This window comes from Paracoccus sediminis (assembly GCF_900188295.1).
Classification (GTDB): Bacteria; Pseudomonadota; Alphaproteobacteria; order Rhodobacterales; family Rhodobacteraceae; genus Paracoccus; species Paracoccus sediminis.
Genome location: NZ_FZNM01000002.1, coordinates 229325 through 452235, shown reverse-complemented (window position 1 = coordinate 452235; position 222911 = coordinate 229325). Strand labels below are relative to the sequence as shown.

At 67.2% G+C, this 222911-nt stretch carries 227 protein-coding genes, 1 tRNA gene, 3 pseudogenes and 1 riboswitch (2 of these 232 running past the window's edge); of the genes and pseudogenes, 132 read left to right on the top strand and 99 right to left on the bottom strand.

Annotation, left to right across the window (positions count from 1 at the left end; translation table 11 throughout):
- Positions 1-373 carry the start of an amidase gene (locus tag CHB77_RS05260; RefSeq protein WP_089387106.1) on the bottom strand. 962 nt of this gene lie to the left of the window's left edge, so 373 of the gene's 1335 nt are visible here — the first part of the coding sequence; the start codon lies at positions 371-373; its stop codon lies off the left edge, out of view.
- Positions 374-565, bottom strand: a complete 192-nt coding sequence (locus CHB77_RS05255) for a DUF1674 domain-containing protein (RefSeq protein ID WP_089387105.1) — start codon at positions 563-565, stop codon at positions 374-376.
- A gap of 71 nt (positions 566-636) precedes the next feature.
- Here CHB77_RS05255 and CHB77_RS05250 point away from each other — a divergent pair, with 71 nt between their 5' ends.
- From CHB77_RS05250 to mutL, 8 genes are all read left to right on the top strand, one after another.
- The gene (locus CHB77_RS05250) at positions 637-1890 is read left to right on the top strand and encodes an RsmB/NOP family class I SAM-dependent RNA methyltransferase (RefSeq protein WP_089387104.1); all 1254 of its coding nucleotides are present in this window, start codon (positions 637-639) and stop codon (positions 1888-1890) included.
- Between the two features lie 157 nt (positions 1891-2047).
- Positions 2048-3637 carry a bifunctional phosphoribosylaminoimidazolecarboxamide formyltransferase/IMP cyclohydrolase gene (purH, locus tag CHB77_RS05245; protein ID WP_089387103.1) on the top strand — a complete coding sequence of 530 codons (1590 nt, stop codon included), beginning with the start codon at positions 2048-2050 and terminating at the stop codon, positions 3635-3637.
- A 115-nt stretch (positions 3638-3752) separates the two neighbouring features.
- The gene (gene lspA / locus CHB77_RS05240; protein WP_089387185.1) at positions 3753-4289 is read left to right on the top strand and encodes a signal peptidase II; all 537 of its coding nucleotides are present in this window, start codon (positions 3753-3755) and stop codon (positions 4287-4289) included.
- 26 nt (positions 4290-4315) lie between these two features.
- On the top strand, positions 4316-4837 hold the full coding sequence (locus CHB77_RS05235; protein WP_242626530.1) for a DUF3035 domain-containing protein: 522 nt from the start codon (positions 4316-4318) through the stop codon (positions 4835-4837).
- Positions 4834-6048, top strand: a complete 1215-nt coding sequence (locus CHB77_RS05230) for a cytochrome P450 (protein ID WP_089387102.1) — start codon at positions 4834-4836, stop codon at positions 6046-6048. Before CHB77_RS05235 ends, CHB77_RS05230 begins: the two co-directional genes overlap by 4 nt.
- A 67-nt stretch (positions 6049-6115) precedes the next feature.
- Positions 6116-7549, top strand: a complete 1434-nt coding sequence (locus CHB77_RS05225) for a M16 family metallopeptidase (protein WP_089387101.1) — start codon at positions 6116-6118, stop codon at positions 7547-7549.
- Positions 7546-8868: a M16 family metallopeptidase gene (locus CHB77_RS05220; protein WP_089387100.1), complete on the top strand. Its 1323-nt coding sequence runs from the start codon at positions 7546-7548 to the stop codon at positions 8866-8868. Before CHB77_RS05225 ends, CHB77_RS05220 begins: the two co-directional genes overlap by 4 nt.
- 54 nt (positions 8869-8922) lie before the next feature.
- Positions 8923-10725 (top strand): DNA mismatch repair endonuclease MutL, encoded by a 1803-nt coding sequence (gene mutL / locus CHB77_RS05215; RefSeq protein WP_089387099.1) that lies wholly within the window; start codon positions 8923-8925, stop codon positions 10723-10725.
- A gap of 344 nt (positions 10726-11069) precedes the next feature.
- On the opposite strand, the gene CHB77_RS05210 is transcribed toward mutL, so the two are convergent.
- Positions 11070-12272, bottom strand: a complete 1203-nt coding sequence (locus CHB77_RS05210) for a PQQ-dependent sugar dehydrogenase (RefSeq protein ID WP_089387098.1) — start codon at positions 12270-12272, stop codon at positions 11070-11072.
- A 78-nt stretch (positions 12273-12350) separates the two neighbouring features.
- The gene (locus tag CHB77_RS05205; protein ID WP_089387183.1) at positions 12351-13415 is read right to left on the bottom strand and encodes a saccharopine dehydrogenase; all 1065 of its coding nucleotides are present in this window, start codon (positions 13413-13415) and stop codon (positions 12351-12353) included.
- 138 nt (positions 13416-13553) lie between these two features.
- On the opposite strand from CHB77_RS05205, the gene CHB77_RS05200 reads away from it, so the two are divergent.
- The 5 genes and pseudogenes from CHB77_RS05200 (at position 13554) to CHB77_RS05185 (ending at position 17044) form a co-directional block, all read left to right on the top strand.
- Entirely contained in the window at positions 13554-14333 is a 780-nt protein-coding gene (locus CHB77_RS05200; protein WP_089387097.1) for an MBL fold metallo-hydrolase, read from the top strand.
- Between the two features lie 45 nt (positions 14334-14378).
- A pseudogene (locus tag CHB77_RS05195) lies at positions 14379-15322 on the top strand (ABC transporter permease).
- Positions 15319-15978, top strand: a pseudogene (locus CHB77_RS05190) (ABC transporter permease); the annotation flags it as partial. The pseudogenes CHB77_RS05195 and CHB77_RS05190, both read left to right, overlap by 4 nt.
- Positions 15979-16070: 92 nt before the next feature.
- A complete protein-coding gene (locus CHB77_RS18870) occupies positions 16071-16268 on the top strand; it encodes a hypothetical protein (RefSeq protein WP_423212871.1) in 198 nt (65 codons plus the stop codon).
- The gene (locus tag CHB77_RS05185) at positions 16226-17044 is read left to right on the top strand and encodes an ATP-binding cassette domain-containing protein (protein WP_423212877.1); all 819 of its coding nucleotides are present in this window, start codon (positions 16226-16228) and stop codon (positions 17042-17044) included. The genes CHB77_RS18870 and CHB77_RS05185 overlap by 43 nt, the downstream gene beginning before the upstream one ends.
- Here the strand turns inward: CHB77_RS05185 and fnrL are convergent.
- The 3 genes from fnrL to polA all read right to left on the bottom strand — a co-directional run bounded on the left by fnrL (position 17041) and on the right by polA (position 21873).
- Positions 17041-17790 carry a transcriptional regulator FnrL gene (gene fnrL / locus CHB77_RS05180; RefSeq protein WP_423212876.1) on the bottom strand — a complete coding sequence of 250 codons (750 nt, stop codon included), beginning with the start codon at positions 17788-17790 and terminating at the stop codon, positions 17041-17043. The two genes, CHB77_RS05185 and fnrL, sit on opposite strands and share 4 nt — an antisense overlap.
- Positions 17791-18118: 328 nt before the next feature.
- Positions 18119-19060 carry a cation diffusion facilitator family transporter gene (locus CHB77_RS05175; RefSeq protein WP_089387095.1) on the bottom strand — a complete coding sequence of 314 codons (942 nt, stop codon included), beginning with the start codon at positions 19058-19060 and terminating at the stop codon, positions 18119-18121.
- Complete coding sequence (polA, locus tag CHB77_RS05170) at positions 19060-21873, bottom strand: DNA polymerase I (protein WP_089387094.1); 2814 nt, start codon at positions 21871-21873, stop codon at positions 19060-19062. Before polA ends, CHB77_RS05175 begins: the two co-directional genes overlap by 1 nt.
- On the opposite strand from polA, the gene CHB77_RS18825 reads away from it, so the two are divergent.
- The gene (locus tag CHB77_RS18825; RefSeq protein WP_341273552.1) at positions 21872-22126 is read left to right on the top strand and encodes a DUF2256 domain-containing protein; all 255 of its coding nucleotides are present in this window, start codon (positions 21872-21874) and stop codon (positions 22124-22126) included. The two genes, polA and CHB77_RS18825, sit on opposite strands and share 2 nt — an antisense overlap.
- Here CHB77_RS18825 and CHB77_RS05160 read toward each other — a convergent pair.
- On the bottom strand, positions 22120-22311 hold the full coding sequence (locus tag CHB77_RS05160; RefSeq protein ID WP_089387180.1) for a zinc-finger domain-containing protein: 192 nt from the start codon (positions 22309-22311) through the stop codon (positions 22120-22122). The genes CHB77_RS18825 and CHB77_RS05160 overlap by 7 nt on opposite strands.
- A 152-nt stretch (positions 22312-22463) precedes the next feature.
- On the opposite strand from CHB77_RS05160, the gene CHB77_RS05155 reads away from it, so the two are divergent.
- On the top strand, positions 22464-23387 hold the full coding sequence (locus CHB77_RS05155) for an ABC transporter ATP-binding protein (protein ID WP_176430306.1): 924 nt from the start codon (positions 22464-22466) through the stop codon (positions 23385-23387).
- Here the strand turns inward: CHB77_RS05155 and CHB77_RS05150 are convergent.
- Positions 23384-23767, bottom strand: a complete 384-nt coding sequence (locus CHB77_RS05150; protein ID WP_089387093.1) for a histidine triad nucleotide-binding protein — start codon at positions 23765-23767, stop codon at positions 23384-23386. The genes CHB77_RS05155 and CHB77_RS05150 overlap by 4 nt on opposite strands.
- A 15-nt stretch (positions 23768-23782) precedes the next feature.
- On the bottom strand, positions 23783-25357 hold the full coding sequence (locus tag CHB77_RS05145) for a DUF5928 domain-containing protein (RefSeq protein ID WP_089387092.1): 1575 nt from the start codon (positions 25355-25357) through the stop codon (positions 23783-23785).
- A 131-nt stretch (positions 25358-25488) separates the two neighbouring features.
- On the opposite strand from CHB77_RS05145, the gene CHB77_RS05140 reads away from it, so the two are divergent.
- Positions 25489-26307, top strand: a complete 819-nt coding sequence (locus tag CHB77_RS05140; protein ID WP_089387091.1) for a sulfotransferase family protein — start codon at positions 25489-25491, stop codon at positions 26305-26307.
- A 45-nt stretch (positions 26308-26352) separates the two neighbouring features.
- On the opposite strand, the gene dps is transcribed toward CHB77_RS05140, so the two are convergent.
- The 4 genes from dps to fabD form a co-directional block, all read right to left on the bottom strand.
- Complete coding sequence (gene dps / locus CHB77_RS05135; protein WP_089387090.1) at positions 26353-26826, bottom strand: DNA starvation/stationary phase protection protein Dps; 474 nt, start codon at positions 26824-26826, stop codon at positions 26353-26355.
- Positions 26827-26976: 150 nt separating this feature from the next.
- Positions 26977-27210: an acyl carrier protein gene (locus tag CHB77_RS05130; protein WP_089387089.1), complete on the bottom strand. Its 234-nt coding sequence runs from the start codon at positions 27208-27210 to the stop codon at positions 26977-26979.
- 145 nt (positions 27211-27355) lie between these two features.
- Positions 27356-28093 (bottom strand): 3-oxoacyl-ACP reductase FabG, encoded by a 738-nt coding sequence (fabG, locus tag CHB77_RS05125; RefSeq protein WP_089387088.1) that lies wholly within the window; start codon positions 28091-28093, stop codon positions 27356-27358.
- Between the two features lie 41 nt (positions 28094-28134).
- Complete coding sequence (gene fabD, locus CHB77_RS05120) at positions 28135-29061, bottom strand: ACP S-malonyltransferase (protein WP_089387087.1); 927 nt, start codon at positions 29059-29061, stop codon at positions 28135-28137.
- 160 nt (positions 29062-29221) lie between these two features.
- Here fabD and CHB77_RS05115 point away from each other — a divergent pair, with 160 nt between their 5' ends.
- Positions 29222-30385 carry an ATP-binding protein gene (locus tag CHB77_RS05115; protein WP_089387086.1) on the top strand — a complete coding sequence of 388 codons (1164 nt, stop codon included), beginning with the start codon at positions 29222-29224 and terminating at the stop codon, positions 30383-30385.
- Between the two features lie 128 nt (positions 30386-30513).
- Here CHB77_RS05115 and ndk read toward each other — a convergent pair whose 3' ends face one another.
- Positions 30514-30936 carry a nucleoside-diphosphate kinase gene (gene ndk / locus CHB77_RS05110; RefSeq protein WP_089387085.1) on the bottom strand — a complete coding sequence of 141 codons (423 nt, stop codon included), beginning with the start codon at positions 30934-30936 and terminating at the stop codon, positions 30514-30516.
- 126 nt (positions 30937-31062) lie between these two features.
- Between ndk and CHB77_RS05105 the strand changes: the two genes are divergently transcribed.
- The 15 genes from CHB77_RS05105 to urtE all read left to right on the top strand — a co-directional run bounded on the left by CHB77_RS05105 (position 31063) and on the right by urtE (position 44304).
- A complete protein-coding gene (locus CHB77_RS05105; protein WP_165456200.1) occupies positions 31063-32127 on the top strand; it encodes an AI-2E family transporter in 1065 nt (354 codons plus the stop codon).
- A 63-nt stretch (positions 32128-32190) separates the two neighbouring features.
- Entirely contained in the window at positions 32191-32952 is a 762-nt protein-coding gene (locus CHB77_RS05100; RefSeq protein WP_089387083.1) for a GNAT family N-acetyltransferase, read from the top strand.
- A gap of 130 nt (positions 32953-33082) precedes the next feature.
- Complete coding sequence (locus CHB77_RS05095; RefSeq protein WP_089387082.1) at positions 33083-33898, top strand: urease accessory protein UreD; 816 nt, start codon at positions 33083-33085, stop codon at positions 33896-33898.
- Between the two features lie 2 nt (positions 33899-33900).
- Positions 33901-34212 carry an urease subunit gamma gene (locus CHB77_RS05090; protein ID WP_089387081.1) on the top strand — a complete coding sequence of 104 codons (312 nt, stop codon included), beginning with the start codon at positions 33901-33903 and terminating at the stop codon, positions 34210-34212.
- Positions 34213-34392 carry a hypothetical protein gene (locus CHB77_RS05085; RefSeq protein WP_089387080.1) on the top strand — a complete coding sequence of 60 codons (180 nt, stop codon included), beginning with the start codon at positions 34213-34215 and terminating at the stop codon, positions 34390-34392.
- Positions 34389-34694 (top strand): urease subunit beta, encoded by a 306-nt coding sequence (locus CHB77_RS05080; protein ID WP_089387079.1) that lies wholly within the window; start codon positions 34389-34391, stop codon positions 34692-34694. The genes CHB77_RS05085 and CHB77_RS05080 overlap by 4 nt, the downstream gene beginning before the upstream one ends.
- A complete protein-coding gene (ureC, locus tag CHB77_RS05075; protein ID WP_089387078.1) occupies positions 34691-36376 on the top strand; it encodes an urease subunit alpha in 1686 nt (561 codons plus the stop codon). Before CHB77_RS05080 ends, ureC begins: the two co-directional genes overlap by 4 nt.
- Before the next feature lie 14 nt (positions 36377-36390).
- Positions 36391-36927 (top strand): urease accessory protein UreE, encoded by a 537-nt coding sequence (locus CHB77_RS05070; protein ID WP_089387077.1) that lies wholly within the window; start codon positions 36391-36393, stop codon positions 36925-36927.
- Complete coding sequence (locus tag CHB77_RS05065; RefSeq protein ID WP_089387076.1) at positions 36875-37552, top strand: urease accessory protein UreF; 678 nt, start codon at positions 36875-36877, stop codon at positions 37550-37552. Before CHB77_RS05070 ends, CHB77_RS05065 begins: the two co-directional genes overlap by 53 nt.
- The gene (gene ureG, locus CHB77_RS05060; RefSeq protein WP_089387075.1) at positions 37549-38172 is read left to right on the top strand and encodes an urease accessory protein UreG; all 624 of its coding nucleotides are present in this window, start codon (positions 37549-37551) and stop codon (positions 38170-38172) included. Before CHB77_RS05065 ends, ureG begins: the two co-directional genes overlap by 4 nt.
- Positions 38173-38358: 186 nt before the next feature.
- On the top strand, positions 38359-39642 hold the full coding sequence (gene urtA, locus CHB77_RS05055) for an urea ABC transporter substrate-binding protein (RefSeq protein ID WP_089387074.1): 1284 nt from the start codon (positions 38359-38361) through the stop codon (positions 39640-39642).
- A 51-nt stretch (positions 39643-39693) separates the two neighbouring features.
- Positions 39694-41604, top strand: coding sequence for an urea ABC transporter permease subunit UrtB (gene urtB, locus CHB77_RS05050; RefSeq protein ID WP_423212875.1), 1911 nt, complete (start codon positions 39694-39696; stop codon positions 41602-41604).
- A gap of 4 nt (positions 41605-41608) precedes the next feature.
- The gene (urtC, locus tag CHB77_RS05045; RefSeq protein WP_089387072.1) at positions 41609-42856 is read left to right on the top strand and encodes an urea ABC transporter permease subunit UrtC; all 1248 of its coding nucleotides are present in this window, start codon (positions 41609-41611) and stop codon (positions 42854-42856) included.
- Positions 42853-43593, top strand: coding sequence for an urea ABC transporter ATP-binding protein UrtD (gene urtD, locus CHB77_RS05040; protein WP_089387071.1), 741 nt, complete (start codon positions 42853-42855; stop codon positions 43591-43593). The genes urtC and urtD overlap by 4 nt, the downstream gene beginning before the upstream one ends.
- A 3-nt stretch (positions 43594-43596) precedes the next feature.
- Positions 43597-44304 carry an urea ABC transporter ATP-binding subunit UrtE gene (urtE, locus tag CHB77_RS05035; RefSeq protein WP_089387070.1) on the top strand — a complete coding sequence of 236 codons (708 nt, stop codon included), beginning with the start codon at positions 43597-43599 and terminating at the stop codon, positions 44302-44304.
- Between the two features lie 15 nt (positions 44305-44319).
- Here the strand turns inward: urtE and CHB77_RS05030 are convergent, their stop codons facing one another.
- From CHB77_RS05030 to CHB77_RS05025, 3 genes are read right to left on the bottom strand one after another with little or no spacing between them, the layout of a single operon-like run.
- Positions 44320-44799, bottom strand: a complete 480-nt coding sequence (locus CHB77_RS05030; protein ID WP_089387069.1) for a DNA polymerase III subunit chi — start codon at positions 44797-44799, stop codon at positions 44320-44322.
- Positions 44799-46256, bottom strand: coding sequence for a hypothetical protein (locus tag CHB77_RS17995; RefSeq protein ID WP_131023314.1), 1458 nt, complete (start codon positions 46254-46256; stop codon positions 44799-44801). Before CHB77_RS17995 ends, CHB77_RS05030 begins: the two co-directional genes overlap by 1 nt.
- A gap of 22 nt (positions 46257-46278) precedes the next feature.
- Entirely contained in the window at positions 46279-47859 is a 1581-nt protein-coding gene (locus CHB77_RS05025; protein WP_089387068.1) for a leucyl aminopeptidase, read from the bottom strand.
- A 113-nt stretch (positions 47860-47972) separates the two neighbouring features.
- On the opposite strand from CHB77_RS05025, the gene lptF reads away from it, so the two are divergent.
- From lptF to rsmA, 6 genes are read left to right on the top strand one after another with little or no spacing between them, the layout of a single operon-like run.
- Positions 47973-49100, top strand: coding sequence for an LPS export ABC transporter permease LptF (gene lptF / locus CHB77_RS05020; RefSeq protein ID WP_089387067.1), 1128 nt, complete (start codon positions 47973-47975; stop codon positions 49098-49100).
- Positions 49097-50206: an LPS export ABC transporter permease LptG gene (gene lptG / locus CHB77_RS05015; protein WP_089387066.1), complete on the top strand. Its 1110-nt coding sequence runs from the start codon at positions 49097-49099 to the stop codon at positions 50204-50206. The genes lptF and lptG overlap by 4 nt, the downstream gene beginning before the upstream one ends.
- Complete coding sequence (locus CHB77_RS05010) at positions 50203-52569, top strand: LPS-assembly protein LptD (protein ID WP_242626529.1); 2367 nt, start codon at positions 50203-50205, stop codon at positions 52567-52569. Before lptG ends, CHB77_RS05010 begins: the two co-directional genes overlap by 4 nt.
- Before the next feature lie 35 nt (positions 52570-52604).
- Complete coding sequence (locus tag CHB77_RS05005; protein WP_089387177.1) at positions 52605-53870, top strand: peptidylprolyl isomerase; 1266 nt, start codon at positions 52605-52607, stop codon at positions 53868-53870.
- A gap of 8 nt (positions 53871-53878) precedes the next feature.
- Entirely contained in the window at positions 53879-54862 is a 984-nt protein-coding gene (pdxA, locus tag CHB77_RS05000) for a 4-hydroxythreonine-4-phosphate dehydrogenase PdxA (RefSeq protein WP_089387065.1), read from the top strand.
- Positions 54859-55713 (top strand): 16S rRNA (adenine(1518)-N(6)/adenine(1519)-N(6))-dimethyltransferase RsmA, encoded by an 855-nt coding sequence (gene rsmA, locus CHB77_RS04995; RefSeq protein ID WP_089387064.1) that lies wholly within the window; start codon positions 54859-54861, stop codon positions 55711-55713. The genes pdxA and rsmA overlap by 4 nt, the downstream gene beginning before the upstream one ends.
- A gap of 36 nt (positions 55714-55749) precedes the next feature.
- Here rsmA and CHB77_RS04990 read toward each other — a convergent pair whose 3' ends face one another.
- The 3 genes from CHB77_RS04990 to prfA all read right to left on the bottom strand — a co-directional run bounded on the left by CHB77_RS04990 (position 55750) and on the right by prfA (position 58721).
- Entirely contained in the window at positions 55750-56586 is an 837-nt protein-coding gene (locus CHB77_RS04990) for a DUF4167 domain-containing protein (protein ID WP_089387063.1), read from the bottom strand.
- A gap of 264 nt (positions 56587-56850) precedes the next feature.
- On the bottom strand, positions 56851-57672 hold the full coding sequence (prmC, locus tag CHB77_RS04985) for a peptide chain release factor N(5)-glutamine methyltransferase (RefSeq protein WP_089387062.1): 822 nt from the start codon (positions 57670-57672) through the stop codon (positions 56851-56853).
- Positions 57669-58721 (bottom strand): peptide chain release factor 1, encoded by a 1053-nt coding sequence (gene prfA, locus CHB77_RS04980; protein ID WP_089387061.1) that lies wholly within the window; start codon positions 58719-58721, stop codon positions 57669-57671. Before prfA ends, prmC begins: the two co-directional genes overlap by 4 nt.
- A gap of 166 nt (positions 58722-58887) precedes the next feature.
- Here prfA and CHB77_RS04975 point away from each other — a divergent pair, with 166 nt between their 5' ends.
- The gene (locus tag CHB77_RS04975) at positions 58888-59481 is read left to right on the top strand and encodes a restriction endonuclease (protein ID WP_089387060.1); all 594 of its coding nucleotides are present in this window, start codon (positions 58888-58890) and stop codon (positions 59479-59481) included.
- A gap of 6 nt (positions 59482-59487) precedes the next feature.
- Here CHB77_RS04975 and speB read toward each other — a convergent pair whose 3' ends face one another.
- Positions 59488-60447 (bottom strand): agmatinase, encoded by a 960-nt coding sequence (gene speB, locus CHB77_RS04970; protein ID WP_089387176.1) that lies wholly within the window; start codon positions 60445-60447, stop codon positions 59488-59490.
- Positions 60448-60655: 208 nt separating this feature from the next.
- Here speB and rpsF point away from each other — a divergent pair, with 208 nt between their 5' ends.
- The 5 genes from rpsF (at position 60656) to CHB77_RS04945 (ending at position 63501) form a co-directional block, all read left to right on the top strand.
- The gene (gene rpsF, locus CHB77_RS04965) at positions 60656-61126 is read left to right on the top strand and encodes a 30S ribosomal protein S6 (protein WP_089387059.1); all 471 of its coding nucleotides are present in this window, start codon (positions 60656-60658) and stop codon (positions 61124-61126) included.
- 14 nt (positions 61127-61140) lie between these two features.
- Positions 61141-61368, top strand: a complete 228-nt coding sequence (gene rpsR, locus CHB77_RS04960; protein WP_020949472.1) for a 30S ribosomal protein S18 — start codon at positions 61141-61143, stop codon at positions 61366-61368.
- A gap of 12 nt (positions 61369-61380) precedes the next feature.
- Positions 61381-61965 (top strand): 50S ribosomal protein L9, encoded by a 585-nt coding sequence (rplI, locus tag CHB77_RS04955; protein WP_089387058.1) that lies wholly within the window; start codon positions 61381-61383, stop codon positions 61963-61965.
- A gap of 160 nt (positions 61966-62125) precedes the next feature.
- The gene (gene bmt / locus CHB77_RS04950) at positions 62126-63088 is read left to right on the top strand and encodes a betaine--homocysteine S-methyltransferase (protein ID WP_089387057.1); all 963 of its coding nucleotides are present in this window, start codon (positions 62126-62128) and stop codon (positions 63086-63088) included.
- A gap of 47 nt (positions 63089-63135) precedes the next feature.
- Positions 63136-63501, top strand: coding sequence for a DUF983 domain-containing protein (locus CHB77_RS04945; RefSeq protein WP_089387056.1), 366 nt, complete (start codon positions 63136-63138; stop codon positions 63499-63501).
- Between the two features lie 12 nt (positions 63502-63513).
- Here CHB77_RS04945 and CHB77_RS04940 read toward each other — a convergent pair whose 3' ends face one another.
- The gene (locus tag CHB77_RS04940; protein WP_341273551.1) at positions 63514-64593 is read right to left on the bottom strand and encodes a PA0069 family radical SAM protein; all 1080 of its coding nucleotides are present in this window, start codon (positions 64591-64593) and stop codon (positions 63514-63516) included.
- A gap of 98 nt (positions 64594-64691) precedes the next feature.
- Here CHB77_RS04940 and yghU point away from each other — a divergent pair, with 98 nt between their 5' ends.
- On the top strand, positions 64692-65558 hold the full coding sequence (yghU, locus tag CHB77_RS04935; RefSeq protein ID WP_089387055.1) for a glutathione-dependent disulfide-bond oxidoreductase: 867 nt from the start codon (positions 64692-64694) through the stop codon (positions 65556-65558).
- Positions 65559-65690: 132 nt separating this feature from the next.
- Here the strand turns inward: yghU and ilvC are convergent, their stop codons facing one another.
- On the bottom strand, positions 65691-66713 hold the full coding sequence (gene ilvC / locus CHB77_RS04930; RefSeq protein WP_089387054.1) for a ketol-acid reductoisomerase: 1023 nt from the start codon (positions 66711-66713) through the stop codon (positions 65691-65693).
- 131 nt (positions 66714-66844) lie between these two features.
- Between ilvC and CHB77_RS04925 the strand changes: the two genes are divergently transcribed.
- From CHB77_RS04925 to CHB77_RS04885, 9 genes are all read left to right on the top strand, one after another.
- Positions 66845-67300 (top strand): Lrp/AsnC family transcriptional regulator, encoded by a 456-nt coding sequence (locus tag CHB77_RS04925; protein ID WP_089387053.1) that lies wholly within the window; start codon positions 66845-66847, stop codon positions 67298-67300.
- Positions 67297-67770, top strand: coding sequence for an Lrp/AsnC family transcriptional regulator (locus CHB77_RS04920; RefSeq protein ID WP_089387052.1), 474 nt, complete (start codon positions 67297-67299; stop codon positions 67768-67770). Before CHB77_RS04925 ends, CHB77_RS04920 begins: the two co-directional genes overlap by 4 nt.
- Before the next feature lie 54 nt (positions 67771-67824).
- The gene (locus CHB77_RS04915; protein ID WP_089387051.1) at positions 67825-68298 is read left to right on the top strand and encodes a DUF305 domain-containing protein; all 474 of its coding nucleotides are present in this window, start codon (positions 67825-67827) and stop codon (positions 68296-68298) included.
- 47 nt (positions 68299-68345) lie between these two features.
- Positions 68346-69587 (top strand): glutathionylspermidine synthase family protein, encoded by a 1242-nt coding sequence (locus CHB77_RS04910; protein ID WP_089387050.1) that lies wholly within the window; start codon positions 68346-68348, stop codon positions 69585-69587.
- A complete protein-coding gene (locus CHB77_RS04905) occupies positions 69584-70159 on the top strand; it encodes a DUF1190 domain-containing protein (protein WP_089387049.1) in 576 nt (191 codons plus the stop codon). Before CHB77_RS04910 ends, CHB77_RS04905 begins: the two co-directional genes overlap by 4 nt.
- A gap of 77 nt (positions 70160-70236) precedes the next feature.
- Complete coding sequence (osmF, locus tag CHB77_RS04900; RefSeq protein WP_089387048.1) at positions 70237-71142, top strand: glycine betaine ABC transporter substrate-binding protein OsmF; 906 nt, start codon at positions 70237-70239, stop codon at positions 71140-71142.
- Between the two features lie 6 nt (positions 71143-71148).
- Positions 71149-72288 (top strand): ABC transporter permease, encoded by a 1140-nt coding sequence (locus CHB77_RS04895; protein ID WP_089387047.1) that lies wholly within the window; start codon positions 71149-71151, stop codon positions 72286-72288.
- A complete protein-coding gene (locus CHB77_RS04890; RefSeq protein WP_089387046.1) occupies positions 72285-73205 on the top strand; it encodes an ABC transporter ATP-binding protein in 921 nt (306 codons plus the stop codon). The genes CHB77_RS04895 and CHB77_RS04890 overlap by 4 nt, the downstream gene beginning before the upstream one ends.
- The gene (locus tag CHB77_RS04885) at positions 73202-73936 is read left to right on the top strand and encodes an ABC transporter permease (protein WP_089387045.1); all 735 of its coding nucleotides are present in this window, start codon (positions 73202-73204) and stop codon (positions 73934-73936) included. The genes CHB77_RS04890 and CHB77_RS04885 overlap by 4 nt, the downstream gene beginning before the upstream one ends.
- Positions 73937-73956: 20 nt before the next feature.
- Here the strand turns inward: CHB77_RS04885 and CHB77_RS04880 are convergent, their stop codons facing one another.
- The 5 genes from CHB77_RS04880 to glgB all read right to left on the bottom strand — a co-directional run bounded on the left by CHB77_RS04880 (position 73957) and on the right by glgB (position 83467).
- On the bottom strand, positions 73957-76341 hold the full coding sequence (locus tag CHB77_RS04880) for a glycogen/starch/alpha-glucan phosphorylase (protein WP_089387044.1): 2385 nt from the start codon (positions 76339-76341) through the stop codon (positions 73957-73959).
- 169 nt (positions 76342-76510) lie between these two features.
- Positions 76511-78595 (bottom strand): glycogen debranching protein GlgX, encoded by a 2085-nt coding sequence (gene glgX / locus CHB77_RS04875; RefSeq protein ID WP_089387043.1) that lies wholly within the window; start codon positions 78593-78595, stop codon positions 76511-76513.
- Positions 78592-80019, bottom strand: a complete 1428-nt coding sequence (gene glgA / locus CHB77_RS04870) for a glycogen synthase GlgA (protein ID WP_089387042.1) — start codon at positions 80017-80019, stop codon at positions 78592-78594. Before glgA ends, glgX begins: the two co-directional genes overlap by 4 nt.
- On the bottom strand, positions 80016-81272 hold the full coding sequence (gene glgC / locus CHB77_RS04865) for a glucose-1-phosphate adenylyltransferase (protein WP_089387041.1): 1257 nt from the start codon (positions 81270-81272) through the stop codon (positions 80016-80018). Before glgC ends, glgA begins: the two co-directional genes overlap by 4 nt.
- Positions 81273-81274: 2 nt before the next feature.
- Positions 81275-83467 (bottom strand): 1,4-alpha-glucan branching protein GlgB, encoded by a 2193-nt coding sequence (gene glgB, locus CHB77_RS04860; RefSeq protein WP_089387040.1) that lies wholly within the window; start codon positions 83465-83467, stop codon positions 81275-81277.
- 122 nt (positions 83468-83589) lie between these two features.
- On the opposite strand from glgB, the gene CHB77_RS04855 reads away from it, so the two are divergent.
- Positions 83590-85191: an alpha-glucosidase gene (locus CHB77_RS04855; protein ID WP_089387039.1), complete on the top strand. Its 1602-nt coding sequence runs from the start codon at positions 83590-83592 to the stop codon at positions 85189-85191.
- Between the two features lie 4 nt (positions 85192-85195).
- On the opposite strand, the gene CHB77_RS04850 is transcribed toward CHB77_RS04855, so the two are convergent.
- Both CHB77_RS04850 and CHB77_RS04845 read right to left on the bottom strand, forming a co-directional pair.
- Positions 85196-85378 carry a hypothetical protein gene (locus CHB77_RS04850; RefSeq protein WP_089387038.1) on the bottom strand — a complete coding sequence of 61 codons (183 nt, stop codon included), beginning with the start codon at positions 85376-85378 and terminating at the stop codon, positions 85196-85198.
- Between the two features lie 47 nt (positions 85379-85425).
- On the bottom strand, positions 85426-86322 hold the full coding sequence (locus tag CHB77_RS04845) for a LysR family transcriptional regulator (protein WP_089387037.1): 897 nt from the start codon (positions 86320-86322) through the stop codon (positions 85426-85428).
- A gap of 119 nt (positions 86323-86441) precedes the next feature.
- On the opposite strand from CHB77_RS04845, the gene CHB77_RS04840 reads away from it, so the two are divergent.
- From CHB77_RS04840 to CHB77_RS04830, 3 genes are read left to right on the top strand one after another with little or no spacing between them, the layout of a single operon-like run.
- The gene (locus CHB77_RS04840) at positions 86442-87383 is read left to right on the top strand and encodes a ring-cleaving dioxygenase (RefSeq protein ID WP_089387036.1); all 942 of its coding nucleotides are present in this window, start codon (positions 86442-86444) and stop codon (positions 87381-87383) included.
- 23 nt (positions 87384-87406) lie between these two features.
- Complete coding sequence (locus CHB77_RS04835; protein WP_089387035.1) at positions 87407-87961, top strand: NADPH-dependent FMN reductase; 555 nt, start codon at positions 87407-87409, stop codon at positions 87959-87961.
- Between the two features lie 3 nt (positions 87962-87964).
- Complete coding sequence (locus CHB77_RS04830) at positions 87965-88720, top strand: VOC family protein (RefSeq protein ID WP_089387034.1); 756 nt, start codon at positions 87965-87967, stop codon at positions 88718-88720.
- Here the strand turns inward: CHB77_RS04830 and CHB77_RS04825 are convergent.
- The gene (locus CHB77_RS04825; RefSeq protein WP_089387174.1) at positions 88717-90231 is read right to left on the bottom strand and encodes a VOC family protein; all 1515 of its coding nucleotides are present in this window, start codon (positions 90229-90231) and stop codon (positions 88717-88719) included. The genes CHB77_RS04830 and CHB77_RS04825 overlap by 4 nt on opposite strands.
- 168 nt (positions 90232-90399) lie before the next feature.
- Between CHB77_RS04825 and CHB77_RS04820 the strand changes: the two genes are divergently transcribed.
- Positions 90400-91341: a pirin family protein gene (locus CHB77_RS04820; RefSeq protein ID WP_089387033.1), complete on the top strand. Its 942-nt coding sequence runs from the start codon at positions 90400-90402 to the stop codon at positions 91339-91341.
- 2 nt (positions 91342-91343) lie between these two features.
- The gene (locus CHB77_RS04815) at positions 91344-91889 is read left to right on the top strand and encodes a DUF924 family protein (RefSeq protein ID WP_089387032.1); all 546 of its coding nucleotides are present in this window, start codon (positions 91344-91346) and stop codon (positions 91887-91889) included.
- 6 nt (positions 91890-91895) lie between these two features.
- On the opposite strand, the gene hmuQ is transcribed toward CHB77_RS04815, so the two are convergent.
- Complete coding sequence (hmuQ, locus tag CHB77_RS04810) at positions 91896-92216, bottom strand: heme-degrading protein HmuQ (protein ID WP_089387031.1); 321 nt, start codon at positions 92214-92216, stop codon at positions 91896-91898.
- A 157-nt stretch (positions 92217-92373) separates the two neighbouring features.
- Here hmuQ and CHB77_RS04805 point away from each other — a divergent pair, with 157 nt between their 5' ends.
- Complete coding sequence (locus CHB77_RS04805) at positions 92374-93189, top strand: MBL fold metallo-hydrolase (RefSeq protein WP_089387030.1); 816 nt, start codon at positions 92374-92376, stop codon at positions 93187-93189.
- 64 nt (positions 93190-93253) lie between these two features.
- On the opposite strand, the gene CHB77_RS04800 is transcribed toward CHB77_RS04805, so the two are convergent.
- On the bottom strand, positions 93254-96364 hold the full coding sequence (locus CHB77_RS04800; protein ID WP_089387029.1) for an efflux RND transporter permease subunit: 3111 nt from the start codon (positions 96362-96364) through the stop codon (positions 93254-93256).
- 3 nt (positions 96365-96367) lie between these two features.
- The gene (locus CHB77_RS04795; protein ID WP_089387028.1) at positions 96368-97537 is read right to left on the bottom strand and encodes an efflux RND transporter periplasmic adaptor subunit; all 1170 of its coding nucleotides are present in this window, start codon (positions 97535-97537) and stop codon (positions 96368-96370) included.
- Positions 97538-97643: 106 nt separating this feature from the next.
- Between CHB77_RS04795 and CHB77_RS04790 the strand changes: the two genes are divergently transcribed.
- On the top strand, positions 97644-98237 hold the full coding sequence (locus CHB77_RS04790) for a TetR/AcrR family transcriptional regulator (protein WP_165456199.1): 594 nt from the start codon (positions 97644-97646) through the stop codon (positions 98235-98237).
- A 196-nt stretch (positions 98238-98433) separates the two neighbouring features.
- Here the strand turns inward: CHB77_RS04790 and CHB77_RS04780 are convergent, their stop codons facing one another.
- On the bottom strand, positions 98434-98646 hold the full coding sequence (locus CHB77_RS04780) for an AsnC family protein (protein WP_242626528.1): 213 nt from the start codon (positions 98644-98646) through the stop codon (positions 98434-98436).
- A gap of 55 nt (positions 98647-98701) precedes the next feature.
- Between CHB77_RS04780 and CHB77_RS04775 the strand changes: the two genes are divergently transcribed.
- Positions 98702-99154, top strand: coding sequence for an Rrf2 family transcriptional regulator (locus CHB77_RS04775; protein ID WP_089387025.1), 453 nt, complete (start codon positions 98702-98704; stop codon positions 99152-99154).
- Here CHB77_RS04775 and CHB77_RS04770 read toward each other — a convergent pair.
- Genes CHB77_RS04770 through CHB77_RS04755 form a run of 4 tightly spaced genes read right to left on the bottom strand, consistent with a single transcriptional unit; the run spans position 99151 to position 101243 of the window.
- Positions 99151-99801, bottom strand: coding sequence for a pseudouridine synthase (locus CHB77_RS04770; RefSeq protein WP_089387024.1), 651 nt, complete (start codon positions 99799-99801; stop codon positions 99151-99153). The two genes, CHB77_RS04775 and CHB77_RS04770, sit on opposite strands and share 4 nt — an antisense overlap.
- Positions 99798-100424 (bottom strand): LysE family translocator, encoded by a 627-nt coding sequence (locus tag CHB77_RS04765; RefSeq protein WP_089387023.1) that lies wholly within the window; start codon positions 100422-100424, stop codon positions 99798-99800. Before CHB77_RS04765 ends, CHB77_RS04770 begins: the two co-directional genes overlap by 4 nt.
- Complete coding sequence (locus tag CHB77_RS04760; protein ID WP_089387022.1) at positions 100421-100798, bottom strand: GFA family protein; 378 nt, start codon at positions 100796-100798, stop codon at positions 100421-100423. The genes CHB77_RS04765 and CHB77_RS04760 overlap by 4 nt, the downstream gene beginning before the upstream one ends.
- A complete protein-coding gene (locus CHB77_RS04755) occupies positions 100791-101243 on the bottom strand; it encodes a GAF domain-containing protein (protein WP_089387172.1) in 453 nt (150 codons plus the stop codon). The genes CHB77_RS04760 and CHB77_RS04755 overlap by 8 nt, the downstream gene beginning before the upstream one ends.
- 87 nt (positions 101244-101330) lie before the next feature.
- Here CHB77_RS04755 and CHB77_RS04750 point away from each other — a divergent pair, with 87 nt between their 5' ends.
- The 5 genes from CHB77_RS04750 to CHB77_RS04730 are packed head-to-tail and all read left to right on the top strand — an operon-like array spanning position 101331 to position 105014.
- Positions 101331-102665, top strand: a complete 1335-nt coding sequence (locus CHB77_RS04750) for an ATP-binding protein (RefSeq protein ID WP_131023313.1) — start codon at positions 101331-101333, stop codon at positions 102663-102665.
- Positions 102662-103294, top strand: a complete 633-nt coding sequence (locus CHB77_RS04745; RefSeq protein ID WP_089387020.1) for a response regulator — start codon at positions 102662-102664, stop codon at positions 103292-103294. Before CHB77_RS04750 ends, CHB77_RS04745 begins: the two co-directional genes overlap by 4 nt.
- Complete coding sequence (locus CHB77_RS04740) at positions 103291-103812, top strand: DUF2478 domain-containing protein (protein WP_242626527.1); 522 nt, start codon at positions 103291-103293, stop codon at positions 103810-103812. The genes CHB77_RS04745 and CHB77_RS04740 overlap by 4 nt, the downstream gene beginning before the upstream one ends.
- On the top strand, positions 103809-104078 hold the full coding sequence (locus tag CHB77_RS04735; RefSeq protein WP_341273550.1) for a sulfurtransferase TusA family protein: 270 nt from the start codon (positions 103809-103811) through the stop codon (positions 104076-104078). Before CHB77_RS04740 ends, CHB77_RS04735 begins: the two co-directional genes overlap by 4 nt.
- A gap of 9 nt (positions 104079-104087) precedes the next feature.
- Positions 104088-105014, top strand: a complete 927-nt coding sequence (locus CHB77_RS04730) for an AEC family transporter (RefSeq protein WP_089387018.1) — start codon at positions 104088-104090, stop codon at positions 105012-105014.
- 22 nt (positions 105015-105036) lie between these two features.
- On the opposite strand, the gene CHB77_RS04725 is transcribed toward CHB77_RS04730, so the two are convergent.
- From CHB77_RS04725 to leuB, 3 genes are all read right to left on the bottom strand, one after another.
- Positions 105037-105113: transfer RNA gene (locus CHB77_RS04725), tRNA-Pro, on the bottom strand.
- 48 nt (positions 105114-105161) lie between these two features.
- Positions 105162-106121, bottom strand: a complete 960-nt coding sequence (locus CHB77_RS04720) for a DMT family transporter (protein WP_089387017.1) — start codon at positions 106119-106121, stop codon at positions 105162-105164.
- Entirely contained in the window at positions 106121-107245 is a 1125-nt protein-coding gene (leuB, locus tag CHB77_RS04715; RefSeq protein WP_089387016.1) for a 3-isopropylmalate dehydrogenase, read from the bottom strand. Before leuB ends, CHB77_RS04720 begins: the two co-directional genes overlap by 1 nt.
- 149 nt (positions 107246-107394) lie before the next feature.
- Between leuB and CHB77_RS04710 the strand changes: the two genes are divergently transcribed.
- The 5 genes from CHB77_RS04710 (at position 107395) to CHB77_RS04690 (ending at position 111951) form a co-directional block, all read left to right on the top strand.
- Positions 107395-108585, top strand: a complete 1191-nt coding sequence (locus tag CHB77_RS04710; RefSeq protein WP_341273549.1) for an MFS transporter — start codon at positions 107395-107397, stop codon at positions 108583-108585.
- Complete coding sequence (locus CHB77_RS04705; RefSeq protein WP_089387014.1) at positions 108578-109615, top strand: glycosyltransferase family 4 protein; 1038 nt, start codon at positions 108578-108580, stop codon at positions 109613-109615. Before CHB77_RS04710 ends, CHB77_RS04705 begins: the two co-directional genes overlap by 8 nt.
- Positions 109612-110232, top strand: a complete 621-nt coding sequence (locus tag CHB77_RS04700) for a glycosyltransferase family 29 protein (RefSeq protein ID WP_089387013.1) — start codon at positions 109612-109614, stop codon at positions 110230-110232. Before CHB77_RS04705 ends, CHB77_RS04700 begins: the two co-directional genes overlap by 4 nt.
- 92 nt (positions 110233-110324) lie before the next feature.
- Positions 110325-111347 (top strand): aspartate-semialdehyde dehydrogenase, encoded by a 1023-nt coding sequence (locus CHB77_RS04695; RefSeq protein WP_089387012.1) that lies wholly within the window; start codon positions 110325-110327, stop codon positions 111345-111347.
- 4 nt (positions 111348-111351) lie between these two features.
- Positions 111352-111951 carry a DedA family protein gene (locus CHB77_RS04690; RefSeq protein WP_089387011.1) on the top strand — a complete coding sequence of 200 codons (600 nt, stop codon included), beginning with the start codon at positions 111352-111354 and terminating at the stop codon, positions 111949-111951.
- A 13-nt stretch (positions 111952-111964) separates the two neighbouring features.
- On the opposite strand, the gene CHB77_RS04685 is transcribed toward CHB77_RS04690, so the two are convergent.
- Positions 111965-112612 carry a carbonic anhydrase gene (locus CHB77_RS04685; RefSeq protein ID WP_089387010.1) on the bottom strand — a complete coding sequence of 216 codons (648 nt, stop codon included), beginning with the start codon at positions 112610-112612 and terminating at the stop codon, positions 111965-111967.
- Between the two features lie 139 nt (positions 112613-112751).
- On the opposite strand from CHB77_RS04685, the gene CHB77_RS04680 reads away from it, so the two are divergent.
- The 4 genes from CHB77_RS04680 to serB are packed head-to-tail and all read left to right on the top strand — an operon-like array spanning position 112752 to position 116310.
- Positions 112752-113129: a hypothetical protein gene (locus CHB77_RS04680; RefSeq protein ID WP_089387009.1), complete on the top strand. Its 378-nt coding sequence runs from the start codon at positions 112752-112754 to the stop codon at positions 113127-113129.
- A gap of 58 nt (positions 113130-113187) precedes the next feature.
- Complete coding sequence (locus tag CHB77_RS04675) at positions 113188-114567, top strand: leucyl aminopeptidase family protein (RefSeq protein WP_089387008.1); 1380 nt, start codon at positions 113188-113190, stop codon at positions 114565-114567.
- 2 nt (positions 114568-114569) lie between these two features.
- The gene (locus tag CHB77_RS04670; RefSeq protein ID WP_165456206.1) at positions 114570-115406 is read left to right on the top strand and encodes a C40 family peptidase; all 837 of its coding nucleotides are present in this window, start codon (positions 114570-114572) and stop codon (positions 115404-115406) included.
- Between the two features lie 25 nt (positions 115407-115431).
- Positions 115432-116310, top strand: a complete 879-nt coding sequence (serB, locus tag CHB77_RS04665; protein ID WP_089387006.1) for a phosphoserine phosphatase SerB — start codon at positions 115432-115434, stop codon at positions 116308-116310.
- Here serB and CHB77_RS04660 read toward each other — a convergent pair.
- Positions 116300-117301, bottom strand: a complete 1002-nt coding sequence (locus tag CHB77_RS04660) for an NAD(P)H-dependent flavin oxidoreductase (protein ID WP_089387005.1) — start codon at positions 117299-117301, stop codon at positions 116300-116302. The genes serB and CHB77_RS04660 overlap by 11 nt on opposite strands.
- A 113-nt stretch (positions 117302-117414) precedes the next feature.
- Between CHB77_RS04660 and CHB77_RS04655 the strand changes: the two genes are divergently transcribed.
- Entirely contained in the window at positions 117415-118173 is a 759-nt protein-coding gene (locus tag CHB77_RS04655; RefSeq protein ID WP_089387004.1) for a TSUP family transporter, read from the top strand.
- Here the strand turns inward: CHB77_RS04655 and CHB77_RS04650 are convergent.
- Positions 118170-119156 (bottom strand): asparaginase, encoded by a 987-nt coding sequence (locus CHB77_RS04650; RefSeq protein ID WP_089387003.1) that lies wholly within the window; start codon positions 119154-119156, stop codon positions 118170-118172. The two genes, CHB77_RS04655 and CHB77_RS04650, sit on opposite strands and share 4 nt — an antisense overlap.
- A gap of 150 nt (positions 119157-119306) precedes the next feature.
- Here CHB77_RS04650 and CHB77_RS04645 point away from each other — a divergent pair, with 150 nt between their 5' ends.
- Complete coding sequence (locus tag CHB77_RS04645) at positions 119307-119831, top strand: invasion associated locus B family protein (RefSeq protein ID WP_089387002.1); 525 nt, start codon at positions 119307-119309, stop codon at positions 119829-119831.
- A 130-nt stretch (positions 119832-119961) separates the two neighbouring features.
- Complete coding sequence (gene rlmN, locus CHB77_RS04640; RefSeq protein WP_089387001.1) at positions 119962-121134, top strand: dual-specificity RNA methyltransferase RlmN; 1173 nt, start codon at positions 119962-119964, stop codon at positions 121132-121134.
- Between the two features lie 30 nt (positions 121135-121164).
- Here the strand turns inward: rlmN and CHB77_RS04635 are convergent, their stop codons facing one another.
- On the bottom strand, positions 121165-121641 hold the full coding sequence (locus tag CHB77_RS04635; RefSeq protein ID WP_089387000.1) for a hypothetical protein: 477 nt from the start codon (positions 121639-121641) through the stop codon (positions 121165-121167).
- A gap of 153 nt (positions 121642-121794) precedes the next feature.
- Positions 121795-122628 carry an LOG family protein gene (locus CHB77_RS04630; protein ID WP_089386999.1) on the bottom strand — a complete coding sequence of 278 codons (834 nt, stop codon included), beginning with the start codon at positions 122626-122628 and terminating at the stop codon, positions 121795-121797.
- Between the two features lie 101 nt (positions 122629-122729).
- Between CHB77_RS04630 and dapD the strand changes: the two genes are divergently transcribed.
- The 5 genes from dapD to carB all read left to right on the top strand — a co-directional run bounded on the left by dapD (position 122730) and on the right by carB (position 128892).
- Positions 122730-123551, top strand: a complete 822-nt coding sequence (dapD, locus tag CHB77_RS04625) for a 2,3,4,5-tetrahydropyridine-2,6-dicarboxylate N-succinyltransferase (protein WP_089386998.1) — start codon at positions 122730-122732, stop codon at positions 123549-123551.
- Between the two features lie 14 nt (positions 123552-123565).
- Positions 123566-124018, top strand: coding sequence for a YaiI/YqxD family protein (locus tag CHB77_RS04620; protein ID WP_089386997.1), 453 nt, complete (start codon positions 123566-123568; stop codon positions 124016-124018).
- 76 nt (positions 124019-124094) lie between these two features.
- The gene (locus tag CHB77_RS04615; RefSeq protein WP_089386996.1) at positions 124095-124766 is read left to right on the top strand and encodes a hypothetical protein; all 672 of its coding nucleotides are present in this window, start codon (positions 124095-124097) and stop codon (positions 124764-124766) included.
- Between the two features lie 97 nt (positions 124767-124863).
- Positions 124864-125442 (top strand): exopolysaccharide biosynthesis protein, encoded by a 579-nt coding sequence (locus CHB77_RS04610; protein ID WP_089386995.1) that lies wholly within the window; start codon positions 124864-124866, stop codon positions 125440-125442.
- Between the two features lie 111 nt (positions 125443-125553).
- Positions 125554-128892, top strand: coding sequence for a carbamoyl-phosphate synthase large subunit (gene carB, locus CHB77_RS04605; protein ID WP_089386994.1), 3339 nt, complete (start codon positions 125554-125556; stop codon positions 128890-128892).
- 228 nt (positions 128893-129120) lie between these two features.
- Here carB and CHB77_RS04600 read toward each other — a convergent pair whose 3' ends face one another.
- The 6 genes from CHB77_RS04600 to CHB77_RS04575 all read right to left on the bottom strand — a co-directional run bounded on the left by CHB77_RS04600 (position 129121) and on the right by CHB77_RS04575 (position 132316).
- Positions 129121-129894, bottom strand: coding sequence for a DUF1217 domain-containing protein (locus CHB77_RS04600; RefSeq protein WP_165456198.1), 774 nt, complete (start codon positions 129892-129894; stop codon positions 129121-129123).
- Between the two features lie 7 nt (positions 129895-129901).
- The gene (locus tag CHB77_RS04595; RefSeq protein ID WP_089386992.1) at positions 129902-130306 is read right to left on the bottom strand and encodes a flagellar biosynthesis repressor FlbT; all 405 of its coding nucleotides are present in this window, start codon (positions 130304-130306) and stop codon (positions 129902-129904) included.
- Positions 130303-130668 (bottom strand): flagellar biosynthesis regulator FlaF, encoded by a 366-nt coding sequence (flaF, locus tag CHB77_RS04590; protein WP_089386991.1) that lies wholly within the window; start codon positions 130666-130668, stop codon positions 130303-130305. The genes CHB77_RS04595 and flaF overlap by 4 nt, the downstream gene beginning before the upstream one ends.
- Before the next feature lie 76 nt (positions 130669-130744).
- Positions 130745-131587, bottom strand: coding sequence for a flagellin N-terminal helical domain-containing protein (locus CHB77_RS04585; RefSeq protein WP_089386990.1), 843 nt, complete (start codon positions 131585-131587; stop codon positions 130745-130747).
- A gap of 172 nt (positions 131588-131759) precedes the next feature.
- A complete protein-coding gene (locus CHB77_RS04580; RefSeq protein WP_089386989.1) occupies positions 131760-132077 on the bottom strand; it encodes a hypothetical protein in 318 nt (105 codons plus the stop codon).
- Positions 132074-132316 (bottom strand): rod-binding protein, encoded by a 243-nt coding sequence (locus CHB77_RS04575; protein WP_089386988.1) that lies wholly within the window; start codon positions 132314-132316, stop codon positions 132074-132076. The genes CHB77_RS04580 and CHB77_RS04575 overlap by 4 nt, the downstream gene beginning before the upstream one ends.
- Before the next feature lie 107 nt (positions 132317-132423).
- On the opposite strand from CHB77_RS04575, the gene fliK reads away from it, so the two are divergent.
- A complete protein-coding gene (gene fliK, locus CHB77_RS04570; RefSeq protein ID WP_089386987.1) occupies positions 132424-133668 on the top strand; it encodes a flagellar hook-length control protein FliK in 1245 nt (414 codons plus the stop codon).
- Between the two features lie 12 nt (positions 133669-133680).
- Positions 133681-134343, top strand: a complete 663-nt coding sequence (locus CHB77_RS04565; RefSeq protein WP_242626526.1) for a flagellar hook capping FlgD N-terminal domain-containing protein — start codon at positions 133681-133683, stop codon at positions 134341-134343.
- Here the strand turns inward: CHB77_RS04565 and cbbR are convergent.
- Entirely contained in the window at positions 134340-135260 is a 921-nt protein-coding gene (cbbR, locus tag CHB77_RS04560) for a LysR family regulator CbbR (RefSeq protein WP_089386986.1), read from the bottom strand. The two genes, CHB77_RS04565 and cbbR, sit on opposite strands and share 4 nt — an antisense overlap.
- Positions 135261-135355: 95 nt before the next feature.
- Between cbbR and CHB77_RS04555 the strand changes: the two genes are divergently transcribed.
- From CHB77_RS04555 to CHB77_RS04520, 8 genes and pseudogenes are all read left to right on the top strand, one after another.
- Positions 135356-136351: a class 1 fructose-bisphosphatase gene (locus CHB77_RS04555; protein WP_089386985.1), complete on the top strand. Its 996-nt coding sequence runs from the start codon at positions 135356-135358 to the stop codon at positions 136349-136351.
- 7 nt (positions 136352-136358) lie between these two features.
- Positions 136359-137231, top strand: coding sequence for a phosphoribulokinase (locus CHB77_RS04550; RefSeq protein WP_089386984.1), 873 nt, complete (start codon positions 136359-136361; stop codon positions 137229-137231).
- Positions 137232-137333: 102 nt separating this feature from the next.
- Positions 137334-137699, top strand: a pseudogene (locus CHB77_RS04545) (class II fructose-bisphosphate aldolase); the annotation flags it as partial.
- A gap of 182 nt (positions 137700-137881) precedes the next feature.
- Entirely contained in the window at positions 137882-139342 is a 1461-nt protein-coding gene (locus CHB77_RS04540) for a form I ribulose bisphosphate carboxylase large subunit (RefSeq protein WP_089387169.1), read from the top strand.
- A gap of 11 nt (positions 139343-139353) precedes the next feature.
- Complete coding sequence (locus CHB77_RS04535) at positions 139354-139773, top strand: ribulose bisphosphate carboxylase small subunit (RefSeq protein WP_089386982.1); 420 nt, start codon at positions 139354-139356, stop codon at positions 139771-139773.
- A 57-nt stretch (positions 139774-139830) separates the two neighbouring features.
- The gene (gene cbbX, locus CHB77_RS04530) at positions 139831-140784 is read left to right on the top strand and encodes a CbbX protein (protein ID WP_089386981.1); all 954 of its coding nucleotides are present in this window, start codon (positions 139831-139833) and stop codon (positions 140782-140784) included.
- A 17-nt stretch (positions 140785-140801) separates the two neighbouring features.
- Positions 140802-141500 (top strand): ribulose-phosphate 3-epimerase, encoded by a 699-nt coding sequence (gene rpe / locus CHB77_RS04525; RefSeq protein WP_089387168.1) that lies wholly within the window; start codon positions 140802-140804, stop codon positions 141498-141500.
- A gap of 51 nt (positions 141501-141551) precedes the next feature.
- Positions 141552-142331 carry an SDR family oxidoreductase gene (locus CHB77_RS04520; RefSeq protein WP_089386980.1) on the top strand — a complete coding sequence of 260 codons (780 nt, stop codon included), beginning with the start codon at positions 141552-141554 and terminating at the stop codon, positions 142329-142331.
- Between the two features lie 19 nt (positions 142332-142350).
- Here CHB77_RS04520 and CHB77_RS04515 read toward each other — a convergent pair whose 3' ends face one another.
- Positions 142351-142680, bottom strand: coding sequence for a DUF3140 domain-containing protein (locus CHB77_RS04515; protein WP_089386979.1), 330 nt, complete (start codon positions 142678-142680; stop codon positions 142351-142353).
- Complete coding sequence (locus tag CHB77_RS04510) at positions 142667-143308, bottom strand: hypothetical protein (RefSeq protein ID WP_131023312.1); 642 nt, start codon at positions 143306-143308, stop codon at positions 142667-142669. The genes CHB77_RS04515 and CHB77_RS04510 overlap by 14 nt, the downstream gene beginning before the upstream one ends.
- 132 nt (positions 143309-143440) lie before the next feature.
- Positions 143441-143529: riboswitch (glycine riboswitch) on the top strand.
- 156 nt (positions 143530-143685) lie between these two features.
- Between CHB77_RS04510 and gcvT the strand changes: the two genes are divergently transcribed.
- From gcvT to gcvP, 3 genes are all read left to right on the top strand, one after another.
- Positions 143686-144810 carry a glycine cleavage system aminomethyltransferase GcvT gene (gene gcvT / locus CHB77_RS04505; protein WP_089386977.1) on the top strand — a complete coding sequence of 375 codons (1125 nt, stop codon included), beginning with the start codon at positions 143686-143688 and terminating at the stop codon, positions 144808-144810.
- 12 nt (positions 144811-144822) lie between these two features.
- Positions 144823-145182: a glycine cleavage system protein GcvH gene (gene gcvH / locus CHB77_RS04500; RefSeq protein ID WP_089386976.1), complete on the top strand. Its 360-nt coding sequence runs from the start codon at positions 144823-144825 to the stop codon at positions 145180-145182.
- Positions 145183-145263: 81 nt separating this feature from the next.
- Positions 145264-148101, top strand: a complete 2838-nt coding sequence (gene gcvP, locus CHB77_RS04495) for an aminomethyl-transferring glycine dehydrogenase (RefSeq protein ID WP_089387167.1) — start codon at positions 145264-145266, stop codon at positions 148099-148101.
- A 9-nt stretch (positions 148102-148110) separates the two neighbouring features.
- Here gcvP and argC read toward each other — a convergent pair whose 3' ends face one another.
- The 11 genes from argC to CHB77_RS04440 all read right to left on the bottom strand — a co-directional run bounded on the left by argC (position 148111) and on the right by CHB77_RS04440 (position 160732).
- The gene (argC, locus tag CHB77_RS04490) at positions 148111-149022 is read right to left on the bottom strand and encodes an N-acetyl-gamma-glutamyl-phosphate reductase (RefSeq protein WP_089386975.1); all 912 of its coding nucleotides are present in this window, start codon (positions 149020-149022) and stop codon (positions 148111-148113) included.
- A 53-nt stretch (positions 149023-149075) separates the two neighbouring features.
- A complete protein-coding gene (locus CHB77_RS04485) occupies positions 149076-149405 on the bottom strand; it encodes a DUF779 domain-containing protein (RefSeq protein ID WP_089386974.1) in 330 nt (109 codons plus the stop codon).
- The gene (locus CHB77_RS04480) at positions 149402-150460 is read right to left on the bottom strand and encodes a DNA topoisomerase IB (protein ID WP_089386973.1); all 1059 of its coding nucleotides are present in this window, start codon (positions 150458-150460) and stop codon (positions 149402-149404) included. The genes CHB77_RS04485 and CHB77_RS04480 overlap by 4 nt, the downstream gene beginning before the upstream one ends.
- Before the next feature lie 135 nt (positions 150461-150595).
- On the bottom strand, positions 150596-152122 hold the full coding sequence (gene adh / locus CHB77_RS04475; protein WP_089386972.1) for an aldehyde dehydrogenase: 1527 nt from the start codon (positions 152120-152122) through the stop codon (positions 150596-150598).
- A 126-nt stretch (positions 152123-152248) separates the two neighbouring features.
- Positions 152249-153205, bottom strand: a complete 957-nt coding sequence (locus CHB77_RS04470) for a helix-turn-helix domain-containing protein (protein ID WP_176430304.1) — start codon at positions 153203-153205, stop codon at positions 152249-152251.
- Positions 153206-153278: 73 nt separating this feature from the next.
- Positions 153279-154502 (bottom strand): ABC transporter ATP-binding protein, encoded by a 1224-nt coding sequence (locus CHB77_RS04465; protein WP_089386971.1) that lies wholly within the window; start codon positions 154500-154502, stop codon positions 153279-153281.
- 19 nt (positions 154503-154521) lie between these two features.
- The gene (locus CHB77_RS04460) at positions 154522-156057 is read right to left on the bottom strand and encodes an alpha-amylase family glycosyl hydrolase (protein ID WP_242626525.1); all 1536 of its coding nucleotides are present in this window, start codon (positions 156055-156057) and stop codon (positions 154522-154524) included.
- A gap of 3 nt (positions 156058-156060) precedes the next feature.
- Positions 156061-157194 carry a carbohydrate ABC transporter permease gene (locus CHB77_RS04455; protein ID WP_089386969.1) on the bottom strand — a complete coding sequence of 378 codons (1134 nt, stop codon included), beginning with the start codon at positions 157192-157194 and terminating at the stop codon, positions 156061-156063.
- The gene (locus CHB77_RS04450) at positions 157194-158189 is read right to left on the bottom strand and encodes a carbohydrate ABC transporter permease (protein WP_089386968.1); all 996 of its coding nucleotides are present in this window, start codon (positions 158187-158189) and stop codon (positions 157194-157196) included. Before CHB77_RS04450 ends, CHB77_RS04455 begins: the two co-directional genes overlap by 1 nt.
- A gap of 51 nt (positions 158190-158240) precedes the next feature.
- Positions 158241-159578, bottom strand: coding sequence for an ABC transporter substrate-binding protein (locus CHB77_RS04445; RefSeq protein ID WP_176430308.1), 1338 nt, complete (start codon positions 159576-159578; stop codon positions 158241-158243).
- 101 nt (positions 159579-159679) lie between these two features.
- On the bottom strand, positions 159680-160732 hold the full coding sequence (locus CHB77_RS04440; RefSeq protein ID WP_089386966.1) for a quinoprotein relay system zinc metallohydrolase 2: 1053 nt from the start codon (positions 160730-160732) through the stop codon (positions 159680-159682).
- A 138-nt stretch (positions 160733-160870) separates the two neighbouring features.
- Here CHB77_RS04440 and pqqA point away from each other — a divergent pair, with 138 nt between their 5' ends.
- From pqqA to CHB77_RS04385, 11 genes are all read left to right on the top strand, one after another.
- Positions 160871-160963 carry a pyrroloquinoline quinone precursor peptide PqqA gene (gene pqqA, locus CHB77_RS04435; RefSeq protein WP_076522366.1) on the top strand — a complete coding sequence of 31 codons (93 nt, stop codon included), beginning with the start codon at positions 160871-160873 and terminating at the stop codon, positions 160961-160963.
- 72 nt (positions 160964-161035) lie between these two features.
- Positions 161036-161917 (top strand): pyrroloquinoline quinone biosynthesis protein PqqB, encoded by an 882-nt coding sequence (gene pqqB / locus CHB77_RS04430; protein WP_089386965.1) that lies wholly within the window; start codon positions 161036-161038, stop codon positions 161915-161917.
- Positions 161914-162666, top strand: coding sequence for a pyrroloquinoline-quinone synthase PqqC (pqqC, locus tag CHB77_RS04425; RefSeq protein ID WP_242626524.1), 753 nt, complete (start codon positions 161914-161916; stop codon positions 162664-162666). Before pqqB ends, pqqC begins: the two co-directional genes overlap by 4 nt.
- Entirely contained in the window at positions 162663-162995 is a 333-nt protein-coding gene (gene pqqD, locus CHB77_RS04420; RefSeq protein WP_089386964.1) for a pyrroloquinoline quinone biosynthesis peptide chaperone PqqD, read from the top strand. Before pqqC ends, pqqD begins: the two co-directional genes overlap by 4 nt.
- Positions 162992-164131 carry a pyrroloquinoline quinone biosynthesis protein PqqE gene (pqqE, locus tag CHB77_RS04415; protein ID WP_089386963.1) on the top strand — a complete coding sequence of 380 codons (1140 nt, stop codon included), beginning with the start codon at positions 162992-162994 and terminating at the stop codon, positions 164129-164131. Before pqqD ends, pqqE begins: the two co-directional genes overlap by 4 nt.
- 3 nt (positions 164132-164134) lie before the next feature.
- Positions 164135-164908, top strand: a complete 774-nt coding sequence (locus CHB77_RS04410; RefSeq protein ID WP_089386962.1) for a quinoprotein dehydrogenase-associated SoxYZ-like carrier — start codon at positions 164135-164137, stop codon at positions 164906-164908.
- A gap of 143 nt (positions 164909-165051) precedes the next feature.
- On the top strand, positions 165052-165759 hold the full coding sequence (locus CHB77_RS04405; RefSeq protein ID WP_089386961.1) for a response regulator: 708 nt from the start codon (positions 165052-165054) through the stop codon (positions 165757-165759).
- Positions 165759-166922 carry an FIST N-terminal domain-containing protein gene (locus tag CHB77_RS04400; RefSeq protein WP_089386960.1) on the top strand — a complete coding sequence of 388 codons (1164 nt, stop codon included), beginning with the start codon at positions 165759-165761 and terminating at the stop codon, positions 166920-166922. The genes CHB77_RS04405 and CHB77_RS04400 overlap by 1 nt, the downstream gene beginning before the upstream one ends.
- Positions 166912-168234, top strand: a complete 1323-nt coding sequence (locus CHB77_RS04395) for an ATP-binding response regulator (protein WP_089386959.1) — start codon at positions 166912-166914, stop codon at positions 168232-168234. The genes CHB77_RS04400 and CHB77_RS04395 overlap by 11 nt, the downstream gene beginning before the upstream one ends.
- A gap of 102 nt (positions 168235-168336) precedes the next feature.
- Positions 168337-168954 carry a hypothetical protein gene (locus CHB77_RS04390; protein WP_242626523.1) on the top strand — a complete coding sequence of 206 codons (618 nt, stop codon included), beginning with the start codon at positions 168337-168339 and terminating at the stop codon, positions 168952-168954.
- Positions 168951-169289, top strand: a complete 339-nt coding sequence (locus CHB77_RS04385) for a hypothetical protein (RefSeq protein ID WP_089386958.1) — start codon at positions 168951-168953, stop codon at positions 169287-169289. The genes CHB77_RS04390 and CHB77_RS04385 overlap by 4 nt, the downstream gene beginning before the upstream one ends.
- Here CHB77_RS04385 and ubiB read toward each other — a convergent pair.
- Both ubiB and ubiE read right to left on the bottom strand, forming a co-directional pair.
- A complete protein-coding gene (gene ubiB / locus CHB77_RS04380; protein WP_089386957.1) occupies positions 169286-170824 on the bottom strand; it encodes a 2-polyprenylphenol 6-hydroxylase in 1539 nt (512 codons plus the stop codon). The two genes, CHB77_RS04385 and ubiB, sit on opposite strands and share 4 nt — an antisense overlap.
- Positions 170825-171571, bottom strand: coding sequence for a bifunctional demethylmenaquinone methyltransferase/2-methoxy-6-polyprenyl-1,4-benzoquinol methylase UbiE (ubiE, locus tag CHB77_RS04375; RefSeq protein ID WP_089387163.1), 747 nt, complete (start codon positions 171569-171571; stop codon positions 170825-170827). It lies immediately after the preceding gene.
- Between the two features lie 101 nt (positions 171572-171672).
- Between ubiE and mutM the strand changes: the two genes are divergently transcribed.
- The 8 genes from mutM (at position 171673) to CHB77_RS04335 (ending at position 181433) form a co-directional block, all read left to right on the top strand.
- On the top strand, positions 171673-172518 hold the full coding sequence (mutM, locus tag CHB77_RS04370) for a bifunctional DNA-formamidopyrimidine glycosylase/DNA-(apurinic or apyrimidinic site) lyase (protein WP_089386956.1): 846 nt from the start codon (positions 171673-171675) through the stop codon (positions 172516-172518).
- Positions 172519-172586: 68 nt separating this feature from the next.
- On the top strand, positions 172587-173363 hold the full coding sequence (locus CHB77_RS04365) for an enoyl-CoA hydratase (protein WP_089386955.1): 777 nt from the start codon (positions 172587-172589) through the stop codon (positions 173361-173363).
- 153 nt (positions 173364-173516) lie between these two features.
- Complete coding sequence (rpsT, locus tag CHB77_RS04360) at positions 173517-173786, top strand: 30S ribosomal protein S20 (protein ID WP_089386954.1); 270 nt, start codon at positions 173517-173519, stop codon at positions 173784-173786.
- A 546-nt stretch (positions 173787-174332) separates the two neighbouring features.
- Positions 174333-175712 carry a chromosomal replication initiator protein DnaA gene (dnaA, locus tag CHB77_RS04355; protein ID WP_423212874.1) on the top strand — a complete coding sequence of 460 codons (1380 nt, stop codon included), beginning with the start codon at positions 174333-174335 and terminating at the stop codon, positions 175710-175712.
- Positions 175713-175810: 98 nt separating this feature from the next.
- Positions 175811-176929 carry a DNA polymerase III subunit beta gene (gene dnaN, locus CHB77_RS04350; RefSeq protein ID WP_089386952.1) on the top strand — a complete coding sequence of 373 codons (1119 nt, stop codon included), beginning with the start codon at positions 175811-175813 and terminating at the stop codon, positions 176927-176929.
- A 2-nt stretch (positions 176930-176931) separates the two neighbouring features.
- Positions 176932-178017, top strand: a complete 1086-nt coding sequence (gene recF, locus CHB77_RS04345; RefSeq protein WP_089386951.1) for a DNA replication/repair protein RecF — start codon at positions 176932-176934, stop codon at positions 178015-178017.
- Positions 178018-178111: 94 nt separating this feature from the next.
- Entirely contained in the window at positions 178112-180550 is a 2439-nt protein-coding gene (gene gyrB, locus CHB77_RS04340; RefSeq protein ID WP_089386950.1) for a DNA topoisomerase (ATP-hydrolyzing) subunit B, read from the top strand.
- A gap of 142 nt (positions 180551-180692) precedes the next feature.
- Entirely contained in the window at positions 180693-181433 is a 741-nt protein-coding gene (locus tag CHB77_RS04335; protein WP_165456196.1) for an outer membrane protein, read from the top strand.
- Between the two features lie 33 nt (positions 181434-181466).
- Here the strand turns inward: CHB77_RS04335 and pdeM are convergent, their stop codons facing one another.
- The 7 genes from pdeM to CHB77_RS04300 form a co-directional block, all read right to left on the bottom strand.
- Positions 181467-182135 carry a ligase-associated DNA damage response endonuclease PdeM gene (gene pdeM, locus CHB77_RS04330; protein WP_089386948.1) on the bottom strand — a complete coding sequence of 223 codons (669 nt, stop codon included), beginning with the start codon at positions 182133-182135 and terminating at the stop codon, positions 181467-181469.
- Positions 182132-184507 (bottom strand): ligase-associated DNA damage response DEXH box helicase, encoded by a 2376-nt coding sequence (locus CHB77_RS04325; protein WP_089386947.1) that lies wholly within the window; start codon positions 184505-184507, stop codon positions 182132-182134. Before CHB77_RS04325 ends, pdeM begins: the two co-directional genes overlap by 4 nt.
- On the bottom strand, positions 184504-186054 hold the full coding sequence (locus CHB77_RS04320) for a cisplatin damage response ATP-dependent DNA ligase (RefSeq protein WP_089386946.1): 1551 nt from the start codon (positions 186052-186054) through the stop codon (positions 184504-184506). The genes CHB77_RS04325 and CHB77_RS04320 overlap by 4 nt, the downstream gene beginning before the upstream one ends.
- A complete protein-coding gene (locus tag CHB77_RS04315; protein ID WP_089386945.1) occupies positions 186051-187043 on the bottom strand; it encodes a ligase-associated DNA damage response exonuclease in 993 nt (330 codons plus the stop codon). Before CHB77_RS04315 ends, CHB77_RS04320 begins: the two co-directional genes overlap by 4 nt.
- Before the next feature lie 61 nt (positions 187044-187104).
- Positions 187105-188001: a DMT family transporter gene (locus tag CHB77_RS04310; protein WP_089386944.1), complete on the bottom strand. Its 897-nt coding sequence runs from the start codon at positions 187999-188001 to the stop codon at positions 187105-187107.
- 121 nt (positions 188002-188122) lie between these two features.
- Positions 188123-188422 carry an HU family DNA-binding protein gene (locus tag CHB77_RS04305; protein WP_089386943.1) on the bottom strand — a complete coding sequence of 100 codons (300 nt, stop codon included), beginning with the start codon at positions 188420-188422 and terminating at the stop codon, positions 188123-188125.
- Between the two features lie 148 nt (positions 188423-188570).
- Positions 188571-190055: an AMP nucleosidase gene (locus tag CHB77_RS04300; protein WP_089386942.1), complete on the bottom strand. Its 1485-nt coding sequence runs from the start codon at positions 190053-190055 to the stop codon at positions 188571-188573.
- Positions 190056-190147: 92 nt separating this feature from the next.
- Here CHB77_RS04300 and CHB77_RS04295 point away from each other — a divergent pair, with 92 nt between their 5' ends.
- Positions 190148-191062 (top strand): SDR family oxidoreductase, encoded by a 915-nt coding sequence (locus CHB77_RS04295; RefSeq protein ID WP_089387162.1) that lies wholly within the window; start codon positions 190148-190150, stop codon positions 191060-191062.
- Positions 191055-192275, top strand: a complete 1221-nt coding sequence (locus tag CHB77_RS04290) for a UbiH/UbiF/VisC/COQ6 family ubiquinone biosynthesis hydroxylase (protein ID WP_089386941.1) — start codon at positions 191055-191057, stop codon at positions 192273-192275. Before CHB77_RS04295 ends, CHB77_RS04290 begins: the two co-directional genes overlap by 8 nt.
- 67 nt (positions 192276-192342) lie before the next feature.
- Here CHB77_RS04290 and CHB77_RS04285 read toward each other — a convergent pair whose 3' ends face one another.
- Complete coding sequence (locus CHB77_RS04285; protein WP_089386940.1) at positions 192343-193764, bottom strand: UdgX family uracil-DNA binding protein; 1422 nt, start codon at positions 193762-193764, stop codon at positions 192343-192345.
- Complete coding sequence (locus CHB77_RS04280; RefSeq protein WP_089386939.1) at positions 193761-194993, bottom strand: putative DNA modification/repair radical SAM protein; 1233 nt, start codon at positions 194991-194993, stop codon at positions 193761-193763. The genes CHB77_RS04285 and CHB77_RS04280 overlap by 4 nt, the downstream gene beginning before the upstream one ends.
- Before the next feature lie 137 nt (positions 194994-195130).
- On the opposite strand from CHB77_RS04280, the gene CHB77_RS04275 reads away from it, so the two are divergent.
- From CHB77_RS04275 to CHB77_RS04265, 3 genes are all read left to right on the top strand, one after another.
- The gene (locus CHB77_RS04275) at positions 195131-195724 is read left to right on the top strand and encodes a LolA family protein (RefSeq protein ID WP_089387161.1); all 594 of its coding nucleotides are present in this window, start codon (positions 195131-195133) and stop codon (positions 195722-195724) included.
- A gap of 116 nt (positions 195725-195840) precedes the next feature.
- Positions 195841-197091 (top strand): MFS transporter, encoded by a 1251-nt coding sequence (locus CHB77_RS04270; protein ID WP_089386938.1) that lies wholly within the window; start codon positions 195841-195843, stop codon positions 197089-197091.
- A gap of 52 nt (positions 197092-197143) precedes the next feature.
- Positions 197144-197836 (top strand): 5'-nucleotidase, lipoprotein e(P4) family, encoded by a 693-nt coding sequence (locus CHB77_RS04265; protein WP_089386937.1) that lies wholly within the window; start codon positions 197144-197146, stop codon positions 197834-197836.
- On the opposite strand, the gene CHB77_RS04260 is transcribed toward CHB77_RS04265, so the two are convergent.
- The 6 genes from CHB77_RS04260 to CHB77_RS04235 all read right to left on the bottom strand — a co-directional run bounded on the left by CHB77_RS04260 (position 197833) and on the right by CHB77_RS04235 (position 202821).
- The gene (locus CHB77_RS04260) at positions 197833-198429 is read right to left on the bottom strand and encodes a hypothetical protein (protein ID WP_089386936.1); all 597 of its coding nucleotides are present in this window, start codon (positions 198427-198429) and stop codon (positions 197833-197835) included. The two genes, CHB77_RS04265 and CHB77_RS04260, sit on opposite strands and share 4 nt — an antisense overlap.
- Positions 198426-199247 carry an ABC transporter permease gene (locus CHB77_RS04255; RefSeq protein ID WP_089386935.1) on the bottom strand — a complete coding sequence of 274 codons (822 nt, stop codon included), beginning with the start codon at positions 199245-199247 and terminating at the stop codon, positions 198426-198428. The genes CHB77_RS04260 and CHB77_RS04255 overlap by 4 nt, the downstream gene beginning before the upstream one ends.
- Positions 199244-199963: an ABC transporter ATP-binding protein gene (locus CHB77_RS04250; protein ID WP_089386934.1), complete on the bottom strand. Its 720-nt coding sequence runs from the start codon at positions 199961-199963 to the stop codon at positions 199244-199246. Before CHB77_RS04250 ends, CHB77_RS04255 begins: the two co-directional genes overlap by 4 nt.
- A 94-nt stretch (positions 199964-200057) precedes the next feature.
- Positions 200058-200513 (bottom strand): cupredoxin domain-containing protein, encoded by a 456-nt coding sequence (locus CHB77_RS04245; RefSeq protein WP_423212873.1) that lies wholly within the window; start codon positions 200511-200513, stop codon positions 200058-200060.
- Positions 200514-200668: 155 nt separating this feature from the next.
- Positions 200669-201637 carry a YVTN family beta-propeller repeat protein gene (locus CHB77_RS04240; protein ID WP_089386932.1) on the bottom strand — a complete coding sequence of 323 codons (969 nt, stop codon included), beginning with the start codon at positions 201635-201637 and terminating at the stop codon, positions 200669-200671.
- Positions 201634-202821: an ABC transporter substrate-binding protein gene (locus tag CHB77_RS04235; RefSeq protein ID WP_089387160.1), complete on the bottom strand. Its 1188-nt coding sequence runs from the start codon at positions 202819-202821 to the stop codon at positions 201634-201636. Before CHB77_RS04235 ends, CHB77_RS04240 begins: the two co-directional genes overlap by 4 nt.
- A gap of 179 nt (positions 202822-203000) precedes the next feature.
- On the opposite strand from CHB77_RS04235, the gene CHB77_RS04230 reads away from it, so the two are divergent.
- Together CHB77_RS04230 and CHB77_RS04225 are read left to right on the top strand one after the other, a co-directional pair.
- Positions 203001-203555, top strand: a complete 555-nt coding sequence (locus CHB77_RS04230; protein WP_089387159.1) for an SRPBCC family protein — start codon at positions 203001-203003, stop codon at positions 203553-203555.
- Positions 203552-204484, top strand: coding sequence for a YncE family protein (locus CHB77_RS04225; protein WP_089386931.1), 933 nt, complete (start codon positions 203552-203554; stop codon positions 204482-204484). The genes CHB77_RS04230 and CHB77_RS04225 overlap by 4 nt, the downstream gene beginning before the upstream one ends.
- Here the strand turns inward: CHB77_RS04225 and CHB77_RS04220 are convergent.
- The 11 genes from CHB77_RS04220 to hrcA all read right to left on the bottom strand — a co-directional run bounded on the left by CHB77_RS04220 (position 204459) and on the right by hrcA (position 214206).
- Entirely contained in the window at positions 204459-204992 is a 534-nt protein-coding gene (locus CHB77_RS04220) for a PQQ-dependent catabolism-associated CXXCW motif protein (protein WP_089386930.1), read from the bottom strand. The genes CHB77_RS04225 and CHB77_RS04220 overlap by 26 nt on opposite strands.
- Positions 204989-205801, bottom strand: coding sequence for a quinoprotein dehydrogenase-associated putative ABC transporter substrate-binding protein (locus tag CHB77_RS04215; protein WP_089386929.1), 813 nt, complete (start codon positions 205799-205801; stop codon positions 204989-204991). Before CHB77_RS04215 ends, CHB77_RS04220 begins: the two co-directional genes overlap by 4 nt.
- 1 nt (position 205802) lies before the next feature.
- Entirely contained in the window at positions 205803-206471 is a 669-nt protein-coding gene (locus CHB77_RS04210) for a c-type cytochrome, methanol metabolism-related (RefSeq protein ID WP_089386928.1), read from the bottom strand.
- Positions 206472-206587: 116 nt separating this feature from the next.
- On the bottom strand, positions 206588-208465 hold the full coding sequence (locus tag CHB77_RS04205; RefSeq protein WP_089386927.1) for a methanol/ethanol family PQQ-dependent dehydrogenase: 1878 nt from the start codon (positions 208463-208465) through the stop codon (positions 206588-206590).
- Positions 208466-208631: 166 nt separating this feature from the next.
- Positions 208632-209465, bottom strand: coding sequence for an S-formylglutathione hydrolase (gene fghA, locus CHB77_RS04200; protein WP_089386926.1), 834 nt, complete (start codon positions 209463-209465; stop codon positions 208632-208634).
- Complete coding sequence (locus tag CHB77_RS04195) at positions 209455-209973, bottom strand: GNAT family N-acetyltransferase (protein WP_089386925.1); 519 nt, start codon at positions 209971-209973, stop codon at positions 209455-209457. The genes fghA and CHB77_RS04195 overlap by 11 nt, the downstream gene beginning before the upstream one ends.
- Positions 209970-210611, bottom strand: a complete 642-nt coding sequence (locus CHB77_RS04190; RefSeq protein WP_089386924.1) for an ATP-dependent Clp protease proteolytic subunit — start codon at positions 210609-210611, stop codon at positions 209970-209972. The genes CHB77_RS04195 and CHB77_RS04190 overlap by 4 nt, the downstream gene beginning before the upstream one ends.
- Before the next feature lie 77 nt (positions 210612-210688).
- The gene (locus CHB77_RS04185; protein ID WP_089386923.1) at positions 210689-211819 is read right to left on the bottom strand and encodes an S-(hydroxymethyl)glutathione dehydrogenase/class III alcohol dehydrogenase; all 1131 of its coding nucleotides are present in this window, start codon (positions 211817-211819) and stop codon (positions 210689-210691) included.
- A gap of 92 nt (positions 211820-211911) precedes the next feature.
- Complete coding sequence (gene gfa, locus CHB77_RS04180) at positions 211912-212496, bottom strand: S-(hydroxymethyl)glutathione synthase (protein ID WP_089386922.1); 585 nt, start codon at positions 212494-212496, stop codon at positions 211912-211914.
- 115 nt (positions 212497-212611) lie between these two features.
- Positions 212612-213142 carry a nucleotide exchange factor GrpE gene (locus CHB77_RS04175; RefSeq protein ID WP_089386921.1) on the bottom strand — a complete coding sequence of 177 codons (531 nt, stop codon included), beginning with the start codon at positions 213140-213142 and terminating at the stop codon, positions 212612-212614.
- 8 nt (positions 213143-213150) lie between these two features.
- Entirely contained in the window at positions 213151-214206 is a 1056-nt protein-coding gene (gene hrcA, locus CHB77_RS04170; protein WP_089386920.1) for a heat-inducible transcriptional repressor HrcA, read from the bottom strand.
- A gap of 71 nt (positions 214207-214277) precedes the next feature.
- On the opposite strand from hrcA, the gene rph reads away from it, so the two are divergent.
- The 5 genes from rph to CHB77_RS04145 are packed head-to-tail and all read left to right on the top strand — an operon-like array spanning position 214278 to position 217514.
- A complete protein-coding gene (gene rph / locus CHB77_RS04165) occupies positions 214278-214991 on the top strand; it encodes a ribonuclease PH (protein WP_089386919.1) in 714 nt (237 codons plus the stop codon).
- The gene (locus CHB77_RS04160; protein WP_089386918.1) at positions 214988-215596 is read left to right on the top strand and encodes a non-canonical purine NTP pyrophosphatase; all 609 of its coding nucleotides are present in this window, start codon (positions 214988-214990) and stop codon (positions 215594-215596) included. Before rph ends, CHB77_RS04160 begins: the two co-directional genes overlap by 4 nt.
- A complete protein-coding gene (locus CHB77_RS04155) occupies positions 215589-215963 on the top strand; it encodes a RidA family protein (protein ID WP_089386917.1) in 375 nt (124 codons plus the stop codon). Before CHB77_RS04160 ends, CHB77_RS04155 begins: the two co-directional genes overlap by 8 nt.
- A complete protein-coding gene (hemW, locus tag CHB77_RS04150) occupies positions 215960-217159 on the top strand; it encodes a radical SAM family heme chaperone HemW (RefSeq protein WP_242626522.1) in 1200 nt (399 codons plus the stop codon). Before CHB77_RS04155 ends, hemW begins: the two co-directional genes overlap by 4 nt.
- A gap of 1 nt (position 217160) precedes the next feature.
- Complete coding sequence (locus CHB77_RS04145; RefSeq protein WP_089386916.1) at positions 217161-217514, top strand: YbaN family protein; 354 nt, start codon at positions 217161-217163, stop codon at positions 217512-217514.
- A gap of 132 nt (positions 217515-217646) precedes the next feature.
- Here the strand turns inward: CHB77_RS04145 and fahA are convergent, their stop codons facing one another.
- Both fahA and hmgA read right to left on the bottom strand, forming a co-directional pair.
- Entirely contained in the window at positions 217647-218852 is a 1206-nt protein-coding gene (fahA, locus tag CHB77_RS04140; RefSeq protein ID WP_089386915.1) for a fumarylacetoacetase, read from the bottom strand.
- Between the two features lie 73 nt (positions 218853-218925).
- Positions 218926-220290, bottom strand: coding sequence for a homogentisate 1,2-dioxygenase (hmgA, locus tag CHB77_RS04135; RefSeq protein ID WP_089386914.1), 1365 nt, complete (start codon positions 220288-220290; stop codon positions 218926-218928).
- 141 nt (positions 220291-220431) lie between these two features.
- On the opposite strand from hmgA, the gene CHB77_RS04130 reads away from it, so the two are divergent.
- A complete protein-coding gene (locus CHB77_RS04130; protein ID WP_089386913.1) occupies positions 220432-220875 on the top strand; it encodes a MarR family winged helix-turn-helix transcriptional regulator in 444 nt (147 codons plus the stop codon).
- 20 nt (positions 220876-220895) lie between these two features.
- On the opposite strand, the gene CHB77_RS04125 is transcribed toward CHB77_RS04130, so the two are convergent.
- On the bottom strand, positions 220896-221357 hold the full coding sequence (locus CHB77_RS04125; RefSeq protein ID WP_242626521.1) for an Lrp/AsnC family transcriptional regulator: 462 nt from the start codon (positions 221355-221357) through the stop codon (positions 220896-220898).
- Positions 221358-221485: 128 nt separating this feature from the next.
- On the opposite strand from CHB77_RS04125, the gene hppD reads away from it, so the two are divergent.
- Positions 221486-222598, top strand: a complete 1113-nt coding sequence (gene hppD / locus CHB77_RS04120) for a 4-hydroxyphenylpyruvate dioxygenase (RefSeq protein WP_089387157.1) — start codon at positions 221486-221488, stop codon at positions 222596-222598.
- A 62-nt stretch (positions 222599-222660) separates the two neighbouring features.
- Positions 222661-222911 carry the 5' portion of a Rieske (2Fe-2S) protein gene (locus tag CHB77_RS04115; protein WP_089386911.1) on the top strand. 106 nt of this gene lie beyond the right edge of the window, so 251 of the gene's 357 nt are visible here — the first part of the coding sequence; it begins with the start codon at positions 222661-222663; the stop codon falls past the right edge of the window.

Here is a 222911-nt window from a genome sequence, read left to right as displayed (position 1 = left end):
TCATGTGGGTCTTGCCCAGCATGATCGTGCCCTGGCGGGACGCGCGGGCCAGAACAATGGCGTCCTTGCGCGGCACCCGCCCCTCCAGCAGCCTGGACCCGGCCTCGGTCACGGTGCCGCCGCTGTCGATGTTGTCCTTCCAGCTGATCGCCACGCCGTCCAGCAGGCCGCGCCGCAGTTCCAGCTTGGCGCGGTCATGGGCGGCGATGGTTTCGGACCGGGCGCGCGCGTCCGTCACGCGGGCATAGATGCGCCCCGCGTCGGGATGGGCCTTGATGGCGGCCAGATAGGCCTCGGTCTGATCGATGGGATCCAGCAGGCCCGCCAGAATCGCGCGGCCCTGCTGGGCGGCCGGGGCGCGCAGCCAATCCATTCAGAAATCCACCGCGAGACCGTTCTTTTCGTAATCGCCAAACCGGACGGGTTCCGGCCCGTCGCGCCCGCCGTATTCCCTGGGCAGGGGCTGGCCGCCTGCTGCGGCCTTGCGGCGTTCGGCGGCCTCGGCCAGGGCGCGTCGGGCCTCGGGCGGCAGGTCGGCGGGGTTCTTGGGGGACAGCTCGCTCATGGAAAGATCCCTCGGGGGGGCTTATGGATCGGGGTCAGTCTTCCAACAAGACATAGGCAAAGGAAAGCGATTTGGCAAAGCAGGGCTTGGATAGGGCGCGTTCGGGCGCATTGCGGCTGCTGGCGGGCGTGCGCGACGGGCTGTCGCTGTCGGACCAGGCCGGCGCGCTGAAGGCGCTGCCGCCCGCCGACCAGGCCCGCGCCGGGCGCCTGGCCGCCGAGGTTCTGCGCCACCAGTCGCGCGCCGATGCGGTGATCGCCGCTTATGTCAGCCGCAAACCCAACCCGCAGGTGGCGGATATCCTGCGCCTGGCGGCGGTCGAGATGCTGGAACTGGGCGCCGCCGCCCATGGCGTTGTCGATGCGGCGGTCAGCCTGTCGCGGGGGCTTGGGCAGAAAGGCCAGGCGGCGTCGGGCATGGTGAACGCCGTGCTGCGTAAGGTTGCCGCGCACAACGGATGGGCGGGCCTGCCGCCGCAGCCGATGCCGTCCTGGCTGCGCGAATCGGTCGTGTCCGCGCACGGGGAAACGGTGGCCCAGGCCATCGAGGCCGCGCATCAGGCCGCAGCGCCCCTGGATCTGACGCCGAAACCGGGCGTGACGGTCGAAGGCGCCCAGGAACTGCCGACCGGATCGCTGCGCCTTCATGGTCCGGTGCAGGTGTCCGCCCTGCCCGGTTTCGCGGCGGGCGACTGGTGGGTCCAGGACGCGGCCGCCGCCCTGCCCGTCCGCCTGCTGGATCCGCGCCCCGGCGAACGAATTGCGGATCTGTGCGCGGCACCGGGCGGCAAGACGCTGCAACTGGCGGCGGCGGGCGCGCGGGTCACGGCGGTGGACGTCAGCCCCGCCCGGCTGCGGCGCGTGGCCGAGAACCTGACCCGCTGCGGCCTGTCCGCGGATGTGGTGGCGGCGGATGCCCTGGAATGGCGGCCCGACGCGGCCCCGGATGCGATCCTGCTGGACGCGCCCTGTTCGGCGACCGGCACGATCCGCCGCCATCCCGACCTGCCCTTTCTGCGGGACGGATCGGGCATTCCCGTGCTGACCCAACTGCAAGCGCGGCTGATCGACCACGCCCTGAGCTTGCTGCCGCCCGGCGGGCGGATGGTCTATGCCGTCTGCTCGCTGCTGCCGGACGAAGGCGAGATTCAGATCGCGGCCGCCTTGTCCCGCCATCCCGGGCTGGCGGTGGTCCCCCCCGCGCTGCCGGGCATCGATCCGTCCTGGATCACACCCGAGGGCGGGCTGCGCAGCCGGCCCGATCATTGGTCGGACCTGGGCGGCATGGACGGCTTCTTCATGGCCCGCCTGCGCAAGGCCGGCTGAGGCCGCGATCGGCGTCCCGCGACGGCCAGGGGCGCTTCGCCCCCCGGACCCCCCGAGGATATTTGCGTGAAGAAGATCGCGCCGGGCGCGACGGGAGTGCTGGACCTTGGCGTCCCGGACGGATAGGTGGGCCGCGAAACCAGATGCGAGGCCTCTCATGTCCCATCCCGTGCCCCTGAAACGCGCGCTGATTTCCGTTTCCGACAAGACGGGACTGGTCGACTTCGCCCGCAAGCTGGACGCGCGGGGGATCGAGATCCTGTCCACCGGCGGCAGCGCGAAATCGCTGCGCGAGGGTGGGCTGACGGTGGTGGACGTGGCCGATGTCACGGGGTTCCCGGAAATGATGGATGGCCGGGTCAAGACGCTGCACCCGGCGGTGCATGGCGGGCTGCTGGCCTTGCGCGACAATGCCGAACACCTGGCCGCGATGCAGGCGCATGGCATCGGTCCGATCGACCTGCTGGTGGTGGACCTGTATCCGTTCGAGGAGACCGTGGCCAAGGGCGCGTCCCATGACGACTGCATCGAGAACATCGACATCGGCGGCCCGGCGATGATCCGGGCGGCCGCCAAAAACCACGGTTTCGTCACCGTGATCGCGGATGTCCGGGATTACGATGCCCTGCTGGCCGAACTGGACGCCAACGACGACCGGACCACGCTGGAATTCCGGCAGCGGCAGGCGCAGATCGCATATGCGCGCACCGCCGCCTATGACGCTGCCGTCAGCACCTGGCTGGCGGGCGCCATTGGCGAGGACACGCCCCGCCGCCGCGCCTTTGCGGGCACGCTGGCCCAACCGCTGCGCTATGGCGAGAACCCGCATCAGAAGGCCGCCTTCTATGTCACGGGCGAGAACCGCCCCGGCGTCGCCACCGCGAAGCAATGGCAGGGCAAGGAACTGTCCTACAACAACATCAACGACACCGACGCGGCCCTGGAACTGGTGGCGGAGTTCGACCCGGCCCAAGGCCCCGCCTGCGCGATCGTCAAGCACGCCAATCCCTGCGGCGTGGCGCGGGGCGACAGCGTTCTGGAGGCCTACAGGCGGGCCTTCGACTGCGACCGCACTTCGGCCTTTGGCGGCATCGTCGCGCTGAACCGGACGCTGGACGGCGCCACGGCGGAAGAAATCACCAGGATCTTCACCGAGGTCGTCATCGCGCCGGATGCGGATGACGACGCCAGGCGCATCTTCGCCGCCAAGAAGAACCTGCGCCTGCTGACCACCGGCGGCCTGCCCGATCCGCAGGCGCCGGGGCTGGCCTTCCGCCAGGTCGCGGGCGGGTTCCTGGTCCAAGACCGCGACAACGGCCATGTCGGCCGGTCGGACCTGAAGGTCGTCAGCGACCGTCGGCCCGACGACGCGGAACTGGCCGACATGCTGTTCGCCTGGACCGTCGCCAAGCATGTCAAATCAAACGCCATCGTCTATGCCAAGGACATGGCCACCGTGGGCATCGGCGCGGGCCAGATGAGCCGCGTGGACAGCACCCGCATCGGGCGCCGCAAGTCCGAGGACATGGCCGAGGCGCTTGGCCTGGCCCAGCCCCCGACCATGGGCGCGGTGGTTGCCTCTGACGCCTTCTTTCCGTTTGCCGACGGGATCGAGGCCCTGGCGGAAGCCGGCGCCCGCGCCGTCATCCAGCCCGGCGGGTCGATGCGCGACGACGAGGTGATCGCGGCCGCGAATCGCCTGGGTCTGGCCATGGTCCTGACCGGCCAGCGGCATTTCCGGCACTGACATGCAGCAGGAATTGCCCCTGGATCCCACGCCCCGCGACCCCGCGCCGCAACCGTCGCCCAAGACCCGGCGTCCCCGGATGCCGAAAAAACCCGCGCCTCCGGCCCGTACCGATATGCGCCTTGTGGTCTGGGTCGCGGGGCTGATCTTTGTCGCGGATCAAATCCTGAAATACTGGGTCGTTCATCTGCTGCGGCTGGACCGGGTGCGAGAGATCGACCTGTTGCCGCCCTGGATCAACCTGCGCATGGCCTGGAACCAGGGCATGAACTTCGGGCTGATGGCATCGGACACCGACGTCACGCGCTGGCTGCTGATCGCGGTGGCGGTGGCCATCGTGGCCTGGGTCTGGATCTGGATCCGGCGCGCCAATGCCGGAGCCTTTGCCAAGGTCGCGGCGGGGCTGCTGATCGGCGGGGCCTTGGGCAACGTGATCGACCGGCTGCTGTATGGCGCGGTGGCGGATTTCCTGAACATGTCGATGCCGGGCTGGCAGAACCCCTACAGCTTCAACGTGGCCGATATTTGCATTTTCGCCGGAGCCATCGGGCTGGTCCTGGTGCCGCAAAAGGCGAAATCCGAAAAGCCCGCGCGCAAGGCGCGGCCAAGGCCCGCCGACAATCCCCGTGACGGGACCGGCAAATCGGGCTAGAACCGGGCGCAAGGAACAAGGGGCAGATGATGCGGGCTTTGGTCAGGGGAATCGCCATCGGGGCGGTCATGGGGTTGTCGGCCTGCGGCAGCAGCCAGTTGATGAACATCGAGACCGGCCAGAACAGCCCGGACGAATTCGCCATCCTGCCGACCCGGCCCCTGTCCATGCCGCCCGATCTGGCGTTGCTGCCCGCGCCGACGCCGGGCGGGGCCAACATCACCGATCCAAACCCGAATGCCGATGCGGTCGCGGCCCTGGGCGGCAATCCGGCGCGCCTGACGGACCAGGGCATCGCCGCGTCCGACGGGGCGCTTGTGGCCCATGCGACGCGGCGCGGCAGCGACCCCGCCATCCGCGAAAAGCTGGCGCAGGCGGATGTGGAATGGCGGTCGCGCAACAGGCGCCGCCCGCTCGAGGCGCTGTTCGGCACCACCGTCTATCAGCGCGCCTATCGCCCGCTGGCGCTGGATTCGCGCATCGAGCAGCAGCGGTGGCAGCGTGCCGGAGCCATCACCCAGACCTCGCCCGCGCCGCCCGAGGAATGATCGAAGGGTTCGACCCCGCGCAACCCGATTTCGGCAAGAATCCCTGGCCCGCCTATGCCCGGTTGCGGGCGGAACCGGGCCTGCCGTTGTGGCAGGGGTTCCGCCTGGCATCGCGTTTTGCGGATGTGCATGCCATCGCGTCGGATCGCAGGATGGTGCGGGGCACGGCCATGTTCCCCCCTGCGGAACGCCGGCGGATGCAGGTGGCCCAGAATTTCCACGACATGCCGTTCCACGAACGCTTCGTGCAGACCTCGATGCTGGAAATCGACGGGCCGGATCACGACCGGCTGCGGCGCGCGGTGTTTCCGTTCTTCACGCGGTCCCGGCTGGAAGGCCTGCGCGGCTTTGTGGCCGAATGGGTCGATGCCGCGCTTGACCGGCTGATCCCGCAGGGCCGGTTCGACTTCATCGCCGATCTGGCCGCCCATCTGCCGGGACAGGTCATCGGCCACCTGATCGGCACGGACCCGGCCCTGGCGCCGCGGATGACCCGGTGGTCGGACGAGACCGTGGGTTATTTCGACGTGAGCCAGCGCACGGCGGATCGCAAGGCGCGCGCCGAGGCCGCGACGCGGGCATTCCACGAGGCGCTGCAAGATCTTCATGCGGACCGGCAGGCGCGGCCCCGCGACGATCTGATGACCGCGATGATCGGCGCCGAACGCGCGGGCCTGCTGAGCCATGACGAACTGATCGCGACGATCATGCAAATCCTGCACGCGGGGCACGGATCGACCATCGACGCGATGGGCAGCGGACTGCACGCGCTGCTGGCCCATCCGGCCCGGTTGGCCCGCCTGCGCGCCGACCCCGGCCTGATGCCGACTGCGGTGCAGGAAATGTTCCGCTTTGCCCCGCCGCTGATCTTTTTCCACCGCCACGCATCGCAGGACGTGACGATCTGCGGGCAGGACTGGCCCACGGGAACGACCTTCGGCCTGCTTTACGCGGCTGCCAACCGCGATCCGGCGGCCTTTCCCGATCCCGATCGATTCGATGTCGCGCGCAGGCCCAATGTCCATCTGGCCTTCGGGGCCGGGCCGCATGTCTGCCTGGGCAACACTCTGGCGCGCCTGAACACCGAGATCCTGTTCACCGCCCTGCTGGCCCGCAGCCGCCGCATCGAGCGTGCAGGGCCAGCGGTCTGGAAAACCGGCCTTCAGGCGCACGGCCCCCTGACCCTGCCCATCACCGTGGCGACACATTAGCGTGTGAGAGGTTGCAGGGGCGCCGCGCTTTGGTCACTTTCCCCAAAGAACGAGGAGGTTCGCCCCCATGCCCCGACCCACGCTGCCCGCCCTGCTGGCCCTGACCCTGGGCGCCGCGCCCGCCCTGGCCCAGATGCCCGACGGCATCACCAGCTTCACCCTGCCGAACGGCCTGGAAACCGTGGTGATCGAGGATCATCGTGCGCCGGTCGTGGTGCAGATGGTCTGGTACCGCAATGGATCGGCCGACGAGCCGCCGGGCAAGTCGGGGATCGCGCATTACCTGGAACATCTGATGTTCAAAGGCACCGACACGCTGGAACCGGGCGAGCTGTCCAAGACGGTGACCGCCAACGGCGGCATGGACAACGCCTTCACCAGCTCTGATTATACCGCCTATTTCCAGCGCATCGCATCCGACCGCCTGCCTCTTGTCATGGAGATGGAGGCCGACCGCATGGCCAACCTGCGCATCGGCGAGGATGACTGGCAGGCCGAACGGCAGGTCGTGCTGGAAGAACGGGCGCAGCGCGTGGACAGCGACCCCGGCGCCCTGTTTTCCGAGGAACGCAACGCCACGCTGTTCTACAACCACCCCTATGGCCGCCCGGTGATCGGCTGGCGCGCCGAGATGGAGGGGCTGACCCGCGACGACGCCCTGGCGTGGTACGACGATCATTATTCCCCGAACGAGGCGATCCTGATCCTGGCAGGGGACGTGACGCCCGAAAGGGCGCGCGAACTGGCGGAACGGTATTACGGTCCGATCCCCGCCAAGGGCGAGGCCGCGCCGCGCGTGCGTCCGCAGGAACCCACCCAGCGGGCGCCCCGCCGGATGCAGATGACGGACCCCCGCGTGCCCCAGCCGGTGATGACGCGCAGCTATGTCGCGCCCGAACGCGATCCGGGCGATCAGACGGACGCGGCCGCGCTGACGGTTCTGGCCGAATTGCTGGGCGGATCCATGCAGACCTCGGTTCTGGGGCGGGAACTGGCGATGAAGGGCAAGGCGCTGTGGGTGAACGCGGGCTATGACGGCCTGTCGGTCGATCCGACCAGCTTTGCCGTCTCGCTGGTTCCCGCCGACGGCATCGCCCCCGACGAGGCCGAGGCCGAGTTGGACAAGGTGCTGGCGGCATTTCTGGAAACCGGCCCGGACCAGGCCGATCTGGACCGGGTCAAGACGCGGATCGAGGCGGCGCGGGTCTATACGCTGGATTCCGCGCATGGCCGGGCCTATGATTATGGGCAGGGGCTGGCGACCGGATTGTCCGTCCAGGATGTCAACGACTGGCCCGACATCCTGGCCGCGGTGACGGTCGAGGATGTCGCGCGGGCCGCCCGGCAGGTTCTGGGCGGCAAGGCCAGCGTGACCGGCTGGCTGCTGCCCCCGCCGGCCGAGGATCCGGCCGAAACGCCGCCGCCCGCCATGCCGGCCGCCGCCCCCGGCGGCGCGGCGCCCGCACCGACCGACACCCCTGCCGCCGAGGTCCAAGGATGATCCGCGCCGTCATTGCCGTCTTCTTCGCCGCTCTGGCCGTCCCGGCCCAGGCCATCGACATTCAGGAGGTCACGTCCCCCGGCGGGATCAAGGCCTGGCTGGTCCAGGACGACACCATTCCCTTTGTCGCCGTCGAATTCGATTTCCGCGGCGGCGCCAGCCTGGATCAGCCCGAAAAGCGCGGCGCCATCAACCTGATGACCGCCACGCTGGAGGAGGGCGCGGGCAGCCGCGATTCGGTGGCCTTCGCCCAGGCGGTCGAGGCTCTGGGCGCGCGGTTTTCCTTTGACGTCGGCGACGACACGCTGTCGGTCGGAGTGCGCGCCCTGTCCGAAAACCGCGACGAGGCCGCGGCCCTGCTGGCCGAGGCGCTGACCCAGCCCCGCTTCGACGATGCGGCGGTCGAACGCGTTCGCGCGCAGGTCCAATCGATCATCCGGTCCGAGGCGACCGATCCGCAATCCATCGCCGCCAGGGAAATGGCCCGGCAGGCCTGGGGCGATCACCCCTATGCGACCTCGATCAACGGCACGGCGGAATCCGTCTCGGCCCTGACCCGCCAGGATCTGGTGGCCGCCAAGAACCGCGTGCTGGCCCGCGACCGCGTGGTGGTGGGCGCCGCGGGCGACATCACGCCCGAGGAACTGGGCCTGCTTCTGGACCAGGTGCTGGGGGGGCTGCCCGAACGGGGCACCGCGCCCCTGCCGGAACCGGCGGACCTGCAACTGACCGGCGGCGTGACCGTGATCGACTGGGACAGCCCCCAGACGGTCGTCAGCTTTGCGGGGCCGGGGCTGGCCATAGACGATCCCGATTACTTCGCGGCCTATGTCGCCAATCACATCCTGGGCGGCGGCGGATTCAGTTCCCGCCTCATGGAGGAGATTCGCGAAAAGCGCGGGCTGACCTATGGCGTGGGCACCGGCCTTGCCACCGGCGTCTATGGCCAGACCTGGCAGGGCGGCATGTCGGGATCAAACGCCACCACGGGACAGGCGGTCGAACTTATCAGGGCCGAATGGGACCGGCTGGCCCAGGGCGTCACCGATCGGGAACTGAACGACGCCAAGACCTATCTGACCGGCGAATACCCCCTGCGCTTCGACGGCAACGGCAAGATCGCCGGCATCCTGGCCGGAATGCAGGTGATCGGCTTTCCCATCGATTACGTGAACACCCGCAACGCCAAGGTCGAGGCCGTGACCGCGGATGACGTCAAGCGCGTGGCGGCCAAATTGCTGAGATCGGACGGGTTGCGGTTCGTGCTGGTCGGCCGCCCCGAGGGGGTGACGGCCACGGACAGCCAGCCCACCAACTGAGCCAGGCACGGGAATCGCTGGCGGCGTGGACTTGGCCCTGCTAGATTTGGGGGCATGAACAGCCAAACCCCCCATATCCGGCCCGTCATCCGGCAACTGGACGAGGCGACGGCCAACCGTATCGCGGCCGGCGAGGTCGTGGAACGCCCGGCGTCGGCGGTCAAGGAACTGGTGGAAAATGCGCTTGATGCCGGGGCCACGCGAATCGACATCGCCATCCAGGACGGCGGCAAGCGGCTGATCCGGGTCTGCGACAATGGTTGCGGCATGGCGCCGGACGACCTGCCCCTGGCCCTGTCGCGCCACGCGACCAGCAAGATCGACGGATCGGACCTGCTGGCGATCCGCAGCTTCGGGTTCCGGGGCGAGGCGCTGCCGTCCCTGGGGGCGGTGGGACGGCTGACGATCACGTCCCGCGTTCGCAGCGGCGACGGGGCGACCATCGCCGTGACGGGCGGCGCGATCGCGCCGGTCCGGCCGTCCGCCGCCAATCCCGGCACCGTGGTCGAGTTGCGCGACCTGTTCTACGCCACGCCCGCCCGGCTCAAGTTCCTGCGCGGCGACCGGGCCGAGACGATGGCGGTGGCCGAATGCGTCCGCCGCCTGGCCATGGCCGAACCCTTCGCAGGCTTTACCCTGACCGCCGACGACCGCGAGATCCTGCGCTGCGACGCCGAAACGGGCGATCCGCTGGGCGCGCTGCACGCCCGGCTGGCCCGCGTCATGGGCCGCGACTTCATCGACAACGCCATCGCCCTTGACGCCGAACGCGACGGGTTGCGGCTGTCGGGCTTCGCGGCCCTGCCGACCTATTCGCGCGGCGCGGCGGTGGCGCAGCATCTGTATGTGAACGGCCGCCCGGTGCGCGACAAGATGCTGACCGGCGCGCTGCGGGCGGGTTACATGGATGTGCTGGCGTCCGGGCGGCATCCGGCGGCGGTCCTCTATCTGGCCTGCGATCCGCAACTGGTGGACGTGAACGTCCATCCCGCCAAGGCCGAGGTGCGGTTCCGCGACCCCCAATCCGCGCGCGGCCTGCTGGTCAGCGCGTTGCGGCATGGCCTGGCGGGTGCAGGGCATCGCGCCTCCTCGACCGTGGGGGATGCGGCGATGGCGGCGTTCCGCGCCGAAACCACGGCGCCGCGCGCCTATCCGATGGATTATCGCCCGCCGGCCCCGGCGATCCGGGCCAGCCTTGATCTGCAAGCCCCGGTGCCCGGCTTTGCCGAAGCGCCCTCGGCGCGGGCCGAGGATCCGGTCGCGGTGCCCGACGACGCCCCCCTTGGCGCGGCACGGGCGCAGATCCACGAAAACTACATCATCGCCCAGACCGTCGATGGGCTGGTGATCGTCGATGGACACGCGGCCCATGAACGTCTGGTCTATGAACGCCTGAAGGCGCAGGCCGCCGCCGCCGGGATCGCCCGGCAGGTGCTGCTGATTCCCGAAATCATCGCCCTGCCCGACCACGACGCCGCGCGAATCCTGGCCATCGCGCCAGACCTTGCCGAACTGGGTCTGGTGATTGAACCCTTTGGAGGCGGCGCCGTCGCGGTGCGGGAAATTCCGGCCATGCTTGCCCGGCTGGACACCCAGGCCCTGATCCGCGACATCCTGGACGATCTGGTCGAACTGGATGCTTCCGACCGGCTGCGCGGGCGGATCGACGCGGTGTTGTCATCCATGGCCTGTCACGGATCGGTCCGGTCCGGCCGCCGCATGACGGCCGAGGAGATGAACGCCCTGCTGCGCGACATGGAACGCACCCCCCGGTCCGGCCAGTGCAACCACGGCCGCCCCACCTGGGTCAAGCTGCGCCTGCCCGATATCGAACGGCTGTTCGGGCGCAAGGATTGACCGTATCGCCCATCGGCGCGGGAAGGCAAAGCCGCCGTCGATTCCTGGGCGCATGAGGGCTGCCCCCGCATGCGGCGCGCCGCGCAGAGACCCGCGCGATTCCCTTGCCACCCGGAACGAGGACGGACAGGCCCGCCTCGTGGCGGCGAGGCGGATCGGGCGCGAAAGTCTCAAGGTCCGGACACCGACGGAATCCATCGGGTCGCGCGCGGAACGGACCGCGCCCACCGCCGATCGCCCGATGCGCGGACGCCGACGGGCCGATCCGCGGGAATCAGGGCTGGAAGATCCGGACATTTCATCCGCGAATGCCGACGACGGTTTGAATCCGTCCATCGGAACCCTTATCGCGCGGACGTCACGCGGATCAGCCGTCCGTTGCGCTCGTCGGTCAACAGCATGATCGACCCGTCGCGGGCGACCTCGACCTCGCGGACGCGGCCGATGCCTTGCAGGTGGCGCGCCTCTCTGGCAACGCGGCCGCCGTTCATGTCCAGCCGCACCAAAGCCTCGGCCTGGAGGCCGCCGATCAGCAGGTCGCCCCGCCAGTCCGGGAACATCGCGCCGTCGTAAAAGGTCATCTGGCCCGGCGCGATGACCGGATCCCAGTAATAGACGGGCTGCTCGGTCCCCTCCAGCCGGGTGATCCCTTCGCCAATGGGACCGCCGCTGTAGTCCATGCCATAGGTAACGCGCGGCCATCCATAGTTGCGGCCCGCCTGCGGCCTGTTCAACTCGTCCCCACCCTTGGGTCCGTGTTCGACGGTCCACAGCCTGCCCTGCCCGTCCAGGGCCGCGCCTTGGATGTTGCGATGGCCCCAGGACCAGATTTCGGGCAATGCCTCGGCCACGCCGGGATCACCCATCGGCGCGCCGGTTTCCGGATCGATGCGGACGATCTTGCCCAGGGTGGTGGTGACGTTCTGGGCATAAACGCGCGCGCCGGGCACCGACCGTTCGCCCGTGGTCACGATCAGGCCGCCCTGCCCGTCGTGGACCAGCACCGAGCCGTAATGCTTGGTCGACGTCCACGCAGGCTGCTGCTGCCAGATGACCCGTGTGCCCTCCAGCGTGGCACCGTCTGGGGACAGGGTTCCGGTGGCCACGGCGGTGGCGGTTCTGCCGCCCTCTCTCCGCTGCGCAAAGCTGATCCAGACGCGGCGGGTTTGTCCGAAATCGACGGCCACGGCCACATCCAGCAGGCCGCCCTGATCGCGGGTGTCGATGTCCGGCAAGCCGCCGATCGGGTCGGACAGCGCCCCGTTGCTGCCGACCATGCGCATCTTGCCGCCGCGTTCCGTCAGCAGCCAGGCGCCATCAGGCAGTTCGGCAAGACCCCAGGGACGATCCAGACCTTCGGCGATCACCGTGCTGGTCAGGGCCGTGTCCGCCAGCACCGGTGCGCGGGTCTGCCCGTCGAAGGCCGGTTGCTGGCCCCGTCCATGCGGGGGGGCGGCGTTGAAATCCTGGGCTTGGGCGGCCCCGGCCATCAGTCCCACGGCGGCGGACAGCGTCGTCAGGCAGGCGAAAATGCGCAAGGGGGACATGGCGGATCTTTCTGGCGTGCGAAACGGGACGGGCTGGTGGCCAACATCCGCTGGCCCCCCGCGTTCCCCGCCCGGCCATCACGTCTGTGTCAGCCTGTCCCGGTGATCGCGAAACAGCGCCCCGGCCCGGCCCCATGGCCCGTCGTCGATCCGGTCCAGCCCCGCCAGAACCGGCAGCACCTGCCCCGCGTAATCCAGAGAGCTTTCGCGCGGCAGCAGCGACGGCAGGTTGTCGATCGCCATCACGTCCAGCGGCGGCTGGTCGGCCACCCGCAGCACCGGCCGGTCCCAGCTGGTCGTGCGGTCATAGACCTTGACCGGGGAAAAATCGCTGGCGGGATCGCAGGCCACGTCGCCGATCACCGCCAGCGCCCGGCCGGGCGCCACGGCGCTGGCCGGAACAAAGACCGGGGCGCCCGGCCGGGCCAGGATGGCGTTGACGAACAGGTCGTGGGCCAGCACCTCGGGGAAGGGGCCGCCATGGGCGGTTTCGGCCATGTCCCAGCGGGTGACGGGCACCCCCATCGCCACCAGCAGGTCGGCCGCGCCGCTGCCCACCCGGCCCTTGGCGCCGATCACCAGGGCGCGGGGCCGGGGTCGCCCTGTGGCGTCCATCCGGGCGCGCAATTCGTTCAGCATCAGTTCCTTGTCGGCATAGGCGTGGACCGGGCCGCAGATGCCGCCCCGCATCTGCGCGGCCCAGGCCTCGAGCGTCACGGCCGCCCCGGCGTATCCCGCCCAGTATCCGAACGCGGCCAGGCGGCGGCCGGCATCGTCGGTCAGGTATTCCAGATCGTAGAGCGTCCCGCCCCCGGCCGCGAACCGGCGCAGCAGCGCCTGCCCCGCGGGCTGGCCCTTGAAGGCATGGCCGAACATGATGTGGCGATGGCGCAAAGGGGTGCCGTCGTCGGGCAATTCCTTCAAGCCGAAGACGATGGCGTCGTCGGGCGCGGCGGGCCAGCTTCCCTCGGGCGCGATGGCGGCGCCCGCACGGGCATAGGCATCGGTCGGCAGGACGCGGCGGGGACTGTCCTCGACGGTGACGGCAAAGCCTTGGGCGATCAGGGACGCCACGCCGTCCGGGGTGATCCCCACCCGATCCTCGTTCGGGCGGCTTTCGGCCCGCACCCACAGATGTGTCATTGCCATGTCCGATCCTTGCCCGACGCGATCCCTGTCCGGTCCGTCTTGGTAATCCGGCGGCACCGGCCACGGCAAGGGAACCTTGTGCCCAGGGCCGATGTTTCCCTGTTCACCATTCCCATTGCCCGGAGACGTCCGATGTTTCTCAGCCGCCGCGCCAGCCTGATGCTGGGCATCGCCAGCCTTGGCGCCACCCTTCTGCCCCGGTTCGCCCTGGCCCAGACCGAAACCCCCGCGTCCTTTGCCTTTGCGGTCGAAGGCGGGCAGGTCGTGTTCCATCCGGTCGATCACGCGTCCATGGTGGTCGAAACGCCTGGCGGGGTGATCTATGTGGACCCGGTCGGCGGTGCGGATCTGTATGCCGGAATGCCGCGGCCAACGCTGATCCTGATTACCCATGAGCACGGCGACCATTTCGACCTGCCCACGCTTCAGGCCCTGCCTGCGGTCGCGATCATCGTCAACCCGGCCGTGCACGGGATGCTGCCCGCCGACATGCAGTCGCGCGCCACCCCCATGGCCAACGGCGATCAGGCCCAGGCCATCGGCATGGGGGTCGAGGCCGTCCCGGCCTACAACACCAGCCCCGACAAACAGCAGTATCATCCCCAAGGCCGCGACAACGGGTATGTCCTGACGATCGGCGGCAAGCGGTTCTATATCGCCGGCGACACCGAGGACACGCCCGAAATGCGCGCCCTGGACGGAATCGAGGTCGCGTTCCTGCCCATGAACCTTCCCTACACGATGACGGTCCAGCAGGCGGCCGACGCAGTGGCCGCGTTCCAGCCGGGCACCGTCGTCCCCTACCACCACCGCGGCAGCGACGTTGCAGAATTCGCCCGCCTCGTGCAGGCGTCGGACGCCGGCAGTCAGGTCGTGACCGCCAACTGGTATCCCCGCGGCGAGGCCGGTTGACGCCATCGCTTTACGGCACGGTCTTGGCGGGCTAGCGTTGCGGCCATGCTGCGGTATGTCGTGCGCCGGATGATCGTTTTGGGTCTAAGCCTGCTTGCGGCCTCGGCCTTGATCTTTGGCATCGTGGAACTGGTGCCGGGGGATCCCGCGACGTTCATGCTGGGAACGGGCGCACAGGCCGACACGGTGGCGTCGCTGCGCTGGCAGATGGGCGTGGACCAGCCGCTGCCGCTGCGTTACGCCGTGTGGCTGGGCGGTATCCTGTACGGCGATTTCGGCAGCAGCCTTACCTAAAAGACGCCGATCGCGGGAATGATCGCAGAGCGGTTGCAGGTGTCGTTGCCGCTGGCGCTCCTGGCATTGCTGCTGGCGATCACCATGGCGCTGCCCGCGGGGCTTCATGCGGCGGCGCGGCGGGGGCGGACGGGCGATGTGCTGGCGAGGGGAGCTGTCCCGTTCGGCATCGCCCTGCCGAATTTCTGGCTGGCGGTGCTTCTGGTTCTGGTCTTTGCGGTCAGGCTGCGCTGGCTGCCCGCGGGGGGCTTTCCCGGCTGGGCCGATCCCCTTGCGGCGCTGCGGTCGCTGATCCTGCCAGGCCTTGCGCTGGCCCTGCCCCAGGCGGCGATCCTGGCCCCTGTCCTGCGGTCGGCCCTGATATCGAGACGCAGGGCCAGGATTACATCCGCACCGCCCGCGCCAAGGGGCTGACGGCGGGCCAGACCCTGCTCCGCCATGCCCTGCGCAACGCCCCGATCCCGGTGCTGACCGTTCTGGGAATGCCGTTCAGCTTTCTGCTGGCCGGGGCGATCATCATCGAAAACGTGTTCTACCTGCCGGGGCTTGGCCGGATGATCTTTCAGGCCATCACGCAGCGCGACATGATCGTGGTGCAATCGGCCCTCCTGGTGCTGGCCGCCGCCGTGATCGCCGTAACCTTTCTGGTCGATCTGGCCTATGCCGCCGTGGACCCCCGGCTGCGCCGCGCATGAGGATCGGTACGATCCTGGGCGCCGTTCTGGCGGGATCGGCGCTGGCCGCCGCGATCCTGTCGGCGGTCTGGACGCCTTACGACATCACGCGGCTGTCGATTGCCGACAAACTGCTGGCTCCGTCGGGCGCGCATTGGTTCGGCACCGATCGCCTGGGCCGCGACATCCTGTCGATGGCGATGCTGGGCACACGGACATCGTTGGCGGTGGCCCTTGTCGCGGCGGGAATCGGCATGGGTCTGGGGGTGCCGCTGGGCCTGCTGGCGGCGGCTTGGCGGGGACGCTGGCCCGATGACCTGGTGATGCGCGGCAACGATCTGATCTTTGCCGTTCCATCGCGGGTCATCGCCATCGGCATCACGGCGGTCCGGGAACCATCGGCGTTGAACGCGATCATCGGCATCTTCAACATCCCCGTCTTTGCCCGCGTCGCGCGCGGCGGCGCGCTGCCCATCTGGACGCTGGATTACATCCGCGCGGCGCAGGTGGCGGACAAGGGGGCCGTTCGTGTCAGCGCGCAGCACATCCTGCCCAACATCGCCGGCCTGCTGGTCATGCAGGGCACCATCCAGTTCAGCCTGGGCATCCTGGCCGAGGCGGGGCTGTCCTATGTCGGGCTTGGCGTGCAGCCGCCCACGGCAAGCTGGGGCCGGATCTGCTGATCGCGGACGAGCCGACGACCGCGCTGGATGTCACCACCCAGGCGCGCATCCTGGCCCTGCTGGCGCGGCTTGTGCGCGATGACGGCATGGCGCTATTGCTGATTACCCATGACCTTGCCGTGGTCGCGGGAATGGCGGACCGGGTCGCGGTGATGCAGGCGGGCCGCATCGTGGAAAGCGGCGCGACGAAACAGGTGTTTCGCCAACGCGGCCACCCTTACACCCGCCAGCTTTCCGAGGCATCCCGCCATGTCCCTGCCCGCAGGCCGCCCCGTGCGACATAGCCGCTGGTTCAGGTCATGAATGCCTTCGCGATTACCGTCTGGACAACGGCACCCTACGCGCGCTGGACGGGGTCAGCCTGACCATCGGGCGGGGCGAAAGCGTCGGGCTGGTCGGGGAATCGGGCTGCGGGAAATCCACGCTGGCCTGCGCGATCCTGGGGCTGGATCCCTTGCAAGGCGGGCGGATCCGGCTGGACGGGCACGAGGTGACGGCAGGCCGCCGGATGCCGCGCGCCCTGCGGGCACGGATGCAGGCGGTGTTCCAGGATCCCTTCGGCAGCTTCGATCCCCGCTGGCGGGTGGACCGGCTGCTGGCCGAACCGTTTCCCCTGACGGGCCGCCCGCGCGACTGGCGCGACCGTGTGGCCCTTGCCCTGGCCGAGGTGGGCATGAACGCCGCCGACATGCGCAGGTTCATCCACGAATTTTCCGGCGGGCAGCGCCAGCGGCTTGCCATCGCCCGCGCCCTCATCATCCGTCCCGCCCTGATCGTCCTGGACGAGGCCGTGAGCGCCCTGGATATCCGCGTCCCGGCGCGGGTGCTTGACCTTCTGGCCCGGCTGCAAGCCGATCACAGCCTGTCCTATCTGTTCATCAGCCACGACCTGTCCGTGGTGCGCGGCGTCACCGACCGCATCCTGGTCATGCAGGCAGGCCGCATCGTCGAGGAAGGCCCGTCCGGCCGCATCATCGCCGCGCCCCGGCACGCCCAGACCCAGGCCCTGGTCGGGGCGATCCCGCAAATTCCGGCGGACTGGGCCTCGGCTGGGCCTTAGCGGGGATAGCCGCCATCGGCATCATTGCCCGATTCCCCGACCAGACGGGCAAAATCGGGAAAGATGACGGCGCGCTTTCCCACCAGTTCAATCACGCCGTCGCGTTTCAGCGCGCTGATCTGGCGGCTGACGGTTTCCAGCGTCAGGCCCAGGTAATCGGCCATCGCCTCGCGCGTCAGCGGCAGGTCGATCCGCATCCGCCCGCCGGGATCGCGCTTGTGCAGCGCGGCCTCTCGCCGGGCGATGATGGCAAGGAACGAGGCGATTTTTTCCCGCGCGGTCTTGCGGCCCAGCAGCAGCATCCATTCGCGCGCCGCGTCCAGTTCGTCCAGCGTCATTTCCAGAAGTCGATGCGCGACCTGGGGTGTTGTGCACATCAGCGCCTCGAAGGGCTTGCGGCGGAAACAGCACAGGACGACCCTGGTGGTGGCGACGGCGTTATAGGCCGCGATGTCCCGGTTGGGACGCCCCAGGAAATCGCTGGGCAGCAACAGGCCCACCATCTGCGTGCGCCCGTCGTCCAGCATTTGCGTCAGGGTGGCGACTCCCGTGACGACCGAGCCGACGAAATCCATCCGCTCGCCTTCCCAGACGATCGGCTGGCCCGGTTCGAAGCTGCGATAGAACTTCATCCCCTCCAGCAAGGCCAGTTCGTCCGCTTCGCAATGGGCGCAGACCGCGCGATAGCGGATAGGACAGTCGCCGCACCGTTCCTGCCCGTCATGGCTGGCGATTTTCTGGTTGATCTGGGTCAAGGCAATCCCGCGCGCTGGCGTCTAACCCTATCGTCATGACCAATGTTTCGCAACCGAGGCGGCCGGGTTTGTTCGATGCGCGTGTCCCGGCGCAACGTTCAGGGCCATACCGACGATCAGGCGCGGGCTTTGCTGGGGCTGGGCGCCTCGTCCATGTCCTGCTTTCCGCATGGCTATGCACAAAACGCGGCCGCGGCCTATATGGCAGGGGTGCGCGCGGGGCGGCTGCGGGTGGCGCGGGGACACGCCGTCACATCCGAGGGCCGCGGGCGCGGGCGGATGATCGCCCATCTGCTCGACGCCTATGCGGCGGCGCCCATCAGCCGTCCGTCCGCGATACAGGCAGATCCTGATCCCGGTCATCGGTGCGGCGTTCCGACGGCTCGATCTCGATGGTGGAATGGGCGACGTGGTGGCGGCGGGCCAGCATATCCCTGGCGGCGCGGGTGACGGCAAAGGGATCGTCCGCATCGACGACAAGGTGGACGGACGCCGCGGTGCGTTTTTCGTCGATCTGCCACAGATGCAGGTGATGGGCCGCGCGGACGCCGGACACCGCATGCAGATCCGACAGGACGGCGCCGGGATCGCTGCCCGGAGGCGTCGCCAGCATCAGCATCCGGAAGACCGGACCGATCTCGGTCGCGATATGCCACAGGATCACGGCAGAAATCGCCAGGGTCAGGATCGGATCGGCCAGGTTCCAGCCAAAGGCCCAGATCAGCGCGCCGCCCAGGATGACCGCGGCCGAGACGCCTGCATCCGCCAGGTTGTGCAGGAACGCCGCCCGGATGTTGGTGCTGTCCCGCGATGCCCGCCAGACAAGCGCGGCAGTCGCCAGATCGACGACCAGGGCAAAACCCGCCAGACCCACCACCAGCCCACCCGCCACCTGCGGGGGATCGGCAAGGCGGCCAAACGCCTCGACTGCCAGCCAGACGGACACGGCGATCAGCGCCAGATAATTGACGAAGGCCGCGACGATTTCCGCCCTGCCCCAGCCAAAGGACCAGTCGGGCGTGGCCGCCCGCTGCGCCAGGCGCCGCGCCCCGAACGCCAGCGCCAGGGCCAGCGCGTCCGACAGGTTGTGGATGCCGTCGGCGATCAGCGCGGTGGAATCGGCCGCATAGCCGCCGACAACCTGCGCGACGGTCAGGGCAAGGTTGACCACGACCGCCCAACCGATCACGCCGTCACCGCCCTTGGAGCCATGGGTATGCCCGTGCGAAGGGCCATGCGAATGCGTGCGCGGTTGATCCATCAATGTGCCTCGGCCCAGTTTGCCCCCTGTCCGGCATCAACGACCAACGGCACGGACAGTTTCACGGCCGGTTCGGCCGCCCCTTCCATCACCGCGCGGGCGGCCCCGATCAGGTCGTCCACGGCGTCGTCGCGCACCTCGAAAACCAGTTCGTCATGGACCTGCAACAGCATCCGCGCGGGCAGATCGGCGATGGCCGATGGCATTCGGATCATCGCACGGCGGATGATGTCGGCCGCCGCCCCCTGGATCGGCGCGTTGATCGCCGCGCGCCGGGCGCCCCCGGCGGCGGGACCGTTCTGGTTGATGCCCGGCGTGTTGATGCGCCGCCCGAACAGGGTGCGCACGCTGCCGTCGGATTTCGCGTCGGCAACGGTTCGGTCCATATAGGCGCGGATTTCCGGGAATCGCTGGAAATAGGTGTCGATGAAGGTTTGCGCCTCGGCGCGCGGGATGCGCAGGTTGCGCGACAGGCCGAAACTGGAAATGCCATAGATCACGCCAAAGTTGATCGCCTTGGCGCGGCGGCGGATCATCGGGTCCATGCCTTCGACCGGCACGCCGAACATCTGGCTGGCGGTCATGGCGTGGATGTCGATGCCGTCGCGAAAGGCCTGCTTCAGCGCCGGGATGTTGGCGACATGGGCCAGGATGCGCAATTCGATCTGGCTATAGTCCAAGCTGACCAGCCGATGCCCCTCGGCGGCGATGAAGGCCTCGCGGATGCGGCGGCCTTCCTCGGTCCGGACGGGGATGTTTTGCAGGTTGGGGTCGGTGGAGGCCAGCCGCCCGGTCTGCGCGCCCGCGATGGAATAGCTGGTGTGGACGCGGCCCGTGTCGGGGTTCACAAAGGTCGGCAGCGCGTCGGTATAGGTCGATTTCAGCTTGCTGATCTGCCGCCAGTCGAGGATTCGGGACGGCAGGTCGTGGCCCTCGGCGGCCAGATCCTCCAGCACGTCGGCGCTGGTGGAAAAGGCGCCGGTCTTGCCGGTCTTGCCGCCCGACAGGCCCATCTTGTCAAACAGGATCTCGCCCAATTGCTTGGGGCTGCCGATGGTGAATTTCTGGCCTGCCAGGGCATAAATCTCATCCTCCAGCCCGGCCATCTTCTGCGCGAAGGCGCCCGACATGCGGCGCAGCACCTCGGCGTCGATGCGGATGCCGGCCATCTCCATCTCGGCCAGGACCGGGATGATCGGGCGTTCGGTCATCTCGTAACTGGTCGTGACGCGTTCCACCGGCAGCAGGGGTGCGAAATGGTTGTAAAGCCGCAGCGTGACCTCGGCATCCTCGGCGGCATAGGGGGCGGCCTTGTCGATGGGCACTTGGGCAAAGTTGATCTGCGACTTTCCGGTGCCGATCAAGTCCTTGATCGGGATGCATTTGTGGGCCAGATACCGCTCGGCCAGTTCGTCCATGCCGTGGTTGTGCGTGCCCGCGTTCAGCGCATAGGACATCAGCATCGTATCGGCCAGCGGCGTCATGCGGATGCCCCCCAATTCCGGGATCTGGCGGGCCAGCATCTTCCAGTCGTATTTCAGGTTCTGGCCGATCTTGAGGATCGCCGGATCCTCCAGCAGCGGCTTCAACGCCGCCAGCACCTCGGCCAAGGGCAACTGCCCCGCGACGGGGGCGGACTGGCCGAACAGATCGTCGCCGCCCGCCACATGGCCGACGGGGATATAGCAGGCCTTGCCCGGCGCCACCGCCAGGCAGATGCCCACCAGGTCGGCCTGCATCTCGTCCAGGCCGGTGGTTTCGGTGTCAACGGCGACCTGGCCGGTGTCGCGGATCAGTCGGACCCAGCGGTCCAGGGCATCGCGGTCGGTGACGGTTTCATACCGCGCGCGGTCGATGGGCGGCAGGTCGGGCGCGGCGGGCGCATCCCGGACCGGGGCCGACACCACGGCAGGCGCCTCGGCCCCCAGCTTCTCGGCCACGCGGGCGGTCAGGGTGCGGAACTCCATTTCCGACAGGAAAGTCAGCAGGGCAGGCGCGTCGGGGGGGCGCACCTCCAGACTTTCCAGCGTGAAATCCAGCGGCGTGTTGCAGTCCAGTTCCACCAGCCGCTTGGAAACCCGGATCTGGTCGGCATGGTCGATCAGCGTCTGGCGGCGCTTGGGCTGCTTGATCTCATCCGCGCGCGCAAGCAGCGATTCCAGGTCGCCGAATTCGGTAATCAGCTGGGCGGCGGTCTTGATGCCGATGCCCGGCGCGCCCGGCACGTTGTCGGTCGGATCGCCCGCCAGCGCCTGCACGTCCACCACGCGGTCGGGCCAGACGCCGAATTTCTCGAACACCTCGTCGCGGTCGATGGGCTTGCCCTTGATCGGGTCCAGCATCTGCACGCCGTCGCCCACAAGCTGCATCAGATCCTTGTCGCTGCTGATGATCGTCACCGTGCCGCCCGCATCCCGCGCCTTGCAGGACAGGGCGGCGATGATGTCGTCGGCCTCGTAGCCCTGCGTCTCGATGCAGGCGATGTTGAAGGCGCGGGTGGCGTCGCGGGTCAGCGAGAACTGCGGGCGCAGATCCTCGGGCGGTTCGGGACGGTTGGCCTTGTAGGCGGTGTAGATCTCGTTGCGGAACGTCTTGGACGAATGATCGAAGATCACCGCCGCATGGGTCGGCGCGTCGTGGCCCCGTTCGTCGCTGACGTATTTCCACAGCATGTTGCAAAACCCCGCCACCGCGCCGACCGGCAGGCCGTCGGACTTGCGGGTCAGCGGCGGCAGGGCGTGATAGGCCCGGAAGATGAAGGCCGATCCGTCGATCAGGTGCAGGTGACAGCCCTTGCCGAAGCCCTCGCTCATGGCCATGTTCCTTTTCGGTTCCGATGCCGGTTCTGGCATGTTCGTGGCGCCCTTTCCAGACGCCACGCCCAAGGCGCAAGAGGTGGCCATGCCCAGAATGGTTCGCAAGGGCGACCTGCCCACCAGGATCTGCGCCGGCTGCGGGCGCCCGTTCGCGTGGCGCCGGAAATGGGCAAAGGACTGGAATCAGGTGCGGTATTGTTCGGACAAATGCCGCGCCGCCAAGGCGCCCAAGGCTGCCCCGGATCAGTGATCGTCGTCGTGGGCGCGGTCCCGGTCGATCACGAAGCGCTTGTCGCAATAGCCGCAATCCACGAACCCGGTGACGGGAGAGATCGCCAGCCAGACGCGCGGATGGCCCATCCCCCCCGCATCGTCGCCGTCGCAGGCGATCTTCCATTGCGTGACCATCTGCGTTTCCGGGGCCGGCAGCTTCAGTTCGGACATGTCCGACTGCTCGGTCGAGAGCGAGTTTTCCGGGATCACGTATCGCGTCATGGCTGGCCTTCTTGTGGCGGCGGGCGGCATCTGGTGTTATCCCCCATACCGCAGCGCCGCCTGCCTTCGCAAGCTCTGCCAAGGATGCCATCATGCCGAACGCCATCGAAATCGCCGGTCTGCGCAAGACCTATGCCGCGCAGGGGAATGCCCCTGCCAAGGACGCGCTGAAGGGCATCGACCTGTCCATTCCGGCCGGCAGCATCTTCGGCCTGCTGGGACCGAACGGCGCGGGCAAATCGACGCTGATAAACATCCTGGCGGGGCTGGTGAACAAGACCGCCGGAAAGGTCACGATCTGGGGGTTCGACCAGTACGTGAATCCGCGCCAGTCGCGCGCGGCCATCGGGGTGATGCCGCAGGAGCTGAACATGGATCCGTTCTTTACCCCCCGCGCCAGCCTGGAGGTTCAGGCGGGCCTGTACGGCGTGCCGAAATCCGAACGCTGGACGGACGACCTGCTGGACCTGGTGGGGCTGCGGGATCAGGCCAATGCCTATGCCCGCAACCTGTCGGGGGGCATGCGCCGCCGCCTGCTGCTGGCCAAGGCCCTGGTCCACCGCCCGCAGATCCTGGTTCTGGACGAACCCACGGCGGGCGTGGACATCACCCTGCGCGAGATGCTGTGGCAGAACGTTCGGGCGCTGAACCGCCAAGGCATGACCATCATCCTGACCACGCATTACCTGGAGGAAGCCGAACAGATGTGCGACGAGATCGCCATCATCAACCACGGCGAACTGGTGGTGCAGCAGGACACCCGCAGCCTGCTGTCGCGCACGGACGGCAAGACGCTGGTGCTGGACACGGGGGGGCGCGTCCCCCTGCCCGCCCTGCCCGATGGCGCGCATCCCGAATGGCGCGGCGATGGGCGGCTGGCGATCAGCTATCCGCCGTCGCGGATCCGCGCCGATCAGGTGGTGGACGCGCTGCGCGGCGCGGGCATTCCGATCCTGGACGTGGCCACCGAACAGCCCGATCTTGAAGACGTGTTTGTCGAAATGACGCGGGCCTAGCCCTGCCGGGCCAGCATCGGCCCCATCACCCGCCCGCCCATGATGTGCAGGTGGTAATGCGGCACCTCTTGCACGCCGTGGGGGCCGGCATTGGCGACGGCGCGGAAACCGCCGTTCCCCTCGGCCAGCCCTACCCCTTCGGACGCGCAGATCTGCGCGCAAAGCCGGGTAAAGGCCACGATCTCGGCGTCCGAGGCGTTGGTCGCGAAATCGTCAAGGCTGACATAGCGCCCCTTGGGGATCACCAGAAGATGCACCGGGGCCTGGGGCCGGATGTCGCGAAAGGCAAGGGCATGGTCATTCTCGGCGACCTTGTCGCAGGGAATTTCCCCGCGCAGGATTCGGGCGAAGATGTTGGCGTCGTCATAGTCGAAGGCCATGGGCAGGTCCTGTGGTCAGTCGGTGAACAGATGCGGCGTCTGGGCCAGATCATGCGCGACCTTGTGCGAAACATCCAGAAAGCCCGCAAGCGCCGCCGCGTTCGCATCCGCAGGCGCAGAGTCCGCGATGCTGGAAAAACCCGCAAGGCCCATGCGGTGCAGCCGGTCGGCCTCGTGCGCCAGATCGCGGGCGACCACGGGCAGCAGGTCGCGAATCACGGTTTCGGGCGTTCCCTCGCCCGCGAGGCCGATGCGGCGCATGTGGCCGCGCAGATAGGCTTCGTCGAAATGGCTGTCGATGAACAGGATCCGCGTCCGGGACCGATCCGCCGCGAAATCCGCGATCAGCGGCAGGGCCGAGGGATCCAGGCACAACACCAGCTGGCGCGAACCGCAATCGTCCAGCAGCAGCCGCACCAGCGCGCGACGGTGGCGTTCCCGTTTGGCCAGCGTGGACGCGATGCCGCCCAAGTCGGGCAGCCCCGCATCGCGTTCGTTGAAGACGTAATCCATCGCGGGAATGTCGGTCAGCGCCCGGATCCGGGCGGTCAGCCGCTTGGCCACATGCCATTTCTTGGCGACGATCAGGCAGATGGTGCTGCCGCGGGTCGCGCCGTGATCCTCCCAGAAACGCGGGGCGAAACGCCCCCCCACGCGCCCCCGGCCGGTCAGGAACCGGAACAGGCGCGGCGCCTCGTTGGAAATGGCAAAGCCGATGCCTTCGGCCTGCCACAAGACCCCCAGCCGCGCGCGCAGATCCTGCGCCTCGGCGCTGATCTTGCGGGCGAACAGGTAATCCTGCCGGATCAGCAGGTCATAATGATCGTTGTAGAACGTCACCGGCATCCCGTAATCGGTAAACATCAGGCAGGTCGGCGACCGGCGCCGGATTTCCCCCTTGGGCACCAGATGGGCGACAAGGGTTTGAAAGAACGTCTCGTCGGGGATCCAGGTGGTGCGAAAGAACCGCGTCAGATCGCGCCGCTCCCGGATCAGCGCCAGCACGGCTTCGACCGTGCCGCGGCGCAGGCACCACCATTGCGACCCGATCATCACCTGCACGCCCTGGGGTGGCTTGCGGCGCAGCCGCAGCCATTGCTGTGCCCGCAGGGCGGCATAGAACAGCCGCCTGTGGCGTCTTTCGTTGAACCAGTGCCGATAGACCAGCCGTTCGGTCCTGATGCCGGTCTTGATCCAGTCGCTGTCGAAAAAATCGAAGGATTCGATGTAATCGCAATCGTCGCGGTCCAGGAACGCGCGGGCGTATTCCGCCGACTTGATCGGCATGCAATCGCCCGACAGCAGATAGAAATGCGTGGCCTGGGGAAAGCGCCGCTCGGCCGTTTGCAGCGCCGACAGGGTGGCGGCGACCAGCGACCAGTCCCCCCAGCCGCATCGGAACCGGCGCGGCGCAAGAACCACCCCGCCGTTGTCGGCCAGGCAGTCCCGGATCCGGCGATAATCGGCGGCGGGGGCATTGCGGTCGTAATGGATGACGACATGATCCCCCGTCGCCGTCAACCGGCGGGCCTGATCGACCACCCCTTGCGGATCCTTGTGGGCCAGCAGGATGAAGGCGATACGGGCCATGAGGGAGGAATTCTTAACCTTTTGCGTGCTAACCAAGCGCCGATGCAACTTGCGCTTGATCGGCTTTCTGTGTGTAAACGTCTTCGCCGCGCCACGGCAAGCCGGACCGCGTTCATGAAGGGGGTGCGACGATGGGCTTTCCCGGCGTCTGGATGACCGAAAGCGAAAGCCTGATCTATCGGGTGGTGCCGAAATGCGCCTGTTCGACCATTGGGCAGATCATGTTCTATTCCGACCATGGCCGGTTTTTCGATGGCGACATCCATGATGCCGACACCGGCCTGCACAAATGGGCGCAGGACGGCAGCAAGCCCCTGATCGAGTCCGCGGTGCGGCGCCGGGACGCCGTGGCCTTTACCTGCGTGCGCAACCCTTATGCCCGGATCCTATCGTCCTTCTTCGACAAGATCGCGGGGATCCAGCGCAACGGCCGGCGCTATCGCGGCAACCTCGTGCCGCAACTGGCGCAGCGGTACGGGATCGACGTGGGCAGTCCGGAAAACGGCTTCGACTTCGACCAGATCGCCAGCTTCCGCCGGTTCCTGCTGTTCGCCCGCGACACGATCCTGTGGCGGCGCCCGATGGAGCCGGACATCCACTGGTCGGCCATGTCCGGCCATATCGGAACATTCATCGCCAACGGGGGGCGTTACGACCGGATCCTGTTCACCGAAACGCTCGACGACGGCATGGCCAAACTCTTGCACGCTGCCAGGACACCTGTGCCGGTCGATCTGGCGGCCGTGCCGCGGTTCAATGAGTCGGAAGGCCATGGACCAAGGCGCGCCCACGCGGTCAGCGCCTTTTTCGACGATCTGTCACGGCATCTGGTCTGGGAAATCTACAAGGACGATTTCCAGCTTTTCGGCTATGATTTCGACGATCCCGACAACCGGCTGCCCCAGGGCGAGATCGATTTGGGCCGGGTTCACGCGCGCCTGGCGCCATAGCGGGGGGGCAGCGCCGCCCCCGCCCGGTGATCGCTCGCGCTTTGGTCAGGCAAGATTGCTGGACATGAACCAGAGATCCTTGTCCACCGTCCGCGACACCGCCGTCAGCAGGTCGGCCGTGTCGGCGTCGCCCGCCTCGTCGGTGGCGTCTATGGCCGCCCGCAGTTTTTCGCCATGCGCACGATAGCGTTCGCACAAGGCGCGCAGGTGATCCTCGACCTTGGTCAGGTCCGTCGGATATTCCGACAGCGTGCTGCCCGAAGATACCCTCTCGGCCGTTCCGACCGCCGCGCCGTCCAGCACCTGCACCCGTTCGGCCATCGTGTCCACATGCTTGCGCAGGTTCTCGTGGACCGTATCCAGCAGTTCGTGGACGCCGATGAAGCCTGGCCCCCTAAGATTCCAATGCGCCTGCTTGACCGCCATTGCCAAGGCAATCGAATCGATTAGACGCCCGTTCAACTCGGAGATGGAGGTCTTGCGCGCGTTGTCGGACAGCCCCTTCAGCTCTACTGCCATGATCGGCCCTTTCCTTTTTGGTGTTCGGCGGGTCAACACGGTGCGGCGATCAGGGTTCCCCGGAGGGATCATGGCGCCGAAATGGAAACGGCGCCCCTGCCGGTGCAGGAACGCCGCAAAAACAGGTTCTTCACCCTTGGTGAAAAAGGATCAGACCGCGCCCTTGATGAAGGTCACGGCATCGCCGACCGTCTGGATGGTCTCGGCGGCGTCATCGGGGATCTCGATGCCGAATTCTTCCTCGAACGCCATGACCAGTTCCACGGTATCAAGACTGTCGGCGCCCAGGTCGTCGATGAACGAGGCGGATTCGACCACCTTGTCTTCTTCGACGCCCAGATGCTCGACCACGATCTTCTTCACGCGATCAGCGATATCGCTCATGTCATATCCTCATTCTCGCGGGCATCCGCCCAAATTATCCGCGAACCTGTCGTCCGCTTCGGCACAGGGCGGTTTCCCTGCTGCTCAAGCCGGGGATATAGCACCGGCCGACCGTGTTGCAACCGCTTTTGCTTGGCGCGGCGCGTCAGATCATCGCCATGCCGCCGTTCACATGCAGCGTGGCGCCGGTGATATATCCCGCCTCGGGGCTGGCCAGATACAGGACCGCCGCCGCGATCTCCTCGGGGGCGCCCATGCGGCCTGCGGGGATCTGGGACAGGATCCTGCCCTTCTGGTCGTCGGTCAGGCTGTCGGTCATGGGCGTGGCGATGAAACCGGGGGCCACGCAGTTCACGGTGATGCCCCGGCTTGCGACCTCATAGGCCAGCGACTTGGACATGCCCACCAGACCCGCCTTGGCGGCGGCATAGTTGCCCTGCCCCGGATTGCCCGTCGCCCCCACGACCGAGGTGATGTTGACGATCCGCCCCCAGCGGGCCTTCATCATCGGGCGCAGCGCCGCGCGCGACAGGCGGAACACGCCCGTCAGGTTCACGTCCATGACCTGCTGCCATTCGTCGTCCGACATGCGCATGAACAGGTTGTCGCGGGTGATCCCGGCATTGTTGACCAGGATGTCCACGGACCCCATGGCGGCGGCCGCGTCCTTGACCAGCCCGGAGGCGGCTTGCGCATCCGACAGGTTCGCGGGCACAACATGCGCCCGTTCCCCCAAGGTCGCGGCCAGATCCCGCAACGGCCCCTCGCGCGTGCCGGACAGGGCGACCGTCGCGCCCGCCGCGTGCAGCGCGGTGGCGATGGCGCCGCCGATGCCGCCCGATGCGCCCGTCACCAGGGCCGTCCTGCCTGTCAGATCGAACATGGCTGATCCTTCTTCGTTGTCCAAATACCCCAAAGGCCGCGTCAGCCCTTCAGCGCCGCGATGTCCGCGGGCACGCCGATGTTGCGCACGGTCGCGTCCTTGGCAATGCGCCGGATCATCCCCGACAGCGCCTTGCCCGCGCCGATTTCCCAGAACTCGGTCACGCCCGCCGCCGCCATGTTGGCGATGGATTCGCGCCAGCGCACGGTGCCCGTGACCTGTTCCACCAGCAGGCGGCGGATCGCGCCGGGTTCGATCACGGCCTCGGCCCGGACATTGGCGATCAGCGGCACGGCGGGGGGCTGGATGTCCACGCCCGCCAGCGCGTCGGCCATCACGGCGGCGGCGGGCTGCATCAGCACCGAATGGAAGGGCGCCGACACGGGCAGCATCAGCACCCGCTTGGCCCCCGCCGCCTTCATCGCCTCGGCCGCGCGCTCCACCGCGCCCTTGTGCCCCGAGATCACGACCTGACCCGGATCGTTGTCGTTGGCGGCCTGCACCACCTCGTCGCCCGCGATCTCGCGCGCGATGTGATCGACGGTGGCGAAGTCCAGGCCCAGGATCGCCGCCATCGCGCCGACGCCGACCGGCACGGCCTCTTGCATGGCATGGCCGCGCATCTGCAACAGACGCGCCGTATCCTCCAGCGTCAGCGCCCCCGCCGCGCACAGCGCCGAGTATTCGCCCAGCGAATGCCCGGCCACGAAGTTCGCGTCCTGGATGTTGATGCCTTCCGATTCCAGCGCCCGGAACGCCGCGACCGAGGTTGCCATCAACGCCGGCTGCGCGTTCTGCGTGAGGGTCAGGGTGTCGATATCGCCGTTCCAGATCAGGTCCGACAGCCTTTCGCCCAGCGCCTCGTCCACCTGGTCGAACACGTCGCGCGCCGCCGGATAGGCCTCGGCCAGCTCCCGCCCCATGCCGACGGCCTGCGCCCCCTGGCCGGGAAAGACGAATGCGCGCATGGGGGCCTCCTAGGGTGGGGTTGGTTGAGGAGGGATAGCGCGGATGGGGGTGGGGGTGCAACGGTTGCTAAAATAACAGACACGCTAATGAAGTATAAAAAAGTATAGCGTCAGACGCTAGACTTCGCTATAAGTCTCTAAACAACCAGTAGGAGTCATAATGGATCCCTATCGCAATCCCTTCGCACCAGGAGCGGGCAGTCGCCCTCCTGAACTTGCTGGTCGAGATGGAATTTTAGAAGCAGCAAGAATTTCGTGCGGGAGAGCCCTCAAAGGCAGAAGTTCTCGCTCAATGATGCTATTGGGATTGCGCGGCACTGGCAAGACAGTCCTTCTCAACGAAATTAAAAAGATAGCAGAAAGGGATGGGCTGCTGACGTCAAAGGTTGAGGCACCCGAAGGTGAAAGCTTAGCTCGACTTCTTTACCCAGAGATGCGGAAAGTTATGAGATCACTTTCGGGCATTGAGTCGGCTAAGCAAATCGCAACTAGAGGACTAAAAGGACTACGCAACTTCGCTTCCATCTTTAAAATTGACGTTGGTGGGGTAGAAGTTGGAATAGAACCTGAACTTGGTCTGGCTGACAGTGGCGACATTCAATATGATCTCCCAGATTTGTTTACCATGATTGGTCGTGCTGCTCAAGCCGCAGATCGCGGTTGGATTCTTTTGATTGATGAGGTGCAATATCTTTCAGAAGCGGATCTCTCAGCACTTATTGTTGCTCTGCACAGAATGTCACAAGAAAGCTTGCCAGTAGTAATGGTGGGGGCCGGACTGCCACAAATAGCACGCTTGGCAGGTGAGGCAAAATCCTATGCAGAAAGGCTTTTTCTTTACCCAGGAGTAGGAGCGCTTGATAAAAAATCTGCTTCTACTGCCATTGAAAGGCCAATAATTGACGAAGATGCTTCTATAGAACCGGAAGCCCTTCAAACCATTGTGGAACGAACCCAAGGCTATCCCTTTTTTCTTCAAGAATGGGCTTCAGTCACATGGAATAATGCTGAAGGATCAAAGATCACATTTAATGATGCAAATCAATCCTACACAGAAACCTTAGCGTTGCTTGATGAGGGATTTTTCAAAGTAAGAATAGATCGACTTACCAAGGCAGAAACACAGTTTGTAAAAGCCATGTCAGATCTTGGGGATGGACCTTACGCTATGGGCGACATCGCTAAAGCTATGGGACGCACTCAGCAGTCTCTTGGACCTGCTAGAGCGAGCATCATCTCTAAAGGAATGATCTACAGCACGGATCATGGATATTTAGACTTTACCGTTCCTTTGTTTGCACCATTTATGAGACGTCAAAATTAATTGTTTGATTTGAGCAGCAAATAATAAAATTTCGGCCTCTCTTAAAAAAGCAGAGGAAGATTATAGAAATTAAAGCAGTAAAAGGGGCCACCCGGCCCCTTCCCTTCTCACCCCAGGCTCTCAGCCTCTCACCCGACCAGTTCCAGCCCCGAGAAGAAGAACGCGATCTCCTCCTTGGCCGTCTCGGGGGCGTCGGACCCGTGGACCGAGTTCTCGCCCACCGACAGGGCGAATTCCTTGCGGATGGTGCCTTCGTCGGCCTGGGCGGGGTTGGTCGCGCCCATCACCTCGCGGTTCTTCGCGATCGCGCCCTCGCCTTCCAGCACCTGCACGACCACCGGCTCGGACGCCATGAAGTCCACCAGTTCGCCGTAAAAGGGGCGGTCCTTGTGGACCTCGTAGAACTTGCCGGCCTGGGCGGGCGACAGGTGGATGCGCTTGGACGCGACGATGCGCAGGCCCGCATCCTCGAATTTCGCATTGATCTTGCCGGTCAGGTTGCGGCGGGTGGCGTCGGGCTTGATGATGGAAAGCGTGCGTTCGATGGCCATGAAGGCGTCCCCTTGCTGTGTCCGGCGGGCCAGCCCCGCCCAGTCATGAATTGGCGCCCGGTTATCAGGGATGGCATTGGCGGGCAAGGCGGGCATGATGGGCGCGAAACAGCCAAAGGCCCGCGCATGACCGACCCCTTGCTTTCCGCCCCGCAGCCGCGCCTGCGCCCCGGACCCATCGCCATCGCCCTGGCGGCCTTGCTGGTGCTGGCCGCCGCGTGGCAATGGTCGAACGTGCTGCTGCTGGGATTCGGCGCGATCCTGATCGCCATCGCCCTGCGCGCCGGGGCCGCCTTTTTGAACCGACGCGCGGGAATCGGCTTCAAGCCCGGCGTGCTGCTGTCGGCGGTGGCCGCCGTGCTGCTGATCGGCGGGGTGATCGCCGCGGCCGGTCCGTCGATCTCGGACCAGTTCCGGGAACTGGTCGGCAGCCTGCCCCGCGCCTGGGAACAGGTGAACGCCTGGCTGTCCGAAAGCTCGATCGGGCAGTTCCTTGAACGGCGGATGGAGGATTCCTCGTCCGAAGGGGGCGGCGGCGTGCCGGCGGACAGCCTGCCGTCGGTCTTTGGCTATGTGACGGGAACGCTGGCGACGGTGTTCGGGGGCGCGGCGAACGTGGTGCTGCTGGTGACGGTGGCGATCTTCCTGGCGCTGGACGCGCCCATGTATCGCGGCGGGGCGCTGCGGCTGGTGCCGCTGTCCTATCGCGCCCGTGCGGGGGCGATCGCCGACGAACTGGCGCAGGCCCTGGCCCGCTGGATGGGCGGGCAGGCGCTGGACATGGTGCTGGTGGCGCTGGCCACGGGGCTTGGCCTGTGGCTGCTGGGGGTGCCGCTGGCCCTGGTCCTGGGGCTGATCGCGGGGCTGACCAACATCGTGCCGGTCGTGGGGCCGTTCGTGTCGGGCATTCCGGCCGTGCTGTTCGCGCTGACCCAAGGGTTCGACATGGCGATCTATGTGGCGCTGCTGTTCGTGGTCATCCAGCAGGTCGAGGGCAACCTGCTGATGCCCCTGATCCAGCGGTACGCGGCCGACCTGCCGCCCGCGCTGACGGTGCTAGCGATCCTGGCCTTTGGCGGGCTGTTCGGATTCGCCGGCATCGTGCTGGCGACGCCGCTGCTGCTGGTGACGATCGTCCTGGTCAAGCGCATCTATGTCGAGGATGTGCTGGGCGACCGGCAGAAGGATTGACGTCCTTTGCAATCCTGTCACGACGCGGCATCAGAATGGGCGCGCACCGCGAAAGGGCATCCCATGGAACCACTGCGCAAGGGCCGCTATCTGGCCCGGCTGGCCGACACGCCCCAAGACCTGCGCGCGGCGCAGCGCCTGCGCTGGCTGCGCTTTGTTGCGCGCAACGGCGTTTCCGACGACGGCGCGCGGGTGGACGCCGACCGGCTGGATGCGGAATGCCAGCACATGCTGGTCGAGGACTTCCCGACCGGCCATCTGGTCTGCTGTTTCCGTGTCCTGCCGCTGGCGGCCGGCCCCGACATCGCCCGCAGCTATTCGGCGCAGTTCTATGACCTGCGGGCGCTGCACGCCTTTGATGGACCGATGCTGGAGGTGGGGCGGTTCTGCGTCCATCCCGCCGTGCGCGATCCTGACATCGTCCGCACCGCCTGGGCCGCCCTGACCCGCCTGGTCGAAGACACCGGCACCCGGATGCTGTTCGGCTGTTCCAGTTTCGTCGGCACCGAACCCGGCCCCCATGCCGAAGCCTTTGCCATCCTGCGCGCGCGCCATCTTGCCCCGCGCCGCTGGTGGCCACGCATCAAGGCGCCCGACGTCTTTCGCTTTGCCCGTGCCCTGCTGCCAGGCCAGCCCGATCCGAAACGCGCCATGGCCGCGATGCCGCCGCTGCTGCGCAGCTATCTGGCCTTGGGCGGCTGGGTCAGCGACCATGCGGTCGTGGATCCCGTGCTGCGGACCATGCATGTCTTCACGGGGGTCGAGATCGCGGCCATTCCGCAGACCCGGCAACGCCTGCTGCGGGCGGCGGCCGGTCCGTCCTGATTCGTCCGGTGCCCCGAATTTGGGCAAGACGCCCGTTTGGCGATCAGACGGCGGCCCGCTGCGCGCCCGGCAGGCAGTTCCGGGATGCCGGGCGATTGACGTTTTGCCTGCCAGGCCGCCCTGTCGGCGCATGTTCGACAGCCATCCCGCCCAACCCTTTCTTCAACGCAGCCACGGGGACGCGCAGGTGGTCATGGGACCGCGGGGACTGGTGGATCTGGCGCAGTCCGGTTCGGCCAAGGCGATGCTGCCCCGCGTGACGGCGGGATTGCCGGAAATCGTGTTTCTCAACACGTCGGGCGGGCTGGCCTCGGGCGACAGCCTGTCGTTTTCGGTGACGCTGCGGGACAAGGCCGGTGCCGTGGCCACCACGCAAACAGCCGAACGGGCCTATCGCGCCGAAGGCATGGCCGCCCGCGCCGGGGTCTGCCTGCATGTCGGCGAGGGCGGCTGGGTGGACTGGCTGCCGCAGGAAACGATCCTGTTCGACGGCGCCCGCCTGGTCCGCGACACGCAGGTCGATCTGGCCCCCGGCGCGGGCTGCCTGCTGCTGGACATGATCGTGCTGGGCCGGTTGGCGATGGGCGAACGCCCCTGCCGCCTGCATCTGCGGGACCGCCGCGTGGTGCGCCGGGCGGGCCGGATCGTTCATCACGACGCCATGGCCCTGGGCGATGCGGGCCTGCCCCGGTTGGGCGGCCCGGCCCTGCTGGGCGGGGCGCGCGCGGTGGCGACGCTGGCAATGATCGCGCCCCAGGCGCCCGACCTGCTGGACCGCACCCGCGCCGTGCTGGACGAACCCGGCGTTGCCGGTGCTGCCAGCGCGCCGCGGGGGCGGCTGGTGATCCGCCTGCTGGCGCAGGATGACTGGCCCCTGCGGCGGCAGGTCAACCGGCTGCTGGCGGTGCTGCGTCCCGATCCCCTTCCCCGCATCTGGCAGGTCTGACGATGAACCTTTCCCCTCGTGAACGCGAGAAACTGCTGATCTCGGTCGCCGCCATGGTGGCGCGCGGGCGGCTGGCGCGCGGCGTCAGGCTGAACCACCCCGAGGCCATCGCGCTCATCACCGATTTCGTGGTCGAGGGCGCGCGCGATGGCCGCAGCGTCGCCGACCTGATGCAGGCGGGGGCGCATGTCGTCACGGCGGGCCAGTGCATGGAGGGGGTGCCCGCCATGATCGAATCCGTCCAGGTCGAGGCCACCTTTCCCGACGGCACCAAGCTTGTCACCGTCCACCACCCGATCCGCCACGAGGTTTGAATGAAGCCCTATGCCCTTGCCGCCGCGTTGATGATTCCACAGGCCGTTCTGGCCCATCCTGGCGATCACGGCAGCGCGTCTCCGGTCCATCTTCTGTCGCAGGCCGATCACCTGGCGACCCTGGCCATGATTATCGCCCTGGGCATGGCGGCGTGGCTGTTCCTGCGGGGGCGGCCGTGATCCCCGGCGAAATCCTGCCCGCCCCCGGCGACATCGCCCTGAACCCCGGTCGCGACCCGATCGCGGTGATGGTCGCCAACACCGGCGACCGCCCGATCCAGGTCGGCAGCCATTACCATTTCGCCGAAACCAACCCGGCCCTGGATTTCGACCGTGTGGCCGCGCGCGGGATGCGCCTGTCGATCCCCGCGGGAACTGCCGTCCGGTTCGAACCCGGTCAGTCGCGAGAGGTGCGGCTGATCCCCTATGCGGGCAACCGCATTGTGCAGGGTTTCCGCAAAGCCGTCATGGGGGCGCTGTGACCCGCCTGTCCCGCGCTAACTATGCCGCCCTTTACGGCCCCACCACCGGCGACCGCATCCGCCTGGCCGACACCGACCTGCTGATCGAGGTCGAGCGCGACCTGACCATTCCCGGAGAGGAGGTCAAGTTCGGCGGCGGCAAGGTCGTGCGCGACGGCATGGGCCAGTCCCAGGTCACGCGCGCGGGCGGCGCGATGGATACCGTCATCACCGGCGTCGTGGTCTTTGACCACCAGGGGATCACCAAGGCCGACGTGGGCCTGCGTGACGGCCGCATCGCCGGAATCGGCAAGGCCGGCAATCCCGACACCCAGCCCGGCGTCACCCTGGTGATCGGACCCGGAACCGAGATCATCGCCGGCGAAGGCCGCATCCTGACGCCCGGCGGCTTTGACTGCCACATCCACTATATCTGCCCGCAGCAGGTGGATCACGCGCTGCATTCCGGCGTCACCACCCTGCTGGGCGGCGGCACCGGGCCCGCGCATGGGACGCTCGCCACCACCTGCACCCCCGGCCCCTGGCACATTGCCCGGATGATCGAGGCCTGCGCCGACCTGCCCGTCAACATCGGCATCGCGGGCAAGGGCAACGCCAGCGTCAAGGCACCGCTGGAGGAACAGGTCCGCGCGGGCGCCTGCGCGCTGAAGCTGCACGAGGACTGGGGCACCACCCCCGCCGCCATCGACTGCTGCCTGGGCGTCGCGGACCGGATGGACGTGCAGGTGATGATCCACACCGACACGCTGAACGAATCCGGCTTTGTCGAGGATACCATGGCCGCCATCGCGGGCCGCACCATCCACGCCTATCACACCGAAGGCGCGGGCGGCGGGCACGCCCCCGACATCATCCGCATGGTCGGCATGGCGAACGTCCTGCCGTCATCGACCAACCCGACCCGGCCCTATACGCGGAACACGGTCGAGGAGCATCTCGACATGCTGATGGTCTGCCACCACCTCGACCGCCGCGTCCCCGAGGACGTGGCCTTTGCCGAATCCCGCATCCGCCGCGAAACCATCGCGGCCGAGGACATCCTGCACGATCTGGGCGCATTCAGCGTGATCTCGTCCGACAGCCAGGCCATGGGCCGGATCGGAGAGGTCATCATCCGCACCTGGCAGACCGCATCCAAGATGCGCCGGCAGCGCGGGCGGTTGCCGGACGAACAAGGTGACAACGACAACCTGCGCGCCCGGCGATATATCGCCAAATACACCATCAACCCCGCCATCGCCCATGGCGTTTCCGCCCATATCGGCAGCATCGCCCCCGGCAAGCGCGCCGACCTGGTGCTGTGGTCGCCCGCCTTCTTCGGCGTGAAGCCCGAGATGGTGCTGGTCGGCGGGCAGATCAGCGTGGCGCAGATGGGCGATCCGAACGGATCGATCCCCGTGCAGCCCATGTTCTCGCGCCCGATGTGGGGGCATAACCGCCGCGCCTCGGCGCTGTTCGTCAGCAGGGCCGGGCTGGAGGACGGCGCAGGCGAGGGCCTGCAAAAGACCCTGATCGCGGTCGAGAACACCCGCGCCATCGGCAAGGCCGACATGGTGCTGAACGCCGCCATGCCGGTGATCGAGGTCGATCCCGAAACCTACGAGGTCCGCGCCGATGGACAATTGTTAACATGCGAGCCTGCGGCGGAACTGCCGATGGCCCAACGCTATTTCCTCTTTTGAGGGAGGACCACGCCATGATTACCGCCGCCAGCATCACCCGCAACGCCCCCGCGCCCTTTGACGGAGAGGTCGCGCTGGATTACGAAGGCCGCCTGCTGCGGCGCAGGAAGCTGACCTGCGACGGCGATTCCGGCGGCGGGGATTTCCTGGTGGACCTGCCCGAAGCCACCAGCCTGGAAGACGGCGACGCGTTCGATCTGTCCGACGGCCGCCGGATCGTGGTCCGCGCCAAGCCCGAACCCGTGCTGGTCATCCGCGGCAACCTGCCCCGCCTGGCCTGGCACATCGGCAACCGCCACACCCCCTGCCGGATCGAGGCCGACCGCCTGGTCATCCGACAGGATCACGTGCTGGAGGCGATGCTGCGCAAGCTGGGCGCCGAAATCTGTCACAAGGCCCTGCCCTTCCGCCCGGAAGGCGGCGCCTATGGCCATGGCCGCACCTTCGGGCACGATCACGGCCCGGCGCCTGACCATTCCCATGCGCACGACCATTCCCATGCCACGCAGGGCCACAGCCATTCCCACGCCCCCGAACACCACCACGCCTGAGGCCGCGCGCCTGCATCTGGCCCAGATCCTGTCGCCCGCCTTTCCGGTGGGCGGCTTCGCCTGGTCGCAGGGGCTGGAATGGGCGATGGATGCGGGCCTCGTCACCCGGGCGACCCTGGCGCCGTGGCTGGCTGGCTGGCTGGATCACGGCGCGGGCTGGGCCGATGCCGTTCTCGTGGCGCTGTCCCTGCGGGCCACGGATCATGCCGCCCTGGACGACCTTGCCCGCGCCGCCTGCTTGTCCTCGCAACGCTTGGCCGAGACCGTCGAACAGGGCACCGCCTTCGCCGCCAATATCGCCGCGCTGACCGGGCGAGACCAGCCCCCCGCCGCCTTGCCGGTGGCCTTTGGCCGCGCCTGCGCCGCGCTGCCCCTGCCGCACCCCGAGATCATCGCGGCATTCCTGCAAGCCCAGGCCGCCGTCCAGATCGGCGCCGCCGTCCGCTTCATGCCGCTTGGCCCGGTCGAAGGGCAGCGGATGCTGGCCGCCCTGCACCCCGCGATCCTTGCCGCCGCCGCCCGCGCGGCCCAGGCGACCCAAGACGACCTTGCCGGCACCGCCTGGGGAGCCGACATCGCCGCCATGCGCCACGAAACCATGCCCGTCAGGATATTCCGATCATGAGCAACCACGGACCCTTGCGCGTTGGCATCGGCGGCCCCGTCGGCGCGGGCAAGACCACGCTGACCGAACAACTGGCCCGCGCCCTGGCCCCGCGCCTGTCGATGGCCGTCATCACCAACGACATCTACACCCGCGAGGATGCCGAGGCGCTGATGCGCGCCCAGGTGCTGCCGCAGGACCGCATCCGGGGCGTGGAAACCGGCGGCTGCCCGCATACCGCAATCCGCGAAGACGCCAGCATCAACCTGGCCGCCATCGCCGATCTGAACGCGGCCTTTCCCGATCTGGACCTGATCCTGATCGAATCGGGCGGCGACAATCTGGCCGCGACCTTTTCCCCGGAACTGGCCGACCTGACGATCTATGTCATCGACACCGCCGCGGGCCAGGACATCCCGCGCAAGCGCGGGCCGGGGCTGGCGCGGTCCGACCTGCTGGTGGTGAACAAGACCGACCTGGCGCCCCATGTGGGCGTGGACGCCGTTCTGCTGGAATCCGATGCGCGGGCCGCGCGGGGTGTCCGCCCCGTGGTCATGGCGCAACTGCGCCACGGCAGGGGGGTGGACCGGATCGTCGCCTTCCTGATCGACAACGGCGGCCTGACCCCGCGTCCGGCCTGATCCTGCCCGCGCGGCAGGCAGGTGCCCTTCCGCCTGCCCGCTTTCGAACCAGTTGCCGCATCCCCTGCCGGAAACCTGCCCGAAACCTGTTCAGCCTGTCCGAAACCCGGCTTGCTGCACCTGCGAAGGCCCCGCGCCTTCATGGGACCAACAGGGACACGGGCCGAACGGCCGGGGAAGGTAACGATGAAACGATTTTCCGCGACACTGGTGCTGACCGCCGCCACCCTTGCGGCACACGGCGCCTGGGCGCAGGACGGAGAGCCCATCAAGATCGGCGTGCTGCATTCGCTGTCGGGCACCATGGCGATTTCGGAAACCACGCTGAAGGACACGGTCCTGATGATGGTCGAACAGCAGAACGCCAAGGGCGGGCTGCTGGGCCGCCCGCTGGAGGCTGTGGTCGTGGACCCTGCGTCCGACTGGCCACTGTTTGCTGAAAAGGCGCGCGAGTTGCTGACCGTCAGCGATGTGGACGCGATCTTCGGCTGCTGGACCTCGGTGTCGCGCAAATCCGTCCTGCCGGTGATCGAGGAACTGAACGGCCTGCTGTTCTATCCGGTCCAGTACGAGGGCGAGGAATCGTCCAGGAACGTCATCTATACCGGCGCCGCCCCCAACCAGCAGGCGATCCCGGCGGTCGATTACATGGCCGACGAACTGGGCGTCGAGAAATGGGCGCTGCTGGGCACGGATTACGTTTACCCGCGCACCACGAACAACATCCTGGACGCCTATCTGAAAGGCAAGGGCGTCGCGGCCGAGGACATCTTCGTCAACTACACTCCCTTCGGCCATTCCGACTGGTCCAAGATCGTGGCCGATGTCGTGGCCCTGGGCGCGGACGGCAAGAAGGTCGGCGTCGTGTCCACCATCAACGGCGACGCGAACGTGGGCTTTTACAAGGAACTGGCGGCGGCGGGCGTGTCGGCGGACGACATTCCGGTCATGGCCTTTTCCGTGGGCGAGGAGGAACTGGCAGGCCTGGATACCGCGAACCTGGTCGGCCACCTGGCCGCGTGGAATTACTTCCAGACGGCGGAATCCGACGCCAACACCGCCTTCATCAAGGAATGGAAAGATTTCATCGGCGACGAGAACCGCGTGACCAACGACCCGATGGAGGCCACCGTGATCGGCTTCAAGGCTTGGGTCGCCGCCGTCGAAAAGGCGGGCACCACCGATGTCGATCCGGTGCTGGACGCCATCGTGGGGGTCGAGGTTCCGAACCTGACCGGCGGCACTGCCACCGTCCTGCCCAACCACCACATCACCAAGCCGGTCCTGATCGGGGAAATCCGCGAGGACGGCCAGTTCGACATCGTCAGCCAGACCGACCCCGTGCCGGGCGACGCCTGGACCGATCACCTGCCCGAATCGGCCAAGCTGGAGGCCGACTGGCCCGGCAAGGACTGCGGCATGTTCAACACCGAAACGAACGCCTGCGTGCAGGTCCAGTCGAACTATTGATCCTGCCGGGGGCGGCTTGGATCGCCCCCCATTTCCGGGAACGCGCCCATGATCCGCCCGCTGATCGTCCTTGTCCTGTCCTTGCTTTTTGCCCTGCCGGCGGCGGCCAACCCGGCCCTTCGGGCGGTCATCGACGCCAACCTCGACCAGATCGAGAAACCCTCGCGCCGCACGGTCGAACCGCTGGTGGCCGACCTTGCTGCGACCGGCCCCGAGGGGCTGGCCCTGCTGTCCGCGTGGGCCGACCGGTCGCTGGGCGTGACCGAAGACGGGCGGCTGCTGATTGTCCGGGGCGACGCGGCCACCGATGCCGTGACCGGCCAACCGGTGCCGGGCGCCGATCCCAGGATGCTGCGACCCAATTCCGGCGTACGCGGCGTCATCGAATCCGCCCTGGTTGCGAACGAGATCTCCAGCCCCGATCCGGCCCGCCGCGCCGCCGCCCTGGCCCGCATCGCCCGCGACGGCACCGCCGACCATCTTGCCGCCCTGCGTGCCGCCCCGCCCGAGAAGGATCCGGCCCTGGCCGCCCAGCGCGACCGGGCCACCAGCCTGCTGGCGATCCGCTTCGACCCCGATCCCGCATCCCGCGTTGCCGCCATCGAGAGCATGGCGGGCGATGTCGGCCTGGATTTCCGCGCCGTCCTGAACCCGTTGCTGGCCACCACCCGCATCGCGGCAGCGGACGAACCCGCCGACGCCAACGTCGCCCGCGAATTGTCCATCGGCGGCGACTTCCCGCGCGAGGCGGCGGTCGCCCTGCTGACCGGCCAGGGTGTCCTGCAACCCCGCCTGACCCCGGCCGATCAGCGCAACGCGCTGGCGGCCAGCATCGTGGACGGCACCGCGGGCGGTGTGCCCGTCGCCGATTTGTCCGATCCCGCCGCCCGCGACCGCGCCTACGAGGCGTTGGAGGCCACGGGCACCGTTCCCCCCGCCGCCACCGACGCCGAGGCCGACGCGGCCATCGAGGCCAACCGCTTTTTCGAGATCTATGCCGAGCCGGACCGCGCCGTCACCGATGCCGCCCGCGCGGCCGAGAGGGGCGCGCAGGTTCGGCTGGCGGCGATGGCCGGGATCGATCTGGGGCTGGATGCGCTGTCCATGGCCTCGATCTATTTCCTGGCGGCCATCGGGCTGGCCGTGACCTTTGGCGTGATGCGCGTCATCAACATGGCGCATGGCGAATTCATCATGATGGGCGCCTATACCGGCTATACGGTGCAGACGCTGATCGCCGACCGCACCCTGTCGCTGGTGGTGGCCCTGCCGCTGGCCTTCGCGGTGACCTTCGGGGCGGGGGTGGTGCTGTACCGGCTGGTGATCCGCCACCTCGCGCGCCGTCCGCTGGAAACGCTGCTGGCGACCTTTGGCGTGTCCATCGCGCTGCAACAGCTGGCCAAGAACATCTTCGGCACGCAGGCCCGCCCGCTGACCGCGCCCGCCTGGCTGGAAGGCGCGATCACGGTCAACGACGTGATCTCGATCAGTTCGATCCGGGTGGCGATCTTCGTGCTGGCCCTGCTGTTCCTGGGCCTGTTCCTGTTCATCATGAAGCGCACCCGGCTGGGGCTGGAGGTCCGCGCCGTCACCCAGGACCCCGGCATGGCCGCGTCCATGGGCATCAACCCCGACCGCATCGCCATGATGACCTTTGGCCTGGGGTCGGGGATCGCGGGGATCGCGGGCGTGGCCATCGGGCTGTTCGCGCAGGTCACGTCGGAACTGGGCCAGCACTACATCGTGCAAAGCTTCATGACCGTGGTCGTGGGCGGCGTCGGCACCATCTGGGGCACGCTGGCCGGCGCAGGCCTGATCGGCGGGCTGTCCAAGGTGATCGAGGCCCTGAACCCCGCCAACGCGCTGGCCGCGCAGACCTTCATGATCCTGTTCATCATCATCTTCATCCAGTTCCGCCCGCGCGGCATCATCCCGCAGCGCGGCCGCGCGGCCGAGGCGTGACCCCATGACCGACAAACTGACCCGGAAACCCTTTATCCTGCGCAATCCATCCATCCTGGTCGTGCTGGCGGTCCTGTCCGTCTTCACCCTTGCGGTCACGCTGCTGAGCCAGGCCTATGGCAGCGGCGTCATCCCGACCTCGACCGTCAAGGTGCTGGGCAAGACCCTGTGCCTGGCGCTGGCGGCGGTCGCCATGGATCTGGTGTGGGGCTATCTGGGCATCCTGTCGCTGGGACAGATGGCCTTCTTCGCGCTTGGCGGATACCTGATCGGGCAGTGGCTGATGTATGCGCGCACCGAAGCCATCGTCGCCGCGTCCCTGGCGGGAAACCCGATCCCGCCCACACCGGCCGAATTGCAGGAAGGCGTCGCCAACCAGATCTTCGGCGTCGTCGGATCGGCGGACCTGCCGCTGGTCTGGGCCTTTGCCCATTCGCTGCCGATCCAGCTGGCCCTGGTGCTGGCGGTGCCCGGCCTGCTGGCCCTGGCGTTCGGCTGGCTGGCCTTCCGCAGCCGCGTCAACGGCGTCTATCTGTCGATCCTGACCCAGGCGATGACGCTGGCCCTGGCGCTGTGGCTGTTCCAGAACGACAATGGCTTTCGCGGCAACAACGGGCTGTCGGGGTTGCAGAACATCCCCGGCCTGGACGAGGTCGATCAGGCCACCCTGTCGGTCTGGTTCCTGTGGGCGTCCGCCCTGGCCCTGGGGCTGGCCTATGTGCTGGCGGCCTGGGTGGTCAGCGGCAAGTTCGGCAGCGTGGTCCGCGCCATCCGCGACGACGAGACTCGCGTGCGGTTCCTGGGCTATCCGGTCGAGGGGTTCAAGCTGGTGGTCTTCACGCTGGCCGCGATCATCACCGCCATTGCGGGCGCGCTGTATTACCCGCAGGCCGGGATCATCAATCCGGCGGAACTGATGCCCATCGCCTCGATCTATCTGGCGGTCTGGGTCGCGATCGGCGGGCGCGGCCGGCTGTATGGCGCCATCGTCGGCGCGGTGGTCGTGTCGCTGCTGTCCAGCTGGTTCACCGGCGGGCGGGCGCCGTCCATCCATCTGCCGGGCTATACGGTGAATTGGGTGGACTGGTGGCAGGTGGCGCTTGGCCTGTCCTTCGTGCTGGTCACGCTGTTCGCGCCCAAGGGCATCGCGGGCATCGTCGATCGGCTGGGCGGCATCCTGTCCCCGCGCCGCCACGGCCGCGACCTTGGCCCCGACCAGGGCGCGCTTCAGGAGCAAGAGGCCAGGGCATGAGCGCGCTTCTGGAGGTGGACGGAATCTCGGTCAGCTTCGACGGGTTCCGGGCGATCAACAACCTGTCCTTCAGCATCGGCGATGCGGAACTGCGCGCCGTGATCGGCCCCAATGGCGCGGGCAAGACGACCTTCATGGACATCGTGACCGGCAAGACCCGTCCCGACAGCGGCGACGTGAAATGGGGCACGCCGCCGAAATCGCTGCTGCGCCTGAACGAGGCGCGGATCGCCCGCGAAGGCGTGGGCCGCAAGTTCCAGCGTCCCACCGTGTTCGAGGATCAGTCGGTCGCCGACAACCTCACCATGGCGCTGAAGGCCGACCGCAGCCCCTTCGCCGTGCTGGGCTGGCGTCCGTCGCGCGCGTCCGCGACGCGGGTGGCGGATCTGGCGTCCGAGGTGGGGTTGGCCGATCACCTGCCACGCAAGGCCGGTGAGCTGTCTCATGGCCAGAAACAATGGCTGGAAATCGGGATGCTGCTGGCGCAGGAACCGCGCCTGCTGCTGGTCGACGAACCGGCGGCGGGCATGACCCTGGCCGAACGCGAACAGACCACCGCGCTGCTGGTGCGGCTGGCGCGGACGCGGGCGGTGATCGTGGTCGAACACGACATGGATTTCGTGCGCCGCCTGAACTGCAAGGTCACGGTGCTGCACCAGGGGTCGGTGCTGGCCGAAGGGTCGCTGGACCATGTGACCCGCAATCCAGACGTCATCGACGTCTATCTGGGGCGATAGGACATGCTGGAAGCCACCGACCTGACCCTGCATTACGGCGGCAGCCAGATCCTGCATGGAATCGACATCGCCGCGCGCCCCGGTTCCGTGACCTGCGTGATGGGCAACAACGGCGTGGGCAAGACATCCTTGATGAACCTGCTGGCCGGGCGGCATCCGCGTTCCGGCGGGACCATCCGCCTTGACGGCACAGACCTGGGCCGGATCACCGCGCAGCAGATGGCAAGGCTGGGCGTGGGCTATGTCCCGCAGGGCCGGGCGATCTTTCCGATGCTGACCGTGCGCGAGAACCTGGAGACGGGCTTTGCCTGCCTGCCCCGCCGGGACCGCCGCATCCCGGATACGATCTTCGACAGCTTTCCCGTCCTGGCCGAGATGGCGCACCGGCGCGGCGGCGACCTGTCGGGCGGCCAGCAGCAGCAATTGGCCATCGCCCGCGCGCTGATCGCCAAGCCGCGCGTGTTGCTGCTGGACGAACCGACCGAGGGAATCCAGCCCAACATCATAGCAGGGATCGGCCGCGTCATCGCCGCGCTCCGCGACCGGGGCGACATGGCCATCGTGCTGGTCGAACAGTTCTTCGATTTCGCCTGGGATCTTGGCGATGAGTTCCTGGTGCTGGAACGCGGCCGCGCGGTCATGCAGGGGTCCAGGGCCAGCCTGGCGCGCGGCGACCTGCACGCCCGGTTGGCCGGCCACGCGGCCGCGTGACGGCCGCGCGCATGGTTACCGCTTGCGTTCCCAGCGGCCCGATTCCTCGGACCAGTATTCCGCGGCGATGCCCGCCTGGGTCAGCAGCCGCCACCGCTCGCGCGCCTGGGTGGTGGCGGCTGCGTCGCCGCCGTCGAAGATGATGCAGGTCCGTTCCAATACCCGGCATTCGGCAGCCGCGACCTCGGCCCCGTCAAGCGCCATCAGGCAGGCGGGGTTGTTCGCGGCCCCCTGCCCTGCCACGGCCTGTCCTGCGACAGCCTGGCCGGCCACAGTCAGCAACACCGGCTGGCGCGCATCATGCGGCCCGCCCGCCAGACCGTGCGGCAAGAACCCGTCGCCTTGCCACAAATGCAGATCCAGCCGCTCCATCCGGGCGGGATCGGTGCCGCGCAGTTCCACATGCCAGCCCGCAGCCAGGGACTTGCCGATCAGCGTGGGCAGCAGGCTTTCCGCCGGGGATCGGGTCAGGTGATAGAACAGCGCGTTGCCCATCAGGCCTCCGGCCGGGCGGGATGTTGCGCGGTTCTGCGAAGGATGGAAGCCTTGTTCATGGCAATGATGTCCGATTTGCTGCCAGCAGGCGAATATATTCTGCAACCAGGGGATGGTGGCTCAACTGTCCCCGGCGCCCCGGTGTCAGGGGAAGATCCCTTGCGGTCCAGAGAAAGCAGAAAGTTTCGGTGGCATATGTGGAACAAACCCGTTGAATAGCCGCCTGCTGTCCGGGCTTTGCGATATTTCCATGCGCTGCGGCCCCGCGCATCTCGCGCCCAGCGGATATGTCCTTTGCCACCTCGGTCCGAATGCCGCCAATATCCGTGCCCTGCATGGCGAAAAGCCACCAGTCGCCTGACCCGCTGTTCGAAACCTTCCTTGCAAAGCGTCCGTAACGATCCATCAATGCGTTTCCTGGAAATATCCAGACCTTGCTCCTGTGCGACAGCAAATGCCGCATCGGCAAGAGGTTTGATCGCTAGTGGATCGAGAACTTTTCTTTCCCTTGTATCCGGCAGACGCTCGAACCACCGCCATGCGGTTAGCAGGCGTTCGCTGGCGTCCCTCTCGGTGGATCCGCGGCAGGCCGTCATACGGACATAGGCGTCCTGCCAACCTTCGATACGACCGATCCAGCAAGACAAGCCTTGACCCAGGGAGGCAAGGTCCTCATCGTCCCATGCTGCAAAGGGAGCCTTCGCCGCAGGGCATGCTTCGCCTTGGGGTTCCGGTTCAAGCCAGGACAAGACGGCCTCGTGTTCTGGCTGCATGGCGTCTCTTTTCAACACCTTGCCCATGCGGATGGATTGCGCCGCGACATGGCGGTTAGCCATAAACGACAGAAACGAAAGGTAGGTCGTTAAACGTTGCCACACAGCGTTGAGTGGGCAGCCTTCAGGAAACTCGATGTAGAAGCGTATTCCGTCCATCCTGGGAACGGGGTTGCCAAGGATCAAGGTAACATCGTGGTTGGCGCCATAGGTTTCCACACCAACAGAGGTATTGAAAAAGCTTATATTGTCTTCAGAGAATGACTCTTTCTGAATGATGCAGCGTTGTTTTTCGGCATGCACGAATAGATACTCGGCATCCGGGGAGCGGAAAGAGACGCGCCGGACCGGTTCGTCCGCGCGCCACGGATCGGTTCCGATCAGCGCCAGATGTGACAGCACTTCGGCACGACTGACAAGGCGTTTCTCTCGGTGTCCACGGGCATCGGGGGCACTGGCGACCATATTTCTTCCGGTCGAGACTGTTACGTTTCCATGAAGCGAAAGGATGCGGCCATCGTCCATCACCACATGGGCAGGTTGACCGTCAGGACGATCAAGCTGCGTATCGAAGCCAAAGACACTCCACTTGACACAGTCATCACTGATCTGGACAAGGCCGGACCGTTCCCCGTCCAGTTCCTGGAAAAAATGCGTTCTGGCCGCCGCATCGAATTTTTTCATGTCTGCTACGCGACCAGTCGTTTCACCGCGCCTCGTACCGATCCCGGATCAGGCGGTTCAGGGTCATCACGCCCCAGCCGGTCGCGCCTCTGGGGGCCAGATCGGTCGCGCCGGGCGGCAGGGCGACACCGGCGATGTCGATATGCGCCCAGGGCTGGCCCTTGCGGATGAAGCGTTGCAGGAACTGCGCCGCCGTGATCGACCCCGCCGCGCGCCCGCCGGTGTTCTTCATGTCCGCCAGGCGCGACTTTATCAACGCGTCATAGGGCTGGCCCAGGGGCAGGCGCCAGGCGCCCTCGCCCTCGGCCCGCGCGGCGGACAGAAGGGTGTCGGCCAGCGCATCGTCGTTGGCGAACACGCCCGCGTTGTCGTGGCCCAAGGCGATGATGACGGCGCCGGTCAGCGTCGCCAGGTCGATGACCGCCTTGGGGGTAAAGCGGGTCTGCGCGTACCACAGCACGTCGGCCAGCACGAGGCGCCCCTCGGCGTCGGTGTTCACGACCTCGATCGTGTCGCCCTTCATGGATTTCAGGATGTCGCCGGGGCGATAGGCGCGCCCGTCGGGCATGTTTTCCACCAGCCCGACCAGCCCCACGACATTGGCCCGCGCTCGGCGCAGGGCCAGCGTGCGCATCACGCCCGCCACCACGCCCGCGCCGCCCATGTCCATGGTCATCTCCTCCATCCCCGCGCCGGGCTTGATGGAAATGCCGCCGGTGTCGAACACCACGCCCTTGCCGACCAGGGCCAGGGGCGCCTCGTCGCCGCCGCCGTTCCAGCGCATCACCACCACCCTGGAGGGCGATTCGCTGCCTTGGCCCACGGCCAGCAGGGCGCGCATCCCCAGGCCGTGCAGCTCCTCCTCCTCCAGCACTTCGACGGTCAGGCCGATCTCCTCCATCGCCTTGAGGCGGTCGGCGAAATCGGTGGTGGTCAGGACGTTGGCGGGTTCGTTGACCAGATCGCGGGTGAAGAACACCCCCTCGGCCACCGCCGCCGCGTCCTGGGCCGCCTTGGCCAGGGCTTCGGGATCCTTGGCCATGAAGGTCACGCGGGCCTTTTCGCTGACCGGCTCGTCCGGGGCGTCCGGGGCGCTGTCGGCCTGGGCGTCGGCCAGAACGGCCGTGTCGGCCTCGTGCGTGACGCTTTGCGGAATCGGATCGGGACCGGTCTCTGGCCCGTCCTCGGCGGGCTTGGTCTGATAGACGGAAAAGTCATACCCCCGCAGCGCGATGCCCAGCGCGATGTCGCCCGCCCGCCTGTGCCCGCCCGCCAGCACCAGCGTGTGCGTGGTGCCCAGCTTGGCGCCGATGGCCGCGCCCGCCTTGCGCGCTTCGGCCACCGAGGCGCCCGCAGGCAGCGCCACCAGCGTCAGCGCATCCGCCGCCATGCCCGCCGGAAAGGCCAGTTCCAGCGCCGCGCCGGGCTTCAGCCCCCGGCCCGCCTTCGAATCCAGCGCCCGCTGCGCCGCCTCGCGCGCGCCGCGCGGCAGGCCCGACGGAAGCTTGCCCCCCGGCGCCACGATCAGCGCCACGCGGCCTGCGTGGCTGGCCAGCCGGTCGGTGGCGATGTCGGTGAAGGTGATCGGGGCGGGCTGGGTCATGGCGTCCTCATCTTTCTGCGCATCAAAGCCTAGCCCCGCCGCGCACCCTTTTCCAGACCCGCCCTTGCCGCTAAGCAGAACGTGAGACGCCGCCCGAAGGATCAGCCCGCCCCATGCCCCGGATCGACCGATACATCCTTGGCCAGATGCTGACGCTGTTCGGATTCTTCGCCCTGGTGCTGGTGTCGGTCTACTGGATCAACCGGGCCGTCAGCCTGTTCGACGATCTTCTCAGCGACGGGCGGACCGCGTTGGTCGTGCTGGAATTCACGGCGCTGACGCTGCCGCTTGTCATTTCGGTCGTGCTGCCGGTCGCGGCCTTCGCGGCCACCGCCTATGGCACCAACCGGATGGCCGGGGAATCGGAACTGGTCGCCATGCAGGCGGCCGGGCTGTCGCCCTGGCGGCTGGCGCGGCCGGTGCTGGTCTTCGGCGTCCTCGTGGGCGTGATGGTGGCGGTGCTGGTGCATGGGCTGGTGCCCATGGCCCGCGCGCGGCTGGCCGACCGCCAGGCCGAACTGGCCCAGGACGCGACCGAACGGTTCCTGCGCCCCGGCACCTTCCAGTATCCGTCCGACGGCATCACCCTGTTCATCCGCGACATCGCCGGGGACGGGCGCCTGCTGGATCTGTTCATCGAGGATGCGCGCGACCCCGCCAACCAGACGGTCTATACCTCCGAGGAAGCCCTGGTCGTGCGCGCCGAGACGGGCCCGGTGCTGATCCTGCTGCGCGGCATGTCGCAGAACCTGCGCCAATCGGGGGACCGGCAATCGCTGGCCGTGACGCGGTTCGACGAACTCAGCTATGACGTGGGGGCGATGTTCGCGGGCGGCGGGCAACGGGGCCGCGACCTGCGCGATTACGGCACCGTGCGGCTGCTTGATCCCGATGCGGCCCTGCTGGCCGCGACCGGCGCCGCCCCCGCCGAGGCGCGGCGCGAGGCGCACGAGCGAATCGCCCAGCCCCTGCTGTCGCCCATCGCCGCGATGATCGGTTTTGCCACGCTTCTGATCGGGGGCTATTCCCGGTTCGGCGTCTGGCGGCAGGTGCTGTGGGCGATCGCAGGGCTGATCGCCGTGCAGTTCCTGACCAATGCCGCCGCCGACCAGGCCGGGCGCGACCCGTCGCTGTGGCCGGTGCTGTATCTGCCCGCCCTGATCGGCGCCGCGATGTGCTGCGGCTTGCTGTGGCTGGCGGGCAGGCCCCGGCGGCTGAAATCGGGGGGTGTGCCGGCATGATCTTGGCCCGCTATGTCGCGCGTCGGTTCCTGCGGTCGTTTCTGACCATCGCCGGGGTGTTCCTGCTGATCCTGCTGCTGATCGACATGATCGAGATGATCCGCCGCTTTTCGGACCGCGACATCGGCCTGGGGGGCGCCCTGGGGCTGGCCGGGCTGAACATCGCCTCCAGCTTTTACGCGATCCTGCCGTTGCTGACCGTTCTGGCGGGAATCGCGCTGTTTCTGAACCTGGCGCGCACGTCCGAAATGGTGGCGATCCGGGCATCGGGCCGGTCAGCGTTGAAGGTCGTGACCGCCCCCGCGGTAACGGCCGCCCTGGCGGGCGCGCTGACCGTCGCCTTTCTGAACCCCCTGGTGGCCGTGACCGGCGCGCGGTTCGACGCCGCGGTGGCCGCCATCGACCGCGCCAGCCGCCAGACCGTGTCGGTGGGCGACAGCGCCGTCTGGCTGCGGCAGGCGGTGGTCGAGGGGGCGCAGGAATCGGGCCAGATCGTCATTCGCGCCCGCCGCGCCAGCCCGGATGCCACGACGCTGTATGACGCGACCTTCATGGTCTTCGACCAGGACCAAGGCCCCGTCCGCCGGATCGAGGCGCGCGAGGCCCGGCTGGCGCCCGGCCTGTGGAAGCTGGCGGATGTGCGCGACTATCCCCTGACCGATGCCAATCCCGAGTCCGGCGTCACCGTGGTGCCCGCGATGGATCTGGCGTCCGACCTGACTGCGCAGCGCATCCGCGAGGGTTTCGGCCGCCCCGAGGCCGTGCCGGTCTGGCAGTTGCCGGGTTTCATCGCGGGCCTTGAACGGGCCGGCTTTTCGGCGGCGCGCCACAAGGTCTGGTTGCAGATGGAACTGGCCCGGCCCTTTCTGATGGCCGCCATGGTGCTGGTGGCCGCCGCCTTCACCATGCGGCATCTGCGCGGCCGCAGCACCGGCGGGGCGGTCCTGCTGGCCTTCGGGGCCGGGATCGGGCTGTTCTTCCTGCGCAATCTGGCGCAGGTTCTGGGCGACAACGGGCAGGTGCCCCCCTGGCTGGCCGGATGGACCCCGCCGCTGGTGGGCGGCCTTCTGGCCGTCGCGCTGATCCTTGCGCGGGAGGATGGATGAACGGACGCATACGGAAAGGCTGGCTGCTGGGACTGGCGATGCTGGTGCCGTCGCTGGCGCCTGCCCAGACGATGCCGAGCCAGGATCCGGGCCTTGGTGCGGGCAGCATCGGCGGCACGGCCGGTCTGGGCTGGCGCGGCGATGCCGCGCTGGCGCCCGCCGCCACGCCCCTGGGCAATGCCATCCTGGGCGACCGCACCCCCGATGCCGCCGCCCTGAAGGCCACGGCCCCGGATGCCGATGTGATCCTGCCCGCCCGCGACACGGGCGATGCGCAGGACCAGGCGGCGACGGTTCTGGCCGACAGCATGGTCCTGCAAGGCGACCGCACGCTGATCGCGGCGGGCGGGGTGGTGGTCTGGTATCAGGGCGCCCGGCTGGTGGCGTCGCGCATCGTGGTGGACGGGGCATCGGGCGACCTGACCATCGAGGGGCCGATCCACCTGTCCCGACCCGGCGCCGCCGATCCCGATTCCGAAGCGATCCTGATTGCCGAATCGGGCCAGCTTGACCGCGAATTGCAGGACGGCATCATCCGCGGCGCGCGGCTGGTCCTGGCCCGCGAATTGCAGCTTGCCGCCCGCGAACTGACCCGGACGGGCAATGGCCGGATGACCAACCTGCGCTATGTCATCGCGTCCAGCTGCCAGGTCTGCGCGTCCAATCCGACGCCGTTGTGGGAAATCCGCGCACGCAGCATTACCCATGACGCGGAAACCCGCCTTATCACCTTCGACCGTCCGCAGTTTCGTGCCATGGGTATCCCGCTGGCCGCCGCACCCTTTACCCTGACCGCCCCCGACCCGACGGTGGAACGCCGCACAGGGTTCCTGCGGCCGGAATTCCGCACCACCTCGGGGCTGGGGTTCGGGATCAAGCTGCCCTATTTCATCACGCTGGGCGATCAGGCCGACGTGACGGTCACGCCCTATGTCTCGGCCAGCCGGACGCGGACGCTGGAAATGCGCTATCGCCAGGCCTGGTCGCGCGGCGTCACCGAATGGAACGGCGCGGTCAGCCGCGACGACATCGAACCGGGCGGCACGCGGGGATACGTCTTCGGCAACGCGCTGATCGACCTGCCGCGCGGCTATCGCCTGGGGGTGCAGGTGCAGGTGGCGTCCGACCGGGGCTATCTGCTGGATTACGGCATCACCGACGCCGACCGCCTGTGGAGCGGTCTTACCCTGGACCGCGTGACCCGCGACAAGCTGTTCTTCGGGCGCGTCGGCAATTACCGGTCCCTGCGCGACGACGAGGACAACAGCACCTCGCCCGCGCAGGTGGCCGACGTGATCTGGCAGCGGCGCTTTGTCCCCCATTACATCGGCGGACAGGCCTTGATGGAATGGTCGGTCCATGCGCACCGCCGCCCGTCCGACCGGGATCGGGCAGGACGCGACATGGCCCGTGCGTCGGTCGGGCTGGACTGGCAACGCAGCGAAATCCTGCCTTTTGGCGTTGTGGGGGCCGCGCTCGCCGGTCTTGACGCCGACATCTATCGCATCGCGCAGGACAGCCGCTATGACGACCTGGTGGCCCGCGCCGATCCCACGGTGGGCGTCGAACTGCGCTGGCCGCTGATCGGCGGCCGCGACGGCGCCACCCATATGGTCGAACCCGTGGCCCAGATCCTGTATTCGCCGCACGGCAACGACGACGACATCCCGAACGAGGACAGCCGCCTGGTCGAATTCGACGAAGGAAACCTGTTTTCCGACAACCGCTTTCCGGGATGGGACGCGCGCGAGGGGGGGCTGCGCGCCAATCTGGGCGCGACCTGGACGCGGATCGACCCGACCGGCTGGTCTCTGGCCCTGACCGGGGGGCGCGTGCTGCGCGCCGATCCCGAACGCGCCTTTCCGACGGGCTCGGCCCTGTCGGGGACCAGTTCCGACTGGCTGGTGGCCGCGCAATACGACAGCGGAACGGGCCTGGCCATCGCCAACCGGGCGCTGATCGACGACAACCTGTCCCTGTCGCGCAATGAACTGCGCCTGGGCTGGCTGCGCGACGACCTGCAATTGTCGGCGGGCCATCTGTGGCTGGACGGCGAGGGACAGGACGCCGGATTGCCCGACGTCAGCGAACTGGCCGCCAATGTCGGCTGGCAGATCCGCGACGGCTGGTGGGGCCGGGCGGAGACCCGCTACGACTTCGTGGCCGACCGGGCGCAGCGCGCATCACTGGATCTGACCTATCGCAACGAATGCCTGACGGTGGACATGGGCATATCGCGCCGGTTCACCAGTTCGGACAGCGTTCGGGCGGAAACCAGCGTCGGCCTGTCGTTGCGCCTTGGCGGTTTCGGCGCGCAAGAGGATTTGCCGGGCACGGTGGCGCGCCGGTCCTGCATGCGCTAATCTTGCGCCAAGAAACGAAAGCAATGGGGCAGCCGATGCGGTATTTCCTTTCCAGTCTTGCGGTGGCGGCCCTGCTTGCGGCGCCCGTGCCGGTCGCCGCCCAGAACCCGTTCGAGCCGGTGATCTACATCAACAACGCCGCCATCACCCGGTACGAGGTCGGGCAGCGCCAGCGGTTCATGCAGATCCTGGGCGCCCCCGGCACCACCGAGGCCGAGGCGCAGCAGGCCCTGATCGACGATCGCCTGCGCAACCACGCCGCCCGCCAGCTTGGCATCGTTCCGACCGACGAAGGGTTGCAGAACGGATTGGAGGAATTCGCCAGCCGCGCCGGGCTGTCGGCGGCCGAATTCACCGCTGCCCTGGAAAGCGCGGGGGTCGAACCCCAGGCCTATCGCGATTTTGTCAGCGCGGGCTTGGTCTGGCGGTCCGTGATCCGCGAACGCGTGGTCCCCCGGATCAAGGTCTCGGATGCCGAGGTCGATCAGGAACTGCGCCGCGTGGTCGAAACGCCGATCCTGTCGCGCGTTCTGATTTCCGAACTCGTCATCCCCGCCCCGCCGGGTCAGGAACAGCAGGCCATGACCCTGGCCCGCCGGATCGCCGGGGCCAACCTGTCGTCCAGCGAATTCGAATCCGCCGCACGCCAGTATTCCGCCGCCGAATCGGCGGGGGCGGGCGGGCGCTTGGCCTGGGTCGACATCGACAACCTGCCCCCGTCGCTGCGCCCGGTCATCACGGCCCTGCAACCCGGCCAGACCTCGCAGCCGCTGACCGTCCAGGGCGCGGTCGTGCTGTTCCACCTGCGCGACAGTCAGGGGACGCTGCGGCCCGGCGCGACCGAACAGGTCATCGACTATGCGACGCTGCGCCTGCCCTCGGCTTCGGATGCGGCGGCGCTGGCCGCACGGACCCGCAGCTGCGGCGACCTGTATGTGCAGGCCGGTTCGCAGGCGGCCCCACAGGTGCAGCGCCAGACCGCACCCCAAGGCGCCATCCCGGCGCTGATCGCGCAGCGTCTGGCAACCCTGGACCGGGACGAAACCGGCGTGGTGGATTACGGAAACGGCGCGGATCTGGTGATGCTGTGTTCCCGCCAGCCCGCCCTGGTGGCGGACATGGCGGACGATGTCGCAACAACCGCCCTGCCCGACGACGGGGTCGAGGCGGCATTGCCCGACGCGGACGCCCTGCCCACCCGCCAGGCCGTCCGCGACGAGATCTTCAACCGCAAGGCCAATGCCGCCGCCGAGGCCTATCTGGCCGAACTGCGCGCCGAAGCCCTCATCCGCCGTCCGTGACCGGTGTCATGGCTGCGGGGCGCATCATCCTGACCTGCGGCGAACCGGCGGGCGTGGGGCCGGAACTGGCCCCCCTGGCGCTGGCATCCGGCGTAGGCTTTGCCTGGATGGGGGATCCGCGCCACCTGCCCGCGGGCACGGCCTTCACGGAAATCGCCGCCCCCGGCGATCCGGTGCCCGTGGACCATCTGCCGGTCCTGCGCCACGACTTCGCGGCGCCCGCCGTGCCGGGCCGTCCCGACCCCGCCAACGCGGCGGGGGTGATCGCCGTCATCGCCCGCGCGGTCGATCTGGTGATGCGGGGGCAGGCCGCAGGCCTTTGCACCCTGCCCATCAGCAAGCAGGCCCTGAAGAACGGCGCAGGCTTCGCCTTTCCCGGCCATACCGAATACCTGGCCCATCTGGCGGGCGCCCATCTGGAAACCGGCGTGCCGGTGGCGATGATGCTGGCCTCGACCACGGTGACGCCGCCCTGCCGGGTCGTGCCCGCGACGATCCACATTCCGTTGCAGGACGTGCCCGCCGCCCTGACCGAGGCCGTGCTGGAACAGGCGATCCGCATCACCCATGCGGCGCTGATCCGCGACTTCGGCATCGCCGCCCCGCGTCTGGCGGTGGCGGGCCTGAACCCCCATGCGGGCGAAGGCGGCACGATGGGCCGCCAGGACACCGACCTGATCGCCCCCTTGCTGGCCCGTCTGCGGGCCGAGGGTCTGGACCTGACCGGTCCGCTGCCCGCCGACACGATGTTCCACGCCCCGGCCCGCGCCCGCTATGACGCCGCCGTCTGCGCCTATCACGACCAGGCGCTGATTCCGATCAAGACGCTGGATTTCGACGGCGGCGTGAACGTCACGCTGGGCCTGCCGTTCATCCGCACATCGCCCGACCACGGCACAGCGTTCGACATCGCGGGCACGGGGCGGGCCAATCCCGCCTCGACCATCGCGGCCCTGCGCATGGCCCGCGACATGGCGGCGGCGCGGGCATGACCGCCATCGACAGCCTGCCCCCCCTGCGCGAGGTGATCGCGCGCCACGACCTGCGCGCGAAAAAGCAGCTGGGCCAGAACTTCCTGCTGGATCTGAACCTGACCGCCAAGATCGCGCGGCAGGCGGGCGACATGAGCCAATGCGACGTGCTGGAAATCGGCCCCGGTCCCGGCGGGCTGACCCGTGGCCTGCTGGCTGAAGGCGCGCGGCATGTGCTGGCCATCGAAAAGGACGCCCGCGCCCTGCCTGCGCTTGGGGAAATCGCCGACCGCTATCCGGGCCGGCTGACGGTGATCCACGGCGACGCCTTGCGGATCGACCCGCTGGCGCATCTGACCCCGCCGATCCGGGTGGCCGCGAACCTGCCCTATAACGTCGGCACCGAACTGCTGATCCGCTGGCTGACGCCGCCGGACTGGCCGCCCTTCTGGCAGTCCCTGACGCTGATGTTCCAGAAAGAGGTGGCCGAGCGCATCGTGGCCGCGCCCGGCAGCAAGGCTTATGGCCGGCTGGCCCTGCTGGCCCAGTGGCGGGCGGATGCGCGCATCGTCATGACCCTGCCGCCCGAGGCCTTTGTGCCCGCCCCCAAGGTCCATTCCGCCGTGGTCCAGCTGACCGCGCTGCCCCAGCCGCGCCATCCCGCCGATCCGGCGATCCTGTCGCAGGTCACGGCGGCAGCCTTCAACCAGCGGCGCAAGATGCTGCGGGCGTCCCTGCGCGGGCTGCATCCGCAGATCGAATCCTTGCTGGAACAGGCGCGGATTCCGCCCACCGCGCGGGCCGAGGAGATCGACCTGGAACGGTTCTGCACGCTGGCCCGCGCCCTTCGGTCGGCCCGCCAGAACCCATGAAAAAGGCCGCTGGCTGATCGCTGCGGCCGTTTTGGCTTATTCGTCGCTGGCCGCCGGAACATCCTCGGGCTTTGCCTCGCCCTCGGACGCCTTGCGGCGGCGCTGCCGGGGGGCGGCGGTTTCGGACCCTGCGGGTTTTTCGCCGCGCGGCGCGCGTGGCGCCCGGCTGCGCGCAGGCTTGGCCGCCGCTTCCGGCGTGTCGACCGGGCCTGCGGCCTCGTCCTCGGACGTGGTCACGGCGTCCGGCAGCCCCTCGGGCCGGGCCTCTCGGGCCGGCACGGGGTCGGGGCGTGGAACAGGTTGGGGGACTGGCTGCGGGGCCGGCTGCGCATCGACCTCGGCAGGATCCATGCGAGGCTGTTCGCGGTTGGCCTGATCGCGCTGCGGGTCGCGGGCGCTGTGGTCACGTCCGCCCCCCTCGCGCTGCGGGTCGCGGAAACCATTCTCGCGCCGGGAATTCTCGCGGCGGCTGTCGTCGCGGCGGCTGTCGTCACGGCGGTTTTCTTCGCGGCCATTATCGTCGCGGCCGCCGTCGCGCGCCTGATATCCGTTGTTGCCGTTCGGCTGGCCGTCGCGGGTCTCATCGCCGTCCTGGCGCGGCTGATGGAATTGCTGCCGTTCGGCCATTTCCTTTTGCGCCTCGCCCAGCATCCGGGTGTAATGCTCGGCATGTTGCAGGAACGACTGTTCGGCCACGCGGTCGTTGGACAATTGCGCGTCACGCGCAAGCGCCAGATATTTCTCGATGATCTGCTGGGGCGTTCCGCGCACCTTGCCTTCGGGGCCAGAGCTGTCGAAGACGCGGTTGACGACATTGCCCAGCGTGCGCTGGCGGTTCGACTTGTTGCGCGAACGGGATTTCGATGATCTCATCAGTCTGTCTGTTTGTGTTCCAGGGTGGGCTGGGGTTCCAGAGGGCTGGACGGCTTCGCGGGCGGCAACCGGCGGCGCAAGCGCGCGCTTTGCCGTTCAGCCCGTGCCTCGCGCCCAGATTGACGCACTTGGCGTTCATCGGGGAATCGGCTTTTGCAGGCTGACCCGTGCTTGGGGATCCATGCCCCCCGCACAAGGGCGACTAATCACGCCCCGCGCGGGCTGACAAGCGAAAACTTCCCAAATCCCGCCAATTCCGGGATCTCAGGCCGGAAAACGCGCCCAAACGACGCGATCCCGCCCATCCAGGTCGGCCATCACCCGCGTTTCGGCCCCCGCCTCCGCAAGGATCGACGACACGGCATCGCCTTGGGACTGGCCTATTTCGACCAGCAGATGCCCCCCCGGCGCCAGGTGATCGGCCGCGCCGGCGGCAATCGCGCGATAGGCCGTCAGCCCGTCGGATCCGTCGGTCAGCGCGGAATGCGGCTCCCAGTCGCGGACATCGGGCGACAGCCCGGCCATTTCGGACAGCGCGATATAGGGCGGATTCGACACGATCAGGCCAAAGCGACCCACGACACCACCGTACCAGTCGGCCCGGCGGAATTCCGCAGTCACGCCGATCCTTCGGGCATTGTCCCGCGCCACCGCCAGCGCCGCATCCGATATATCGGTTCCCACCCCCGCCGCGCCACGCCGCGCCGCCAGAAGCGAGATCAGGATGGCCCCGCTTCCCGTTCCCAGGTCCAGGACGCTGGCCCAGGGCACATCCAATGCCGCCTGCACCACCACCTCGGTTTCCGGGCGCGGATCCAGCGTGTCGGCGGTGACGCGGAAACGGTGGGCATAGAAATCGCGGAAACCGACGATCTGCGCGACCGGCTGCCGTGCGGCGCGGGCGGCAAGGCCCCGGTCCAGCCGGGCCAGATCATCGCCCGTCAGATCCCGGTCCATGACCCGCAGCCGCCCCGGCTCGACCCCCAGCACGGCCGCCAGGATGCGATCGGCGTCGCGGGCCGCGCCGTCGATCCCCGCCTCCGCCAGCCGCCGGGCGGCGGCGGCCCGCGCCTCGGCCAGGGTCATTCCTGCGCCGCCAGCCGCGCCGCCTGGTCATGGGCGGTCAGGGCGTCGATGATGTCCCCCAGGTCGCCCGCCATGATCCGGTCCAGCGCATACAGCGTTAGGTTGATGCGGTGGTCGGTCATCCGTCCCTGGGGAAAGTTGTAGGTGCGGATGCGTTCGCTGCGGTCGCCCGACCCGACCTGGGACTTGCGGTCCGCCGCGCGTTCGGCATCGGCCCGGCTGCGTTCCATATCGTACAGACGCGCGCGCAGCACGGCCATGGCGTTGGCGCGGTTCTGGTGCTGGGACTTTTCAGAACTGGTCACGACGATCCCGGTCGGCAGATGGGTGATGCGCACCGCCGAATCGGTGGTGTTCACATGCTGTCCGCCCGCGCCGGACGCGCGCATCGTGTCGATGCGGATGTCGCCCGCGGGAATGTCGATGTCCACGTCCTCGGCCTCGGGCAGGACCGCCACGGTCGCGGCGGACGTGTGGATGCGCCCGCCCGATTCGGTTTCGGGCACCCGCTGGACGCGGTGGACGCCCGATTCGTATTTCAGCCGGGCAAAGACGCCCTCGCCCTGGATCCGGGCCACGGCCTCCTTGACGCCGCCCAGGTCGGATTCGGTCAGATCCAGCATCTGGAACGTCCAGCCCTGCTGTTCGGCGTGGCGGCGATACATGGCCAGCAGGTCGCCCGCGAACAGCGCGGCCTCGTCCCCGCCGGTGCCGGGGCGGATCTCGATGATGGCAGGGCGCGCATCGGCGGCGTCGCGGGGCAGCAGGGCGATGCGCAGGGCCTGCTCCAGGGCGGGCATGTCCTCGCGCAGGCGCCGGATTTCGTCGGCGGCCAGGTTGCGCATCTCGGGATCGTCCAGCATCGCCTCGGCCTCGGCCAGACCCTCCTGCACGGCACGCCAGCGGGCGATCTGTTCGACCACGGGTTTCAGATCCGCGTATTCGCGGCTGATCCGGGCGATCTGGTCGGGGGCGGCGCCCGCGTTCAGACGCGCCTCGAGAAACTCGAACCGCTGGACGATCTGGGCGAGGCGATCCTGGGGCAACATGGCTGGGGGATTAGCCGGGCGGCTTGCCGCGGGCAAGCGCCTTGACCCGGAACAGTCCCGGAACATTGCACGGCGCCGGGAATTGTGGATAACCAGCCGACACCATAGGATGTGGTCTCCGGGCAACAGTCGCCCAGATTTGCCCCGTCTTTTCCCGTGAACCGAAATGCGCCGTCTGTTTTCGACCGCCTTCTATGTCTTCAGATATGCGGTCCTGTCCGCCACGCTGGTGGTGATCGGGGGGTTTCTGATGGCAACCGTTGCCGACGGCGCGATGGGCGGCGGGCGCACTCGGGCCACGGCCTTCGCGGGAATCGTGGCGGCAGGGTTGCTGCTGCCCGCGCTGTTGCTGCGGCGGGGAACAGGGCGGCGCGGGAATCGGCGGCGTGCCCGGCAATCAACCCGGCGCCGCCCCGCCTTTCTGCCCAAGAACGGCCACGCCTTCGAGGAGTGGGTCGCGGGCCGGCTGGAGGCGCAGGGCTGGCGCGCCCATGTCACCGCCGGATCGGGCGACCAGGGCATCGACATCATCGCGCGGCGCAAGGGCCGCAAGATCGGCATCCAGTGCAAGCGGTACGACGGCGCGGTGGGCAACAAGGCCGTGCAAGAGGCGTTCTCGGGCCGCGCCTATCACCGGGTGGACACCGCCGTGGTCATCACCACCGGCCATTACACCGAAAGCGCCAAGGCCCTGTCGCGGCGCACCGGGGTGCATCTGCTGCATGTCCGCGACATCGGGCGCATCGACCGGCTGATCTGAAAGCGGTCAACGCCGGTTCCAGCCGTACAGCGCGATCAGTTCGGTCGCCACATGGGCGCCTGCGATGGCCGTGGCCCCGGTGGTGTCATAGGGGGGCGAGACCTCGACCACGTCGCCGCCGATCAGATCGACCCCCGCCAGCCCGCGCAACAGCGCCGCCGCCTGCCAACTTGCCAGCCCGCCCCAGACCGGCGTGCCGGTGCCGGGCGCAAAGGCCGGGTCCAGCGCGTCGATGTCAAAGGTGATGTACACGGGGCGGTCGCCCACCACGGCGCGGATCCGGGCCAGGGTCGCGTCCACCCCGTCGCGATGCACGCCCGCCGCGTCCAGAATGGTCATGCCCAGCGTGTCGGGGTTGTGGGTGCGGATCCCGACGCTGACGCTGGCCGCCGGATCCACCAGCCCCTGACGGATGGCCTTGTAGAGAAACGTCCCGTGGTCGATGCGGTCGGGATCGTCGTCCACCCAGGTGTCGGAATGGGCGTCGAACTGGATCAGGGCCACCGGCCCGCGCCGCGCCGCCACCGCCCGCAGGATCGGCAGCGTGATGAAATGATCGCCCCCCAGCGTGATGGGCGCCGCGCCCGCGTCCAGGATCGCGCCGACATGGGCCGTGATCCGCCCCGGCACCCCGCGCACATCGGCGTAATCAAAGGCCATGTCGCCGTAATCCACCACCGACAGCGTGGTCAGCGGGTCGTAGCCCCAGCCATAAGGCGGGTCAAAGGCTTGCAGGGTCGATGCCTCGCGGATCGCGCGCGGGCCGAAGCGGGCGCCGGGGCGGTGCGTCACGGCCTGGTCGAAGGGAATGCCCGTCACGGCCACGTCGACGCCCGCCAGATCCTTGGTGTAGCGGCGGCGCAGAAAGCTGACCGCGCCGCCAAAGGCGTTCTCGAACGACAGGCCGCGCGGGTCGGCGCGGGTGAACGCCTGATCCACCTGGGTCTTCGCATCTTCCAAGGCCATCGCCATCCCCCGCCGTTTGCGGGCATGGTGACGCGGGCGCGGTGGGTCCGCAAGGTCCGCCGCAACCCCTGAATCGCCTTGCATCCCCGGCATTCGCCGCTATAAGACCGCATCCTTCCGCCGAGATCGTGCAACGCGCAGCCTCTCGTGACGGGTGCGGAAGGGTTGGCCCGTCGATGAAGTGCGCCCGAAAACCGAAAGGGATGCCATGCCTCTGTACGAGCATGTGCTGATCGCCCGCCAGGATCTGTCGAACACGCAGGCCGAAGGGTTGATCGAACATTTCTCGACCGTGCTGGCCGACAACGGCGGCAAGGTGGTCGAAAACGAATACTGGGGTGTCCGCACCCTCGCCTACAAGATCAACAAGAACCGCAAGGGCCATTATGCCTTTCTGCGTTCGGACGCGCCCTCGGCCGCCGTGCAGGAAATGGAGCGTCTGGCCCGCCTGCATGACGACGTGATGCGCGTCATGACCGTGCGCGTCGATCAGCACGAGGAAGGCCCGTCCGTCCAGATGCAGAAGCGCGAGGAACGCGGCGAGCGGGGCGACCGGGACCGCGGCGACCGTCCGCGCGGCGACCGCGACCGTGGCGATCGTGGCGACCGTGATCGTGGCGACCGCGGTGATCGTGGCGCCGACCGTGGCGATCGCGGCGACCGCCGCGAGCGGAACTGAGAGGATCTGGAATCATGGCGAACAAACCGTTCTTCCGCCGCCGCAAGGTCTGCCCGTTCTCGGGTGAAAACGCCCCGGCCATCGACTACAAGGACACGCGCCTGTTGCAGCGTTACATTTCCGAACGCGGCAAGATCGTGCCCTCGCGCATCACCGCCGTCTCGGCCAAGAAGCAGCGCGAACTGGCCCGCGCCATCAAGCGCGCCCGCTTCCTGGCGCTCTTGCCCTATGCCGTGAAGTAAGGAGACGAGGACATGCAAGTCATCCTGCTGGAACGCGTGGCGAAACTTGGCCAGATGGGCGAAGTCGTCAACGTCAAACAGGGCTATGCCCGCAACTTCCTGCTGCCGCAGGGCAAGGCGCTGCGCGCGTCGGACGCCAACATCAAGGCGTTCGAAGGTCGCAAGGTCCAGTTGCAGGCGCAGAACGCCGAATCCAAGGCCGAAGCCCAGATGATCGCCGACAAGCTGGACGGCCAGACCTTCGTGGTCATCCGTTCCGCGTCCGACGCCGGCGCGCTGTATGGTTCGGTGACGACCCGCGACGCCGCCGAAGCCGCGACCGAGGCCGGATTCACGCTGGACCGCAAGCAGGTCGTGCTGAACCAGCCGATCAAGGAACTGGGCCTGCACGAGGTCAGCGTGGTGCTGCACCCCGAGGTTGAGGCGACCATCGTCGTGAACGTCGCCCGGTCGGCCGAGGAAGCCGAACTGCAGGCGCAGGGCAAGTCGATCCAGGATCTGGCCGCCGAAGCCGATGCCGCCGCGGAATTCGAGATCGCCGAACTGTTCGACGACATCGGCGCCGCGAACGACGACGGGGACGACGACCGGAACTGATCCCGGCCGCGCCGATGAATTTAAGGACCGCAGGGGAAACCTCTGCGGTCCTTTTTCGTTCGTGTTGAAATTGTTTCCCGCTGGAACCCGGCATATCATGGACTTGATGACTGGCAGCCGTCCCTGGACGGAGTTTTCGCATTACGCCGAAGGACAGCCCATGCCCGATCCGCTTCGCCAGCTTCTTGCCAGCCGCGACTGGCTGATGGCGGATGGGGCCACGGGAACGAACCTGTTCAACATGGGCCTGCCGTCGAACATGGCGCCCGAACTGTGGAACGGCGACCGGCCCGACGCGGTGCGGCGCCTGTATCGCGATGCGGTCGAGGCCGGGGCCGATCTTTTCCTGACCAACACCTTTGGCGGCAATGCCAGCCGCCTGAACCTGCACGGCGCCGCCCATCGGGTGCGCGAACTGAACCGGGCCGGGGCCGAAATGGCCCGAGAGGTCGCCGATGCCGCGGGCCGCACCGTCGTGGTGGCGGGCAACATCGGTCCGACCGGGGAAATCATGGTCCCGATGGGCAGCCTGTCCCACCCCCGAGCGGTCGAGATGTTCCACGAACAGGCCGAGGCGCTGAAGGAAGGCGGCGCCGACGTGCTGTGGGTCGAAACCATCAGTTCGGAACAGGAATTCCGCGCCGCGGCCGAGGCCGCGCAACGGGCCGATATGCCCTGGTGCGGGATGATGAGCTTTGACACCATCGGCCGCACCATCATGGGCGTGACATCCGCGCAGCTGTCGGCCCTGGTGGAACGCCTGCCGAACCCGCCGCTGGCCTATGGCGCCAATTGCGGCGTGGGCGCGGCCGATCTGCTGCGCACGGTGCGCGATTTCGTGGCGTCCGGCAACGAACGCCCCCTTGTCGCCAAGGGGAATGCCGGAATCCCCCATCTCGAGGCCGGGCATCTGCATTACGACGGCACGCCCGAGATCATGGCCGACTACGCGGTGCTGGCCCGCGACCTGGGTGTCAGGATCATCGGCGGCTGCTGCGGGACCACCTCCGCCCATCTGCGCGCCATGCGCGAGGCCCTGGAACGCCGGCCCGCCGGCCCGCGACCTTCGCTTGAGGAGATCGCGGCCAAGCTGGGCGGTTTCACCTCGGTCGGGGGGTATTGACGCGGCATTGCTGGCCATTGGCGAAACAGGCAGACAGGGCGGACGGCATGGGCGATGAACGAGACAGCAGGACGGCCATCATCCGGGGTGCGTTGAACCGGTGCCCCAGCTGCGGGGACGGCCGGTTGCTGCACGGATACCTGCGCCTGCCCCCGGAATGCGACATGTGCCATGCCCCCATTGGGCGCCATCCCGCCGCCGACGGACCGGCCTTCTTCACGATGACGATCATGCTGTTGCTGCTGATTCCCCTGATCGGATTCACATGGGTGCTGTTCCGGCCCAGCCCGCTGGTCCTGCTTGGCGTCACGGGTGTCATTACCACGATCCTGACGCTGATCCTGCTGCGCGTCGTGAAGGGCGCCTTTATCGGTTATCTGTGGGCCAAGAACGAACAGGACCGGGGGGCCTGAAGGATCGCCCCCCTAGAACAGCGACAACTGATCCCCTGCCCTGGGCGGCGGCGCGAAACGGCTGCAATCCAGGACCGCCCCGACCGTGCCATAGCCAAGCCTTTTCCGCGCCAGGCGAAAGCGTTGCCGCGCCAGATCCCATTCGATCCCTTGCCCCTGAAAGCGGTGCCCGAAACGCGGATCGTTGTCGCGGCCAGCCCGCATCGCCTGCACCCGGTTCATGATATGCGCGGCCATGCCGGGCCGGTGGCGGTCCAGCCAGTCGCGGAACAGGGGCGCGACCTCGTGGGGCAGGCGCAGGGGGATCATGCTGGCGGTCGTGGCGCCCGCCTCGCGCGCGGCCGTCAGGATGGCTTCCATCTCCGGCTCGGTCAGGACCGGGATGACGGGGGCTACCATCACCCGCACCGGCACCCCGGCGTCGGACAGGGCGCGGATCATCCGCAGCCGGGTCTGCGGCGCAGGGGCGCGGGGTTCCATCGCGCGCGCAAGATCCGCGTCCAGCGTGGTGATGCTGACGCCCACCGCCGCCATGCCCTTGGCCGCCAGTTCCGCCCACAGGGCCAAGTCGCGCAGCACTGTTTGCCCCCGCGTCACCAGAGTCGCCGGATGGTTCCAGTCCGACAAGACCCGCAGGATGCCCGGCATGATCGCCAGCCGCGATTCGACGGGCTGATAGGGATCGGTGTTCGTGCCCATGGCGATCGGCGCCGGGCAATAGCCGGGTCGCGCCAGTTCCCGGGCCAGCAGATCGGCGGCATCGGGTTTCGCCGTGATGCGGGTTTCGAAATCCAGCCCCGGCGACAGGCCCAGATAGGCATGGGTCGGCCGGGCATAGCAATAGATGCAGCCGTGTTCGCAACCGCGATAGGGGTTGATCGAGCGGTCAAAGCTTATGTCGGGCGAGGTGTTGCGGGTGATGATGCTGCGCGGACGTTCGATTGCCACCTCGGTCCGCAGCAGGTGCTGATCCTCGGGAATGTCCCAGCCGTCGGATTCGCGCACCCGCCGGTGCGGCTCGAACCGGCCGTCGGGGCGGGTATCCGTGCCTCGGGCCTTCAGGCGTTCGTCGGGATTGCGGGGCGGCAGCATGATCCGATCATAGAACAAATATAGAACATCTCAAGGGCTAGTTGATGTCTCCTCTTTCGGCGCACATCTTGCGGGGCAGGCAAACGACAGGACATCCCATGAGCGACGACTACACTCCGCCCAAGGTCTGGACCCCCGGCAAGGAGAACGGCGGCCAGTTCGCCAGCATCAACAAGCCCACTGCCGGGGCGCAGTTCGACCGCGACCTGCCCGTGGGCAACCACCCGCTGCAACTCTATTCGCTGGCCACGCCCAATGGGCAAAAGGTCACGATCCTGCTCGAGGAGCTGCTCGAGGCCGGGTATGACGCCGAATACGACGCCTGGCTGATCCGCATCAACGATGGCGACCAGTTCGGCAGCGGCTTCGTGGCGGCCAATCCCAACAGCAAGATCCCGGCGCTGATGGATCGTGGGGTGACGCCGCCGCGCCGGGTGTTCGAATCGGGGGCGATCCTGGTCTATCTGGCCGAGAAGTTCGGCGCCTTCCTGCCCACGGACCCGGCGGCCCGGACCGAGGCGATGAACTGGCTGTTCTGGCAGATGGGGTCCGCCCCGTTCCTGGGCGGCGGCTTCGGGCATTTCTATGCCTATGCGCCCCACAAGATCGAATACGCCATCGACCGCTACACCATGGAGGCCAAGCGCCAACTGGATGTGCTAAACCGCTACTTGGCCGATCACCGCTTCATGGCGGGCGAGGACTATTCCATCGCCGACATGGCGATCTGGCCCTGGTACGGGCAGGTCGTCGCGGGCAAGCTGTACGGCGACGCGGCGACGTTTCTGGATGCCGGGATCTATGGCCATGTCCGCCGCTGGCACGACGAGATCGCCGCGCGTCCCGCCGTGCGGCGCGGGATCATGGTCAACAAGACCAATGGCGAGTTGTCCGAGCAGTTGTGGGAACGCCACGACGCGTCGGATTTTGAAAGCCGCACGCAGGACAAGATCGGAACGGAATGAGAAAGGGGGGCGTTGCCCCCCGTCCTTCGGACTCCTCCCAGGATATTTACGACCAAGACAAAGGCGTTTTGCCTTGGTGTCAAATATCCCACGGGGGGTCCGGGGGTGTGAAACCCCCGGTCTTCCGATGGTTCAGTTCCGCGTGCGGTCGACCATCTTGCCCTTGGAGATCCAGGGCATCATCTCGCGCAGCTTGGCGCCCACCTGTTCGATCTGGTGTTCGTCGTTGATCCGGCGCGTGGCCTTGAAGGACGGCTGGCCGACGGCGTTTTCCTGCATGAAGTCGCGCACGAATTTGCCCGACTGGATATCGCGCAGCACAGCCTTCATGCGGGCCTTGGTCTCGTCATAGGGCAGGATGCGCGGGCCGCTGACGTATTCGCCGTATTCGGCCGTGTTGCTGATCGAATAGTTCATGTTGGCGATGCCGCCTTCATAGATCAGGTCGACGATCAGCTTCACCTCGTGCAGGCATTCGAAATAGGCCATCTCGGGTTCATAGCCGGCTTCCACCAGCGTCTCGAAGCCCATGCGGATCAGTTCGACCAGACCGCCGCACAGCACTGCCTGTTCGCCGAACAGGTCGGTCTCGCATTCCTCGCGGAAGTCGGTCTCGATGATGCCCGACCGCCCGCCGCCGATGGCCGAGCAATAGGACAGGCCCAGATCCAGCGCCTTGCCGGACGCATCCTGGTGGACGGCCACCAGGCAGGGCACGCCGCCGCCCTTGACGTATTCGCCGCGGACCGTGTGGCCGGGGCCTTTCGGGGCCATCATGATGACATCGACGCCGGGCTTGGGTTCGATCAGGCCGAAATGCACGTTCAGGCCGTGGGCGAATGCGATGGCCGCGCCGTCGCGCAGGTTGTCGTGAACGTATTTCCGGTAGGTTTCAGCCTGCAATTCGTCCGGCATGGTGAACATGATGACATCGCACCAGGCCGCGGCCTCGGCGATGCCCATGACCTTCAGGCCCTCGCCTTCGGCCTTTTTCGCGGACGGGCTGCCCTCGCGCAGGGCGACGACGACGTTGCGGGCGCCCGAATCGCGCAGGTTCAACGCATGGGCATGGCCTTGGCTGCCATAGCCCAGGATCGCGACCTTCTTGTCCTTGATAAGATTCACGTCGCAGTCGCGGTCATAGTAAACGCGCATGGGGATCGTCCTTTCCGTTTCGAATTGCCGCTGTTGTAGACAGTCCTTCGTGAAAAATAGCATCGAAGACATCACAAGATATGCAAATCTTGCTATGGACATGCCAGATTTCCGCCATTAATGAAAAATTCATGCCCGATCAGACCGATCATCGCATTTTGCGCCATCTTCTGGCCGACCCCGAGGCGCCGAATGCCGTCCTGGCCCAGCGCGCGGGCGTGGCCCCGGCCAGCCTGTGGCGCCGTCTGGAAAAGATGCGCGCGACAGGGGTGATCGCGGCCATCCAGACGCGCATCGACTGGCGCGCCCTGGGATACGAGGTGCAGGTCAGCCTGCGCTTTACCCTGGACAAGACCAGCCCGCGCGCCTTCGACGAATTCATCGCCGCCGCCCGGCAGGTGCCCGAGGTGACGGAAATCCAGACCTTTCTGGGCAGCGTGGATCTGCGCCTGTCGGTCATCGCGCGCGACATGGCGCATTGGCAGGGGATCTATCGCGACCGGATCCTGACCCTGCCGCATGTGTCCGACAGCGACGCGCTGATGCTGGTCAGCACCATCAAGGACAGCGGGGAACTGGCGCTGTGAGTGATCTGGACGCGACCGACCTGGCGATCCTGCGAATCCTGGCCGGCGATGCCACCCAGAGCGCCGCCGATGTGGGCCGCGCCATCGGCATCGGCCAGTCCGCGGTCTGGCGCCGCATCCGGCGGCTGGCCGACAGCGGCATTCTGGCCGGGCGGCGGGTGATCGTGGACAACGCCGCGCTTGGCTTTGGCGTGACGGTCTTTCTGGGCATCCGCCTGGCCGCCAAGGGCCGCACCAGCCTGGAGGACTTCGAGCGCGCCGTCACCGCCATCCCCGAGGTGCAGACCGTCCAGCATGTCCTGGGCCAGTTCGATTACCGCCTGCGCATCACCGCGCGCGACATCAGCGATTTCGAACGCATCCTGCGCCGCCGCATCATGACCCTGCCCGGCGTGGGCCAGGTCGAGGCGAACGTGATGCTGTCCGAGGAACGCAGGCCGGGGCCGCTGGGCCAGCCGGCCGACGGGTGAAACCTTTCCGGATCGGAACGGTTGGGACACTGCCCCCGCCGAAAGGACCGCCCGATGAGTTATCCGCGATTTCTTGGCACCATCGCCGTTTCCACGGTCGTGATGTTCGTGATGATGTATCTGAATACCTACACGCTCGACCATGTCTGGTTCAGCCAGACCCGTGCCTGGATGGCATTGACCATGGGTGGCGGCATGGCGATCGTGATGCTCTTGGCGATGTGGTCGATGTTTCCCGATCCCGGCAAGTCCGGCGCAATCCTGGTGATCGCGGCCGCAGCCTTTGCCGTGGGCCTGTTCATGGTGCGCAGCCAGGCGACGGTGGGCGACGTATCCTGGATGAAGGCCATGATCCCGCATCATTCCATCGCTATCCTGACCAGTTCGCGCGCCGACATCGACGACCCCCGCGTCCGCGCCCTGGCAGACCAGATCATCGAAACGCAGCGGCGCGAGATTGCCGAGATGGAGGCCCTCATCGCGGATCTGGAAGGCGGCGCCCGCGGCACCGGGGCCGACAGCCAATGACGGGGATTTGGCTGGTCGGGTGATCCGCCGCAGGATAAGAACGGCTCATGCAGAAGATCACCCTTCCCGAACGACCGAACTGGCGCGACACCGCGAAAGACGTGGGCTTTACCTTCGCCGACATGCATGGCGAACCCTATTGGGACGAAAGCTCGGCCTATCGGTTCACGCTGCGCCAGATCGAGGACGACATCGAGGATCCCTCGACCGACCTGCACGCCATGTGCCGCGATGCCGTGGCCGAGATCGTCGGCAGCGAAGGGATGATGGACCGGCTGGGCATTCCGGCCCCCCATCGCGACCTGATCGCCGACAGCTGGCGGCGCAATGAGCCGGAAATCTATGGCCGCCTGGATCTGGCCTATGACGGCACAGGTCCGGCCAAGCTGCTGGAATACAACGCCGACACGCCGACCTCGCTGTATGAGAGCGCCTCGTTTCAGTGGCAATGGCTTGAGGATCAGATGGCGGCGGGCGCGCTGTCGGGCGGGGCCGATCAGTTCAACGGCATCCACGAGGCGCTTGTCGAACGCTTTCGGGCGCTGTTCGACCCTAATACCGACATCCACTTCACCGCCGTGGCCGACAACCCCGAGGATTACGCCACCGTCGAGGCGATGGCCTGGGCCGCGCGCGAGGCCGGGATGGGCGCCCATTACAGCGACCTCGACAAGCTGGGCGTGACCAAGCAAGGCCAGTTCGTCGATGCCGAGGACCGGGTGATCGGCACGCTGTTCAAGCTCTATCCGTGGGAGGATCTGCTGCGCGACGATTTCGCGCGCCACATCAAGGGGTCGGGCTGCCTGTTTCTGGAACCCGCGTGGAAGGCGTTGGTGTCCAACAAGGGTATCCTGCCCGTGCTGTGGCAGATGTTTCCGGGCCATCCGAACCTGCTGCCCGCCTTCTTCGCCGACGACGTGGCCGACGCGCTTGTGGCGGGCGGCAGGCCCGTGCCCGCCGTGGCCGAGGCCTTCGGCAAGGTGGCAGACCAGTTCCGGCGCGCCCATGTGGTCAAGCCGATCTTTTCGCGCGAAGGCGCGGGCGTCAGCATCGTCGAGGGCGGCGACGTCACCGAAGCCTCGGCGAATACGGATTACGACCAGCATCCGCGCATCGTCCAGGCCTATGCGCCGCTGCCCGATTTCGACGGCTTCAAACCCATTGTCGGCGCCTGGATCGTGGGCGACCGATGCGTGGGCATGGGGATACGAGAGGATCGGGCGCGTATCACGCAGGATCTGTCGCGCTTCAAGCCGCATTTCATCGCGGAGCAGGGGGAAATGCCATGAGGAAACGTTCCAGAACCGTTGCGCTGACCATTCTGGGTGCCGCCAGCTTTGCCATCGCCGGCTGCCGCGATGAACAGGTGGACGCCCAGGCCTTTCCCGACCTGAATGCCTGTCTTGCGGCCGCCGGGGAAGGCGGGCTGTTTACCCAGGACGAATGCCGCCAGTCCTTTGCCGAGGCCGAACAGCTGCATGTCGAATCCGCGCCCCGCTACGACAGCCTGCAAGTCTGCGAGGAACAGCACGGCGTCGGCAACTGCGGATCCGAGGCGCAGCAGACCGGCGGCGGCATGGGCGGCATCTTCATGCCGCTGCTGGCGGGATATCTGATCGGGTCGATGCTGGGGGGCGGCGGATTGTCGCGGTCCCAGCCGATGTATCGCACGCCTTCCGGCGGCTATACCAACGCGGCCCGGACCAGCACGTTTTCCAGCAATACCGGACGCGCGGCGCTGAACAGCAGCCAATTCGCGCGGCCCGCACAGACGATGGGCCAGGCGCCCATGACCCGCGCCACGGCGTCCTCGCGCGGGGGGTTCGGTTCGTCGGCAGGCAGCAGGGCGGTCAGCGGTTGACAGCGGCGTCCGGGCGAGGAACCTTTCAGGGACCGGGGCGTCTTGCCTTGGCCCCTTTTCGTTGCAGGAGTTTATCGATGCCCCGTTTCGCCCCGTTTGCCGCCGTCCTGATGCTGGCGGCGACGCCTCTGGCCGCGCAGGATATCGTGGTGTCCTCGAAAATCGACACCGAGGGCGGATTGCTGGGCAACATGATCCTGCTGGCGCTGCGGGATGCCGGGCTGCCGGTGCGGGATCGGCTGCAACTGGGCGGCACACCGATCATGCGCGACGCCATCATCGCGGGCCAGATCGACGTCTATCCCGAATACACCGCCAACGGCGCCTTCTTCTTCAACGAAGGCGACAGCGACGTGTGGAAGGACGCGGCCCAGGGCTATGCCCGCGTGGCCGAACTGGACAAGGCGCAGAACGATATCGTCTGGCTGACCCCAGCGCCCGCCAACAACACCTGGGCCATCGCCCTGCGTCAGGACCTGGCCGAGGAAAACGGCCTGACCACCATGTCCCAGATGGGCGAGTGGATCGCGGGAGGCGGTCCGGTCAAGCTTGCAGCCTCCAGCGAATTCGTGACCTCGCCCGCTGCCCTGCCTGCGTTCCAGGACACCTATGGCTTTGCACTGACACCCGACCAGCTGGTCCAGCTTGCGGGCGGCGACACGGCCGCGACCATCGCGGCGGCGGCGCAGCAGACTTCGGGGGTCAACGCTGCCATGGTCTATGGCACCGACGGCGCGATCGCCGAGGCCGGGTTGCTGGTGATGGAGGATGACAAGGCCGTCCAGCCCGTCTATCAGCCCGCCCCCATCGTCCGGGCCAAGGTGCTTGAGGCGCATCCGCAGATCGCCGAGGTGCTCGAGCCGATCTTTGCCACCTTGACGCTGCAAACCCTGCAAACGCTGAATGGGCGCATCCAGGTCGGGGGCGAACCCGCGGCGGCCGTGGCCCAGGATTACCTGACCCAAGCGGGCTTTCTGGACTGACGCGCTGTGGCGCGGCTGTCCCGTCCCGCGATCCTGTTCGCGCTGATCGGGCTGGCCGGCCTGGCGCTGCCCCTGGTGCAGTTCAAGGCAAACCGCATCGTTCCCGGCAATGAGGTCGGTTTCGCGGGGCTGCCCTGGGGTCTTCCGATCCTGGTCATCCTGGGCATCGTCCTGATCGCCGGGCCTTTGCCCGGTTGGCCCGCCACGCTGCGTCTCATCGCGGCGGTAGGCGGCTTGGCCTGCGCCGCGCTGTCGTTGGGCGCCGCGGCAAGACATCTGGTGCCGGACGGAAACACCCTGGCGCGGGTTTCGCCCGGATCGGGCTTCTGGATGCTGCTTCTCGCATTCGGGCTGATTATGGCCGATGCCGTGACCCGGCTGCGGCCAAGGCTGTCGATGCGGTGGCTGATGCTGGTGGGAACCCTGGTGCTGGTCGCGGCGCTGCTGGGATCGGGCGCATTGGACGGCGTGTCGGTGATGCGGGAATACGATGCGCGCCGCGACCTGTTCCTGCGCGAAGCGCAAGCCCACCTGACGCTGGCCTTCGGGTCGCTGGGACTGGCGCTGCTGGCGGGAATCCCGCTGGGGATCGCGATCTTTCAGGCGCCGCGCTGGCGCGGCCCGGTGCTGGGGGCGCTGAACATCCTGCAAACCATTCCGTCGCTGGCACTGTTCGGGATCATGATCCCGATCTTCGGATGGATCGCGGCCACCCTGCCCGCCGCCGCGCAATGGGGCGTGTCGGGCATCGGCGCCTTTCCGGCGCTTGTGGCCCTGTTCCTGTATTCGCTGCTGCCGGTCGTGTCGAACACGCTGGCCGGCCTGACCGGCGTTCCCGCGGCCACCCGCGAGGCCGCCGCAGGTCTGGGCATGACCCGTGCGCAGGTTCTGGCGCAGGTGCTGATCCCGCTGGCGTTGCCGGTGCTGCTGGCGGCGGTCAGGATCGTGCTAGTCCAGAACATCGGCCTGGCGGTCATCGCCGGGCTGATCGGCGGGGGCGGGTTCGGCACCTTCGTCTTTCAGGGATTGAACCAGACCGCCATGGATCTGGTCCTGCTGGGGACGCTGCCGACCATCGCCCTGGCCCTGGTCGCGGGCATCGCGCTGGATCTGCTGGTCCAGGCAAGCAAAAGGACCGCGTCGTGATCGAAATCCAGAACCTGTCGCGCCTTTATGGCGGTGTCGCGGTCGTCGATGATGTCAACCTGACGGTCGGAACGGGCGAGCTGGCGGTGCTGGTCGGCACGTCGGGGTCGGGGAAGACGACGCTTTTGCGGATGATTAACCGGCTGGTCGAACCTTCGGCGGGCCGGGTGCTGATCGAGGGGGTGGATAGCGCGACCCTGCCCGCCCATCTTCTGCGGCGCCGGATCGGTTACGCCATCCAGGGGCACGGCCTGTTTCCGCACCGGACGGTGGCCCGGAACATCGCCACGGTGCCGCGCCTTCTGGGCTGGTCCCGCGCGCGGATCGACGCGCGCGTGGACGAACTGCTGGTCCTGTTCCAACTGGATCCCGCGCAGTTCCGCGACCGGATGCCGCATCAGTTGTCGGGTGGGCAGGCGCAAAGGGTGGGCGTGGCCCGCGCCCTGGCGGCCAAACCCGACCTGCTGCTGATGGACGAACCCTTTGGCGCCCTGGATCCGGTGATCCGGGCCAAGGCGCAGGCGGATCTGAAGGACATCCAGCGCCGCCTGGGCACGACGCTGATCCTCGTGACCCATGACATGGCCGAGGCCGTATCGCTGGGCGACCGTATCGCGGTGATGGACGCGGGCCGCTTGCTGCAATACGACACGCCCGCCCGGATCCTGACCAAGCCCGCGACGCCCTTTGTGCACGACCTGATCGGCACGGCGGACCGCGCATTGCGCCTGCTGTCGCTGACCCCGGTAGAAGCGGTTGCGATCCGGGGCACCGCCCCCGGCCCCGCGATTTCCCCCGATGCCAGCCTGCGCGACGCCCTGGCCGAATGCCTGTGGAGCGGGCGCGACGCCCTGCCGGTCCAAGGCGGAGGCCTGGTGACGCTGGATGTCCTGCGGGCGCAGGCCCGTCCCCGATGACGGGACGGATCCTGCTGGGGCTGGCGTTGCTGTTCCTTCTGGCCTTTCTGGCCGCGCCCGAGGTTTTCGCGCCGCTGTTCCAGCCGCTGACGCGCAACGATGCGCCCGCGATCTATACCCAGACCAGCCTTCTGTCCCTGACGCTGTCCCATCTGGCCATCGTGGCGGCGGCCGTGGCGGCCTCGACGGTCGCGGGGCTGGTGCTGGCCGTGCTTGTGACGCGCCCGGCGGGGCGCGAATTCCTGCCGCTGGCGCGCACGGTCACAGCCGTGGGCCAGACCTTTCCACCCGTCGCGGTGCTGGCCCTGGCCGTGCCGCTGATGGGTTTCGGGACCGGACCGACGCTGGTGGCGCTGTTTCTTTACGGTCTGCTGCCCGTGTTCGAAAACGCCCTGGCGGGACTGACTTCCCAGCCGCCCCATGTGGCCGAAGCCGCGCGCGGCATGGGCCTGACCCCCGCGCAGCGGCTGTGGCAGGTGGATCTGCCGCTGGCCCTGCCCCTGGTGCTGGCGGGGATGCGGCTGACGGCGGTGATCTCTCTGGGGACGGCGACCATTGGATCGACCGTCGCGGCCCGCACCCTGGGCGAGGTCATCATCGCGGGCCTTCTGTCATCCAACACCGCTTTCGTGCTGCAAGGCGGGCTGGTGGTCGGCATTCTGGCGGTGCTGATCCATCACGGATTCCAGGCAGCCGAGGCGCGTGTCCGCCGCCGCACCGGACAGGGCTAGATCCCGCCCCCCTGGCCGCGTCAGATGGCGACGGGCAGCACATGCCAGATGTCGGCCATATAGCCCCGGATCGTCCGGTCCGACGAAAAGAACCCCGACCGCGCGATGTTCAGGCACGCCATCCGGTCCCATCGGGCACTGTCGCGATAAACGGCATCCACCCTGCGCTGCGTGTCAAAATAATCGTCGAAATCGCTGGCCACCAGAAAAGGATCGTCGTTCCAGGTGCGGTCCAGCAGCGAGTAATAGCTGTCAGCCTGGCCAAAGCGGCCTTCGGCGATCAGTTGCAGCGCGGCTTTCAGATTTTCGCTTTTCTGGATCGCACGGCGGGCATGGCCCGGGGTGGCGGCCTCGGCCGCGGCCTCGGCCGCCGTCAGGCCGAACAGGAAAAAGTTCTCCGGTCCCACCAGGTCGCGGATTTCCACGTTCGCGCCGTCCAGCGTGCCGATGGTCAGGGCGCCGTTCATCGTGAACTTCATGTTGCCGGTGCCCGAGGCCTCTTTTCCCGCCGTGCTGATCTGTTCGGACAGGTCGGCCGCGGGGATCAGATCCTCGGCCATGGACACGTTGTAGTTCGGCGGATACGCGATTTGCAGGTATTTCGACGTCACGGGGTCGCTGTTGATGGCCGCCGCCACGTCGTTGATGAGGTGGATCACCGATTTCGCCAGCCAGTATGCGGGCGCGGCCTTGCCGCCGAAGATCTTGATGCGCGGCGTCCAGTCGCCGTTCGGGTCGTCGTGGATGCGCTGCCACAGGGCGATGGCTTCCAGGATGTTCAGAAGCTGGCGCTTGTATTCGTGAATGCGCTTGACCTGAACGTCAAAGATCGCATCGGGATCGGCCTTGACCCCAAGCCCGGCCAGCAGGCCGTCCGACAGCCAGACCTTGTTGGCACGCTTGATCCCGCCCAAGGCCTGACGAAAGGCGGCGTCCCCGGCATGGGGTTCCAGATCGCGCAGCCGGTCCAGGTCGGTGGTCCATCCCTCGCCGATGGTGTCGTCCAGCAGTTGCGCCAGGCCGGGATTGGACATGCGCAGCCAGCGGCGCGGGGTGACGCCGTTGGTCTGGTTCACGATCCGGTCGGGATGCAGCCGGTGCAGGTCGGCAAACACCGTGTCCTTGACCAGTTCGGTGTGCAGCGCGGACACGCCGTTGACCTTGCCGGCCATGATGAAGGCCAGTTCGCCCATCTGCACCTGGTCGTGCTGGATGATCGAGACATGCCCCGCCCGGCCGCTGCTGGCGCGGTGGTCGTCGTCGATCATCTGGATGATCTGCATGTGGCGCGGCAGCACGCCGCCCATCAGCCAGGTGGACCAGCGTTCCAGTGCCTCGGGCATGAGGGTGTGGTTGGTATAGTTCAGCGTGCCCCGTGCCAGATCGCGGGCCTGGTCGAAGGGCAGGCCGTGGTCGTCCATCAGCAAGCGGATCAGTTCCGGCCCGGCGATGGCCGGGTGGGTGTCGTTCAGCTGGATCGCCACCTTGTCGGGCAGCCGCTTCAGGTCGCCATGCTCTGACAGAAAGCGCCGCAGGATGTCCTGCAACGAGGCCGAGGTCAGGAAATATTCCTGCTTCAAGCGCAGTTCCTTGCCCGATCCCGTGGTGTCGTCGGGATACAGGACGCGCGACAGGGTGCGGGCCAAGGCCTCGGGTTCGGCGGCGGCCGTGTGGTCGCCCGCGTTGAAGCGGTGCAGATCCAGCAGCGTGGTCGGATGCGCCCCCCACAGGCGCAGCGTGTTGGCCCAGTGTCCGCCCCAGCCGATCACCGGCGTGTCATAGGCCCGCGCGATCACGCTTTCGCCCGGACGCCAGACGGCGCGGCCGTCCACCGTTTCCACATGCCCCTTGAACCCCACGGTATAGCTGTAGTCGATCTTGACGAATTCCCACGGATGGGGCTGGTTCAGCCAGTCCTCGGGCGTCTCGACCTGCTGGCCGCCTTCGAACCGCTGGCGGAACAGCCCGTGTTCATAACGGATCCCATAGCCGAAGGCCGGGCAGTTCAGCGATGACAGCGATTCCATGAAACAGGCCGCCAACCGTCCCAGGCCGCCATTGCCCAAGGCCGCGTCGGGTTCGTCGTCCAGGATTTCCTGGCGGTCCAGGCCCAGCATCCGCAACGCCTCGTCCATGGGCTTTTCCAGCCGCAGGTTGATGATGGCGTCGTCCAGGATGCGGCCGATCAGGAATTCCATCGACAGGTAATAGACCCGCTTGGCCCCCTGGTCGCGCGCGGCGCGAAAGGCATTGACCCAGGTTCCCGCCATCAGATCGCGCACGGTATAGCTGACCGCAAGCCGCCAGTCGAAGGGCGTCGCGAATTCCGCCCCGCGGCCCTGGCTGTGGGTCAGGTGGTGCAGGATCTGATCGCGCAGGGCCAGGGCCGTGGGGGTGTTTCTCAAGATCGGACCTCTTGCAAAAGGGAATCGGCAATCATGACAGAACGCCGCCGGACAGCCATTCTACCGGTCAGGCGTTTAATTTTTGTTGCCAGCTTTCCAGGCCATTGAAAAGTCCCGGCCTGATCCGGCTGGCCCGCGTTCGGCGACTGCCCGATTCGTCGGCGGGCGGTCAGGTATCGGCCGGCAGGCCGCACAGGACAAAGGCCACCACGCTTTCCGCGGCGATCCGTTCGGCCTTGCCCGCCCTTTGATCGGGAACGGTATCGCCGGCGCTGTCCAGGCGTCGGCGCCAATGGCCGCCCTGCGTGGGGTCGGGCAGGCGCACGGTCGCATCGGGACCGTTGTTGAACACCAGAAAGATCGCGCCCGGCAAAGCGGCATAGGAGGGCGTGCCGGACGCCATGCGCATTTCGGCGGCCAGCAGGCGCAATTCGGGATCAACCCAGTCCTCGGGCGTCATCGGCGCCCCGTCGGCGCGGCGCCAGAACAGGTCGGGCAGCCCATCCTGTTCGCGCGGCTGGCTGTGCAGGAACCGGCGCTGGCGCAGGATCGGATGCGCCTTGCGGAACGCGACCGCCTGGCGGCAGAACTCCAGAAAGGCCGGATCGGCCCCGTCCCAATCGACCCAGCCCAGGGGATTGTCCTGGCAATAGGCGTTGTTGTTGCCCCCCTGCGAATTGCCCAGCTCGTCGCCCGCCAGCATCATGGGCGTGCCCTGGCTCAGCAGCAGGGTCGCCATCAGGTTGCGGCGGCGGCGGTCGCGGCGGTCGCGGATCGCGGGATCATCGGTCGGGCCTTCGACGCCCATGTTGTCGGACAGGTTGTGGTTGTGGCCGTCACGGTTTTCCTCGCCGTTGGCCTCGTTGTGCTTTTGCTGGAAGCTGACGGTGTCCATCAGCGTGAAGCCGTCATGGGCCGCGATGAAGTTGACCGACGACGTGGCCGCGCGCCCGTCGTGGTCGAACCGCGCCGCCGATCCGGCGATGCGCTTGGCCAGGGTGGCAACCGTCCCCCCCTCGCCCCGCCAGAAGCCGCGAACCCGGTCGCGGAACTTGTCGTTCCATTCGCAGAACGGCGCGGGGTATGCGCCCAGCTGATAGCCGCCCGGCCCGATGTCCCACGGCTCGGCGATCAGCTTGACGCGGTTCAGGACCGGATCCTGGCGGATCGCGCGGAACAGCGGCGCATCGCGGTCGAACATCCCCCGCGTGCGTCCCAGCGCCGAACACAGGTCGAAGCGGAAGCCGTCCACATGCATCGCCTCGACCCAATAGCGCAGGCTGTCCATCACCAGCCGCAGCGCAAAGGGGCTGTCCAGATTCAGGACGTTGCCGGTGCCGGCGTCGTTGACATAGAACCGCCGGTCGTCCGCCAGCCGGTAATAGGCGGCGTTGTCGATGCCGCGGAACGACAGGGTGGGGCCAAGCTCGTTCCCCTCGGCCGTGTGGTTGTAGACCACGTCCAGGATCACCTCGATACCGGCCTGATGGAACCGAGCCACCATCTGCTGGAATTCGGCGATGTCGCCGTCGCGCATGTAGCGCGGTTCGGGCGCGAAAAAGCCATAGGACATGTAGCCCCAGTAATTCGTCATCCCCCGGTCGGTCAGAAACCGGTCGTCGGCAAAGGCCTGGGCCGGCAGCAGTTCGACCGCCGTGACGCCCAGGCCGTTCAGGTGGTCCAGGATCGGATCGGACGCCATGGCCAGCCAGGTGCCGGGGTGCCGCACGTCCGGGTGCAGCATGGTCAGGCCTTTGACATGCGCCTCGTAGATGACGGTTTCCGTCAGGGGGCGGCGCAGGGGGCGGTCGTCGCCCCAGCTGAAGGCCGGATCCACCACCACGCAGCGCGGCATGTGCGCGGCGCTGTCGCGGCGGTCAAAGGACAGGTCGCCATCGTGATGGCCCGCGCGGTATCCGAACAGCGCGTCATGGTTGCGCGGTCCGCCGGTCAGGCGTTTCGCATAAGGGTCGATTAGCAGCTTGTTGGGGTTGAAGCGGTGCCCGTCGCGTGGACGATAGGGGCCGTGGACCCGGTATCCATACTGCTGTCCCGGCGCCAGCCCGGCGATGTAGCCGTGCCAGATGTGCCCGTCGCGTTCCGGCAGGGGAATCCGGGTTTCGCGGTGCTTGCCGTCGAACAGGCACAGCACCACCTGATCGGCGTGTTGGGAAAAGATCGCGAAGTTCACCCCGCCCCCGTCGAACGAGGCGCCAAGCGGGAAGGGATGCCCCGCCGTGATCGTGTGGTTCATGGTTCCGCCGTCAGCCTTGCATAAAGCGCGGCATAGGCCCGCGCCGACTGGTCCCAGCCCACGGGCTGGGCCATCGCGTTCGCCACCAGCCGGGACCACGTTTCCCGGTCCCTGTAAAGCAGGCACAGCCGGACCAGCGCGCCGCGCAGCGCATCCGCCGTCACCGGAGAGAATTGCAGGCCGGTGGCCACGCCCTGCGCCAGCGCCGCGGGGGATGCGTTGATGACCGTGTCGGCCAGCCCGCCGGTCAGCCCGACCACGGGGATCGTGCCGTATCGCAGCCCGTACATCTGCGTGAGGCCGCAGGGTTCGAACCGAGACGGCACCAAGATCGCATCGCCCCCGGCAATCAGCCGGTGGGACAATCCCTCGTCATAGCCGATGCGGACGGCGACATGCGGATTCTGTTCGCCCAAGGTGCGGAACGCGTATTCCAGCGTCGGATCGCCCGAACCCAGCAGGGCTAGTCGTCCGCCGTGATCCAGCAATGCGGGCAACGCCTCCAGCACCAGATCCAGTCCCTTCTGATGCGTCATCCGCGACACGATCACGCACAGCGGACCGTCCGCGTCGGGCAGGCCCATCTCGGCCCGCAGGGCGGCGGTGTTGGCGGCCTTGCCATCAAGGTCGCGATAGGGCCGGACCGCCGGATCGGCGGCGGGGTTCCAGGCATCTGTATCGATGCCGTTCAGAATGCCGGTCAGCGATTCGCGGCGATGCCGCATCACCCCGTCCAGGCCCATGCCGAATTCGGGGGTCATCAGTTCCTCGGCATAGGTGGGCGACACGGTGGTCAGCGCATCGGCGCCCATCAGCCCCGCCTTCAGCGCGGAAATGCCGCCCCAGTATTCATAGCCATCGACCGTGAAACGCCCCGGATCCAGGCGCAGGGAATGCATCCGCCAGGCCGCGGTCGCGCCCGTAAAGGCGATGTTGTGGACCGTCAGCACCGTGGCCGGGCCGCCGCCCATCTGGCGCAGGTATTCGGTGACGAACCCCGCCTGCCAGTCGTGGCCATGCAGCACCTGCGGCTGCCAGCCGCCCGCGCCGTGGACGCCCACATGCGCGCCGACCCAGGACAGGGCGGCAAAGCGTTCGGGGTTGTCCGGCCAGTCGCGCCCGTCCGGTCCCAGATAGGGATTGCCCGCCCGCCCGAACAGATGCGGCGCGTCGATCACCAGCAGATCCAGCCCCGCCGCCTGCCCCGCCAGCAGCCGCGCCGGGCTGCCGAACAGGTCGTCAAAGCGCCCAATCTCGGCCCCGTCCCGCAAGGCCGACATCACTGCGGGATAGCCGGGCAGCAGGGTGCGCATGTCCACCCCTTCGGGGCGCAGCGCGGCGGGCAGCGCGCCGGCCACGTCGGCCAGCCCGCCGGTCTTGACCAGCGGCGCGCATTCCGAGGCGACCGACAGAACCCGGATCACAGGCTTTCCGCCCGCCTGTCCAGCATGTCCTGGGTAATCAGGGTGATGCCCCCGTCGCTGACGCGGAACCACCGCCCGTCTTCGGCCGGATCCTCGCCCACGACCAGGCCTTCGGGAATGACCACCCCGCGGTCGATGACCACCCGCGTCAGCCGCGCGCGCCGCTGCACGGTGACATAGGGCAGCGCCACCACATGATCCAGCGACGCGAAGCTGTTGGTGTGGACCTGCGTGAACAGCAGCGAATTGCGCACCTCGGTCCCCGAGATGATGCAGCCGCCCGACACCATCGACGACACGGCGATGCCGCGCCGGTCGGCCTCGTCATGGATGAATTTCGCGGGCGGCACGCTTTCGGAATAGGTCCAGATCGGCCAGTCGCGGTCCCACAGGTTCAGTTCGGGCGTGAAATTCGTCAGGTCGATATTGGCCTGCCAGAAGGCGTCGACGGTCCCCACGTCCTTCCAATAGGCGGGGGCGCCGGGCGCGCGTACGCAGGACACGTCGAAGCGATGCGCCATGGCCTTGCCGTTCTTCACGATGTCGGGGATCAGGTCGTTGCCGAAATCGTGGCTGGAATTTGGATCTTCCGCATCCTTTTGCAAAAGGTCGCGCAGGAACGGCCAGTTGAACACATAGATCCCCATGGACGCCAGCGCGCTGTCGGGATCGTCGGGCATTCCCGGCGGATCGGCGGGTTTTTCCAGAAACGAGGTGATGCGCCCCGCGTCGTCCACCGCCATCACGCCGAAGGCCACGGCCTCCATCCGCGGGACGGTCAGGCAGCCGATGGTCACGTCGGCCTGGTTTTCGCAATGTTCGCGCAGCATCACCTCGTAATCCATCTTGTAGATGTGATCGCCCGCCAGGATGATGATGTAATCGACGTCATAGCTGTCCACGATGTCGATGTTCTGGGCCACCGCGTCGGCCGTGCCGCGATACCACATGGATTCGTCGTACCGCTGGCTGGCAGGCAGGATGTCCATGAATTCGTTGCGTTCGGCGCGAAAGAAGTTCCAGCCCCGCTGCACGTGGCGGATCAGGCTGTGGGCCTTGTATTGCGTGGCGATGGCGATCTTGCGAATGCCGGAATTCATCGCGTTCGACAGCGCGAAGTCGATGATGCGGGCCTTGCCGCCGAAATAGACGGCCGGTTTCACCCGGCGGTCGGTCAGTTCCCTCAGACGGCTGCCCCGTCCGCCGGCCAGCACAAAGGCCATCGCGCGCCGCGTCAATCTGATTTCGGCCATGGTCAAACATCCTCCCCCTTATCACTGTCGCCTGCGACGAAGATCACCACCGACAGGGGCGGCAGCACGATCGCCATGGATGCGGGCTGGCCGTCCTGCGCGGTCCCATCGGCCTGCACACCCCCCAGGTTGCCCATGCCGCTGCCGCCATAAAGCGGGGCGTCCGTATTGATCGCCTCGCGCCAATGGCCCGCCCGCGGCACGCCGATGCGGAAATCCGGGCGCGGCACGGGCGTGAAGTTGCAGGCCACCACGACCGGCGGATCCCCCGCATCGCCCCGGCGGATCCAGACATAGGTCGATTGCGCCGGATCGGTGGCGACCCACTGGAACCCCTCCGGCTCGGCATCCTTGCGGTGCAGCGCGGGGGTCGCGCGGTAAAGCCGGTTCAGGTCGCGCACCAGCGCCTGCACGCCTTGATGCCGAGGCTGGGCGGCGGCGGGCCAGTTCAACTCGCCGTTGTGGTTCCATTCCTCGGGCTGGCCCCATTCGCAGCCCATGAACAGCAGCTTCTTGCCCGGATGGCCCCACATGAAGCCGTAATAGGCGCGCAGGTTCGCGAACTGCTGCCATTCGTCGCCGGGCATCTTGCGCAGCATCGACCCCTTGCCGTGCACGACCTCGTCGTGGCTGATCGGCAGGATGAAATTTTCCGAAAACGCGTACATCAGCCCGAAGGTCATCAGGTCGTGGTGATAGCGCCGGTGCACCGGATCGCGGCTCATGTAGCGCAGCGTGTCGTTCATCCAGCCCATGTTCCACTTGAACCCGAACCCCAGGCCCCCCGCATCGACCGGGGCCGACACCTTGGGAAACGACGTGCTTTCCTCGGCCACGGTCATGATGCCGGGGGATCCCGCATAGGCGGCGACGTTCATGTCCTTCAGGAAATCGATGGCCTCCAGATTCTCCCGCCCGCCATGCCTGTTGGGGATCCACTGGCCTTCGCTTCGCGAATAATCGCGGTACAACATGGACGCCACGGCATCCACGCGCAGCCCGTCGATATGGTATTCCTCAAGCCAGTACAGGGCATTGGCAATCAGATAGTTGCGGACCTCGGTCCGGCCATAGTTGTAGATCAGGGTGTTCCAGTCCTGATGGAACCCCTCGCGCGGGTCGGCATGTTCATACAGCGCGGTGCCGTCGAACCGGGCCAGACCATGCGCATCGGTCGGGAAATGGCCGGGCACCCAGTCCAGCAGGATGCCCAGGCCCGCCTCGTGCGCGGCCTCGACCAGATCGCGGAATTCGTGCGGGGGGCCAAAGCGGATGGTCGGCGCATACATCCCGACCGGCTGGTATCCCCAGGATCCGTCGAACGGAAACTCGCTGACCGGCAGCAGTTCCAGATGCGTGAAGCCCATGTCCACCGCATAGGCCACCAGATCGCGCGCCAGTTCCTTGTAGGACAGCGGCCGCCCGCCCTGATCCAGCCGGCGGCGCCAGGATCCCAGATGCACCTCGTAGATGCTGATCGGCGCCCGGCGGTCCTGCGCGTCCGCGCGGCCCGCCATCCAGTCGCCGTCCTTCCAGCCGAAACCGGAAATATCGCGCACCACGCTGGCCTTTTCGGGGGGATGCTGGCTGCCGAAGCCCACCGGATCGGCCTTCATCAGCAGCCCGTCGTCGGCCCCCAGGATCTCGTATTTGTAAAGCGTCCCTTCGGCCACGCCCGGCAGGAAAATCTCCCACACGTCGCTGCCGCCGATGCGGCGCATCGGGTGGCGCCGCCCGTCCCAGGAATTGAACGGACCCACCACCGACACCCGCCGGGCATTGGGCGCCCAAACCGCGAAATGCGTTCCCGCCACGCCTTCGTGGGTCATGACATGGGCGCCAAGCGCCTGCCACAGCCGGCGGTGCGTGCCTTCGCCCAGCAGGTGCAGATCGACCTCGCCCAGAACGGGACCAAAGCGGTAAGGATCATCGAATACCCATTCGACCCCGCCCCCGGACCGCGCCTTCAACCGATAAGGCCCGTCGACCCTGCCCCGGAACAGGTCGCCCGACACCCGGTCCAGCAGCACATCGCCATTCCCGGTCACGGCGGATAAGGCGGCCACGTCGGGGTGATAAACGGTCAGCCAGCCGTCGTGCGGACCCAGCAGATCGAACGGACGGCCGCAGCGCCCCCCCGACAGGGCGGCGATGTCGTCGTTCGTCAACTGTGCGATCCCCGGCATCTGTCCCATGAACCCACCTTAACCCGTCCGCAAATCGGGGCAATCGGTGTTCTAACGCCGAAACCGCCTTTCCGGTGCCACGCCGGTGGTGTTTGATCGCAGCGATGGCCAAAACTTCACAGGAGAGCCGAATGACCGAATGGTGGCGCGACGCGGTGATCTATCAGATCTATCCCCGCAGCTTTCAGGACAGCGATGGCGACGGCATCGGCGACCTGCCCGGCATCACCCGGCGGCTGGACCATGTGGCGTCGCTGGGGGTGGATGCGATCTGGCTGTCGCCGATCTTCACCTCGCCGCAAAAGGACATGGGTTATGATGTCAGCGATTACTGCGACATCGACCCGCTGTTCGGCACCCTGGCCGATTTCGACGCGCTTGTCGCCCGCGCCCATGATCTGGGGCTGAAGGTCATCATCGACCAGGTCATCAGCCATTCCAGCGACCTGCACCCCTGGTTCGCGGAAAGCCGCAGGAATCGCGACAACGACCGCGCCGACTGGTATGTCTGGGCCGACCCGAACCCGGACGGCACGCCGCCCAACAATTGGCCCTCGGTCTTTGGCGGCCCGGCATGGGAGTGGGAGCCGCAGCGGCGCCAGTATTACCTGCACAATTTCCTGATCGAACAGCCCGACCTGAACCTGTGGAACCGCGACGTTCAGGACGCGCTGCTGGATTCGATGCGCTTCTGGCTGGAACGCGGCGTGGACGGATTCCGGTTGGACACCGTGAACTATTACTTCCACGACACGCGGCTGCGCAGCAACCCGCCCAATCCCGACCACACGGGACCGGACACCTATGGTTATCAGCGCCACATCTATTCCAAGAACCGGCCCGAAAACATCGCCTTCCTGAAACGGATGCGGCGCCTGACCGACGAATACGACGCCCGCATGATGGTGGGCGAGGTGGGCGATGGCGGCGACACCTCGATCCGCATCATGGCGGAATACACGGCGGGCAGCGACCGGCTGCACATGTGCTACAGCTTCGAGATGCTGAGCGCGGACTTCACCGCTCGCCATTTCCGCCACACCATCGAAGGGGTCCACAACGGCGCACCCGACGGCCATGCCTGCTGGTCGTTTTCCAACCACGACGTGTTCCGCCACGTCACCCGCTGGATGCCCCATGCGGAATCGCCCGAATCCATCGCCCGGCAGGCGGTCGCCATGCTGCTGTCCTTTCCCGGCACCATCTGCCTGTATCAGGGCGAGGAGCTGGGCCAGACCGAAACCGAACTGGAGTATTCCGAACTGACCGATCCTCCGGCCCTGCGCTTCTGGCCCGAGGTCAAGGGCCGCGACGGGTGCCGCACGCCGATGGTCTGGGACGACAGCGCCAATGCGGGATTTTCCGACGCAAGGCCCTGGCTGCCGGTCAAGGCGCCGCAGGCCGCGCGGGCCGTGGCGGGCCAGCAGGCCGACAACGACAGCGTTCTGTCGGCCTATCGCGCCACCATTGCGTTCCGCAAGGCGCAGGCGGCCCTGCGCTGGGGCGAGACCTCGTTCATCGATCTGCCCGAACCGATCCTAGCCTTCCATCGCCGCCTGGAAGAGGAGGCGACGACCTGCGTCTTCAACCTGTCCACGGTTCCTGCGACCCTGACCCTCTCGGAGAGTACGGATCTGGTCGGCCCGTCACGGGCAACGCTGTCGGGCAAGGTGCTGGACCTGCCGGCCAACGGCTTCGCGTGGCTGAAGGGCGCGGTCGGCCTGTCCGCCTGACCTCTCAGTCCGGCCTGCGCCGCACGAACAGTTCGAACGCCAGATAAATCCCGGCGGCCCCCGACAACAGCGCCCAAAAGGGGCTGCCGGTATAAAGCTCGACCCCCGCCCAGGCCAGCGGGACGACCACGCACAGGATGCGCACCCACAGATGCCGGAAGAATGGGGCATTCGGATCAACCAGCATCTGTAGACTCCTGCATTTTTCGTTGGTTCGGATATTCCTTGCCGCCCTTATAACCCCGCCTGCCACGGCGGCGCCTCGGAAAAGGCCGCCGCCACATGGTCGATGAAGGCGCGGGTCTTGCGCGGCATCGGCCGGACCGGCGGCCAGATCACGCTGATGGGCAGCGGGCGCGGGGCCATGTCGGGCAGCAGGCGCACCAGCCGCCCGTCGCGCAGCGCGTCGTGGACAATGAACAACGGCAGCAGCGCCAGCCCCAGACCGCCGATGGCCAGATCGCGGATCGCGTCGCCGTTGTTCGCGGTAATCCGCCCCAAGGGCGGCGGCGGCACGTCGGCAAAGGGCCACAGATCCCCCATCCGCGCGTGCAGATAGCCGATGGCGCGGTGCCGCGCCAGATCGTCCGGCCCGTCGACCGCGCCCTGCACGGCCAGATAATCCGGGCTTGCGACCAAGACGCGGGGGTCTTCGCACAGCCGTCGCGCCATCAGGCTGCTGTCCTTCAGATCGCCGATGCGCAGGCCCACGTCGAAGCCCGCGCGGCCCAGGTCGGCCTGCTGGTCGTCGTAATCCAGCACGATCTCCAGTCCCGGATGGGCGCGGGCGAACCCGGCGATCACCGGGCCAAGGTGGCGGATGCCAAAGCTCATGGGCGCGGCGATGGCCAGCCGTCCGCGCAATGCGGTTTGGGCGCCCACGCTCTCGGTCGCGGCGACCAGTTCGGCCAGCGCCGGGCGCAGCCGGTCGGCCAGCGCCAGCGCGGCGTCGGTGGGCACGATCCGTCCCGCATGGCGGACAAACAGCGCCACGCCCAGGGCCGCCTCGAAATCGCTGATCCGCTTGCTGACCACGGATTTCGACAGATCCGCCCGCGCCGCGGCGCCGGATATGCTGCCCGCATCCAGCACCGCCAGGAACGTCCGTATGTCGCTGATCGACCAGTCCATGCAGGCAGCATAGCCCGCCCCCGGCCGTTCGCAAGAACCGAACGCCGCATTGCCCGCAAGACGGGTGACGCGAACGGCCCATCTGCGCCATATTGATGCCAACCCACAGGAGGCGCCCCATGCAACTGACCGGAATCCACCACCTGACCGCCATCACCGCCGATGCCGCAGGCAACAACCGCTTCTACACCGACACGCTGGGCCTGCGCCGGGTCAAGAAGACGGTGAACCAGGACGACACCTCGGCCTATCACCTCTTTTTCGCGGACGGGGCGGGCACACCGGGGACGGACATCACCTTTTTCGACTGGCCCGCGGCCCGCGAACGGCGCGGCACCCACGCGATCACCCGCACCGGTCTGCGCGTGGCGGAAGACAGCGTTGACTGGTGGGCCGCGCGCCTGTCGGACCTGGGCGTATCCACCGGCAAGATCACAGACTTGGACGGCCGCGCCAGCCTGGATGTCGAAGACCCCGAGGGCCAGCGCCTGCGCCTGGTCGCCGCGCCCGATCCCGCGGGCCAGCCCTGGGACCGCGGCCCGGTCCCCGCCGAACACCAGATCCGCGGGCTTGGCCCGATCACGATTTCCGTGCCCGATCTGGCCCCGACCCAAGCCGTGCTGACCCAGGTCATGAACATGACCCCGGTGCGCGACTATGCCAGCCCGGACGGGCAGGGCCGCGTCCATGTCTTTGCCATGGGCGACGGGGGCGCGGCCGCCGAACTGCATGTCGCGGTCCAGCCCGGCCTGCCTGCGGCGCGCCAGGGCGCGGGCGGGGTCCATCACGTCGCCTTCCGTGTGCCCGACACCGCCGCGCTGACCGAATGGACGCGCCGCGTGGGCGGGTTCCGCGTCCCCAACTCGGGCGAGGTCGAACGCTATTATTTCCGCTCGCTGTACTTTCGGGAACCGGGCGGCAACCTGTTCGAACTGGCCACGGACGGGCCGGGTTTCGACGTGGACGAACCACGCGACACGATGGGCCAGGGCCTGTCCCTGCCGCCGTTTCTGGAAGGCAAGCGCGCCGCCATCGAGGCGCGGCTGAAACCGCTGGACTAATATCCGGTCGCAAGGAGGACTCCATGACCACCATCCTTGGCCTGTCCGGCAGCCTGCGCCGCGCCTCGATCAACGCGGGCCTGCTGCGGACCGCGCGCGACGTGGCGCCCGACGGGGTGAATATCATCGTCGGGGATATTTCGCAGGTGCCATTGTACAACGGTGACGACGAGGCCGCCCGTGGCACGCCCCCCGCCATCGCCGTGCTGAACGCCCAGCTGGCCGGTGCCGACGGCCTGCTGCTGGTCACGCCCGAATACAACAACGGCATTCCGGGCGTCTTCAAGAACGCCATCGACTGGATGTCGCGGGGCGAGGGGCTGGCGCTGTTCGCGGGCAAGCCGGTGGCGGTCATCGGCGCATCCCCCGGCGGGTTCGGGACCACGCAGGCGCAGACCCATTGGTGGCCGGTGCTGCGCACCTTGAAGACCCGGCCCTGGTGGGACGGGCGGCTGATGGTATCGCGGGCGGGCGGGCTGTTCGACGCCGACGGCAACCTGACCGACGACAAGACCCGCGCGCAGCTTGCCGATTTCGTCGCGGGTTTCGCCGCGAGCCTGGCCTCAGGAAAGGACTGAACCATGAAATCCATCGACCATGTGGCCCTGACCGTGCGCGACCTGCCCGGCATGACGGCCTTTTATCGCGACGCCATCGGGCTGACCCCATTGGGCGGCGACGGTGAAACCGCGCGCCTGGGCGCGGGCGACCGCACCCTGCTGGAACTGCGCCGCGACCCCGCCGCGCGGCCCCGCGATCCGCGCCAGGCGGGGCTGTTCCATACGGCCTTCCTGCTGCCCGACCGCGCCGCCCTGGCCCGCTGGCTGCGCCATGCGGCCGACAGCGGCACCCGCCTGTCCGGGGCCAGCGACCACGGCGTCAGCGAGGCGCTGTATCTGGACGACCCGGAAGGCAACGGGATCGAGATCTATCGGGACCGCCCTGCGTCCGACTGGACCCGCACCGGCGACCGGATCGAGATGTTCACCCGCAGGCTGGATCTGGACCGCCTTCTGGCCGATGCCGATGCCCCCTGGACCGGCGCCCCCCAGGGCAGCACCGTGGGCCATGTCCATCTGCAAGTCGGCGATCTGGACCGCGCGGATGGGTTTTTCGCGGGTGATCTGGGCCTGACGCGCACCTTCGACGGGCCGGGCGGGGCGTGGTACGGCTGGGATGGATACCACCATCAGCTTGCCGGGAACGTCTGGAACAGCCAAGGCGCGGGGCGGCGCGAGGCGGACACCACGGGCCTGGCCGAGATCGCGGTGAACGATCCCGGTCGGTCGGACACCACGATGGCGGACCCCTGGGGCACGCCGTTCCGGTTCGTCTAGGCCCCGGCCATCCAGCCTGCCGCCGCCGTCAGGTCGTCCGCGGTCAGGTCGTGCCCGGCCTGGACCACGCGCGCGTCCAGATCGGCCCCCTGCGCCGCCAGCCAGTCGTTCAGCCGCGGCGCATGGGGACCATAGGGATCGCGCGCCCCGGCCAGCGTCAGGACCGCCAGCCCGGCCAGATCGGCCCGCGGCAAATCCTCCAGCACCGCCATGGGGCGCATCAGGATCGCGCGGCGGATCAGGCCCGGTTGCAGACCCATGACGGCGGCGGCGAAATTGGCGCCGTTGCTGTAACCCATCACCGTGATCCGCGCCGGGTCCAGGTCATAACCCGCCAGCGCCCCTTGCCAGAAGGCGGCAAAGGCCTCGGCCTCGGCCCGGATGTCGTCCTGGTCGAAGGTAGTCATGGTCAGGCGGCGGAAGAACCGCGCCACGCCTTCCTCGGCCGAACGGCCGCGCACGCCCAGCAACGTCGCATGCGGCGCGATGCGGTGGGCCAGCGGCATCAGGTCGGTTTCGGTTCCGCCGGTGCCGTGCAGCAGCACCAGGACCGAACCATCGGGCTGATTGGGCTGGCGAAGCCGGTGAACAAAGGGAAGCTCTCTCATCCGTATCCTTTCCTCGCCCGGACGGGCAAATTGCGGCAATCGCAGGCGCAGGTCGTCGGGGTCCGCGACCTGCGGGGGAAACATCAGGGTCCGGCCCAGGGAATCGGGGGCCTCGTCCACTGCCATGCCCGGACCGTCTGTCGCCAGTTCGATCAGGGTTTCCCCCGGTTCGCGGACATAAAGCGAGGTGAAATAACGCCGGTCGTGAACGGTCACGTCACCTGCATTGCGCTTGTTCAGGGCGGCATGATGGCCCTGCAAGGCGGCGCTGTCGGACACCCGCAGCGCCACATGATCGATGACCCCGGTTCCCGGAATGCCCGGCACGAAGCCCGAGGCGTCGCGAATGTCGATGGCATCGGCATCCGACAGAAGCCGCGTCACCGCCGCGTCCTGCGGCCCGATGCGATAGCCGAAGGGGCGCAGGAAGGCGGCCGTCTGTTCGGGCACATCCGACCAGATCGTCACCGCGCGGATCCGGGACGGGGCGGCGGGCCAGCCGGTCTCGGGCGCATCCGTGCCGACCAGCTTCACGATGATCCCGTCGGGATCGCGCAGCCGCAGCACGGGTTCGCCGAACTCTCGGGTCGGGCCTTCGATGCGCAGGCCGCGCTGCATCGCGCGCGTCAGCCAGTCGCCGATGCGCGCGGCGGGGATGGCCAGGGCGATCTCGGCCACGCGGCCATGGCCCACCCGGCCCGGCGCGCCGTCCTGCCAGACCAGAAAGCTGACCAGGCTGCCCGGCGAACCGGCCGGATCGCCATAGAACAGGTGCAACTGCTCGGCGTCCTCGAACCCCGCGGTCTGCTTGACCAGGGACAGGCCCAGAAAGCCCATCCAGAAATCGACATTCGCCTGAACGTCGCGGGTGATCGCCGTCACATGGTGGATACCGCTGGTCATCGCACATCCTTCGTTCAGAAACCTCGGCGCCCAGAATGGGGTTCCGGCGGCCCCGGCGCCATCCAGGCCGCCGCCAACCCGGCGTTCGGCCAGGACGAACGCCGGGCCGCTTGGCTGCTTGCAGCCCATGGACCTATGCTGGACCCGCCAACAGGAAGGATAACACCCATGAGCTGGAACCCCGCCCTGACCCCCGGATGCCCCGACGAGATCGGCCCCGGCGCCATCGAAACCCTTATCATCCCCCGCGCCCGCGACCTGGGCGGGTTCGAGGTGCGGCGCGCCCTGCCCGCGCCCAAGCGGCAGATGGTCGGGCCGTTCATCTTCTTCGACCAGATGGGTCCGGCGGAATTCCTGACGGGCCAGGGCATCGACGTGCGCCCGCATCCCCATATCGGGCTGGGCACCGTCACCTATCTGTATCGCGGCAGCTTCCAGCATCGCGACAGCACCGGGGCAGACCAGATCATCACGCCCGGCGCGCTGAACTGGATGATCGCCGGGCGCGGCGTCACCCATTCCGAACGCAGCCCCGATGCCGCGCGCGCCGGTCCCAGCAGCCTGCTGGGCATCCAGACCTGGATCGCCCTGCCCGAAAGCCATGAGGACATGGCGCCGGTCTTTGAACATCACGAACAGGGCGCCCTGCCGGTGATCCGCGACACGGGCATCACCGCGCGCCTGATCCTGGGCCGTGCCTATGGGCAGACGGCGCCCGCGACGCTGCCTTCGGACACTTTCTATCTGGATGTGACGCTGGCCCCGCGCGCGCGTTTTCCCCTGCCCGATGACCACGAGGATCGCGGGATTTACGTGACCGAAGGCAGCATCCGCATCGCCGGGCAGGACTTTGAATCGGGGCAGATGATGGTGTTCCGTCCGGGCGACGCGATCACCGTGCAGGCGGGCGACCGGGGCGCCCGGCTGATGGCCCTGGGCGGAGAGACGCTGAACGGGCCGCGCCACATCTGGTGGAACTTCGTGGCCTCGTCCCGCGAACGGATCGAGGAGGCGAAACGCCAGTGGCGGGCCGAGCGTTGGGGCACGGGTCTGTTCGACCTGCCGCCCACGGACCGGGCCGAACATATCCCCCTGCCGGAAAGGACCTGACCATGACGATCAAGACCGCCCAGGACGTGCTGGACTTCTGGTTCTCGCCCGAGATGGAGCCGAACTGGTTCGCCAAATCCGACGCCTTCGACGCGCGAATCCGCGACGAATTCGCAGATACCTGGCACGCGGCGCACCGGCGCGAACTGGATGACTGGGCAGCCACCCCCGACGGGGCGCTGGCGCTGATCCTTGTGCTGGACCAGTTTCCCCGCAACATCTTCCGCGGCACCGGGCGGGCCTTCGAATCCGACGGCATCGCCCTGGATCACGCCCGCGCCGCCGTGGATGCCGGGTTCGACCGGCAGATCGATTCCGGACGGCGGGTGTTCGTCTATCTGCCGTTCGAGCACAGCGAGGATCGGACCGACCAGACCCGATCGGTCGAACTGTTCGAGGCGCTGGGCGATCCGGGCTATCTGGATTATGCCGTCCGGCACCGCGACATCATCCAGGAATTCGGGCGCTTTCCGCACCGCAACGCCCTGCTGGACCGCAAGAACACCCCCGAGGAGGAGGAGTTCCTGAAAACCCACAAGGGCTTTTGACGGCCCTCAGCCGTCGCGGCCGATGGTCTGGATCGCGGTGAACCCTTCGAAACGCGGACCGCCTTCGTACAGCTTCTTCGTCTCGCCCGCGCGGGCATGGGCGTCACGGAACTGCTGGCTGCGGGTCCAGTCGCGGAAACGGTCCTCGTTTTCCCACACCGTGTGCGAGGCATAAAGGCAACGGCCGTCCTCCTCGGGGCCTTTGAGCATGTGGAATTCCACAAAGCCCGGCAATTCGTACAACTTGCTGTCGCGACCCAGCCACAGGGCCTCGAATTCGGCGGCGTTTTCGACCGGCACGGTGAACCGGTTCATGGCGATGAACATGGGCGTCCCTCGGGGTTGCGGATCCTGCGGGCATCATCGGACGGCGGCGATCCCCGCGACAGCCCTGTCACGCGGATGTGACGGCCTTGCGCCCTTGCGGCTTTTGGAAACGGGCAGATCGGGGTTAGCCTTTGTGGTCACATCCGGGGGAAACCACATGCGTCCCGCCCTTGCTGCCGCCCTGTTGATGGCCGTTCCCCTGTCCGTCCAGGCCCAGGAACGCCGCCCCAGCCATTGCATCGCCATCGCGGGCGGACCCGCGCGCATCCAGCAGGCCGCCTGGTCCGATCCGGTGCCTGAACGGTCGGTCCGGCTGTCTTATCTGGGGCACGCGATGTTCCTGATCCAGACACGAGGCGGGGTCGAGATCGTGACCGATTACAACGGCGCCTTGCCCGCCGGCACGCCCGTTCCCGATGCCGTCACCATGAATCATGCCCATTCCAGCCATTGGACGGACCTGGTCCAAGGCATCCCCCATGTCCTGCGGGGCTGGACGGACCGGTTCGGCATCGCCGCCGACCATTACCTGACGGTGGGCGACACGCTGATCCGCAACGTGGCGACCGACATCCGGTCCTGGGGCACGGTCGAGGAAGGCGGCAACTCGATCTTCGTGTTCGAGGCGGGGGGATTGTGCATCGCCCATCTGGGCCACCTGCAACACGAACCGACCGACGAACAATACGCGACGCTGGGCCGGGTGGATGTGCTGATGGTGCCGGTCGATGGCGGCTATACGATGGAACAGGCGGCGATGATGCGGGTGGTCAGCCGCCTGAACAGTTCGGTGGTGATCCCGATGCATTGGTTCAGCCCCGCCCGGCTGGAAAGCTTTCTTGCCGGCATGGCGTCCCAATTCGCCATCGAACGGCCAGGCACCAGCGAATACCTGGCGTCCCTGCGCGGGCTGCCCGACCGGCCGACCGTGGTGGTGCTGGAGCCGGTGTCGTCGGGGCGAAGCGGGCCGTGACGCGCCGGGGCCGGCATGGGCGACGGCGGGCGTCCGCCGGCCGTGCGAATGGCCGGTCGGGCCGTCAGGCAGGTTTTGACCGCCGCCGTGTCGCAAGCTCGACCGCCTTCAGAACGGCCACATAGAAGACCGGCACCAGAAAGATCCCGATGACCGCGGACGACGCCATGCCGCCCAGAACCCCGATCCCGATCGAATTCTGCGCCCCCGCCCCCGCGCCGCTGGCGATCGCCAGCGGCAGCACGCCCAGCATGAAGGCCAAGGTCGTCATCAGGATCGGGCGCAGGCGCATCTTCGACGCCAGGGTGGCGGCCTCCAGCAACGGACGGCCCTGGGCCACCAGCGATTGCGCGAATTCCACGATCAGGATCGCGTTGCGCGCGGCAAGGCCGATGGTCGTCAGCAGGCCCACCTTGAAATAGACGTCGTTCGTCTGGTCGAAGACCAGCGCGGCGGCCAAGGCGCCCAGGATGCCCACCGGCACGGTCATCATCACCGCCAGCGGCACCGTCCAGCTTTCGTAAAGCGCGGCCAGCGCCAGGAACACGACCAGGGCGGACAACGCGAACAGCAGGGGCGCCTGGTTGCCCGACAGCCGTTCCTGATAGGACAGGCCCGTCCAGGCGCTGCCATAGCCGCCGTCCATGCCGGCCACCATCTCCTCCATCGCGTCCATGGCGGCGCCCGAGGACAGGCCCTGGGCCGCCGCGCCCGACAGTTCCAGCGCGCGGGTGCCGCCATAGCGGGTCAGGGCCTGCGGTTCCTGATCCCAGACGCGGGTGGTGAAGGCGCCGAAATTCACCATGTCGCCGGTGGAATTGCGGGCGAACCAGCGGTCGATGTCCTCGGGCTGTGACCGGGCAAAGGCCTCGCCCTGCACGATCACCGGGCGCAGTTCCGTGCCCAGCGCGAAATCGTTCACGTCGCGGCCCGAAAAGATCACCGACAGCATCGCGTTCACCTCGGATATGGACAGGCCGAAGGCCGCGGCCTTCTGCTGGTCGATGTCCAGCCGCAAGGATGTCTGGAACGGCGCCTCGTTGCCGCGCAGGTTGGTGACGCGCCCGTCCGCCTGGGCGGTGGCGACCAGCCGATCTGCGGCCGCCGTCAGCGCCTCTTGTCCGCGCCCGGCCTGATCGACCAGATACATCGAAAAGCCCGACGACGCCCCCATGCCCGGAATCGCCGGGGGTTGCAGGAAATAGGCCTGCCCGGTGCGGTTTGTCGCGAAGAAATGCCCGTTGGCGCGCGCGACCAGGGACGCCACGTCCTGATCGGGCCGATCCTCGTAGTCGCGCAGCTTGGCAAACAGCATGGCGTTGTTCTGGCCCGACCCGCCAAAGCTGAAGCCCAGCACCGAAAAGGTGGATTCCACCGTCCCGGATTCCTGGGTCATCAGGTATTCCTCGACCTTTTCGACCAGGGCGCGGGTCTGGGCGGTGGTCGATCCGTCGGGTGTTTCGATCATGACCATCATCACGCCCTGATCCTCGTCCGGCAGGAACGATCCGGGCAGTTGCCCGAACAGTGCGAATGCGCCAAAGCCGACCGCCGCCAGAACGACCAGCATCCGAAAGGGCCTGCGCACCAGACGGGCGACCGCCGTGCCATAGCCGTCGGTGGCGCGGTCCAGCGTGCGGTTGAACCAGCGGGCGGGCGCGATGCCGCCGCCATGCTTGCGCGGTTTCAGCAGGCTGGCGCACATGGCGGGCGTCAGGATGACGGCCACGCCCAGCGACAGCACCATGGCCGTGATGATCGTCAGCGAGAACTGGCGATAGATCACCCCGGTCGCCCCCGACATGAAGGCCATGGGCAGAAACACCGCCGAAAGCACCAGCACGATGCCCACCAGGGCCGAGGTGATCTCCTCCATGCTTTTCTGCGTGGCCTCGACCGGGCCGAGGCCCTGTTCGTCCATCACGCGTTCGACGTTTTCGACCACGACGATGGCGTCGTCGACCAGCAGGCCGATGGCCAGGACCAGCGCGAACATGGTCAGCGTGTTGATGGAAAATCCCGCCGCCGCCAGCACGCCAAAGGTGCCCAGCAGCACCACCGGGATGGCGATGACCGGGATGATCGTCGCGCGCCAGCTTTGCAGGAAGGCGAGGATGACCAGGAACACCAGCACCACGGCCTCGGCCAGGGTCTTGTAGACTTGATTGATCGACTTTTCGACAAAGGGCGCGGTGTCATAGGGATAGACGACTTGCACGCCCTGGGGCAGCGACGGCGCGATGCCGTCGATGACCGCGCGCACCGCATCCGCAGTGTCCACCGCGTTGGCGCCGGTCGCCAGGTTCACGCCGAACCCCGCCGCCGGATTGCCGTTGTGCCGGGCCGCCCCGCCATAGGATTCCTGCCCGATCTCGATCCGGGCCACGTCGCCCAGAAAGACCGTCGATCCGTCCGGGTCCACGCGCAGCAGGATCCGCTCGAACTCTTGAACCGAGCTGAACTGGGACTGCGCCGACAGGGTCAGGGTCAGCCGCTGGCCCTCGGCGGACGGCTCGGCGCCCAGGTCGCCCACGGTGACGTTGGTGTTCTGTTCGGACACGGCGCCGGTCACGTCGGCGGGCGTGACCTGGTACTGCGCCATCTTCATCGGGTCCAGCCAGATGCGCATCGCATAGCCCGACCCGAAGGTGTTGATCGACCCGACGCCCGCCGTCCGCTTGACCGGATCCTCGATCACCTGGGATACCAGATCGCCCAGTTCGACCGACGAATAGCGGCCGTCGGTGCTGGTCAGCGCCCCCACCAGCAGGATCGACGAGGTGGACCGCGACACGTTCACGCCCTGTTGCTGCACGATGTCGGGCAATTGCGACGTCACCAGTTGCAGCTTGTTCTGGACCTGCACCTGCGCGATGTCGGGATCGACCGTATCGTCGAAGGTCAGCGACACCGACGCCGATCCCGGCGTCGAATTCGAGGTCATGTAGATCAGGCCGTCGATCCCGGTCATCCCGTCCTCGATGACCGTCGTGACGGAATTTTCCACGATCTCGGCAGATGCGCCGGTATAGGTCGCGCTGACGCGGACGGTGGTGGGGGCGATCTGCGGATACTGTTCGATCGCCAGGGTTTGCAGGCCAAGCCCGCCCACCAGCATGGTCACGAAGGCCAGAACCCAGGCAAAGACGGGGCGATGGATGAAGAAACGGGCCATGGCTTATTCCGTCGGTGCGGGGGCGGCAGCGGCGGGGGCCTGCTGCACCACGCCGTTCTCGTCCAGCGTGACCGGCACGGTCGCGACCGTTGCCCCTTCGGTCAGGGCGGCCAGGTTGTCCACCGCCAGCAGGTCGCCGGGTTCCAACCCGTCCGTGACGATCCAGTGGTTCCGATAGCTGCCGTCGTCGGTCAGGGCCACCTGCGCGGCCGCGCCGTCGCGGATCACCCAGGCCGACAGCTGGCCGGTCTTGTCGCGCGTGGCGGCGTTCTGCGTGACCAGGAACGCCTGGGTCGTGCCCAGGTCGATCTGGCCGCGCAGGAACATGCCGGGCAGGATCAGGCGGCGCGGGTTGTCGAACCGGAACCGCGTGTCCACCGCCCCGGTCGAGGTCGAGACGCTGTATCCCGGCGCCACCAGTTCGCCCGTGGCGGCATAGGTTTCGCCCGTTTCCAGCGTGAGCGTGGCCTGGATCGTGTCGTTCAGCGTCAGGCGGCCTTCGCTGATGTCGCCCCGGATCGCCAGCAACCCGGCCGAGGGTTCGTACATGTCCACCTCGATCGGATCCAGGCGGGTGACGGTCGCCATCGCGTCGGCCTGGTTCGCCGTGACCAGATCGCCCACCGACACCGCCGCCACGCTGGCCAACCCGTCGATGGGGCTGGTCACGGTGGTCCAGTCCAGTTCCGCCTGCGCCAGCGTCAGGGCGGCCTCGGCCGATTGCAGCGCGGCCTGGGCCTGTTCCAGCGTGGCGCGGGATTCATCGACCTGCGCCTGAGTGGTGCCCGATCCCAACAGCCGTTCGGTCCGGCCGAACGAGGTTTCGGCCTGCGTCAGGCCTGCGCGGGCGGAACTGACCTGGGCCTCGGCGCTGCGAAGGTTCGCCTGATAGGTCGTCGGATCGATGCGGAACAGCGGCGCGCCCCGATCCAGCGCCGTGCCCGGCCGGTACAGGATTTCCGTCACCAGCCCGCTGACGCGGGGACGGATCGCCGCCTGGGCCTGGGCCACCGCCCGGCCCGGCAGGGTGATGATGCGCGGCACGGGCTGGGGCTGGACCGTCACCACGCCGACCGTCCGGGGTGGCATCGCGGCGTCCTGGGCCAGGGCCGGCGCGGCCGGAACCGACAGGGCGACCAGCAGGGCGCGGGCAAGCGACGAAAGGCGAGGCATCGGATGATCCTTTGCGGAAGGGACAGCAGGGCGTTGCGCCACCATATTGCATATCGATGCATAGTGTGCAATGTTTGCTTTAGATGAATTTTCCCAGGGCGCCTGCATGGCTGTGAAATCGACGCTTCGCGACCGCAGGCGGCTGCAAACGCTGCGTGACATCCAGCGCGCCGCCCTGACGCTGGCGCTGCGGCATGGGTACGATCCGGTGACGACCGAAATGATCGCGGCCCAGGCGGGGATCAGCCAGCGGACCTTTTTCAATTACTATTTGAACAAGGATGCCGCGATCGTCGGCAACGCGCCCTGCTTTGACGACGAGACGGTGGAAGGATTCCGCGCGTCATCCGGGCCGTTGCTTGCGGATCTGTTGCAGGCGCTGCGCCAGCTTTTGACGCGCAGCGAACTGGATCGGGGCACATCGCAGCTGATCGACCGGCTGCTGGACACCGCCCCGGAACTGGTGCCGATCTTCTACGGATCCCTCAGACGGCTGCGCGACCAGATCGCCGACCTGGCCGTGGTCCGTCTGGGCGAGGATGCACGATACGACGCGCAATTGCTGGCCGAGGCGATCGCCCATGCCCTGGCCGACACGTTCCGCATCTGGGCCAACGACGACGCGATGTCGGACGGCAGCATCGTCGATGTCGCCGCTGCCAAGTTGCAGGTTCTGCGCGGCTATCTGGCGCAGGTCTAGACAGGCGTGGCCCGGTTGATCGGGGAACGGGGCGCGGTCCGGCGGCCATGTCCGACGCCGCGGCGCACCGCAGACAGTCCGATTCCCCGGCCATGCGACCGGCTTCCATGGTTTCGGGGAGAGGATCCTGACTCCGCCGGAAAGACCCCGCGCCGATCGGTCCCGTGGCCGTTGGCCTCGGTTCCCGCAAACATGGTCAGGACGCCCAGGAACTCGGGATGCGCTTCCAGCAGGGGGTCTGCGACAGCCCGGCACGGTCGGCGGTCTGGGCGATCGGCCGGCTCGCGTCCTTCATCACGGCGGCGGCGATCTTGCGGTCGATCAGGTCCGGCCTGGCTGCCGTCTTGTCGCATCTTCCGAAACCGTGTTCCCTTCCTGGTTTCATTGCGGAAAACCGGCCGCGGGCCATCGGTCCGGGAAATCTCGACCTTGAGTCGGGGGTTTTCCCGACCTAAGGTTGAATCATGATTACGCAAAAGATGAAATACGCGCTCAAGGCGATGCTGGTTCTGGGCGACGAGGCCGCCCGGCCCGCCCCCGAGGCGCTGACCATCGAAGGGATCGCCCGCCGGTCGGACACGCCCAAGCGGTTCCTGGAACAGATCCTGCTGGAACTGCGCAACGCGGGCATGGTCCGTTCGATCCGGGGCCGGTCGGGCGGCTATCTGCTGAGCAAGCGGCCCGGCGACATTTCCATATCCGAACTGCTGCGCCTGATCGACGGCCCCATCGCCCCCCTGCCCTGCCTGTCGCGGCGCGCCTATCAGCGCTGCGAGGATTGCCGGGACGAGGCCGCCTGCCGCATCCGCAAGGTCTTTGCCGAAATCTTCTGGTCCTATCTGATCCTGATCGAATCCCTGACGTTGGAGGACATGCTGCGGTTCGAACATGTGGCCGATCAGGTGGTGGGGGCCTAGAACGGCGCCGGCTGGCCGAAGCCGACCTGCACGCCGCTGTCGGGATGGCGGATGCGCAGGCTTTCGGCGTGCAGCATCAGGCGCGGATGATCCGCCGCAGCGCCCGTCGCATACAGCGGATCACCCAGGATCGGATGGCCGGTTTCCGCCATATGGACGCGCAACTGGTGGCTGCGCCCGGTCAGCGGGAACAGCCGCACGCGGGTTTCGTCGTCGCCCGCCCGGATCACCCGCCATCCGGTCAGCGCCGGACGGCCCCTGTCGTGATCGACCCTCTGGCGCGGACGGTTCGGCCAATCGACGATCAGGGGCAGATCGACGGTCCCGACCTTCGGCTCCAGCCGCCCGGCCAGGCGGGCGACATAAGCCTTTTTGACGCGGCGATCCTCGAACTGCTTTGACAGCACCCGCTGGGCATGGGGGGTCAGGCCAAAGACCATCACGCCGGACGTGTCCTGGTCCAGCCGGTGCACCAGCAGGATCGTCGGAAAGGCGCCGCGCAGCCGGTTGATGAGGCAGTCGTCCTTGCCCTCGCCCCGGCCCGGCACGGACAACAGGCCGGATGGCTTGGCGACCACCAGGATCTCGTGGTCGGCGTGCAGAACCTCGGGCTGGCCTGTGGGCGGCGCATAGGCAAACGATGTCATTTCAGGACCAGCCGGATCGCCAGTCCCGCGAACATGACGGCGGCGATCTTGTTCAGAAGCCCCAGCCGCCGCCCCATTACATGGCCCGCATAGCCCGCGACGATGCCGTATCCCATCGTCACCAGCGTGCCGGTAAAGGCGAAGATCAGCCCCAGGCCCAGGATCTGCTGCCAGACCGGTCCCCAGGCGGGGTTGGTGAACTGCGGCAGGAAGGCCAGCAGGAACAGCACCGGTTTGGGGTTCAGCGCGTTCGACAGGAACCCGCGACGGATGATGTTCCAGGGCCGCACGCTGCCGCGCGCCGACGGATCGACCGGCCCCGCACGCCAGCTTTTCCATGCCAGCCACAGCAGATAGGCGGCGCCCGCGTATTTGATCGCCAGCAGCGTCCCCGGATGGGCCGCGACGATGGCGCCCAGGCCCACGGTCGCCAGCGTCACATGCATCAGCACGCCCAGGCCCACGCCAAAGCCCGCCAGCGCACCGGCGCGCGGCCCGCCCTGAATGCCGCAGGCGCTGGCAAAGAACACGTCCTGCCCCGGCGCCACGTTCAGCATCAGCCCGCCCGCAATGAACGCGGTCAGTTGCGCCAGCGGAATGGCGGCGATGGTGTCCCAGATCATCCTTGCGGTTCCTGCGGCAGGCCGTCGGCGATGTCGTAGTAATCGCCCTTGTCGGCCACATAGATATGGCCCGCCAGATGCAGGCCGGTGGGGGTGTCCACCGCGCCCGGCGCGACCTCGATCCGATCGCCGCCCTGCCTGCGCCAGAACAGGCCGCTGCCGCATCGGGGGCAGAAGCCGCGTTCGGCAAGGTCCGAGGACCGGAACCAACGGACCGGCCCCGTGATGGCCAGATCGTCCGCCCCCGCGGCGGCCCAGACATGGCCCGACCAGCGGCGGCACTGGCCGCAATGGCAGGCGCGCAGCGGATCGCCGCCCCAGGTTCCCTGGAAGGTGACGGCGCCGCACAGGCAGCGCCCGGTGAAATCAGACATCGCGGAACACCTCCTCCAGGATGGCCGCAAGACGGCCGGCGTCGTCATGGGTAAAGGCGTCGGGCCGGTCGCTGTCGATGTCCAGGACGCCGATCAGCCTCCCGCCCCGGCCCCGGACCGGCAGGACGATTTCCGACCGGGTGGAACTGGCGCAGGCGATATGGCCCGGAAACGCGTCCACGTCGGGCACGATCTGGACCTGCCCGGTCCGCGCCGCCGCCCCGCAGACCCCGCGCGCGAACGGGATGACCAGGCAGCCGTGCCCGCCTTGATAGGGACCGATCTTCAGCACCTCGGGCGCCACGACGCGATAAAAACCGGTCCAGTCGAAGCGGTCGTCGGACTGGTGGATTTCGCAGGCCAGGGTGGCCATCAGCGCAACCTCGTCGGTTTCGCCATGGGTGAGAGAGCGGATTCGTGCGGCAAGGGCGTCGTAATCGGTCATGCCCCCTTTTATGATGCCACGGCGGGGGCGGAAAGCCGCCTTTCGGACGATTTGACGCCCCCGCGCCGGTCGGCCAATCATGCGCGCATGACACCCCTGTCCCTGACGCAGCGCATCCTTCTGGTGATCCTGGCCGTGCAGGCCGCGCTGTTCGCGGCCCTGGCCGTGGCCAGCCTGGAAAGCGTGCGCCGCGACATCGCCACCGAATCGCGGCTGGCGGTGGATACCGCGCGCGCCCTGGTGCTGGCGACCGTGGGCACCATGCACGGCGCGGTGCCCCCCGACCGGATCATGCGGCTGCTTCCCGAACGGCTGGTGGTGCCGCGCCATGTCGCGCTGGGAACGGTGGACATCCTGGACGGGGTGGTGCGCCGCGTCCCTGGCCCCGTTCTGGCCCATGCCCCGGCACCCCGCTGGTTCGCGGGGCTTGTGGCGCCGGATCTGCTGGAAACCCGCCTGCCCGTCGTGATCGGGGGGCGGCCGCGCGGCTATGTCTTCATCGCCACCGATCCGGGGGCCGAGATCGCGCTGGCCTGGCGCAACCTGTCGTCCTTTCTGGGGCTGGCGGCGCTGGCGGCACTGGTCCAAGGGGTGCTGATCCTGCTGGCCACGCGGCAATGCCTGCGGCCGGTGGCCGCCATCGCCAGCAGGCTTTCCGACCTGCGCCGTGGCGATCTGGAGGCGCGGGTCGGCCCGGTGCCGCAGCGCGACCTGGCGCCCATCGCCGCCGGGGTGGACGGGCTGGCCCAGGCCCTGCAACGGGCGCAGGCCGACCGCGCCCGTCTGCAACGCCGCGTCGTCACGCGCGGGGACGAGGAACGCAAGGCCGTCGCCCGCGACCTGCACGACGAGATGGGCCCCTGCCTGTTCGGCCTGAGGGTCGAGGCCGACGCCCTGCGCCAGGCCGCCCCCACCCCCGCCGTCGCCGCCCATGCCGCATCCATCGCCGACATCGCCGAGGAGATCGCCCGCGTGAACCGCGCCCTGCTGGGCGACCTGCGGCCCGCCGCCATCGGGCAACTGCCGCTGGCGGCGGTGCTGGGCGATTATGTCGCCGATCTGGGACGGCGCTTTCCCGACCGGAACATCGACCTGGATCTGGCCCCCGGCCAACCAGAACCGGACGAGGCGACCGCCCTGACACTGTTCCGCATCGTGCAGGAAGGCACCACGAACGCCCTGCGCCATTCGGGGGCCGGCCGCGTCGCCGTGCGGCTGTGGACCGATCCCGCGCATTGGCGGATCACGGTGGCCGACGACGGCCGGGGCATGGCGCCCGGCAGCCGCGAAGGCACGGGGCTGACCGGAATGCGCGAACGGATCACGCTGCTGGGCGGCGATTTGGCCTTGTCCTCGGGCGCGGGGGGCACCACCATCGCGGCCAGCCTGCCCTTGCCGCAGATCGAGGAAGGATCGCCATGAAATCCGCGCTGGTCGTCGACGATCATCCGATCACCCATCTGGGCGCGAACCGCCTGTTGCGGGATCTGGGCTATGACCGGATCGGGCAGGCCATGTCGGGGCAGGACGCGCTGGCGCAGCTGGACGCGGAAAGGGCGCCCGACCTGCCCGACCTGATCGTGCTGGACATCACCTTGCCCGGCGAAAGCGGGCTGGATCTGGTGAATGCGCTGCACATTGCCGCGCCGGACGCGCGGATCCTGATCTTTTCCATGAACGACCAGACCGGCTTTGCCGCCCGCGCCTTGCAGGCCGGCGCCCAGGGGTTCCTGTCCAAGAACGCGCCCCCCGACGATTTCCGCACGGCCGTGCGGACCCTGGAAGGGGGCGAATTCTATCTGTCGCCGCGCCATGCCATGGCCCTGGCGACCCTGCGCGCCGGGGCATCGGCCAATCCCCTGGGCGCGCTGTCGGATCGCGAACGGCAGGTGCTGGCCCTGATCGGCCGGGGCTTCAGCCTGCAAGCCATCGCGGACGACCTGGATGTCAGCTACAAGACTGCCGCCAACACCTCGTCCGCCCTGAAGAAGAAACTGGGCGTGGACGGGATCAACGGCCTTATCAAATTCGCCCTGGACAGCGGGCTATGACGGCGATGCTGGGATGGTTCAGTCTGGACGGCGATGCCCCGCCGGGCGAGGCCGACCGGATCCTGGCGCGGCTTTCCGCCCGGCTTGCCGATGCCGGACTGCGCGTTGCGGGCGCCATCCAGCACAATACCGAAACGGGCGCCGACTGCGCCTGCGACATGGATGTGGTGGTGATCGGAGAGGAAGGCGCCCCGATCCGCATTTCCCAGTCCCTGGGTCCGGGATCGTCGGGCTGCCGGCTGGATCCCGGCGCGCTCGAGATGGCGGCGGCCCGCGTCGCGGCGCGGCTGCCAGGGGCCGAACTGCTGATCCTGCCCAAGTTCGGCCGGCAAGAGGCGGTGGGCCGCGGCTTTTGCAGCGTGATCGCCGAAAGCCTGGCGGGCGGCATTCCGGTTCTGCTGCATGTGCCGCCGGAACAGCGGGCGGCCTTCGCCGATTTCTGCGACGGCATGGGCCGACAACTGTCGCCGGGCACCCTGGCCGAATGGTGCCTGGATCAGGTCACGGGCGTTCCGTGAACATTGTGGTGGATGCGCGCGGGATGCTGTGCCCCCTGCCGGTGCTGCGCCTGCGCAAGGTGCTGCTGGGGGCGCCGGTGGGCGCGCGGGTCACGCTTTTGGCGACCGACGCCATGGCCGCCGTCGACGTGCCGCATTTCTGCGCGGAAGGCGGGCATCGGTTGCTGGATCGGCGTGACCTGGCCGACGGCGTGCACGAATTCGTCGTCGAACGGGGGCTGTCTGCCCCTTTGGCCGCAAGCGGCCTCACCCCCAAGGATATTTAGGCACGGACGATGCTGGCAGTATTTCTGAAGACGCTTCCCTTCTTCGGGTTGATCGGGCTGGGCTGGCTGGCCGCGCGGACGCGGTTCTTTCCCCAGGAGGGCGCCGTCTGGCTGACGAAATTCGTGTTCTACTTTGCCCTGTCCGCGATGCTGTTTCGCTTTGCCGCCCGGCTGGACCTGGGGGCGCTGTTCGACGGGCGCTTCGTGCTGGCCTATCTGGCGGGATCCCTTGCGATCTGGGCCATCGGCATGGCCGCCGCCCGCGCCCGTGGGTTGCCCCTGTCCGAGTCCGCGATGGAGGCGCAGTGCTGCATGATCGGCAACACCGGCTTTCTGGGCGTGCCGATGCTGGTGGTTCTGCTGGGCGACCGCGCCATCGGGCCGGTGCTGATGGTCCTGACCATCGACATGGTGGTGTTTTCCACCCTGATGACGCTTATCATCCATGCGGGGCGCAACGGCGGGCTGCGGATGGCCAGCGTGATCCCGATCCTGCGGGGCATCGTCGCCAATCCGATGGTCCTGTCGATGCTGGCGGGCCTGGCCTGGGCGCAGATGCGCCTGCCCCTGCCCGGCCCTCTGGACGAATTCCTGGTCATGCTGGGCGCCGCCGCCACCCCCGGCGCGCTGTTCGCCATCGGCGCCAGCCTGGCCGGGCGGCGGATCGGGCGGCTGGCCGTGTCGGCGTGGCTCAGCGGGGCCAAGCTGGTCCTGCATCCGCTGGCAGCAGGCGTTGCGGCCTGGTCCCTTGGGGTGGAACCCTTCGCCGCCGGGGTGATGATGGCCACAGCGGCCCTGCCGGTGGCCGGAAACGTCTATATTCTGGCCCAGCATTTCGGCGTGGCGCAGCAACGCGTGTCGGCCGCGATCCTGATGTCCACCGCCGGCAGCATCGTCACCATCCCGCTCATCATGCTGCTGATCGGGCAGGCGTGAAAGGTTCGTTTCAAGGAAAGACTGGTCGGAGCGAGAGGATTCGAACCTCCGACCCCCTGCTCCCGAAGCAGGTGCGCTACCAGGCTGCGCTACGCTCCGACCGTAGGTGCGGCAGGTAGCGCGGGGCGGTGGCAATTGCAAGCCCCGTCAAGGCCGCGGCGGCCATATTCTTTGCAGCAGGGAACTGCGCGGCGCGGTCACGGTTTCCCCGCGGATGCGCGATGCGATCACCGGGCGGTTGGCGGAATTGCCGCCGCGCCCTTCGCGCCAGACGATGTAGATGCCCGATCCGATGATGATCGTGGCGCCCACAAGGGTCGGCGTATCCAGCGTTTCCTGAAAGAAGACCCAGCCATAGGCGGTGGCCCACAGGATCTGCGAATACTGCATGGGGGCGACGATGGCGGCCTCGCCCGCGCGATAGGCCATGATGAGCAGGAATCCCGCGATCAGGCCCAGGCAGGCGATCAGGCCCGCAAGCGCCAGATGGGGCAGTTCCATCGGGCGATAGTCCAGCACCAGAGAGGCGCCGGTCGCCAGGAAATTGCCCAGCATCGGCCACATCAGCAGGACCAGCGGCCGTTCGGTCCGGCCCAGCCTGCGGATGATGACCGCCGTCGTGGCCGAGGCGATGGCCGAGGCCAGCGCCGCCAGATGGCCCCAGCCCAGGGCCTGCGTGCCGGGACGCAGCACGACCAGCACGCCGATCAGGCCGATCACCACCGCCATCCAGCGATGCAGGCCCACCTTTTCGCCCAGCAGCGGGATCGACAGGATCGTCACCAGCAGCGGCGCGGCGAACAGGATCGAATAGACCTGCGCCAGCGGAAGCTGGGAAAACGCCAGAAAGCTGCCCATGCCCGCGATGACGCCCATGACCGTGCGCAAGGCGACCCAGCCGGGGTTGGACGGGCGCAACGTGCCGGGCGTCGGATCGCGCATGATAATGAGCATCACCAGCGGAAAGGACATCAGCGACGAAAAGAACAGCACCTGCATCGCCGGGTAATGCGCCCCCAGCGTCTTGATGACCACGTCATGCGTCGCGTAAAGCCCCATGGCCAGAAGGGCCAGGGCCGCGCCGCGCACGTTCGACGCGCTTTCCATCAGCCCTGGGACAGGGCTGCGACGATCCGGTCGCCCATCTGGGCGGTCGTGACCGGGATGCCGCCATCCGGCCCCGTCAGATCGGCGGTCCGCACGCCGTCCGCCAGCACCCGTTCCACCGCGCGTTCCAGATCGGCCGCGGCCGCGCCCTGGTCGAAGGAATAGCGCAGGGCCATGGCAAAGGACAGGATGCAGGCGATGGGGTTGGCCTTGCCCTGGCCCGCGATGTCGGGGGCCGATCCGTGCACGGGTTCGTACAGCGCCTTGGGGCGGCCGTTGGCCATCGGTGCGCCAAGACTGGCCGACGGCAGCATTCCAAGGCTGCCGGTCAGCATCGCCGCCGCGTCGGACAGCAGGTCGCCGAACAGGTTGTCGGTCACGATCACGTCGAACTGGCGCGGGTTGCGGACCAGCTGCATCGCGCCGTTGTCGGCATACATGTGGGTCAATTCGACGTCGGCATATTCGTTGTCGTGGACCCACTGCACCTCCTCGCGCCAGAGGATGCCGGATTCCATGACGTTGGCCTTTTCCATCGAACAGACCCTGTTCGACCGCCGCCGCGCCAGTTCAAAGGCCGACCGGGCCACCCGGCGGATTTCACCGCTGGTGTAACGCTGGGTGTTGATGCCGACGCGGCCGCCTTCGTTGTCGGGGTTGTTGCCGTCCGCATGGATGCCGCGCGGTTCGCCGAAATACACGCCGCTGGTCAGTTCCCGCACGATCAGGATGTCCAGCCCCGCCACCACCTCGCGCTTGAGCGAGGAAAAATCGGCCAGGGCGTCAAAGCACTGGGCCGGGCGCAGGTTGGCATACAGATCCATTTCCTTGCGCAGGCGCAGCAGACCGCGTTCGGGTTTGACGCTGAAATCCAGCACGTCGTATTTCGGGCCGCCGACCGCGCCCAGCAGCACCGCATCGACCGCCTGCGCGCGGGCCATCGTCTCGTCCGTCAGGGGGGTGCCATGCGCATCGTATGACGACCCGCCGACAAGCCCGTGTCCGATGTCGAAGGACATGCCGCGATGGGCCTGAAACCAGTCGATGACCTTGACCACCTCGGCCATCACCTCGGGGCCGATGCCGTCGCCGGGCAGGATGAGAAGGGAATAGCTGTCGGACATGGTTCCTCCGGTTCCGGGGTCGCGGCATGCGGCCGGTGCTAGCCCCCAAGCCCCTGCGGGTCAAGTTCGCGGCGTCCCGCATCGCACATCTTGCACCTTTCGCGGCGATGGCACAGCGTGCCGCCTGAACCGAAGCAAGGAAACCCTTGATGCCCGCCCTGTCCATCGGCATCGTCAGCCTGGTGCTGGCCTATGTCCTCAGCCAGTTCTACCGGGCCTTTCTGGCCGTGCTGACGCCGGTCCTGGGATCCGAGCTGGGCGCCACGCCCGGCGATCTGGCGCTGTCGTCGGGGCTGTGGTTCGTGGCCTTCGCGGCGATGCAGATCCCGGTGGGGCGGATGCTGGACCGGTGGGGGCCGCGCCTGACGGTGGCCCTGCTGCTGGGCATCGCGGGCGGCGCGGGGGCGGCGGTCTTTGCGCTGGCGCAGGCGCCCTGGCACCTGCATCTGGCGATGGCGGCTCTGGGCGTGGGCTGCGCGCCGGCGCTGATGGGGTCGTATTACATCCTCGCGCGCGAATACCCCGCCGCGGCCTTCGGGGCGCTGGCCGGCATGATCGTGGGATTCGGATCGCTGGGCAACATCCTGGGCGCCACGCCCCTGGTCTGGGCGATCGAATCCCTGGGCTGGCGGGCGACCATGGCGGGGCTGGGGGCCGCGACCGTGGCCGTCGCGCTGCTGATCGCGCTGACGGTGCGCGATCCCGCCCGGCTGGGGGCGGATCAGCCGAAAGGATCGCTGGCCGAAGTGCTGCGCATCCGCGCGCTGTGGTTCATCCTGCCGCTGTTCTTCGTGAACTATGCCGCGTCGGGCGCGATCCGGGGCCTGTGGGCCGCGCCCTATCTGGAGCGGGTGTTCGACGCCGACGCCGTTCTAATCGGCCGGGCCACGCTGGCCATGGGGCTGGCGATGATCGCGGGCAATTTCCTGGTGGCGCCGATGGTGCGGCTGCTGGGCAGCCTGCGCCGGACGGTGCTGATCTTCACCGGGGCCACGCTGGCGGTGATGGGGTTCCTGGTCCTGAACCCCCAGCCCGCGCTGGGTGTCGCGGTGGCGATGCTGGCGCTGATCGGGCTGTCGGGGGCGGGATACGTGCTGCTGATGGCGCATGGGCGGTCGTTTTTGCCGGACCATCTGGTGGGCCGGGGGGTGACGTTCCTGAACATGATTTCCATCGGCGGGGTCGGCGTGATGCAGTTCGCCTCGCGCCCGGTGTTCCAGGCGGCCTCGGGGGCCTTTGCGCCGCCGACCGCCTTTGCGCTGCTGTTCCTGTTCTTCGCCGTCCCCCTTGCAATCGGGTTCACGCTGTATTTCCTGACCCCCGAGGCCCGGCATGGCTGATTTGCTGGTCATAGCGCCCAATCTGAAGCGCCGCCTGTCGGGCGTCACGGCCACGGTGGTCCGCCTGATCCCGGTGCAGGCGCGCCTGATCGCCATCCGCGCCACCGGCCCCGGCCTGCCGCCCGAGGTTCCGCATATTCCGCTGGTCCGCGCCGCCCTGATGCCGCGCGACCGCTGGCGGGTCTGGCACGCACGGCGCAACACGGAAATGGCGCTGGGGCTGATCCTGCGGCGGGTGCTGCGGCGGAAATACCGGCTGCTGTTCACATCCGCCGCGCAGCGCCGCCATACCGGGTTCACGAAATGGCTGATCCGCCGGCAGGACGCGCTTGTCGCCACGTCGGACAAGGCGGCGGGCTATCTGGACCGGCCCGCGACCGTGGTGATGCACGGGGTGGATACGGACGTGTTCCGGCCCGCCCCGGACCGGGCCGCGCTGCGCCGCGACCTTGGCATGGATCCCGACGCCGTGCTGATCGGCTGTTTCGGCCGGGTGCGCGCGCAGAAGGGGGTGGACCTGCTGGTGCGCGCCGGGCTGCGGCTGCTGCCCGACCGGCCGCGCGCGCAGATCCTGTTCACGGGGCGCATCACGCCGGACAACCGCGCCTTTGCCGACGACCTGCTGGCCGAGATCCGGTCCGCCGGATTGGAAAACCGCATCCGATTCCTGGGCGAATTGCCCTGGGACCGGGTGGCGCGCCATTACCAGGCGCTGGACCTGTTCGCCGCCCCCGCCCGGTGGGAGGGCTTCGGCCTGACCCCGCTGGAGGCGATGGCCTGCGGCGTGCCCACGGTCGCCGCCCGCGTCGGCGCCTACGAGTCGCTGATCCGCGACGGCGTGACCGGCAGCCTGGTGCCGCCCGACGATCTGGACGCGCTGACCGATGCCCTGCGCCGCTGGCTGGACGACGACGCCGCGCGACAGGCGGCGGGCCGGGCCGCCCGCGCCCATGTGACGGCCAATCACGCCATCGAGGGCGAGGCCCGCGCCCTGGTCGCCATCTATCACGACCTGCTGGCCCGGCCATGAACAAGCTGCGCTTCTATGCCGCCCGGACCCTGCGCGACGAGGATGCGCTGCAAGCCCTGTCGGTCCCGCAGGCCGACCTGCTGGCCGATCTGGCGGGCCAGACGGTGGCTTTGGTGGGCAACGCCCGGTCGCTGGCGGGCAGCACGCAGGGGCCGGCCATCGACGCCGCCGATGTGGTGATCCGAATCAACCGCGCGCCCATGCCCGCCGCCCACAGCCACGGCACCCGCACCAACTGGCTGGCCCTGGCCGTGCGCCTGTCCGACGAGGACCGCGCCCGCCTGGACCCGTCGCGCCTGCTGTGGATGTCGCCCAAGCGCAAGCGGCTGGGCTGGCGGGCGGCCAGCAGCCCCGGTTTCTATCTGCACCCGCTGGCGGATTACCGCGCGCTGAAGGATCGCCTGGCTGCCCCGCCCACCACCGGGGCCATGATGATCGACCTGCTGCTGCGATCCCGCCTGACCGAACTGACGCTGCATGGCTTCGACTTCTTCGCCAGCCTCAGCCTGTCGGGCCGCCGCAGCGCCGATCAGGTGCCCCACGATTTCGGCGCCGAGGCCGCCTGGGTCGCGGATCTGCGGCGAACGGACGGGCGGTTGACCCTGGCCGGGATGTAAAGACCCGGTGGCCGCGATAGCCCCCGACCCCTTCCCCTTGCCCCCCGCCTGCGCTAAACGCCCGTGACCGCCAGAAAAGGAGTCCCCCCAAGATGGGCTACAAAGTCGTCGTCGCCGGCGCCACGGGGAATGTGGGCCGCGAAATGCTGAACATCCTGGACGAACGCCTGTTCCCGGTGGACGAGATCGCCGTGCTGGCCTCGCGCCGGTCGCAGGGCACCGAGGTCAGCTTTGGCGACAAGACCCTCAAGGTCAGGGACATCGAGCAGTTCGACTGGACCGGCTGGGACATCGCGCTGTTCGCCATCGGGTCCGAGGCGACCAAGGTGCACGCGCCGCGCGCCGCCGCCGCGGGCTGCGTGGTGATCGACAACTCCTCGCTCTACCGCTACGACCCGCAGATCCCCCTGATCGTGCCCGAAGTGAACCCGGACGCGATCCACGATTGCAAGAACAGGAACATCATCGCGAACCCCAACTGTTCCACCGCGCAGATGGTGGTGGCGCTGAAGCCGCTGCACGACCGCGCGCGCATCAGGCGGGTGGTGGTCAGCACCTATCAGTCCGTGTCCGGCGCCGGGAAAGAGGGCATGGACGAACTGTGGAACCAGACCAAGGGCATGTATGTGCCGGGCCAGGAAGTCGCGGCCAAGAAATTCCCCAGGCAAATCGCCTTCAACGTCATCCCGCAGATCGACGTCTTCCTGGACAGCGGCGACACCAAGGAAGAATGGAAGATGGTGGCCGAGACCAAGAAGATCCTCGACCCGTCGATCAAGGTCACGGCGACCTGCGTGCGGGTGCCGGTGTTCGTAGGCCATTCGGAATCCATCAACATCGAGTTCGAGGATTTCCTGGACGAAGACGAGGCCCGCGACATTCTGCGCGAGGCGCCGGGCATTCTGGTCGTGGATAAGCGCGAACCCGGCGGATACACCACCCCGGTCGAATGCGTGGGCGATTTCGCCACCTTCGTCAGCCGCATCCGCCAGGACGTGACGATCGAGAACGGCCTGAACCTGTGGTGCGTCAGCGACAACCTGCGCAAGGGCGCGGCGCTGAACGCGGTGCAGATCGCCGAACTTTTGGGCAACCGCGTCCTGAAAAAGGGTTAAGCACGTGTTCGACTGGATCGCGGCATTTCTGGACAGCGGCGGGGCGGTGGCGATCTTTGCCCTCATGCTGCTGGAAAACGTGTTTCCGCCGATCCCGTCGGAACTTATCATGCCCCTGGCGGGCTTCAACGCGGCGCGCGGGGGCACGCCCTTGTGGCTGGCGGTGCTGGCCGGGGGGCTGGGGTCGCTGGCGGGGGCGTATTTCTGGTATCTGACGGGCCGCGCCTTCGGGGCGCATCGGCTGCGCCGCCTGATTTCCCGCCACGGCCGCTGGCTGACCCTGACCCTGTCCGAATTCGAGGCGGCCGAGGGATGGTTCCGGCGCCATGGCCGCGCGGTCATCTTTTTCGGCCGCTTCATCCCGACCGTGCGCACGCTGATCTCGATCCCCGCCGGGATCGAGCGGATGCCGCAGGGCCAGTTCCTGCTGTTCACCGCGCTTGGCGGATTTCTTTGGACGGGCGGGCTGGCGCTGGCGGGATATCTGCTGGAAGACCAGTACGAACGGGTCGAACGCTGGATCGATCCCTTGTCCACGGCGGTCGTGATCGGCATCGTCGCGCTGTATGTGTGGCGCGTGATCCGATGGAAACCCGACGCGTGAACCGCCCGCCGGTTCAGACGGCCGTCCAGCCGCGCCCGCCGTCGACCGCCTGCAACAGCGTGCCTTCGCTGATGTCGTGGACCAGGCCGTGCAGCGACATCTGCCCCGATTCGACCGCCGCCTTGACAAAGGGGAAGGTCATCAGGTTCTCGATGGACACCAGCACGGCCTCTCGCTCCAGCGCGGCGACCTGCTGGTCGTCGGGCAGATCCTTCACGCGGTCGTAACCGGGGCGCAGGATGTCCATCCAGCGGCCGACGAAGCTGGTCTTCTCCTCCAGCTCGGGCGCGCGGCCGGAACACATCGCGTGGCAGCCCGCGACGCCGCCGCAGCTTGTATGCCCCACCACGATCAGATGCGCGACCTTCAGCGCCTGCACCGCATATTCCACCGCCGCCGACGTGCCGTGCTGCAATCCGTCCGGGGCATAGGGCGGGACAAGGTTGGCGATATTGCGGTGGATGAAGAACTCTCCCGAATCCGCGCCGAAGATGCTGGTCACATGGACGCGCGAATCGCAGCAGGAAATGACCATGCCGCGCGGACGCTGCCCATCCAGGGCCAGACGGCGGTACCAGGCGCTGTTTTCCGTGAACGACGTGGCTTTCCAGCCGTGATAACGGCCGACCAGATATTGCGGCAGAGGACGGATGTCAGGCATGTCTCACCTCCTTGATGCTGGCGGTTGATAGGCCGGGATTGAAACAAATTCGAGCGGTTTCTTTCAGCCGCATCAAGCCTTTCTTCACGGCAAACCGCCATGGTGCCGGAACTGGACGTGCAAGATAAAAGGCAGGCAGATGGCAAAGATCATGGCGTTGGCGGTTTCAGAACCGGTTCGGGTCGATTCCCGCCGCGTGGGCGACATCGTGACCGAACTGGGCGAAACCGCCGCCCAGAATGTCATCGGACTGGCCCTGGAACAACTGGCCGGGGCGCTGACGGCTGCCGACACGGCCATCGGCCGGGCCGACCTGCCCGAGGCGGCGCGCCAATGCGACCTTCTGGCGCGCCTTGCCTGGCAGATCGGGCTGCTGTCGCTGGCCGGCGTCGCGATGGATCTGGGCGGTTGCGCGGACAAGCGCGATCCGGTGGCGCTTGGCGCGATCCACGCCCGTCTGATGCGGGTCGGCAACCGGTCCCTGACGGCGATCTGGGACCGGACCAACCTCGCATAGGCTTGCGGGCCGGGTCGCAGGCTGTAGTCTGGCGCCGCACAGCCCCAAGGACATGCCGATGACACCCGATTTCGCCCCCGATTCCGCCGCTGCCCTGCCAGTATGGGCTGTCTGGAAGGGCGATCCGCTGGCCGATCAGGCCGGTCCCTGGCCCAAGGCCAGCGGCTTTTCCGCCAAGCCGGGCGAGATTTGCCTGCTGCCGGATGCGTCGGGCGGATTGGCCGGCGCGTTCCTGGGCCTGGGCGACCGGGCCGTGGCCAGCCGCCACCGCTTTCTGATGGCCCATGCCGCCGCCCTGCCGCAGGGCATCTGGCGCCCGGTCCTGCCCCAGGGCCTTGATCCCGACGAATCCGCGCTGGGCCTGCTGCTCGGCCAGTATCGCTTTGCCCGCTACAAGGGCGCGGCCCACGACGGCGGGACGCAGTTCCTCTGCCCCGAAGGGGCCGACGCGGCCCGGATCCGCGCGCAGGCGGCAGGCGAATTCCTGACGCGCGACCTGATTAACACCCCCGCCAACGACATGGGACCGGACGCCCTGGAAGCCGCCGCCCGCGCCTTGGCCCAGGAGGTGGGCGCCACGATCGCCGTCACGACCGGGCCGGACCTGCTGGACGCCAACCTGCCGATGATCCATGCGGTCGGACGCGCGGCGGAACAGGCCCCGCGCCTGATCGACCTTCGCCTGGGCGATGGGGGACCACGCCTGACGGTGGTGGGCAAGGGGGTCTGCTTCGACACGGGCGGGCTGGATCTCAAACCTGCGGCATCCATGGCCCTGATGAAAAAGGACATGGGCGGGGCGGCGACCGCGCTGGGACTGCTGCGGATGCTGGCGCTGACCGGCGCGGCCGACCGGATGCGGATCCGGGTGCTGCTGCCGGTCGTGGAAAACAGCGTCTCGGCCAGTTCCTTCCGGCCCGGCGACGTGCTGACCAGCCGCAAGGGCCTGACGGTCGAGGTGAACAACACCGATGCCGAAGGCCGCCTGATCCTGGCCGACGCCCTGGCCCTGGGGGCCGAGGAGCAGCCCGATCTCATGATCTCGCTGGCGACGCTGACCGGCGCGGCACGGGTGGCGCTTGGCCCCGACCTGCCGCCCTTTTACTGCGACGACGACGCGACGGCCGGTGCGCTGTCGCGCGCCGCGATGGCCGTGCGCGACCCCTTGTGGCGGATGCCCTTGTGGGACGGCTATGAATCGCAGATCGAACCGCCGATCGCGGATCTGGACAACGCGCCATCGGGCGGCATGGCGGGATCGGTGACGGCGGCGCTGTTCCTGCGACGCTTTGCCCACGGTGCCGGGCGCTATGTCCACATGGACATCTATGGCTGGCAGCCGGTACTGGCGCCGGGCCGTCCCAAGGGCGGGGTGGGCCAGGGCGCGCGCGCGATCCTGGCCGCCCTGCCGGAGATCCTGCCCGCGGCCGCATCGTGACCCTGGACCGTCGCCTGACACCCGCAACGGACCGCGTGGCCCTGGACTGCCTGCGTGGCGTGATCGAACGTCCGTCTTATACCCCCGGCCGCCCCGCCCGGCTGGCGGCCTGGTTGGCCGACCTGATGACCGCGCCGGATGGCCGCCGCGACCGGCAGGTGAATTTCGGCGCCGATGTCACCGTGATCGAAACGCGCGGCGGCTGGTGCTTCGTCCAGGCCGCGTTTGATGGTTATTGCGGCTGGTTGCCCGCCGCCGCCCTGGCCACCGGCCTGCCGCCCCTGACCCATCGGGTGACAGCCCCCGCCACCCATGTCTATCCCGCCCCCGACATGAAACAGCCCGAACAGGCCAGCCTGTCCATCGGCGCCCGCCTGTCGGTCGCGGGGATCGAGGGACGGTTCGCCCGGCTGGGCACGGGCGGCTTTGTCCCTGTCCAGCACATCGGCGACCAGCCCGCGACCGACCCGGTCGCGGTCGCGGAACGCCTTCTGGGCACGCCCTATCTCTGGGGCGGCAACAGCCGCTGGGGCATCGACTGTTCCGGGCTGGTGCAGGCGGCGTTGACCGCCTGCGACATTCCCTGCCCCGGCGACAGCGACCTGCAACGCGCGGACTTTCCCGTGGCGGACACCATCCGGCGGGGCGATCTGCTGTTCTGGCCGGGCCATGTGGCGCTTGCCATGTCGCCCGACCGGATGATCCATGCGACCGCCTTTGCCATGGCGGTGATCGTGGAATCCATTCCCCAGGCCATGGCCCGGATCGACGCGGCGGGCGAGGGTCCGTTTCTCGGCATCCGCCGCCCGCCTCTGGCGCTGCCCGCCACCCCGGCCTAGACCCTGCCAAAGGAGATTGCGGCCCATGTTCACCGTTTCGCTGATCGCATCGCCCCTGCGCGCCAACCTTACCGACGGCGTGGCCCAGGATCTTGGTCGTCGCTGGGCAGGCGGTCCGCCGCGCTGGCTGAACGCCGGAATCGCGGCCGAATTTGACGTGGCGGCCCGACCTGCGGATTTTGCCGATGCCTGGACCGACCTGCATGCACAGACCCTGGATCTGGCGATCCAGCCGACCCAAGGACGGCGCAAGCGGATCCTGCTGGCCGACATGGATTCGACCATGATCGGCCAGGAATGCATCGACGAACTGGCCCATGTCGCGGGCGTCGGCCCGCGCGTGGCCGCCATCACCGCCCGCGCCATGAACGGCGAGCTTGATTTCAACGGCGCCCTGACGGAACGCGTGGCCCTGCTGACCGGGCTGCGGGACAGCGTGATCGCCGACGTGCTGGCCTCGCGCATCACCATGGCCTCGGGCGGGGCGGAACTGGTGGCGACGATGCGCGCGAACGGCGGTTACACGGCGCTGGTGTCGGGCGGCTTTACCGCGTTCACGGAAGCCGTCGCCAATCGGCTGGGGTTCGACGAACACCGCGCCAACACCCTGCTGGCCGAAGGCGGGCTGCTGACCGGCCAGGTCGGCCTGCCGATCCTTGGGCGCGAGGCCAAGGTCGAGGCGCTGACGAATATCGCCGCCGCGCGCGGCCTGACCCCGGCCGATGCGATCGCCGTGGGCGATGGCGCCAATGATCTGGGCATGATCCAGATGGCGGGCACGGGTGTCGCGCTGCACGCCAAGCCATCGGTCGCGGCCCAGGCCCCGATCCGCATCGACCACGGCGACCTGACGGCGCTGCTGTACCTGCAAGGCTATGCCGCCGCGGATTTCGTCACGGGCTGATCGCCAGCACCGTATCCGCCGCGGGCCGCGCGACGCTGGCGGCCGCGCCCGTTCCGGCCCAGAAGGCGCCGTATCCAGCGTTGCCCTGCGCAATGGCGGCCGCGTTCAGCGCCTTGCCGATGTCATAGGCCACCGGATAATCCGCCGCCCCCGAATCATCCATCCCGGTGAATTCGTTGACCAGGCAGCGCGCCGGACGGCCCGAGATCGCGCGGGTCATGGCCGTCTGCCCACCTGACAGCGCCGCGCGATGGGCGGGCAAAGTCGCGGCTTCGGGCGCGCGCAGAAAAGCCGTGCCGCATTGCACGGCCACCGCGCCCGCATCCATTGCCATGCACGCTGCGGCACGATCCATGATCGCCCCCGCCGCCACGACCGGCAGGCCCAGCGGCACCAGCGCCCGCACCAGCGCGGGATGATCCAGCCGTCCGTCAGGACCATCCGGGTCAAAGATCCCCCGATGCCCCCCGGCCTCGTACCCCTGCGCCACGATCGCGTCGAAACCGGCATCCCGGATGGACCGCCCCTCGGCCGCCGAGGTCGCGGTGGCCCACAGGCTGCACCCCGCCCCCTTCAGCGCCGCGATCTGATCGGGGCTGGGCAGCCCGAAATGGCACCCCACGATGGCGGGCCGTTCGGCCAGCAGCACCGACAGCATCGCGTCGTTGCCGCGAAAGCCGGGATAGATTTCGGACAGGGCGGCGGGGGGTTCTGCCCCAAGGCGCCGGAATGCGGGCCGCAGGGTGTCGATCCACGCGGCTTCGCGCGCCGCATCCCGCCGGGCGGGCGCGTGGCAGAACAGGTTGACCCCGAAGGCCCGGTCCGTTCCCTGCCGTACCGCACGAATCGCCTTGGCCGCACCTGCGGCGTCCAAGGCGCCCAGCGCCAGGAAACCCAGTCCGCCCGCCTGGCACACCGCCACGGCCAGTTCCGGGGTCGAGGTGCCCGCCATCGGCGCCTGCACCACCCGGTGCTTCAATCCGTCAAACATGTCCCGCTCCTGTCCCTTTGCCTTGGTGCAAATATCGCACGGGGGTCCGGGGGTGTGAAACCCCCGGCCTTGCCGGTCTTTACAAAGCGCGGCCAAAATCACATGGCGCCCCCATGCTGGATCTGTCCCTCGATCTTTTCATCGTTCTTGCCGCCGCCGGTTTCGCGGCGGGATTCATCGATGCGATCGCCGGGGGCGGCGGGCTGATTACACTCCCCGCCCTGATGCTGGCCGGCATTCCGCCCGCGCAGGCGCTTGCCACCAACAAGGTCCAGGGCGTGTTCGGCGCGGCCACCGCCGCCGTCACCTATGCGTCCCGCGGCCTGGTCGATCCGCGCCGCCAATGGCGATCGGCGCTGATCGCCGGCGTCGCCGGGGCCGTGGGCGCGGGCCTGGTCAGCTATCTGCCCACCGATCAGTTGCGGCTGGTGCTGCCGGTGATCCTGATCGCCATCGCGGCCTTTTTCGCGCTGAAGCCGGGGCTGGACGATCTGGACCGGGTGCGGCGGGTCGCACCGGCCGCCTTCGCGCTGACCGCTGTGCCGCTGGTCGGTCTTTATGACGGGTTTCTGGGGCCGGGCGCAGGATCGTTCTACATGATCGCATTCGTCACGCTGGCGGGATATGGCGTGCTGAAGGCCACCGCGCATACCAAGCTGCTGAACTTCGCGTCCAACCTGGGCGGGTTGCTGGCCTTTGCGCTGGTAGGCCAGCCCTTGTGGCTGGTGGGGATCGTGATGGGCGCGGCGCAGATCGCGGGCGCGACGCTGGGGTCGCGGCTGGCCACGCGGATCGGCGCGCGGCTCATCAAGCCGCTGCTGGTCCTGACCTCGACCGCGCTGGCGCTGCGGCTGATCTGGCAGATGATCTAGGCCGGAAAGCCGGGGGCGGTCCGCATCTCTCCGATGGCCATGCCGCGCCAGTTGCGGATTGGATCGGTCAGGAATGTCCCCACTGCCGGGTCGTTGCCGTCAAGCGCCCCCAGATGGACCAGCAGGGCGGTGATCGCCGCCTCGGCCGCGCGCATTCCGCCATCCGTCACCTTCAGCGCGACGCCGAGTCCCGGATCGGGAAGGATCGCCACGAACACCGCCTCGGCCCCGGTCTTGGCGGCGACGCGGCCGCCCATGGCGCGCATCAGGATCGTGCAGGCCCGGCCTTCGCCCGCGACCAGTGCGGGATGGGCGCGCATGGCCTCTGTCAGCCGCCGCATGGCCCGGCCGCGCCGGTCGTCGCCGGGATTGGCAAAGGACGCCATGGCCCGGCCCAGGCCCGCCAGCGAACAGGACCAGTTCGGGGCCGAACAGCCGTCGATGCCGTGACCGGGGCTGATTTCCCCCGTCACCTCCTCGAACGCGGCCTTGACGGCTTGCTGGACAGGGTGATCCGGATCCACGTATTCCGCCCCGCCGCGCAGGTGGCGGTTCAGGGTCAGGAAACCCGCGTGCTTGCCGGAACAGTTGTTGTGGATCTGGCTGGGCTGTTCGTTGCCGCAGGTCAGGCGGCGGTTTTCGTCGGCGTCGCGCGGCATATGGCAGCCGCAGCGCAGGTCGGCTTCGCCCATGTCCAGCCCCGCCAGCCAGTTTCCGACGGCATCGACATGAATCCGCGCGCCGCTGTGGCTGGCGCAGGCCAGCGCAAGATGGCGGTCCGACAGGCCCGCGGCGTCGGCCGCGCCGCTTTCGATCAGGGGCAGCGCCTGGATCATCTTGCACGAGGACCGGGGAAAGACGATCTGGCCCGGACGCCCCCAGGCCTCGATCAGGCCCTTGCTGTCGCAAACGACGGCATCCCCGCAATGCAGGCTTTCGCGCTGTCCGCCGCGCCATACCTCGATCAACTCGGCTGAACGCATGGCCTGCCCCCTGACAAATGCGCGATTTCCGGTCTTGCGCTCTTTCTCGCGCAATGATTTTGGCTATCCTGACCGCAGATGGTTGAAAAGACCACAGCGATCGGGAAAAACGCCCCCTGATGTGGCGAACCAATGGCAGGAGGCCAGAGCATGACCAAAACCACGCTGCGCGGCATGACCGCCGCCCTTGTCCTGATGGCGGGCCTGGGCACCGCGGGGGCGCAGGATTCCACCAATGTCGTCGCGACCCAAGGCGATTGGACCGTCTTTGCGGCGGAAAGTCCCAAGGAATGCTGGGCCGTGTCCGCGCCAAAGGCCACCCAGAACACCGACGAGAACGGCGCCCCGCGCGAGGTGACGCGCGGCGACATCCGCCTGTATGTCGCCTATCGCTCTGGCGAGAACGGCGCGGTCAGCTTCAGCGGCGGTTATCCCTTTGCGCCCGACAGCACGGTCGAGGTCGATGTCGGCGGCAGCAAGTTCAACCTGTTCACCGAGGGGGAAACCGCCTGGCCCGGAACCGAGGCCGACGATGAAAAGCTGATCGGCGCCCTGCGCGGCGGAACGAACGCGGTCATCACGGGCCGGTCGTCGCGCGGCACGGTGACCAAGGACACGTTCAGCCTTGCGGGGGTCACGGCGGCCACGAACACGGCACGCGAACGTTGCCAATGAGACCGGCGTAAGGCCGGCGCGGGTCCAAACCCGCCCGGCGCCAGGATTTCGGCCTCGACGACGGGCGGGACCGGTTGATTTTCGGCCCTGTTTCGCTTATCTGCGGGTCTTTCCAAACGCTGGTTGACCCATGAACGCGCCCATCACGCAGGATGTCCTGACCCTTCCCCGTACGCTGCCCGACAGCGGGCGGGTGAACATCATCGGGCTGACGCGCGACCAGTTGCGCCAGGCGCTGATCGACGCGGGCACCCCGGAAAAGCAGGCCAGAATGCGCGTGGGCCAGGTCTGGCAGTGGGTCTATCACTGGGGCGTGCGCGATTTCGCGCGGATGAGCAACCTGGCCAAGGATTATCGCGCGCTGCTGGCAGAACGGTTCGAGATCGTCCTGCCCGAGATTGTGACCCGCCAGATCAGCACCGACGGCACCCGCAAATATCTGGTCCGCATCGCCGGCGGGCACGAGGTCGAGACGGTCTATATCCCCGAGGACGGCCGCGGCACGCTGTGCGTGTCCAGCCAGGTCGGCTGCACCCTGACCTGTTCGTTCTGCCATACCGGCACCCAGAAACTGGTGCGCAACCTGACCGCCGGGGAAATCGTTGGCCAATTGATGCTGGCGCGCGACGACCTGGGCGAATGGCCTGAACCGGGCGCGCCCAAGGACGAAACCCGGCTGGTCAGCAACATCGTGCTGATGGGCATGGGCGAGCCGCTGTACAACTTTGACGCCGTGCGCGATGCGATGCGGGTCTGCATGGACAACGAAGGTCTGTCGCTGTCGCGCCGCCGCATCACCCTGTCCACCAGCGGCGTGGTGCCGGAAATCGCCCGCACCGCCCAGGAAATCGGCTGCCAGCTAGCCGTCAGCTTTCACGCCACGACCGATGACGTGCGCAACGTCTTGGTGCCGATCAACAAGCGGTGGAACATCGCCACGCTGCTGGACGCGCTGCGCGATTATCCGCGGCTGTCGAACAGCGAACGGATCACCTTTGAATACGTGATGCTGGCGGGCGTGAACGACAGCGATGCCGATGCCCACCGGCTGGTGGACCTGATTCGGGGCATTCCGGCCAAGATCAACCTGATCCCCTTCAACGAATGGCCCGGCGCGCCGTATAAACGCTCCAGCAACAACCGCATCCATGCCTTTGCCGACATCATCTACAACGCCGGTTACGCCAGCCCGATCCGCACCCCGCGCGGCGAGGACATCATGGCCGCCTGCGGGCAGCTAAAGTCGGCGACCGAGCGGGGGCGGAAGTCGCGGGCAGAGATTGCCGCAGAAGCGAATGTTTGACGGTGCTTTGACGCGGCGTTGCGCAAGACACTATTTATCGAATGTCTCGACATAAAGCGTCGCATCGCAATCTGCACCCTCGTCATAGGTGCCGACCCAGATGTCAAACAATCCATCCTGAGGACGGGTCAGATATATGCGCGCATCATTCCCACCGCCATCGTCGTCGTCATAAAACCAGGCGCCCATGCCGGTATTCATGACAAGCACGTTGTCGCAACTGCTTTCCACATCGAAAGCAATCTCATAGTGCTGCAAGCCGGATATATCGAAGGTGAAATCAGGTGCGCGGGTAACAAACCCCGGCCCCTGGTCGGTCCAAAACGATATCGGGCAGCGCTGAATATTGCTTCCTCCGCCAGCGATGGCGGGAAACGCATGCTGACTGTACAAGTCATCACCCGTCAGCGAAAATTGTTCCCCCCATTCGCCTGGATCAGGACAGGCAATCGCAGACGATGCGCCGCAAATGAAGGCCCCAACAACAGGCACGAAAATCTTGAACATTCTACCCTCCAAAAAATACAGGAAGGTAAATTATATATCATTTATATTCATCTTTCATCCAGAACCAGCTTAATATTCAAAAACCGGATAGATGACGGTTTTCAGAAATATCATGGCGGTTTACAATTTAATATTGCTGCAAGTGATCCTGACTCACCGCTTTCCCCACCCATCGATAATCCCCACCGCTTCCTCAGCCGTCTCGACATAGCGAATCAGTTCCAGATCCTCCTCGGAAATCGTTCCCGCCTCGGCCAAGGCCTTCCAGTTGATGACCCCCTCCCAGAACTCCGCCCCGAACAGCAGCAGGGGGACGCGGGCCATGCGGCCGGTCTGGATCAGGGTCAGGGCCTCGAACAACTCGTCCAGCGTTCCAAAGCCGCCGGGAAAGACCGTGATCGCGCGGGCGCGCATCAGGAAATGCATCTTGCGGATCGCGAAATAGTGGAAGTTGAAGCACAGTTCCGGCGTCACATAGATGTTCGGCGCCTGTTCGTGGGGCAGCACGATGCCCAGGCCGATGGACTTGCCGCCGACCTCGTGCGCGCCCAGGTTGCCCGCCTCCATCACGCCGGGGCCGCCGCCGGTCGCGATGACGAAATCGCGTCCGCCGGTTTCCAGGCTGCGCAGGGTCATCGCGCGGGCGAACAGGCGCGCTTCCTCGTAATGGGCCGACAGTTTCGCCAAGAACGGCGTGCGCGCCCCGGCGGCATCCTGCGGGGCGGGGATCCGCGCGCCGCCGAACATCACCACGGTCGATTCCACCCCCGCCTCGTCCAGCAGCATCTGCGGCTTCAGCAGTTCCAGTTGCAGGCGGACCGGGCGCAGTTCCTCGCGCAGCAGGAAATCGCGGTCGGCGAAGGCCAGCCGATAGGACGGCGACCGGGTCTGCGGCGTGTCGGGGATCTGCCGGGCGCGGTCCGCATCCTCGTCGCTGTGGGGCAAGGGGTGGGCGCGGTCCTCAGGGGTCTTGGTCGCGTCGTTCATGGATCCTCGGGGGGTGGGTCGTGCGGATTGCGCGCGGATGTCCCCAGGCTTATAGCCCCAGGGTGACAGATGCCACCCGCCGCAACCCGCAGGAGACACCGATGACCCAGGCCCTTGAAACCGCCATTGAGGCCGCGTGGGCAGCCCGCGCCGATATCGATGCAGGCACGACCGGCTTTGTGCGCGAGGCGGTGGACGAAACCCTGGCGCAACTGGACGGCGGCACGCTGCGGGTCGCCGAACGGCGCGGCAACGACTGGCATGTGAACCAGTGGGCCAAGAAAGCCGTGCTGCTGTCGTTCCGCCTGAACGACATGGCACCGATGACCGGCGGCCCGCAGGGCGCCAGCTGGTGGGACAAGGTGCCCACCAAGTTCGAGGGGTGGGGCGACAACCAGTGGCGCGCGGCCGGTTTCCGCGCGGTGCCCGGCGCGATTGTCCGGCGAAGCGCCTTTATCGGCAAGGGCGCGGTGCTGATGCCGTCGTTCGTCAACCTGGGCGCCCATGTGGGCGAGGGCACGATGGTCGACACCTGGGCCACGGTCGGATCCTGCGCGCAGATCGGAAAGAACGTCCACCTGTCGGGCGGAGTCGGCATCGGCGGCGTCCTGGAACCCTTGCAGGCCGGGCCGACCATCATCGAGGACGACTGCTTCATCGGCGCCCGGTCCGAGGTAGTCGAGGGCTGCATCGTCCGCGAGGGGTCGGTGCTGGGCATGGGCGTCTTCATCGGCCAGTCCACCAAGATCGTCGATCGCGAGACGGGCGAGGTCATGTATGGCGAGGTTCCGGCCGGATCGGTGGTGGTGGCCGGATCCCTGCCGTCCAGGAACGGCGTGAGCCTGTATTGCGCGGTGATCGTCAAGCGGGTGGATGCCAGGACGCGGGCGAAGACCTCGATCAACGAACTGCTGCGCGACTAAGGAGGGGGGACCGGGTGGCGACGCTCTATATCGATGCCGACGCCTGCCCCGTGAAGGCCGAGGCAGAGCGCGTGGCGACCCGGCTGCGCGTGCCGATGGTGCTGGTCTGCAACGGCGGGCTGCGGCCGTCCGCGAATCCGCTGGTCCGGCTTCAGATCGTCGCCGAAGGCCCGGATCAGGCCGACAAATGGATCGCCGACCAATGCGGGCCGGGCGACGTGGTGGTGACGGGCGACCTGCCCCTGGCCGACCGTTGCCTCAAGGCGGGGGCGCGGGTCGTCACCCATGCGGGCGAGGTTCTGACCAGCGCCAATATCGGTCCCCGGCTGGCCACGCGCGACCTCATGGCGGATTTGCGCGCCTCCGATCCTTTCCTGCAAGGCGGCGAAGCGATGTTCGGAAAGGCCGACCGATCCCGTTTCCTGCAAGTGCTGGACCGCGAACTGGGCGCCGCGCTGCGGGGTTGAGCCTGCCCTTTCCGGTGACAGGCTGCGGCCAGGATGCTAGAATAATTCCCCAGGATCCGGTGCAGATAGGGGGGCCATGATGACCAGGCATGCGGCGTTCTGTCTGTTCCTGCTGTTGCCGAATGGCGCTTTGGCCCAGATCCTTGATCGCGAGTCGATGCAGCTTGTCCAGGAAACCGCGCAGGCCATTTGCGGAGAGATCATCGGCGCCGGAGAGAACCGCGAAATCGAGATCGAGGGCGAGGTGAACGCCGAACTGCGCGGCCTGGCAAGGCGGCTGGCCGATGCCGGGATCGAGGGCAGCGCAAGGCTGGAAGACGGCAGCTATGCCGGGGTTCTGCGCGAGGAACTGGCGTCGGAACGCCAGAACGCCCGCGACTGCCGCCGGCAGGTCTTTGACCGGCTGATGGACCGCATCGACAGCGCGCCGCCGACCGATGAAACGGGGGGACTGGACCCGGCTCCCGGCATCGACCCGATGGCCGATTTTCCGGGCGGCTATGCGGAACTGGCCGGGATGGTCGTCTGGGGGCCATACATCAACTGCTCGGTCTATAACGACGCGCCTGCTCTCGCCCAGGTGACAAGCATCAACTATATGCTTTACGGCATGTTCGGCCCACAGCCGGTCAGCATGCCATGCACTTATAACTGCGTGATATCCGGTTACAATTCCAGCGTGTTCAGCGGCCCTCCGAACAACCCCAATGTCACCAACGGTTCCTGTTCGGTCACGGCGATGCGCTGACTGCGGCTTGCCGCCCGCAAGTCCCGGCGAACCCGGCCGTCCCGTGCGGCGTTGGCCCGGACAGGCAGGCGGCAAGGATAAGGGATCATGCGGGAGAATGCGGGAGAATGCGGCGATACAGCCCTTGCTGGACGCGGCCGGCAATGCCTCGGACGACGAGACGACGTCGGTCAGGCAAATCGTGCAGTCCCTGGGCGAGAATTCCCTGACCCCGAACCTGATCTTCGTCGCGCTGGCGGTCATGTCGCCCTTGTCGGGGATTCCCCTGTTTTCGTCGATCTGCGGCATCGCCATCGCGCTGATCGCAGGGCAGATGCTGGTCGGGCGCGACCATCTGTGGCTGCCGTCCTTTGTGATGTCGCGCCGGATCGACGGCAGCAAGCTGGACCGCGCCCTCAAGGCCCTGCGCCGCCCGGCAGGATGGCTGGACCGCGTGACGCGGCCCCGGCTGCGCCTGCTGGTGCGCGGTCCGGTGCGCAAGCTGACTCAGGCGTTGTGCATGATGTGCGGCCTGGTCATGCCGTTTCTGGAAATCGTGCCCTTCACCTCGTCGTTTCTGGGGGCGGTGGTCAGCCTTCTGGCCTTTGGAATGCTGGCGCGCGACGGTCTGTTCACGGCCCTGGGATTGGCCGTGCTGGGGTTCCTGGGTGGCGGGATCGTCTGGTTCCTGCGCTAAGCACGCCAGACGAAAACGGCCCAGGCGGGTCCGTGCCACCTTGCACCCCCACCGCGCATGGCTATAACCCCGGACGATTTATCCGCCGCCAGCCGCCCGAGGACCAAGCCCATGCCCAAGCGTACCGATATCAAATCGATCCTGATTATCGGCGCAGGCCCCATCGTGATCGGCCAAGCCTGCGAATTCGACTACTCCGGCGCCCAGGCCTGCAAGGCCCTGCGCGAGGAAGGATACCGGGTCATCCTGGTCAATTCCAACCCCGCGACGATCATGACCGACCCGGAAATGGCCGATGCCACCTATATCGAGCCGATCACCCCTGAAATCGTCGAAAAGATCATCGCCAAGGAACGCCCCGATGCGCTGCTGCCGACGATGGGCGGGCAGACGGGCCTGAACACCGCCTTGGCGCTGGCCGACATGGGCGTCCTGAACCGCTATGGCGTGGAACTGATCGGCGCGCAGCGCGCCGCCATCGAAATGGCCGAGGACCGCAAGTTGTTCCGCGAGGCGATGGACCGGATCGGGCTGGAAAACCCCAAGGCCACCATCGTCGCAGCCCCCAAGCTGGCCAGCGGCAAATACGACGTCAACGCGGGCGTGGCCCAGGCCATGGACGCGCTGGAGGAGATCGGCCTGCCGGCGATCATCCGCCCGGCCTTTACCCTGGGCGGGACCGGCGGCGGCGTGGCCTACAACCGCGACGATTACCAGCGGATCGTGCGGTCGGGCCTGGATGCCTCGCCCGTGGCGCAGGTGCTGGTCGATGAAAGCCTGCTGGGCTGGAAGGAGTTCGAGATGGAGGTCGTGCGGGATCGCAACGACAACGCCATCATCGTCTGCGCCATCGAGAACGTCGATCCGATGGGCGTGCATACCGGCGATTCCATCACCGTGGCCCCGGCCCTGACCCTGACCGACCGCGAATACCAGATCATGCGGAACGGTTCCATCGCGGTGCTGCGGGAAATCGGCGTGGAAACCGGCGGGTCGAACGTGCAGTGGGCGATCAACCCCGCCGACGGCCGCATGGTCGTGATCGAGATGAACCCGCGCGTGTCGCGGTCGTCCGCGCTGGCGTCCAAGGCCACGGGATTTCCCATTGCCAAGATCGCCGCCAAGCTGGCCGTGGGCTATACGCTGGACGAGTTGGACAACGACATCACCAAGGTCACGCCCGCGTCCTTCGAACCCTCCATCGACTATGTCGTCACGAAAATCCCGCGCTTCGCCTTCGAGAAATTTCCTGGTAGCAAGCCCGAACTGACCACCGCGATGAAATCCGTGGGCGAGGTCATGGCCATCGGGCGCAGCTTTCACGAATCGCTGCAAAAGGCGCTGGCGTCCATGGAAAACGGCCTGACCGGCCTGGACGAGATTCCCATCGAAGGCGCCGCCGAGCAAGGCAAGCCCGCCGTCATCGCGACGCTGTCCAAGGCCACGCCCGACCGCATCCGCGTCATTGCCGAGGCCATGCGTTTCGGCCTGTCGGACGACGAGATCCACCGCGTGACCCGCTTTGATCCCTGGTTCCTGGCCCGCATCCGGGAAATCGTGGATGCGGAACACACGGTCCGCCATGACGGTCTGCCCAAGGACGCCGAAGGGCTGCGCGCCTTGAAGATGATGGGCTTTACCGATGCCCGCCTGGCCCATCTGACGCGCCGCGAGGAATCCGACATCCGCCGCGCCCGCCGCAATGCCGGGATCCTGCCGGTCTTCAAGCGCATCGATACCTGCGCCGCCGAATTCGAGGCCCAGACCCCCTACATGTATTCCACCTACGAAGCCCCGGCGATGGGGGACGTGGAATGTGAATCGCGGCCCACCGAGGCGAAAAAGGTGGTGATCCTGGGCGGCGGCCCCAACCGCATCGGCCAGGGGATCGAGTTCGATTATTGCTGCTGCCACGCCTGTTTCGCGCTGACCGATGCGGGCTATGAAACGATCATGGTCAACTGCAACCCGGAAACGGTTTCGACCGATTATGACACCAGCGACCGGCTGTATTTCGAACCCCTCACGCTGGAACATGTGCTGGAAATCCTGCGGGTCGAACAGGACAACGGCACGCTGCACGGCGTCATCGTGCAGTTCGGCGGCCAGACGCCGCTGAAACTGGCCAATGCCCTGGAATCCGAAGGCATCCCGATCCTGGGCACCACGCCGGACGCCATCGACCTGGCCGAGGACCGCGAGCGGTTCCAGAAGCTGCTGAACGACCTGGGCCTGAAACAGCCCGTCAACGGCATCGCCCGTTCCGATGCCGAGGCCATCGCGATCGCCGAACGCATCGGCTTTCCGCTGGTGATCCGCCCGTCCTATGTCCTAGGCGGCCGCGCGATGGAAATCGTGCGCGACATGGACCATCTGCGCCGCTACATCACCGAGGCCGTCAGCGTGTCGGGCAAGAACCCGGTGCTTCTGGACAGTTATCTGTCCGGCGCGATCGAGGTCGACGTGGACGCGCTGTCGGACGGCACGAATGTCCATGTCGCGGGCATCATGGAGCATATCGAGGAAGCGGGCGTCCATTCCGGCGATTCCGCCTGTTCCCTTCCCCCCCATACGCTGGACGCCGCCACCATCGCCGAATTGAAGGTGCAGACCATCGCCATGGCCCGTGCGCTGAAGGTCCGGGGCCTGATGAACGTGCAGTTCGCGCTGAAGGACAGCGAAATCTACGTGCTGGAGGTGAACCCGCGCGCGTCCCGCACCGTGCCCTTTGTCGCCAAGGCGACCGACAGCGCCATCGCCAGCATCGCCGCACGGCTGATGGCCGGCGAACCCATGGAGAACTTTCCGCTGCGCCCGCCCTATCCGGCGGGCGTGGGTCCGGAAACCGACCTGCCCTTTGCCAATCCTCTCACGTTGGCCGATCCGATAACGCCCTGGTTTTCCGTCAAGGAGGCCGTGCTGCCTTTTGCCCGCTTCCCCGGCGTCGATACGCTGCTGGGTCCGGAAATGCGGTCCACGGGCGAGGTGATGGGCTGGGACCGCAATTTCGCCCGCGCCTTTCTCAAGGCGCAGATGGGCGCGGGCAGCAATCTGCCCTTCGAAGGCCGGGTCTTCATCTCTGTCAAGGATGCCGACAAGACCGAGGCCCTGGCCGAGGCCGCGCGCGACCTGACCGCCATGGGCTTTCGATTGATCGCCACCAGCGGCACCGCCGATTTCCTGTCGTCCGCCGGGGTCGAAACAGGCCGCGTGAACAAGGTTTACGAAGGCCGCCCGAACATCGTGGACCGGATGAAGAACGGCGAGATCGCCATGGTCCTCAACACCACCGAAGGGATTCAGGCCATCGCCGACAGCCGTGACATTCGCGCGGTCGCGCTGTACGACAAGATCCCGTATTTCACCACGGCTGCGGCCAGCATCGCGGCAGTGGCTGCGATCAGGTCGCGGGGCGAGGGCGAGGTGGGTGTCAGAAGCCTGCAGGCCTGAAACCCGCAACGATTTGCCTCGGAACATACCGGGCAGCATATCGTCCGCTGGCTGCCTGCGCCCTGTCCGCCCCTGCCGGCGCTGTCCAGGTTGTACCGCTTGCGGCCTGGCGCATCACCCATGACGCGTCAAACCCAGGCAGGGCGCACCGGGTCAGTCCTGCCGCGGGGATCGGCGCTGTCCGCCCGCGCTTGTCCGCCAAATCGCCCTGCCGATACGGCCCCGGCATCAGCGGGATAACAGGGCCAGTGCCGCGCTGTAACGGTTGCTGCCGGTCGCCGTCTGGATTTGGGACAGCGCCAGATACCGTGTCACCAGCCTGTCAATGGTTTCATCCGTGCCGATCCTGGAAAAACTGCTGCTGCCCAGCACACGTTCGGATGCTGACATGAAGTCTTCCAGCTGCCGATCGACCGACAGGTTTCCGATCGCATTGCCAAAGCCGAAGGCCCCCTGGAAAACCTTGCGCAAGGGTTCGCTGCCCAAGACTTCGTACCACAGGGTCTTGTCGCTTGAACTGCGGGTGGCGAACTCCCTCAATTCGTTGCGGGCGTTTATCGCCAATCGATAGCTTTCGTCGCCGTCGCCGACGCGTTTCTGGAACTGCTGCTGGACATAGGCCTGGGTCATCGCCTGGCCGGTCGCCGCCGGATCATCCCCCCGCGCCTGAAATTCGCGCGCAAGCTTGAGATACCGCTTGTCGCTGAGCCGGTTCACCAGGGATGCCTTGTCGCCAAGATCGGACTCCAGCACCTTGCGGATAAAGGCCTTGTTGGCGATGTCCTCGCCCAGGCCGAAGGCGCCCAGGGCAACTTGAAGCATCTTGTAATCGCCAACCAGATCCTCGGCCGTGGTGTCCTGGGTCAGGTTGTCGCGGAAATAGGTCGTGGCGCGCTGGACGACGGGATCCCTTGCCGTGGCCTCGACCTGGCGCGTTTCGATGCGCTGCAAGACGCGCCAGCCCGCAATGCCGCCTAATCCGATGCTGATGGCGGACGGCATGGCAATCTCATTGACGGCGGGAAAGGATAAGCCGGTCTTCCTGAAGCAGCAGTTCGCGCAGCTTTCGCAGGGCCGGATAGACGGCATCGTCGTCGATGCTGGTCTTTGCCTCGCGCAGGCTGGCCTGCCATTCGGCATGGTCGGACACCAGCGCCAGCTGCGATACCGCCAGCAAAAGCTGTCGCTTGCCTTCGGCCGGATCGGCGTCGCCGGACAGGATCAGCTGCGCGATATAGCAGGCGCGGCTGACCGGCGTGTTGGCGTGATCGGGATGGATCGCATCCTTGAGCCGCAGGACATTGGCATTCGGCGTGCGAATGGCGATCTTGGACCGGCGGTCGCCATTTTCGATGACCGCCCCATTGATAAGCACGCGTTCGTTGGGGGCAAGCTTCAGGACAAGGCCGCTCATGCCGCGATCTCTTGGCGCAGGCCGCGCATCATGGCCATGTTGATGTCGATCAGCGGATCGACCTTTGCCTTGCCTGCCATGGCCAGATGCCCATGGCGCAGCGAAAACGATGCCAGCGACAAGAGCTGTGCCCGCAGGGCATCGGGCAGTCCGTTTTCCGAACCGGCCAGGTCGGCGGCAAGGATCGTCCACAACTGGTTGTTCTTGTGAGCGGCCGCGATCAGGTCGGGGCCATGTTCATCCTGGGCTGCCTGGCGCAGCATCCGGGTGACGCGAGAGAAGGCTTCGTATTCGGCGTCGCGCGAGGTGCGGACGACGTTGCTGCCGTAACCATTTCCGGCAAAGGACGGAACCGCGTTCAAGGTGATCTTCCTGATCTGAGAGGGGTTCGGTGATGCGGGACGGGGGCGCCGCCGGGGCGCCCCTGCCGGTCATGGATCAGCGGAACAGGCTCATGATCGCCGAGGGCGCCTGGTTGGCAATCGACAGGGCCTGGATGCCCAGCTGCTGCTGGGTCTGCAAGGCCTGGAGACGGGCCGAAGCCTCCTCCATGTCGGCATCCACCAGCGAACCGACGCCGATCTTCAGCGAATCCGCCAGGCTGCCGACGAAATCGGACTGGTCGGTGATCCGCTCGGACGCGGCGCCAAGCGTCGCCGAACCTGCGATCGCGACGTCAAGCAGCGCCTCGATGTCGCCGATGGCGGTCTGGGCGGACGCTTGATCGGTGATGGCCATCAGCGTGCCGCCGACGATATCAGCCTCATAGTCCAGCGAGTTGACGACGATGGTGTTGGGCGTCGTGGCGCCCGTGCCCGATGTCCGGTCCAGCGAGGCCAGCGTGGTGAAGGTGGCGCCGCCATTGATGCCATCGGTGCTGAGCAGGTTGATCCCGTTCATCTGCGTGCCGGACACGATCGAGGTGATGTTCGCCATCTTCTCGGTGATCTGGTTCTGCACGGTCGTGAAGTCCACGCCGTCGTTCGCCGCAGTCGCCGCCAGCTTCTTCATGTCTTCCAGCAGGGAAACGACCTTGTCCGATCCGGTCAGTGCGGTCGTGACGGTCGCGTTGGCGACGTTCAGGCTGCTTTGCAGGGTCTTGGCGGCGGACTGGTCAGTTTCCATGGTCTTGGAAATGGCCCACAGCGCGGCGTTGTCCTTGGCGCTGCCGATGGTCTTGCCGGTCGAGATTTCCGCCTGCGTCTTGGTCAGGCTGGAGTTCACGTTCTTCAGGGTTTGCACTGCGACGATGGCGCCGTTGTTGGTCAGAATACTGGACATCTTATCCTCGGATATAGGGGATGCTTTGCATCCGCGATTGTGACGGTTGGCCTTCTGACCCTGGGCGTTTGTCCCTGTGCCGCTTTTGGCATGACCGCAGTCCTAGCAGCCGGTGATTTACGGATAGTGAATTTGCCCCTGTCCTCCAAACATCGAACGCAAAGGATTTTAGCTAAAACCGCTGCGCCAGCGCGGCATTGGTCGGCGTGGTCCGGCGCTGGCCTGCCTTGTCATAGGTTTGCAGCGTCCGCGCGTTTTGCAGGATGTCGCGAATCTGGTCGATGGCCCGCTGGGTGCCGCGCGCCGAATCCTCGGCCAGGCGGCGCAGATGCAGCAGGGTCTGTTCGATCCGGGGCCTGGTGTCCGCGTCCACCCCGTCGCGTTCGAATCGTTTCGAAAGCGCCTCGATCCGGGCCAAGGCCAGGGTGGGATCGCCCGAAACGATCGCCTGCTGGATCCCGTCCAGCATCATCTTGTGCTTTGTGTTCATTTGATTTCCATTCTTTCGGCAAGTCCAAGATCGATCTGTCCGGCCAGGACGGCGGCATATTCCTGGGTCAGGAAGCTGGAAAACTGATCCTCGCCGACGCCCCCGCCAAAGGCGCCGTTCATCGATTTCGGTCCGCAGTATTTTAACATCTCCTCAAGAAACGCCTGTTCCAGCTTTTCGGCGGGCGACGGAGGGGATTTCGACAAGGGCAAGGATGTCTGAACGTGATTGACCAGCATGGCATGTCCCGATTGCAAGGTTTTTTCAGGATTAAAGGACCGCGGTAAATAAATCGTAAGGAATCACCGCTATCCCTTCGGCTTGTAATGAGTTTGGGAATCACAGAATGGCGGAATGTCTTGTCGTACCGGTCCTGAATATCGCAATGCCCGTGGTGCTTGCGGACCCTGCGGTCGAAACCGGGGCCGTTGCCACGGACTTCACGCTGGAGGAAGCGGGTTCCGACGATCTGCCGGAACAGCCGCGATCCGAGGCCGCCCCCGTCATCGTCGAAACGGCCGATCCCTTGCAGATGCTGATCGAGGACATGTCGGGAATCACCGGCGCCTTGCGCGAACCGGTCCCGATGCCCGGCCAGGGCGCGGGCCTTTCTGCCCCGGCCCTGCCGGAGGCAGCGATGCCGCAATCCGCTGCGGTCGAAACGGACGCAGCGACCAACGGTTCGAACGCGGCAACCACCGATTCGGACGCCGCGACGGTCGATCCAGACATGTCGGCCGCCAATTCGGACCTATCGGCGGCCAAGTCGGACATATCGGCGGCTGATTCGGTCCCCTTCGCCTTTGCGGAACCCAAATCGGCTGTCGGACCCTTGCCGCAGCCGGTGGCCGCGAACCCCGCTGCCGTTTCGGGGGAAACGCCCCCGCAGCCCGTCGCGGTCGATACCGATGCCCTGCCGGGGCGCGAAAGGCCACGTCGTATCGTGGCGGACGCGGAAACGATGATGGCCGAAACGGCGCCACGGATCGTCCCACCAGGACGTGCGACCAACACGTCTGAAACCGCGCCGCAGGACATGACGCGAATTGTGGAAACGTCCGTCGATCCGGCCGGATCGGACCCTGCCACGATCGAATTTTCGGCCCTGCTGGCCGACGCTGCGGCCCCTGCGGCGATCATCGTCCCCCTTCGCGACGAAGGTGTGATGGCGGCCGAACTGCGCTCTGCCCGGCCCGCGATCGTTCCGGTTGCCCGGCAGATCGCCGAAGCCGTCATCGTGGCGCGCGACGATGTTGTGGAAATCGCTCTGGCGCCCGAGGAACTGGGCCGGCTGCGCCTGGTCATGTCCGGCCCGGACCACAACCCCCATGTCGCCATCTGGGTCGAACGGCCCGAGGTTCTGGACCAGTTGCGCCGCAATGCCGCAATCTTGCAGGAATGCCTGGGCGATGCCGGAATGGCCGGCGCGACCCTGGAATTCCACGACGACACATCGTCGGGATCGCGCGGCGACCGGCCCGGCGACGCGGCCCCCGTCCGCCGCCCCTTCGAAACCGCAGAGCCGGTCCAGGCCATTCCGGTTGCCTGGACGCCGATGGCGATCCCGGCCCGACTGGACATTCGCATCTGAAGGAGAAAAAGCGTGGTTTCCGCAATCAGCACCACCACAGCCGCCACTGCCGCGGCAACGTCCACGGCGGCCGGCATGTCCCCCGCCGCATCCGCGAATTACGACACCTTTCTGAAGATGCTGACCACGCAGCTGAAGAATCAGGATCCGTTGAACCCGATGGAGGGGACGGACTTCGCGGTTCAGCTTGCCACCTTCTCGGGCGTGGAACAGCAAGCCCAGACCAACAAGCTGCTGCAACAGATGATCGCCCAATCGGGGGCCGGATTGGGGCAGTTGGCCGAATGGATCGGCAAGGAGGTGCGCACGACCGAGCCGGTCTGGTTCGGCGATACGGCGCTGACGCTGGACATCGCGCCGGACAGCCGCGCCGACGGGGTGACGCTGGTGGTCATGAACGAATCGGGCCGCGAAGTCCTGCGCGAGGAAATCGGACCGGGCGAAGGCCAGATCGACTGGTTCGGGCGCGACGATGCCGGGCAAAAGCTGGCCGACGGACGCTATTCCTTCGTGATCGAAAGCAGCCGCGCCGGAGAGGTGATTTCCGAAGTTGCGGCCGGTGCCTATGCCCGCGTGGCCGAGGCCGAGGTCAGCGACAAGGGGGTCGAACTGAACCTCGAGGGGGGCGGATCCGTCCTGGCCAGCCAGATCGAGGCCCTGCGCGATCCCGGCTAGAGCCGGGGCAGAAAGCCGCCGCGCATGGCCAGAATCTCCTCCCTGATGCGGGCCGTGGCGGGGCTGGGCTGGCGGTCGGCGCGGCGCAGCAGATACCAGCTTCGCTGGATCGGCAACCCGATGCCGCGCAGCGCGATCAGGCGGCCGGACCGCAATTCCTCGGTCACGGTGTGCTGGGAAATCAGCGCGATGCCAAGGCCCGCGATGACGGCCTGCTTGATCGTCTCGTTGGTGCCCATTTCCACCGCGCGCCAGGTCGCGCCTTCGCCGATGCGGTCCAGAAACCGGGTCATCAGGATGCGGGTGCCCGACCCTTCCTCGCGCGAAAGGAAGGTCTGCGCCAGCAGGTCGCCCGGCATCACCGGATCGGCCTCGGCCAGCGGATGATCCGGGGCGGCGATGATGAGGTGGGGATGCGGACCGACGGGGTCGGCGATCACCGCCGGTTCGCGCGGCGGACGCCCCATGATCGCCAAATCCAGGTCATCCCCTGCCAGTGCCGCCAGGATCGCGTCGCGGTTGCCGATGCGCAGCGTCACCTCGATATCAGGCAATCGTCGCAAAAGGCGCGCGACCAGGCCGGGCGCGAAATACTTGCCCGTGGACACCACGCCCAGCACGACATTGCCGATATGGCCCTGCTGCAAGGCCCCGATCTCGCGTCCCGCGCGGGCCAAAGCAGTGGCGATCTGCGATTCGGCCAGCAGCAGGGCGTGGCCTTCGGGGGTGGGGCGAAAGACACCGTGTTCCGCCCGCGCCACCAGGGGGCACCCTGCCAGATCCTCCAGCCCCCGCAGCTGGCTGTGGATGGCGGGGGTCGTCAGGCGCAGTTGGGCCGCGGCATTCGTCAGGCTGCCGCTGTCGGCCACCGCCCGAAGACAGCGCAGCTGGCGCAAGGTCAGGCCATCCAGTTTCATGTTAAGTTAATTCTAATTCTGTTTTCGAATTATTAAATTTCCTTAAAAGTTCCTGCCTGTCAATCTGTCTTCGATAGTCGTCAGGGGAGGGGCCGATGACCACGCCCAGCATGGACACGACGCATGTTCCGCCCGGCTTCCGGGCGTTGATGCTGGCCTTGGCGCGCGGTGGGGCGACCTTGGCGGGGCTGATCCGGCGCGGCGACGCGGGCCTTTCGGCCGATGTGGAGATCAACAGCGGTGGCGATGGGCAAAAGCGTCTGGACATCCAGGCGGATGCCATGTTCCGCGACGCGCTGCGCAATGCCGGGCTGCGGTGGTATGCCAGCGAGGAACTGGAAGCCCCCGTCGCCATGCAACCGGACGGCATTCTGGCCCTGGCCATCGACCCGCTGGACGGATCATCGAACATCGACACCAATGTGTCCATCGGCACGATCTTCGCCGTCTACCCGGCGGAAAGCCAAGCCGGGACCAGTTTCTTGCGCCCGGCCCGCGACCTGATCGCGGCGGGTTACATCGTTTATGGCCCGCGCTGCTGCCTGGTGGTCAGCTTTGGCGACGGGACGCAGATTTACACCCTGAACCCCGACACCGACAGCTTCGATCTGACCGATCCGCGCGCCGTCCTGCCCGACTGCCATTTCGAATTCGCCATCAACGCGTCGAACTATCGGCACTGGCCGCGCCCGATCCGCGCCTATATCGACGATTGCCTGGCCGGGATCGACGGCCCGCGCGCACAGAACTTCAACATGCGCTGGATCGCGTCCCTGGTGGCCGAGGCGCATCGGATCCTGATGCGGGGCGGCATCTTCCTGTATCCGTCAGACGCCCGCCAAGGCTATGAACGCGGAAGGCTGCGGGTGCTTTACGAATGCGCGCCCATCGCCTTTGTCATCGAACAGGCGGGCGGACGGGCGACGGACGGCGCGCTGCCGATCCTGGACGGGGCCATCACCGACCTGCACGGACGCACCCCGCTGGTTTTCGGGTCCGCCGAAAAGGTGGACCGCGTTGCCGCCTATCACGACCTGCCCGAGGCCGAGGTGTCGGCCCTGTTCGGCCATCGCGGCCTGTTCCGGGCCTGAGGACATCATGAGCAAGAAGCACCCCATCATTTCCGTCACCGGCAGTTCCGGCGCGGGCACCACCACGGTCAAGACGACCTTCGACCAGATCTTCCGCCGCGAGGGCATCGCCGCCGTCAGCATCGAGGGCGACGCCTTCCACCGCTTCGACCGTCAGGCCATGAAGGACGAACTGGCCCGCAGGCAGGCGGCAGACGACCAGACCTTCAGCCATTTCAGCTTCGATGCCAACGAACTGGAAAAGCTGGAGGAGATCTTTCGCATCTATGGCGAAACCGGCAGCGGAGAGACGCGCCATTACGTCCACGACGACCGCGAGGCCGAACGCTGGGGCACCCCGCCCGGCACCTTTACCGCCTGGGCGCCGTTTCAGGAAGGATCGGACCTGCTGTTCTACGAAGGGCTGCACGGCGCGGTCGCCAACGGCGCGGTGAACCTGGCCGGGCTGGCGGATCTGAAGATCGGCGTGGTGCCGGTCATCAACCTGGAATGGATCCAGAAGATTCATCGCGACAAGGCCAGCCGGGGCTATTCGACCGAGGCCGTGACCGACACGATCCTGCGCCGGATGCACGCCTATGTGCACTGCATCTGCCCGCAGTTCACCCAGACCGACATCAATTTCCAGCGGGTGCCGGTGGTCGATACCTCGAACCCGTTCATCGCCCGCTGGATCCCCACGCCCGACGAAAGCCTGGTGGTGATCCGGTTCCGCAACCCGCGCGGCATCGACTTTCCCTATCTGACCCAGATGATCGACGGGTCATGGATGACGCGGGCCAATTCCATCGTGATTCCGGGGCCAAAGATGGATCTGGCGATGCAGCTGATCCTGACGCCGATGATCCTGCGCCTGATCGCCGACGCCAGGCGCGCCTGAGGGGGGACACGCCATGATCCAGATGACCCGCATCGACCCCGCATTGGAAACCCGCATGGCCACCGCAGATCCGGCCCGGCGCCTTAGCGAGGGAGAGGACTGATGGCGCTGATTACGCTGAGGCAACTTCTGGACCACGCTGCCGAACCCGGCTATGGCGTGCCCGCCTTCAACATCAACACCCTGGAACAGGGCCTGGCGATCCTGAAGGCGGCGGCGGCCGTCGATGCCCCGGTGATCCTTCAGGCCAGCCGGGGCGCGCGGTCCTATGCCGGCGACATCATGCTGCGGCGCATGGTCGAGGCCTTGGCCGAGATGAACCCAGACATCCCGATCTGCCTGCATCAGGACCATGGCAACAATCTGGCGACCTGCATGTCGGCGATCCGCCACGGGTTCACGTCCGTCATGATGGACGGGTCGCTGCACGAGGACATGAAGACCCCCGCCGACTATGACCATAACGTCGCCATGGCCGAACTGACCGCGCTGTGCCGCGACCGGTTCGAACGCTTCGACACGGCAGGGCAGGCCAGCCAGATCACGGTCATCGCGATGGACGAGATGGCCAAACGCCATGCGTCGGGGACGCTGGACCCGGCCATCACCGGCGCGAAAGCCGCCTGAGAGGAGGAAAGACCATGAACGACATGTCGTCGAACCAGACCATCGCCGATGGCAAGACGCGGTATTCCGCGGGCGTGTTGAAATACGCGCAGATGGGGTATTGGGAACCGGACTATACCCCCAAGGATACCGACGTGATCGCGCTGTTCCGCATCACGCCGCAGGACGGCGTGGACGCGGTCGAGGCCGCGGCGGCGGTGGCGGGCGAAAGCAGCACCGCGACCTGGACGGTGGTCTGGACCGACCGGCTGACGGCCTGCGACAAGTACCGCGCCAAGGCCTATTGCGTGGATCCGGTGCCGAACAGCGCGGGCGAATACTTTGCCTATATCGCCTATGACCTGGACCTGTTCGAGGGCGGTTCCATCGCCAATCTGACCGCATCCATCATCGGCAACGTTTTCGGTTTCAAGCCGCTGAAGGCCCTGCGGCTGGAGGACATGCGCCTGCCCGTGGCCTATGTGAAGACCTTCCAGGGGCCTGCGACCGGCATCGTCGTCGAACGCGAACGGCTGAACGTCCATGGCCGCCCGCTGCTGGGCGCGACCGTCAAGCCCAAGCTGGGCCTGTCGGGCAGGAACTATGGCCGCGTCGTCTATGAGGCGCTGAAGGGAGGCCTCGATTTCACCAAGGACGACGAGAACATCAACAGCCAGCCCTTCATGCATTGGCGCGACCGTTTCCTGTACTGCATGGAGGCGGTGAACCGCGCATCCGCCGCGACCGGAGAGGTCAAGGGCACCTATCTGAACGTCACCGCCGGGACCATGGAGCAGATGTACGAGCGCGCCAGTTTCGCCAAGGATCTGGGCAGCGTGATCGTGATGATCGATCTGGTGATCGGCTATACCGCGATCCAGTCGATGGCGAAATGGGCGCGCGACAACGACGTGATCCTGCACCTGCACCGGGCTGGGCATTCGACCTATACCCGGCAGCGCAGCCACGGTGTCAGCTTCCGGGTCATCGCGAAATGGATGCGGCTGGCAGGGGTCGATCACCTGCACGCCGGAACCGTGGTCGGCAAGCTGGAAGGGGATCCGGCCACCACCAAGGGCTATTACGACATCTTCCGCGAGGAGCGGAATCCCCAGGCGCTGGAAAACGGCATCTTCTTCGACCAGGATTGGGCATCCCTGAACAAGATGATGCCCGTCGCCTCGGGCGGGATTCACGCGGGCCAGATGCATCAGCTGCTGACCTATCTGGGCGAGGATGTCGTGTTGCAGTTCGGCGGCGGCACCATCGGCCACCCGCACGGCATCGCCGCGGGCGCGACCGCCAACCGCGTCGCGCTGGAGGCGATGGTGTTCGCCCGCAACGCCGGCCGCGACATCTGGAACGAGGGCGAGGACATCCTGCGCGACGCCGCCCGCACCTGCACGCCCCTGAAGCAGGCCCTGGATGTGTGGAAGGACGTCAGCTTCAATTACGCCTCGACCGACGCACCCGATTTCGCCCCCACCCCCGACGTTTCCGCATAAGGAGTGCCCCGATGAAACTGCGCCAGGGACAGTTCAGCTTTCTTCCCGACCTGTCGGACGACGACATCCGCGTGCAGGCCCAATACGCCATCGACAACGGTTGGGCCGTGTCCGTGGAATACACCGACGACCCGCATCCCCGGAACACCTATTGGGAAATGTGGGGCCATCCGATGTTCGACAACCCGGACGCCGCCGCCGTGGTCTTCGAGGTCAGCGAATGCCGCAAGGAACACGGCGGCAAATACATCCGCGTCATCGCCTTTGACGCCTCCCCCGGCTGGGAATCCATCCGCATGAGCTTCATCGTGAACCGCCCGGCGACGGAACCCGGATTCCGGCTTGTCCGGCAAGAAGATGCGGGACGCGTCGTGCGCTATACTATCGAAAGCTATGCGGCGCGCGAACCCGAAGGCGCGCGCTACGCCTGAGCCATCCGGGCGGCGCCCTTTCCCCCGCCGCCCGGTCCCTTTCCGAAAGGTGCCTCCATGGACAATCCCCGCCCCACCCATGTCGATCTGGCCCAGTCCTTTCACGACAGCGGCGTCCGGGACGTGCTGCGCGAACTGGACAAGACCCTGATCGGGCTGGAACCCGTGAAATCGCGCATCCGCGAAACTGCCGCCCTGCTGCTGGTCGATCAGGCCCGCCGCCAGATGGGGCTGGCCACGGAAACGCCCACGCTGCACATGTCCTTTACCGGCAACCCCGGCACCGGCAAGACCACGGTGGCGCTGAAGATGGCCGACCTGCTGCACCGCCTGGGCTATGTCCGCAAGGGCCATCTGGTCACGGTCACGCGCGACGATCTGGTGGGCCAGTACATCGGCCACACCGCGCCCAAGACCAAGGAGGTGCTGAAGAAGGCCATGGGCGGCGTCCTGTTCATCGACGAGGCCTATTACCTCTATCGGCCTGAAAACGAACGCGACTACGGCCAGGAAGCCATCGAGATCCTGTTGCAGGTGATGGAAAACAACCGCGACGATCTGGTGGTGATCCTGGCGGGATACAGCGACCGGATGGACCGTTTCTTCGGGTCGAATCCCGGCTTTCGGTCGCGGATTGCCCACCACATCGAATTCCCGGACTACTCTGATCCCGAGCTGCTGCATATCGCGGAAAACATGCTGGCCGTGCAGAACTATCGCCTGGACGATGGCGCGCGCATGGCGATGGAACACTATATCGCCGCGCGCCGGACCCAGCCGCATTTCGCCAATGCCCGGTCGGTCAGGAACGCGCTTGACCGCGCCCGGCTGCGGCAGGCCAACCGCCTGTTCAACGAGGGGAACGGACCCATCGACGCCGACCGGCTTTCGCTGATTGCGGAAGCCGACATCCGCGCCAGCCGCGTCTTTCGCGGAGGACTGGACATGGATAAGATCGATGGCGACAGGCTTGACGTGCGGGCCGCGAACCGCCAAGCCGCTGCCCAATGATGCCCAGGGAAACCGCCATGACCTTCGACCGCACGATCAAGATCGCCCCGTCGATCCTGTCCGCCGATTTCGCGAATTTCGGCGCCGAAATCCGCGCCATCCAGAATCAGGGCGCCGATTGGGTCCATGTCGATGTGATGGACGGCCATTTCGTGCCGAACCTCACCTTTGGCCCGCCGGCGGTCACGGCGTTCCGCCCGCATGTGACGACCTTCATGGACGTGCACCTGATGATCGCGCCGGTGGACGCTTACATCGACGCCTATGCCGAAGCTGGCGCCGACATGATTACCGCCCATGTCGAGGCGGGGCCGCATCCGCACCGCACGTTGCAGGCGATCCGCGCGACGGGGAAAAAGGCCGGCATCGCGCTGAATCCCGGCACCCCGGTCGAGGCGGTCGAATACCTGCTGGATCTGGCCGACATGGTCCTGGTGATGACGGTGAACCCCGGCTTCGGGGGCCAGAAGTTCATCCACAGCCAGGTGGACAAGATTGCCCGGCTGCGCGGCGCCATTGGCGACCGGCCGATCCATATCCAGGTGGACGGCGGCGTGGATCCGAAAACCGCGTCCCTGGTCGCCAAGGCCGGGGCGGATGTGCTGGTGGCCGGATCGGCGGTCTTCAAGGGCGGATCGGTCGGCCAGCCCGAGGTTTACGGCGCCAACATCCGCGCGATCCGCGAGGCGGCCAGGGGACCGGCGCAAGCGGTTTGACATCGCCCATCCCCTGCGCTTTCCTGCCCGGAAACATCGCAGGGGGCGAACATGGATCTGGGCATCAGGGGAAAGCGCGGGCTGGTCTGCGCGGCGTCGAAGGGGTTGGGGCGCGGCTGCGCCGAGGCCTTGGCCGAAGCCGGGGTGGATCTGGTCATCAACAGCCGGACCGACGATGACATCACCCGCGCGGCCAGCGAGATCGCCGCGAAATACGGCGTCAGCGTCACCCCCGTGGCCGCCGACATCACCACCGACGAAGGCCGCGCCAAGGTGCTGGCTGCGGTGGGCCAGGCCGATATCCTGGTCACGAACGCGGGCGGCCCGCCCCCCGGCGACTGGCGCGACTGGAGCCGGGACGACTTCATCCGCGCCATCGACGCCAACATGCTGTCGGCCATCGCGCTGATGCAGGCGCTTGTGCCCGGCATGATGGACCGGGGCTGGGGGCGGGTGGTCAACATCACCTCGCAATCGGTGAAATCCCCGGTGTCGGTGCTGGGCCTGTCCAATACGGCGCGGACCGGGCTGACCGGGTTCGTGGCGGGCATGTCGCGGCAGGTGGCGGGGCACGGGGTCTGCGTGAACAACATCCTGCCCGGCATCCACGCGACCGACCGGGCCGTCAGCCTGGACAAGGGCGTCACCGAGAAACAGGGCATCACCATGGAGGAGGCCAAGCGCCAGCGTCAGGCGGGCATTCCCGCCGGCGCCTATGGCGATCCGGGCGATTTCGGCGCGACCTGCGCGTTCCTGTGCAGCCAGCAGGCCCGCTTTATCGTCGGCCAGAACATCCTGCTGGACGGCGGCGCGCTGAACGCCACGATGTAGCGGCCTTGGGGGATGGCGGTCATTTCAGCGGATCATGGCCCCAGTTCATCAGCGAATACCGCCAGTCGCTGTGTTCCTTGTCCTCGTCCGGGCCGCCCTGGGCGGTGTGGCGCTTGATATAGCCCACGACCTTGGCCATGTGCGCCCAGTCGTCGTCGGTCAGGTCGGCCTTTTTCGTGTCCTTGATCGTCAGGATGCGCTTGCCGGACTTGTGGCCGGTGCTTTCGCCCTTGCCCCCGGTGTCGCCGACGGCCTTGCTGTCGCCGGTGTCCAGCCATCTGCGCAATTCGGCGGGGGTCATGTTGACCAGGTTCTGCCATTCGCGCCAGATCTCGTCACGGGATTTCATGCGCCGCTCCTTTTTCGGCCCAACCCGTGGGGTCGGTCGGGGTTCCGGCGGCCGGCGACGGGGTTGCGCGCGCCCAGGCCAGCCGTTCGGCCAGATCGCCCGTGCGAAGGTTTCCCAGCCATCCTCCTCCAGCAGCACGACCGAGCGGCTGTTGACCAGGGGCAGCAGATCCTTGGCCCGCGAAAGACGGCGCGGTTCCGCCTTTCCTCGAATGGCGGATCGATCCGGCCGGGACGGCCAGATCAGCCGCCGCCATGCGCCGGAGCCGGGCCTGCGCGCGGGCGTAACGGACGCCGCGATGCTTGCACCGGCTGACCACCCAGTCCTCCGCCCGGCGGGTGTTCAGAAGAAAGGCCGAGCCGGGAAAGCTGCGGGCGAAAAACGCGAACTCCATGAACGCCTCGGCGATGGCCATGTTGAGGTAGCAGAGCGATCCCATGTCCGTGCACGCCGTCGTGTCGGCCCAGGGCCACAAGGGCGCGGCCTGGGTCAGCTTCGACCAGGCGATATCCTCGGCCAGGGTGCCTTTGGCCCAATGGACGGCGGGATAGCCGTTCATCTGGAACAGCCGGGCGATAAGAGTGGTGCCGCATTTGGTGAAGCCGATTTGGAAGACTTTGCGCGACACGCCCTGCCCCGTGGTGATGCCCGATCCTGCTGCGGGGACGAACTTCTGTCCATCCGCGCCGCGGGGACCGTCCCGATTGCCCGACTGCGACAAAAGGCTTGCCTTGCGACAGACGCCCGGCTAGCTGTCAGCCATCGGAATTCGGGAGAAGCTGGCCCGCGCCAGTGCCGAAGGAGCAGCCGCCCCGGCGAACTCTCAGGCAGAAGGACCGTTTTCCGCCAGAACTCTGGAGAGTGGCGCGCCGCGCCCGCCGAAGGGATAACGATCTCAGGCGCCCAAATCGGTTGAACCGGGTCGGGCAGGGACAGAGGGGGCATCGAACGGGCAACCGCCCGCCACCCGATGCCGGCTGTCCGGCTGTTTGAGAAGGAGGTCGCATGACCGACGATCCGCGCCGGACCCCGCTTTACGACATGCATGTCGGGCTTGGCGCCCGCATGGTGCCCTTTGCCGGCTGGGAGATGCCGGTTCAATACCCGATGGGCGTCATGGCCGAACACCTGCACACCCGCGCGCAGGCCGGGCTGTTCGATGTCAGCCACATGGGGCAGGTTCTGGTGACGCCCCGCGACGGAAACATGGAAACCGCCGCCCTGGCCCTGGAACGCCTGATCCCCGCCGACGTACGGGGCCTGGCGCCGGGGCGGCAGCGTTACGGGCTGTTCACGAACGACCGGGGGGGCATCGGGGACGACCTGATGTTCGCCAACCGGGGCGATCATGTCCTGCTGGTGGTCAACGCCGGTTGCGCAGAGGGGGACATCGCCCATCTTCGGACCCTGGACGAGGTTGATGTGACGCCCGTCACCGACCGCGGCTTGCTAGCCCTGCAAGGCCCGCTGGCGGCGGATGTGCTGGCGCGGCTGGTGCCCGAGGCTGCGGCCATGCGCTTCATGGACAGCCGGATTTATCCCTGGGATGGGGTCGACCTGTGGATCTCGCGGTCGGGCTATACGGGCGAGGACGGGTTCGAGATTTCCGTGGCTGATACGCGCCTGCAATCCTTTGCTCAGGCCCTGCTGGACCAGCCCGAGGTGGCCCCCATCGGCCTTGGCGCCCGCGACAGCCTGCGGCTGGAGGCCGGGATGCCGCTCTACGGCCACGACATGGACGCGGACGTGACGCCCGCGCAGGCGGCGCTGGGCTGGTCGATCCCCAAGGTCCGCCGCCCCGGCGGCGCGCGCGCGGGCGGATTTCCGGGGGCCGACACGATCCTGCCGGAACTGGCCGACGGTGCCGCGACCATCCGGCGGGGCCTGCGCCCCGAGGGCCGCGCGCCGATCCGCGAAGGCGTGGCGATCTTTGCCGGGGCCGAAGGGGGCGAGGCCATCGGCCATGTGTCCTCGGGCGGGTTTGGGCCATCGGTCGGCGGCCCGGTCGCCATGGCCCGGCTGCCTGCGGAACTGCCCGACGGTGCGACCGTTTACGCCGAACTGCGCGGCAAACGCGTTCTCGTGGCCGTCGCCCCCCTGCCCTTCATCACGCCATCCTACAAACGCTGAGGAGCCTGTCCCATGCTGAAATACACCGAAGACCACGAATGGCTGCGCGCCGAGGGCGACGAGATCGTCGTCGGCATCACCGCCCATGCCAGCGAACAGCTGGGCGATGTCGTCTTCATCGAACTGCCCGAAGAAGGCCGCAAGGTCGAGGCGGGCGAGGAGATCGTGGTGATCGAATCGGTCAAGGCGGCGTCCGACATCTCGGCCCCGGTCGCGGGCACGATCACCGCGGTCAACACGGCCCTGGCCGATGCGCCGGGCAGCGTGAACGACGATGCGCTGACCGCCTGGTTCTTTCGCATCAAGCCCGCCGATCAAGGCGCCATGGACGGCTTCATGGACGAGGACGCCTATCGGGCGCTGATCGGCTGATGCATCAGGCCGGGGGCTGTCCGCCCCCGGACCCCCGAGGATATTTGAACCAAGGCAAAGATGCCTTGAGAGATGGCGACCATGACCCGCTGGACCCCCACCGACTACAACCCCGACGATTTCGCGAACCGCCGCCATATCGGGCCCTCCCCGGCCGAGATGGAGGCCATGCTGAAGGCCGTGGGCGCCGACAGCCTGGACGCGCTGATCGACCAGACCATTCCCGCGGCGATCCGGCAGGACACGCCGCTCGATTGGCCCGCCCTGTCCGAGGCCGCGCTTCTGGACCGGATGCGGCAGGTGGCGGCCAGGAACACCGTGATGACCAGCCTGATCGGCCAGGGCTACCATGGCACGGTGACGCCCCCCGCGATCCAGCGCAACATCCTGGAAAACCCGGCCTGGTACACGGCCTATACCCCCTATCAGCCGGAAATCGCGCAGGGGCGGCTCGAGGCGCTGCTGAATTACCAGACCATGGTGGCCGACCTGACCGGGCTGCCTGTCGCCAATGCGTCCCTGCTGGACGAGGCGACGGCCGCGGCCGAGGCCATGGCCATGGCGCAGCGGCAGGCCAAGTCGAAATCCGACGCCTTCTTCGTGGCCCATGACCTGCATCCCCAGACCATCGCGGTGATCGAAACGCGGGCCGCGCCCCTGGGCATCCGCATCGTCAAGGGGTCCATCGACGATCTGCACCCCGATCAGGTGTTCGGGGCGATCTTCCAGTATCCCGGCACCTATGGCCACATCCGCGACCTGACGCCCGAGATTTCGGCGCTGCACAAGGCGGGCGCCCTGGCCGTGGTGGCGACCGACCTGCTGGCGCTGTGCCTGCTGAAGGAACCCGGCGCCATGGGGGCCGACATCGCGGTGGGATCGTCACAGCGGTTCGGGGTGCCGATGGGCTATGGCGGGCCTCATGCCGCCTTCATGGCCTGCCGGGACGAGCTGAAGCGGACCATGCCGGGGCGGATCGTGGGCGTCAGCATCGACGCCAAGGGCAACCAGGCCTATCGCCTGTCGCTGCAAACCCGCGAACAGCACATTCGGCGCGAGAAGGCCACGTCCAACGTCTGCACCGCCCAGGCGCTGCTGGCGGTGATGGCATCGTTCTATGCGGTCTTCCACGGCCCCGAGGGCCTGCGCGCCATCGCGCAGCGGGTGCATCTGCACGCGGCGACCATTGCCGCTGCCCTGCGCGCGGCAGGGGCCGAGGTCGCGCCGGACACGTTCTTCGACACGATCACCGTCAAGGTCGGCGTGGGCCAGGCGGGCATCCTGGCCGCCGCCCGCCATCGCGGCATCAACCTGCGCCGCGTCGGCCGCGACCGGGTGGGGATCAGCGTCGATGAAACCACCGATTCGGATGTCATCGCGCGGCTGCTGGATGCGTTCGGCATCTCTGACGCGGCCCAGCCCGCGACCGGCCCGTCCATCCCCGAGGATCTGCTGCGCGAATCGGACTATCTGACTCATCCGGTGTTCCACATGAACCGCGCGGAATCCGAGATGATGCGCTATATGCGCCGGTTGTCGGACCGCGATCTGGCGCTGGATCGGGCGATGATCCCGCTGGGCAGTTGCACCATGAAACTGAACGCCGCGGCCGAGATGATGCCGATCACCTGGCCGGAATTCGGCGCCCTGCACCCCTTTGCCCCGGCGGACCAGGCGGCGGGCTATGCCGAGGCGATTTCCGACCTGACCGACAAGCTGTGCCAGATCACCGGATACGACGCCTTTTCCATGCAGCCCAATAGCGGTGCGCAGGGGGAATATGCGGGGCTGCTGACCATCGCCGCCTATCACCGTTCGCGCGGCGAGGATCGCGATGTCTGCCTGATCCCGGTTTCCGCGCATGGCACCAACCCGGCATCCGCGCAGATGTGCGGGATGAAGGTCGTGGTGGTGAAGTCGGCGCCCAATGGCGACATCGACCTCGAGGATTTCGCGGACAAGGCGGCCAAGGCGGGCGACCGGCTGGCGGCGGTGATGATTACCTATCCCAGCACCCATGGCGTGTTCGAGGACACCGTGCGCGAGGTTTGCGACATTACCCACAGGCATGGCGGGCAGGTCTATATCGACGGGGCCAACATGAACGCCCTGGTGGGCCTGGTGAAGCCGGGGGAAATCGGCGGCGACGTCAGCCACCTGAACCTGCACAAAACCTTTGCCATCCCCCATGGCGGCGGGGGGCCGGGCATGGGACCGATCGGGGTCAAGGCGCATCTGGCGCCCTTCCTGCCGGGCGATCCGCGCGACGGCGACAGCGGCGCGGTCAGCGCGGCGCCCTTTGGCAGCGCGTCGATCCTGCTGATCTCCTGGGCCTATTGCCTGATGATGGGGGGCGCGGGGCTGACGCAGGCGACGCGGGTGGCGATCCTGAACGCGAACTATATCGCGTCGCGGCTGGCCGGGGCCTATCCGATCCTGTTCATGGGCAACCGGGGCCGCGTCGCGCATGAATGCATCATCGACACGCGGCCCTTTGCCGAACACGGCGTCACCGTGGACGACATCGCCAAGCGGCTGATCGACAACGGCTTCCACGCGCCCACCATGAGCTGGCCGGTGGCGGGCACGCTGATGGTCGAACCCACGGAATCCGAGACCAAGGCCGAGATCGACCGCTTCGTCACAGCCCTGCTGGCCATCCGGGACGAGATCACCGAGGTCGCCGAAGGCCGCATCAGCGCCGCCGACAGCCCGCTGCGCCACGCGCCCCACACGGTCGAAGATCTGGTGGCCGACTGGGACCGCCCCTATTCGCGCGAACAGGGCTGCTTCCCGGCGGGCGCGTTCCGGGTGGACAAGTACTGGCCGCCGGTGGGCCGGGTGGACAACGCCTATGGCGACCGCAACCTGGTCTGCACCTGCCCGCCCTTGGACAGCTATGCCGAGGCGGCAGAGTAAGGGTTGGGCCTAAAGGCCCAGCCCCTCGTCCACGCCCAGCATGATGTTGAGGTTCTGGACCGCCGCGCCCGACGCGCCCTTGCCCAGGTTGTCCAGAACCACCACCACCGTGGCGCAGCCATTCTGCGCATCGCCCTGCACGGTGATGCGCAACCGGTTGGTGCCGTTCAGGTCGGTCGGCACGATCCGCGCGCCGGGATCGTCCCCGACCTGAATGAACCGCTGGCCCGCATAATGATCCGACAGCGCCTCGGCCAGGGTGGCCAGCGTCCGCCCGCCCGTCAGGAACAGCGGCACTTGCACCGCCATCCCTTGGGCAAAGTTGCCAACCGCTGGCGCGAAGATCGGCTGGCGGGTCAGTCCGGCATGGGCCATGATCTCGGGGTAATGCTTGTGGCGCTGGTTGAGGCCATACAGGAAATGGGCCGGCGCGCCCCCGCCTTCGTATTCGGCGATCAGCGCCTTGCCGCCCCCGGAATAGCCGCTGACCGCGTTGATCGTCACCCCTTCGTCGGGCGCAACCAGACCGGCGGCGACCAGCGGCGCCAGAATGGCGATGGCGCCGGTCGGATAGCAGCCGGGGTTGCTGACCCGCCGCGCACCCGCGATCCGGCCGCGCGCGTCCGCGTTCAGTTCGGGAAAGCCATAGGCCCAGTCGGGATGGGTCCGATACGCGGTGGATGCGTCAATGATCCGCGTGTCCAGATCCTGCGCCAGGGCCACCGCCTCGCGCGCGGCGTCGTCGGGCAGACACAGGATCGCCACGTCCGCCTGTTCGAAGGCCGCGCGCCGGGCATCGGCATCCTTGCGGCGGGCGGGGTCGATCTGCACCAGGCGGATGTCGTCGCGCGTTTCCAGCCGCTCGCGGATTTGCAGCCCCGTGGTGCCCGCCTCGCCATCGATGAAAACGCTGTGTGCCATGAAACCGATCCCCTTTGCCGAGACGTTATAGGGGACAGGCCGCGCCGTGCCAATCAGACCGAACAGATTTCCGACCGGGTCAGGAACCGTTTCTCGCGTCCGTTGTCCAGGCTGAACATGCCGCCGCGACCGGGCACCACATCGATAATCAGGTCGGTATGCCCCCAGGCCTCGGCTTGTGACGCGCTGATATAGAACGGCGCGCCGCCGATCTCGCCCAGTTTCACGTCGCGTTCGCCCACCCGGAAATCGCCCTGCGGATAGCACATGGGGGACGACCCGTCGCAGCAGCCGCCCGACTGGTGGAACAGCACCGGACCATGATCGGCCACGATTTCGGCGATCAGATCCAGGGCGGCGGGGGTGGCGGAAACCGTGCTCATGGCGTCAACCTTTTCTTCAGGAACCTTAGCACCTGCCGTTCTTCGGGACGCAGGCCGGGCTGTTGCAGATCGTCGTCGATTTCGTCCTGCAATTCCAGCGTCAACTCGTCGGCCAGATAGGCGTCGATGACCTGGGGGTGGACATAGCATTTGCGACAGATCGTGGGCGTGTTGCCCAACCGTGCCGCCACCGTCTCGATGGCGTCGCGGACGTTGCGCTTGGCGGCGGCCTGGCTGTCGCAGGCCTCGTATTCCGCCAGCGCCAGGGCGGCCAGGACGGTGCCGGTCCAGGTGCGGAAATCCTTGGCGGTGACGTTTTGGCCGGAAATGTCGCGCAGATAGGCGTTCACCTCGGTCGAGGTGATCTTCTGCCGCTGGCCGCCGTCGTCCAGATACTGGAACAGGTGCTGGCCGGGAATGTCCTGCGCGGCGCGCACGATCCGGGCCACGCGGCGGTCGCGCAGGCCCAGGTTCCATTCCTTGCCGGACTTGCCCTTGAAGCGGAAGCGCACCTGGTTGCCGTCGATCCTGACATGCCGGTCGTTCAGGGTGGTCAGCCCGTGCGACTTGTTCTGCCGGGCGTAATCGGCGTTGCCCACGCGGATCATGGTGTTTTCCAGCAGATGCACCACGGTCGCCAGCACCTTTTCGGCGGGCATCCCGCGCCGCGACATGTCCTGGTCCACGCGTTCGCGGATCCGCGGCAGGGCATGGGCGAATTCCAGCATGTGACCGTATTTGGCGCTGTCGCGGATTTCCCTGAAATCGGGATGATAGCGGTACTGCTTGCGGCCCTTCGCATCGCGGCCGGTGGCCTGGATATGGCCGCGCGGATCGGGGCATATCCAGACATCGGTGTAGGCGGGCGGAATTCCTAATGCGGCCAACCGCTTGCGTTCGGCCTTTCCGGTGATCGTCTTTCCATCGGGACCGCGATAGGAAAAGCCCTTTCCCGACCGCGCCCGCGTGATGCCGGGCAGGTCGTCGTTGACATAGACCAATCCCGCCTCTTTCGCGGCATCGCGGGGGTCGGGGATCACGACGTCCTTGGGCATGGCGGGAACCGGGGGCAAAGCGGGCGTTGGGATTCAACGCCGCCCCGTGCCGCTGGTTTCGCCGCGAGGGAAGGGTCGGCGCCTTAGGCACGGGGCAGGTTCGGACGGGCCGGATCGTGGACCGGCCCGCCCGGATCAGAAGAAGCCCAGTTTCTTGGGGCTGTAGCTCACCAGCATGTTCTTGGTCTGCTGGTAATGGTCCAGCATCATCTTGTGGTTTTCGCGCCCGATGCCCGACTGCTTGTAGCCGCCGAAGGCCGCATGGGCCGGATAGGCGTGATAGCAGTTGGTCCAGACCCGGCCCGCCTTGATCGCGCGGCCGAAACGATAGCAGGTGTTGGCGTCGCGCGACCAGACGCCCGCGCCCAGGCCGTACAGCGTGTCGTTGGCGATCGACAGCGCCTCGTCCTGATCCTTGAAGGTGGTCACGGACACGACGGGGCCGAAGATTTCCTCCTGGAAGACCCGCATCTTGTTGTGGCCCTTGAGCACCGTCGGCTTGATGTAATAGCCGCTGGACAGTTCCCCGCCGTGATCCGCCGCCTCGCCGCCGATCAGCACCTCGGCGCCTTCCTTGCGGCCGATGTCGAAATAGGACAGGATCTTGTCTTTTTGTTCCGACGATGCCTGCGCGCCGATCATGGTGGCGGCGTCGCGCGGATCGCCCTGCTTGATCGCCTCGACGCGTTTCAGGGCGCGGTCCATGAAGCGGTCATAGATGCTTTCCTGGATCAGGGCGCGCGACGGGCAGGTGCAGACCTCGCCCTGGTTCAGCGCGAACATCACGAAGCCCTCGATGGCCTTGTCCAGGAAATCGTCGTCCTCGCGGGCCACATCCTCGAAGAAGAGGTTGGGGGATTTGCCACCCAGTTCCAGCGTCACCGGGATCAGGTTTTCGGACGCATACTGCATGATAAGCCGCCCGGTTGTGGTTTCCCCGGTAAAGGCGATCTTGGCGATGCGCGGGTTTCCGGCCAGGGGCTTGCCCGCCTCCAGGCCGAAACCGTTGACGACATTCAGCACGCCCGGCGGCAGCAGGTCGCCCACCAGATCCAGCCAGACCATGATGCTGGCAGGCGTCTGTTCGGCGGGCTTCAACACCACGCAGTTGCCTGCCGCCAGCGCCGGCGCCAGTTTCCAGCAGGCCATCAGCAGCGGAAAGTTCCACGGGATGATCTGGCCCACGACGCCCAGGGGTTCGTGGAAATGATAGGCGACGGTGTCGTGGTCGATTTCCGAAATCCCGCCTTCCTGCCCGCGCAGGACACCGGCGAAATACCGGAAATGGTCGATGGCCAGCGGCAGGTCGGCGGCCATGGTTTCCCGGATCGGCTTGCCGTTGTCCCAGGTTTCGGCGGTCGCCAGCAGTTCCAGATTCTGTTCCATGCGGTCGGCGATACGCAGCAGGATCAGCGACCGTTCCGCAGCCGAGGTCTGGCCCCATGTGTCCTTGGCGGCATGGGCGGCGTCCAGCGCGGCCTCGATGTCGTCGGCATTCGACCGGGCGATCTCGCCCACCTCGGCGCCGGTGATGGGGGTGGTGTTGGTGAAATAGCGGCCCGATTTCGGCGCGGTCCACTGGCCGCCGATGAAATTGTCGTACCGCTTGGCAAAGGGCATCACGCCCACGCCGCGGAATTCGTGCGTCTGGTCGTTCGGCATCGTTTCCTCCTCAGATACGCCCCGAAGTCTCCCTTCTCCGGGCATGAACACAGCTTGGCGCGGGAACGATTCGGCGCAACGGGTTCCGGCCCGCGGCCGCCCGCTTCTGTCTCATGGATGAGACAGTCAGCCGCTTTTTTCGGTCAGACCCAGTCGGGCCATGCGGCGATACAGCGTCGCCCGCCCGACCCCCAAGGCGCGCGCGGCGGCGGACACGTTGCCCTCCGCCCGCGCCAGGGCCCGCGCGACGGCGGCCCGTTCGGCCTTGTCGAAGCCCGTCAGGTCATCGGTCCGCCCCAGCAGGTCGGCGGCGGGACGGGGGCGGAACGCGCCTTCGCGTTCCAGACCCAACGCCCGGCGCGCGGCACGGGTCGCGCCGATGGCCAGATCGTCCTTGTCCACCGCCAGCAGAACGGCGGCCTCGGCCGTGTCGTCGGACGCCACGACGATGCGCGCGTCCGGGAAGCTGGCGCGAAAGAATACCGCCTCGATGGCGCGGGCGGTCTGCGCCACCTGCGCGCCGATCAGGCGGTTATAGCGTTCGGTCTGGTCGGCCCGCGCGGAACTGACGTCCAGGGCGGCCAGCAGCCGACCGTCCGGCCCCCAGATCGGCGCGTCCATGCAGGACATCGCCGTATTGCGGGTGTGGAAATGTTCCTCGCGGTGGATCGTGACCTGGCGCCCTTCGGCCAGGCAGGTGCCGATGCCATTGGTGCCCTGGGCCGCCTCGGACCACACGGTGCCCTGCCACAGGCCCCAGTCGCGGAACTGTTCGGCATCGGCCGCATTCACCCGCTGATCCATCACCACGCCGTCGGCGTCGGTCAGCAGGACGTTGCAGCCCGACAGGCAGACCAGGTTGAAAAGCTGGTCCAGCGGCGGACCGGCCAGGCGCAGGAACTGGTCCATCCCCTGCCTGCGGCGGTCCAGTTCCGCCGGGGTCAACCGTTCGGGGCGGCGGCGGTCTGCCGGATCCAGTCCGTGCTTGAGCATGGACCGGCGCCAGGATGCGGCCAGGGCCGAGGTCGCGGATGGCGACTGCGACTGCTGGGCCACAAGGTCGGCGTGGCTGCGCTGTGTCATGAGTCCTCCCGCCCGGAAGACTATCGCAGATTCGCCATCGCGCAATTCACGACTTTGGTTGCAGACCGGCGGCTCAGCGGACCGGACCTTCGGGTTTTATCAGCCCGTCCTCGATCCGGTCGCCGGTTCGCGGCGCATCCGCGGCCGTGCCCCCCATGCTGCCCGAAGGCGCGGCCGTGCGCGGCTGATAGGGCGGCAGGCTGTCCGCACCATCGCGGTACAGAAGCGACTGCCCCTTGTGGAACAGATGCAGGGCATGGGGATCGGCGGTCAGCCGGACCCGGCGTCCCTTGAGACCGGGATGGATGCCCGGAAGTTTCGCGATGATCGGCACCGTTTCGGCGTTGGTGCCGAAGTAAAGCAGCGTCACCTCGCCCAGGGCCTCGGTCAGGTCCACCGTGCCCTCGAAGACGGGGGTGCCTTCGGTTTCGCGCATGTCCTCGGGGCGCACGCCGATGTTCACGGCCATGCCCTCGTCGCCCGCGCGGGTCGGGATCGCCACCTCGGCTTCCAGCCCGCCGTCCAGGGCGACCGTCGTCACCGGGCCAACGGCCTTGACGCGGCCCGGCAGCAAGTTCATCGCCGGGCTGCCGATGAACTGCGCCACGAATTCGTTGACCGGGCGTTCGTACAGTTCCAGCGGCGCGCCGACCTGGGCGATGCCGCCGCCCGCCAGCACGACGATGCGGTCGGCCAGGGTCATCGCCTCGGTCTGGTCGTGGGTGACATAGATCATCGTGCGGTCGGGCATCGATGCCTTGAGCTGCGCGATCTCGATCCGGGTCGCCACGCGCAGCGCGGCGTCCAGGTTCGACAACGGCTCGTCGAACAGATAGACCTTGGGGTCGCGCACGATGGCCCGGCCGATCGCGACCCGCTGGCGCTGTCCGCCCGACAGCGCCTTGGGCAGCCGGTCCAGATAGGGCGTCAGTTGCAGCATCTTTCCGGCGCGGTCGGTGGCCGCCTGCACCTCGGCCTTGGACTTGCCCGCGATCTTCAGGGCAAAGGCCATGTTGTCGCGCACCGTCATGTGCGGATACAGCGCATAGGACTGGAACACCATGGCGATGCCCCGCTGGCTGGGCGGAATGTCGTTCATCCGCTGCCCGTCGATCTCCAGCGTGCCGCCGCTGATCCGTTCCAGCCCGGCGATCATGCGCAGCAGCGTGGATTTGCCGCAGCCCGAAGGGCCGACGAAGACGATGAATTCGCCCGATGCGATATCCAGATCGATGTTCCGCAGAACATGCACGTCGCCATAGGATTTGGCGACATCGGTCAGTCTCAGATCAGCCATCGGTGTCCCCCCATTCGGCCTAGCCCTCGATGATCTGCACCTGCCACGGCTGAAGGCCCGCCGCCTCCTCGGCCGACAGGTTGGCGCGGATTTGCAGGGTCTGCTGGTTGTCGGCACGCTTGAAGGTCAGGATCGGTCCTTCGGCGTGCATGTCGGTCATGGTCCCCCCCCGCAGCGCGGAATGCTTGCGGCGCAGGTTGATGGCCCAGCGGTAATGGTGCAGCATCGACTGGGCATCGGCTTCCTGGGCGATGACGGTGCGTTGCAGATGGGTGTGCGGCACCGGCAGCCAGGGCTTGACCACCGAAAACCCGCCGTTCACCCCCATGTCCCAGACCATCGGCGTCCGGCAGCCGTCTCGGCCCTTGAATTCGGGCCAGAATTCCTTGCCATAGGGGTCTTGCAGATCCTCGAAGGCGATGTCGGCCTCGGGCAGGCCCAGTTCCTCGCCCTGATACAGGCAGACCGATCCCTTCATGCACAACAGCACCGTCGCATAGGCCTTGGCCGCCTGATCGGCCAAGGCCCACCGGCTGATATGGCGCACGACGTCGTGGTTCGACATGGCCCAGCAGGGCCAGGAATTGGGCGCCACCGCATGCAGCGCGTCGAACACCTCGGCGATGCGGGTGGCGGCCAGGTCGTTGCCCGACAGGAAGTCGAAGACATAGGACATCTGCATCCGGCCCGCGACGCCGGTATATTCCTCCAGCAGTTCCAGCGCGCGTTCGCTGTCGCCGATCTCGCCGATGACGGCGGCGCCGTAACCGCGCAGCAGCGTCGCCATCTTTTCCAGAAAGGCGACGTTCTCGGGCTGCGACTTGTCATAGCGGTGGCTTTGGTGGTTATAGGGGTTCACCGCCGGGGCGGTGTCGGACTTGCGCTGTTCCCTGGGCAGGGGCGGGTTGTCGCGCAACTGGGCGTCGTGGAAATAGAAGTTGACGGTGTCCAGCCGGAACCCGTCCACGCCCTTGTCCAGCCAGAACCGGGCCATGTCCAGAAGCTCGTCCTGGACGGCGGGGTTGTGGAAGTTCAGGTCGGGTTGCGACGCCAGGAAGTTGTGCAGGTAATACTGTTCGCGCCGCGCGTCCCATTGCCAGGCGGACCCGCCAAAGATCGACAGCCAGTTGTTGGGCACCGTGCCGTCGGGTTTCGGATCGGCCCAGACATACCAGTCGGCCTTGTCGTTGTCGCGGCTGGCACGGCTTGCGGCGAACCACGGATGCTGGTCCGAGGTATGCGACATCACCAGGTCGATCATCACCTTGAGGCCCAGTTCATGCGCCCGTTCGATCAGGACATCGAAATCCTGCATGACGCCGAACAGCGGATCGATGCCCCGGTAATCGCTGACGTCATAGCCGAAATCCTTCATCGGCGAGGTGAAGAACGGCGAGATCCAGACCGCGTCCACCCCCAGCGAGGCGACATAGGGCAGGCGCTGGGTGATACCGGGCAGATCGCCCACCCCGTCGCCCGTCGTGTCCTGAAAACTGCGCGGATAGATCTGATAGATCACCCCGCCCTTCCACCAGTCGATTTTCGTATCCGTCAAGATTCATCCACCTTTCACCGATCCGGCCAGCAATCCGCGGACCAGATACTTCTGCATCGCAAAGAACACGAGCAGCGGCACCGCGATCGAGATGAAGGCCGAGGTGGCAAGGATTTCCCATTCGCCGCCTTTTGATCCCATCAGTTCGCGCAGCACGCCGGTCATGACCAGTTGCTCCTTGGTATTGCCAAGGAAAACGGTCGCGACAAGAAGGTCGTTCCAGACCCACAGGAACTGAAAGATGGCAAAGGACGCCAGTGCCGGAAAAGACAGCGGCAGGATGATCTTGCGGAAGATCTGGAATTCGGTGGCGCCGTCGACACGGGCGGATTCGATCACCTCGCGCGGCAGGCCGACCATGTAGTTGCGCAGCAGGTAGATCGCCAGTGGCAGGCCAAAGCCGGTATGGGCCAGCCAGATGCCCAGATAGCCCTTGCCGATGCCCAGTTCGTTGTGCAGCCTGAGCAGCGGGATCAGCGCCACCTGCAAGGGCACGACCAGCAGGCCCACCACGGCGGCGGTCAGCAGGGCGCGTCCCGGAAACTCCATCCAGGCCAGGGCATAGGCCGCGAAGGCCGCGATCAGGATCGGGATCACGGTGGCGGGGATCGTCACCGTCAGGGTGTTCATGAACGCCCGGCCCAGCCCTTCGGCGTTCAGCACGCGGCTGTAGTTTTCGGTGGTCAGCCGGGCGGGCGCCCCGGTGGTGACGAAGATCCGCTCGCCCCGGCGCATCTCGAACGGCGCGTCCGAGGTCATGCGATAGCGGCCGTCCTCGGCCACGGCGACCTGCCAGCCGTCGCCGATCTCGGCGGTGTCGCCGGGCTGGAAGGCGGCGGGTTCGCGGGCGCCGGTGCCCCAGGCGATCAGGGATTGGCCCTCGGCCAGGACATTGCCCTCGATCACGTATTGCCCGTCCTGCTGGACCGCGTCGTCGCCCGTGCCGGTGCGCACGAAGCCCGTCGCCTCCTGCGCGGAAAACGACTGCCACCAGCCCGACGACAGGATCTGGTCGCGGTCGCGGAACGACGACACCAACAGGCCCAGGGTCGGGATCGTCCACAGCAGCACCAGCAGGAAGGCCGCGATGTTGACCGTCCAGACCAGCCCCGATTTCTGTCCGGCCATGCCTTCCATCAGCGCACCTCCCGCCGGGCGTTCACGATGTTCCAGATCATGATCGGCGTGACCAGCAGCATCAGGATGATGGCGATGGCCGATCCGCGCCCGTAATCGGGCGTGCCGCGGAACATCCAGTCATACATCAGGTTGGCCAACACCTGCGTGCCCCATTGCCCGTTGGTCATCACGAACACGATGTCGAAGACCTTCAGCACGACGATGGTTATGGTGGTCCAGACGACCGCGATGGTTCCCATGATCTGCGGCACCTTGATCCTGAAGAACACCTGCCAGGGGGACGCGCCGTCCAGGATCGCGGCCTCGATGGTTTCCTCGGGGATGCCCCGCAGGGCGGCGGACAGGATCACCATGGCGAACCCGGTCTGGATCCAGACCAGCACGATCATGAGGAAGAAGTTGTTCCAGGGGATCAGCGTCAGCCACAGCTGCGGATCGCCGCCAAGCGTCTGCACGAGGGCATTCAGCAGCCCGATCTGGTTTTCGCCCGGCTCGCGGTATTCATAGATGAATTTCCAGATCACCCCGGCGCCGACAAAGCTGATCGCCATGGGCATGAAGATCAGCGACTTGCCGATGTTGCCCCATTTCAGCCGGTCGGTCAGCTGCGCGGCGATCAGCCCGAACAGGGTGGAGAGGGCGGGCACCACCAGCAGCCAGACGAGGTTGTTGCGCATCGATTCGCGGAACTTGCCGTCGCCCATCAGCCAGGCATAGTTCGACGGGCCCACGAATTCGGTCCCGCCCGCATTGTGCAGCGACCGCCACAGGCTGTCGAAGATCGGATAGACCAGATAGACCCCCAGGAACAGGATCGCCGGTCCCAGGAACAGCCAGGGCCGGATCTGGCTGGCCTTGCGGATATTGTCGCCCGCGTTCGGCCCGCGCGGGGGATAGATGCGGTCCAGGATCAGGTTCGATCCCCAGAACCACGCCACGCAGCCGAAGACGCCGATCAGGATCGTGCTGACGGCCAGCCAGAACAGTTCCATTCCTCTGCCCCCCTGAGATGGAACGCGGCGGCCGGCCCGCCGCGTCCGGCGTCATTGCAGCGTGGCCCAGGTCTGCTGGATGCGGTCGGCCACGTCCTGCGCGGACGCGCCCCCCACGAAATCGACCATGCCCGTCCAGAACGCCCCCGCGCCGACCGCGCCGGGCATCAGGTCCGACCCGTCGAACCGGAAGGTCGTGGCATCCAGCAGGATCTGGCCCATCTTGCGCTGGGTCTCGCTGGCATAGGCGTCCATGTTCACGCCGGTATGGGGGGTGGTGAACCCCGATTGCGCCATCCACAATTCGTGCGCGGCGGGCGTTTTCAGGAATTCGATAAAGGCCATGGCGACCGGATTGTCGGTAAACACGCCAAACAGCGTGCCGCCGCCCAGGACCGGCTGGCCCATGCTGCCATCGGCAGGGGCGGGGAAGTAGAAGAAATCGTAATCCTCGCCCTCGACCGTGCCGTCCGGGAAGAAGGACGGGATGAAGCTGGCCTGCCGGTGCATGTAGCAGGCGGGCGGGCTTTCGAACAAACCGTTCGGGCTTTCGCGGAAATCGTTGGACGCCACGGATGCCGGCCCGCCGGCCACGTAATCCTCGTTCTTGGCGAACCAGCCGAATTCGTCGATGGCCGCCACGACCTTGGGGTCGTTGAAGGCCAGGGCGTTCGTGGTCCAGCCGTCGTAATCCTCGGGCGTGTTCAGCCGCAGCATCAGATCCTCGACCCAATCGGTCGCGGGCCAGCCGGTCGCGCCGCCGGACGCCAGGCCGATGCACCAGGGGGTTTCCCCGTCGGCGGCGATCTGTTCGGTCAGCGCCTTGAGATCCTCGTAGGTTTCGGGCACTTCATAGCCCGCGTCCTCGAAGTTCTCGGGGACATACCAGACAAGGGATTTCACGTCCGCCTTGTAGGGAAAGGCGAAAAACCGTTCCGTTCCGTCCTGCCCCTTATAGGTGCTCAGCGCCGCCCAGCTTTCGCCCGCCGCGTAAGTGTCGCGGACCCATTGCGCGGTATCCTCGCCCAGATCCTTCAGGCGCCCCTTGGCGGCCAGATCGGCGGCCAGCCCTGGCTGGGGCAGCACGGCGATGTCGGGGGGCGACCCGGCCTCGCTGTCGATCACGATCTGCTGTTCGAAGCTGTTCGACCCGGAATAATTCACGGTCGCCCCGGTCGCATCCTCGAAATAGGCGGCGATCGAGGTGAACAGTTCCTGGTCCACCCCCAGCCAAGGTCCCAGGATGGTGACGCTTTGCCCGTCCAGATCGGCATGGGCGGCCCCGAAATCCTCCAGGCTTTGCCAGTTGATCCGGTCGTCGCTGCCTTTTTCAATCACCAGTTGCGCCTGCGCAGCGCCAGCCGCCAGTGTGGCAAGCGCCACGGTCATGCAGAATGATCGCTTCACGTCTTCCCCCTTTTGCCGCCGCGCAGGTATGCTGCGGGCTGTTAACGATATCGTCACCCACAGCGGGCGGTTGTGTCAAATGCTTACTCCCATTCCAGCTCCTTGAACGCGGCGGTCGCGTCCCGCGCGGCCGATTCGGGAAAGGAAGCCCACAGATCTGCGAAAGGTTGCAGAGACCGGACGATGACGGGAACCGCGCGAGACAGGGGCAGACCCGCGGCGATGCCGTCGCGGGTCGCGCGATCCAACGCGGCCAGAAACTGCCGCTGGGCGGATACCGCCGTGTCCCAATCCCGCGCGACCGGCCCGTGGCCCGGCACGACAGGGCCTGCGTCCTGGGGAATGTCCATCCAGCCCAGCCAGCCCGGCAGGGATCCATCGACGATCGGCGTCAGGTCGCGAAAGATCAGGTCGCCCGCGAACAACGTGCCGGTGGCGCTGTCCCGCACGGTCACGTCGTTGTCGGTATGCGCGGGACCGGCCGCTGTCAGCGTCAGGGTCCGTCCGCCCAGATCCACCGTCATGGTGTCGGCGACCTTGGCGTCAGGCAGCACGATCCGCGTGCCGATCATCGGCGCCGGACCGTAAAGCCGGGTCAGGTTGTCCAGATAGGCCGGCCCGCGCACCCGCAAGGCATCGGTCAGTTGTTCATGGCCGACGATGGTGGCGCCGGCTTCGCGAAAGACCCCGGCCCCGAAGGCGTGGTCGGGATGCATGTGGGTAACGATCAGATGGCTGATCGGCTTGTCGCTGATCCGCCGGATCGCCGCGAACAGCGCCTGCCCTTGTTGGCGCGAGGTGCCCGCGTCGATCACCGCGATGCTGTCGCGCCCGACGACAAACCCCAGGTTGGCGATCCGGCCGTCCGGGCTGTCCTCGTACTGCACGGCTTGGCCCAGATGGACATAGACGCCCTCGGCGATCCGTTCGACCGGCAACGCGGGCAGGTCGGCCAGGGGCGCGCATCGCGGATCGTCCGCGACAAGGCCGGGATCGTCTCCGGCCCACAGGGGGGCGATTCGCGCCGACTCGGCCGCGCATCGGTCGGGATCGCCAAAGGATTGCCCGGTCAGGACGATCGGCTGGCAGCTTTGGGGATCGGCGGCCAGACAGGCGGATAAAATGGCGTAGAGCATTGCCGGATGTTCCCGAAATCCAGGGTCTGGGTTCCAACTTTTTGTCAGTTGCGACCTTAGTCGTGTTGAATCGCGCTGTCTCTGGTCTAACATAACGCACAGTCGCCCAAGTGGCGGCCGTGGATTTGGAGGAAATGCATGGCTTGGACGAAACCCACCCTGAAGGAAATCGCCTGCGGCATGGAAATCAACATGTACGCTCCGGCCGAGGACGAACCGGTCCTGTTCTGAGGCATTCGCTTCAGGCAACATAGACGGCCCCGTCCGACGCGATCGGGCGGGGCCTTTTTCGTCAGGGGCATCATGCGTATCATCGTGCTGGGGGCGGGGGCCGGGGGCGGCCTGCCGCAATGGAACTGCGGCTGCGGCAATTGCAATGCCGCGCGGGCCGGTCGGATCCCGGCCATGACGCAAAGCTCGATCGCGGTCAGTGCCGACGGGCGCGACTGGGCGGTCCTGAATGCGTCGCCCGACATTCGCGCCCAGTTGGCGGCGACGCCCGCGCTGCATCCGACCGGCCTGCGGGACATGCCGCTGCGGTCGGTGCTTGTGACGAATGGCGATATCGACCATGTGGCCGGACTGCTGACCCTGCGCGAAAGCCAGCCCTTCGCGCTGTTCGCGACCGCCACGATCCATCGGGTTCTGGCCGACAATCCGATGCTGGGCGCGCTGCGTGACGATCTGGTCGCGCGCAATCCGGTGGATCTGGACCGGCCTGTCGAGATCGCGCCGGGCCTGGATGCCACGCTGTTCGCGGTACCGGGCAAGGTGCCCTTGTATCAGGAAGGCGCGGTGGTCGAAACCGGCCTGGTGGGCGAAACCACCGTGGGGGTCGAACTGGCGGCGAACGGGCGCCGGGCGCTGTATGTTCCCGGCTGCGCGGATCTGCCCGGCTGGCTGACGGATCGCATCGCCGGTGCGGATTTGCTGATCTTCGACGGCACCCTGTGGGAGGATGACGAGATGATCCGCATGGGCCTGGGCCAAAAGACCGGCCGCCGGATGGGGCATATGCCCGTTCTGGACACCATGGCCGCGTTGCGGGATGTGCCGGTCGGCCGGCGCGTCTTCGTCCACATGAACAATTCGAATCCGCTGGCCGATCCGGCCAGCGATCAGACCGGGCAGGCCCAGGCGAACGGCTGGCAGGTCGCCCGCGACGGAATGGAGATCGCGCTGTGAAGGATATCCAGGAGCAGGCCCAGTCCCGCGACGATTTCGAGGCGCGGCTGCGCGCCATCGGCGCCGCCCGCTATCACGACCGCCACCCGTTCCACGAACGCCTGCACGGAGGTCATTGCACCCCGGCCGAGGTGCGCGCCTGGGTCATAAACCGCTGGATGTACCAGTCGCGCATCCCCATGAAGGATGCGGCCTTCATGAGCCGGGTCGACGATCCCGACCTGCGCCGCCACTGGCGCAAGAGGATCGAGGATCACGACGGCGGCGTCGCCGAAGGCGGGGGCATCCGCCGTTGGCTGGCCCTGGCGCAGGCGGTGGGTCTGGATCCCGATTATGTCGCCAGCGGCATCGGGATCATGCCGGCCACCCGCTTTGCCGTCGATGCCTATGTCCGCTTCGTTCGGGAAATGCCTCTGCTGGACGCTGTGGCGGCCAGCCTGACCGAACTGTTCGCGCCCCGCATCCACGCCCAGCGGATCGAGGGGCTGCTGGCCCATTACGATTTCGCCGACGATTCCAGCCTGTCCTATTTCAAGAAGCGCCTGACCGAGGCGCCCGAGGACGTGAAGTTCGGGCTGGATTACGTCCTGACCCATGCCGACACGCGCGAGAAACAGGACGCGGCGGCGGCGGCGCTGACCTTCAAGACCGACGTGCTGTGGGCGCAGTTGGACGCCCTGTGGCACGGCTATGTCGAGGGCAACATCCCGCCGGGCGCCTGGCGGCCGGGCGAAGGCATGGCGCCATGACCGCCCAGCCTGCCCGGATCGTCCCGCCCCCGCTGATCGGTCCCGACGACATTCCCTATCTGCCGCGCGGGGTGCGGCTGGCCTGCGACCGGGTGCGCGGCATCCGCGTGTTGCAGGCCCCAGAACGGGCGATGCAGCTGGACGCCATCGGCGATGCGATCCTGGGGGAACTGGACGGCGCGCGCAGCATGGGAACCATCGTCGCCACCCTTGCCGACCGCTACAATGCGCCGCCGGACCAGATCGCGGGCGACGTGCGCGATTTCCTGACCGGGCTGATCGAACGGCGCATGGTCTTTGTGCGGGGCCAGAACGGGGATGGCCCATGAAGGACCAGCTTCAACAGCAGCCGCGCGACCTGGACGGCAGCCCCGTCACGCCCGGCCTGCCCATGGCGATGCTGGCCGAGATCACGCATCGTTGCCCCCTGGCCTGCCCCTATTGTTCGAACCCGGTCGAACTGACCCGCGCCGCGCAGGAACTGACGGCGGACGACTGGGGCCGGGTGTTCCGGCAGGCCGCCGATCTGGGGGTGTTGCAGGTCCACATCTCGGGCGGGGAACCGGGCGCCCGGCGCGATCTGGCGCAGATCGTGGGCCATGCGCGCGATGCGGGGCTGTATGTGAACCTCATCACATCGGGCATCGGCATCACGCGGGACCGGCTGGAGGACCTGGACCGCGCGGGCGTCGATCATGTGCAGCTGTCGTTGCAGGGCATCCGGCCCGACATGGCCGACCGGATCAGCGGCCACCCCGGATCCTGGGACAAGAAGATGGGGTTCGCCAGCTGGGTGCGCGACATCGGCTTTCCCCTGACGATCAACGCCGTGGTCCACCGCCAGAACCTGGAACGCCTGCCCGACATGATCGCCCTGGCCGAAAACCTGGGCGCCCGGCGGATCGAGGTGGCGACCGTGCAGTTTCACGGCTGGGCCGACCTGAACCGCCGGGCGCTGATGCCCACGCGCGAACAGGCGGCGGCGGCCCGTCAGGTGGTGAACGACGCGCGGATCCGGCTGCGCGGGCGGATGGTCATCGACTATGTGCCCGCCGACCACCATGCCGTCTATCCCAAGGCCTGCATGGGCGGCTGGGGTTCCACGGGGCTGAACGTGGCCCCCGACGGCACGGTCCTGCCCTGCCACGCCGCGCAGTCGATCCCGTGGATGCGGTTCGAAAACGTCCGTGACCGCCCCCTGGGCGAGATCTGGCGCCTGTCCGACAGCTTCAACGCCTTTCGCGGCACGGCCTGGATGGCGGAACCCTGCCGGTCCTGCGACCGCAAGACCCTCGATTTCGGCGGCTGCCGCTGTCAGGCCATGGCCTTGGCGGGGGACGCGCGGGCAACCGATCCGGTCTGTTCGCTGTCGCCCCTGCACGCGCAGGTCTTGGCCCGCGCCGAGACGGATGCACAAGCCGATGCCGCCGAATTCATCTATCGCCGCATGAAAAAGGGAGAGTAAGTGATGAAGGCCATGATCCTTGCCGCGCTGCTTCTGGCCGGACCGGCCGCGGCGCAGGACAACGCGTTGAAAAATTCGGCCGCCTGGGACGACCTGCGCGCCTCGGTCCTGGGCCTTGAAGCGGATGTTCCGATAGATCCGGCCGTCCTGGATCTGGAAGCCCCGGTCCGCGCGTACGAGGCCGCGATCGTCCCGATCCGCCTGACCCAGACCAGGGATGCCCCCCCCATCGGGGCCGTGACGCTGGTGATCGACGAAAACCCCGCCCCCGTGGCCGCCGAATACACCTTCGGACCCGCGATGGCGCCGCTGGATTTCGAATTCCGGGTCCGCGTGGACAGCTATTCCGACGTGCGCGCCATTGCCGACCTGGGGGGCGGCAATCGCGTGATGGCGGGACGTTTCGTCAAGGCATCGGGCGGCTGTTCGGCGCCCGCGGGCAAGGACATGGCGGCGGTCGCGGCGACCATGGGCCAGATGCGCTGGCGCGCGGGGCCGCAGGACGGCCGTCAGGTCGGCACGCTGATGATCCGGCACCCCAACTTTTCCGGCCTGCAACGCGATCAGGTCACGCTGCTGAACATTCCCGCCCATTTCATCGACCGTCTCGAGGTTCGTCAGGGCGAGGATCTGCTGTTCACCCTGAATGCCGGGATTTCCATCGGCGAGGATCCGGTCTTCCGCTTTGCCTATGAACCCAACGGCCAGCCGATCCGTGTCCATGCCAGGGATACCGAAGGCAATGTCTGGGACCAGGAATTCGCGGCAGGCGGCTGATCCCGTCCCCTGCCACGGATCACGGCCCCCGCCTGCGACGATGGTGGCGGATGCGGGGTTGCTTTGGCGCGGCGGTGGCCTACAATCGGTTCTCGATGCCGCGAAGGGGAGACCGCGACATCACCCCCGAGGGAGGAACCATCATGACAGCCGCAGCCATGCAGGCGCGTCCGCCGCAGACGCCACGGCACAGCGCAGACCAGGTGCGCGAAATCCTGATCGTGGACGATCACCCGCTGATGTGCGACGCCCTGGCGCTGACGTTGAAGATCAGCTTTGGCCTCAAGAATGTTCGAACCGCGCGCAGCCTGGGGGCCGCCCTTGACGGGATCCGGGCGCAGGGCGCCCCCGATGCGGTGATCCTGGATCTGAACCTGCCCGATGCGCGCGGGGCCGAAGGCATCGTCACCCTGCGTCGGCAATTGCCCGACGTGCCGATCACGATGATCTCGGCCGACATGGACAGCGCCATGATCTCGGCCGCGATGGCGGCGGGGGCGCAGGGCTATATCAGCAAGTCGCTGGGCCGCGAGGCCCTCGTGGACAGCCTGCGCCGCATGTGGGAGGGCGAACACGTCACCCCCGAAGGCTATGCCCCCGACCAGGCCTGCGCCGAAGACGAGGCCAAGGCCGAGTTGGCCCGCCGTTTCGCCACCCTGACGCCGCAGCAGATGAAGATCCTGCGTCTGATCTGCCAGGGCAAGGCGAACAAGGAGATCAGCTATGACCTGTCCATCGCCGAGGCGACAGTGAAGACCCACATCACCGCCATCATGTCCAAGATCAACGCCCGCCGCCGCACCCAGGCGGTTCTGCTTGCCAACACGGTCCGGCTGTTCGAGGCCGGCTGATGGATGCCGGCCCGGTTGCGAAGGAGGGCGTCGCCGGGCCGGTGGCCGTGCAGGCCGACCGCAGCAAGGCCGATCACGGCCATGTCCTGCTGGACGGCCTGCGCGCAGCCAATCCGGCCCTTGTGCTGGTCTTCGGCGCGCACGGCCCGGAACTGGCCGCGCTTGACGGCGTGCTGCGGCAGGGCTTGCCGGACGGCTGCGTCATCGCGGGCTGTTCCTCGGCCGGGGAAATCGGACCTTCGGGATATGTCACCGACAGCATCGTCGCGATCGGCTTTCCGGCCAGCCATTTCCGCGCCTCGGCCCTGGTGCTGCCCAGGCTGGACGCCCTGCCCGTATCGGACTGGATGGCCGCGCTGCGCCGCTTGCAGGCCGGTTTCGGGGCCGATCCCACCCGGTCGCTGTTCGGGCTGTTGCTGGTGGACGGCCTTGCGGGCCAGGAAGACGCGCTTGTGGCGACCATCGATGCGGCCCTGCCCTCGGTTCCCACCCTGGGGGGATCGGCGGGCGACGGGCTGTTCTTTCGCCAGACCTGGCTGCTGGCGGGGGGCAAGGTCTTCACCAACGCCGCCGTCTTTCTGCTGGTCGAAACCGACCTTGCCGTCAGCGAGATCACCTTTGCCCATTTCAGCCCGACCGCCACCCGCGTCGTCGTCACCGCCGCGATCCCCGAAAAGCGCCGCATCCTGGAACTGAACGCCGAACCCGCGGCCGAGGAATACGCCCGCCTGACCGGCATCCCCGCCGATGCGCTGACGCCCACCGATTTCGCCCGCCACCCCCTGCTGCTGCGCATGGGCCGCCATCACCATGTCCGGGCGATCAGCGCGCAGACCCCCGACGGCGGGCTGTCGCTGATGTCGGCCATCGACACCGGCACCGTCCTGACCCTGGGCCGGGCCGAGGACATGACCCAGGGCTTTGCCGAGGCGCTGGCGTCCCTGCCCCGTCCGCCGCTGATGGTGCTGGGCTTCGACTGCATCCTGCGCCGTCTGGCCCTGGAACGCGAGGGCCTGCACGACCAGATGTCGGAACTGCTGGCCCGGTATCGCGTGGCGGGCTTCAACACCTATGGCGAACAGCACAGCGGGATGCATGTGAACCAGACCTTCGTGGGCCTGGCCTTCATGCCTCCTGCGGATGCCTCGACCCATGCTGCGTGACGACGACGCGCCCGAACGCCGGGTCGAAAAGCTGGACCGCATCAACCGGGTTCTGATCGACCGCATCGACCGGCTGGAGGAATCGCGCGGATCCGCCTGGTCGATGTTCCAGGCCGCCGTGGCCCTGGAACAAGAGGTGATGGCCCGGACCCGCGATCTGGAACGCGCGCTGGCCGACCTGTCGCAGCGCAACCGCGAACTGGCCGTCGCCCGCGCATCGGCCGAGGAGGCGAACCGGTCCAAGACCCGCTTCCTGCGTGCGGCCAGCCACGACCTGCTGCAACCGCTGTCGGCGGCGCGGCTGTTCCTGTCGATGCTGACCGACACGCCGATGAACGAATTGCAGACCGAACTGACCGGGCGGCTGTCGGGTGCCTTTGAATCGGTGGAACAGTTGATGCACGCGGTTCTGGACATCTCTCGGCTGGACAGCCAGCGGATCGAATTCCACCGCCAGCCGGTTCCGCTGGGGGATCTGTTTCGCAGGCTGGCCATCGAATACGCCCCCCTGGCCGAAGCCAAGGGCCTGCGCCTGTCCTTCGTGCCGACCGATTCGGTGGTCGAAAGCGATCCGGTGTTCCTGCGCCGGATCGCGCAGAACCTGGTGTCGAACGCGATCAAGTATACGGTCCGGGGCGGGGTGGTCATCGGCGCCCGGCGCCGGGGCGATCTGTGCTGGCTGTGCGTCTATGATACCGGGGTCGGCATCCCGGCGGTGGACCGCAACCGGATCTTCGACGAATTCCAGCGGCTGGGCAACGATGCGCGCACCCCCGGCATGGGCCTGGGTCTGTCCATCGTGCGCCGCGCCTGCGCCAAGTTGGACCATCCGATCCGCCTGGAATCCGAGGCGATGCGCGGCACCGTCTTCCGCATCGGCCTGCCGGTCGTGACCCGCCACCTGGCCGGATGCCTTGAACGTCCCGACCGCGCCACCCTGCCCCTGCGCGGCCGCGTGGCCCTGGTGGTCGAAAACGATCCCGGAATGCGCCGGGGATACGAGATGATCCTGCGCGACCGGCTTGGCATGGTCGCCCGCGTCACCGGCGGCACGGCCGAGGCCCTGGCCACGATGGGCGACGATCCCCCCGACGTGATCCTGGCCGATTACAACCTGGAAAACGGCGATACCGGGGTGGATGCGATCCGGGCCTTGCGCGGATCGGCGGGCCAGGCGATCCCGGCGGTGATGATTACCGCGCATCGCGACCCGCAGATCGCCCGCAGTTGCGCGGCCATGCAGGTGCATCTGATGGAAAAGCCCGTGCGCCCATCCGAACTGGCCGAGATTCTGGGCAGGCTTCTGGCCTGAGACGTGCCGGCATCTGCGACCAAAGGCCGATGCCAGGGCCAGCGGGGCTTGTTCTTCGGCGCCCGCAACGCAACTCTGGCCTTTGCAAGAGGGAGGAATATCATGAACCGTGCTATCGCAGCGGCCCTGGGGCTGGGGCTGTCCCTGATGTCGGCCGGCGTCGCCCCCGCGGGCGAGGCAGGCGATGCCGTTTTCGCGGATCGCGGCCCCTGGACGCTGAACGGGCAGGATCTTCGCTGGTCGCTGCATGTCGAAGGGCCAGAGGTGGCGGGCTTTCTGCCCATCGACGAAGGCAGCGTCGCGCTGACGCAGGCTGTCGATCCGTCCGACCAGCAGCCGGTGCTGGAACTGATCCAGACGACCGACACGCGCACCCGGCAGATCGGACCGTTCCCGATTTCGGGCGGGGATCCGGTGCTGACCTTCTTTCTGGAACAGACGACCCGCGACATGGCCCGGCTGACCGGCGGCAGCCCGTTCTATATCCGCAACCGGATCAAGGAGTCGCTGGCCCAGGGCGGCCAGATCACCAGGGCCGACAACGGAACCGTGGCTCGCTTCCAGCCCTTTACGGCCGATCCCAACGCGGCCCGGATGGGCGGTTTTCAGACGCTGACGCTGACCTTTGTCCTGGACGACCCGAAACAGCCGATCCGAGAGCTTCGGGCCGAGACCGCCGGCGAACAGCCGGGCTATGTGAACGCCATGGCCCTGCAATGACGGTCCGCCTGTTCGCCGCGATGACGATTCTGGGCGCCGCGCCCCTTCATGCGCAGGCGGTGAACGATTATCCGACCAACGCGCGGGCCGAATACGTCTTTGCCTGCATGGCGACGAACGGGCAAAGCCGCGACATGCTGGACCGCTGTTCCTGCGCCATCGACCAGATCGCCGAGGTTCTGCCGTTCGAGGAATACGTCCAGGCCGAAACCGTCCTGCGGATGCAGCAGACGACCGGCGAACGGGCCGGCATCTTCCGCGGCATGGCCCAGATGACAGAGATCACCGCGCGCCTGAAACGCGCCGAGGCCGAGGCCGAGATCCTCTGCTTCTAGGCCAGTGCCATGCCCACCGCCGCGCCTGCCCCAAGCGCCAGCGCCACCGTCAACCAGACCGGGGCGCCGCGCCTGACAAGGACGGCGCGGGCCGGGCGGGCTGCCTCGGGGTGGGCACGGTCCCACAGCGCCTGTTCGACGATCTGCGGCAGCAGCGGGCCAAAGCGGCCGATGGTCTGGGCCACCTTGGCCATGTCGCCCGCAAGCGCCTTGGGACCGATGTTGGACCGGATGTAATCCGACACCACGGGCTTGGCGGCATCCCAGATGTTCAGGTCCGGATCGACCGACCGGGCCACGCCTTCCACCACGACCATGGTGCGCTGCAACAGGATCAGCTGGGTCTGGGTCTGCATTCCGAAGCGTTCCGTGACCTCGAACAGATAGGCCAGCAGGTTCGCCATCGAAATCCGGCTGGCGTTGGCGCCGAAGATGGGTTCCCCCACGGCGCGCAGGGCGCGGGCGAACTGCGCCTCGTCGCGGTCGCGGGGGACATAGCCTGCCTCGAAATGCACGCGCGCCACGCGGCGGTAATCCCGCTGGATGAAGCCGTACAGGATCTCGGCATAGACGCGTCGGGTGTATTCGTCGATCTCGCCCATGATGCCGAAGTCATAGGCCAGCACGTCGCCATTCGCCGCGACCTTCAGATTGCCGTGGTGCATGTCGGCGTGAAAGAATCCGTCGCGCAAGGCGTGTTGCAGGAACAGCTGGATCACCCGCGTGGCGATGCGCCCGACATCGTGGCCCGCCGCGATCAGCGCGTCCCGGTCGCCCATCGGCAGCCCCTCGGCCCAGTCCGAGGTCAGCACCCGGCGCGAAGACAGTTCCCACAGCGGCCGGGGAATCGCGAATCCCGGATCGTCCTTGGTGTTTTCGGCGAATTCCGACGCGTTGGCCGCCTCGAGGCGCATGTCCTGTTCGGCGGTCACGGTCGTTTCGAAATGGCGCACCACATCGCGCGGGCGCAGGCGGCGGCTGCCGGGGGACAGGAATTCGATAATGCCTGCGGCGAAATGAAACGCATCGATGTCACGGCGAAAGGCGGCAGCGATGCCGGGGCGGATCACCTTGACGGCGACCTCGCGCCCGGTCTCGCGCACGCGGGCGCGGTGGACCTGCGCGATGGACGCGGCGGCGACGGGTTCCGAGAATTCCGAGAACAGCTGATCGACGGGCTGGCGCATCTCGGCCTGGATGATGTCCTTGGCCGTGGCGGTCGGAAAGGGCGGCAGACGGTCCTGCAACATGCGCAGCTGATCCGCCATTTCCACGCCGACCACATCGGCGCGGGTGGACAGGATCTGGCCGAACTTGACATAGGCCGGGCCAAGCGCGGTGATCGCCCGCGTGATCGGCGGCAGGCCTGGATCGCCCCGATAGCCCAGCCAGCGAAAGGGCCAGCCCAACACATGGGCCGCGATCCGCAGGCGCGGCGGGGCCTCGACCGCGTCCAGAACCGCGCGCATCGCCCCCGTGCGTTCGAAGGTGGCGCCCGTGCGGACCAGGCGCAGCAGATTGTGCGGTCCCCGCATCTACAGCTTCCAACCCGAATGCAGCGCGGCAATGCCCATCGACAGGTTGCGGTATTGCACGCGGCCAAAGCCCGCAGCGCGGATCATGTCGGCAAAAGCGTCCTGGTCGGGGAATCTGCGGATCGATTCCACCAGATACTGATAGCTGTCGCGATCCCCCGTCACCGCCTGGCCCATGGCCGGGATCACGTTGAAGGAATAGCGGTCATAGGCCCATTGCATCGCCGGCACGGGGATCTGGCTGAATTCCAGCACCATCAGCCGTCCGCCGGGGCGCAGAACCCGATACGCCTCGGCCAGGGCGTCGGCAATGCGGGTGACGTTGCGGATGCCGAAGCTGATCGTGTAGCGGTCGAAGATGCCATCGGCAAAGGGCAGCGCCATCGCGTCGCCCGTGACCCAGGCCAACCGGTCGGATTTCTCCACCGCGTCGGCGCGCTTCCTGCCCTCGACCAGCATGGATTCGGTCATGTCGCAGACCGTCACCCGCGCGCCCGGCGCGCGGTCCAGGAACCGGAACGCGATGTCGCCCGTGCCGCCCGCCACGTCCAGCAGGTGCTGCCCGTCGCGGGGCGCCAGCCAGTCCATCATCGCGGTCTTCCAGACGCGGTGGATGCCCGCGCTCATCAGATCGTTCATCAGGTCGTATCGCGACGCGACGGATGAAAAGACCCCGTGGACCATCCCGGCCTTGGCATCCTCGTCCACGGTCCGGAAACCGAAATGGGTCTGCTTCTTGTCGCTCATCCGCTTGCCGATCCGCTGTTTCATCGCCAGATAAGCCCGGCCCGCCCGCGACACAATGTCCCGTCATGCGCCTGCGGCACAATGCAGCGAAAGGACCATCATTGCCAGAACTGCCCGAAGTCGAAACCGTGCGCCGCGGCCTTGTGCCGCACCTGGAAGGCCGGCGCATCGCGCGGGCCGAGGTGCGCCGGCCGGACCTGCGCTGGCCCCTGCCGGTCGATCTGGTGCAGGTGCTGACGGGGGCCACGGTCACGGCGCTGCGGCGGCGGTCGAAATACCTGCTGGCGGACCTGGACCGGGGCGGCACCCTGCTGATGCATCTGGGCATGTCGGGGCGGATGCTGGTCCAAGGCGGCAGCCTGGGCGATTTCCACCGCGACCCGGCGATCCTGCCGCGCCACGACCATGTGGTGCTGACCACCGATGCGGGCGCCACCATCACCTTCAACGACGCCCGCCGATTCGGGATGGTGGATCTGATCCGCGACGGCGCGGCCCATCCGCTGCTGGACCGCCTGGGACCGGAACCCTTTGACGACGCGTTCACCCCCGCCTATCTGGCCGGGGCCTTCGCGGGCCGCACGGTGCCGGTGAAACAGGCGCTGCTGGATCAACGGATCGTCGCAGGCCTGGGCAACATCTATGTGTCCGAGGCGCTGCACCGCGCGGGCATCGACCCGCGCCGGGCGGCGGGCCGCATCGGTTCCGCGCGGATCGCCGCCCTTGTCGGCCATATCCGCGACGTGCTGTCTGACGCCATCGCGGCGGGCGGATCGTCCCTGCGCGACCATCGGCAGGCGACCGGGGAACTCGGCTATTTCCAGCACAGTTTCCGCGTCTATGACCGCGAAGGCGCGCCCTGCCCCGCGCCGGGCTGCACGGGCGTCATCCGCCGGATCGTGCAAGGCGGGCGGTCCAGTTTTCTTTGCCCGATGTGCCAACGCTAGGCCGGTTGGCTTTCCGCCCCGCCATTTGCTAGGGTCCGCACGGAACGCATCGCAACGGGGACGCCGCCATGGCCTTTCAAACCATCATCGTCGAGATCGAGGACAGCGTCGCCCTGATCCGGCTGAACCGCCCCGAGGCGCTGAACGCGCTGAACACCGCGCTTATCACCGAACTGGGCCAGGCCCTGGCGGATGCCGACCGCAACGACAAGATCCGCTGCGTGGTGCTGACCGGCAGCGAAAAGGCGTTTGCCGCCGGGGCCGATATCAGGGAAATGGCCACCAAGACCTTTGTCGATGTCTATGACGAGGATCTGTTCGGCGCCCGGATCGACGCCATCACCCGCATCCGCAAGCCCATCATCGCCGCCGTTTCCGGCTATGCCCTGGGCGGGGGCTGCGAACTGGCGATGATCTGCGATTTCATCATCGCCGCCGACACCGCCAAGTTCGGCCAGCCGGAAATCAACCTGGGCGTCATGGCAGGCATCGGCGGCACCCAGCGCCTGACGCGGTTCGTGGGCAAATCCAAGGCCATGGACATGCACATGACCGGCCGGTTCATGGATGCGGCCGAGGCCGAGCGGTCGGGCCTTGTCAGCCGCGTCGTGCCCGCCGCCAAGCTGATCCCCGAGGCCATGGCCGCCGCCCGCAAGATCGCCGAGAAATCGCAGGTCGCCGTCCGAGCCGCCAAGGAGACCGTCAACCGCGCTTTCGAGACCACCATGACCGAAGGCATCCTGTTCGAACGGCGCAATTTCCAGGCGCTGTTCTCGACCGAGGATCAGAAGGAAGGCATGGCGGCCTTTCTGGAAAAGCGGGAACCGCAGTTCCGCGACCGCTGATTCCCCCTTTTCTTTCCGCCGCTGATCGCGTATTGGCCCCGGCTTACATGCGCGTGGGCCCGCTTAGGCAAGAATCATGACCGCCTTTCAGAAAGGCGGGGTCTTGGGTCTTTTGCGCGATCGAAACGCAGACAGACCGATAGGAACAAGACCATGGCCAATACGCCCCAGTCCAAGAAACGCGCCCGCCAGATCGAGCGTCGTACCGACGTGAACAAGGCCCGCCGTTCGCGCATCCGCACCTTCATCCGCAAGGTCGAGGAAGCCATCGCGTCCGGCAACGCGGATGCCGCAAAGGAAGCGTTGCAGGCGGCCCAGCCCGAACTGATGCGCGGAGTCACCAAGGGCGTGGTCCACAAGAATACTGCATCGCGGAAAATCTCGCGCCTGGCGGCCCGCGTAAAGGCGCTGTCCGCAGCCTGATCTATTTTTTCTGCGCGATGGAACCCTTGCAATGGGGACCATCGGCCTTTGCGTCCCTGGCGGGTGCGGATGGGAATCCGCGCCCGTTTCGCGTTTCTGCACCTGCGAATGTTGCAAAAATGCCTACATATCAAGGCCTTCAGGATTCTTTCCTTTTGAGTCAAGGGCATCGCAGATTCGGTTCGGCAAAGCCCCTGTCAAGCGCAGAGTTCGATTGCAGCCCGTCCTGCGCGACGGCTAACGTGATGGGGCGATTCACGTCGCTGTGTTGGGGACGGGCCGGTCATGCATCCTTGTCGGATTGCCATGGCGGGTCGGGCATCGAAGCAACAGGCGCTTCGTCTGCCCTCGGGTCATCATCGGTCGGCTGCCACCGGCCGTATGGAACCCGTGTCTTGGATCTGGAATCGGGCGTCAGCCCCGTCATGCGGCCCCGTTTGGGTCGCAGGGTGGGGTTTTGCATCGATCCGGTCAGCCAGCGCGCGTCGGGGATCCTGTTTCGTCGGACCGTCCGGCGAAGGCTGGGGACAGGATAGATAGGGCACGATCATGGACGATGTATGGGGCCAGGCTTGCGCCGCGCTGGAAACAAGCGTGGGGCCGAACAATTTCAACCACTGGATCAAGCCCTTGCGCCTGACCAACCTGGAATCGGGCATTGCGCATTTCGCAAGCCCGACCCGGTTCATCTCGGACTGGGTGAACCGCCATTTCGCCAAGGATATCATGGGCGAGCTGAGCCGCCACGGCCAGCCGGTCGAACGGCTGCGTTTCGACGTGGTGCCGCAGGCCGCGCCCGGCCGCGCCCGCCCGGCCGTTCCGGCCAAGCCCCAGAGGCCCGTTGCGTCCGCCGCGGCACCCGCCACCGCCCGCGCGGCGCGTCCCGACATGGGGGCGCCGCTGGATCCGCGCTATACCTTTTCCAACTTCGTGGTGGGCAAGCCCAACGAACTGGCCCATGCCGCCGCGCGCCGCGTGGCCGAAGGCGGGCCGGTGGGCTTCAACCCCCTGTTCCTGTATGGCGGCGTGGGCCTGGGCAAGACGCATCTGATGCACGCCATCGCCCATGACTATCAGGTCAATCATCCGGCAGCCCAGGTGCTGTACCTGTCGGCGGAACAGTTCATGTACCGCTTCGTGCAGGCCTTGCGCGAAAGTTCGATCATGGATTTCAAGAGCATGTTCCGCAACGTGAACATGCTGATGGTCGACGACGTTCAGTTCATCGCCGGCAAGGACAGCACCCAGGAAGAATTCTTCCACACCTTCAACGCCCTGGTCGATCAGGGCAAGCAGATCGTGATTTCCGCCGACCGCGCCCCCGCCGAGATCAAGGGCCTTGAGGAACGCATCAAGTCGCGCCTGTCCTGCGGGCTGATCGTGGACCTGCATCCCACGACCTATGAATTGCGCCTGGGCATCCTGCAATCCAAGACCGTCGGCTTCCGCGCCCAGCAGCCCGACCTGGAAATCGGCACCGGCGTTCTGGAATTCCTGGCCCACCGCATCACCACCAACGTCCGCGTGCTGGAAGGCGCGTTGCAGCGCCTGTTCGCCCATGCCAGCCTGTTGCGCCGCGAGATCACGCTGGAGGTCGCGCAGGAATGCCTGGCCGACATCCTGCGCACCAACGACCGCAAGATTTCCATCGACGACATCCAGCGCAAGGTGGCCGAACATTACAACATCCGGCTGGCCGACATGGTGGGGCCGAAACGTGCCCGCAACGTTGCTCGGCCCCGCCAGATCGCCATGTATCTGTCGAAACAGCTGACCAGCCGCAGCCTGCCGGAAATCGGCCGCCGCTTTGGCGGGCGCGACCACACCACGATCATGCACGGCATCCGCAAGATCGAGGAATTGCTGGCCGACGACAAGACCATCGCCGAGGACGTGGCCATGCTGAAGCGGCTGCTGGAGGCCTGATTTCCAAACCCCCACGAAACCCTTGTGACCGCCCGCGCGGGTCGTTACAAAACAGGTCCGTTCACGGGCCGGAACGGCCACAGGCACAGGGAAAAGTGATGAAATTCTCGATCGAGCGCGCCGTTCTGGTCAAGGCCGTTTCTCAGGCCCAATCGGTCGTGGAACGCCGCAACACCATTCCGATCCTGGCCAACGTGCTGATCGAGGCCACGCCCGATGGCGTCAGCTTCCGCGCGACGGATCTGGATACCGAAGTGGTGGACCGTGCCGCGGCGCAAGTGGAACGGCCCGGCGCCACCACCGTCAGCGCGGTGATGCTGAACGAAATCGCGCGCAAGCTGCCCGACGGCGCCCTGGTCCAGATCAGTTCGGACGATGCGTCGGGCCGGCTGTCGGTGCAGGCGGGGCGATCCAGCTTCAGCCTGGCGACCCTGCCGCGCGAGGATTTCCCGGTCATGGCCTCCAGCGAATACAGCGCCAGCTTCCGGGCCAAGGCCGACATGCTGCGCCGGCTGTTCGACAAGGCCAAGTTCGCGATCTCCACCGAGGAAACGCGCTATTACCTGAACGGCGTCTACATGCATGTGGCCCAGGCGGACGGCCAGCCCATGCTGCGGTGCGTGGCGACCGACGGGCACCGCCTGGCGCGGATCGACGCGCCCCTGCCGGTGGGCGCGGACGACATGCCGGGCGTGATCGTGCCGCGCAAGACGGTGGCCGAACTGCGCAAGCTGCTGGACGACGACGACACCGACATCGCCGTGTCGGTCAGCGAAACCAAGGTGCGCTTCGCCACGCCCACCCTGACGCTGACCTCGAAGGTGATCGACGGGACATTCCCCGATTATTCGCGCGTCATCCCCCAGAACAACGCCCGCAAGCTGGAGGTGGACGCCGCCGATTTTGCCCGCGCCGTGGACCGGGTGGCCACCGTCAGCAGCGAACGGTCGCGCGCGGTCAAGCTGGCCTTGGACCAGGACCGGCTGATCCTGTCGGTGAACGCCCCCGACGCCGGCACCGCCGAGGAGGAGCTGATCGTGGCCTATGGCGACGATCCGCTGGAGATCGGCTTCAACGCCAAGTACTTGCAGGAAATCGCCAGCCAGGTTGACCGCGACAACGCGGTGTTCATGTTCAACGGATCCGGCGATGCCGCGCTGATCCGCGAAGGCGGCGATCAAAGCGCGGTTTATGTCGTCATGCCGATGCGCGTGTGACATTGCTCGAAACGTCGCTGGCGCATCTGTCGCTGGCGCAGTTCCGGTCCTGGCCCCGGCTGGATCTGGATCTGGACCAGCGGCCGCTGGCGATCTCTGGTCCCAACGGATCGGGCAAGACCAATATCCTGGAAGCCGTGTCCATGCTGGCGCCGGGCCGCGGCCTGCGGGCGGCGCCCGCCCCCGAACAGGCGCGGCTGGGCAAGGACACAGGCTGGCGGATCCGGGCCGCGCTTGGCGATCATGCCCTGGAAACCGCGGCCCTGCCGGGCCAGCCGCGCGGCGTCGCCATCGACGACAAGCCCGTTCCACAGACCGCCTTGGGCGGGATGCTGCGGATCCTGTGGCTGGTGCCGGCCATGGACCGGCTGTGGTCCGACCCGCCCGAGGCGCGCCGCCGGTTCCTGGACCGGGTGACGCTGAGCCTTTGTCCCGACCATGCCGATCTGGCGCTGACCTATGACAAGGCGATGCGGGAACGCAACCGCCTGCTGCGCGACGGGATCGGCGATCCCGGCTGGTATCGCGCGCTGGAATCGCAGATGGGCGATGCGGGCGCCGCCTTGACGCGGAACCGCCAGGGCGCGCTGACGGCCATCATGGCAGCGCAGACCGACGGGGATTTTCCCGCCGCCACGCTGACCCTGCTGCCGGGCGAAGGCGCGGCCGATGATCCCGACGCCCACAGCATCGCCGCCCGCCTGGCCGCCCTGCGTCCGCGCGATCTGGCGGCGGGGCGTACCCTGACCGGCCCGCACCGCGCCGACCTGGGCGCGCATTGGGGTCCGCAGTCCATGCCCGCCGCCCAGTCCTCGACCGGGGAACAAAAGGCTCTGCTTCTGTCGCTGATGCTGGCCAACGCGCGCGCGCTGGCGGGCCGGCCCGTCGTGCTGCTGCTGGACGAGGTGGCGGCCCATCTGGACGCACGCCGCCGCGCCGCGCTGTATGAGGCGATTGGCACCCTGCCCGCGCAAAGCCTGCTGACCGGCACCGGGCCAGAGCTTTTCGCGGATTTCGGACCCGGCGCACGCCGCCTGTCGGTGACAAAGGCCGAAGGGATGTCACACGCCGCCGAGGCTGTCGGCTGAAACCTGTCGATACCGCCGAAAAACCCCGTCTTTCCCGTGACTTTGCCCGGCCGAATGCTTATATCGGCCCCACAGGAACAGGACACCATCACCCATGACCGACGCAGCCCCGCAGACCGCCGAATACGGCGCCGATTCCATCAAGGTTCTCAAGGGGCTGGAAGCCGTCAGGAAGCGGCCCGGCATGTATATCGGCGATACCGACGACGGGTCCGGCCTGCACCACATGGTCTACGAAGTCGTGGACAACGGCATCGACGAGGCCCTGGCCGGCCACGCCGACTATGTGAAGGTGAAAATCCACGCCGACAACAGCGTGTCGGTGCGCGACAACGGCCGCGGCATTCCCACCGACATCCACGCGGGCGAAGGCGTTTCGGCGGCCGAGGTCATCATGACCCAGCTGCACGCGGGCGGGAAATTCGACCAGAACAGCTACAAGGTGTCGGGCGGGCTGCACGGCGTGGGCGTGTCGGTCGTGAACGCCCTGTCCGACTGGCTGGACCTGCGCGTCTGGCGGGGCGGCAAGGAACATTACGCGCGGTTCGAGGGGGGTGATACCGTCGAACACCTGCGCGTCGTGGGCGACGCCGCGCCGGGTGAAAAGGGAACCGAGGTGCGGTTCCTGGCGTCCGCAAAGACCAGCCATCCCGACGGCACGTTCAGCAATCTGGATTACGTCTTCAAGACGCTGGAAAACCGGCTGCGGGAACTGGCCTTTCTGAACAGCGGCGTCCGCATCATCCTGGAGGATGAGCGTCACGCCGAGGTGCAGCGGACGGAATTGTTCTACGAAGGCGGCGTCCGGGAATTCGTGAAATACCTGGACCGATCCAAGACCGCCGTGATGCCGGAGCCGATCTTCATGACCGGAGAACGCGGCGGCATCGGGGTCGAGGTCGCGATGTGGTGGAACGACAGCTATCACGAGACGGTGCTGCCCTTTACCAACAACATCCCGCAGCGCGACGGCGGCACGCATCTGGCGGGCTTTCGCGGCGCGCTGACCCGCGTGATCGGCAAATACGCCCAGGACAGCGGCATCGCCAAGCGCGAAAAGGTCGATTTCACCGGCGACGACGCCCGCGAGGGGCTGACCTGCGTGCTGTCGGTCAAGGTGCCCGACCCGAAATTCTCCAGCCAGACCAAGGACAAGCTGGTGTCGTCCGAGGTTCGTCCGGCAGTGGAAAACCTGGTGGGCGAAAAGCTGGCCGAATGGTTCGAGGAGAACCCGTCCGAGGCCAAGGCCATCACCGGCAAGATCATCGAGGCGGCACTGGCGCGCGAGGCCGCCCGCAAGGCCCGCGAACTGACGCGTCGCAAGACCGCGATGGATGTGGCCTCGCTGCCCGGCAAGCTGGCCGATTGCCAGGAAAAGGATCCGGCCCTGTCGGAACTGTTCATCGTCGAAGGCGACAGCGCGGGCGGTTCCGCGAAACAGGGCCGGTCGCGCCAGAACCAGGCGGTGCTGCCGCTGCGGGGCAAGATCCTGAACGTGGAACGGGCGCGGTTCGACCGGATGCTGTCGTCGGAAATGATCGGCACGCTGATTACGGCGCTGGGCACCGGCATCGGGCGCGACGAATTCACCCTGAACAAGCTGCGCTACCACAAGATCGTCATCATGACGGACGCCGACGTGGACGGCGCGCATATCCGCACGCTGCTGCTGACCTTCTTTTTCCGGCAAATGCCGGAACTGATCGACGCGGGCCACCTGTATATCGCCCAGCCGCCCTTGTACAAGGTGTCGCGCGGGCGGTCCGAGGTTTATCTGAAGGACGAGGCCGCGCTGGAGGATTACCTGATCCAGCAGGGGGTGGAGGGCGCGGCGCTGCGGCTGCACGACGGCCAGCAGATCGTCGGCGCCGATCTGACCCGCGTGGTCGAGGAGGCCCGCGCCGCCCGCCGGGTGTTGCGCGCCTATCCCACGCATTATCCCCCCCATATCACCGAACAGGCCGCCATCGCGGGCGCGCTGATGCCGGGCCGCATCGATGCCGATGCGCAGGGCGCGGCAAGCGCCGTCGCCGGGCGTCTCGACATGATTGCCGAGGAATACGAACGCGGCTGGTCCGGCCGCCCGACCCAGGACGCGGGCATCCGCCTGTCCCGCACCCTGCGCGGGGTCGAGGAGAACCGGACCCTGGACGGGCAGATGCTGCGCAGCGCCGAAAGTCGGCGCCTGGGCGAGATGACCGGATCGTTACAGGATGTCTATGGCCAGCCCGCGCGCCTGATCCGCAAGGACCGCGACCAGCCGATCTTCGGGCCGCTGGGGCTGTTGCAGGCGATCTTCCTGGAAGGCGAAAAGGGCCTGTCCTTGCAACGCTACAAGGGCCTGGGAGAGATGAATCCCGGCCAGTTGTGGGAAACCACGCTGGATCCTGGCGCGCGCACCATGTTGCAGGTCCGGGTTCAGGATGTTGCCGAGGCCGAGGATCTGTTCACCAAGCTGATGGGTGACGTCGTGGAACCGCGCCGCGAATTCATCCAGCAGAACGCGCTGAGCGTCGAGAATCTGGATACCTGACGCAACGCGCGACCGATCTGCCGCAGCTTCATGCACGTTCCGGTTTTTCTGCCGGAACCGTCTCGTCGCCAGTTGCCGCAAGGGCAATCGGACGATATCGCTGCACGACATGCGATTCGCCGCCTGTTTCAAGGAGCCGCCGATGCGTCCGACCCGTTTTGCCGCCCTGTGCGCCCTGGGCGTGTTGACCGCGTCGAGAGCCTTGGCGGGCGGCTATGCCGCGCCGGTGTCCGATCCTGTGGCGGTCGCCCCCGTGGCCGCGGCAGATCCGGTGGACGACTGGACAGGCGGTTACGCCGGGGGATCGCTGGGCTACGCCTTTGGCGGCAATGATTCGGTGGGCTTCGACCTGTACAATAACGGCGATCTGATCGGGCGGGACGATGCCTTGGGACGGGCCGATATCAAGGGTCCGACCGTGGCGTTTCAGGCCGGTTATCGCTGGCAGCGGGGCAATTGGGTCTTTGGCCCCGAACTGTGGATCGAAGGCGGCAGCGTCGATGCCACCGACACGCTGGGCGCCGATCCCGGCGCCCGGATCGAATCCGCCGTCAACTATCTGGTCGGCGTGCAGGCCAAGACTGGCTACGTCGTGACCCCCCGCACCCTTGTCTATGCGGCGGCGGGGGCGGTTTACGGCGATCTGGATTATTCCCTGTCGGACGCTGCGGGGACCGAGACGGTGACCTACGACACGACCGGCTATTCGCTGGGCCTGGGGGTCGAACGCAAGGTGCGCGACAACCTGTCGCTGTTCGCGGAATGGCAGTATCGCAACCTGGGCGAAACCGACATCGAAGCCGGGGACGAGGCCGACAGCGTGCTGACCCGCGCCACGCCGGAACATCAGGATCTCAGGTTGGGCGTGAACTTCAGCTTCTGAACCGAGACATCGGCCGGGCGCAGTCTTTGGCCGTCATGCCCGGCGGCCAGTCCGGCGCAGGGTGCCGACCGGCAGGGCCAACGCGCGCCCGCCCCCGCAGGCAATGGCCAGCCCTTGCGGCACCAGGGCCGACAGGACGGGACTGTCAACCGCCAGCCCGCCCGTATAGGCCCCGAAGGCCGGCAGGATCAGATGATCGCGCCCGGCCAGAAAACAGCGCCGCCGTTCCCCCGCCAGCCTGACGCAAGGGTGGAAATGGCCCGAAACGTCCGGTCCCTGTCCGGCCTGATGCCGCAGCACCAGACCGTCGGCCAGTTCGGCCACTGTTTCGCCCGGCAGGCGCGGGCAGACGGGGGACGGGTCGTGATTGCCGCTGATCCAGATCCAGCGGCGCCCCCAGGCCATGCCGCGCAGGCGGTCGCACAGCATGTCCGGCAGGGCCTGCGCCGCCGTGTCGTCGTCGAAGCCGTCGCCCAGGCTGACCACGGCGGCGGGATCGGTGGCGGCGATTTCGGATTCCAGGCGATCCAGCGTCGCCAGAACCTCGTAGGGCGGCAGCAGCGATCCGCCGCGCCGGGCCAGGCGTTCGGATTTGCCCAGATGCAGGTCGGCCACGATCAGCCAGCGGCGGTCGGGCCAGAACAGCGCACCCGACGGCCGCGCCTCGACCCGGTGGCCCGCAAAGTCGAAGGCATGGGTCACGTCAGCCCCGCCTCGGCCATCAGGGCGGCGGCCTCGGCCTCGGCCAGGCGCTCGCGGCCCTGGCCCGCGATGGGCACCCGGCCGAATTCCAGCAGCAGGGGCGCGGCCAGCGGCGTCACGCGGTCCAGCATCCGGTGGTCGTGGCGGGGGGAATGGTCCAGCATGTCCTCGATCCGGTCGAAATCCACAAGGCCCCGGCGCGCCTCCTCGGCGGTGATCCGCAGCAGCAGGTGGCCGGGGTCATAGCGGCGCAAGGTATCGTAAAGGATGTCGCTGGAAAAGGTGGCCTGCTTGCCGGACTTGCGGCCTCCCGGCATGTTGCGCTGGATCAGCCCGGCGATGATCGCGACATTGCGGAACGTCCGCTTCATCACCGCATTGCCCGCCAGCCAGTCGCCCAGACCCGTCCGCAGCGCCTCGCGGTCCATCAGCGGTTCGGGATCGGTCACGGGGTCCAGCGACCAGATCCACAGGGCATAGTCGGTCGCCAGGAACCCCAGCGGCCCAAGGCCCGCATCCTCCATGGTCCTGGTCATCAACAGGCCCAGAGTCTGCAAGGCATTCCGCCCCGCGAACCCATACAGCGCGAAATGCCACTGGCCGTGATGGGGAAACGTCTCGCTCAGCAGGACGCCAGGCTGCGGCAGGGTGCTGACGCGGGCCTGAAGCGCCAGCCAGTCGGCGGTGTTCGGGGGCAGCGCGCCATGGCGCAACCGATCGCCGATCAGGGCCTGCACCCGATGCGACAACTGCGTGGATGTCGCCAGCTTCAACCCGGAATAGACCGCGATCCGGGGCTGTTTCGCGGGCTGCCGCGTCACCTCGACGGTCAGTTCGCGAAGCCCTTCATACCGCACGGTCTGCCCGCCGATCAGAAAGGTATCGCCCGGCACTAGGGTCGCGGCGAATCCTTCCTCGACCTCGCCCAACAAGCCGCCGCCGCGCCCGCGAAAGCGGACCTTCAGCATTTCGGCCTCGACGATGGTGCCCACGTTCATGCGCAGGTTGCGCGCGGCGCGGGGATCGCGCAGCCGCCACAGCCCGTCGCGCCGCATCAGCCGCTGCCACTGGTCATAGGCGCGCAAGGCGTATCCCCCGGTCGCCGCGAACTCCAGGCAATCGTCGAACTGCGCGCGCGTCAGGCCGCGATAGGGGCCGGCGGCCCGCACCTCGGCGAACAGGGCGTCGGCGTCGAAGGGACCGGCGCAGGCGGTCAGCAGGATATGCTGGCACAGCACGTCCAGCGGGCCGGGGCCGCGCGGATCGCCGTCCAGATCGCGTTCGCGCACGGCCTCCAGGGCGGCCACGCATTCGATCACCTCGAAACGGTTGGCGGGCACGATGCGGGCGCGGCTTGGCGCGTTGTAGCGGTGGTTGGCCCGTCCGATCCGCTGGACCAGCCGCTTGACGTTCTTGGGCGCGCCGACCTGGATGACCAGATCGACCGCGCCCCAGTCGATGCCCAGATCCAGGCTGCCGGTCGCCACGACGGCGCGCAATTGCCCCGCCGCCATCGCCGCCTCGACCCGTTGCCGCGCCTCGCGCGCAAGGCTGCCGTGGTGCAGGCCGATGGGCAGGTTGTCGTCGTTGGCCGCCCACAGGGCCTGAAAGAACAGCTCCGCCTGGGCGCGGGTGTTGATGAAGATGATGGTGGTGCGGGCCTGCCGAATCTGGTCCAGAACCTCGGGGATGGCATAATGGCCTCCGCCGCCCGCCCAGGGCGCGGGGCGCGCGGTGGCCAGCATGGCGATGTCGGGGTCCGGGCCGGGATCGGCATTGATGATGGTGGCGCCGCCCATGAAACGGGCCAGGGCGTCGGGATCCTCGACGGTGGCCGACAGGCCCGTGGTGACGACGCCGGGGGCCAGCGCGCGCAGACGCGCCAGGCCCAGCATCAGCTGATCGCCGCGCTTGTTTTCGGCAAGCGCGTGCAGTTCGTCCAGCACCACCCGGCGCAGGCTGCCGAAGATCCGGGGCGCCTGTTCATAGGACAGCATCAGGGCCAGCGATTCCGGCGTGGTCAGCAGGATCTGCGGCGGATCGACCCGCTGGCGGGCGCGCTGGGCCGACCGCGTGTCGCCGGTCCGGTCCTCGACCCGGATGGGCAGGTTCAGTTCGGCCACCGGACGCGCAAGGTTGCGGGCGATATCCGCCGTCAGCGCCTTGAGCGGCGAGACATAGAGCGTGTGCAGCCCCGTATGGCCATCGGCCAGGTCCACCAGCGACGGCAGGAACCCGGCCAGCGTCTTGCCGCCCCCCGTGGGCGCGATCAGCAGCGTGTCGCCCTGCGCCGCCAGCAGATCCAGCTGGTGCGGATGCGGTTGCCAGCCCTGGCGGGCGAACCAGTCCTGGAAATCGGGCGGCAGGGTCAAGCGATCATGGCTTTCAGCGTGGACAGGTGATCGGCCTCGACGGCTGGCTTGTCCCAGCGGATGCGGCTGATGCGGGGAAAGCGCATGGCCACGCCCGCCTTGTGGCGGCCGGATGCGTTCAGCCCCTCGAATGCGACCTCCAGCACCAGTTTCGGCGCGACCGAACGGACGGGGCCGAACCGTTCGATGGTATTGTTCCTGACAAACCGGTCCAGTTCGCGCAACTCCTCGTCCGTGAAGCCGAAATAGGCCTTGCCGACCGGCACCAGTTGATCGGCGTCCCACAGCCCGAAGGTGAAATCGCTGTAGAACCCCGACCGCTTGCCATGCCCGCGCTGCGCATAGAGCAGCACGGCATCGACCACCTGCGGATCGCGCTTCCACTTGAACCACGGCCCGCGCGGACGCCCGCCGACATAGGCGCTGTCGCGGCGCTTTATCATCACGCCCTCGATCACCGCCGCCGGGGGATCGGCCCGCAGGGCCGCCAGGTCGTCCCAGGTGGCAAAATCCAGAAGCGGAGAGACATCGATGCGGTCGCTGCCGAAATCGGCTTTCTCCAGGATCCCGCGGCGTTGGGTCAGCGGCCGGTCGCGCAGGTCGCGCCCTTGCCAGATCATCAGGTCATAGACCCGCAGGCTGGCCGGGTGGCTGTCCAGCATCGTGCGGCCCACCTGCTTGCGTCCCAGCCGCTTTTGCAGGTCGCCGAAGACCGCGACATCCTCGCCGCGCCGGACCAGCAGTTCCCCATCGACGGCGCCGTCGAAGTTCAGCGCCTCGATCACGTCGGGAAAGCTGGCGCCGATGTCCTCTCCGGTGCGGGAATACAGCCGCCGGACGCCGCCGTCGTTGATCGCCTGGACGCGGATGCCGTCCCATTTCCATTCGGCGACGTAATCGCCGGGATCAAAGGCTTGCAACTGGTCCAGATCGACCGGCGTGGACAGCATCACCGGACGGAACGGGGCCTTTGCGGCCTGTTCGGGCCGCGCCCCCCCCGCGATCCAGTCGAACAGCGGCTGATAGGGCGGCGTCAACCCGTGCCAGATCTCCTCGATCTGGGCCAGGTCGGGGGCGCCCATGTCGGCCAGGGCGATCCGGGCCATGCGGGCGGACAGGCCGATGCGCATGTTCCCGGTCGCCAGTTTCAGAAAGGCCAGCCGCTGCGACGGTCCCAGCCGGTCCAGCATTCCGGCGATGGCCACGGGCAGGCCTGCCTTGCCGGTGTCCGACAGCAGCGCCACCGCCTGTGTCAGCGGCACATCCTCGTCCTGATCCGTTTCCCAAAGCAGCGCGATGGTTTCGGCCAGATCGCCTACGAAGTCATAGGACAGCGCGAACAGCTGTTCGTCCACGCGTTCGACCATCAGCCCGCGCAGCAGGCCGGGCGTCACGGTGCGCAGTTTCAGATCGCCGGTCAGAGCCGCCAAGGCAAAACCGCGATCCGGGTCGGGCGTCTGGTCCAGGTAATGCCGCAGGATCCGCAGCTTGGCGTTGCGCGCAGGCGTGAAGGCCAGGCGTTCCAGCAGGGTGGCGAATGCCCTCATTCCGGCTCGTCCTCGTAGCCCACCAGGCGCAGAGGGCGGGCGGGGATGCCCTGCAATTCGCACCAGCGCATCAGCCCGTCCTCGGTCCCGTGGGTGATCCAGACCTCGGACGGGGCCAGTTCGGTGATGGTCCGCGTGACCTGCGGCCAGTCCACGTGATCGCTGATGACCAGCGGCAGTTCGACCCCCCGCTGCCGGGCGCGGGCGCGCACCGCCATCCAGCCTGAGGCGAAGCCGATCACCGGGTCCTTGAACCGCTGCACCCAGGCCGACGCAAAGGCAGAGGGCGGCGCGATTACCAGTTGCGCATCGACCTGTTTCGCGGTGGCCGGGATCAGCGGGCCAAGGTCGATCCCCTGGTCCACATGGTAATCGCACAGCCGTTGCAGCGCGCCATGAATGGCGATGGGGCCGTCGATCCCGGCCGCCCGCGCCAGCATGATAAGCCGCTGCGCCTTGCCAAGGGCATAGGCGCCGATCAGGTGATGGCGTTCGGGAAATTCGGCCATGCTGGCCAGAAGGCGGGCCATTTCCCCCGCCGGATCGGGATGCTTGAACACCGGCAGGCCAAAGGTCGCCTCGGTCACGAAGATGTCGCAGGGCACGGGTTCGTAAGGATCGCTGACCGGGTTCGGGTGGCGGCAGTAATCGCCCGACACGACGATCTTCGGACCATGGTCCGGCTGCACGGCGATCTGCGCCGATCCCAGGATATGGCCCGCCGGATGAAAGCTGACGGTGGCGTCGCCCACGCGGACCGGACCCTCGGCGGCCTGGCGCTGGCCGGCAAAATCCTCGCCATAACGGATCGCCATGATCTCCAGCGTTTGCCGCGTCGCCATGACGGCGCCATGGCCCGAACGGGCGTGGTCGCCGTGGCCGTGGGTAATCAGCGCGCGGGGCACCGGGCGGATCGGGTCGATGTAGAAATCGCCGGGTGGGCAGTAAAGGCCGGCCGGGGTAGGGTGCAGGATCTGGTCGGCGCGCATAGGCCCCCAAGGTGGCAAGGAATTGCGCAACGACAACGCGGCCCCGCGGACCCCTGTTCCGTCAGGCGGGCGGGGCGCGGCGGACCGGGGCCACGGGCGCCTTGGACAGTTGCACGGCCAGGATGCCCGCCATGATGATGCCCACGCCGACCACATCGCTGGCGGCCAGCCGTTCGCCCAGCAGCAAGGCGCCGGTCGCCACCCCGAAGAACGGCGTCAGGAAATGGAACGTCGCGGCCCGCACGGCGCCGATCCGGCCCACCAGCTTGAACCACACCCAGGTCGCCACAAGCCCCGGCACGATCACGGTATAAAGGAATGCCCAGACCAGGCGCGGATTGGGGTCGACCTGCCAGTCCTCCAGGATCGGGGCGATGATCCACAGGGTCGCGGACCCGACCAGCATCTGCAACCCGACCACCATCATGACGTTTCCGCCCGAACTGGCGCCCCGCACCGTCAGCGTGGCCACCGCCAGCGCCAGGGCCGCGGCAAAGCACATCAGGATGCCGGTCATGTCGCTGCCACCCTGCAACCGCGCGCCCATGATGATCGCCACGCCCACCAGCCCCAGGGCCAGCCCCGCGACGCCCAGCGGCCGCAGGCGTTCGCCCATCAGCAGAAATCCCAGCAGCGCCACGATCAGCGGCATGGTGGCCGCGATGATCGAGGCCAGCCCCGCCTCGATCCACTGCATCGCCACCCAGTTGAGGCCCAGATACAGCGCGTTCTGGCACAGGCCCAGGATCACCACCGCCCGCCATTGCGCCCGCGTCAGCGCGCGCCAGGTTTCACCCATAGCCAAGGCGATCATGACGCCCATCGTCCCCGACAGCAGAAACCGCAGGGCCAGGGCGAACAGCGGCGGCACCTCGGTCACGATCATCCGGGTCGAGGTGAAGGCCGACGCCCACATCACCGCAAAGAACACCCCCATGCCGATTGCGCGAATGTCCATGCGAAAGGCCCTGTCTTGCAGATGATGCAGAAGGGCTAGCAGGTCGGGGGGATGGCGGAAAGGGCATAACGAAAAAGGCCGCGCCCATCGGCACGGCCCTGTCATCCACCCGTCGGGGCGATCAGCTGTTCACGCTGTCCTTCAGCGATTTGGCGACCGTCACCTTGACCTGCTTGTCGGCGGGCTTGGTCATCATTTCCTGGGTCTGCGGGTTGCGGACCTGGCGTTCCGGGCGGGCGCGGCAGGCGATCTTGCCGATTCCGGGGATCGTGACCGAGCCGCCGGCGGCGACTTCGCGGCTGACCACCGCGGCGATCGCGTCCAGCGCGGCCGTTGCCGATTTCTTGTCGGAACCCATTTCCTCGGCCAGGGTCGCGACAAGCTGGGTCTTGGTCATCGGTTTCGCGGATGGCGTAGCCATGAATCTGTCTCCTCCTGCCCTGTTCTGCGGGCCTGCGAATAGCGCCTTTTGCGGCATAACGCCTGCTACACACGTTTTTGACCAACAGATCAAGCCTTTTTCGCCAGATCCTGCGAAAGGAGGCGCCGCATGGCCGGTTGACGCAAGGTCACAGGAACGCCGTCTCGTTGAAGGACCGCAATTTGCGCGAATGGATCCGGTCCAGCGGCATCTCTCGCAGCTTTTCCATGGCGCGGATGCCGATCAGCAGATGATTGGCGACCTGCGTGCGATAGAAATCCGTGGCCATGCCCGGCAGCTTCAATTCGCCGTGCAGCGGCTTGTCGCTGACACACAGCAGCGTGCCATAGGGCACCCGGAACCGGAACCCGTTGGCGGCGATGGTGGCGCTTTCCATGTCCAGGGCGACCGCGCGCGACAGGGACAGCCGGTGGACCGGCCCGGACTGGTCGCGCAGTTCCCAGTTGCGGTTGTCGATGGTGGCCACCGTGCCCGTCCGCATGATCCGTTTCAGTTCGTATCCGTCCAGCCGCGTGACCTCGGCCACGGCTTCCTGCAAGGCCACCTGCACCTCGGCCAAGGCGGGAATCGGCACCCAGACCGGCAGGTCGTCGTCCAGGACGTGATCCTCGCGCAGATAGGCATGGGCCAGGACGAAATCGCCCAGCGACTGGCTGTTTCGCAGCCCCGCGCAATGGCCGACCATCAGCCAGGCATGGGGCCGCAGCACGGCGATGTGGTCGGTCGCGGTTTTGGCGTTGGATGGACCCACGCCGATGTTGACCAGCGTGATCCCCTGCCCGTTCGCGCGTTTGAGATGATAGGTCGGCATCTGCGGCAGCTTGGTCAGCGCGGCCAGGGGCGCCTCGGGGTCGGAGATTTCCTGGTTTCCGGGCGCCACGAAGCGGTCATAGCCCAGCGACCGATCGGCCAGGGCGCGGCGGGCAAAGGCCTCGAACTCGTCCACATAGAACTGATAGTTGGTGAACAGCACGAAGTTCTGGAAATGATCCGCCGCCGTGGCGGTATAATGCTGCAAACGCGCCAGGGAATAATCGATGCGCTGCGCGGTAAAGGCCGCCAGATGCAGCGATCCGTCCGGCATCGGGCCTGCGACGCCGTTCACGATGTCGTCGTTCATGGTGTTCAGGTCGGGTACGTCGAACACGTCGCGCAGGGAAAAATCCAGGACGCCTTCCTGGGGCACGGCCAGGTCGCTTTGCGCCGCGACGGCGAAATGCACGGGCATCGGGGTGTCGCTGATGCCCACCGCGACCGGCACGCCATGGTTGCGGATCAGCAGGCCGATCTGTTCGGTCAGATAGTTCCCGAACAGATCCGGACGGGTCACGGTCGCGGAATAGCTGCCGGGCGACACCACATGCCCGAACGACAGGCGCGAATCGACCTTCGGATGGGTGGGCACGGTCAGGCGCAGTTCGGGATAAAAGGCGCGATAGCGGGCCGTGGGCCGATCGCCTTCCAGGGTCTTGGTGAAGCGGTCCAGCAGAAAGCCCGTCGATCGGGCATAGAGGTCTTGCAGGCGCGCGACGGCGGCAGGGGCGTCCGTGAATTGCTCTCGTCCGGGCGTATCGGGGGTTTCGACCGGCAGGTAGCGGGAATCCGAGTCCATTCTTGGTGTCCTTCTTTCCCGCGACCCTGCCAGCGCGGCCGGGCGCAGGCAAGCGTCTGGCGCCGGGCTCCCGGCGCCGTTACGCTGGCGTCATGAAGATGCTTGTTTTCGGCCACGGCTACAGCGCCGGTTTCCTGACGCCGCTGCTGCGCGCGCGGGGCTGGCAGGTTCTGGGCACCACGCGGCGCGATCCCGGCCGGGTCGCGGCGGCGGGGGCCGCGCCGATCCCCTGGCCGGGCGCCGAGTCGCGGTTGCGGTCCGAGATCGCGACGGCGGACGCGGTCCTGGTCTCGGTCGCGCCCGGACCGCTGGGCGATCCGGTGTTGGCGGCGTTCCGCGACGATCTGGCGCGGGCGCGGCCCCGCTGGCTGGGCTATCTGTCCACGACGGGGGTGTATGGCGACCGGGATGGCGATTGGGTGGACGAGGACAGCTCTCTGGACGCCGCCGGCCCGCGCGGCCAGGCGCGCATCCGGGCCGAGGCGGACTGGCGCGCCCTGGCGGATCAGGCGGGCCTGCCGCTGCACATCTTCCGGCTGGCGGGAATCTATGGTCCCGGCCGCGGCCCTTTCGAGAAGATCCGCAACGGCACGGCCCGGCGGATCGTCAAGCCGGGCCAGGTGTTTTCGCGCATCCATGCCGAGGACATCGCCCAGGTTCTGCTGGCGTCCATCGACCGGCCCGCGCCCGGCACCGCCTACAACGTCTGCGACGACGACCCGGCCCCGCCCCAGGACGTGCTGGCCCATGCAGCGGATCTGCTGGGCCTGCCGCCCCCGCCCGAGGTGGCCTTCGAAGATGCGCAGATGACGCCGATGGCGCGGTCGTTCTATGCCGACAGCAAGCGGGTGTCGAACCGGCGGATCAAGCGGGATCTGGGGGTCGAACTGCGGTATCCCGACCATCGCAGCGGCCTGGCGGCGATCCTGGCGGCCGAGGCCGCGTCCGGGGGCGCTTCGCCGCATGGACTCCGCCCCGCGCCTGTGCAGGATCCGCGCCATGACTGATGTGGATGTGCTGATCGCCGGGGGCGGGCTGAACGGTCCCACGCTGGCGCTGGCCCTGGCGGGCGCGGGCCTGCGCGTGGCCGTGGTCGATCCGCGCCCGGTGGATGCGCGGGCGAGCGACAATTTCGACGGGCGCGCCTATGCGCTGGCCGTGGCCTCGCAGCGGTTGCTGAAGGCGCTGGGGCTGTGGGACGGGCTGGCGGGCGACAGCCAGCCGATCCGGCAGGTCAAGGCGTCCCAGGGCCGTTCGGGCGAAGGCGCGGCCCCGTTTTTCCTGCATTTCGACAGCGCCGAGATCGAGGAAGGCCCGGTCGGCCATATGCTGGAGGATCGGTTCCTGTACCGCGCCCTGCTGGCGGCGATGCGGGACCGGGTGCGGCATCTGCCGGACCTGCTGGTCACAGGTCACGGATCCACCGCGGGCGGGGTCGAGGTGGTGTTGTCCGACGGCCGCCGCCTGCGCGCCGGGCTGCTGGTGGGCGCCGACGGGCGCGGATCGGGGGTGGCGGCGCGCGCGGGCATCCGGCGTCAGGGGTGGGGTTACGGCCAGACGGCGCTGGTCGCGGCCATTGCCCACGAACGCCCGCACCACGGCATCGCACAGCAGTATTTCATGGCCACCGGTCCACTGGCGATCCTGCCCCTGCCCGGCAATCGCAGCAGCGTCGTCTGGTCGGAGACCAATGCCAATGCCCGCGCCATCGCCGCGCTGCCGGACGATGCGTTCCTGGACGTGTTGCGCCCGCGCTTTGGCGATTACCTGGGCCGGATCGAACTGGCGGGCGGGCGCTTCACCTATCCGCTCAGCCTCTCGCTGGCTGAACGCTATGTCGCGGACCGGGTGGCCCTGGTGGGCGATGCGGCCCATGGCGTGCATCCGATCGCGGGCCAGGGGCTGAACCTGGGCCTGCGCGACGTGGCGGCGCTGGCCGAGGTTCTGGTCGATGCCGCCCGGCGGGGCGAGGATATCGGATCGGAGATGGTGCTGGAACGATACCAAGGCTGGCGGCGGTTCGACGCGACCGCGCTGGCCTTGGGCATGGACGGGGTGAACCGGTTGTTCGCCACCGAAAACCCGTTGGTATCTGCCGTTCGCGGAGTCGGCATGGGAATCGTCACGGCGGTGCCCGCCTTGCGGCGGGGCTTCATGCGGCGGGCGGCGGGGCTGTCGGTCGATCCGATGCCGCGTCTGCTGTTGGGGCGGGCGCTGTAAGGGGGCTGCCGCCCCCTCTTGGCCTGCGGCCAATTCACCCCTGCGGATATTTGGGCCAAGGCAAAGCTCAGGCGGCAAGACGGCGGGCGGCCTGGGACAGGTCGGCGGCGAACTGGTCGCGCGCTGCGGCGGCCGCGGCCGGATCAAGCCGCAGGATCAGGCTGGGATGCCAGGTAATCAGCACCGGGCCGCCGTCGAGCATGGTTTCCACCGTCCCGCGCCGGGGTGTCAGGGGCAAGCGGTTGCCGGTCAGGGCAAAGGCCGCCGTAGCGCCAAGCGCCACCGTCAGGCGGGGCTGGACAAAGCGGCGTTCGAGATCCAGCCACCCCTTGCAATGCCGGATCTCTTCCGCGCCGGGATTCTGGTGAATGCGGCGCTTGCCGCGCGGGACGAACTTGAAATGCTTGACCGCATTGGTCATCCAGGCCCGCGCCGGGTCCAGCCCCGCGCCCGCCATGGTCTGCCGCAACAGCTGACCGGCAGGGCCGACGAAGGGGCGGCCCTGCAGATCCTCGTGATCGCCCGGCGCCTCGCCCACGATCATCAGGGGGGCCGCGGGATCGCCCTCGCCCCAGACGGTCTGGGTGGCGGCATGGCACAGGTCGCAGCGGGTGCAGCGCAGGGCCTGGTCGCGCGCCGCCTCCAGCGACTCGGGCGGGCGGTCGTCGGGGATCTGGCGGATGCGGGCCGTCACGCGGGCGGCGAAAGCCGGGGCATTGGTCGCGCCCGCGTCGCGCATGGCCTGCACCCTGCGGGGCGCATCGGCAAGCATCTCGGGGATCAGCGCGGTCTCGGGCAGGTTCTTCCAGTATTTCAGCGGCATTTCCGACCGCATGGCCGTGGTCTTGATGCGGGCCGGGTTGAAGATGTTGGCGAAATAGGTCTGCCACAGGGTATGGCTGGCATCCGCCGGAAAATCCGGCCGCGGCGCGGGCGGCGCATAGGCGATGGCCCCGCCGAACCGGGCGATGCCTTCGGGCGTGGCGATCAGCCAGTCCATGTCGGCGAACCGTTTGGCAAAGAACGGCGTCCCGGCCTCGAGGATCGGATGTTCGGGTTCGAACCAGGCGCCGAAGCTGCGGCGCGGTCCAGCCGAGGGCAATTCGTGGAATCGCACGAAGGCGTGCATCTTGTGGATGTCGCGGCGCACGGATTTGGCCATCCGCCCCAGCCGGTCGGTCAGGGGATCGGCGGGGTTGGCGACAAAGCCCCGGTCGTCCTGCAACCGGAACAGCGCCGTATACAGCAGCGCCCAGCGTTCGGGATCGGAATGGCTGGCGGCCATGCGGGCCAAGTCCAGGAAATCCCGCGTTGCCGCCACCGGGTGCGGGCCGGGCGACGGTAGGGGATCGGCGCCGAACAGGCCGGGCGGAGCGTCGGCATCGGCCCAAGTCACTTGGGCCGGATCCACGCGATTGCCGGCAAGCTGGCGCGCCGCGTCGCGCCAGGCCTCGAAACGGCCAAAGCGCGGCAGATCGACGCGGATCACAGCAGTTGCAACTGTTCGGGCGGCGGCGCAAAGCGCGCGCGCAGGCCCGCGCTGTCGGTCAGGGCGCCGGGATGCCAGTCAGGCAGCGTCACGAAGGGCTGCGCCTTGGACATGATTGCCCCCATCCGCAGCAGATCGCCGTATCGCACCGGCCCGTTGCGCCGCGCGGCCAAGATCCGCGTCACGGTCTTGGTGCCGAAGCCCGGCACCCGCAGCAGCATCTCGCGCGATGCGCGCGTCACATCGACCGGAAACTGCGCCCGGTTGGCAAGCGCCCAGGCCAGCTTGGGGTCGATGGCCAGATCCAGAAAGCCCGACGGATGGGCGGCGCCGATCTCGTCGGCCTCGAACCCATAGAAACGCATCAGCCAGTCGGCCTGATACAGCCGGTGTTCGCGCATGAGCGGCGGCTTGACCAGCGGCAGCGCGGCGGAGGCGTCGGGAATGGGGCTGAAGGCGGAATAATAGACCCGCTTCAGGTCATAACCGGAATACAGGTTGGCCGAGGTTTTCAGGATGTCCCGGTCGGTGGCCGCGTCGGCGCCGACGATCATCTGGGTGGACTGGCCGGCGGGCGCGAAACGCGGCGGAGGCCGGCCGGTATGGGATTTCTCCTTCGCGGCCTCGCGCGACAGGCGGACGTCGGCCATCGCGGCGCGGATCGTCTCGGGGCGCTTTTCGGGGGCCAGTTCGCGGATGCTGGCGTCCTGGGGCAATTCGATGTTGATCGACAGGCGGTCGGCGAACAGCCCCGCCTGGGCCACCAGGTCGGGCGCGGCGTTGGGGATGGTCTTGAGGTGGATATAGCCCTTGAACCCGTGTTCGATCCGCAGCGTCCGCGCGATGCGGACCATGTCGCCCATGGTCTGATCGGGGCTGCGGATGATGCCCGAGGACAGGAACAGCCCCTCGATCATGTTGCGGCGATAGAATTCCAGCGTCAGTATCACCACCTCCTCAGGGGTGAACCGGGCGCGCTCGACGTTGCTGCTGACGCGGTTGATGCAATAGGCGCAGTCGAAGATGCAGAAATTCGTCATCAGGATCTTCAACAGGCTGATGCAGCGCCCGTCCGGCGTGTAGGCGTGGCAGATGCCCGTGCCGCCCGATGATCCAATGCCGCCGTCGCGCGAGTCGCGCCGGGTCGTGCCGCTGCTGGCGCAGGAGGCGTCGTATTTCGCCGCGTCCGACAGGATCGCAAGCTTCTGCTGGAGGGTCCGCGGTGCCATGCGGGGAATATATGTTCTTGCTGTGTTCTGTTCAACAGCCTGCTGCGGGAACATTCACGTCCCTGCGATTGTTTGACGCCCGAACCATCCGCCAGTCGTGATGTGCATCCCCGTTCGGAAAGGATATGATCCGCGTCATGAACCTCAGATCCCTCGCCCTTGCGCCCGCCCTTGTCCTTGGCCTTGCCGTTCCCGCGCTTGCCGAGAAAATCCCGCTTAACGAATTGTCGCGTTATCTGAACCGGATGACGACGGCGACGTCGGAATTCACGCAGGTCAATCCCGACGGCTCGATCTCGACCGGGACGGTCTATATCCAGCGTCCAGGGCGAGTCCGGTTCGAATACAACAACGACAACACGCTGGTTCTGGCATCCGCCGGAAATGTCGCGGTGTTCGATCCGAAATCGGGCGATCCGCAGCAATATCCGCTGTCGCAGACGCCTCTGTCGATCATCCTGGACGCGAACGTGGACCTGGGCCGGGCAAACATGGTCACGGCGCATGCCGAATCGAAGAACGCCACAGTCGTGACCGCGCAGGATCCCCAGAACCCGCAATACGGCAACATCCAGATGGTGTTCACCGGCGGGCCGACGCAGTTGCGCCAGTGGGTCGTCACCGACGACAGCGGCCAGAAGACCACCGTGATCCTGGGCGAGATGCGCGAGGGCGGGTCGATCCCGGCGTCGAAATTCTCGATCAACAGCGAACTGGCCCGGCGCAATTGATCGGTTCGACCGCGTCCATCATGGCGGTTGATGGGTTTCATCACGCTGCCGGGGCTTGATCTTCGGGACGGGCGGGTCCAACGCTGGCCGCGACCCCTTGTCGCGCAGGTTCCGCCATGTCCGCCCAATCCCGCCTGTTCACGCCCATCCTGATCGGCGGATCGCTGATCCTGCTTATCAACTTTGCCCTGAGGGCCAGTTTCGGCGTGTTCCAGATCCCGATCGCCGCCGATTTCGGCTGGCCGCGCACGGAATTCTCGTTGGCCATCGCCATCCAGAACCTGGCCTGGGGGATCGGGCAGCCGATCTTCGGCGCGCTTGCCGAACGCTGGGGGGACCGCTGGGCGATCATTCTGGGGGCGATCCTGTATTCGGCGGGGCTGGTGCTGACAGCCTTTGCGACCACCCCCGCCACGGTGCAGATGCTGGAAGTGATGGTGGGATTCGGCATCGCGGGCACCGGCTTCGGGGTGATCCTGGCCGTGGTCGGACGCGCCGCCAGCGATGAAAACCGCAGCCTGGCCCTTGGCATCGCCACCGCCGCCGGATCCGCCGGACAGGTCTTCGGCGCCCCCCTGGCCGAGGTTCTGCTGGCCTTCTATGCCTGGCAGACGGTGTTCATCATCTTCGGCGGGATCATCCTGACCTGCCTGCTGTTCCTGCCGATGCTGGGCCATGGCAAGCCCGCCAGCCGTCACGAACTGGAGGAAAGCCTGGGCAGCGTCCTGAAACGCGCCTTTCGCGATCCATCCTATCTGATGATCTTCGTCGGGTTCTTTTCCTGCGGCTATCAGCTTGGCTTCATCACCGCCCATTTCCCCGCCATGATCGCCGAGATGTGCGGCCCTATCGATCCGGCAGGCACGCTGGCCAGCATCGGCATCACCACCACCTCGGCCCTGGGGGCGGTGGCGATCAGCCTGATCGGTCTGGCCAATATCGCGGGGTCGATCTTCGCGGGCTGGCTGGGCAAGCATTACACCCGCAAATACCTGCTGGCCGGCATCTATACCCTGCGCACCGTCGCCGCGGCGGCCTTCATCCTCATGCCGATCACGCCGGTTAGCGTCGTCGTCTTTTCGCTGGTCATGGGGGCGCTGTGGCTGGCCACGGTGCCGCTGACCTCGGGGCTGGTGGCCCATATCTATGGGCTGCGCTACATGGCGACGCTGTACGGCTTCGTGTTCCTGTCCCACCAGATCGGGTCGTTCCTGGGGGTCTGGCTGGGCGGCACGCTGTACGACGCCTATGGCGACTATACCCTGGTCTGGTGGATCGGCGTCGGCGTGGGGGCGTTCAGCGCGCTGATCCACCTGCCCGTGCGCGAGGCGCCCGCCCGGCTGCCCATGGCGGCTGCGGCGGTTTGACGGCGCGGGGCAAGGGTTCTAGGGTCCGGCGCGTTCCCGACAGGATTCGCCCATGACCTCCTCGACCCGCCGCCATCACCCGTCCGAACGCGCCATCGCGATCCGCTATCAGCAATGCTCGGCCGAGGTGAAGGCCCTGCAACGGCAATGCTATGCGCTGGCGACGCTGCGGCTGCGCGCGGCGGTGGATGCGAACGGCACGGGCCGGGGGCTGGCGATCCTCAGCGACATCGACGAGACGATCCTGGACAATACCGCCGTGATGGCCCATGCGATGACCCTGGGCGAGGGTCTGGACGGGTTCGAGACCTGGAAGCTGTGGGAACGCGAGGGCACGCCCCACCTGCTGCCGGGCGCGGCCGATTTCTTTCATCTGGCCGACCGTCTGGGCGTGACGATCTTCTATGTCTCGGACCGGTTCGAGGAAAACAAGCTGGCGACCATCGCCACCCTGTCGCGGCTGGGCCTGCCGCAGGTCCAGGCCGACCAGGTGCTGCTGTTCGGCCCGCCCAAAGCCGAACGCCGCGCGACGGTCGAACGCAACCACCAGATCGTCCTGCAACTGGGCGACACACTGCACGATTTCGACGGCTGCTTCGCCGGGGCGACGCTGGACATCCAGCACCGGCTGGCCGAGGATCACGGCCACCGCTTCGGCGCCGACTGGATCGTCTTTCCGAACGCCGCCCACGGCACCTGGATGGAAGCGGACCTGCGCCCCTGGGCCGCGCCCGGCGCGCGCTAATTCCCCAGATGTCCCGCGATCGCCCGGCCCAGGGCGAAGGCGCGCTGTTCCAGGATCACCGGGGTTTCGCAGACATAGGTCAGCGACTGCTGGCGTTCGGTGAAGATGCGCTGATCCCAGTCCAGGGCTTCTTCGGCCGCGTCGATGGCATCGAAATCGGGATCGTCCGCGGCCTCCAGGTCTGCCATGGCCTTGCGTCGATCCTCGATCCGCTGGGCCAGATCGACTTGGCTGCGGCCGTATCGGGCGATGCCGTCGATCAGCGCCGTCCGGTCGGGTTCAATCTTGGCCATGATCGCGACCATCAGGGCGGTCAGTTGCGCGTCGTCGGCGCCCGTCGCGAAATCCGCGATCTCGGTTTCGGCTTCCTCCATCGGCAACCGGCGCTGTTCCAGTCGCGCGGCCAGCTGCTCGATCCGGGGATCGCGGGCCAGTTCGGCGATCCGGTCGTCCGGGACCGGGCCGGTCCAGACCTGGCCCAGCGACAGATGCGGCTGCTTTCGCTGGATGCAGGGCCATTCGGGGTCGGTGCCAGCGGCGGACCAGGCCGGCCCGGCGGCGGCGATCAGGACCAATGCGACAAGGCGTTTCATCCCCTCTCCTTTCGTCTGGCCCACAGGCCCTTGGCGGGGTCGTACATGAAGACGGCGCCGCCGAAGAACACCGCAAGGCAGGCCGCGACCACCCCGAAGGCCTGCCAGTTCATTTCCAGATACAGCGCGAAGCGGATCAGTTCGACCGCGTAGGTGAACGGATTGGCCGCGCAGATGTCGTGCAGCAGGGGCGAGCTTTCCCGCATCCGCCACAGCGGATAAAGCGCGGACGACGCGAAAAACATCGGGAAGATGACAAAGTTCATCACCCCCGCGAAATTCTCCAGCTGCCGGATGGCGGACGACAGGAACAGCCCCAGAGCGCCCAGCATCAGCCCCGACAGGACCAGCGCGGGCAGCACCGCGACATAGCCCCAGGCGGGCGGGCGGATGCCCCAGAACCAAGCGATCGCCAGAAAGGCATAGGCCTGGATGATCGACACGATCACCCCCGCCATCAGTTTCGATCCCAGCAGGAACCAGCGGGGGAACGGACTGACCAGCAGCGTCCGCATGGCCCCGGTTTCGCGGTCATAGACCATCGACAGCGACGATTGCATCCCGTTGAACAGCTGGATCATCGCCACCAGGCCGGGGGTCACATAGACCTCGTACAGCACATAGGTCTGATAGGGCGGCGTGATCGACAAGCCCAGGACCGCGCGGAAACCGGCGGCAAAGATGAACAGCCAGACCAGCGGGCGCACCAGCGCCGCCAGGAACCGCCCGCGCTGCTGGACAAAGCGCAGCGTCTCGCGCCAGGCGATGCCGCGGAAGGCGGTGGCCCAGGCGGTGGCGGGAAAGCCGCGTTCGCTCATGCCGCGGCCCCGGTCAGCGACAGGAATGTCCGGGTCAGCCCCGACGGCCCGGCGATGGCGGCGGACTTGCCGTCGCTCAGGACGCGGCCCTTGTGCAGGATCACCAGGTCGTCGTCGGGCTGGATTTCGTCCAGGATATGCGTGGCCCACAAGGCCGACACGCCCTGGTCGGCGATCAGGCGGCGGGTCAGGGCCAGAACCTCGGCCCGCGCTTTCACGTCAAGGCCCACCGTCGCCTCGTCCAGCAGCAGCAGGCCGGGACGGTGGATCAGGGCGCGGGCGATTTCCGCGCGCCGCTGCTGGCCCCCCGACAGGGCTGACACGCGGTCGCCCGCCCGGCTTTCCAGATCGACCTGGGCCAGCACCTGCGCGATGCGGTCGCGCGCGGCCCGGCGCCCGATGCCATGCAACGCCGCATGATAGGCCAGGTTCTGCGCCACCGTCAGATCGGCGTCCAGCGCGCGGCTTTGATAGACCACGCCCAGCCGGGCCATGGCCTGTGCGGGCTGGCGGCGCAGGTCGTATCCCGCCACCTCGATGCTGCCCGACACGTTGCTGTAAAGCCGCGTCACCAGCGAAAACAAGGTGGTCTTGCCCGCACCGTTCACGCCCAGCAGCGCGGTGAACCTGCCGCGCGGCACGGTCAGCGACACGTCCGACAGCGCCTGGACGGCGCCGAAGCGGTGCGACAGTCCCCTGATGCGAAGCGCGTCCATGTCCGTCCTGATCTTGCGGAAAACGGGCAGAGCGAAGCCCGCACCCCATCTCGGCAGTCGGGGGCGGGACTGTCAAGCCCGGCCCCTGCCCGTCCTATTGGATGGTGAAGACCGCCTGCTGGGTTTCGCCCGAGGTTCCGGGGATCGACAGCGTATAGCGGCCCGGCGTGATCGCGACAAAGCTGATGACGGCGGTGCCGGCGTTGTCGAATTCGATGCTGTGGACGCCCATCGGGCGGATCTCGATGTCGTTGATGACGATCTCGTTGATCCAGATGGCGCGAAAGAAATCCCCGCCCGACAGTGCCAGTTCCTGGCTGCCGTCGGCATTGATCGCGATGCGGTAGAATCCGCCCGATTTCAGGGTATAGCTTCCACCCGCGACCGGCGAACCCGAGGCCAGCGTCAACGGCGCCAGATCGGTGCGGTTGTCGCGGGCCATGATGCCCGAAAAACCGTAATCGAACTTGCCGGTGGCATCATGGGTGGCCGCTGCCGCGTCCTCTCCTTGGCCTTCCTCCTCGCCCTTATCCTCGTCGTCCCCGATCACGGCGGCATCCGGCGCGGCGCCGGCAGCAGGGGTATCGGCGGGGGCGGGCGTCGAATCCTGGGCGGCGGCGGGGACCGACAGGCCGGCCACCATCATCAGAACGGTCAGCAAACGGGTCATGGGTTTTCCTTTGGAATGGAATGGAACGGGCCGGGTCAGTCTGGCGCGACGACGACGCCCCAGGGCTGCTGGCCCACGGGAACGGATTTGACGACCTCCTCGGATGCCACGTCGATCATCGACACGTCGTTGGAGTTGCCGTTGGTGGTGAACAGGTATTTCTCGTCGGGGGTAAAGGCCATCTGCCAGACCCGCTGGCCGACCAGCAGGTAATCCTTGACCTCGTCCGTGGCCCCGTCGATCACCGCCACGCGGTTCGACGGGCCAAGCGCCACGAACACCTTGCTGCCGTCGCTCGTCACGCGCACGCCGACGGGCTGGATCGCCTCGGGCAGGACGCCCGGCACCTCGAAGGTGATCTTCTTGGTGATTTCCTGGGTCGCAGGGTCGATCACGCTGACCGTGCCGCCGATCTCGGCGCTGACATACAGCTTTGTGCCGTCGTGGTTGTATTCGGCGAACCGAGGGCGGCTGTCCACCAGCACGTTGGCCACGATTTCATAGGTTTCGGCATCGATGAAATGCGCCATGTTCGTCGTTTCCGACGTGTTGATGACGATCCTGCCGTCGGGGCTGATGCCCATGCCTTCGGGTTCGACGCCCACCGGGATTTCGGCCAGAACCTGCTTGGTCTTCACATCGACGACGGTGACAAGGTTGTCGTCCTCGTTCGCGATGTACAGGGGATTGCCGGACGGGTGCAGCACGAACAGTTCCGGGTCGGGACCGGACGGCAGGGTGTGCAGTTCCTCCATCGTCTCGGGGTCGAAGACGCGGACCAGATTGTCGTCGGAGGCGCAGACATACAGTTCCGTTCCGTCGGGCGAAATGGCGATGCCGCGCGGGCGGTTGCCCACCGGATAGGCGCCCAGAACCTCCAGCGTGTCGCTGTCCAGAACGGTGACGTCGTTGCCCTTTTCGTTGGTCACGAAGACGCGGTTCGCCAGGGCGGGATCGGCGGCCAGCACCGCAAGCGCGGGGGCCAGGGCAAGGATATGCTTCATGGAGCCTCTCGGAACGAGCATTCGGTTTCGGGACGGTCAAGACCCAGCGTGTCAAGCGCACTGGTCTGGTGCAGATACTGGTCCTGCGGACTGACCGAGGTGGTGACGGGACCGGTCGTCAGCAGGATCGGCTGGCGGACCTGATGGTCCCAGTCGCGCACCGTCAGCTTTTGTCCCTTGAAGCCCGCCACGTCGAATTGGTCCGACAGGATGAAGTCGCGCAATTCTGCCGGATCCGCCGACCCGGTGCGGGTCGCGGCTTCGCCCACGATGCGCAGGGCCAGCCAGGTCTGGTAATCCTCCTCGCGGATGGGACGGTTGGCCATGCGTTCGAAACGGTTCTGATACTGGGTCGCGCCCCAGGCTTCCATCGCGGGGTGCCAGCTGCGCGGCACAAGTCCGGCCGATCCCGCGACCGGGCGCGGATCCCAGGTGAGATAGGGCAGATAGGGGGCAAAGACATCGCTTTCGTCCGCGGCGATCAGCACGTCGTGATCCGGCGCGCGCTGCGTGAAGACCGGCATCTGCGCCTGCACCTGGACATAACCGGAATCGGTGCTGCGGGCGCCTCCGGTGTCCTCGTAGACGCGCTCCTCGACGATGGTGGCGCCGAACTTGGCGGCCGCGCGGCGATAGGCGGCGGCCAGTGCCTGATCCTCGGGGTGGCTGCCGGGGACCAACAGCCAGTCGGGCCAGTTCTTCCACATCAGGAACTGCGCCAGGGCGTCGGCCAGCATCGCATGGCTGGGCGCGACATGGATGGTGTTGAACCGGCAATCCGCGCCGCGCAGGCGGTCGCCGCGCGCACGGGCGTTCAGCAGCATCGCCCGGTCGCCCGCCTGGTCGGCCAGGGCCAGGGTGGTGGCATCGTCGGCCAGCACCACGACGAACTGGATTCCGTCGGCGATGATCCGGTCCAGTTCCGCCAAAGCCGTGCCGGGGGTGGCCGTCACCTCGACCGCCTCGAAGTCCTGGCCCATGAAGCGGCCGGTCGTGTCGTTGTCGTCGATGGCAAGCCGCGCACCGGCAAAGCCCAGATCCTCGGGCGGCAGATCCAGCCGGGAAATCGGCGGAAGGCCCTGAACATCCACGCGCAGGACGGCAGCGCGGATCTGTTGCGTCTCTGGCTGCGTCTGGCCCGCAGCAGGCTCGGCCAATGCCCAGGCACCAGCCAAAAGTCCCATGATTCCCTTGAACATTTCGCGTCTCCCCCGCCGCATGTTGGGTTGCGAGGCCCGTTCAGGCAAGACGGTTTATGTTCCCGCCGGGACCGGGAAGATTCGGATCAGTCAAAGGTCGTATGGAAAACCGCCCCTGCCCGGCGCATGGTCGAACCGCAACCGAAACGGAGCCGAGAACGATGATGCACAAGACGCTGGGACTGGCCGTCGCCGCGATGCTGGCCCTTGCCCCAGGGGCATACGCGCATGGGCCGTCACGGCTGAAAACCGAACGGTCGGTGGTTCTGGACGCCACCCCCGACGAGGTCTGGCAGGTGATCGGCAAGTTCGACGACATGACCTGGCACCCCGCCGTCGCCAGCACGGAAATCACGCCCGCAGGCGCCCCCGCCGACACCCCCGAGGAATCCACCCGGATCCTGCACCTGAAATCGGACAATGGCGATCCGACCATCACCGAACGGCTGATGACCATCGATCCCGCCAAACGGCAGTACAAATACATGATTACCGATGTCGCTGTCGAGGTTCTGCCCGTCACGAATTATTCGTCCACGCTTCAGGTCAAGGATAAGGACGGCCGCGCCGAGGTGGTCTGGAAAGGCGGATTCTATCGCGGGTATCCGAACAACGATCCGCCCGCCGACCAGAACGACGACGCGGCGATGGCGGCCGTGGACGGCATCTATCAGGCCGGGATCGACGCCTTGGCGGAACGCTTTGGAAAGGCCGAGTGAGGCTTCCGGTCCTTGCGGCCCTGCTGGCCGCATCCTCCGCAGCGGCCGGGGATCTGGCCTTCGTGACCAGCCAGAACGCCGACGCGGTCACGCTGCTGGATACCGCCTCGGGCGCCGTCGTGGCGCAGGTGGCGGTTCCCGGAAAGCCCGCGCCCGTCGCCTATGACCCGGCACAGGGCCGGGCTTACGTCATCGCGGCGGATACCGGGCGGCTGGTCGTCCTGGATGAAACGGGCCGCCTGACCGACAGCCGCGATCTGGGCGAAGGCGCGTTCGGATTGGCGGTCGCGCCGCAGGGCGGCCTGTTCGTCACCGACTGGTTCGGGGCACGTCTGCTGTTGCTGGACCCGGCCCTGCAACGGCGCTGGGCCGTTCCGACCGGCAAAGCCCCCGCCGGGGTCGCCGTCAGCGACGATGGCCGCTGGGTGGCGACGGCAGACCGCGATGACAATCAGGTCAGCGTGTTCGACGCGCGCACGGGGGCGCTGCTGCATCGCATCAAGACCGCAGGGTCCCACCCCTTCGGCATCACCTTTCACGATGGGCGTTTCTGGACGGCGGATGTCCAGGGCGATACCGTTTCGGTGATCGACCCCGCGACCGGCAGGCTTGCGGGCCAGGTGCCGACCGGCAGCCACCCCTATGCCGTGGGCTTTGCCAAAGGACGCGGCTTCGTCACCAACCAGTACGCGGGAACGCTGACGGTGTTTGATCCGGTGACGCTGGACGTGCTGGCCGAGATCGCGGTGGGCGATTACCCCGAAGGCATCAGCGCCCTGCCCGACGGCGACGCGGTGGCGGTCGCCAACTGGGAATCCGACACGCTGGTCATCGTGGACGCCCAGAGCCTGTCGATCCGGGCCGAGATCGCCATGCCGTCCGGTCCGCGCGCGTTTGGCCGGTTCACGGGGCGACAGGCGTTGCCCTGACCAGGGGCGCACCGCCTGCGGCCTGCCATTCCTCGACCCCGCCGGGAAACCAGTGAACGGCGGCATAGCCCAGCGATACCGCGCGGCGGGCGGCGTTCCAGCTCATCCAGCAGTCGCTGCGGCAAAAGATCACCACCGGCGCGGCGGGATCGCCGCCCGTGGCCTGCCGCAATCCGGTTTCCAGACGGGCCTGCTCGGCCGGGGCCAGGGCTTCGTATCCGGTATCCCATAGCCAGACCGCGCCGGGGATTGTCTCGTGCGGGGGTTCGCGCCAGACGGTGCCCTCGGGCAGGCCTTGGGGCTTGTTGGCCCTGCGCGGCAGCACATCCAGGAACGGCACGCCATCCGCGTGCAGCCGGATCGCCTGCCGGGCATCGATGACCGTGGCGCCTTGCAGCGTCGCCGGCACGGGCGCGCGATAGGGTTCGCCGCGATAGCCGTCAGGTTCCGGAACCTGGGCCGTTGCCGGTCCCGCCAGACACAGCGCCAGCAGGACCGCGCGGATCATGGCAGCATCCCTTTGCCGTAATCATCGACCAGCGGCACGCCCGCATCACGTAGGATCGCGTTGATCTGATCCTGGTGGCGGCGGATCAGGCTGTTCAATTCCCGTTTCCATTCCTGTTCGGGCAGCCGCACCCCCATGGTGATGCGATAGAACATGCGCGGCCCGGCGGTTTCCCTCAGCAAGGGCGTGAACTGGAGGTCGGGATCGGCCTTGACCCGCGGCCCGGCCAAGGGCCCCCACAGAACGGCGGCATCCAGCGAACCGTCCTTGACCCCGCCGATCAGATCTCCTACCGGATCCTCGACCCGGCGATCCACGAACAGATCGACGCCGCGCATGTCCTTGGCCAGGCCGGCCCGCGCCATGATCGTGGCCGGCGGCGTTCCGGCGACGACGCCCAGATCGTTGTTCTTCAACGCCGGGTCGGTCAGGCGATCGACCGTCGCCAACGAGCTGTCCTTGCGCGTCACGATGCCGTAAACGGACGTATAGTAATGGTTCGTGTTCTGCACCAGCTCGTCGCCCTGGGCATAGCCCATCACGACATCGCATTCCCCGGCGCGCAGCGTCTTGGCGATGAAGCCCGCGCCCGACGGAAACCAGGTATAGGTCACGGGCAGGCCAAGCCATTCCCCGAACGCCTCGGCCAGTTTGTTTTCGAAACCCGATCCGTCGCGCACCGACATCGGCGCATTCGCGGGATCGGCGCAGACCCGGAACTGCGTGGTGGACCGCAGATCGGCCACCTGGGCGGCGGCAGGCGCCGCCCCCAGGATCAGCGCGCAGGTCAGTCGGCGAAGACCGCCCATCTTACATCGACATGCAGGAATCTTCCTGCGCCGTGTAATCGTCGGACTTGTCCCCGCGTTCCGCGGGACGTCCGCGCGGCAACTCTCCGGTTCCGCGGGCCAGCAGATAGACATAGATGTCATCGACATAGCACCAGACGTTCTTGTTGGTGCCAAAGGCGGGCATGACCTGGTTCTGGGCCGCGTTCACCTCTTGCTTGCCCGAGGCCACGATTTCCTGAAAGGCGTAATAGTCCATCTTGAGGACCGAATTCTTCAGGGCCGGCGCATAGGTCGATCCTTCGCCGTCGGGACCATGGCAGACGTGGCATTCCGCGGAATAGCGCCGATAGCCGTTGAAGGTCGCGAAATCGACCACGTTGCCGTCGATCTTGAAGGTCGGAATGCCTTCGGCGTTGTACCAGCGGCCGTTTTCCTCGGTTTCCGCCGTGACATCCATGCCGTTGGGCAGCACGGCCGATCCGCCAGCCCCATCCCCGGCCGGCGCATCCCCACCGTCTGCGGCGTCCGTGGCCGGCTCTGCCGCAGGCGCAGCGCCCGAAACGGCGGCGGCCGCACCCGCGCCTGCCTCGGCGGGAGGGGGGGTCTGTGTGGTCGTCTCTTGCGCCGGGGCCATGGCGGCCAGCGACGCACCAAGGACCAGCGCCGTCAGGCTGGTGATGGCTTTCATGCTGTCTTTCCTCCCAGATTTCTCTCTACCCGCGCTATCGGGGTAAAACTCCCCCCGAAGACTAACCTCGGGGGGAGCGTTTCACAGAGCAAGTTTGCGTTAGCGGGCCGAAAGTATTAGCCGCTGGTGCCGCCGTCCGCAGGGGCCGGTTCCGCCGCAGGATCAGCGGCCGGTTCGGCCGAGGCCGAGGCTTCACCCGGCAGTTCGAACACGGTCAGCTGCCCGCCCAGTTCGGTGTAATCCGACAGGGACGCATAGCCGCCCACGGCGCCCAGGCCGTCGTTCGGGTTGGTCAGCCCGGCCGCCAGGCCGATCCCGGCCCAGCCGCCGACACCCGACAGGATGCCGATGTACTGCTTGCCCGCGGATTCATAGGTCATGACGTTTCCGATGATCCCGGACGGGGTTTTGAACTTGTAAAGCTCCTCGCCCGTTTCGGCATCGACCGCCTTCAGATAGCCTTCCAGCGTGCCATAGAACACAATATCGCCCGCCGTCGCCAAGGCGCCCGACCAGACCGAGAACTGTTCGGGCAAGGACCACTTGATCTTGCCCTCGACGTTGTCCCAAGCGATGAAGTTGCCCATGCCGCCATGGCTGTTGGGCGCCGGGAACATGGCCAGCGTCGCGCCCACATAGGGTTGGCCCGCCGTATAGGCGACGCGGAACGGTTCATAATCCATGCAGACATGGTTGGTCGGCACGTAGAAGGTCTGGGTCTTGGGCGAATAGGCCGCCGGCTGCTGGTCCTTGGACCCCAGGGCCGCAGGGCAAACGCCGGTCGTGTTCTCGTCCTCGCCGTTCTGCGCGGTCGAATATTCGGCGACCACGGCCGGACGGCCATAGGTTTCCGAATTCGGATCCATATCGACCCCGGTGGTCCAGTTCACCGCCGGATCGTATTTCTCGGCCACCAGAAGTTCGCCCGATTCGCGGTCCAGCGTATAGGCCAGGCCGTTGCGGTCGAAATGGGTCAGCAGCTTGCGTTCCTGACCGTCGATTTCTTGTTCGGTCAGGATCATCTCGTTGACGCCGTCGAAATCCCATTCGTCATGGGGCGTCATCTGATAGAACCACTTGGCCATGCCGGTATCGGCGTCGCGGGCCATGATGGTCATCGACCATTTGTTGTCGCCGGGGCGCTGCGACGGGTTCCAGGTGGATGGGTTTCCCGTGCCGTAATAGATCAGATTCAGATCGGGGTCATAGGAATACCAGCCCCAGGTAGTGCCGCCGCCGATCTTCCACTGGTCGCCTTCCCAGCTGTTCAGGCTGCTGTCCTTGCCGATCGGCTTGCCCAGATGGGTGGTCTTTTCGGGATCGACCAGCATTTCCTCGTCCGGGCCGGTGGAATAGGCCTTCCAGACCTCGGACCCGTCGGCCAGGCTATAGGCGGTGACACGGCCGCGCACGCCGTATTCGCCGCCCGACACGCCGACGATCACCTTGTCGCCGACCGGCAGCACGGTCGCGGTGTTGGTTTCGCCGATGGCGGGATCGCCGGTCTTGACGGACCACTTGACCTCGCCGGTCTTGGCATCCAGGGCCACCAGCGTGGTGTCGGCCTGGTGCGACAGGATCAGCCCGTCGGCATAGGCGACGCCCCGGTACACGGTGTCGCAGCACATGACCGCGATGACCTCGGGATCCTGTTCGGGTTCATAGCGCCACAGGATCTTGCCGTCGTTGGCCAGATCAAGGGCGAAGATGTTGTTGGGGAAGGGCGTGTGGACATACATCACGTCGCCGATCACCAGGGGGCTGCCCTCGTGGCCGCGCAGCACCCCGGTCGAGAAGGTCCAGGCGACCCGCAGATCGCCCACGTTGTCACGGTTGATCTGGTCCAGTTCCGAATAACGCTGGTTGGCATAGTCGCCGGTCTGGATCGCCCATTGTTCCGGCTTGGCCGTTTCGGCCAGGACGCTTTCGTTGGCATAGCCCCCCGCGCCTGACAGAAACAGCGCGGCAAGCGCGCCGTTCAGCAATCTTTTCATGAAGTGTTTCCTCCGCTGTTGGAAGCAGGCGCCGGGTTCCCTCCTCCCGCGCCGTCCACCATACACTCTTTGGCCCGCACCCCATTGCGTCAATGCGGCGTTCTGGCATTTAACCCTAAAGTCTTAGGGTGAATTGCCGGAACGTCCGGGAATGTTTGGCAACCTCCTACAGCAGCCGTTCCGCATGCCACATCACGTGATCGCCCATGAAGGACTGCACGAAGAAATAGCTGTGGTCATAGCCGGGCTGCATCCTGAACTGACCCGGCTGGCGCCGTGCCATCATCGCCTGGGCAAGGGCTTCGGGGCGCAGCTTGTCCAGGAACTGGTCGGCGCTGCCTTGGTCGATCAGCACCTCGCGCGGGAAGCCCCTTTCCGTCATCAGCAGCGTGGAATCATGCGCCCGCCAGACGGCCCGGTCATCGCCCAGATAGGCCGACAACTGCTTTTGCCCCCAGTCGGATTCCGTTGGGTTGGCGATCGGCGCAAAGGCCGACACCGACCGGTAACGGTCGGGATGCGTCATGGCGATGGTCAGCGCGCCGTGCCCGCCCATCGAATGGCCGGTGATGCCCATCGCGTCGCGGTCGATGGCGAAACTGTCGCCCACCAGCGCGGGCAGTTCGTGGACGATGTAATCCCACATCCGGTAATGCGGCGCCCAGGGATCCTGCGTGGCGTTCACATAGAAGCCGGCGCCCTTGCCCAGGTCATAGGCCTCATCGTCGGCCACGCCGTCGCCGCGCGGCGAGGTGTCGGGAAAGACGATGGCGATGCCCGCGTCCGCGCACCATTGCTGGGCGGCGGCCTTGGTCATGGCGTTTTCATGGGTGCAGGTCAGGCCGGACAGATACCACAGCACCGGCACGCGTTCATGCGCCACCCGTTCCGGCATGAAGACCGCAAAGGTCATGTCGGTGCCCGTTGATTGCGATCGGTGGCGGTAAACGCCCTGCGTGCCGCCAAAGCTGCGGTTTTCGGAAACGGTTTCAAGCGCCATCGGACACCCCTTTCAAGGATTGAAACATGACCAGCCCATCGACCGGCCCAAGCCGGGGGTGACGAAACGCGCCCGGCAGGCGGCCCACAATGGCAAATCCGGATTTCTGCCACAAATGGACGGCATCGGCGTTCGTGGACACCACGAAATTGAACTGCATCGCCGCGAAACCCTGCGCCGCCGCCCAGGCCTTGGCCTGGTCCACCAGCGCGCGGGCGATGCCCTTGCCGCGCGCGTCCGGATGGGTGGCAAAGGATGCGTTGGCGACATGCGACCCGCCGCCGGGACGGTTCGCGCCGACATGGCTGGTGCCCAGGACACGGCCGTCCAGGGTGGCGACAAAGGCGGTAAAAGGCATGGCGAACCAGTCCGCCAAGGCATCGCCGCGCCCAATGTCGCGCGGGATGCAATAGGTTTCCCCCGCGCGATAGACGGGTTCCAGGATCGCCCAGATGGCGTCGTGGTCGGCTGCGGTCGCGGGGCGGATGTCCACCCCGCCGCCCGTCATGCCAGGTCGTCCACGCTGCGGATGACGCGGCCCAGCAGGCCATAGTCCAGCGCCTCCTGGGTGTTCAGCCAGAAATCGCGCTGCGTGTCCTTTTCGATCCGCTCGATGCCCTGGCCGGTGGCATCGGCAAAGATCTGGTTCAGGCGGTCGCGCATCAGGCGCACCTGTTCGGCCTGGATCATCATGTCCGACGACGTGCCGCCGATCCCGCCCGAGGGCTGGTGGATCAGGAAGCGCGTGTTGGGCAGGCAAAAGCGGTTTTCCTTTTTCGCCGCGACAAAGATCAGCGCGCCCGCGCTGGCCACCCAGCCCGACCCGATGGTGCGCACGGTGGGCCGGATGAACTTTATCACGTCATGGATCATGTCGCCCGATTCCACATGCCCGCCGGGGGACGAGATCAGCATGTTGATGGGCTTGTCGCTGTCCTCGGCCAGGGCCAGCAGATGGGCCACGGTGCGCTGCGCCAGCTTGTCGTTGATGGTGCCCGCGACGATCACCGTGCGCGACTTGAAATACAGCTTGCCGATCTTGTCGCCTTCGGGCAGGCCCAGGCCGCCCTCCTTGTCGCCGTCGTGGCGCCGGTCGTCTTCCTCCGGTTCGTCGTCGTCGTCATCGTCCAGCCACTGGTGACGCATCGGCCTGCTCCTTTGTTCCTCATGGCGACGGCGGGGCCGTGGCCCCGCCGTTCTTTTACCTATGCAGCCGTGAACGATCAGTAAAGGACGACCGAGCGGATCGATTCGCCCTTGTGCATCAGGTCGAAGCCCTTGTTGATGTCGTCCAGGGGCATGGTGTGGGTAATCATCGGGTCGATCTCGATCTTGCCGTCCATGTACCAGTCCACGATCTTGGGCACGTCCGTGCGCCCGCGCGCGCCGCCGAAGGCCGTGCCCTTCCAGACCCGGCCCGTGACCAGCTGGAACGGACGGGTGCTGATTTCCGCGCCCGCCGCCGCCACGCCGATGATGACCGACTGGCCCCAGCCGCGATGGGTGCATTCCAGCGCGTCGCGCATCACCTTGGTGCTGCCGGTCGCGTCAAAGGAATAATCCGCGCCGCCGATCTGGTCGAAGGGGGTCTTGGTCATCTCGACGATGTGGCTGACGATGTTGCCGTCGATTTCCTTGGGGTTGACGAAATGGGTCATGCCGAACCGCTCGGCCATCTCCTTGCGGTCGTTGTTCAGATCGACGCCGATAATCATGTCCGCGCCCGCCAGCCGCAGCCCCTGCACGACGTTCAGCCCGATCCCGCCCAGCCCAAAGACCACCGCCTTGGCGCCGATCTCGACCTTGGCGGTGTTGATGACCGCGCCGATGCCGGTCGTCACGCCGCAGCCGATATAGCAGATCTTGTCGAAGGGCGCGTCCTCGCGGACCTTGGCCACCGCGATTTCCGGCAACACCGTGTAATTGGAAAACGTCGAGCAGCCCATGTAGTGATGGATCGGCGTGCCATCCAGCATGGAAAAGCGGCTGGTTCCGTCCGGCATCAGGCCCTGACCCTGGGTCGCGCGGATGCGGGTGCACAGGTTGGTCTTGCCCGACAGGCAGGACGGGCATTCGCGGCATTCCGGCGTATAGAGCGGGATCACATGGTCGCCGGGCTTCAGGGATTTGACGTCGGGGCCGACCTCGACCACCACGCCCGTGCCCTCGTGGCCCAGGATGGCGGGGAACAGCCCCTCGGGATCGTCGCCCGAACGGGTGAATTCGTCGGTGTGGCAGATGCCGGTGGCCTTGATCTCGATCATCACCTCGCCCGCCTTGGGGCCGTCCAGGTTCACCTCCATCACTTCCAGCGGTCGGCCGGCTTCCAGGGCTACGGCGGCACGGGTTTTCATCGTGGATACTCCTCTTCGTTCGGGCATTCTGCATCAAAGCCACAGGGGCCGCGACGCGGCCCCCTGGTTGTGCGTGGGGATTGATCGCGGCGTCAAGCCGCCAGCTTGCCGGACCGCTTGGCGACATGGGTGGCGATGGCGTCCATCAGCGGCGGCGACAGGGCGTCATAGGGTTCCAGCCCCAGCTCGCGCAGGCGCGCCCGGATGCCGTCCATCCGCGACGGATCGACGCCGGATTCGATGACGCTGCTGACGAAGGCCGCGAATTCGGGGGCGGACCATCCGGCTTCGTCCGACAGTTCGGTGTGGACGAAATCCAGGCCATAGAACGGATGGTCCTTGTTCTCGATCCGGCCATACATGTGGACGCCGCAATCGCGGCAGGCGTAACGCTGAATCGGGGCGTCCCTGTTGACGACCTGCAACTTGTCGCCGTTTTCCAGAACCTCGACCGCGTCGCGCGATACCACGGCGACCTGGCTGAAGACGGCCCCGTCGGGCTTCCAGCATTTGGTGCAGCCGCAGACATGGTTGTGCGCGGTCTGCGCGCCCACCCGGACCTTGACCGGGCTGGTGGCGCATTTGCAGGTCAGGACACCGCCTGCGAAACCGGAATTGCCCTGCTTGATGCCGTTGTCCACGGCGGGGTGGATCTTCACCCCCTCAGTGCTGGCCATGGTTCTTCCCTCCCGATGAACCGATTGTGGGTCCAGCGTCGCGCCATTGGGAAAGATCGGCAAGTCAGCGGAAGGTTGTAGCGCGCCCGGACCGGGGCGGGCGCGCAGGGTCCGGTCAGCGTGCGGGCGTGGACGACACGCCGACCTTGGCGGGGCGCAGCAGGCGGTCGTGCAGACGGAATCCGTTGTCCATGATCTGGATGATCTCGCCGGCGGTGGTGCCGGGGACGGCGGCCTCGAACATGGCCTCGTGTTCGGTCGGGTCGAACCGGTCGCCGGCCTTGGGCGTGATGACGGCCACGCCGTGCTTGGCAAAGACGTTGGACAGCTCGCGCAAGGTCAGCTCGACCCCCTCGATCAGGGCGGCGGCGGCGGCGCGCTGCTCGGGGGTGGCGGCGTCCAGCGCGCGGGTCAGCGCGTCATGGACCGGCAGCAGGTCACGGGCCAGACGCGAGCCGCCGTATTGTTCGGCATCGCGGCGGTCCTTGTCGGCGCGCTTGCGGGAATTTTCGGCGTCCGCCAGGGCGCGCATGAACTTGTCGCGGAATTCGTCGCGCTCGGCCGTCAGGGCCGCAATCTCGTCGGCCGGATCGGCCAGCGGATCCGCCAGGATGTCGTCGATAGGCTGTTCGTTCTGATCGTTCATGGCTCTTTTCATCCTTTCCGGCCGGACAGCACCCGCCCGACCAGCTGCGCCGTGTAGTCGACAATCGGCACGATCCGGCCGTAATTCAGCCGCGTCGGTCCGATGACGCCCACGGCGCCTACAATCTTTCGGTCGGCATTCATATAGGGGGAAACCACCAGAGCGGAACCCGAAAGCGAAAAAAGCTTGTTTTCCGAACCGATGAAAATGCGCACCCCGTCGCCCTTTTCCGCCAGTTCCAGAAAACTGACGATGTCGCGCTTGCGTTCCAGATCGTCGAAAAGAACCCGGATGCGGTCCAGATCCGCCGCCTCCTGATCCAGCAGGTTGGCGCGGCCCCGCACGATCAGGCGCGGATCGGACGATCCCGTGTCCCACAGCGCCAGCCCGGATTGCACCAGTTCGGCGGCCAGAACGTCCAGTTCCTGCCGCCGGGCCGCGATTTCGCGCCCGATGTGGCCGCGCAGTTCGGACAGGGTCTTCCCCTCGGCCATGGCATTGAGGAAATTCCCCGCCTCGCGCATGGACGACGGGGTCTGGCCCGCCGGGGGCGTGAACAGGCGGTTTTCCACATGCCCATCGGCAAAGACCAGCACCACCAGCGCCCGGTCGGGGCCCAGGCTGACGAATTCGATGTGGCGGATCGGCGCTTCGTGCTTGGGCATCAGGACCAGCGACGCCCCCCGCGTGATCGACGACAGCGCCGTGCTGACCCGGTCCAGCAGGACGCCCGTGTCGGGATCGTCGTTGCCCAGCGTCTGGTCGATGGCCGCGCGGTCGGTGGGATTGACGGTATCGACCTCCATCATCCCGTCCACGAACAGCCGCAGCCCCTGCTGGGACGGCATCCGCCCCGCCGAGGCGTGCGGGCTGTCCAGCAGGCCCATGAACTCCAGATCCTGCATGACGTTGCGCACGGTCGCCGCGCTCAGCTTTTCGGACAGGGCGCGGGTCAGGGTGCGCGACCCCACCGGTTCGCCCGTTTCCAGATAGGTTTCGACGACGCGCCGGAAGATTTCGCGCGATCGGTCGTTCAGATCCTGCAACGGCGTTTTCCGGTCCATGTCCCTCGCGGGGTTGCGTGATGGCCCGTTGGGGCGGTATGGGGCAGCCAACCCTGAAAAAAGGAATGACCATGCGCCCGTCTGGCCGGAATCTAAGCCAAATGCGTCCGATTTCAATCGAAACCGGCGTGATGGCCCATGCCGAGGGATCATGCCTGATCCGCGTCGGCAACACCCATGTGCTGTGCACCGCCTCGCTGGAGGAAACGGCGCCGCGCTTTCTGAAGGGCACCGGCCTGGGCTGGGTGACGGCCGAATACGGGATGCTGCCGCGCGCCACCAACACCCGCAACCGCCGCGAGGCCGCGACGGGCAAGCAGTCGGGCCGCACCCAGGAAATCCAGCGCCTGATCGGGCGGTCCCTGCGTGCGGGCATCGACCGCAGCGCCTTGGGCGAACGCCAGATCACCATCGACTGCGACGTGATCCAGGCCGACGGCGGCACCCGCTGCGCGTCGATCACTGGCGGCTGGGTCGCGCTGCGGCTGGCGGTCAACAAGCTGCTGAAGGCGGGCGCGATCACCAGCGATCCGGTCATGGACCATGTGGCCGCCGTGTCCTGCGGCATCTATGCGGGCCAGCCCCTGCTGGATCTGGACTATGCCGAGGATAGCGAGGCGGGCACCGACGGCAACTTCGTGCTGACCGGCGCGGGCCGCCTGATCGAGGTGCAGATGTCGGCCGAGGGCGCGACCTTCAGCCGCGACCAGATGGGCCAGCTGCTGGATCTGGCCGAGGGCGGCATGGCCGAACTGGTCGCCGCCCAAAAGGCCGCCGTGGTATGAGGAAATTCGACGGCACCCGCCTGCTGGTCGCCACCCACAACGCCGGCAAGCTGGACGAAATGCGCGCCCTGCTGGCCCCTTATGGCGTCGAGGTGACGGGCGCGGCGGATGCGGGCCTGCCCGAGCCTGCGGAAACCGAAACCACCTTTGTCGGAAACGCCCGCATCAAGGCCCGCGCCGCCATGCAGGCCACGGGCCTGCCCGCCCTTTCCGACGACAGCGGCATCTGCGTCGATGCGCTGGACGGCGCGCCGGGCGTGCAGACCGCCGACTGGGCGGAAACCGGCCATGGCCGCGATTTCCGCATGGCCATGCAGCGGACCTGGGACGCGCTTGAGGCCGCGAACGCCCCTGCGCCCCGCACGGCGCAGTTCCGCTGTACGCTGGTGCTGATGTGGCCCGACGGCCATGACGAGGTATTCGAGGGCGTGCTGCCCGGCCAGGTCGTCTGGCCGCCGCGCGGGGTTGAAGGCCACGGCTATGACCCCATCTTCATGCCGGACGGGCACGACGTGACCCTGGGGGAAATGTCGCCCGCGATGAAGAACAGCCTCAGCCACCGGGCGCGGGCGGTGGACCGGATGATAAGGGGCAGCTTTGCATAGGATCTCGACCGGATCGCCCTTCGAGGCCGCGATGGGATACAGCCGCGCCGTGGTCAAGGGCGACTGGTGCTTCGTGTCGGGCGTCACGGGCTATGACTATGCGACCATGACCATGCCCGACGACCCGGCGCAGCAGGCGCGCAACTGCTTTGCCACGATCTTTGCCGTGCTGAAGGAAGCGGGCTTTGCCCCCGGCGACATCGTGCGGCTGCAATACACCGTGACCGACGCGGCCCTGGTGGACGCGATCACCCCCGTCCTGGGCGGGGCCATGGGCGATATCCGCCCCGCCGCCACCATGGTCGTCGCGGGCCTGATCCGGCCCGAGATGAAGGTGGAAATCGAAGCGACGGCCCTGCGCGCATGATGATGCCGGGGCGGGACGGATTTTCGGATGCGGACTGGCGGGCGGGGGGCTTTGGCCTGTATGTCCACTGGCCGTTCTGTCAGGCGAAATGCCCCTATTGCGATTTCAACAGCCATGTCGTGCCGGGCGTGGACCAGGCCCGCTGGGCCGCCGCCTTGTCGTCCGAAATCGCCCGTCTGGCGGCGGAAACGCCCGGCCGCCATCTGGGCAGCATCTTCTTTGGCGGTGGCACGCCGTCGCTGATGACCCCCGAAACTGTCGATACGGTCCTGCGCGCCGCCCGTGCCGCCTGGGGTTTCGCCAACGACATCGAGATCACGCTGGAAGCCAACCCCACCAGCGTCGAACGCGGCCGCTTTCAGGGTTTCGCCGATGCGGGCGTCAACCGCCTGTCCATGGGAATCCAGGCGTTGAATGACACGGACCTGCGGCGCCTTGGCCGAATGCATTCGGTGGCCGAGGCGCGCGCGGCCTTCGACGTGGCCCGGTCCTGCTTCGGCCGGGTCAGCTTCGATCTGATCTATGCCCGCCAGGGCCAGACGCGCGCGGCATGGCGCGCGGAACTGGCGGATGCCCTGTCGATGGCCGTGGATCACCTGTCGCTGTATCAACTGACCATCGAGCCAGGCACCGCCTTTAGCGCGCGGGCGGCGGCGGGCACGCTGCGCGACCTGCCCGACGACGATCTGGCCGCCGACCTGTATGGGGACACCCAGGACATCTGCGAGGCGGCGGGGATGCCGGGCTATGAAACCTCGAACCACGCCCGTTCCGGTTCGGAAAGCCGCCACAACCTTGTTTATTGGCGGCAGGGCGACTGGGCCGCGGTCGGTCCCGGCGCGCATGGCCGGATCACCTTGCCCCCCATGGACGGATCGGGCGGGCGTTTCGCCACCGAGGCCCACCGCGCCCCTGGCGCATGGCTTCACGCCGTCGAGACCCGGGGAACGGGGGAATCCCTGCGCGAGTTGGTGCCAATGGATGAACAGGCGACCGAATACCTGCTGATGGCGATGCGACTGTCCGAAGGGCTGGATCTGGCCCGTCATGCCCGGCTGGCCGGTGCGGCCCTAGATCCCGGCGCCATCGCGCGGCTGGCCGGTCTGGGCATGGTCGAATGCCGGGACGGCCGGCTGCGGACCACGATCCAGGGCCGTCCCTTGCTGAACGCGATTCTTCGCGATCTGGCGGCCTGAGATGCAGCGGGTGTGGTATGCGCTCGGCCTGGTGGCGTTTGCCTTGGGGATCATCGGCATCGCCCTGCCGGTGGTGCCGACGGTGCCGTTTCTGCTGCTGGCGGCGGCGTCGTTCGCCCGCAGCAGCCCTCGGCTGGAACGGCGCATCATGAATCATCCGACCTATGGTCCCCCGGTGCGCGCCTGGCGCGAACATGGCGCCATCGGGCGGCTGGCCAAGATCTGGGCCACGCTGGCCATGGCCAGCGGCGTGGGTTTCAGCCTGCTGGTCGGAATGCCGGTCTGGGTGGTGACGGGCCAGGCGCTGATCTGCACGGCCATCGGCGCCTATGTGGTCACACGGCCCGAGATCTGATCCCCTGCCCTGCCGGCAGTCACGGCGCCGTTCCAAAGGCGGCGCTGCGGTCGAAGGCGGCGCCCTTCATGTCCAGCGGGATGTGCACCCGACGGGACGCCAAGGATCGCCAGCAATCATGCAGCGCCACGGTCATGGCTGCGCGGGCAGGATGGTGCCGGCGCAGGGACCAAAGCCGATGCGGTATCCGTCGCCCTGCGCCTGGGCGAACAGCGCGATTTCATCGCCGTCCTGGATAAAGGTGCGGGATTCGCCGTTCACCATGACCGGGTTCCTGCCGCCCCCGGTCATTTCCAGCAGCGCGCCGGTCTGGTCGGGCGCCGGGCCGCTGATGGTGCCCGATCCCAGCAGGTCGCCCACCCGCATCGGGCAGCCCGAACTGGTGTGATGCGCCAGTTGCTGGGCCGACGAATAATACATCACATTGTAATTGGTGCGCGCCATGGCCTGGCCGTTCAGGGACCAGCCGACGGTCAGGTCGTAAAGACCCGGCCGTTTCTCGGCCAGATAGGGCAGCAGCGGGTTCACGCGGTTCGCGCCGGGGCTGCGGAACGGCTCCAGCGCGGCCTGGGTGACAATCCAGGAACCGATGGTGGTGCCCAGCGCCTTGGACTGGAACGGCCCCAGCGGCTGGTATTCCCAGGCCTGCACGTCGCGCGCCGACCAGTCGTTCAGCAGCACATAGCCGAAGATCATATCTTCCGCCTGATCCACGCTGACGCGCTCGCCCATGGTGCTGTCGGCGCCCACCACGGCGCCCAGTTCCAGTTCCAGGTCCAGCCTGCGGCAGGGCGCCCATTCGGGACCGTTCTCGCCCTTCAGCTGGCCCATCGGACGGCGGATCGGCGTGCCCGAGACCACGACGGAGGAGGCGCGCCCGTTATAGCCGATGGGCATGTGGGTCCATTGCGGCGGCAGGGCGTTTTCCGGTCCCCGGAACAGCGCGCCCACGTTGAAGGCATGGTTCCTGGACGCATAGAAATCGGTGTATTCCGTCACCCGGATCGGCAGGTGCAGGGTGGCATCCGCCATCGGCGCCAGCGGCAGGTCGCGATGACCGTCCTCGGCCAGTAGCGCGGTCAGGCGCGCTCGCACCGCGTCCCACTTGCCCCGGCCAAGCGCCATGAACTCGTTCAACCGCGGCTGCGCAAAGGCGCCGCCCGCATCCAGCAGCCCGCACGCCTCGGCATCCGCCAGATCGACGATCATCGTGCCGATGGCCGCCCCGCAGCGGGGCGCAGCGCCCGCAACCGAAAACACGCCGTAAGGCAGGTTGTTCAGGGGAAACGGGCAATCCGCCCGATTGGCGCTGTCCACCCAGGACCGGATCAGGGCCATGTCCGGCCTCCTTTGCCTTGGTCGAAATATCCCACGGGGGACCGGGGGTGTGAAACCCCCGGCCTTTGGGGTCTCACTTCACGCCGGGGGTGCCGTCGAATTTCTTTTCCAGCCGGCCCCACACCTCGATGTATTCAGGCTGCATGGGGGCCTCTCGGGCCGCATAGTCGGTCAGATGCTGGGGAAAGCGGGTCTCGAACATGAAGGACATGGTGTTGTCCAGTTTGTGCGGCCGCAGATCCGCGTTGCTGGCGCCTTCGAAGGCGTCTCGGTCGGGGCCGTGGGGCAGCATGCAGTTGTGCAGGCTGATGCCGCCCGGCGCAAAGCCCTGCGGCTTGGCGTCATAGGTGCCGTAGATGTTGCCCATCAGTTCGGACATGATGTTCTTGTGGTACCAGGGCGGGCGGAACGAATGCTCGGCCACCATCCAGCGTTCGCGGAACAGCACGAAATCGATGTTCGCCGTCCCTTCCTGGCCCGACGGCGCGGTCAGCACGGTGAAGATCGACGGGTCGGGATGGTCGAACAGGATCGCGCCCACCGGCGAATAGGTGCGCAGGTCGTATTTGTACGCGCAATAGTTGCCGTGCCAGGCCACCACGTCCAGGGGCGAATGGTCAATCCAGGACTGATGGAACTGGCCGCACCACTTGACCACCACGCGCGAACGCACCCCATCGCGGTCCTCGAACGCCGCGACCGGGCATTTGAAATCGCGCGGGTTCGCCAGGCAGTTGGCGCCGATGGGGCCGCGTCCCGGCAGGTCGAACTTTTGTCCATAGTTCTCGCAGACGAAGCCGCGGCACGGGCCGTCCAGCACCTCGACCCGGTACACCAGGCCGCGCGGCAGGATGGCGATTTCCCTCGGCTCCAGATCGATGATGCCCAGTTCGGTGCAGAACCGCAGACGGCCTTCCTGCGGCACCACCAGCAATTCGCTGTCGGCCGAGAAGAAGTATTCGTCCACCATGGATTGCGTGACCAGATAGACGTGGGACGCCATGCCCACCTGGATGTTCACGTCGCCCGCCGTGGTCATCGTCCGCATCCCCGTCAGCCAGGTCAGATCCTGATCCGGCACCGGGATCGGATCCCAGCGGTACTGGCCAAGGCTGGTGACGTTCGGCAGCACGTTCGGCGCGGTCTTCCAATAGGGCAGGTCAACAGGCGCAAAGCGCCCCGTATGATGGACCGATGGGCGGATGCGATAGCACCAGGTCCGTTCGTTCTGCCCGCGCGGCGCGGTGAAGGCGGTGCCCGACAACTGTTCGGCATAAAGGCCATAGTTGCATTTCTGCGGACTGTTCTGGCCCTGGGGCAGGGCGCCGGGCAGGGCCTCGGTTTCAAAGTCGTTGCCGAAACCGGGCATATAGCCCGAACCGCTGCCGGCGGCCGCTGCGGCGCGGGTCGTGTCCCTGGGCAGGTCGTGTTCGGCCATGGCGCCCCTCCCGGTTTCATTGCCGATGCAACGAAAATACCGTTGCCTTCGCAAGTCTGTCAACACTGGTCGTGCGCCCGCGTGTTTTTTGTTGCCCTCACAACGGTTTTCGGCTGTCCTGAACCAGGACAGGAGCCACGCATGACCTTCGATCTGGACGCCTTTCTTCCTTACCGCCTGTCGGTCGCGGCCGCGCGGGTCAGCCGCCGGTTCGCCGCGCGTTATGCGGCCGAATCCGGCCTGACGATTCCCGAATGGCGGGTGCTGGCGCATCTGTCGCGGTCGGGCACGGTCAGCGTGCGCGACATCACCGCGCGGGTGAATCTGGACAAATCCATCGTCAGCCGCGCCGCCGCGCGGCTGGAACAGGCGGGTTATCTGCGCCGGTCCGGCCATCGCGGCGACCGGCGGCTGGTGGCGCTGGAACTGACCGACGCGGGCCGGGGGCTGATGGACCGGCTGGGCCGCATCGCCGATGCCTATCAGGCGGACCTGCTGGCCGAACTGGGCCAGGATGCGCCCGCGCTGCGCCGCGCCCTGGAACGGCTGATCGCCGGGGATCGGACGATCGGCGATCATCCCTAGGCGGCGCGGCTGCGATCCGCCTAGCCCGGCATGATGCCGCGATCGTCCTTCAGCGTCTTCAGCACGATCTCGGACCGGACCTGCGACACCTGGGGATGGGGCAGCAGGTGGCGGTGGACGAAATCGGCGAATGCTTCCAGGTCGCGCACCTGCACGTCCAGCACGTAATCCGCGTCCCCCGACACCGAAAACGCCGACCGGATCTGCGGCTGCGTGGCGATGAAGCGCGCGAAGTCGCCCTCCTTGCGTTGACCGTGGCTGGACAGGTTGACCCGGATCACGGCCCGCAGGCCAAAGCCCAGCTTGGCCGCGCTGAGCCGGGCCGAATACCCCTCGATCACGCCCGCCCGCTCCAACGCGCTGCGCCTGCGGGAACATTGCGAGGGGGACAGGCTTACGATCCCGGACAGGGCCGCGTTGGTCAGCGCGCCGTCGCGCTGCAAGGCCACAAGAATTGCAAGGTCAAAGCGGTCCATGTCCATGTCATGCACCCTTTTTCACATTCATGCACGTTGCACGCAGAAACCGGCCCGTTCCGGTGTAAATCGCACTCTTTGTGCACGCAAGGTTCGCCATTCTGGAAAAGACCCCGGAACAAGAGGATTTTGCCATGGGCCCGTTCCCGCATGATGCCCCCAAGGCCACGATCAGCGACATCAACCCTGCCGGCACCGACGGCTTCGAGTTCGTCGAATACGCCCATCCCGACCCTGCGGTGCTGAACCGGATCTTCCGGCAGATGGGCTTCACGCCGGTCGCACGGCACAAGACCTGCGACATCACGCTGTATCGTCAGGGCGACATCAACTACCTGCTGAACGCCGACGCAAACAGCCACGCGGCGGGCTTTGTCGCCGAACACGGGCCCTGCGCGCCCGCGATGGCCTGGCGCGTGGTCGATGCGCAGGTGGCCTTGCAGCGCGCGCTGGATCTGGGCGCCGCCGAATACACCGGCCCCGGCAAGTCGATCTCGGCCCCTGCCGTCTATGGCATCGGCGGTTCGCTGTTGTATTTCATCGACACCTACGGCGATGCGGGCAGCGCCTATGACGCCGATTACGACTGGCTGGACGAACCCGATCCCCGCCCCGAGGGCTTTGGCTTCTATTACCTGGATCACCTGACCCACAACGTGATCCGGGGCAACATGGACACGTGGTACAAATTCTACCACGACACCTTCAACTTCCGCGAAATCAAGTATTTCGACATCAAGGGCAAGCAGACCGGGCTGGTCAGCCGGGCGCTGACGTCGCCCGACGGCAAGATCCGCATCCCCATCAACGAATCCACCGACGACCACAGCCAGATCGAGGAATATCTGCGCGAATACAAGGGCGAGGGCATCCAGCACATCGCCGTCGCCAGCAACGACATCTATGCCGGAACCGACAAGATCGCGGATGCGGGGATGGAGTTCATGCCCGGACCGCCCGACACCTATTACGAGATGTCGCACCGCCGCGTGACGGGCCATCAGGAACCTGTCGAACGCATGAAGGCGCGCGGCATCCTGATCGACGGCGAAGGCGTGGTCGGCGGCGGCGAGACGCGCATCCTTCTGCAAATCTTCTCGAAGACCGTGATCGGCCCGATCTTCTTCGAATTCATCCAGCGCAAGGGCGACGACGGCTTTGGCGAAGGCAATTTCCGCGCGCTGTTCGAATCGATCGAGGAAGACCAGGTGCGCCGCGGCGTGCTGAACGCGCCCCCGGCAGCCTGAGGCGGGGACGTATGGTCCGCCCGTGTCCTGCGGGCGGGGCCTGCCAGGGGATCGCAGACAGAATGGCCTGGACCGACTATTCCGCCGCGCCAGAACCGGGAACGCCGCTCTGCAACGCCCGCGACGTGCAGACCGTGCTGTCGCTGGCGGTCCGCACCGCCAAGGGGGATTTCCCGATGCTGGTCGTACGGACCGATGACGGCCTGCGGGCTTACGTCAACGCCTGCCCGCATCAGCATCTGCCGCTGGACCATCGCGGCGGCCGAATTCTGTCGGCGGACCGCGCACGGCTGATGTGCACCGCCCATGGGGC

Bases quoted from the DNA above. Each gene is read 5' to 3' on its own strand.
- CHB77_RS04975 (WP_089387060.1), top strand. From the start codon at position 58,888: ATGCGCCGTCTGTTTTCGACCGCCTTCTATGTCTTCAGATATGCGGTC.
- CHB77_RS04540 (WP_089387169.1), top strand. From the start codon at position 137,882: ATGTCGTCGAACCAGACCATCGCCGATGGCAAGACGCGGTATTCCGCG.
- bmt (WP_089387057.1), top strand. From the start codon at position 62,126: ATGCCCGATCCGCTTCGCCAGCTTCTTGCCAGCCGCGACTGGCTGATG.
- hmgA (WP_089386914.1), bottom strand. From the start codon at position 220,290: ATGGCCGAACACGACCTGCCCAGGGACACGACCCGCGCCGCAGCGGCC.
- CHB77_RS05225 (WP_089387101.1), top strand. From the start codon at position 6,116: ATGCCCCGACCCACGCTGCCCGCCCTGCTGGCCCTGACCCTGGGCGCC.
- CHB77_RS04230 (WP_089387159.1), top strand. From the start codon at position 203,001: ATGCACAAGACGCTGGGACTGGCCGTCGCCGCGATGCTGGCCCTTGCC.
- CHB77_RS04575 (WP_089386988.1), bottom strand. From the start codon at position 132,316: ATGCTGGTCAATCACGTTCAGACATCCTTGCCCTTGTCGAAATCCCCT.
- CHB77_RS04745 (WP_089387020.1), top strand. From the start codon at position 102,662: ATGAAATCCGCGCTGGTCGTCGACGATCATCCGATCACCCATCTGGGC.
- argC (WP_089386975.1), bottom strand. From the start codon at position 149,022: ATGGCACACAGCGTTTTCATCGATGGCGAGGCGGGCACCACGGGGCTG.
- rpsF (WP_089387059.1), top strand. From the start codon at position 60,656: ATGCCTCTGTACGAGCATGTGCTGATCGCCCGCCAGGATCTGTCGAAC.
- CHB77_RS04945 (WP_089387056.1), top strand. From the start codon at position 63,136: ATGGGCGATGAACGAGACAGCAGGACGGCCATCATCCGGGGTGCGTTG.
- CHB77_RS04845 (WP_089387037.1), bottom strand. From the start codon at position 86,322: ATGGACTGGTCGATCAGCGACATACGGACGTTCCTGGCGGTGCTGGAT.
- CHB77_RS04830 (WP_089387034.1), top strand. From the start codon at position 87,965: ATGAAATCCATCGACCATGTGGCCCTGACCGTGCGCGACCTGCCCGGC.
- CHB77_RS04700 (WP_089387013.1), top strand. From the start codon at position 109,612: ATGAACAAGCTGCGCTTCTATGCCGCCCGGACCCTGCGCGACGAGGAT.
- gyrB (WP_089386950.1), top strand. From the start codon at position 178,112: ATGACCGACGCAGCCCCGCAGACCGCCGAATACGGCGCCGATTCCATC.
- CHB77_RS04695 (WP_089387012.1), top strand. From the start codon at position 110,325: ATGGGCTACAAAGTCGTCGTCGCCGGCGCCACGGGGAATGTGGGCCGC.
- CHB77_RS04305 (WP_089386943.1), bottom strand. From the start codon at position 188,422: ATGGCTACGCCATCCGCGAAACCGATGACCAAGACCCAGCTTGTCGCG.
- CHB77_RS05095 (WP_089387082.1), top strand. From the start codon at position 33,083: ATGTTCGACAGCCATCCCGCCCAACCCTTTCTTCAACGCAGCCACGGG.
- CHB77_RS04220 (WP_089386930.1), bottom strand. From the start codon at position 204,992: ATGATCCGCGCGGTCCTGCTGGCGCTGTGTCTGGCGGGACCGGCAACG.
- CHB77_RS04680 (WP_089387009.1), top strand. From the start codon at position 112,752: ATGGCAAAGATCATGGCGTTGGCGGTTTCAGAACCGGTTCGGGTCGAT.
- CHB77_RS04630 (WP_089386999.1), bottom strand. From the start codon at position 122,628: ATGAACGACGCGACCAAGACCCCTGAGGACCGCGCCCACCCCTTGCCC.
- CHB77_RS04765 (WP_089387023.1), bottom strand. From the start codon at position 100,424: ATGATCTGGGACACCATCGCCGCCATTCCGCTGGCGCAACTGACCGCG.
- CHB77_RS04395 (WP_089386959.1), top strand. From the start codon at position 166,912: ATGCTGCGTGACGACGACGCGCCCGAACGCCGGGTCGAAAAGCTGGAC.
- CHB77_RS04365 (WP_089386955.1), top strand. From the start codon at position 172,587: ATGGCCTTTCAAACCATCATCGTCGAGATCGAGGACAGCGTCGCCCTG.
- CHB77_RS05175 (WP_089387095.1), bottom strand. From the start codon at position 19,060: ATGGATCAACCGCGCACGCATTCGCATGGCCCTTCGCACGGGCATACC.
- CHB77_RS04815 (WP_089387032.1), top strand. From the start codon at position 91,344: ATGACGATCAAGACCGCCCAGGACGTGCTGGACTTCTGGTTCTCGCCC.
- purH (WP_089387103.1), top strand. From the start codon at position 2,048: ATGTCCCATCCCGTGCCCCTGAAACGCGCGCTGATTTCCGTTTCCGAC.
- CHB77_RS04805 (WP_089387030.1), top strand. From the start codon at position 92,374: ATGCGTCCCGCCCTTGCTGCCGCCCTGTTGATGGCCGTTCCCCTGTCC.
- dnaN (WP_089386952.1), top strand. From the start codon at position 175,811: ATGAAATTCTCGATCGAGCGCGCCGTTCTGGTCAAGGCCGTTTCTCAG.
- CHB77_RS04240 (WP_089386932.1), bottom strand. From the start codon at position 201,637: ATGAAGCATATCCTTGCCCTGGCCCCCGCGCTTGCGGTGCTGGCCGCC.
- fabG (WP_089387088.1), bottom strand. From the start codon at position 28,093: ATGTTCGATCTGACAGGCAGGACGGCCCTGGTGACGGGCGCATCGGGC.
- CHB77_RS18825 (WP_341273552.1), top strand. From the start codon at position 21,872: ATGGCCATGTTCCTTTTCGGTTCCGATGCCGGTTCTGGCATGTTCGTG.
- CHB77_RS04800 (WP_089387029.1), bottom strand. From the start codon at position 96,364: ATGGCCCGTTTCTTCATCCATCGCCCCGTCTTTGCCTGGGTTCTGGCC.
- mutL (WP_089387099.1), top strand. From the start codon at position 8,923: ATGAACAGCCAAACCCCCCATATCCGGCCCGTCATCCGGCAACTGGAC.
- CHB77_RS04885 (WP_089387045.1), top strand. From the start codon at position 73,202: ATGACGGGACGGATCCTGCTGGGGCTGGCGTTGCTGTTCCTTCTGGCC.
- CHB77_RS04445 (WP_176430308.1), bottom strand. From the start codon at position 159,578: ATGACCGTGGCGCTTGCCACACTGGCGGCTGGCGCTGCGCAGGCGCAA.
- urtE (WP_089387070.1), top strand. From the start codon at position 43,597: ATGCTGGAAGCCACCGACCTGACCCTGCATTACGGCGGCAGCCAGATC.
- CHB77_RS04255 (WP_089386935.1), bottom strand. From the start codon at position 199,247: ATGAGCGAACGCGGCTTTCCCGCCACCGCCTGGGCCACCGCCTTCCGC.
- CHB77_RS04260 (WP_089386936.1), bottom strand. From the start codon at position 198,429: ATGAAACGCCTTGTCGCATTGGTCCTGATCGCCGCCGCCGGGCCGGCC.
- CHB77_RS04820 (WP_089387033.1), top strand. From the start codon at position 90,400: ATGAGCTGGAACCCCGCCCTGACCCCCGGATGCCCCGACGAGATCGGC.
- dapD (WP_089386998.1), top strand. From the start codon at position 122,730: ATGACCCAGGCCCTTGAAACCGCCATTGAGGCCGCGTGGGCAGCCCGC.
- ilvC (WP_089387054.1), bottom strand. From the start codon at position 66,713: ATGCGCGTTTACTATGACCGCGACTGCGACGTGAATCTTATCAAGGAC.
- urtC (WP_089387072.1), top strand. From the start codon at position 41,609: ATGACCGACAAACTGACCCGGAAACCCTTTATCCTGCGCAATCCATCC.
- CHB77_RS04905 (WP_089387049.1), top strand. From the start codon at position 69,584: ATGAGGAAACGTTCCAGAACCGTTGCGCTGACCATTCTGGGTGCCGCC.
- CHB77_RS04795 (WP_089387028.1), bottom strand. From the start codon at position 97,537: ATGCCTCGCCTTTCGTCGCTTGCCCGCGCCCTGCTGGTCGCCCTGTCG.
- CHB77_RS05200 (WP_089387097.1), top strand. From the start codon at position 13,554: ATGTTTCTCAGCCGCCGCGCCAGCCTGATGCTGGGCATCGCCAGCCTT.
- hrcA (WP_089386920.1), bottom strand. From the start codon at position 214,206: ATGGACCGGAAAACGCCGTTGCAGGATCTGAACGACCGATCGCGCGAA.
- rph (WP_089386919.1), top strand. From the start codon at position 214,278: ATGCGCCCGTCTGGCCGGAATCTAAGCCAAATGCGTCCGATTTCAATC.
- CHB77_RS04850 (WP_089387038.1), bottom strand. From the start codon at position 85,378: ATGCTGGTTGATCCGAATGCCCCATTCTTCCGGCATCTGTGGGTGCGC.
- CHB77_RS04450 (WP_089386968.1), bottom strand. From the start codon at position 158,189: ATGGAACTGTTCTGGCTGGCCGTCAGCACGATCCTGATCGGCGTCTTC.
- CHB77_RS04840 (WP_089387036.1), top strand. From the start codon at position 86,442: ATGCAACTGACCGGAATCCACCACCTGACCGCCATCACCGCCGATGCC.
- serB (WP_089387006.1), top strand. From the start codon at position 115,432: ATGTTCACCGTTTCGCTGATCGCATCGCCCCTGCGCGCCAACCTTACC.
- rsmA (WP_089387064.1), top strand. From the start codon at position 54,859: ATGACCGCCATCGACAGCCTGCCCCCCCTGCGCGAGGTGATCGCGCGC.
- CHB77_RS05005 (WP_089387177.1), top strand. From the start codon at position 52,605: ATGCGGTATTTCCTTTCCAGTCTTGCGGTGGCGGCCCTGCTTGCGGCG.
- CHB77_RS04320 (WP_089386946.1), bottom strand. From the start codon at position 186,054: ATGAGGGCATTCGCCACCCTGCTGGAACGCCTGGCCTTCACGCCTGCG.
- CHB77_RS04440 (WP_089386966.1), bottom strand. From the start codon at position 160,732: ATGCTCTACGCCATTTTATCCGCCTGTCTGGCCGCCGATCCCCAAAGC.
- adh (WP_089386972.1), bottom strand. From the start codon at position 152,122: ATGCCGAACGACCAGACGCACGAATTCCGCGGCGTGGGCGTGATGCCC.
- CHB77_RS04205 (WP_089386927.1), bottom strand. From the start codon at position 208,465: ATGAAAAGATTGCTGAACGGCGCGCTTGCCGCGCTGTTTCTGTCAGGC.
- hmuQ (WP_089387031.1), bottom strand. From the start codon at position 92,216: ATGTTCATCGCCATGAACCGGTTCACCGTGCCGGTCGAAAACGCCGCC.
- CHB77_RS05130 (WP_089387089.1), bottom strand. From the start codon at position 27,210: ATGAGCGATATCGCTGATCGCGTGAAGAAGATCGTGGTCGAGCATCTG.
- CHB77_RS05140 (WP_089387091.1), top strand. From the start codon at position 25,489: ATGGGCTTTCCCGGCGTCTGGATGACCGAAAGCGAAAGCCTGATCTAT.
- CHB77_RS04770 (WP_089387024.1), bottom strand. From the start codon at position 99,801: ATGACATCGTTTGCCTATGCGCCGCCCACAGGCCAGCCCGAGGTTCTG.
- rpsR (WP_020949472.1), top strand. From the start codon at position 61,141: ATGGCGAACAAACCGTTCTTCCGCCGCCGCAAGGTCTGCCCGTTCTCG.
- CHB77_RS05210 (WP_089387098.1), bottom strand. From the start codon at position 12,272: ATGTCCCCCTTGCGCATTTTCGCCTGCCTGACGACGCTGTCCGCCGCC.
- prmC (WP_089387062.1), bottom strand. From the start codon at position 57,672: ATGACCCTGGCCGAGGCGCGGGCCGCCGCCGCCCGGCGGCTGGCGGAG.
- CHB77_RS04405 (WP_089386961.1), top strand. From the start codon at position 165,052: ATGACAGCCGCAGCCATGCAGGCGCGTCCGCCGCAGACGCCACGGCAC.
- CHB77_RS04295 (WP_089387162.1), top strand. From the start codon at position 190,148: ATGAAGATGCTTGTTTTCGGCCACGGCTACAGCGCCGGTTTCCTGACG.
- cbbX (WP_089386981.1), top strand. From the start codon at position 139,831: ATGGACAATCCCCGCCCCACCCATGTCGATCTGGCCCAGTCCTTTCAC.
- CHB77_RS04130 (WP_089386913.1), top strand. From the start codon at position 220,432: ATGACCTTCGATCTGGACGCCTTTCTTCCTTACCGCCTGTCGGTCGCG.
- CHB77_RS04270 (WP_089386938.1), top strand. From the start codon at position 195,841: ATGTCCGCCCAATCCCGCCTGTTCACGCCCATCCTGATCGGCGGATCG.
- fahA (WP_089386915.1), bottom strand. From the start codon at position 218,852: ATGGCCCTGATCCGGTCCTGGGTGGACAGCGCCAATCGGGCGGATTGC.
- glgC (WP_089387041.1), bottom strand. From the start codon at position 81,272: ATGGCCGAAATCAGATTGACGCGGCGCGCGATGGCCTTTGTGCTGGCC.
- CHB77_RS04550 (WP_089386984.1), top strand. From the start codon at position 136,359: ATGAGCAAGAAGCACCCCATCATTTCCGTCACCGGCAGTTCCGGCGCG.
- pqqB (WP_089386965.1), top strand. From the start codon at position 161,036: ATGCGTATCATCGTGCTGGGGGCGGGGGCCGGGGGCGGCCTGCCGCAA.
- ubiB (WP_089386957.1), bottom strand. From the start codon at position 170,824: ATGCGGGGACCGCACAATCTGCTGCGCCTGGTCCGCACGGGCGCCACC.
- CHB77_RS04655 (WP_089387004.1), top strand. From the start codon at position 117,415: ATGCTGGATCTGTCCCTCGATCTTTTCATCGTTCTTGCCGCCGCCGGT.
- CHB77_RS05025 (WP_089387068.1), bottom strand. From the start codon at position 47,859: ATGACCCAGCCCGCCCCGATCACCTTCACCGACATCGCCACCGACCGG.
- CHB77_RS05235 (WP_242626530.1), top strand. From the start codon at position 4,316: ATGATGCGGGCTTTGGTCAGGGGAATCGCCATCGGGGCGGTCATGGGG.
- CHB77_RS04410 (WP_089386962.1), top strand. From the start codon at position 164,135: ATGAAGGCCATGATCCTTGCCGCGCTGCTTCTGGCCGGACCGGCCGCG.
- CHB77_RS04465 (WP_089386971.1), bottom strand. From the start codon at position 154,502: ATGGCTGATCTGAGACTGACCGATGTCGCCAAATCCTATGGCGACGTG.
- gcvT (WP_089386977.1), top strand. From the start codon at position 143,686: ATGACCGACGATCCGCGCCGGACCCCGCTTTACGACATGCATGTCGGG.
- CHB77_RS04160 (WP_089386918.1), top strand. From the start codon at position 214,988: ATGAGGAAATTCGACGGCACCCGCCTGCTGGTCGCCACCCACAACGCC.
- CHB77_RS04755 (WP_089387172.1), bottom strand. From the start codon at position 101,243: ATGACCGATTACGACGCCCTTGCCGCACGAATCCGCTCTCTCACCCAT.
- CHB77_RS04910 (WP_089387050.1), top strand. From the start codon at position 68,346: ATGCAGAAGATCACCCTTCCCGAACGACCGAACTGGCGCGACACCGCG.
- gcvP (WP_089387167.1), top strand. From the start codon at position 145,264: ATGACCCGCTGGACCCCCACCGACTACAACCCCGACGATTTCGCGAAC.
- CHB77_RS04740 (WP_242626527.1), top strand. From the start codon at position 103,291: ATGACGGCGATGCTGGGATGGTTCAGTCTGGACGGCGATGCCCCGCCG.
- CHB77_RS04125 (WP_242626521.1), bottom strand. From the start codon at position 221,357: ATGGACATGGACCGCTTTGACCTTGCAATTCTTGTGGCCTTGCAGCGC.
- CHB77_RS04185 (WP_089386923.1), bottom strand. From the start codon at position 211,819: ATGAAAACCCGTGCCGCCGTAGCCCTGGAAGCCGGCCGACCGCTGGAA.
- lspA (WP_089387185.1), top strand. From the start codon at position 3,753: ATGCGCCTTGTGGTCTGGGTCGCGGGGCTGATCTTTGTCGCGGATCAA.
- CHB77_RS04190 (WP_089386924.1), bottom strand. From the start codon at position 210,611: ATGCGTCACCAGTGGCTGGACGATGACGACGACGACGAACCGGAGGAA.
- CHB77_RS04855 (WP_089387039.1), top strand. From the start codon at position 83,590: ATGACCGAATGGTGGCGCGACGCGGTGATCTATCAGATCTATCCCCGC.
- CHB77_RS04775 (WP_089387025.1), top strand. From the start codon at position 98,702: ATGATTACGCAAAAGATGAAATACGCGCTCAAGGCGATGCTGGTTCTG.
- CHB77_RS04175 (WP_089386921.1), bottom strand. From the start codon at position 213,142: ATGAACGATCAGAACGAACAGCCTATCGACGACATCCTGGCGGATCCG.
- CHB77_RS04835 (WP_089387035.1), top strand. From the start codon at position 87,407: ATGACCACCATCCTTGGCCTGTCCGGCAGCCTGCGCCGCGCCTCGATC.
- lptF (WP_089387067.1), top strand. From the start codon at position 47,973: ATGCCCCGGATCGACCGATACATCCTTGGCCAGATGCTGACGCTGTTC.
- pqqE (WP_089386963.1), top strand. From the start codon at position 162,992: ATGAAGGACCAGCTTCAACAGCAGCCGCGCGACCTGGACGGCAGCCCC.
- CHB77_RS04385 (WP_089386958.1), top strand. From the start codon at position 168,951: ATGACGGTCCGCCTGTTCGCCGCGATGACGATTCTGGGCGCCGCGCCC.
- urtA (WP_089387074.1), top strand. From the start codon at position 38,359: ATGAAACGATTTTCCGCGACACTGGTGCTGACCGCCGCCACCCTTGCG.
- pqqA (WP_076522366.1), top strand. From the start codon at position 160,871: ATGGCTTGGACGAAACCCACCCTGAAGGAAATCGCCTGCGGCATGGAA.
- CHB77_RS04290 (WP_089386941.1), top strand. From the start codon at position 191,055: ATGACTGATGTGGATGTGCTGATCGCCGGGGGCGGGCTGAACGGTCCC.
- CHB77_RS04750 (WP_131023313.1), top strand. From the start codon at position 101,331: ATGACACCCCTGTCCCTGACGCAGCGCATCCTTCTGGTGATCCTGGCC.
- CHB77_RS05085 (WP_089387080.1), top strand. From the start codon at position 34,213: ATGAAGCCCTATGCCCTTGCCGCCGCGTTGATGATTCCACAGGCCGTT.
- rpe (WP_089387168.1), top strand. From the start codon at position 140,802: ATGACCTTCGACCGCACGATCAAGATCGCCCCGTCGATCCTGTCCGCC.
- CHB77_RS04925 (WP_089387053.1), top strand. From the start codon at position 66,845: ATGCCCGATCAGACCGATCATCGCATTTTGCGCCATCTTCTGGCCGAC.
- CHB77_RS04265 (WP_089386937.1), top strand. From the start codon at position 197,144: ATGACCTCCTCGACCCGCCGCCATCACCCGTCCGAACGCGCCATCGCG.
- hemW (WP_242626522.1), top strand. From the start codon at position 215,960: ATGATGATGCCGGGGCGGGACGGATTTTCGGATGCGGACTGGCGGGCG.
- polA (WP_089387094.1), bottom strand. From the start codon at position 21,873: ATGAGCGAGGGCTTCGGCAAGGGCTGTCACCTGCACCTGATCGACGGA.
- rlmN (WP_089387001.1), top strand. From the start codon at position 119,962: ATGAACGCGCCCATCACGCAGGATGTCCTGACCCTTCCCCGTACGCTG.
- CHB77_RS05255 (WP_089387105.1), bottom strand. From the start codon at position 565: ATGAGCGAGCTGTCCCCCAAGAACCCCGCCGACCTGCCGCCCGAGGCC.
- CHB77_RS05205 (WP_089387183.1), bottom strand. From the start codon at position 13,415: ATGACACATCTGTGGGTGCGGGCCGAAAGCCGCCCGAACGAGGATCGG.
- CHB77_RS04580 (WP_089386989.1), bottom strand. From the start codon at position 132,077: ATGAACACAAAGCACAAGATGATGCTGGACGGGATCCAGCAGGCGATC.
- CHB77_RS04480 (WP_089386973.1), bottom strand. From the start codon at position 150,460: ATGCCCAAGGACGTCGTGATCCCCGACCCCCGCGATGCCGCGAAAGAG.
- dps (WP_089387090.1), bottom strand. From the start codon at position 26,826: ATGGCAGTAGAGCTGAAGGGGCTGTCCGACAACGCGCGCAAGACCTCC.
- CHB77_RS04710 (WP_341273549.1), top strand. From the start codon at position 107,395: ATGCCCGCCCTGTCCATCGGCATCGTCAGCCTGGTGCTGGCCTATGTC.
- CHB77_RS04535 (WP_089386982.1), top strand. From the start codon at position 139,354: ATGAAACTGCGCCAGGGACAGTTCAGCTTTCTTCCCGACCTGTCGGAC.
- CHB77_RS17995 (WP_131023314.1), bottom strand. From the start codon at position 46,256: ATGAAAAAATTCGATGCGGCGGCCAGAACGCATTTTTTCCAGGAACTG.
- CHB77_RS04310 (WP_089386944.1), bottom strand. From the start codon at position 188,001: ATGGACATTCGCGCAATCGGCATGGGGGTGTTCTTTGCGGTGATGTGG.
- yghU (WP_089387055.1), top strand. From the start codon at position 64,692: ATGAGCGACGACTACACTCCGCCCAAGGTCTGGACCCCCGGCAAGGAG.
- gcvH (WP_089386976.1), top strand. From the start codon at position 144,823: ATGCTGAAATACACCGAAGACCACGAATGGCTGCGCGCCGAGGGCGAC.
- CHB77_RS18870 (WP_423212871.1), top strand. From the start codon at position 16,071: ATGGCGCTATTGCTGATTACCCATGACCTTGCCGTGGTCGCGGGAATG.
- prfA (WP_089387061.1), bottom strand. From the start codon at position 58,721: ATGTTGCCCCAGGATCGCCTCGCCCAGATCGTCCAGCGGTTCGAGTTT.
- CHB77_RS04940 (WP_341273551.1), bottom strand. From the start codon at position 64,593: ATGCTGCCGCCCCGCAATCCCGACGAACGCCTGAAGGCCCGAGGCACG.
- glgX (WP_089387043.1), bottom strand. From the start codon at position 78,595: ATGAACCACACGATCACGGCGGGGCATCCCTTCCCGCTTGGCGCCTCG.
- CHB77_RS04235 (WP_089387160.1), bottom strand. From the start codon at position 202,821: ATGGGACTTTTGGCTGGTGCCTGGGCATTGGCCGAGCCTGCTGCGGGC.
- lptG (WP_089387066.1), top strand. From the start codon at position 49,097: ATGATCTTGGCCCGCTATGTCGCGCGTCGGTTCCTGCGGTCGTTTCTG.
- CHB77_RS04685 (WP_089387010.1), bottom strand. From the start codon at position 112,612: ATGCCTGACATCCGTCCTCTGCCGCAATATCTGGTCGGCCGTTATCAC.
- CHB77_RS04315 (WP_089386945.1), bottom strand. From the start codon at position 187,043: ATGCGCGCCGACCAGATCCTGCACCCTACCCCGGCCGGCCTTTACTGC.
- CHB77_RS04280 (WP_089386939.1), bottom strand. From the start codon at position 194,993: ATGGCACCGCGGACCCTCCAGCAGAAGCTTGCGATCCTGTCGGACGCG.
- leuB (WP_089387016.1), bottom strand. From the start codon at position 107,245: ATGTCCGACAGCTATTCCCTTCTCATCCTGCCCGGCGACGGCATCGGC.
- CHB77_RS05100 (WP_089387083.1), top strand. From the start codon at position 32,191: ATGGAACCACTGCGCAAGGGCCGCTATCTGGCCCGGCTGGCCGACACG.
- CHB77_RS04635 (WP_089387000.1), bottom strand. From the start codon at position 121,641: ATGTTCAAGATTTTCGTGCCTGTTGTTGGGGCCTTCATTTGCGGCGCA.
- CHB77_RS05150 (WP_089387093.1), bottom strand. From the start codon at position 23,767: ATGGCCTTCGACTATGACGACGCCAACATCTTCGCCCGAATCCTGCGC.
- CHB77_RS04760 (WP_089387022.1), bottom strand. From the start codon at position 100,798: ATGTCTGATTTCACCGGGCGCTGCCTGTGCGGCGCCGTCACCTTCCAG.
- CHB77_RS05230 (WP_089387102.1), top strand. From the start codon at position 4,834: ATGATCGAAGGGTTCGACCCCGCGCAACCCGATTTCGGCAAGAATCCC.
- CHB77_RS04210 (WP_089386928.1), bottom strand. From the start codon at position 206,471: ATGAAAGCCATCACCAGCCTGACGGCGCTGGTCCTTGGTGCGTCGCTG.
- fabD (WP_089387087.1), bottom strand. From the start codon at position 29,061: ATGCGCGCATTCGTCTTTCCCGGCCAGGGGGCGCAGGCCGTCGGCATG.
- ndk (WP_089387085.1), bottom strand. From the start codon at position 30,936: ATGGCCATCGAACGCACGCTTTCCATCATCAAGCCCGACGCCACCCGC.
- CHB77_RS04990 (WP_089387063.1), bottom strand. From the start codon at position 56,586: ATGAGATCATCGAAATCCCGTTCGCGCAACAAGTCGAACCGCCAGCGC.
- CHB77_RS04515 (WP_089386979.1), bottom strand. From the start codon at position 142,680: ATGAAATCCCGTGACGAGATCTGGCGCGAATGGCAGAACCTGGTCAAC.
- osmF (WP_089387048.1), top strand. From the start codon at position 70,237: ATGCCCCGTTTCGCCCCGTTTGCCGCCGTCCTGATGCTGGCGGCGACG.
- fghA (WP_089386926.1), bottom strand. From the start codon at position 209,465: ATGGCGCTTGAAACCGTTTCCGAAAACCGCAGCTTTGGCGGCACGCAG.
- CHB77_RS04390 (WP_242626523.1), top strand. From the start codon at position 168,337: ATGAACCGTGCTATCGCAGCGGCCCTGGGGCTGGGGCTGTCCCTGATG.
- CHB77_RS04275 (WP_089387161.1), top strand. From the start codon at position 195,131: ATGAACCTCAGATCCCTCGCCCTTGCGCCCGCCCTTGTCCTTGGCCTT.
- rpsT (WP_089386954.1), top strand. From the start codon at position 173,517: ATGGCCAATACGCCCCAGTCCAAGAAACGCGCCCGCCAGATCGAGCGT.
- CHB77_RS04455 (WP_089386969.1), bottom strand. From the start codon at position 157,194: ATGGAAGGCATGGCCGGACAGAAATCGGGGCTGGTCTGGACGGTCAAC.
- CHB77_RS04585 (WP_089386990.1), bottom strand. From the start codon at position 131,587: ATGTCCAGTATTCTGACCAACAACGGCGCCATCGTCGCAGTGCAAACC.
- CHB77_RS05145 (WP_089387092.1), bottom strand. From the start codon at position 25,357: ATGGCCCGTATCGCCTTCATCCTGCTGGCCCACAAGGATCCGCAAGGG.
- CHB77_RS04520 (WP_089386980.1), top strand. From the start codon at position 141,552: ATGGATCTGGGCATCAGGGGAAAGCGCGGGCTGGTCTGCGCGGCGTCG.
- CHB77_RS04250 (WP_089386934.1), bottom strand. From the start codon at position 199,963: ATGGACGCGCTTCGCATCAGGGGACTGTCGCACCGCTTCGGCGCCGTC.
- CHB77_RS05065 (WP_089387076.1), top strand. From the start codon at position 36,875: ATGCCACGCAGGGCCACAGCCATTCCCACGCCCCCGAACACCACCACG.
- CHB77_RS04615 (WP_089386996.1), top strand. From the start codon at position 124,095: ATGATGACCAGGCATGCGGCGTTCTGTCTGTTCCTGCTGTTGCCGAAT.
- pqqD (WP_089386964.1), top strand. From the start codon at position 162,663: ATGACCGCCCAGCCTGCCCGGATCGTCCCGCCCCCGCTGATCGGTCCC.
- CHB77_RS04595 (WP_089386992.1), bottom strand. From the start codon at position 130,306: ATGAGCGGCCTTGTCCTGAAGCTTGCCCCCAACGAACGCGTGCTTATC.
- CHB77_RS04660 (WP_089387005.1), bottom strand. From the start codon at position 117,301: ATGTTTGACGGATTGAAGCACCGGGTGGTGCAGGCGCCGATGGCGGGC.
- urtD (WP_089387071.1), top strand. From the start codon at position 42,853: ATGAGCGCGCTTCTGGAGGTGGACGGAATCTCGGTCAGCTTCGACGGG.
- fliK (WP_089386987.1), top strand. From the start codon at position 132,424: ATGGCGGAATGTCTTGTCGTACCGGTCCTGAATATCGCAATGCCCGTG.
- CHB77_RS04400 (WP_089386960.1), top strand. From the start codon at position 165,759: ATGGATGCCGGCCCGGTTGCGAAGGAGGGCGTCGCCGGGCCGGTGGCC.
- CHB77_RS04915 (WP_089387051.1), top strand. From the start codon at position 67,825: ATGAGTTATCCGCGATTTCTTGGCACCATCGCCGTTTCCACGGTCGTG.
- cbbR (WP_089386986.1), bottom strand. From the start codon at position 135,260: ATGAAACTGGATGGCCTGACCTTGCGCCAGCTGCGCTGTCTTCGGGCG.
- CHB77_RS04485 (WP_089386974.1), bottom strand. From the start codon at position 149,405: ATGAGCACGGTTTCCGCCACCCCCGCCGCCCTGGATCTGATCGCCGAA.
- CHB77_RS04650 (WP_089387003.1), bottom strand. From the start codon at position 119,156: ATGCGTTCAGCCGAGTTGATCGAGGTATGGCGCGGCGGACAGCGCGAA.
- gfa (WP_089386922.1), bottom strand. From the start codon at position 212,496: ATGGCCAGCACTGAGGGGGTGAAGATCCACCCCGCCGTGGACAACGGC.
- speB (WP_089387176.1), bottom strand. From the start codon at position 60,447: ATGGCCTTGGAAGATGCGAAGACCCAGGTGGATCAGGCGTTCACCCGC.
- CHB77_RS04825 (WP_089387174.1), bottom strand. From the start codon at position 90,231: ATGACCAGCGGTATCCACCATGTGACGGCGATCACCCGCGACGTTCAG.
- CHB77_RS05010 (WP_242626529.1), top strand. From the start codon at position 50,203: ATGAACGGACGCATACGGAAAGGCTGGCTGCTGGGACTGGCGATGCTG.
- CHB77_RS05220 (WP_089387100.1), top strand. From the start codon at position 7,546: ATGATCCGCGCCGTCATTGCCGTCTTCTTCGCCGCTCTGGCCGTCCCG.
- CHB77_RS04675 (WP_089387008.1), top strand. From the start codon at position 113,188: ATGACACCCGATTTCGCCCCCGATTCCGCCGCTGCCCTGCCAGTATGG.
- CHB77_RS04145 (WP_089386916.1), top strand. From the start codon at position 217,161: ATGCAGCGGGTGTGGTATGCGCTCGGCCTGGTGGCGTTTGCCTTGGGG.
- CHB77_RS04215 (WP_089386929.1), bottom strand. From the start codon at position 205,801: ATGGGCGGTCTTCGCCGACTGACCTGCGCGCTGATCCTGGGGGCGGCG.
- CHB77_RS05070 (WP_089387077.1), top strand. From the start codon at position 36,391: ATGATTACCGCCGCCAGCATCACCCGCAACGCCCCCGCGCCCTTTGAC.
- ubiE (WP_089387163.1), bottom strand. From the start codon at position 171,571: ATGAGCGACAAGAAGCAGACCCATTTCGGTTTCCGGACCGTGGACGAG.
- glgB (WP_089387040.1), bottom strand. From the start codon at position 83,467: ATGGGACAGATGCCGGGGATCGCACAGTTGACGAACGACGACATCGCC.
- CHB77_RS04720 (WP_089387017.1), bottom strand. From the start codon at position 106,121: ATGGAAAGCGCGTCGAACGTGCGCGGCGCGGCCCTGGCCCTTCTGGCC.
- CHB77_RS04195 (WP_089386925.1), bottom strand. From the start codon at position 209,973: ATGACGGGCGGCGGGGTGGACATCCGCCCCGCGACCGCAGCCGACCAC.
- CHB77_RS04730 (WP_089387018.1), top strand. From the start codon at position 104,088: ATGCTGGCAGTATTTCTGAAGACGCTTCCCTTCTTCGGGTTGATCGGG.
- CHB77_RS04300 (WP_089386942.1), bottom strand. From the start codon at position 190,055: ATGGACTCGGATTCCCGCTACCTGCCGGTCGAAACCCCCGATACGCCC.
- CHB77_RS05030 (WP_089387069.1), bottom strand. From the start codon at position 44,799: ATGGGCAACGCGCTGTTCTATCACCTGACCCGATCCCCGGCGGAAAGC.
- CHB77_RS04645 (WP_089387002.1), top strand. From the start codon at position 119,307: ATGACCAAAACCACGCTGCGCGGCATGACCGCCGCCCTTGTCCTGATG.
- rplI (WP_089387058.1), top strand. From the start codon at position 61,381: ATGCAAGTCATCCTGCTGGAACGCGTGGCGAAACTTGGCCAGATGGGC.
- CHB77_RS04610 (WP_089386995.1), top strand. From the start codon at position 124,864: ATGCGGGAGAATGCGGCGATACAGCCCTTGCTGGACGCGGCCGGCAAT.
- CHB77_RS04790 (WP_165456199.1), top strand. From the start codon at position 97,644: ATGGCTGTGAAATCGACGCTTCGCGACCGCAGGCGGCTGCAAACGCTG.
- hppD (WP_089387157.1), top strand. From the start codon at position 221,486: ATGGGCCCGTTCCCGCATGATGCCCCCAAGGCCACGATCAGCGACATC.
- CHB77_RS04470 (WP_176430304.1), bottom strand. From the start codon at position 153,205: ATGACACAGCGCAGCCACGCCGACCTTGTGGCCCAGCAGTCGCAGTCG.
- CHB77_RS04335 (WP_165456196.1), top strand. From the start codon at position 180,693: ATGCGTCCGACCCGTTTTGCCGCCCTGTGCGCCCTGGGCGTGTTGACC.
- CHB77_RS05155 (WP_176430306.1), top strand. From the start codon at position 22,464: ATGCCGAACGCCATCGAAATCGCCGGTCTGCGCAAGACCTATGCCGCG.
- pdxA (WP_089387065.1), top strand. From the start codon at position 53,879: ATGGCTGCGGGGCGCATCATCCTGACCTGCGGCGAACCGGCGGGCGTG.
- CHB77_RS04705 (WP_089387014.1), top strand. From the start codon at position 108,578: ATGGCTGATTTGCTGGTCATAGCGCCCAATCTGAAGCGCCGCCTGTCG.
- CHB77_RS04600 (WP_165456198.1), bottom strand. From the start codon at position 129,894: ATGCCGTCCGCCATCAGCATCGGATTAGGCGGCATTGCGGGCTGGCGC.
- CHB77_RS04780 (WP_242626528.1), bottom strand. From the start codon at position 98,646: ATGGCCCGCGGCCGGTTTTCCGCAATGAAACCAGGAAGGGAACACGGT.
- CHB77_RS05090 (WP_089387081.1), top strand. From the start codon at position 33,901: ATGAACCTTTCCCCTCGTGAACGCGAGAAACTGCTGATCTCGGTCGCC.
- CHB77_RS05105 (WP_165456200.1), top strand. From the start codon at position 31,063: ATGACCGACCCCTTGCTTTCCGCCCCGCAGCCGCGCCTGCGCCCCGGA.
- CHB77_RS04555 (WP_089386985.1), top strand. From the start codon at position 135,356: ATGACCACGCCCAGCATGGACACGACGCATGTTCCGCCCGGCTTCCGG.
- ureG (WP_089387075.1), top strand. From the start codon at position 37,549: ATGAGCAACCACGGACCCTTGCGCGTTGGCATCGGCGGCCCCGTCGGC.
- carB (WP_089386994.1), top strand. From the start codon at position 125,554: ATGCCCAAGCGTACCGATATCAAATCGATCCTGATTATCGGCGCAGGC.
- CHB77_RS05115 (WP_089387086.1), top strand. From the start codon at position 29,222: ATGGATCCCTATCGCAATCCCTTCGCACCAGGAGCGGGCAGTCGCCCT.